The following is a 229,356-nucleotide window of genomic DNA, read 5'->3' as shown; positions in this document are numbered from 1 at the left end:
GACGATGCCCGACAGCTCCGACTGCTTCTTGTGCTCCTTGAGCGCCTTCAGGGCCGTGTCGATGCCGAACACGGCCTGTTTCGCCGCGTACTGGTCGGCGGTGGCGAGCACGCGGCCGTCCTTGAGCATGGGCTTGATGGCGCCGATGTTGTCGTAGCCGACCACGTACACCTTGCCCTGCTTGCCCGCTGCGCGCACGGCCGACACGGCGCCGATCGCCATGTTGTCGTTGCCGCACAGGAGCGCCTTGATGTCCGGGTATTCATTGAGCATGGCGGAGGCGACGGCATTGCCCTTGTCGATCTCCCATTCGCCCGACTGCGTCGAGACGATCTTCGCGCCCACGGCGTCCATCGCGTCCTTGAAGCCCGCGGTGCGCTGCTGCGCGTTGGTCGTGGTGGAGACGCCCTCGACGATGCCCACCTGGTCGCCCGACTTCAGGCGCTTGGCGAGGTAGTCACCCACGAGGCGGGCGCCCTTGCGGTTGTCCGGGCCGACGAACGGCACGTTCAGGTCCTTGGACTTGAGCACGTCGGAGTCGAGCTTGTTGTCGATGTTCACGACGATGATGCCCGCGTCCACCGCCTTCTTCACGACGGGCACGAGCGCCTTGGAGTCGGCGGGCGCGAGCACGATGGCGTCGACCTTCGAGACGATCATCTGCTCGACGATCTGGATTTGCGCGGCCGTGTCGGTCTCGTTCTTGATGCCGTTGGTGATGAGATCGAACTGGTCGGCGTTGTGCTTCTGATAGTCCTTCGCGCCGGTCTCCATGGTGAGGAAAAACTCGTTGGCGAGCGACTTCATGACGAGCGCGACCTTCGGCTTGTGAGGCGCCTGGGCGCGGGCCGCGAGCGGCAAAGCGCCTGTTACGGCGGTCGTGGCGAGCGCGCTGGCGGCGAGGAGGATGCGGCGGCGAATGCGGGAGTTCATTTCTGGAAGTCTCCGGTTTGTCGGACCCGGCTGGGTCCTGCTTTCTGGTTATGCGCAAACGTTTTCTGCCGGCCCATTCTCGGCGCAGGCGCTGAACGATGTCAACTTCCCTCTGTCACTGGCGTTGCTGCCGCTGATGCGGCGCCGCAGCAACGCCCGCCCCGCCGCAGAGCCGGCCTTAGAGCCAGTTAATACGACGAAACAGGAAAAACAGGAAGATATCGAGCACGAGCATGGCGGCGAGGCAGATCTGGTAGCCAAACCTGAAGTGCAGCTCCGGAATGTGCTCGAAATTCATGCCGTAGATGCCCGCGATCATCGTCGGCACGGCGAAGAGCGCGGCGAACGAACCTAGCCGCTTGGTCACCTCGTTCTCCGCGAGCGAGATCATGCCGAGGTTCACCTGGATGGCCGTGACGATCATTTCGCGGCGGGCGTCGATCATGTTGGACACGCGCACGAGATGGTCGGAAACGTCGCGGTAGTACGCCTGCATGCCCACGCAGATCTGCGGAATGCGGCCGCCCACGAGCTTGCCGACGGCATCGACGAGCGGCGTGACGTGATGCGCGAGGATCACGAGACGGCGCTTGAGCGAATAGAGATCCTCGATGATCGCCCGCGAGCCCGCGAGGTCGTGCTTATCGAAGATGCGGTCCTCCAGTTGCTCGATTTCGGCAGAGAGCGTTTCGAGCACCGGCGCGTAGCGGTCGACCACGCTGTCCATGAGCGCATAGAGCACGAACCCGGAGCCTTCGCGCAGCAATTCGGGCTCGCGCTCGCAGCGCGCGCGAACGTCGGTGAAACCCTGCTGCGCGCGGTGGCGCACCGAGAGCACGAAATTGGGGCCGGCGAATACGTTCACCTGGCCTGTGATGACTTCGCCGTCGTCGTCGAGTTCGAGCGTGTGGAGCACGCAAAAGAGCGTGTCGCCGTATTCCTCGATCTTCGGCCGCTGGTTGCCGTTCATCACGTCTTCGATGGCGAGCGAATGCAGGCCGAACTCCTCCTTCATCGCCGCCATTTCGCCGGCGTCGGGATCCTTGAGCGCGACCCAGACGAAACACTCGGGCTTCGCCAGATAGTCGCTGATGGCTTCGACGGTGACGTCGGCCAGTTTCTTGCCGCCTTGATACGCGGCGCAGTTGATTAGCATGTTCCTTTTCTTCCGCGCGGCGGGTCGCTCCCGCGCCGCTTCGAGTTGCACCGGTTGCCAAGTGTAAGGGGTTGCGCCGAGCGGCGGCGTCCGGACGGGATGCCCGTGCGGCGCGCCCCGCCTGACGGGGCCTGACTGGCGTGCGGGAGCACTGCACGTGCCCGCCGCGCAACGGCGGTTGCGACTGGCGGGCGGCCTACTGCGCGACGCGGCGGATCCCGATGCGGCCATCCTTGTCGAATGCGACACTCGCGCGGTTGGTGTAGCGCGCATCGACGAGCAAGCGCAGCTCGATCACGGGATCGAACTGCGTCGTCACGGCGATGCGGTGCACGCCGGGCTTCAGGTAGAGCGTGACGTGCTCGCCGTCCATGAGATCGGTCACGCGCTCGCCATCGATGTAGACCGGCGCGTCGCGGAATTTGACGATGACGTTGCGGGTGCGCTCGCGGCGCACGTCCACGGCGACGAGGCCCTCGCCCGGTTCGGTGCAGCCGGACTTCAGGATGCGTTCGGCCGGCACGGGCTTGAACGGCATGGGCTGCGGCTGCTCCTCGGCGCAGCCGCCGAGTGCGAACGCGGCGACCACCGTGACGGCGGCGGCGAGACTCGCAATCGATCTGCGCGACGGCAAAGGCGGCATGGGCGCTTTCCCCCTTTCGGAGCCTGGCTGCTGGTTCGCGCCCATCATATCCGCACGGGCGCCGGATCGATCATCGTTGTTATATGCTTTGGGGAATGCGCGGCAGCGCGCGCAACCGGCACAAAGAGGAGGCAGCGGCCATGTGGTACCGCTCGTGGATCACAGGCATCTTTGGCATCATCAACGCGATGGGGCTCGACGCCAACGACACATTCCTGAACGGACACGAGCCCGGGCAAACCGCCCCGAAAAACGCGCCTTCGGCAGACGCCGGCACACAACACGGCGAGGCATGCCGCCCGTGACAAGACTGGTGTTCTTCTGCGGCCACGCCGGCGCCGGCAAGACGTCGCTCGCCAAACGCCTCTTTGCCCCGCTCGCCCGCGAGACCGGCGAGCCGTTTTGCCTGCTCGACAAGGACACGCTCTACGGCAGCTATAGCGCCGCCGCGATGGACGCACTCACGCACGACCCGAACGATCGCGACAGCCCGCTTTTCCTGCAGCATTTTCGCGAACCCGAGTACCGGGGGCTCATCGACACCGCCCGCGAAAACCTCGAGCTTGGCGTGAGCGCGCTCGTGGTCGGCCCGCTATCGCGCGAAGTGCGCGAGCGCAAGCTGTTCGACCGCGAGTGGCTCGGCGTCGGTCAGGAAGTGGGGATCAGCGTGGTGTGGGTGCATACGAGCGAGGAAACGGCGCACGCGCGCATCGTCGCGCGCGCCCATCCGATCGACGCCTACAAGCTTGCGCACTGGGACGAATACCGGCAGCGGCGCTTCATGCCGTCGGGCGCGCAGCTCGACGGCCTTCTTCTCTTCGACACCAGCGCGCCGGCCGCGGCCAACTACGACGCCTTGCTCGAGGGCATCGTGTCGGCAACGGCATCGACCTGAGCTTTCAGGCCGCCACCTTCGCGCGGCTGTCGAGCGTCGCGCCTTCGTACACCTGACCGAAACGGTTCGCGAGGAACTGCTGGAGCGACACCTGCTCCTGGCGCACGAACCCGGCTTGCGGCAGACGTTTTTCGCGGAACAGGTCGAGCACCGCGCACATGGCGCCGGCCGTGGTGATCTGGATCGCGCTCATGGGCACGCCGCACACCGTCTTTGCGAAGATCTTGCGCGTGAACACTTCCTGCACGAGCTTGCCGTCGCGCATGCCGGTCACCGTCATGAAGATCAGCACGACATCCTGCTCCGTGGCAGGCACCGAGCGGCGCATGATGGACTTGAGCGTGTCGCGGTCGCTGGACAGGCGCAGGTCTTCGAGCAGGAACTGCATGAGCGCGCGATGACCCGGATAACGCACCGACTTGTAGTCGAGCGACTCGACCTTGCCCGAAAGCGTCTCGCAGAGCGTGCCCAGACCGCCCGAGGTATTGAAGGCCTCGTACTCCACGCCGTCGAGCGAGAAATGCTCGAGGCCTTCGAGCGGCTGCACCCACTGCGTGCGGCCTTCGCGGATCGCTTCGCACGGCTGGCAATACTCGTTGATGAGACCGTCCACGCTCCACGTGAGGTTGTACTTGAGCGCGTTGGTGGGGAACTGCGGCAGCGCGCCCACGCGCATCTTGACGTCGCGGATCTCGGTGAAGCGGCTCGCTAGCGCATGGGCCGCAATGCCGATGAAGCCAGGCGCGAGACCACACTGCGGCATGAAGACGTGATCGGCGTCCTCGGCCAGCGCGCGGATCGCGTGGGTCGCGCGCACGTCCTCGGTCAGGTCGAAGTAGTGGACGCCTGCGCCCTTCGCCGCCGAGGCGACGTTCACCGCGAGGTAATACGGCAGCGCGTTGATCAGCACGTCGTAGCCTTCCAGCGCGCCGCGCAGCGCGGCGGCGTCGCCGGAATCGACACGCGCGGTGGGGATGCCCTGCGCCGCAAGCGGCTCGAGCGCTTTCGCATCGCGGTCGAACGCCGCGACTTCGTAGTCGCCGCTCTCACGCAGCATGTGGGCAATGGTGTGGCCGATCAGGCCGGCGCCTGCAATCGCAACTTTCATGTGTCATCTCCTTTGGTTTTCTATGCTTGGGGATGGGCAGCGCCCGCTCAGACACAGTCTAGGGAGAGACGAATACGGTTCATAGGCGCAAAACGATGCGATTCGAACTCGGTTTTCGTCGTTATGACGAAGGTTTTCGTCGAAATGACGAAAGCTCCCATTTCGGATGGCGAACGCCTCGCCGTTCGGCCAAGATCCGGCTCGCGTTTCAGCCCGTCACCGAGCCGCGATCGACCTTGCGCGCAAGCACAATCGACGTGGTTGTGCGCTCCACGCCGGGCATGCCGCCAATCTGGTCGAGCAGATCGTTGAGGCGGTCGGGCGAATCGGCGCGCAGCCACGCCACGTAGTCGTACTCGCCGCTCACCGCGCACAGCAATTGCACTTCGGGCATCTTGCCGAGGCGCTTTTGCACATCAGGCCCATGACGTGGCGCGATGATGAGCCCGACCCACGCCTGCAGGCTCGCGTCGAGCACATCCTGGCCGAGGCGTACGCCGTAGCCGGCGATCACCTGCGTGCGTTCGAGCCGCTCGATGCGCGCAAGCACTGTGGTGCGCGCGACGCCCAGGCGCCGCGCGAGATTCGCGACGCTATCGCGTGCGTTTTCCTGCAGCAGCGCGACGAGGCTGCGGTCGAGGTCGTCGAGTTGATCGAGGCGCGGAGGTCTCATCGGGCGGCGGTCTGGGTGGAAAGTTTGAACGGCGTCATTATCGCGCGCGGTGAGGACGCCGGGCGGCGCGCGAGTCAGGTCATGCGCGACGGGTATTTCCACGCGTTTCGTTTGTAAGCAAGTGTCGCAGCCGGGGCGTGGCGAAGAGAGAACGTGGTACTAATAGCGCCTGCAGCCGTTCTGGCCATGCTACCCGCTACGAAATGATCCAAGGAGTCACAATGAAGAAAGCTTTCGTCATCCTTGCCGCCTCGCTCTCGATGAGCGGCGCGTTTGCGCAAAGCGCCGCCCCGGCCGCTTCGGCAACCGCTGCGGCCGCATCGAGCGCCGACGTGCGCGCCGCGCAGCATCAGCAGCGCGTCGAGGAGCGCATCACGTGGCTGCATACGCAGCTCAAGATCACGCCCGAGCAAGAGCCGCAATGGAAGACGTTCGCCGACACCATGCGCAGCAATGGCGAGACCATGGCGAATCTCTTCAAGCAGCGTGCGGAGAGCGAAAGTTCGCGCAACGCGCTCGACGACATGAAGCAGTACGCGCAGATCGCCCAGGCGCACGCGGACGACATGCAGAAGCTGGTCTCGGCGTTCGAGCCGCTCTACACGAGCCTCTCGCCGGAACAGAAGAAGCTCGCCGATCAGTCCTTCCGCCACGGCAATGAGCACGGCCCGTCGGGCAAGCCGGGCCATATGAAGCACAAGGGCAAGGCCAAGCCGTCCGCGGGCGACGCAGCCAGCGACACCGAAGCGGCCAGCACGCCGGCCGCGCAGTAAGACAGAGTAAGGCGCACCTGCGAATCGGGCCGCGCTCCCATGCGTGCGCACCGGCCCGATCCAGGGTACCCTTGCGGACCGCGCGACGGCCGGCGAAACTGCCCGGCCGTCGCTTCTTTGAGAGCCGTTTTTTGCGAAGACCGTCCGCTGCCGCCGCCATGATTGAACTGACCCAACTCGACCTGCGTGTCGATCCCGCCGCACAGCGCGTCGTCAAGGACGAGACCGTGAGCGTGGAGTTCGCAGCCGTTGCCGGCGAGCTGATGAGCCTGGAAGGCCCGAACCGCTATGCGCCCGGCGACGCGATCATCACCGGTTCGACCGGCGATCGCTGGGTCGTCTCGCGCGACCGGTTCGATGCGAAGTACCTGCCGGCGAGCGACACCCTCGCCCATGGCCACGCAGGCGCGTATCGCAACCACCAGGTCGTGGTGCTCGCAAGGCGCATGGACGAGCCGTTCACGCTCGTGCGTTCTGCCGGCGGCGACCGGCTCAGCGGCGTGGCTGGCGACTGGGTCATGCAATACGCACCCGGCGACTATGGCGTCGTGCAGGCCGCACGTTTCGCCAAGGTCTACAAGCTCGCCGACTGAATCCCGGCGCAACGCAGACTGGGCGCAGTGCGCCCATCGCTTCAAGCAAATGCGCTTCCAGCAAGCGTTTTACGCAAATTCTTCGTCCAGCGCGATCGTCACCTCGCGCGGCACGTCTTCGCCCTTCGCGTGCTGTTCCTCGAGCGATTCGATCGTCGCCTCCACGTAGGCTCGCAACACCGCGAAGCTGCGCCCGCGCAGCCGCGGCGGCAATGCGCGATAGCGTGCGAGCGGGGCGGGAGCGACTGCCACCGTGAGCGCCATGCGGCGCGCTTTCGAGCCGAAGCGCATCGCTACCCAGTGCACGACCAGTTGCGGCGCGCCGTTTTCGTTCGGCTCTTCGGCAAAGCGCGTCTGCTCGGGAAAGATGTCGGCGATCACGCGGGCGAGCTCGTCGAATTCGGGGCTCGCGCATTCAAACAGATAGGCTTCCATTGACGCCAGAAAAAAGAAGTGAGACGCGCACACTCACGCCGCGCGTGTGACGCGCGGCTGCGGGCGGCACGTCCTGAAAAGCACGACGGCGACCACTACGGCTGCCACCACATACAAACCGTCCACGGCCACGAGCGGCACGAGATGCGCCTGGTACATCGCGGCAGGCACGTCGATGAGCGCGTGCACGAGGATCGCGAGCGGCAAAATCCCCTTCCATCCCGCGCGCACGCCGCGCCACATCAGCACCGACAAACCGATCTGGAACACGAACGCGGCCGTGCGCTCTAGCGCGAACACGCCCGCGAACAGCGGCGAAAGGCTAGCGAGGATCAGATGCACGCGCAAGACCGAGTCCATCGTGAGATTGGAGAGATGCTCGTCGAGATCGCCGCGATTCGCGAGCACCGCGAACACGATCCATTGCAATTGCACGAGCACGCCGACGAACCACGCCTCCGCGCCCGCATGGCCGATGCCGTAGCCGAACGCCGCGCTGTCAGCGGGTGCGTTGGGCTTGCCTGCACTGCGGCGCGCGATGAGCCGCATGGCGATATAGCGCCCGACCTCCTCGCACACGCCAGCCGCGAGCACCCCGTATAGCACGAAGAAAACGGGATTCGAAAGGACCTGCGCGACGGCGGCGTTGCCGTGCAGCATGTAGTCGTTGATGGCGCGCTCGATCACGGCCGCGAACAACGCGAAGATGGCGACGCCCGTGATCGTATCGCGCCAGTCGAGCGCGAACGGCCCGCGCAGCCGGCGATACAGCGATATGGGCAAGGCGGCGACGAACAGGGTCGCGAGCGAGAGGCAGACGAGCGTGACCGGAGCTACGGACATGGGCTTCCTTATGACGTTCGGCACGCACGCGCGCGCCGCAGCCCGAATGATCGCAGATATCGGCGCCTGCGCGCAGTCCTGACTGCGCAAGAGACCAGCAATCGCGCCGTGCTCACCCCAGCGTCGAAGCCCTCACCACCAGTTCGCCCTCGAACGCCGCCGCGCGCGCCCTGGGCGCCGCGCCCTCGATGCGCTCGTGCAGAAACTCCACCGCGCGATAGCCGATCGCGCGCGTAGGCTGGCGGATCGTCGTAATGCCGGCAAGTTCGGCCCACTCCGGATCGTCGATGGCAAGGAGCGCCACGCGCTGCTGCCACTGCGCGCCGAGCGCCGCTTTCAGATGCAGGGCGAGGCGCAGCGCCACCGGCGCGTTGGCCGCGAACAAAGCGCACCGCGCACCGTGCGCGAGCGCCCGGGCCACGTGGGCGTCTAGCGTCGCGAGCGCGGCCTGCACGGCGGCTTCGTCGTGGAGATCGAGCACGTGGGTGAGGCCACGCGCCGCGCCTTTCGTCGCCTGCATCGACTCGCGAAACGCCGTTTCGCGCTCGCGCCGCGAACTCACCTGTTCGAACGGCTGCACGACGAACACGATGTCGTCGTAGCCGCGCGCAAGCAGATGCTCCGTGCCGAGGCGCACGGCCGCCGCGTTGTCGAGGCCGACCATGTCCGCATCGAGGCCGTCGACGGTACGGTCGATCAGCACGGCCGGAATGCCGCCGCTGCCCACGGGTTTCAACATCGATTCGCGCACGCCGAGTGCGTTGACGATCACGCCTTCCACGCGATATGTGGTGAGCAGCTGAAGATAGCGCCGCTCCATGTCGATTTCGTTCGCCGCGTGGCAGATGAGCGGCATGTAGCCGAGCGCGTGACACGCCTCTTCCACGCCCTGCAGAATCTCCACCGAATAGGGATTGGCGAGATCGGCGATCAGCAGGCCGAGCAGACGGTTGCGGCCGCGCTTGAGCCCGCGCGCCATCTGGTTGGGGCGATAGTCGAGCCGCTCGATCGCCGCCTCGATGCGCGTGCGCAGATCGGGCGAAAGCACGCCCAACTCGCCGTTCAGATAGCGCGAGATGCTGGTCTTGCCGGTGCCGGCTTCACGCGCCACGTCGCTGATGGTCGCGCGGCGCGGCGCCGTCGCCGCGGCGCCCATTTCCGCGTGATCGACGTCGTGCTCGCGATCCGCGCCGCTCGCAGCCATGCTCATCGCGCGAGCACGTCGCGGTTGACGACGTTCACGTCGAGCGTCCCAGCGAGCGCTGCGACGAGATTTTCCGCCGCGCAGCGCGCCATCGCGTGACGCGTCTCGTGCGTGGCCGAGCCGATGTGCGGCAGCGCCACCACGTTCGGCATGCGCAGCAGCGGCGACGCGGGATCGATCGGCTCGCGCTCGAACACGTCGAGACCCGCGCCGTGGATCGTGCCCGCTTCGAGCGCCGCGATCAGCGCCTTTTCGTCGACGGTCGCGCCGCGCGAGGCGTTGATGAGAATCGCGCTCTTCTTCATCTTCTTGAGCTCGTCTGCGCCGATCAGGTGGCGCGTGGCGTCGGTGAGCGGCACCTGGAGGCACACGAAGTCCGCGCTGGCGAGCAGTTCGTCGAGTTCGACACGGCGCGCGCCATAGTTGCGCTCGGCCGCTTCGTTCGGGCTGCGGTTCGTGTAGAGCACCTTCATGTTGAAGCCGAGCGCCGCGCGCCGCGCAACGGCGCCGCCGATGCGCCCGAGCCCCACGATGCCGAGCGTCTTGCCCTGCACGTCCACGCCGAATTGCGCCGGGCCGATGCTGCCCTTCCAGTGGCCCGCCTTGACCCAGTCGGCCAGGTCGACCACGCGGCGCGCGCTCGCGAGGATCAGCGAGAAAACAGTGTCGGCCGTCGATTCGGTCAGCACATCGGGCGTGTGGGCGAGGACGATGCCGCGCTTGGTGAGGTCGGGCACGTCGAACTGGTCGTAGCCCACCGAGATCGTGGAGAGCGCCTTCACGCGCGAACCGTCCAGCATCGCCGGGGTGATCTTCACGCTCGCGCCGATCGCGCCGTCGGCGTCTTTTAGCGCGGCGGCGAGTGCGCCGGACTGGTCGGCATCGACGTCGATGATTTCGGCATGCTCGCGCAGATAGTCGGCGACGTCGGCGGGCAAGGCTTTGTAGACAACAATTTTCGGCTTCATAAGTGCGCTAGAAAAGAGAGGTTATTTTCCGTGAGCCGGCGATGCATAACCACGGGCGGCGGCGCGCTGCGGCTTGACGGCGAGCGTGAGGCCAACCGAAACGAGCAGCGCCGCGCTCATGAACGCATAGGATGCCGCAGGCGAGCCTGTCGCGCCATTCAGATACCCGACCACATAGGAGCCGACGAACGAGCCGAGCGCGCCCATGCTGTTGATGAGCGCCATCGCGCCGCCGGCTACGTTCTTCGGCAGCAGTTCCGGCACGATCGCGAAGAACGGGCCATACGGCGCATACATCGCCGCGCCCGCCACCACGAGCAGCGCGTAGGAGATCCAGAAGTGCGTCGAGCCGAGTGCGTAGGAGAGCGCGAAGGCGAGCGCGCCGACCAGCAGGAACGGCCAGACGAAGGCGCGGCGATTGTCGAGCTTGTCCGACGCCCACGAGGCGGCCAGCATCGCAATGGTCGCCGCGAGATACGGCACGGCGGAGAGCCAGCCCGTTTCGACCATGCCGAGCGCCGAGCCGTTCTTCACGATCGACGGCAGCCACAGCACGAAGCCGTACACGCCAATGCTCCAGCAGAAGTACTGCGCCGAGAGCAGCATCACGGCAGGCGTGCGGAACGCCTCGGCATAGTTGCGTACCGGCTTGATCGCGGCCTGCTCGGCGCGCATCGCGGCGTCGAGCGCGCGCTTTTCGTCGTCGGAGAGCCAGTTGACTTGTGCGGGCTTGTCGCGCACGAGCAACCACCAGCACACGGCCCACACGACAGCCGGCACGCCCTCGGCGATGAACATGTGGCGCCAGCCGAAGGCATGCACGAGATAGCCCGATACGACCGACATCCACAGCACCGTGACCGGATTGCCGAGAATCAGGAACGTGTTGGCGCGCGAGCGCTCCTTTTTCGTGAACCAGTTGCTGATGAAGATGAGCATGGCGGGCATCACGGCCGCCTCGACCACGCCGAGCACGAAACGGATCGCCATGAGCGACGGAATGTTCGTGACGACGCCCGTGAGCGCGGCGCAGCCGCCCCACAGCACGAGGCTCACGAACACGAGCGTGCGCACGCTGCGGCGCTCCGCATACACGGCGCCCGGCAGCTGGAAGAAGAAGTAGCCGAGGAAGAACAGCGCGCCGATCAGCGACGACAGCCCGGGGCTGATGCCGAGATCGCGGTTGATGCCGGCCGCCGAGGCGAAGCCGTAGTTGGCGCGGTCGAGATAGGCGAGGCTGTACGTGATGAACACGATCGGCATGATTGCCCACCAGCGGCGCGGTGCGAGCGAGGTTGAGGTCATCGGTGTCTCCAGTTGAATGGGGCTCGGTACCTGACAGTGCCGCCCTCTGGTGTCATGTCACTTGGCGCGCCGCGCTTTGCGTTGCGCCGCCTGTTCTGCTATGCGGCTGCCTGCGTTTGCGCAGCTTCGAGCGCATCGAGCTGCGCGCGCGTCGGCAACCCTTCCGAGTCGCCGATCACCTGAACGGCCAGCGCGCCGATGCGGTTGCCGCGAGCAACGGCCGCAGCAAGCTCACGCCCTTCGAGCAGTGCACTCACCACGCCCACGGCGAAGCCGTCGCCGGCGCCAACGGTATCAACCACGCGCTCCACGCGCTGCGCCGCGGCGCGGCCCTGCTCGCCTTCGGCGGTGGCGTAGTACGCGCCCTCTGCGCCGAGCTTCACGATCACGCCGCGCGCGCCGCGCGCAAGATAGAACTGCGCGATGGCTTCCGGATCGTCCGAGCCCGTCAGCACAAGGCCTTCGCCGACGCCGGGCAGCACCCAGTCGGCGAAGCTTGCGAGTTCGTTGAGCGTGCCGACCATTTCGGCTTGCGAGCGCCACAGCGTCGGGCGCAGATTCGGGTCGAACGAAATCGTGCGGCCCGCGGCGCGCATCTCGTGGGCGAGCTTGAACGCCAGTTCGCGCGACGAGGGAGAGATCGCGGGCGCCACGCCGCTCAGATGCAGATGGCGGGCGCCGAGCACATAGTCGGCCTGATAGTCGCAAGCTGAAAGCTTGCTCGCCGCCGAGCCGCGACGGAAATACTCGACAGCGGGATCGCTGCCGTCGTCGTTCTTCGACTTGAGCTGGAAGCCGGTCGGAAAGCGCGTGTCGGTGCTCACGCAACGCGCGTCGATGCCTTCGTGCGCGAGCACGTCGCGCACGAACTGGCCGAACGAATCGGCGCCCACGCGGCTCATCCAGCCCACCTTGAAACCGAGGCGCGCGAGGCCGGTCGCGACATTGAGTTCCGCACCCGCCGCGCGTTTCGTGAAATGCGCGACCTGAGCGAGCGGCCCCGGCTCCGTGGCGACGAACATCGCCATCGCTTCGCCGTAGGTGATGACATCGAGTGCTTCGGTCATGAGATGCGTTCCTGATGAATCGTATGGAGTCTGGTGCGCGGTTTCGAGGCTTCGCGCGGCGCTCAGGCGGCCGCGAGCCACTCGACGTAATGCGCGGCGTCGTCGTCCATGCGCGCCGGATCGAACGGAAATTCGATGCCGCGCGGCACGTGGGTCGGCAGCAGCGCGAGCGCAGCGCGGCACAGCGCGTCGTCGTCGGCCGGCGCGGCAGCGAAGCGGCGCGCGCCCTCGCCCACCACGGCCTTGCAATGGATGTATTCGACGTGCGTCGCGAGCGCGGCGGCGGCGAGCAGCGGCGGCTCGCCCGGCCATTGCCAGTTGCCGATGTCGAAAGTCATGCCGATCACGCCCGGCGCGCCGCCGTCGCGCAGCGCGTTGAAGAGGCCGATGAACTGGTCGAGCTTGCCGCCCTGCACGAGCTGGCCGTTCTCAATGACGACGCGCGGGCCGTTGCTCGCGTCAACAGTGTCACGGGTACGCGCCCCCAGTTCTTCGAGCAGGCTCGCGAGGCGCGCGGCCTTTGCGTCGCCTGCGAAACCGCCCAGTTGCAGCTTCACGAAACGCGCACCGAGCGCCCGTCCCGCGGCGACCGCGGCGCCAAGCGCCGCCTCTTCGAGCTCGCCATCGTCGCCATAGAGCGCGTCCGGCGTGGACCAGACGCGCCACAAACCTTCGTCCGCAAGCGCCGTTCCGAGCGCGCGCAGCGCTTCGGGCTGCGCGTCGGCTTCGTGCATCAGCTCGCGCCGCACCTCGAACGCCTGCGCGCCCGCGCGCCGTGCCGGCCGGCTCCATGCCGCGTGACCGTCCCGCCTGATTGCCTGCGCGCCGAACGCGCTCGCCACGATTGCTACTTCCGCCATTGCCGTCTTCCTGTTGCCTGCCGCCGCGTACTTCGCCTTTTTTGGAACCGGTTCCAAATCCAGCCCGAAAAAAAGCGCCTGCGCGCCGGTTGATTAGGGCGGATAGTGCGCGCTAGCCGCTCGCGCCGCCATTCTGGATTGCCCTGGGTCTGGTGGATCAGGCGCCCGGAACATCGGCGAGACACAGTTCCAGGAAACGCTGCGCAACGCGCGAAGCCGCGCCCGCGTGCGGCACCAGGATCGAGAAGCGCCGCGCAAGCGGCTCAGGTCCAAGGCGGATCTGCCGCAAGGCGCCGTTCTCGTGACGCATCGACATGGCCGAGACGAAGCCGATGCCCATGCCCGCCCGCACCGCCTCCTTCACGCCCTCCACGCCGGCGATTTCCAGCGCCACCCGCATGGGCACGCCCGCGCGCGCGAACGCGCGTTCGACCACCTGGCGCACGCCCGAGCCATCCTCGCGCAGGACCAGCGGCCACTGCGCGAGCGCTTCCAGGGTGATGGCCGGCATCGCTGCGGCCGCCTCCCCTTGCGCGTCGAGCTGTGACACCAGCGCGTGCGAGCGCGGCACGATCGCGACGATTTCGTCCTCGTGCCAGGGATGCACGGCGGTATCGGGCGGCAACTGCTCGCCCACCGGGCCCTCGATCAGCGCGATATCGACCGCGCCCAGCATGCCCACGACGTCCGTCGAATTTCCGCTCGACGTTTCGAGCTTGACCTGCGGATAGCGGCCGTGGAACTGCGCCACCAGATACGGCAGCCGATAGCTCGCGGGCGTGGTGGTCGCGCCGATGCGCAGCGTGCCGCGTTCGAGGCCGCGCAAGGCGTCGCGGTAGGTGAGCGCGTCGCGCCAGGTGTCGCGCAGGCGCGCCGCGTATCCCGCGAGCTGTTCGCCGGTGGGCGTGAGGCGCACCCCCCGGCCGTCGCGCTGATAAAGCGCCTCGCCGATCTCTTCCTGCAGCAGCCGCAACTGGCCCGAGACGGCCGGTTGCGACAAATGCAGTGCCAGCGCAGCTCGACTGATATTGAGATGCTCGGCGACGGCAGCGAAAGTTATCAGTTGTTCCGGGGTCATCGTGGAAAACCATCGTGTTTTCCTATATATTACGTCACAAATCACGATTTTTTATATCGATATATCTAAATTAGGATTAGGCCATTCGATAGCGACGTGTTCGCTACCCCATTTTTCGCCCGGATCGCCCGGTAGAGAGGCCGTCATGTCCACACCCAGTCTTGCGCACGCATCGTCGCCGTCCACGCGGGGGCAGCTCAACGGCGTGCTGTTCGTCGCACTCTTCGCGGCCGCCGTCACCAGCGTCGCGTCACTGCCCGCCATCGCCGGGCTCGGCATGAGCCCGCTGATCGTCGGCATCGTCGCGGGCGCGATCTATGGCAATGCGCTGCGCGACGGCATGCCCGAAAGCTGGGCCGCCGGCGTGAACTTCTCGGCGCGCAAGCTGCTGCGCATCGCCGTGGCGTTCTTCGGCCTGCGCGTGAGCCTGCAGGAAATTGCCCAGGTCGGCGTGCCGGGGCTGGTCGAGTCGGTCGTGATCGTCGTGAGCACGCTCCTGATCGGCACCTGGGTCGGCATGAAACTCCTCAAGCTCGACCGCGACACCGCCATTCTCACGGCGGCCGGCAGCGCGATCTGCGGCGCAGCCGCCGTGCTCGCCTTCGAATCCACGCTGCAGTCGAAGCCGCACAAGAGCGCCATGGCCGTGGGCAGCGTCGTGCTGTTCGGCACGCTTTCGATGTTCCTCTACCCGGTGCTGTTCCGCGCGGGCTGGCTGCATCTCGATACGCTCGGCGCCGGGCTCTTCTTCGGCGGCACGATTCACGAGGTCGCGCAGGTGGTGGGCGCGGCGAGCAACGTGAGCCCGGAGGCCACGCACATCGCCACCATCGTCAAGATGACGCGCGTGATGCTGCTCGTGCCCGTGCTGCTCGTGCTCGGCGTGTGGCTCAATCGCTCGGCGCGCAGCAAGGCAGCGGCCGACGGCCACACCGGCCAAGGCGGCGCGCGAAAGCTCGCGGTGCCCTGGTTCGCGCTCGGCTTCCTCGCGCTCGTGATCGTCAATTCGCTCCACGTGCTGCCCGACACGGCCACCCACGCGGTCAACACGCTCGACACCTTCGCGCTCACCATGGCGATGACGGCGCTCGGCATTGAGACGCGCGTCTCGCAGATTCGTCAGGCCGGCCCGCGGGCGCTGACCGCCGGTTTCATCATCTACCTCTGGCTAGTCGGCGGCGGTCTCGCGATCACCTGGGGCGTGCAGCGCCTGTTCGGATGACCCGGCGTCCGAGGGCCGCGCGCCCCGACCCGATCCCCTGTGCGCCGGCGCTGCCGGCCACCGGCCCCGCCTGCGGCGGGGCTTTTTGCGTTTCTGCGCGCGGCGCCCTTGCGCCATTTCGCGAGCGCACGCCACGCGCGAACCAGGCGCGAGCGTTGCGAGCGATACTGTGCGTTGCTGCCCGTTGCGTGGGCGGCGGCCGCGCAGGCCGTGGCGAGCACGGCCATGAACGCAAGGGAACGACCGATGGCATACGAACTCTATTACTGGGACGGTCTGCAGGGCCGGGGCGAATTCGTGCGGCTCGCGCTGGAAGAGGCGCAGGCGCCCTACGTGGACGTTGCGCGCGGCGAGAAGAAGGACGGCCTCGGCATCGGCGCGCTGATGGGCGAACTGGAGAGCGACGAGCCGTATCCACCCTACGCCCCGCCCTTTCTCAAGGATGGCGACCTGATCGTGCCGCAAACCGCCAATATCCTTTTCTATCTCGGCCCGAAGCTCAAGCTCGCGCCGCGCGACGAGCGCTTGCGCATCGTCGCGAACGGCCTGCAGCTGACGATCGCGGACCTCGTGACCGAAGCGCACGACAGCCATCATCCGATCGCAAGCGGCCTCTACTACGAGGACCAGAAGGACGCAGCGAAGGCGCGCTCGGCGGACTTCATCGCGCATCGCATTCCGAAATTCATGAGCTATTTCGAACGCGTGCTCGCGCAGAATCCGCAGGGCCCGCGCCACATGGTGGGCAACGCACTCAGCTATGTCGATCTGTCGGTGTTTCAGATCGTCGAGGGCCTGCGCTACGCGTTTCCAAAGGCGACGAAGCATTTCGCGGACCACTACCCGCATGTCGTTGCGCTGCGCGACGCCGTGGCCAGGCGCCCGCATATCGCCGCCTATCTCGACTCGGAGCGGCGGCTGCCGTTCAACGATACGGGCATCTTCCGGCACTACCCCGAACTCGACCGGGCCGTGCGCTGAATGCGCGCGGGCCGTGGAAGGCGTCCTCCGCCGCCCGGTTTCGTGCACGCGGCGCTCAATTGCCGCCGCGCACCCGTTATGCTTGCCGCCGCACGTCGCGTCCCGCGCACGTGCGGCTTTCTTTCACCCGTAACCTGACCCGCCCGCCGTGCTGTCATTCCTGCTGAAACTGCGCACCCGCGCCCGCGATCTCTTTCGCCTGTCCGACGCCCATACGATGCTGATCTGGTCGGTCATCGTCGGCGTGGCGGGCGCGTTTGCGACCGTGATCTTTCGCGAGGGCATCGCGCATGTGCAAATGCTTTTCACGGGCAGCGAAGGCAGTCTCGTCGAGATGGCGCGCCACCTGCCGTGGCATCGGCGCATCTGGATGCCGGCCGCGGGCGGCTTCATCGCGGGATGCCTGCTGCTGCTCGCGCGGCGCAAGGCGCCCAGCAGCAGCGGCAAGGCGATGCATGCCGACTATATCGAGGCGGTGGCAATCGGTGACGGCGTCATGCCCGTGGGGACGAGCATCTGGCGCAGCCTCTCGTCGCTCTTCACGATCGCGAGCGGCGGCTCGATCGGCCGTGAAGGCCCGATGGTGCAGCTCGCCGCCCTCGCCGCTTCGCTGATCGGCCGCTGGGTCCACTTCGATCCGCCGCGGCTGCGCCTGCTCGTCGCGTGCGGCGCGGCGGCCGGTATCACCTCGGCGTACAACGCGCCCATCGCCGGCGCCTTCTTCGTGACCGAAATCGTGCTCGGCTCCATCGTCATGGAAAGCTTCGGGCCGATCGTGGTTTCCTCCGTGGTCGCCAATATCACCATGCGCGAGTTCGCGGGCTACAAGCCGCCGTATGAGATGCCCGTATTCCCGCCGGTGACGGGCGTCGAGGTGCTGCTCTTCGTGGCGCTCGGCCTCCTGTGCGGCGTGCTCGCGCCGCAGTTCCTCATGATGATGGCCACAGCGAAAAAGGGCTTTGGCCGCCTCAACGCGCCGCTGCCCGTGCGGCTCGCGCTCGGCGGCCTCGTGGTCGGCATCCTTTCCGTGTGGACACCCGAGGTGTGGGGCAACGGCTATAGCGTCGTGAACTCCATCCTCCATTCGCCGTGGACCTGGACCGCGCTCGCCACGGTGCTCGTCTTCAAGCTCATCGCGACGGCCGCGACGGTCGGCTCGGGCGCCGTAGGCGGCGTGTTCACGCCGACGCTCTTCATGGGCGCGGTGCTCGGCTGCCTGTTCGGCCAGGGCATGCACGCGCTCTGGCCCGACGGCACCTCCGCTTCGTACGCCTACGCGATGGTGGGCATGGGCGCGTTCCTCGCTGGCGCGACCCAGGCGCCGCTGATGGCGATCCTGATGATCTTCGAGATGACGCTGAGCTACCAGGTGGTGCTGCCGCTCATGCTCTCGTGTGTGGTTGCGTATTTCGTCGCGCGCGCGATCGGCAAGGCGTCGATGTACGAAATCACGCTGCATCGCAACCGCGAGGAGGCCGAGCGCATGCGCCTGCGCATGACGCAGATGCGCGAGCTGGTGCGCCCCGCGCAGACTGTCGTGCTGGAGAGCGCCACAGTGCAGGAAATGACGCGCGTGTTCCTCGAATATCCGGTCAAGTACCTCTACGTGACCGACGAGACAGGACGCTTTCTCGGCGCAGTCGCGCTGGCCGACATCACCTCGGACCTGCTGCAAAAGCGCGACACCGCGAACAAGCACGCTCGCGACTATCTAAAGCCGACGTTCGACGTGCTGACGCCCGACATGCCGCTCGCCGTCGGCCTGCAGCACTTCATGTCGTTCCAGGGCGAGCGTCTGCCCGTGGTCGAAAGCACGCGCGAGCCGACGCTCGCGGGCGTGGTGTACAAGACTTCGCTGCTCGACGCCTATCAGCGCATGAACGCGGAGCGCTAGGCTTCGCCAACCGGCGAGGCGCGTGGCAAAGCGCAGCGGATTTTCTAGAATCTAGAAGGAAACGTACTACGCGACCCGCCTCGTGCGTCCGCGCCCCGACGTGCGCGCAGCGGGCCGCAAGAATCGACGCGGGGATGACTGGAGCGAAGATGAGCGAACCCTCACTCGAAGCCGAACGCCGCGACCACGCCGGCTGGATATTCGTGCACTTGCAGGGCGAGCCTTACGACCGCGGCGAGCAGCACGGCAAGTTGCTCGCCAACGAAATCCGCAATGCGATTCGCACCGCGCGCTACCTCGCGAAATGGGACACGGGCGAGGACTTCGACACCTTCATCAACGCAGCGATCGTGCAGTTCGCGCCTCGCCTCGACACCGAATTCGCCGACGAGATCCAGGGCATCGCCGACGGCGCCGGTCTCAAGTTCGCCGAAGTCCTCGCCTGGAACGGCTACATGGACCTGTTGCAGAGCTGGTGGCCGGTTCATGTTGCATCACAGCAAGCGCAGCCCGCCGTGCGCCCGTGGCGCGGGCGGCGGGGCCACCACTGCAGCGCCTTCATTGCCACGGGCAGTGCGACGCGCGACGGCCGCATCGTCATGGCGCACAACTCGTGGGACCGCTACGCGGCCGGCGACGCCTTCAACGTCGTGTTCGATATCGTGCCCGACTCGGGGCACCGCATCCTCATGCAGGGTCTGCCCGGCTGTATCTCGAGTCTCACGGACTTCTGCGTCAACGGCGCGGGCCTGATGGTGACCGAGACGACCATCTCGAACTTCATCGGCTATCGCGCGAACGGCGCGCCCGAATTCTATCGCTCGCGTCGGGCCACGCAGTATGCGTCGAGCATCGCGCAGTGGTGCGAGATGTTCGCGCAGGCGAACAACGCTGGCTACGTGAACAGCTGGCTGCTCGGCGACACCAAAACGGGAGAGATCGCGCGCTACGAACTGGGCCTGCAGCACGCGGGCTTCGAGAGCACGAAAGACGGCTTTTACAGCGGCTTCAACGCGGCCACGGACCTCAAGATTCGCAACCAGGAATGCACCGGCGAAGCCGACGACTACACCGACGTGCGCCGCAACGGCGCGCGCCGCCTGCGCTTCATGCAACTCGCACAGGAGCACCGCGGCGCGATCGACGCCGAACTCGCCAAGGCGATGATCGCGGACCACCACGACGTCTACCTCGAGCGCAGCGACAACCCGTGCTCGCGCACGATCTGCGGCCATCTCGAACTCGACGACGCGCGCTTCGGCGGCGCAGACCATGGGCCGTTCAACCCATGGGGCGCGAACGACGGCAAGGTGGTCGACAGCGAAATGGCGCGCGATATGTCGTTCTGGGCGCGCTGGGGCCATCCGTGCGGCCGCCCGTTCGACGCCCAGGCGTTCATGCAGCGCCACCCACAATGGAACTGGCTCAACGGCTATATGCGCGACCGCCCGTCGTGGCCCTGGACGCGCTTCGAGGCGCTGCGCAGGCCCTCGCTTTAATCCCGCGTAACGGCGGCGCCGAGAGAAAAGCACGCGCGTTCGAGACGTGTCGACTCATTTCCTGCCATCATGGTATTTCCGTATGCGCGTGGCGCACATGAACCGTCCAGGCGGCTCGTTATGCCTTCGCGTAGCGGCGCGCCGGGCCGCCCGGCTGGCGCGGCTGCCTGCGCCGCCACCCAGGCTGGCGAACGCGGTACGGCGCTTGCTGCGACCTACGGGCCGCATAGGAAAGGAGGTCGAGTGATGAAAACCTCGACGCTGATGACCACCGTGCTGTTGTCGGCGTCATGCTTCGCCGCTCCGGTACGCACCGCGCAGGACTCACCGGTTGCCCAGGCCAGCGCGCATATCCCGCTCGCAAGTGGACAGTCCCACGCCTACGACGCCCCCGTGGCGCCCCCCGCCCCCAACGTGCCCGCGACCGCGAACGGTCCGCAACGCTGGGAGTACCTCACGCTGCCCAGGTCGCATCGGCTGGACAAGACGCTAAGCCCGGACCTGCACGAGCAGACCTGAGCCTGACCGGTACTCCCGTTTGCGAACAAGCGGCAAGGAAAAGTGACGTATGGGCGGCAAATGAGCAGCGCGCGCGCACGCCGCGAGGGCGTGCGAGGTGGATTGTGTATCCTTGAGGCGCGGCGCTAGCGCTGCGCGCCGCCATGCAAGCCAGGCGCGAACAAAATCTGAACAAAAATCCGCACAACGAACGAGACGACGACGCGGACCGCCAACGCCGGCCGCCCGCGCAAAGGACGCCACGCATGTCAGCCTCTAGCATTCCCGACGAACCCATCGACCTGCAATTCGCCGACGTGCTGCGCGAAGTGCGCTGGCCCGCCAACAAGGACGAACTCGTGGACGCCGCGCGAGACGCCGGCGCCAGCAACGAGGTGCTGGCCATCCTGGACGGCATGCCCGAGCAGGATTACCAGGACGTCGCGTCCGTTACGCGGCTGATCGGCAGCAACTACGGCCCTGGCCTCGGCGCCTGAAGCGCGGGCGTCGCGAGCTGAGTGCACGCCGGGCTCACGCGTCGCGACCGAACACCACTCGCGCGAAGAACGTCCCCAGGACGGTTTCCACGACCGGTGGCGTGACATGCTGCGGATCGGCCGTGGCGAGAAACTGCAACCCGTCGCACAGCCCCATCAGCCCGAGCGCGAGCAACTCTGGATCGAGCGGCACCGGCATGCCCACGCGCGCCGCAAATTCCTCGACATAGACGGCGAGACTCTCGCGCTTTTCCTTCATGAACGCGTTGTAGCGCGTGCGAAAGCGCGCGTCGCGCGCGGCCAGCAGCCTCGCTTCCACCCACAGCAGGAAGACCTTGTTGTCCTGCGGCATGCGGCTGTAGTAAGCGAGCACGCGCGCCTCCATCTGCTCGCGCGATACCTCCGTCTCGAAGATGGCGCGCAAATCGGTCTGCATGGCTTCGTGATCCCGCCGCAGCAATTCCACGAGCAGGTCCGACTTGCCCGAAAAGTTCGAGTAGAACGCGCCGCGCGTGTATCCCGCCGTGTGTGCAATGTCCTCCACGCTCGCGCCTACGAACCCTTTTTTCATGAACATGGCCTGCGCGGCATCGAGCAGGCGCTCGCGCGTCTGGTCGCGGCTTTGTTCGCGGGTGAGTCGGATGCGCTTCATGGCGTGGGGGTTATGTATCACGGATCAACCCGAGTCTAGCACTGAAACATTCCTCGGATTCAGTTTCGCACTCAGATACAAGGTTGTATTAGAATCCGGCTCATCATCCCAAGTCCGGGTCGGTGCGCGAGCCGCGCCCCGCCCGCGACTCAACGGCGGCGCAACCGGTCCGGCGATATTGCGGTCTGCGTGCGCACCCAGCCTATTCGAGGTCCAGGTGAATCGTTGCGGTCGTGGCGCATCGAGCAGGATGCGCAGTGGTACCGGTAAGTTCAGTGCGCCATGGCGGCATGCCGCGAATGTGCTTCTCATGCTCGGCGTCGCCGCGCTGGCTGCCTGCGGCAAGGAAAAGGAAGCCCCGCCGCAGCCACGCCCGGTCGTCTCGCTGACCGTGCACCCCGACGGCGGCGGCGTGAGCCCCGCCTATCCCGGCGATATCGAGGCGCGAAACGCGACGCCGCTTTCGTTTCGCGTGAACGGCAAGATCATCGAGCGCAGCGTGCGCCTGGGCGACAGCGTCAAGCCCGGCCAGACGCTCGCGCGGCTCGATCCGGCGGACTTCGAAAAGAACGCGGCAAGCGCGCAGGCCCAATTCGACGCCGCGCAACATCGCCTCGTCTTCGCGAAGCAGCAGCTCGATCGCGACACGGCCCAGTCGGCGGCTAATCTCATCGCCCGCTCGCAACTCGAACAAACGCAGGATGCCTACGCCTCGGCCGCGGCCCAGCGAGATCAGGCGCAGCAGCAGCTCGCGCTCGCAAAGAACCAGTTGCGCTACACGCAGATCGTCGCGGACCACGCGGGCGTCATCACCGCCGAAAACGCCGACACCGGCCAGAACGTGCAAGCCGGCCAGGCCGTCTACCAGCTCGCGTGGAGCGGCGACGTCGATGTGGTGTGCGACCTGCCCGAGCGCGCCGTGGCCGCGCTTCGCACCGGCGACACCGCGCAGGTTACGCTTGGCGCCCTGCCCGCTCGCCACTACACGGCGCGCCTGCGCGAACTCGCCGCCGCGGCGGACCCGCAAAGCCGCACGTGGCGTGCGAGGCTCACGCTCGAACACCCCGATGCCGACGTGCGTCTCGGCATGACCGCGAACGTTGCGTTCGCCGCCCCGAGAGAGGCCAATGCGCCGGCCGCGTTTACCGTGCCGGCCACCGCGCTCTTCCACGACGGCGAGGCGCCCGCCATCTGGGTCGTACACGCGCCCGACAACGTGCTGCAGTTGCGGCGCGTGAGCATCGCGCGCTATGACGCGCGCACGATCACCGTGGCGGGCGGCTTGCAGGACGGCGAGCGCATCGTGCTGCAAGGCGTCCACACCGTCCACGCGGGCGAGCAGGTACGGCCGGTCGCGCCGCTGCATCCCGAGGACTTCGCGTCATGAGCCAGACGAAGGACTCGGGTCCCGGCGCCGATCACGACGAGGGACGCTTCAACCTGTCGGCGTGGGCGCTGCGGCATCGGGCGCTCGTCACCTTTCTCGTTGTGCTTGCAACGATATTCGGCGCGCTGGCCTATACGCGTCTTGCGCAATCGGAAGACCCGCCCTTCACGTTCCGCGTGATGGTCATCCAGACCTTCTGGCCCGGCGCGAGCGCGCGCCAGGTCGAGGATCAGGTGACGACCCGCATCGGCCGCAAGCTGCAGGAAACACCGTATATCGACTTTCTGCGCAGCTATTCGCGGCCCGGCGAATCGCTCGTGTTCTTCACGATGAAGGACTCCGCGCCCGTGAGCGAAGTGCGCGAGACCTGGTACCAGGTGCGCAAGAAGGTCGGCGACATCGCGTACACGCTGCCTCAGGGCGTGCAAGGGCCGTTCTTCAACGACGAGTTCGGCGACGTCTACACCAACATCTACACGCTGGAGGGCGACGGCTTTTCGCCCGCGCAACTGCACGACTACGCGGACAAGCTGCGCGAGCAGCTGCTGCGCGTGCCCGACGTCGGTAAGGTCGACTATTTCGGCGATCCGCAGCAGCGCATCTACATCGAAATTCCGAACACGCAGCTCACACGCCTCGGCATCTCGCCCACGCAACTCGGCCAGGTGATCGGCGCGCAGAACAGCGTCTCCGCCGCGGGCACGCTCACGACCGCCGACGACCGCGTGTTCGTGCGCCCGAGCGGCCAGTACGAGGACCTCAGGACGCTCGCCGATACGCTGATCCGCGTGAACGACCGCACGTTTCGCCTGGGCGACATCGCCACGATCCGGCGCGGTTACGACGAGCCGCTCGCCACGCAGATGCGCTTCCAGAACCAGGCGGTGCTCGGCATCGGCCTCACGATGCAGCCGGGCGGCGACGTGATCCGCCTCGGCAAGGCGCTCGATGCGCGCGTCGAGCAGTTGCGCGCGCAACTTCCTGCGGGGCTGAAGCTCGTGAAGGTATCGAGCATGCCCGATGCCGTCGCGCGCTCGGTGGACGACTTCGTCGAAGCCGTGGCCGAGGCCGTGGGCATCGTGCTGCTCGTGAGCCTCGTTTCGCTGGGCGTGCGCACGGGAATGGTGGTGGTCATCACCATTCCGATCGTGCTCGCCGTCACCTCGCTCGCGATGTACCTCTTCGGCATCGGTCTGCACAAGGTGTCGCTCGGCACACTCGTGCTCGCGCTCGGCCTGCTCGTGGACGACGCCATCATTTCCGTCGAGATGATGGCGGTGAAGCTCGCGCAGGGTTGGAACCGCACGCGCGCCGCCGCCTTCGCCTACACCAGCACCGCGTTCCCCATGCTGACCGGCACGCTCGTCACCGTTTCGGGTTTCCTGCCCATCGTGCTCGCGAGGTCGAGCACCGGCGAGTACACGCGCTCGATCTTCCAGGTGTCCGCCATCGCGCTGATCGCCTCGTGGTTCGCGGCCGTCGTGCTGATCCCGCTGCTGGGCTACCGGCTGCTGCCGGAGCGCAAGCCCGATCCGGATGCGGCGCACGCCGTCCATGGCGACGATCACGAGCACGAAATCTACGACACGCGCTTTTATCGTCGCCTGCGCGGCTGGATCGGCTGGTGCATCGAGCGCCATACGATCGTGCTCGTGCTGACCATCGCCCTCTTCGTGGCCGCGCTCGCGTGCTTCAGGCTCGTGCCGCAGCAGTTCTTCCCGAGTTCCGACCGGCCCGAGCTGCTCGTGGACGTGCGCCTGCCCGAAAGCGCCTCGATCGATGCGACGCTGCGCCAGACGAAGCGACTCGAAGCGGCGCTCAAGGGCCGCCCCGAGATCGGCCATTTCATCGATTTCGTCGGCACCGGCGCGCCGCGCTTCTATCTGCCGCTCGATCAGCAGTTGCAGCAGCCCAATTTCGCGCAGTTCGTGATCACGGCGAAGTCGGTCGAAGACCGCGAGAAGCTCGCAAGCTGGCTCGAACCGATGCTGCGCGACAAGTTCCCGGCCATCCGCACGCGTCTGTCGCGGCTCGAGAACGGGCCGCCGGTCGGCTACCCCGTGCAGTTCCGCGTGAGCGGCGACGACATCCCGACCGTGCGCGACATCGCGAACAAGGTGGCGGCGACGATGCGCGCCGATCCGCGCACCGACAACGTCAGCTTCGACTGGGACGAACCGGCGGGACGCTCGCTGCACTTCCAGATCGACCAGCAAAAGGCGCGCGCGCTCAATGTCTCGTCGCAGGACATTGCCAACTTCCTGCAGATGACGTACTCGGGCTATACCGTCACGCAGTTTCGCGAGCGCGACAAGCTCATCAGCGTCGATCTGCGCTCGCCCGCGACGGAGCGCGTCGATCCGGCCCGCCTGCTCACGCTCGCCGTGCCCACGCCCAACGGACCGGTGCCGCTCGGTGCGCTCGGGCATCTCGCCAACGATCTGGAGTACGGCGTGATCTGGTCGCGCGACCGGCAACCCACGATTACCGTGCAGTCCGACGTGCGAGCGGGCGCGCAGGGCATCGACGTCACGCATGCGCTCGACGGCAAACTGGAGTCGATCAAGCGCGCGCTGCCGCCCGGCTACCACATCGAGGTGGGCGGCTCCGTCGAGGAAAGCGCGAAGGGCCAGGCGTCCATCTTCGCGCAGTTGCCGGTGCTCGCCATTGCCGTGCTCACGCTGCTCATGATCCAGCTGCAAAGCATCACGCGCGTGCTGATGGTCGTGCTGACCGCGCCGCTCGGCCTGATCGGCGTGGTGATCGCCCTGCTCGTGTTCGGGCAGCCGTTCGGCTTCGTGGCCATGCTGGGCGTGATCGCCATGTTCGGGATCATCATGCGCAACTCGGTGATTCTCGTGGATCAGATCGAAACCGACATTCGCGCCGGGCACAAGCGCTTCGACGCCGTGGTGGGCGCCACGGTGCGCCGCTTCCGGCCGATCATGCTGACCGCCGCGGCCGCCGTGCTCGCGCTCATTCCGCTCTTGCGTTCGAACTTCTTCGGGCCGATGGCGACGGCGCTGATGGGCGGCATCACGATTGCGACCGTGCTCACGCTGTTCTTCCTGCCCGCGGCTTACGCGGCCGCGTTCCGCGTGCGCAGCAGCGAGACCGACGAGACCGGCAAGACGCCGGAACAGGCATCATGAAGACGGATTCTTCGACATTGGATTTCGGCGCGCGCGAGACGGCGCGTTTGCCCGCAACACGTTTTCCACTCGCGCCGGGTTTGCTGGCCGCATGCGCCGCGCTTGCGCTGGCCGGCTGCGCGCTGGGCCCGACCGGTGAGCCGCCCGCCATGCCGCAGCCCGAGCACTACGGTGTGCAGGCGCAACCGGCACAGACGGTCGCCGCCCAGGGCGTCGCGCAGCAGTTCGTGACGGGCGCGGAACCGGTGCCGCAATGGTGGACGCTCTACGGCTGCGACGCGCTCGATGCGCTCGTGAACGAGGGGTTCGCCAACAGCCCGAACCTCGCCGCCGCCGACCACAACCTGCAAGCCGCGCGCGAGCAGTTGCGCGGGCAGATCGGCAGCTCGCTCCTGCCGACCGTCGACGCCATCGGCATCGCGCAACGCCAGCAGTCGCCGGCGATCCCGCAGTTCGGCATCGACCGGCTGCAATATGCGATTTTTGCGGGCTTGATCGACGTTCGCTACACCTTCGACGTGTTCGGCGCGACCCGCCTGAACAACGCGGCGCTCGCCTCGCGCGTGAACGTGCAGGCGTTCCAGTTCGAGGCCGCGCAGCGCGCGCTCGCGGCGAACATCGTGGCAAGTGCGCTCGGCGCGGCAACGCTGCATGCGCAGATCGACACGACCGAACAGCTGATCGCGCTCGCCAATGCGCAGGCCGACGACGTACAAAAGCGCTACGCGCTCGGCTCGGCCTCGCGCACCGATCTGCTCAGCGCGCAGCAGAGCGCGGCGTCGCTCGCGGCGAGTCTGCCGGGCCTACGTCAGCAATGGATCGCGCAGCGCCATGCGCTCGCCGTGCTGATCGGCCGCACACCGGACCAGGCGCCGCCCGACCTCGATCTCGCCAGCCTGACCTTGCCCGCGCAGGTGCCCGTGGTCATCCCTTCAGAACTCCTGAGAACCCGTCCCGACATCGAAGCCGCCGAAGCCACGCTCAAGGCGGCCGCAGCCGGCGTCGGCGCCGCGACCGCGCAAATGTACCCGAGCATCACGCTTTCGGCGGCGCTCGGCCAGGGCGGCTTCAGCTGGCCGGTCGTCACATCGGGCGCGGGAGCGCTGTGGGCGATCGGCGCTTCGCTTTCGCAGCCGATCTTCCACGGCGGCGCACTCGTTGCGCAGCGGCGCGCGGCGCTGCAGTCCTACGAGGCGGCCAACGACACCTATAAGCAAACGGTGCTCACGGCGTTCCAGGATGTCGCCGACCGCCTCGCCGCGCTCGATCACGACGCCCAGGCCCTCGACGCAGCCAGTACCTCGGCACGCACGGCCGAGGGCGTCTACGAAGACACCAACGCGCGCTACAGGTTGGGCGCGGTGCCTTGGTACGCCGTGCGCCAAAGCGAGCAGCAATGGCGTAACGCGCGGCTCGACGAAATCCGCTATCGCGGCACGCGGCTTGCCGATACGGCCGCCCTCTTTCAGGCGATGGGCAATCCGCCGGTCAACCCGGCGACGCTCGGCAACGGACGCGGGGCGGACACGGCCGCCGCCACGCCTGCATCGGACGCGCCAGGCGCGGCGCAAGGCAAGTAACACTCGCGATTGTCCGGGCGCCTCGGAGTACCATGATCGCAAGCGCCGCGCACGCCGGCGCAACCGCTTCACGGAGACGACAGCATGCCCCGTCCGTCGCTCGACTTCTGGTTCGACCTCGCCAGCAACTACAGCTATCTCAGCGTGATGCGTATCGCCGCGCTCGCCGAACGAAATGGCGTGGATGTTTGCTGGCGGCCCTTCCTCCTCGGCCCCATTCTCGACGCCCTCGGCTGGGAGGGTCCGCCCTTCGTCGTGCAGAAGGAAAAAGGCGCCTATGTGTGGCAGGACATGCGCCGGCAGTGCCGCAAATACGCGCTGCCGTGGCAACAGCCCAGCGAGTTTCCCCGCCGCACCGTGCTCGCGACGCGCCTCGCCGTGCTCGCCGCCGACGAGCCGTGGCTACCCGACTGGTGCCGCGCCGTCATGACGCGCAACTATGGCGACGACCGCGAAGTCGATTCGCCCGAAGCGGTTGCCCACCTGCTCACCGGGCTGGGATTGCCGGCACAGCGGCTCATCGAGGAAGCCGGCAGTGAAACGAACCGGCTGCACCTGCGCGAGCGGACGCAGGCGGCTCGCGATCTCGGCATCTTCGGCGCACCGACGTTTTTCGTCGGCGCGGAAATGTTCTGGGGTAACGACCGGCTCGAAGACGCCATGGAAACGGCGCTCCGCGCGCCGCGGAACCGGGACACTGCGTAGTCCTGCTCTGTGCGCTTCGCTACCGTGGAGCTGTTCGTATTCCTGCCTATCCAGGCCGTCATGTATTCGCGCGGTTCGCACAGCCAAACCTTCGGACTGCGTTCTGACGATGTATTTCGAGGTGCGATGCCTCATACCGCCTGTCTGCGAACAAAGCCTTTGGCGTCAGCCAGTTAGCCTCGATATCCCAGGGTTATAAACAGGGGCTTCAACAAAAACTGTGGAAAAGTCGGCGCGAGAGTTACCCACAGATTTCGTTGACAGCCCAGTGGAAAAGCCCTGGAAAGCTCAACCAACTCCTTGGCTAACAAGGAAATTCCGCTCACCAAACAAAAACACGGCGCGCCGTTGCCGACGCGCCGTGTTTATCCTGCAGAACTCATCAAACCAGCATCAAGGCTTGTTCGATTCGAACAGATCCATGATCTGCTTCTTCTCCGTCGTCGTCACGTTCGGCGGCGTCATGCCGCCCGGACCCATGCTGCCGGTCGCGCCGCTCGCATCGCTCGCCGCACCCGCCGGGTTCGCCGAGTCCAGACCGATGCTCGCCACGAAGCCGTTGCCCGGCGTCATGTCCGAGAAGTACAGCTCGTCGTTGATCGTCGTGAGGCCCTCGGGCATCGCCGGCTCTTCCTGCGGCACGCCGCGCAGCGCACGCTGCATGTACTCCACCCAGATCGGCAAGGCAAGCTGCGCGCCGAATTCGCGGCTGCCGAGACTTTTCGGCTGGTCATAGCCCATCCACGCCACGGCGACCAGTGTGCGCTGATAACCCGCGAACCAGCCGTCCTTGGCGTCGTTGGTCGTACCGGTCTTGCCCTGCAGGTCGTTGCGATGGAGCACGTTGGTGCCGGCGCCCGTGCCCGCCGTCGCCACCGAGTGCAGCAGGCTGTTCATCACGAATGCGTTGCGCGGCGAAAGCGTTTGCGGCGCATTCTGGCCCGCCACCAACGGCTGCGCGCGCAGGATCGGCTGGCCGCGCGCGTCGTCCACTTCGGCGATCAGATACGGGTTGATGCGATAGCCGCCGTTCGCGAACACGCTATACGCGCCCGCCGACTGCAGCGGCGTGACGAGGCCCGCGCCGAGCGCCATCGGCAGGTACGGCGGGGTCTTGTCCGCGTCGAAGCCGAAGCGCTGCGTCACGTAGTCCTGCGCGTACTTCGTGCCGATGTACGAGAGGATGCGGATCGACACGAGGTTCTTCGACTTCTGCAGCGCGAGGCGCATCGGCATCGGCCCTTCGGGCTGGTCGTCGTCCTTCGGCTCCCACGCATCGCCGCCCGGCGTGCTGGGGGGGAAGTACAGCGGCGCGTCGTTGATGATCGTCGCCGGTCCAAGGCCCTTTTCGAGCGAAGCCGAGTAGATGAACGGCTTGAAGCTCGAGCCCGGCTGACGCCACGCCTGCGTGATGTGATTGAACTTGTTCTTGTTGAAGTCGAAGCCGCCGATCAGCGCACGGATCGCGCCGTCCTGCGGCGTGAGCGAGACGAGCGCGCCTTCGACCTGCGGCAGCTGCGTGATCTGCCAGTTGCCCTTTGCGTCCTCCATCAGGCGCACGATCGAGCCGGGGCGGATGCGCAGCGCCTGCGAGGCGCGCGGCGAAAGCGCGGCCGCGACGAAGCGCAGGCCCTCGCCCGTCACCGTCACCGAGGTGCCGTCGAGCTGTTGAGCCGTCACCGACTTCGGGCCCGCGTCGGTCACGACCGCCGAGACGAGGTCGCCGTTGTCCGGGTGATCGGTGAGCGCATCTTCGATGGCCTGCTCGCGGTCGTCGCCGTCGGCGGGCAGTTGCACGAAGCCTTCCGGTCCGCGATAGCCATGGCGGCGCTCGTAGTCCATCACGCCCTTGCGCACGGCCGCGTACGCGGCGTCCTGGTCGGCCGAATCGATCGTCGTCGTGACTGTGAGGCCGCGCGTATAGGTCTCGTCCTTGTACTGCGCGTACATCATCTGGCGCACCATTTCCGCGACGTATTCGGCGTGCACGTTGTACTCGGTGCCGGCAGTCTTCGTCTGCAGCGGCTCCTTGATCGCTTCGTCGTACTGCGCCTGCGTGATGTAGCCGAGATCGAGCATGCGCTTGAGGATGTACTCCTGGCGAATCTTCGCGCGGTGCGGATTGACGATCGGGTTATACGCCGAAGGCGCCTTCGGCAGGCCCGCGAGCATCGCCGCCTGGGCGAGCGTGATGTCCTTCAGGTCCTTGCCGAAGTACACGCGCGCCGCCGCCGAAAAACCGTAGGCGCGCTGACCCAGATAAATCTGGTTCATGTACAGCTCGAGAATCTGGTCCTTCGTCAGGGCGCGCTCGATCTTGTAGGCGAGCAGCATCTCGTAGACCTTACGCGTGTAGGTCTTCTCGCTCGACAGGAAGAAGTTGCGCGCCACCTGCATCGTGATCGTGCTCGCACCCTGCGAGGCGCCGCCGTGCATCAGGTCGGCCACGCCCGCGCGCAGGATGCCGATGAAGTCCACGCCGCCGTGCTCGTAGAACCGGTAGTCCTCGATGGCGAGCACCGCCTTCTTTTGGATGTCAGGAATATCCTGGAAGCGCACGAGCTGACGACGCTCTTCGCCGAACTCGCCGATCAGCACGTGATCGGCGGTATAGATGCGCAGCGGCACCTTGGGCTGATAGTTGGTGAGCGCGTCGAGCGATGGCAGTTGCGGCTCCATTACGACGAGCGCGTAGCCCAAGAGCAGCGCACCGACTACGCAGAGCGTGCCGATCAGCCCGACGAACCAGAGCGCGAGCGTGGTGCCGAGGGAGCGCCGCTTCGGGCTCCCGTCGCGCGGCCCATTGCCGCCCGACCCGCCGCCCGATTCAGGCCGGCGAGGCGGCTGGCGCCCGTTGTTGAAGGAGGGTTCCCGATCTTCGTTCGGGTACTGCGGTGAAGGCGGTCGTTTGATGATAGGCATGACTGGAATGATGGGCGCGTCTCGCGCGCGCCGGCTGCGCGCAACTCGCGCGCATGGATCTCGACCACGGCGTCATGGCGCCAATGCGGCATACGACGTCGCCGGCTCAAATACCGGCGACGCGGCGCGACCGGCAACGCCCCCGTCCGGCCGCGCGGCGCGCACTACGGCACGCCACATGCGAATACACGCCCGTTCAGGCGCCATTCGCGAAATGTAACAGCGCATTCTAAAGAAATCGCGAACGCCGGGTCGCGCTTTTTTTGTAAGAGTTTCCTGGGGAACGCTTCCTTGCCGATTTTTGCGCAGTCCAGGCGCTGGCTTGCGCCGATCCCGGGCTTCCCGCGCGAAAAATTTCGCCGCGATCGTTCTATCACGCGACAAATGAGTCTTCGGCCGGGTGCTTACGGCAGATTCTTGCAGGCAGGGTTGTTCCTGGTCGCGCACCTTCCAATTGCGCATCGGCGCACTCGCTTTATGATGAAAGATCTGGTCCACGCCCCTGTCCGCGCCCAGGCGAGCACGCATCCATTCTTACAAAAGCTGTTGCGCAGGCAGGCAAACCGACGTCATACGAAGCCGACCCAACGGCCCGTCGATCATGAACAAGCCCAGCGAACGCATCGTCGTCTTCGTTACGCCCGCGCAAAAGCGCGCGATCTCCGCCACCGCCGACGAACTCGGCATCAGCATCAGCGAACTCATGCGCCGAGCCGTGATCGCGTTCAGCGCCACGAGCGATCAGGTGAAGGCCGCGAGCATCGTCGACCGGCTGAACGCACCGCGTCAGCCCGACGCCCTCGCCCAGGTGCTGCAAAAGGCGGCGAGGCCGCTGCGCCCAGGCCGTGGGGGCGCGAGCCGGCCGCGAGTAGGCGCGGGGGCGGCCGTCGGGACGAGCGACGCGACCGCCGACGCGCAGAAGGCCAGCGAAGCGGCCGCGGCCCGTCATGACGACGCCCCCCGCGAGGCAACGCCCCACGCGCCAAACGCCCCCCTGCCCGCCGCGCACACCGACGAGGCGGACGTGAGCCATGCCGCGCGCGAAATCGCCCAGGCTGTCGCCCGGCTGAGCGCCGAAGCGGCCGCCGCAGCGGAAAGCGCCGCACTCGACACGGCCGCGGCGCAGTCGGTGGAGGTCGAACCGCTGCAGCCGCTGAGCTCGGCGCCCTTCGCCCGCTCGCGGCGTGACGCGAGCGCTCCACGCGACGAAGCCCGCAGCGACGACGCCGCGCCCGAAGGCGGCAAGTACGCCTGACACGGGCCGCATCCGCGCCGCCATACGCACGAGTCACAATCGGCTTAACGCCCGCTTGCACACGCGCCGCGAGCGCTGTACAAGCCCGATTCCTTTAAGTCCCTTTTAAGACGGGCCGTGGTGTAATATCCGCGATCGATGGCGGCGCCCCGCCCGCGGCGGTGCTTCGCGCCGCACGGCGAGGCCGCGTCCGGATGAACATACGCGTGCAAGAAAACACCTTCACGCTATTGCAATCGCCGCACTCGCCCCGATTTGCGCCGTGCATGCGCGCCAGGCGTAAAGCGGCGTAAGCTGGCAGATGGATCTGCCATCTGCCAGCTGCGACCGGCTGGCGCGTGAGGCCAAACCGCATGCACGCACCTCGGCCCACCATGGCCGATCTCATTTCACTGGAGGAATTCATGTCGCTTTTCGACTCCATCTCCCGCACTGTCAAGGGCCTGCTCAACGACGCGGCCGACTCTGTGCAGGATCCGTCGCGCGACGCGCGCCAGATCGTGCGTGAGCTCGACGACAGCATCGGCCGCGCGGAGAACTCGCTCGTCGAGATCCAGGCGCAGGTCGCGACGCAGCAAAGCAAGCGCGACGTGGCCGCCGACAAGGCGAAGAAGTATGAAGACGGCGCGAAGCGCGCGCTGCAATCGGGTGACGAAGCGCTCGCTCGCGAAGCCCTCGGCGCGCAGCAAACCGCCGAAGCCGAGCGCGACGCGCTCGCGGGCGAACTCGCGAAGCTCGAACCGTCGGTCGATCAACTGAAGCAGCAGATCGACGACATGCGCCAGCGCCGCAACGACCTGAACGCGCGCTCGAACATCCTGCAGGCGAAGCAGCAGATCGCCCAGGCGAAGGATGTCGCAGCCACGGCGCTGGGCGGCATCGGCGGGAAGAATCTCGACGGCGACTTCCAGAAGCTGGAAGAGAAAGTCGCGCTCTCGAACGCGCGCTCGGACGCCCGCTTGAATTCGTCCGACCAGTCGAGCGGCAAGGCGCTCGACGACAAGCTCGCGGCGCTCAACAAGGGGCCGTCGGTCGACGAGCGCCTCGAGGCGCTCAAGAAGCAGATGAACACCCCGGCACAGTAAGCGCGCCGGAGTGCTGGATGCGGCGTGGCATGGTCCGTGCGGCCTATGCAGCCGGCAGGCGCCCGATAGCGCCGCATCCCCGAACCGAATGCCATGGAGACGGGCGTCAATCCGCCCGGCCTGCAACATGAAAAAGTTTCTCGCCGCTGCCAGCATCGCCGTCGCGTCGCTCGCCTTCACGGGCGGCGTTGCGTTCGCCGTGCCTAGCGTGCAGCAGATCGAATCCGCGATGTCGCAGGGCGACTGGCAACGCGCCGACTCCGGCCTGAACGAAGTCCTGCAGGCGCATCCGGACAACGCGCGCGCGCACTACCTTTACGCGCAGGTACTCGACCGCGAAGGCCGTTACAGCGACGCGCTTACCCAGATCGAGCAGGCGAAGTCGCTCGATCCGCAAATCCGCTTCACCCAGCCGCAACGTTTCGGGCAGGTCGAAGCGAAGATTCGCTCCGACGCCTCGCGCGCCGGCAGTGTCAACACGAACAGCACGGGCAACCCCTTCACCCAGCAGCAGCTGGCAGCGCCCGCGCCACAGAAGCGAGGTCCTGGTATGGGTATGTGGATTGGTATCGCCATCTTGCTGGTCGGCATGGTGCTCGTCCTGCGCTGGACGCTGCGCCGCGCGAAGTCCACGGAAGACGTGAAGGCCGGCGACGACCGCCGCGACCAGCTAAAGCGCGCCACCGAGCTGCTCAACGGCGTGCGTTCGCTCAAGCTCGACGTGAAGCTCTCGACCGCGCCTGGCCACGAAGCGCTCGAAAAGGAAGTCGAAGGACTCGAAGCGCAGTTGCGCAGCCTCGTCGAAACGCTCTCGAACAGCGCGAGTCCGCGGCCGCCGTATGAGATCGAGGATCTCGAGCGCCAGTTCGCGAGCCTCAAGGCGCGCGCCGAGGGCCGCCCCGATCCGAATGCGCAGCCTGCGGCGCCGGACTATGGCAGCAACTCCAGCTACGCGCGCGAAGCCGACGCCGCTTTCGGACATCAGCCGCAGTATCAGCCTGCGCCGCCGCAGCAACCGCCGCAGGTCATCGTGCAGCAAGGCGGCGGTGGCATGGGCGGCATGGGTGGCCTGCTCACGGGCGTGCTGCTCGGCGAAGCCCTGAACCATGGCCGTGACCGCGTGATCGAGCGCGATGTATATGTCGACGACGAAGGCCGCCGCGTTCAGCGCGACGGCAATAACGGCGGCGGCCTCGACTTCGGCCAGGGCTCGAACGACTGGGACGACGGCTCGGGCGGCGGCGGTGTCGATATGGGCAGCAACGACAGCTCGGACGACTGGAACAACTCCTGAACGCCTGAGGCTTCCCCAGCGCACGCCGCTAAAGCAACGACGGGCTCCTTCATGGAGCCCGTTTCGCATCGGCGCAAAACATACACATCACAAATGACGGCGGACGCTCATGGCCAATAAAGCGCTCGGCAACGGGGTCGCTCTGCGCATCGCCATCATCGGCAGCGGCTTTTCCGGCATCGGCATGGCGATCCGGCTGCGGCGCATGGGCGTGGATTCGTTCACGATCTATGAGGCCGCCGAAGGCCTCGGCGGCACCTGGCGCGACAACGCCTATCCGGGCGCCGCTTGCGATATTCCTTCGCACCTCTACTCGTTTTCGTTCGAGCTGAATCCGGCGTGGACGCGTACCTACGCGCCGCAGCACGAAATTCTCGACTACCTGCGCCATTGTGCACACAAGTACGACGTCGAGCGCTTCATCGAATACCGTTCGCGCGTGCTCGCGGCGCGCTTCCTTGAGGCGCGCGGCGTCTGGCAAGTGGAGGTCGAACGCGACGGCGCGATCACGACGATCGAAGCCGATATCGTGATCGCCGCGAACGGTCCGCTCTCGCGCCCGGCGCTGCCGAATATCGCGGGCATCGAGCGCTTCGAAGGCAAGCTGTTCCATTCCGCGCGCTGGGACAACGACTATGCGCTCGAAGGCAAGCGCATCGCCGTAATCGGCACCGGTGCGAGCGCGATCCAGTTCGTGCCGCATATCCAGCCGCGCGCGGCGCAACTCACGGTTTTTCAGCGCACGCCGCCGTGGATCATGCCGCGGCGCGACCGCGTGATCAGCGAGCGCTGGCGCTGGATTTACCGGCGCCTGCCGTTCGCGCAACGCGTGGCGCGCGCCAGGATTTACTGGCAGCACGAATCGCGCGCGCTCGGCTTCGCGGTGGAGCCGCGCCTGCTCAAGACGCCGACGAAGTTCGCGCTGAGCTACCTCGCGCACAAGGTGAAAGACCCCGAACTGCGCGCGCGCCTCACGCCCGACTATCTGCTGGGCTGCAAGCGCGTGCTGCTGTCGAGCGACTACTACCCTGCCCTCGCGCAGCCCAACGTCGAGCTGGTGACCGACGCGATGCGCGAGGTCGTCGCGGACGGCATCGTCACCATCGACGGTACGCATCGGCCTTACGACGCGATCATCTGCGGCACGGGCTTTCAGGTCAACGATGTGGACGCGCCTTTCCAGGTGACGGGCGTGGGCGGCCAGGACCTCGGCGAGACGTGGCGGCGCCACGGCCCCGAGGCCTACCTCGGCGCGAGCGTCGCGGGCTTCCCGAATCTCTTCTTCGTGATCGGGCCGAACACGGCGCTCGGGCACAACTCGATGATCTACATGATCGAGTCGCATATCGCCTACATCGCGGCCTGCATCCGCGCGCTGCAGCGCTCGGGCGCCCGCACGATGGAGGTCCGCGCCGAGGCGCAGCAAAGCTGGAACGCGCGCGTGCAGGCGCGCTTCGCGCGCACGGTGTGGCAGTCGGGCTGCCGCAGCTACTACCTCACGCAGGCGGGCAAGAACACCGCGCTGTGGCCCGGCTTCACGTTCGTGTTCCGCCGCAAAACGCGCCGCGTGCGCACTGCCGACTACGCGTTCGAGCGCTAGACGCGCTGCGGATGCCCCGCGTACACGCGCGTCTCGTAGGCGAAGTTCACGGTGCCGTCTTTTTGCGTCGCCTCGAACAGCTCGCGCAGCGCCGCGAGCATCGGCGCGTGGCGCTCGTCCCCCGCGCGCGGCGCGTATGACGACGACATCAGCCGTCCGCGCAGGCCATCGAAGTCGAGCAACTGCGCGTTCGGGAATACGGTCTGATGCTCGAAGCCGTCGCCGAACCAGTCGGCCATGGCGGCCGAGTCGGGATAGGTTTCGGCCACGCGCGCGTACTCGGGGCAAAAACGCTGCAGGAGCGCCTCGTAGCCCGCCAGAAACGCCGAGCCTTCGAGCAGGCGGCTGTTCCAGAACAGCACGATCTTGCCCCGCGGCTTGAGGATGCGCGCGAATTCGCGCTGCGCGTCGGTCTTGTGGAACCAGTGGAACGCCTGCGCGGCGCTCACGAGATCCACGCTCGCGTCTTCGAGCGTCGTCGCCTCCGCCGTGCCCGCCACGCTGCGATAGCCTCTATAGCCGCCCAGCAGTTCGTCCGCTGCGGCGCGCATGGCTGCGTTCGGCTCGACAGCCGTGACCGGATGGCCCGCGTCGAGAAAGAGTTTCGTGGAAAGGCCCGTGCCCGCGCCGATGTCGGCCACGGGCGCGCCCGGTGCGATGCCGCACTCCACGTGCACGAAGGTCGCCACTTCGCGCGGGTAGGTCGGCCGGAATTTCACGTAGTCTGCGACCCGGTCGGTGAAACGCCGGGTGGAATCGTCGATCATCGTCTGCCCTTTCGTCGTTCAACCGCCGCCGCCGAGGAGCTTCACTAGCTCCCAGAGGAAGCGCAACACCATCACGATCAGCTCCCAGAGCTGGATCAGCTGCTGCCAGAGCGCGAGCGGCGCGCTCCCGCCGAAAATCGCTTCTATCATCTCGCTCCCGTCGCGACGCCCCTTTCCTCCGCTTTTCCGGCTGTCGGAGCGCCCGAGTTCCCGATCATAGCGCCAGGCGCCACGTCTGCGCTCAAGTCGCCGTATTACGCGCCGTAAACAAGTTCAGATAGCCCGGCGATCGGACCTGCCGACGACCGGGCACGCAGCTTTGGGCAGTTGTCCGCAGCTTTCATGGCGCACCGGGAAAGGAGACACCCGATGACACGTTTGCGTTTGCTGGGCCTGCGCGGTCGCCGCGCGGGAAAATCCGCCGGAGTGGTCGGCGACATCGCCGCACATGCCGGCAGACTCGGTATCGAGATCTGCGACGTGGCGGGCCATGTCGACGAAGTCGCCGCGCGCGTGCAGCGTCAGACCGACGTCTGCCACGCCCTGCGCGAGTCGGCGGCCCACACCCTCGCCGGCAATCACCAGATCGCCACGGCCGCGCGCGCCATGCGCACGCTAAGCACCGGCACCGCCGCCACCGTGCAGCAGTCGCAGCAGACCATCGAGGCGTCGCTTGCCGACATTCACGGTCTCGTGGAGAGCGTCACCGTCATCGAGACGCAGATCCGGGCGCTCAAAAGCGCGCTCGCGCATGTCTCGAAGGTCTCCGAGGAAATCTCCCTGATCGCGCGGCAAACTCAGCTTCTCGCGCTCAACGCGGCCATCGAAGCGGCGCGCGCGGGCGAGTCCGGCAAGAGCTTCGCCGTGGTCGCGGCCGAGGTGAAGAACCTCTCCGCCAAGACCGCGCAGGCCACCGGCCAGATCGAGCAAACCCTCGGGCAACTCACGCAGCAGACCGAGCAGCTCATCGCCGAGGGCACCGCCAACACCGAACGCGCGCACCGCGTGCGCGAGGGCACGCACACGATCGGCGAGGCCGTGCACAGCACCGGTCAGGCGATCATGCAGCTCGACGAGCACGCGGGCCAGATCGCGCAGCTCACGGGCGAGATCGAAACGAAATGCGACGGGCTCGAAAGCCAGGTGGGCGAGATGGTCGCGGGCGTCGAAGATTCGGGACGCAATTTCGTGCAGGCGAAGGATCAGCTCGGCAAGCTGCTCGAAGTCTCGGAAACGCTCATCGAGCTTTCCGCCGCAACCGGTGTGGAAACCGACGACACCCGCTTCATCGAGACAGTGCAGCGCGCCGCCGCCCAGGTGAGCAAGCTGTTCGAAGGCGCGCTGGCGCGTGGCGAGATCGGCGAAGCGGACCTGTTCGACAGCGTCTACACGCCGGTGCCGAATACGGACCCGCAGCAGCATATGACACGCTTTACGGCCTTCACTGACCGCGTCTTGCCCCCCATCCTCGAACCACTGCTCACGTTCGACGAACGCGTCGCCTTCTGCGTCGCGATCGATCCGCGCGGCTACATACCGACCCACAATCGCAAGTTCTCGCATCCGCAGGGCGCCGACCCGGTGTGGAACGCCGCGAACTGCCGCAATCATCGAATATTCAACGACCGCGCGGGCCGCGCGGCCGGTTCGCATACCAAGCCCTTCCTGCTGCAAACCTATCGTCGCGACATGGGCGGCGGCACCTTCGTGATGATGAAGGACGCCTCCGCGCCGATCTTCGTGAACGGGCGGCACTGGGGCGGGTTTCGCATGGGATACCGGCTGTAAGGACTGCGCCGAATAAAGCAAACGGCGCGCGGACATGACTGCCCGCGCGCCGTTCTTTGCAGGCGCTTCGAAGCGCGGCGGCGCTCAGACCGCCATCGCCATCCGCTTGCGCTCCGCGCGCTGCATGAAGTAGTTGCCGGCAATCACGCCCACCGTCACGACCGCAATGAAGAGCGTCGCGAGCGCGTTCATCTCCGGGTTCAGGCCAAGGCGTACGCGCGAGAACACCACGAGCGGCAAGGTGGTCGAGCCCGGGCCCGAGAGGAACGCCGAGAGCACCAGATCGTCGATCGACAGCGTGAACGACAGCAGCCAGCCGGCGGCCAACGCCTGCGAGATGAGCGGCAGCGTGATCTGGAAGAACACCTTGAACGGCGTAGCGCCGAGGTCAAGTGCAGCCTCTTCGAGCGACGGGTTCAGCTCGCGCACGCGCGACTGCACGATAATGGCGACGTACGAAATGCACAGCATGACGTGGCCGATCCAGATCGTGAACACACCGCGCCCCGCGGGCCAGCCGATCAGCTTGCCCATTTCCACGAAGAGCAGCAGCAGCGAAATGCCCTGGATCACTTCGGGAATCACGAGCGGCGCGTTGATCATGCCCGAGAAGAGCGTGAAGCCGCGAAAGCGCCCCATGCGCGCGAGCACGAAGCCCGCCCACGTGCCGATGAACACGGAGGCGAACGCCGTCATCAGCGCGATGCGCAGCGAGAGCCACGCGGCGGTGATCAACTCGTCGTCGGTGATGAGCGCCTGATACCAGCGCGTGGAAAAGCGCGTCCACACCGTCACGAGTTGCGACTCGTTGAACGAGTAGACGACGAGGCTCAGGATCGGAATATAGAGGAACGCGAAGCCGAGGCCGAGCGCGATGAACTGCAGAACGCGATTCGGTTTCATTTGCCGCGGCCCTCCAGTTCCTTCGCCTGATAGTGCTGGAACAGCGCCATCGGCACGAGCAGCAGCAGCACCATCGCGCAGGTCACCGCGGAGGCCATCGGCCAGTCGGCGTTGTCGAAGAACTCGTTCCACATGACGCGGCCGATCATCAGCGTGTTCGCGCCGCCGAGCAGTTCAGGAATTACGTACTCGCCCACCGCCGGAATGAACACGAGCAGGCACCCAGCGATGATGCCGTTCTTCGAGAGCGGCAGCGTGATCTCCACGAACGCGCGCCACGGCTTCGCACCGAGGTCGTAGGCCGCTTCGAGCAGCGTGAGGTCCATCTTCACGAGGTGCGCATAGAGCGGCATCACGAGAAACGGCAGATACGAATACACCATGCCGATGTAGACCGCCGTGTTCGTGTGATACAGCTCGATGGGCGAATGAATGATGCCGATCGACATCAGGAAATTGTTCAGCAGTCCATTGTTCTTCAGGATGCCGATCCAGGCGTACACGCGGATAAGGAACGACGTCCAGAACGGCAGCATCACGGCCATCATGAGGATGTTGCGCGAGGCTGGGTTCGAGCGCGCGATGTAATACGCCATCGGATAGCCGATGATGAGGCATAGCAGCGTGGAAATCGCCGCCACCACGACCGAATTCACGTAGGTCGCGAAGTACAGGCTGTCCTGGAACAGGAACGCGTAGTGCGAGAAGTCGAGCGCGATATGCCAGACGCCATCCGCGAACGATGTCAGCTCCGTGTACGGCGGTATGCCGAGTTGCTGGTCGGCGAAGCTGATCTTCACCACCAGGACGAACGGGACGAGGAAGAACAGCAGGAGCCAGATGAACGGGCCCGCCACGACGGCCGTGCGCCCGGTCAGGTTGAAGCGCTTCGCCGGCCAGTTCAGGATGTTGCGCAAAGTCGTCGCGCTCATGACGTCAGCACCACGCCGGCCGAAGCGCTCCAGCGCACGTAGACTTCGTCTTCCCACGTGGGCGAATCGATCTCGGAGAGCGCGAGGCTCGACATGTTCGCGATCACCGTCTTGCCTGAGTCGAGCTTGACGTGGTAGAGCGAGTAGCCGCCCATGTAGGCGATGTTCTTGACCACGCCCTTGCCCCAGTTGAACACGCCCTCGGGCGGCTTGCGCGTGAGCGCGATACGCTCCGGGCGCACCGAGATCGTCACGGGCATCCCGAGCGGCCCGGTGATGCCGTGGTTCACGTAGAGACGCACCGGCAGCTCGGCGCACTCGATGAACACGTGGTCTGGCTCGTCCTCGACCACATTGCCATCGAACAGATTGGTCGAGCCGATGAACTCCGCCGAGAAGCGGCTGTTCGGGAACTCGTAAACCTGGTTGGGCGTGCCGAGCTGGACGATCTCGCCTTCGCTCATCACCGCGAGGCGCCCCGCCATCGTCATTGCTTCTTCCTGGTCGTGCGTGACCATGATGCAGGTGACGCCGACCTTGTCGAGAATGTTGACGAGTTCGATTTGCGTGCGCTGGCGAATCTGCTTGTCGAGCGCCGACATCGGCTCGTCGAGCAGGAGCAGCTTGGGGCGCTTCACGAGCGAGCGAGCGAGCGCCACGCGCTGCTGCTGGCCGCCCGAGAGCTGATGCGGCTTGCGCCTGGCGAAGCGCGTCATCTGCACGAGTTCGAGCGCATTGGCCACGCGATCCTTGAGCTCGCCCTTTTTCACGCCTTCCTGGCGCAGCCCGAAGCCCACGTTCGACTCCACCGTCATGTGCGGAAAGAGCGCGTACGACTGGAACATCATGTTGACCGGGCGGCGGTACGGCGGCATCGACGCGAGATCCTCGCCGTCGATCAGGATCTTGCCCGACGTCACGGTGTCGAGACCCGCGAGCATGCGCAGCAAGGTGGACTTGCCGCAGCCCGAGCTGCCGAGCAGCGCAAACAGCTCGCCCTTCTTCACCGACAGATTGACGCCCTTGACGGCGGTCGTCTCGCCGAACTTCTTGACGACATCGACGATTTGCACGAAGTTGTCCGCGGCCGAATCTGCCGCGGTGAAGCCCGAAGGCAGCGAACCGGCGGATGCCGGCGCGCTCGACTGGTCACTCATGATTCTCTCTGCCCTGCCTGTTTCTGCGGGAATGCTGGACGGGGTTGACAAACAAAGCCCCCGGCATCGTGCCGAGGGCTCGGGGTAAAACGGGATCGAATTTCAACCGCGACTGCGGCCGGGTCAGCGGCCCGACTTGAACTCGGTCCACAGACGCGTCTGCAGGCGCTGGATCTCAGGCGGCAGCGGCTTGAGCAGGAACAGCGTCTTCAGGACTTCGGGCGGCGGGTACACGGCCGGGTCGTTGGCGATGTCCTTGTCCACGTACTTGCGCGCTTCCGCGTTCGCGCTCGGGTAGTAGACCGCGTTCGTGATCGCCGCGTGGACCTGCGGCGTCTCGATGTAGTTGATCCACTCGTGCGCGGCTTCCTTGTGCTGCGCATCCTTCGGGATGGTCATCACGTCAAACCAGATCGGCGCGCCGCCCTTCGGGATGTAGTACTCGATCTTGTATGGCTTCTTCGCATCGATGGCGCGGTGCTTGGCGATCACCACGTCGCCCGACCAGCCGTACGCGAAGCAGATGTCGCCGCCCACGAGGTCGTTGATGTAGCCCGACGAGTTGAACTGCGTGATGTACGGGCGGATCTTCTTCATCATCGCGAGCGCGGCGCGATAGTCGGCCGGGTTCGTCGAGAGCGGGTCCTTGCCGATGTAGTGCAGCGCGGCCGCGAACATCTGGTCCGGCGCGTCGAGCACGGACACGCCGCAGGCCTTCAGCTTCGAGATGTTTTCGGGCTTGAAGAGGATGTCCCAGTTGTCGAGCGGTACATTCTTGCCGAGGATCTGCTGCGCCTTCGTGACGTTATAGGCGAGACCCGTCGTGCCGTACGCCCAGGGCACCGCATACTTGTTGCCCGGATCCGCGCCGGCGACGAGCGCCATCAGCTGCGGATCGAGGTACTTGAGGTTGGGGATCTTCGACTTGTCGAGCGGCGCGAAAATGCCGGCGGCGATCTGCTTGCCCGCGTAATTGCTGGTCGGCACGACGATGTCATAGCCCGAGTTGCCAGCGAGCAGCTTGGCCTGGAGCGTGTCGTCGCTGTCGTAGTTGTCGTACTTGACCTGAACGCCGGTCTGCTTCGTGAAGTTCGGAATCGTGTCCTTGGCGATGTAATCGGACCAGTTGTACACGTTCAGCTGCGTGTCCTTCGCCACCGACGTCATCCACGGCGCCGCGCACAGTGCGAGCGCGGCCAGTTGCGCCACAACCCCTTTCTTCATCCCGTTCTCCGATCCTGACCGGCTCCTGCCGGCTGCCTGCCTCGCTCGTGCCGTGCTTCCTGTCACCCCCGCACGGCTCCCCTGACTTTCCCAGAACCTACCATCAAACCCGCCCGGCAAGAAATAAAACGCGGGCGTGTCGCGCAAACGGAACATGGCCCATGGAAAGCCGGCAAGCCGCGCGCGGACGGCAAATCGCGCGCAATTTTAGCCGTTTCACGGGCCGTGTCCACAAAAAACCGCTTCGATGGCGCATGCGCGCGACGCCCGGCTGCCGGCGCGGCGCAGCGCCGCCTTCCACCTTGCTATCGCCTTGCAGCAGCGTGGCCGATTCATCGCGCATCGCGCGTCGCGGTTCGCCTCGCGCTGTGGACGGCCGCCCCGCGCCGTATCGGTTAACATAGCGACGTTTCGTACCCGAGCCGGCGCGCGCGCCGCCCGGCCACGCCCCAAGGTTCTTCGATGGCATCCAATCTCCACGACCTCCCTGACAGCCCGTGCATCGGTGTGTGCTCGACACTCTTCGACGACGTCTGCAAGGGTTGCGGGCGCACCGCCGTGGAAGTCTCCAACTGGGTTTTTCTGAGCGACGAAGAAAAGCGCGCCGTGTGGGAGCGCATCGAGCGCGACGGCACCGCCATGCGCTTCCAGAAAGATCGCGCCTGAACGCGGATAAAAAACGCCGGGCGAGCCGGCGTTAGAAAAAGCGGTGGTCAGGCGATCGATCAGAACTTCATGCCGACGCCCAGACCCACCACGAGCGGATCGATATGCAGCGTGCCGAGAGACGTGCCGGCCAGCGACGCGTCGGTGCGCATCCAGATCTTCTTGATATCCGCGTTCACGAAGATGCGCTTCGTCACCTGGAAGTCGATGCCGAACTGCAGCGCCGGACCCCAGCTGTGGTTGTCGATCGAAACCGACTGGCCGCCTGCGTGCAGACCGTTGTTGTAGAACAGCGTGTAGTTGATACCCGCGCCCACGTACGGCCGCACCCTGCCCGCGTTGTTGAAGTGATACTGCAGGAGCAGCGTTGGCGGCAGCACGCCCACGCCGCCGAGTGCACCGATATTCGACGTCACCTGGTTGCGCGACGTGCCGAGAATCAGTTCGACGCCGATGTTGTTGGTCGCCATGTAGGTGAAGTCGACCTCGGGCACGATGGCGTTGTTCACGTCCGCGCCAAGCGCGCCGAGCGTGCCGCTGCCGCGCGCGTCCGGCGCGATCTCGATCGCGCGCAGGCGCACGAGCCAGTCACCCGCGTAAATGCCCGAGTCGGGAGAACCGGCCGCGCTGGCCGGCACTGCGAGGAAGGCCGCGCCCATGGTGAGCGCGGCAGTTGCTGCTGCCTTTCTAATTGCTTTATACATCGTTAATCCCCGTGTCTGTAGGTCTAGCCTTGAAGGCCTGGAAATTGTCAGAGACGGGGTCTGGCGCCGTTTTGATACGTATCAAGCCAGTGCGAAGGCTGCGCGTTGTGCGACCGCAGGTCGCGCAGCGCCGGTCAGCAGCAACTCCAGCAGGTCGCGGACGCTGCGGATCGCATTGCCGAACGGCAACGCTTCACGGCCGCGGAAAAACAGGCCGTTCGCGACGTCGCCACGCAACGCCGCGGCGAGCCGCGTGTCGATGCAGAAGTGGCCGAACTTCTCGATCCCGTCGCGCAGCCCGCAGGCCGACAGGCATTCGAGACCGGTTGGGCAAGCGAGCTTGAGCGAGCCGATCTTGGTGCGAATGCGCGACTCGTTGCGCAAGTAACGTTCGAGCCACGGCGTTTTCACCGCGCGTGCGGGCAGGCCAGTCACGCTCACGAATTCGACGATGTCTTCAGGCTTTGCGTCGGCGAGCACGCGCTTGAACCCGGGGTGTGCGTCGCCCTCCTCGGTCACCGCGAACGGCGTGCCGACCTGCACGCCGTTCGCGCCAGCCTCGAGCCATTTGCGCACGGCCTCGTGGCTGTTCACGCCGCCCGCCACGACGAGCGGCACGTCGCGCCGCGAAATGCCGAGCGTGGCATAGACGCCTTCGAGTTCCTCGAAGATCTGCGTGAAGGCGAAGCGCTCGTTGCCCATGTCGGCGATGTCGGTCACGCCGAGATGGCCGCCCGCGTAGGCAGGATGCTCGATCACGATAGCGTCGGGCAGGCGGCCCTTCTTCATCCACTTCTTGAGCACGAGCGCGACGCCGCGCGCGTCGGACAGGATCGGCACAAGCGCGATATCCACGCCCGCCGTGAGGTCGGGCAGATCCAGCGGCAGGCCCGCGCCCATGACGATGGCGTCGGCGCCGTGCTCACAGGCGGTGCGCACGTAGTCGGCGTGGGCGTTCACCGCCTTCATGACGTTCACGGCGATCATGCCGTTGCCGCCTGCGAGCTTGCGTGCCGCCGCGATTTCGCGGCCGAGCGCGATGAGGTTCGCACGAGCGAGCGTTTCGTGCCGCGGGTCCGCGCGGCACAGGTCCATGAGATCGCTGTGATGATGGCGCAGGTCGATGCTCGCGATCGTGCCAAGCGCGCCTTCACGGGCGACACTGCCAGCAAGCCGGTGTGCCGATATGCCGACACCCATGCCGCCCTGCACGACGGGCAGGAGTTGACGACCGCGAATCTGGAGGGGGGCGAAGGAGTGGCCAGGAAACATGTTGTGCTCTGTCGATGACAAAGCGCTTATGGTCGCGCCTACCCCACATATGACATTGACATGCATCAAACAAAAACGCGGACTTCCGTCAAGAAGCCCGCGTTTTTGACTCACATCAACACGTCGCATTAAAAGATTTGCGATAGCGCGCGACGAGATGCCTCATCAGCCCTTCGGTACCTTGAACTGCATCGACTTGTATTCCAGGTACTCCTCGAGGCCATACGCGCCGTTTTCGCGGCCGTGCCCCGATTGCTTGAAGCCGCCGAAGGGCGCGGCCATGTTCCAGGCGCCGCCGTTGATGTCGATCTGGCCTGTACGGATACGGCGTGCCACGCGCATTGCGCGCTCGTCGCTGCCGGCCCAGACCGCGCCGCCAAGGCCGTAGAGCGAGTCGTTGGCGATGGCCACGGCGTCGTCTTCGTCCTTCGCCGTGAGGATCGTCAGCACCGGGCCGAAGATCTCTTCCTGCGCGATGGCCGCGTCGCGCGGCACGCGGCCGAACACGGTCGGCTTCACGAAGAAGCCCTGCGTCACGCCTTCGGGCATGCCGGGGCCGCCTGTCACGAGCTCCGCGCCGTCGGCCATGCCGCGCTCGATGTAGTGCAGCACGCGCTCCTGCTGCACTTTCGAGGCGAGCGGGCCGAGCTTCGCTTTCTCGTCGCGCGGATCGCCCACCTTGAACGCCTCGGCGGCCTGCTTCGCGAGCTCGCGTGCTTCTTCGTAACGCGACTCCGGCACGATCAGGCGCGTGTGAGCCGAGCAGGTCTGCCCCGAGTTTAGGAAGCACGCGCCCACCGTGCCTTTCACGGCGGCCGCGAAGTCGGCGTCGTCGAGCACGACGGAGGCCGATTTTCCGCCCAGCTCCAGCGCGACACGCTTGACCGTGGCCGACGCGACTTCCGACACGCGTTTGCCCGCGCGCGTCGAGCCGGTGAACGACACCATATCGACGTCCGCATGGCCCGCAAGCACCTCGCCCACCACCGGACCGTAGCCCGTCACGAGATTGAACACGCCCGCGGGCAGGCCGGCTTCGTGGATGGCCTCGGCGAGCACGAATGCGTTCAGCGGCGCGACCTCAGAGGGCTTCAGCACGACGGTGCAGCCGGCGGCGAGCGCGGCGGCGACCTTGAGCGTGATCTGGTTGAGTGGATAGTTCCACGGCGTGATGGCCGCGACGACGCCCACCGGTTCGCGCACGACGAGCGAATTGCCCACGCGCTCCTCGTACTGGAACTCGCTTGCGAGCTGCGCGTAAGCGCCCCAGTTGTAGACCGGTCCGCCCACCTGGATCGCTCGCGCGAGCTTGAGCGGCATGCCGACTTCGCCTGCGATCAGCTGCGCGAGTTCGTCGGTGCGGGCTTTGAGGTTGTCGGCTATTTTCTGCAGATACGCCCCGCGCTCGGCGGCGGGCGTAGCGGCCCAGCCGTCGAAGGCGGCGCGCGCGGCGGCGACGGCCGCTTCGGCATCCGCTTCGATCCCCTCGGGGATGCGGCCCATCACCGCCTCGGTGCCCGAGTCGATCACATCGATCGTGCCTTTGCCGTGCGGGGCGACCCACTGGCCGTTGATGTAGAACTGCGGGTAGTCGTTCATCTACTTGTCTCCTGTCTGTCGATGGCAGCTTGCGCTTTAGCACTTACTGCCGTCCCATGCAAAGCTCTGTTTGCGTTTGCGCTTTTCATCGCGGCGCTCGCCGCGCGACAGTGCATTCTAGCGTGGTTGACGCATACGTAAAGCGGGCGCGCCGCGGGCTATGGCACGCGGACCAAAAACAAAACGGGCGACGCACACGCGCCGCCCGTTTTCATTTCACGCTTCGATCAGCGACCGAAACTCACTGCAGCCCCTGGCTCACCAGGAAGTCCTCGTAGTTGCCGCTGTAGTCCTTGACCGTGCCATCGGTTTTCACCTCGATGATGCGGTTGGCGAGGCCGTTCACGAACTCGCGGTCGTGCGAGACGAAAATGAGCGTGCCTTCGAACTTCTCGAGCGCGATCTGCAGCGACTCGATCGACTCCATGTCCATGTGGTTCGTGGGTTCGTCCATGAGCAGCACGTTGTGGCGGCCGAGCATCAGCTTGCCCCAGATCATGCGGCCCTTCTCGCCGCCCGACAGTACCTTGACCGACTTCCTGATGTCGTCCGCATTGAAGAGCAGACGGCCCAGCGTGCCGCGCACCGACTGCTCGTCGTCGCCTTCCTGGCGGTACTGGTCGATCCAGTCCATCAGCGTGACGTCGGCCGGGAACTCTTCGTACGTGTCCTGCGGCATGTAGCCGACGTTCGCGTTCTCTGCCCACTTTACCGAGCCGTTATCGACGGCCAGGTTGCCGAGCAGCGAGCGCAGCAGCGTGGTCTTGCCCGCGCCGTTCTCGCCGATGATCGCGATGCGCTCGCCCGGCTGCACGCTGATGCTGAGCTTGTTGAAGATGCGGCGCTCGTACGTCTTCGTGATCTCTTCCGCGACCACGACGATGTTGTGCAGCTTCTTCTCGAATTCGAAGCGGATGAACGGGTTCTGGCGCGACGAGGGCTTGAAGTCCTCGATCTTGATCTTGTCGATCATCTTCAGGCGGCTGGTGGCCTGGCGTGCCTTCGACTTGTTCGCCGAGAAGCGGCGCACGAAGTCCTGCAGGTCGGCCACGCGCTCCTTCGCCTTCTGGTTCGCGGCCTGCTGACGCTCGCGCGCCTGCGTCGACGCCAGCATGTAGTCGTCGTAATTGCCCGGCCAGACCTTCAGCGTGCCGTAGTCCATGTCCGCCATGTGCGTGCAGACCTGGTTCAGGAAGTGTCGATCGTGGGAGATGATGATCATGGTCGAGTTGTACTCGTTCAGAACATCTTCCAGCCAGCGGATCGAGTTGATGTCGAGGTTGTTGGTCGGTTCGTCGAGCAGCAGCACGTCCGGCTTCGAGAACAGCGCCTGCGCGAGCAGCACGCGCAGCTTCCAGCCCGGCGCCACGCCGCTCATCGGGCCGTTGTGGAATTCCGTGCCGATACCGATGCCGAGCAGCAGTTCGCCCGCGCGCGCTTCGGCCGTGTAGCCGTCGTACTCGGCGAACTTCGCCTCGAGTTCGGCGGCATGCATGTAGTCGTCGTCGGTGGCTTCGGGGTTCGCGTAGATCGCGTCGCGCTCGCTCATCGCGGCCCACATTTCGGTGTGGCCCATCATGACGACGTCGAGCACGCGCACGTCTTCGTAGGCGAACTGGTCCTGGCGCAGCTTGCCCAGACGTACGTTCGGCTCGAGGATGACATTGCCCGAACTTTGTTCGAGATCGCCGCCGAGGATCTTCATGAACGTGGATTTGCCGCAACCGTTCGCGCCGATCAGGCCATAGCGGTTGCCTTCGCCGAATTTGACCGAGATGTTCTCGAACAAGGGCTTCGGCCCGAATTGCATGGTGATGTTGGCGGTAGAGAGCACAGCGCGTCCCGGAAAGTAGATCGACGAAAAACCTGTAATTTTAGCAGGTTATGCCACTTCGCGCGCGAGTTCCAGCCGCGCGGAGAGCCTGGCTCCGCGCAGCTTGACACGGCAAGAAGTGAGGAATGTGAAGGCCGCCATGCACGCCGGTTACAACGGGGCCGTATCGCCTGCGAGGCCGGCGGGTGCCTGATCAGGTCACGCTTCGCCGCTGCGCGGTGTCTGCAGCACGTCGATGAAGCCCGAAAAATCGGCCTGCTCTAGGCCCATGGCTGCCGCGAGACGCAGCAATTGCTGAACCGTCCCCGAGACGGGCATGGGCGTGCCGGTCTGCGCGGCGGCTGCGGCGATCGTGTCCACGTCTTTCTGGAACGTTTTGAGCGCGCCGATGGATTCGAGCCCGTCTTGCGTCATGCGCGGCACGAACGTGCGCAGCAGCGTCGAATCGGCCCAGCCACCCGCAAGCGCATCGGGCAGCTTCGCGGCGTCGATGCCGCTGCGCCGCGCGAGGCTCACCGCTTCGGCAATTGCGGCCACCGTGGCCGTGACGATGGCCTGGTTGCACAGCTTGCTGGTCTGACCCGCGCCCACGCCGCCCATATGGGTCACGCGCGCCGCGTAGGCGCCGAGGATCGGCGTGATGGCTTCGACGTCGGCCGCCGCACCGCCTGCCATGATTGCCAGCGTGCCGTTCTGCGCGCCCGCCACGCCGCCCGAAACCGGCGCGTCGACCCAACCCACGCCGAACGCCGCTGCGCGGTGTGCGAGCCTGCGCGTCGCGTCGGGAGGAATGCTCGAATGATCGACGATGCGGCGTACGCGCACGCCCTCGCCGGGCGCACCGGCCAACAGCCCGTGCGCGCCGAACACCACCTGCTCGACCGCGGCCGCGTCGGCGACGCACAGCAGCACCACGTCGGCCTCGCGCGCCAGCTCGCGCGGCGTCGCGGCCACCTGCGCGCCATCGGCGATCAGCGCCTGCGCCTTCGCCGGCGAGCGGTTCCACACGCGCACAGCGTGCCCGGCGCGCAGCAAGTGACGGATCATCGGCGCGCCCATCAGCCCTGGTCCGCAAAAACCCAATACCTGCCCGTCCATTTTCTCCGTCTCCTGGCGATCGCCGTTGCGCATTCACGCCTGCAAAACGGGCACGTTGAATGCTCGTTTCCGCGCGAGGCGCCATGATAACTGGCGGCGCCGGGCTTTTCTCATCTTTGCCCTTGCGCCCGCTCCGTTACCTATACTCGATTGACGCGCCGACGCCGCGTGACCCACGAGGAGACACTGTGATGAACGACCACGTTTACAAGCAGATCGAACTTACCGGCTCGTCCAAGGTGTCCAGCGACGACGCCATTCGTTGCGCCATCGCCCGGGCGTCGAAGACGCTGCGTTTCCTGCACTGGTTCGAGGTCGTGGAGACCCGCGGCCTGATCGAAAACGATCAGGTCTCGCACTGGCAGGTCACGATCAAGGTCGGCATACGCATCGACGACTGACGCGGCGCTGCGCTGCTAGAACGTCAAACGGCTGCGCGCGCCTCTGAACGCTACACGCAGCCGCTTCGCGTACGCACGTCGGAATCGTACGAAGAATGCAACTCGCACCCGCGCCGTGCAGGACGGGCGAGCGCCCGTCTCATGCTTATTTCGGCAGCGAGCCGTCCACGCCTTCGACGTACCAGTTCAGGCGTTGCAACTCCGGGTCGGTCAGCGTCTTGCCGGCCGGGATCTTGACTGCGCCAGTCTGATCCTTGATCGGGCCCGTGAAAACGTCCCACTTGCCGCTCGCGATCTGTTCGCGCTTCGAGGCGACGGCCTTTTGCGCGTCGGCCGAAAGCTCGGACGCGTTGACGTCGCCGAGATCGACGGCTTTTTGCGGAATGCCCCACCACACGGGGTCGTTCTTCCACTTGCCATCGAGCACCTGCTGGATCGCCGCGACGTAGTACACGCCCCAGTTCGCCTCGACCGAGCCCAGGTGCGCGTGCGGGCCGAACTTCTTCATGTTCGAATCCCAGCCGAACGCGTGGACCTTCTTTTCTTCGGCGGTGGCGAGCGTGGCGCTCGAATCGGTGTTTTGCAGCAGCACATCGGCGCCCTGGCCGATCAGCGTTTCGGCGGCCTGCTTCTCCTTGCCCGGATCGAACCAGCTGTTGATCCAGATGACCTTGGTGTGCACCTTCGGATTCACCGAGCGCGCGCCGAGCGTGTACGCGTTGATGTTGCGCACGACTTCGGGAATCGGCACCGAGGCGACGAAACCTAACGTGTTGGTCTTCGTCGCGTAACCCGCGGCGACGCCCGCGAGATACGCGCCCTGATACATGCGCACGTCATAGGTGCCGAAGTTCGGCGCCTTCTTGTAGCCCGTCGCGTGCAGGAACACGGTGTCCGGGAAATCCTTCGCCACCTTGAGCTGGAAGTCCTGATAACCGAAGCTCGTGCCGAAGATGATCTTGTTGCCCTTGTTCGCGAGATCGCGGAACACGCGCTCCGAGTCCGCCGATTCCGGCACGTTTTCCACGCGCGTGATCTTGATCTTGTTGCCGAACTTCTGCTCGGCGACCTTCGAGCCCTGATCGTGTGCGAAGGTCCAGCCGGCATCGCCCGGGTTGCCGAGATAGACGAACGCGACGCCCGGCGTGTCGGCGGCGTGGGCCGCGCTCGCGAGGGCCGCCGTGCCGCACGTGGCGGCGACGGCGAATGCGGTCAGGATGGTTTTTTTCATCGTGGATCTCCTGTCGTGAATGGGAACTGTGAGCGTTCAAGGCGTGTTGGTTAGCATTCCGGATTAGATGGCTCTGCTTAGGCGCCCCCTATGCGGCCCCACCTAGGCGGCCCCAAAGAACGGCTTGCCGAGCGAGGCCGGCGCGTTCAGGCGGATCGTGTTCGGGTTGCGCGAAATGAGCACGAGCACGACGATCGTCGCGACGTACGGCAGCATGGCGAGGAACTGCGTGGGCACCGGCACGCCCACGGCCTGCGCATAGAATTGCGCGCCCGTGACCGCGCCGAAGAGCAGCGCGCCGATCAGGAGGCGCCCCGGGCGCCACGTCGCGAACACGACGAGCGCGAGCGCGATCCAGCCGCGTCCTGCCGTGATCTGCTCCTGCCACAGATGCAGCTGCACCACGGAGTAATAGCTGCCCGCGAGGCCCGCCATCGCCCCGCCGAAGGCCGTCGCGCCATAGCGCACGCCGATCACGGGAAAGCCCACCGAATGCGCGACCTGCGGGGACTCGCCCACCGAGCGCAGCACGAGCCCGGCGCGCGTGCGATAGAGAAACCAGCCGACTACGGCGAACATGATGAACGCGAGGTAATCGACAGGCGTGAGGCTAAAAAACGCCTGCCCGACCACGGGCAGTTGCGAGAGCCCCGGAATCGGCCAGGCCGCGATGGTCGCCGACGTGGCAGCCGAGGTGTACGGCTTGCCGACATACGCCGAGAGCCCGACGCCGAAGATCGTGAGCGAGAGGCCCGTGGCGACCTGGTTGGCGAGCATGGTGAGCACGAGAAAACCGAACAGCAACGACATCGCAATGCCGGCGGCCATGCCGGCCACGAGACCGAGCCATGGGCTGCCAGTGATGGTCGTGACCGCGTAGCCCGTGACGGCGCCCATCAGCATCATGCCTTCCACGCCGAGGTTGAGCACGCCCGACTTCTCGGTGACTAGTTCGCCCACGCCCGCGAACATGAGCGGAATGGCGGCGGTAACGGCGCTCGAGGCGAGCGAGCTGGCTTGCTGGATATCCATGTCGTGTGGCCCGTTTGATTGTTCTCTGGCTTGCGCTGGTCAGTTCGCAACCGCGACCGGATGACGGCGGCGCACGCGATAGTTCACGAAGAGGTCCGCGCCGAGCAGGCAGAACAGCAGCAGGCCCTGGAACACGCCGGAAAGCGCCTGGGGCAATTGCAGCGATGTCTGCACGGCTTCGCCGCCCAGGTAGAGCAGCGCCATCAAGAGGCTCGCGAGCACGATGCCGACCGGATGCAGACGCCCCACGAACACGACGATGATCGCCGTGAAGCCGTAGCCCGGCGACCACGTCGCTTGCAGCTGGCCAATTGGGCCGGCAATCTCGCCCATGCCCGCGAGGCCCGCCAGGCCGCCGGAAAGCAGCAGAGAGGTCCAGATCGTCTTTTTATCGGAGAAGCCCCCATAGCGCGCGGCGAGCGGCGCGAGACCGCCCACGCTCATGCGATAGCCCGCGAAGCTGCGGCGCATGAAGAGCCACACGAGCGGAATGGCCGCGAGCGTCAGGAAGATCGATGCGTTCAGGCGCGTGCCGCGCAGCCAGTGGATGCGCCAGTCGCCGCCGAAGGTCGGATAGAGCGCGTCGCCGCTGAACATTTCGGAGAGCGGAAAGTTCATACCCTGCGGGTCGCGCCACGGACCGCTCACGAGCCAGATCAGCAGTTGCGTGGCAACGTAGGTGAGCATCAGGCTCGTCAGGATCTCGTTGGTGTTGAAGCGGCTCTTGAGCCACGCGGGAATCGCCGCCCACGCCATGCCGCCCAGCACGCCCGCGAACATCATCAGGAAGAGAATCCACCAGCCCGTCGATTGATCGAAATAGATGGCTACGCCGCTCGCCGCGATGCCGCCCAGCACCATCTGCCCTTCCGCGCCTATGTTCCACACGTTGGCGCGATACCCCGCCGCGAGACCGAGCGCGATCAGGCATAGCGGCGAGGCCTTGAGCAGGAGCTCGGACCAGCCGTTGATGCTCGACAGCGGTTCGATGAAGAACGCGTGCATCGCCTGCAAGGGATCGCGGCCCACGAGGCCGAAGATCAGGAAGCCGATGGCGAGCGTGAGCAGCGCCGCGATGAGCGGCACGGCGATGCGCACCGTGCGCGACGGCGTCGTGCGGGCTTCGAGTCGGTACGGGAAGATCATGGTCGTGTAGTCGGTGGTCGGTCTCGGGTGGTCGATGTACTTGCGCGTGTTGTTGTGTGTCGCTTGTCACGCGTTGGCGACGGTCTGCGCGGGCGGCTCACCGTTGGGGCGGCCACCGTCTCCGCGATCCGCGCGCTCGCCGAAAAGCCCCGCCATCCAGCGGCCGATTTCCTCGGCGTTCGTCTCGCCGGTCAAACGCGCGGGCGAAAGGCGTCCGCCCGCGAGCACGGCAATGCGGTCGCAGATGTCGAACAGCTCTTCCAGCTCTTCCGAGATCACGAGTATCGCCACCCCGCGCGCCGAAAGATCGAGCAGCTGCTGGCGAATGAATGCGGCCGCACCCACGTCCACGCCCCAGGTGGGCTGCGCGACCACGAGTACCTTCGGCGCCTGGAGAATCTCGCGCCCCACGATGTACTTCTGCAGATTGCCGCCCGAGAGGCTTTGCGCGAGCGCATCCGGGCCGCCGCAGCGCACATCGAACGCGCCGATGCAGCGCTCGGCGAACGCGCGCATCGCGCCGGTCCTGAGCCAGCCTGAGCGCACCATGCCTTCGCGGTGTGCCGTGAGCAAGGCGTTTTCGGCAAGCGACATGGCCGGGACCGCGCCGCGCCCCAGCCGCTCTTCAGGCACGAACGCGAAACCGAGCTTGCGGCGCGCGCCGGCCGAAAGGCGCCCTGCGGGCTTGCCGCAAATCCTGACCGCCTCGGCGCTCACACCGTGACGGGCCGCTTGCGCCTCGCCCGAGAGCGCGGCGAGCAACTCCGCCTGGCCGTTGCCCGAGACGCCGGCAATACCGAGTATCTCGCCCGCATGCACGCTGAACGACACGTCGGTGAGCGAAGTGCCGAACGGATCGTCGCTCGGCATCGACAGATGCTGCGCCTCGAGCAGCACGTCGCCGGGCGCGTGCGCGCGCCGCGTGTAGTCGGGCAGTTCGCGCCCGACCATCAATCGCGCGAGCGATGCATGTGTTTCGTCGCGCGGGACGACGCGGCCCGTGACCTTGCCGCCGCGCAGCACGGTAGCCGTGTCGCAAAGCTCCTGGATTTCGTCGAGCTTGTGGCTGATATAAAGAATGCTGCAGCCTTCGGAAGCCAGTCGCCGCAGCGTGCCGAACAGCTTGCGCACCGCTTGCGGCGTGAGGACGGAAGTCGGTTCGTCCATGATCAACAGACGCGGATTCTGCAGCAGGCAGCGCACGATCTCCACGCGCTGACGCTCGCCCACCGTGAGGCTATGCACGTGGCGCTGCGGATCGACATCGAGGCCGTATTGCGCCGACACCTCGCGAATACGCTTGCCGAGCGTTTTGAGGTCGAACGGTTCGTCGAGCGAAAGCGCGATGTTCTCGCCGACGGTAAGCGTTTCGAACAACGAAAAATGCTGGAACACCATGCCGATGCCGAGCTTGCGCGCCGCAGCCGGACTCGCGATTTCGACGGCCTCGCCTTCCCAGCGGATCTCGCCCGCGTCGGGCCGCACCGCGCCGTAGACGATCTTCATGAGCGTGCTCTTGCCCGCGCCGTTCTCGCCGAGCAAGGCGTGGATTTCGCCAGGCGCGACCGAGAGCGTGACATCGTCGTTCGCGCGCACCGCCGGGTACTGCTTCGTGATGCCGGCAAGCGCGAGGCGCGGCACACCGCTGCCGTTTTGCGCAAGCGTTGCCTGACGTGAAGGAGAATCACCCATTGAGGTTCCGCCGTTGTACGTTATTGCTGTCCGATAACCATTCGATGCTTGCCGCCGCGCTCAGGCGCCGCGCGCCGCCGTGCGGGGGTGACGATACCTGTTAGCCCTGCGAAGGTCGAGCCGCCAAAATTCTCCGTTGCCTCGCTGCACGGGCGAAGGGGCGTAGTCGTCGGGGTAAGCCTCGCTTGACGCCACTTTTTGTCCATATTAAAAACGATATACCCCCAAGCCTCATCGATCAGCCAAAACATATAATTCGGAGAATTCATGAGTCAGCAACGCGAGGCGATCGACACGTACCTCTTGCGCGTCTTGCACACGCTTCTGATGGAGCGCAGCGTGACACGCGCGGCCGTCAAGCTCAATCAGTCCCAGCCCGCAATCAGCGCGGCGCTTCGGCGCCTGCGCGACATCACCGGCGACCCGCTCCTCGTGCGCGGCAAGTCCGGCATGGTGCCGACCGAGTACGGCCTGCGCCTGCTCGAGCCCGTCCAGAACGCGCTGCGCGAGATCGAGCGCATCCGCTTCCAGCAGCACAATTTCGATCCGGCCACCTCCATCCGCTGCTATCGGATTGGCTGTCCCGACTATCTGAACGTCCTGTTCGTGCCGACTGTGGTCGAACGCTTTCGCCAGGCCGCGCCCAATGCCACGCTCGAATTTCACTCGCTCGGGCCTGCGTTCGACTACGAGCTCGCCCTCGAGGAGGGCAAGCTCGATATCGTCATCGGCAACTGGCCCGAGCCCCCCGAACAGCTGCACCTCTCGAACCTGTTCGTCGACCAGATTGTCTGCCTGATGAACAACACGCACCCGTTCGCCAAGCGCGGCGGGCTCACGCTCGACCAGTATCTGAACGCGCCGCATCTCGCGCCCACTCCCTATTCTGTGGGCCAGCGCGGCGCCATCGATGTGCACCTCGCGCGCGAGCGTCTCAAGCGCCACGTGGTCGTCACGCTGCCCTACTTCAATCTCGCGCCCTACGTACTCGTGAAGTCGGACCTGGTCTTCACGACCACGCGCCTGTTCGCCGACCACTACGCGCGCTTCCTGCCGCTCACGGTGGTGCCCGCGCCGCTCGACTTCCCGCCGATGCAGTACTACCAGTTGTGGCACGAACGCTGTCATTACTCGGACGAAGTACGCTGGTTGCGCAGCCTCATCGCCGAAGCGACGAAGACGCTGATCGACAAGCCTTGAGCAGCACGGCCGCCCGTTGCTGCGGCCGCTCGACCTCTCAATACCTCTATGGGCGGCGTGCTTGCCTCAGCGCGCCATCTGCATGAGTTGCGCCGCGAGCCGGTTATGCCGCTCGATGACCGGCTCGAGCTCCACTGTCTGCAGCACGCCCTCCTTCACGATTACGCGGCCGCCGATCACGCTCAGCGCGACCTGCGAGGGTGCGCAGAAGACGAGCGCCGCAACGGGATCGTGCAGCGCGCCCGCGAACAGCGGCTGGCGCAGGTCGAATGCCACGAAGTCCGCCGCCATGCCGGGTGCGAGCGCGCCGATGTCGTCGCGGCCCAGCACCTGTGAGCCGCCCAGCGTCGCGATTTCGAGCGCTTCGCGCGCGGTCATCGCATCGGGCCCGAAGCCCACGCGCGCGAGCAGCATGGCCTGGCGCGCCTCGGCGACCATCTGCGCGCCGTCGTTCGACGCCGAGCCATCCACGCCGAGACCGACCGGCACGCCGGCGAGCCGCATCTTCTTCACGGGCGCGATGCCCGAGGCGAGCCGCATGTTCGAGCACGGGCAATGCGCGACGCCGGTGCAGGTCCTGCTGAACAAGCCGATGCCGTGGTCGTCGAGCTGTACGCAGTGGGCATGCCACACGTCGCGGCCCACCCAGCCAAGGTCCTCCGCATATTCGGCGGGCGTCATACCGAACTTTTCGCGGCTGTAAGCAATGTCGTTGGCGTTCTCGGCGAGATGCGTGTGCATCGACACGCCGTAATGCCGTGCGAGCGCCGCCGATTCGCGCATCAGGTCGCGGCTCACCGAGAACGGCGAGCATGGCGCGACGACGATGCGCAGCATCGCGTACCGGCCCTCGTCGTGATACGTCTCGATGACGCGCTGCGTGTCGGCAAGGATCGCATCGTCGCGCTCGACCACGGCGTCGGGCGGCAAGCCGCCGTCCTTCTGGCCGACGCTCATGCTGCCGCGGCTCGCATGAAAACGCATGCCGATGCGTTGCGCAGCCCGAATGCTGTCGTCGAGGCGGCTGCCGTTCGGATAGATGTACAGATGATCGCTGGACGTCGTGCAGCCCGAGAGCAGCAGCTCCGACATCGCGGTGAGCGTGGAGACCTCGATCATCTCGGGCGTAAGGTTCGCCCATACCTTGTAGAGGCTGGTGAGCCAGCCGAACAGTTCGGCGTCCTGCGCGGCCGGCACGGCTCGCGTGAGGCTTTGGTACATGTGGTGGTGCGTATTGACGAGCCCAGGCGTCACGAGATGGCCGCTGGCGTCGATCACCTCGTCGGCCGTGGCGGGCAGTTCCGCCGTCGGGCCGACCGCGACGATGCGGTTGCCTTCGACGTAGAGGCCGCCGCCGCGAATCTCGCGGCGCGCGCCGTCCATTGTCACCAGCATGTCGGCGTTTTTCACCAGCAAAGTCTTGCCGGGCTTTTGCGGGTCTCGCGGGTTTTGCCGCTGTGCGAGAGTGGGTTCCATCGTCCTTGTTCGCTCCGTTGTCGTGCCGCCGCGAGCCCTGGCTTTTCGTTCGGACTCGCGCACGGCGTGTGAACCAGACGCCCTCGCCTCCCGCCGGCCTCGCCGGTCGCCCAGGCGCCCGGTGCCGACGCGTCCCGACGAGGACGCCGCTGGCCCGGTTACCCGGCGTCCATCGCCGTCTTCGGGACGCGCAGCACGCGCTGCGCATGGCCTCTACGATCCGCAGCCAAAATAGTCGTGGCAATTCGCGCCGCTGCGATACCCACATTTACACCATGCATATAAAGGTCGATTTTTGGCGTCGCTACGATGCCAGTAAGGGCAGCCGGAATCCGGGGCGCAATGAGCGGCGGCCCCAGGGCTCACCCTCATGCGCGTAGCTTTATCTTTCCTATCGCTCGCGCGCGCCGGGTGCGATCGTTCTTAAAATGCGTTCACGGCGCTCGCTTCGATCCGCCGACGGGTATGTAGCCACTGACGTGGAGCCTCGATCCGCCGCAATGCATCATGCATGGGATCGGGAGCTGCCGCTGAAACCTCGCAATCGCACCAGGCACTCACAAGGAAAACTGCGAATGGGCAAGCTGACTACCCACGTGCTCGACACCGCGAACGGCCGTCCCGGCGCGGGCATCAAGGTCGAGCTCTTTGCGCTCTCGGGCGACGCGCGCCGCGCGCTCAAGACCGTCACCACCAATGACGACGGCCGCTGCGACGCGCCGCTGCTCGAGGGCGAAGCACTCGCCAAGGGCGAATACGAACTCGTGTTCCATGCCGGCGACTATTTCGCCGCGCTCGGCACGAAGGTGCCCGAGCCGCGTTTCGTCGACCGCGTAGTGCTGCGCTTCGGCATCGCCGACGCCGGCTCGCACTACCACGTGCCGCTACTCGTTTCGCCGTGGTCGTACAGCACCTATCGGGGCAGCTGAGCGTCCCCCGGGCCACCGCAACACCTGGTCGGAGGGCATTCCGGGCGATCTTCCAGCCCGGGACATCAAGCCCGAGGACATACGAACAATAACGGCAGCGCGGCAGCGCATGGGTCGTCCAGCGGCCCCGACGCCAGGCAGCGCGCTCATACCCCGCAGTTAGCGTGCGTTCAGACGCGCGCGCAATGCATCAGGACTGGAGACGTTTCATGGAAGGCTTTATTACTGATTGGCTGAACCTCGCACTGCGCTGGTTCCACGTCATCGCGGCGATCGCCTGGATTGGCGAGTCGTTCTATTTCGTCGCGCTCGACAACAGCCTCAAACCGCCCACGGACCCGAACCAGCGCCGTCGCGGCGTGTTCGGCGAGCTGTGGCACGTGCACGGGGGCGGCTTCTACAACATGCAGAAGTACACCGTGGCGCCGCCTGAAATGCCCGACGACCTTCACTGGTCGAAGTGGCCGTCGTACACCACGTGGCTCTCGGGCGCGTCGCTCTTCACGGTGCTGTACCTGATGGCGCCGAACACGTATCTCATCGACAAGAACGTGCTCGACATGGGTCCGGTCGTCGCGATCTTTTCGGCACTGGGCTTCCTCGCCGCGGGCTGGATCGTCTACGACTCGCTGTGCCGCGTGCTCGGCACGAAGGACAAGCTGCTGGGCGTGTGCGTGGGCATCTATGTCGTGATCGCCGCCTACCTCGCCTGCCACATTTTCTCGGGCCGCGCCGCGTACCTCATCATGGGCGCGATGCTCGCGACGATCATGTCGGCGAACGTGTTCTTCGTCATCATCCCGGGCCAGCGCAAGATGGTCGCCGCGATGCTCAAGGGAGAAGTGCCGAACCCGATCTACGGCAAGCGCGGCAAGCAGCGCTCGGTGCACAACACGTATTTCACGCTGCCTGTGGTGTTCGCGATGCTCTCGAACCACTACGCGATGACCTACGCCCACGCCTACAACTGGGCCGTGCTCGTGGTGATCATGCTGGCCGGCGCGCTGATTCGCCAGTTCTTCGTGATGCGCCATCGCGGGCAGCAACTTTGGTATCTGCCGATCGGCGGCGTGGCGCTGATGTTCGTCGCACTGGTGTGGACGCTGCCGCGCCCGGTCGTGCCGCAGGCCGAAGCCGCGAACGCGCCGTCGCTGAAGATTTCCGACATCCAGCCGATCCTGCAGCAGCGCTGCGCGGCCTGTCACTCGGCGCACCCGACGTTGATGGGCGCGGCGCCGGCCGGCGTGATGCTCGATACGCCCGACGAAATTTCGCAGAACGCGCAGCGGCTCTATCAGCAGGCTGTGACGCTCAAGGCGATGCCGCTTGGCAACGTCACGCACATGACCGACGACGAGCGGCAGAAGATCGCCGCCTGGTTCCAGGGCGGTGCAAAGCAATGACGTAGTTACGAGCGCGAGCGGTTTGCATCGCGCTACGTGGGCGGTGAGTGGAAGGACCCGAAGAGCGACGCGCTTCGGGTCCTTTTTCTTTTCGAAGCATCGAAGGCGTCGCGCAAAGCCATGCTGCGCTTTGCGCAGCCGGTTCGATCTGGGCCATCACCGCATTTCATCCACCAAACGCAAAAAAGCCACGGTCTCGACCGTGGCTTTTGCGCTGATACGGACTGCTGCGTAATTCCGCGGATCAGCGCATCGCCGCCCTCATCGCGTCTTCCGTCAACCAGAACGACTCCGCCAGATCCTGCTCGTTGAGATTGAGCCCATCCCCACCGCGATCGACGACGATGAAATCGCTCACCTCGTCTAACGCGATCAGCGGATGATGCCAAACGCCCTTTGCATAATTCACGCCCTGCCAGCCGCGCGAAACGAACGCGCGAATCCGGGTCACGTCCAGCTCGCCTGCCGGCGCGACCACCACGAGATAGGGCTTGTCGTTGAGCGGCACGAATGCCTGACTGCCCAGCGGATGCCGTTCGAGCATCTTCACTTCGAACGGCAGCTCGCGCGGCTGCCCGCGAAAAAGATTCACGAGCGTGCGGCCGCCTTCGTCGGTCACGTCCACTTTCGCGAGATCGTGAAAGCGGATGGTCGTCCCCAGATTGATCGGAACCTGCTTCGCACCCGCGAGTTCGATCACGTCGCCGAAGGGCGCGAACGCCTCGGGTGTGAGCGGCTCGATAGTCAGCGTCGTCCTTGTTTCACTCATGATGGCCTCATCAGCGTATCAGGCGAGCGTACCCCAGAGGCGCACACGCGAAACGCCGCCGTCCGGGATGATGTTGAAGCGCACGTGCGTAACCGGGCCGAGCGTCGCGAGCTCGCTTTCGTAGTAGTGCTGCTTGTCCATCTGCAGCTTCTGCTCGCCGAGCAGCACCGGCCAGAACATGGCCTGGGTCACGAGCGAGCTGTCCGTGCCGCCCACCACGCGCGCGGCCTGGAACGAGCAGCGGTCGGGATAGTTGCCCTTGAAGTGCGCCGTGTCGACTTCGATCTTCTTGATGATGCCCGGCTGCGCGAGCGCGATGATCGCCCAGTCGTTGCCCGGTTCCCGGCGGCGGCGCGTTTCCCAGCCGTCGCCCATGTTCACGCCGCGGCCCGGCATGAGCAGCGTGGAGGCCATGCCAAAGTGCTGGTTGTTCGCGCTAACGAGGTACGCACCGTTTTCCATCGCGGCCAGGTCGAACAGTTCGGTGCGGCTCGCGCCCGCCCAGTCCACCTGCGGTTGACCGTACACGCGCAGACGCGCGATGCCGCCATCGGGATAGATATTCACGCGCAGGTGCGTGTACGGCTTGTCGCTCGACACTTCCACGTAATGGTGGCTATTGCCGTTCAACGAGGTCGAAGGAACGATCTCCGTCCATTGTGTCGTGGCCGTGGGTGCGCCATCGGCCACGTACGCGCCCTCCACCGATGCCGCCGGCGGGTAGTTGCCCGTGAAGTGGCTCGTGTCGATATCGAGGCCCTTGATGACGCCGGGGCGCGCGAGCTTCACGATGCACCAGTCATAGCCGGTCGTGCGCTTGCGGCGCGTTTCCCAGCCGTCCATCCACTTGCCGTGTTCGTCGTACTTGCCCGGAATAAAGACGGCCGGCTCCGGATTGAGCATGCGATCCTTCGGTGCGAAGAAGTCGTCGCTCGCCTCGAGCGCCTGCGCGCCCAGGCGCGGGTCCGCGAGATTCACGAAGCGGCGCGTGAAATCGGGGGCGTTGGGGTCGAGAGTCGGGAGTGCCATCGTTGTCTTCCTTCGTGTCTTTTCTGTAGATCAAAAACGGCGCTGCGCCCCTTCCGCGAAAAGCCGGTGGGCGCATCGCCACGTTACGCGTCGATCAGCTCGTCGAGCCTGAAGCGCGCAATGCGGTAAATCTGGTCGAGGCTCGCGCGCATTTCATCGGCGCGGCTGTTGTTCACGCGCGCCTCGAAGTTCGCGATGATGGCGTGGCGGTCATAGCCGCGCACCGCGAGAATGAATGGGAATCCGAACTTCTCGCGATACGCGCCGTTGAGCGCGAGCAGCTTGTCGAACTCTTCCTGCGTGCACTGGTTCAGACCCGCGCCGCTTTGCTCGCGCGTGGATTCGGCGGTCAGCTCGCCGCGCACGGCGGCCTTGCCCGCAAGCTCGGGGTGGGCGTTGATGAGCGCAAGCTGCTGCGCCTCGCCCGAGGTTTCCACGGCCTGCGACATGGTGCGATGCAGCGCGTCGATGCTCGCAAACGGGCGCTGCTGCGCGGCCGCAGCGGCAACCCAGGGCGAGTGCTCGAAGATGCCCGAAAGCGCCGCCACGAAGGCGTCGACCGAGGCTTGATTCAGCTGTTCCAGGGTGTAGTGCATTGCCTTCATGCGGCGGCCCCGCGGTGGTCGTTCTGCTGCGGTTGATAGGGATGATGCTCGCGCCAGTGGCGCGCGATGTCCACGCGGCGCGTGACCCACACGCGCTCGTGTTTTTCGATGTGATCGAGAAAGCGCTGCAGCGCGCGAAAGCGCCCAGGGCGCCCGAGCAGCCGGCAGTGCATGCCGATCGAGAGCATCTTCGGCGCTTCGTCGCCTTCTTCATAGAGCACGTCGAATGCGTCGCGCAAATAGGTGAAGAAGTGGTCCGCCGTGTTGAATCCCTGGGGCGACGCGAAGCGCATGTCGTTCGTGTCGAGCGTGTAAGGCACGATCAGTTGCGGCACCGATGTGCCGCCTGTGACCTCCACGTCCATCCAGAACGGCAGGTCATCGCCATAGTAATCGGAGTCGTAGAGGAAGCCGCCATACTCGGCCACGAGGCGATGCGTGTTCGGGCTGTCGCGTCCCGTGTACCAGCCGAGCGGGCGCACGCCCGTCACGCGCTCAATCGCTTGCATGCCGAGCTTCATATGCTCGGCCTCTTTGGCGGGCGAGATGTCCTGGTAGTGAATCCAGCGATAGCCATGGCACGCGATCTCGTGGCCCAGTTCGACGAACGCGCGCGCGACTTCGGGATGACGCTCGATCGCCATGCCCACACCGAATACGGTGAGCGGCAGGCCACGCTTTTCGAATTCGCGCAGGATGCGCCACACGCCCGCGCGCGAGCCATATTCGTAGATCGACTCCATGCTCATATGGCGCGCGGGATAGGCCGCGGCACCCACGATTTCGGAGAGGAACTGCTCGGAGCCGGGGTCGCCGTGCAGCACGCAGTTTTCGCCGCCCTCTTCGTAGTTGAGCACGAACTGCACCGCGACGCGCGCCTGACCGGGCCAGTTGGCCTGCACCGGATACCGGCCATAACCGATCAGGTCGCGGGGATATTGGGGATCGAGTGGCATGCTGGTCGAATCAATCGAATAGAGAGAAGGAAACGCAATGTCCGCACCACGGCGAGTCACCGTGAAGCGGCCGCTGGCGCTGCTTTGCAGGGCCTCGCGGACGGTCCGCGCAACCTGCCTGCAGGACCGGACCAGTGTAGCGAAATCACCTGTACGCGCCCATACGCGCGCTCAGATAGTACGGGTCAAGCGAGGTGTATGTGGCCGCCCGATATGGTGTCGTCCGGGCGGCCATCTGCGCTTGCACGCGTTGCGCGTTTACCCGTAGCGCAGCGGCCGCACGGGCGGCGGCGTTTCCGTGGCCGGGGCGGGGTTGGCCGGGCTGAAACGCGCGAATTCGCCGTCGTAACGCTTGGCGAGCGGGCGCGCGAAGTCGCCGCGCTTGGCGGTCGTGAGGCGCAGCGCAACGAGCGCCTCCACCCACTTCACGGCGGCCGTCACGCCGTCGACCACTGGCACGCCGAGCGCGTCCTCCACCTGCTCGCACAAGCTCGTCATGCCCGCGCAACCGAGCACGATCGCGTCCGCGCCATCTTCTTCGAGCGCGCGGCGGCACTCGTCGACGATCGCGCGGCGCGCGGCCGATCCGGGTTCATCGAGTTCGAGTACGGCCACGTCGATCGCGCGCACGTTGCGGCAAAAACGTGTCATGCCGTAGCGCTCGGCGAGGTGCCAGGCCATTGCGCGCGTGCGCGAGAGCGTCGTCACGACCGAGAAGCCCGGCGCCAGCACGCTCGCGGCATGCATGGCGGCTTCCGCGATACCCACGACGGGCCCGCGCGCCAACTCGCGCGCCGCGTAAAGGCCCGGGTCGCCAAAGCACGCAATCACATAGCCGTCGAAGCCTTCTCGCTCGCCGGCCTCCACTTCGGCGAGCAGACCGGGCGTAGCGAGCGCCTCGTCGTAATAGCCTTCGATCGACGGCGGGCCCATCGTCGGGCTCACCGCTACCACCTCCGTGCCCGGGGCGATCACGGCGCGCGCGCACTGCTCCATCGCGGCGGTCATACGCTGCGTCGTGTTCGGGTTGATCAGTTTGATGCGCATTTCGATTCCTTCGTCGATGCCTGGTTTTGCGTGAAGCTCATGCGTTTGCGCGGGCGCGTTCGCCCATCGTGAGCGCGCGATAGAACAACGCGCCGAGCGCGGCGCCGATGAACCACGAGAAGTTCGCCGCGCCGCCGAGCGCAGGCACCATCACGCAGAGAATCGCGATCACCGCTGCGGGCAGCAAAGCCGACACCGCGCGCCAGTTCACACCATTGCGATACCAGTACGCCCCCTTCGGCGACACCGTGTAGAGCTCGTCCACGGCAAGACGACCGCGCTTCACGAGATAAAAATCGACGATCAGGACACCATACAAAGGCCCGATGAAGGCGCCGAGTATGTCGAGCGTGTAGTGAATCACGGCCGGGTTGTTGAAGAGATTCCACGGCGTGATAAAGATCGAGGCGACGGCGGCGAGCATGCCACCCGCACGCCAGCTGATGAGTCGCGGCGCGACGTTGGAAAAATCGAACGCGGGCGAAACGAAGTTCGCGACGATGTTGATGCCGATGGTCGCGATCGTGAACGTGAGCGCGCCGAGAATCACCGCGGTCGGATGATCGATGCGGCCGACCGTTTCGACGGGATCGGTAATCAGTTCTCCGAACACGGGCAGCGTTGCCGACGTCGTGATGACCGTGACGAGAGAGAAGGCGAGGAAGTTGACCGGCAGCCCCCAGAAGTTGCCCTTGTGCACGCTCTTGAGCGACTTGCCGTAGCGCGAGAAGTCGCCGAAATTGAGCATCGGCCCCGAGAAATACGACACCACGAGCGAGATCGCCGTGATCATCACGGGAATCACTTCGGTACCGTGATACTTCACGCCGCCGAGATTCAGGCCGATGTTGTGCCAGCCCGCGCGATACACCATGTAGCCCGCGAGCGCGAACATCACGACATAAACAGCCGGCCCCGCGAAGTCGATGAACTTCTTGATGGTCTCCATGCCGTTCCAGAACACGAGGGCCTGCAGCACCCAGAGCGTCATGAAGCCGGCCCAGCCGACCGCGGAAAGCCCGAGCAAGCCGTGCTTGTGCACGTCGGCATAAGGCATGAGCTGCGGAACGAACTTGAGCACGACGATCACGAGCGCGCTCGAGGCGAGATAGGTCTGGATGCCGTACCACGCCACGGCGATGAGGCCGCGAATCACGGCGGGAATGTTGGCGCCCAGCACACCGAAGGTGCCGCGACACGCCACCGGATACGGCACGCCGTGACGCTGGCTCGGCCGCGCGATCAGGTTACAGAGCACATTGACGATGGAGATGCCGACGATCAGCGCGACGAGCACTTGCCAGCTCGTGAGGCCGAGCGCGAAGAGGCTCCCCGCGAACACGTAGCCGCCTACGCTATGCACGTCGGACATCCAGAACGCGAAGATGTTGTACGCGCCCCAGGTCTGCTCCTTGAGGGGAGCCAGGTCGTGGTTGTAAAGCCGCTCGCTGTAGCCGGCCGGCAAGCGCAGGTTGTCTGCGGACTCGCTGCTTTCGCCAGATTCGAAGTTGGGCACTGCCGGACTGCCAGGTGACGCGCTGAACTGAGCCATGATCCGCTCCTTGGATGGATTTGCCGACGGAAAAAAGACGCCTGAGCGCCTCGAAACGCGTGCGTACCGCCGCTGGACGCGGCCGCCGCGATATCCCCGAATGGTCTGGCCTTCGCTGGCACTGCGCCGGTCGCCGTCTGCTGGCGCCCTGTAACGCTGTGCCTGTTCTTGCCGTACGCATGCACCGCATGCGCCCCACTCCATCCTTTTCAGCCGCGGCAGCCACCTGTCGAAGCGGGCTGTCGCGCTTTACTGCAATCCTTTACTGCAATCCGTTTCAGTGCCGCTTCGCATGCGTATCAGCGTGCAAGCGTGGTCGCCTCGCGCGCGCTGAACACTTCCTGCAAGTCGACCGAGGCGCCTCCCGGCCGGTCGAGCATCCTGAGCTCGACACCCTGCAAATGGCGGACCATCAGCTCGACGGCCGCCTTCTCGTCTCCGGCCTCGAGTGCCGCGAGAATCGCTTCGTGATCGTCGAACGAGCACGGACTGCGTCCCGGCGATTCGTAGAGCGCTGAAATCAGCGTCGAGCGCGCCACGAGCCCGCCCAGGCAATCGCACAGCACCGTATTGCCGGTGAGCGTGGCCAGCGACGTATGAAACTCGCCCGAAAGCCGGATCCACGTCGGAAAGTCGCGCCCCTCGAAGGCCTTGCGCTCGCGCCGGATCGTCTCGCCGATGCTCTTCAGCCGACGGTTGCCGTGCTGCGCGCTGCAGATGCGCCCTACTACCGCCAATTCGATGATCCGCCGCATCTCGAACACCTCGTGCACTTCCTGGAGCGACGGGCTTGCGACGAACGCGCCACGATTGGGCTCCAGATCCACGAGATGGTCCTTCGCGAGCAGCGCGAGCGCCTGGCGGATCGGGCCGCGCTTCACGCCGAATACTTCGCACAACTGCGCTTCGGTCAACTTCGCGCCGGGCGGCAGCCGGTGCTCGAGAATCGCTGCGCGGATTCGCGCGGCGATTGCCTCGGGCTTCATGCCGGTTGCTTCGGCGTCGATATCGCTATTTCGCATGGCTCGTGTCTCTATGTTGGGTATCCTAGATTGGACATAAATATTGTCAACAATTTTGTTGGCGAACTTGGGGAAGATCCTCACGTGCGTGCCGGCTGCCACATGCCTCTTATCGGTGAAATTGGCTTCATTACTGGGCATTCAGCACCTGCATGGTGATTCATTGCCCCAATCCGTGCATATTTTTTGTCAACAATTTAGCAACCCGGCGTTTGGATGAACATTGTTTGGCGCCGCTCGGTGCAGGCTGTTAGTTGCATAATCCTGCATAAAAAAAGCGCCCGAAAGCGCTTCCTTCTAGTGCGAAATCAACTCAGATGCGGATAGCCGCTCACGGTCAGCTCGAAGCCATGTGCGGTGGTGATCAGCTGCCCAGGTGCGCCCATCGGCAACGTGACCATATCGGGAATATGGCCGAACGGCAGACCCGTCACCACTGGAATGCCCACCACTGCACGCACCTGCTCCACCATTTCGCGCAGATCGTAGCCGTTGTCGTAATCGAACTGCTTGTGGCCGGTGAAGTCGCCCAGCACCAGGGCTTGCTGGCGAGCAAGAATGCCGGTCAGATGCAGCTGATAAATCATGCGCTCGATGCGGAACGGCTGCTCGTTCACGTCTTCGACGAAGAGGATGCCGCCCTCGACCGACGGCAGATAAGGCGTGCCGATCAACGAAGTCAGCACGGCCAGATTGCCGCCCCAGAGCGTACCCGAAACATTCGTCGACTGGGCCTGCGGCGCATTCACCTTGAGCGTATATTTCGGTTTCGAGAGCGCGTCCCAGAAGTGATGCATCGTGAAGCTGCTGAGACTCTCGGCGCCGAAGTCGCTGCAGAGCATCGGACCGCCGAACGTCGTGAGGCCGGCGCGCGCGAGCAGCGCAAGCTGAATGGCGGTGAAATCGCTATGGCCCACGAACGCAATCGGCTGATCCGTCAAACGCCGTTGTAGTCCGTCGTAATCGAGACCGTGCAGGATGCGCACCGCGCCGTAGCCGCCACGCACGGCGAGTACGATGTCCGGCAGGTCGCGCGACGGGTCGGCGAGGCGATTCAGTTCCGCCGCGCGCTGGCCATCCGTGCCGGCAAAGCGCTGATAGCGCCGCTCGGTCGCCTGCACGCCGCTGACGTGATGGCCTTGCGCCCGCAACCGGGCAAGCGCACGGTGCACCGCTTCCGCGTCATGCGGATAACCGGACGGAGCAACCAGCTCGATGGTGCGATGAATGGTCATGTGCAATTCGATTCAACCGTGAGGTTCAACCCGCGGGTTCGTCCGGACCGGCTACCCCAGTCTCCCCCTGCCCTTGGTCGGCCTGTTCCCGGGCCGTGCGGCGCGCTTCCCGGCTCGCGCGCCGGCGCTCGGCGAAGAAGGCACGCAGCGCCTCGCCGCACTCGTCCGCCAGCACCCCTCCAGAGACGCTCGTGTGATGATTGAGCTGCTCGTTGGCGAAGGCGTCGACCACGCTGCCGCATGCGCCGGTTTTCGGGTCATGCGCGCCGAACACCACCCGTGCGATGCGCGCGTGCATGACCGCGCCGGCACACATCAGGCACGGTTCAAGGGTCACATAGAGTTCGCAGCCGGGCAAGCGGTAGTTACCCAGCGCGTGCGCCGCCGCGCGCAAGGCCGCCATTTCGGCGTGCGCGGAAGGATCGTGCGCGCCGATCGGATGATTGAAGCCCGAGGCAATCACTTCGTCACCGCGCACGAGCACCGCGCCCACGGGCACTTCACCGGCGGCGCGCGCCTCTTCGGCGGCGGCCTGTGCGAGGCGCATGAAATGCCGGTCGCGCCCGGAGACGGGATCGGCTTGGACGTCGGATTGAGGCGCGACTGCGGACGCCGTCATGAGTGGGTCGGCGGGAACCGATCCGGCAGGCGAAGTGACCACCGGGTGCGCCTCTTCGCGTTCGCTGCCGGGGGCGTCTGGCTGGACGGGGCCGCCCGTCACGCAGCCCCCGCCGGGAGCCCCGGGAGGCCGGGCTCGCCCGCTGCGCGTTCGGACAAACGCTCGGCGATGCGGCGGCGATATTCGTGCGGCACGACCATCGGTCCGCCGCGCAAGGATTCGAGCGCCATGTCGAGCGCCAGCATGCGCGCTCGCAGACGGCATTGCGCGGCCTTCTCGCCCACCGTGGCGAGCGCTTCGTCGAGGTCGCGCAAGGCCCGCAGCTGTTCGACTGCGGGCGGCACGAAGCCCGCGTTCTTCAGGATGCGGTGGGCTATGCGCACTTCTTCGGGCACGAGCAGGTCGTCGTCGAGCGTCTGCGGCGCACCGGCGCCGGGCAGGTCGTCGAGGTCACCGCGCGCAGCCGCGGCGGCAATCCGTTGTTCGACGAGGGCATCAAGCAATTTCATCAGCAATCCACTACGTTGCGGCTCACGCATTCTATCAGGGTAAGACCTGGAAGACCGTGCGCGGCCGGCATGTGTGCCATCTACTCCCTACCGCTTGACAGACTGGCGGTTTGATGCCGGATGAATAGATCGGGACGACGAAACCTGGAATCGTCGGATGGCAACCGGCGGCGGCGTCGCCGGCGGATGCGGCGCCGGCAAGCGGCTCGGCGGCCCAGATGTGAAAACGCCGCCGGAGCGTCCGGATGATACCGGCACACCAGCGGCGCGCGAAGGATATCGGGGCACGTACCCCGCCCTTCCTCAGTCCCCCATCACCTTGCCGACCGAGTCGACCACCACGCTCACGTTCTTCTCGTTCAGGCCTGCCACGCACATCCGGCCCGAGCGCAGGATGTACACGCCGAATTCCTCTTTCAGGCGCTCGACCTGCTTCTCACTTAAGCCCGTGTACGTGAACATGCCGCGTTGCTTCACGTAGCGCGCGAGCGCCGCTTCGCCCGCATGCGCGCGCAGGCCGTCGTGAATCGCCACGCGCATGCGCGCAATGCGCTCGCACATCGCCGCCAGCTCCTGCTCCCACGACGCCTTCAGTTCCGGCGTGCCCAGCACGCGCGTGACGATCTTCGCGCCGTGCGTGGGCGGATTGCTGTAGTTCGCGCGCACCGAGCCCGTGAGCTGGCCGAGCACGCGTTCGGCGGCCGCCGCGTCTTCGCAGATCACGTGCAGCCCGCCGCAACGCTCGCCGTAGAGCGAGAAGTTCTTCGAGAACGAATTCGCCACGAGCGCCGGCACCCCGCGGCGCGCAAGCTCGCGCACCGCGAACGCGTCGTCCTCGAGTCCCGCGCCGAAGCCCTGATACGCCATGTCGACGAACGGCAGCAGGTCGCGCTTTTGCAGCACGTCGATCACTTGCTCCCATTGCGCGCGATCCAGATCGACGCCCGTCGGGTTATGGCAGCACGCGTGCAGCAGCACGACGCTCTTCGCCGGCAGCGCGTCGATGGCCGAGAGCATCGCCTCGAACTTCAGGCCGCCCGTCACCTCGTCGTAGTACGGATACGTGTTCACCGTGAAGCCCGCGCGCTCGAAGATGAAGCGATGGTTCTCCCACGTCGGATCGCTCACCCACACCTGGCTGGTCGCAAAGTAGCGCTTGATGAAATCGGCGCCCACCTTGAGCGCGCCCGAGCCGCCCAGCGTCTGCACGGTCGCGATGCGGCCGGCCGCGCGCGACGGGCAGTCAGCGCCGAACACCAGTGCCTGCACGGCGTCGCGATACTGCGCGAAACCGGCCATCGGCAGATACGGCTTCGGACCCGGCTCCTCGAGAATCGCCGCCTCGGCCGCGTGAACGGCCTTCATGACGGGCAGACGGCCTTCGTCGTCGAAGTAGATGCCGATGCTCAGATTGACCTTGTTCTGACGCGGGTCCTTCTGGAAGTTCTCGTTGAGCGAAAGGATCGGGTCGCCGGGGTAGGCATCGATGTGTTCGAACATGCTGTTTAACTCTCTGGACGAAATTCGGGACGAATATCAGCGCTTAAGGAGCCGGCACGCCGCGTTGCAGCGCCGGCGCCGACTTGCGGCACCACAGGCGGTAGGCGAGCCCAAGCACGCCCAGCCAGACCGGAATCAGGTACACGGAAATGCGCAGATCCGGAATCAGATACATTACAACGAGAATGCCGCCGAGGAACGCAAGACACACGTAATTCGTCAGCGGATAACCGAGGCTGCGGAACGTGGTCGTCTGACCGGTACGCGCCTTCTCGCGGCGGAACTTCAGGTGAATCAGGCTGATCATCGCCCAGTTGATGATGAGCGCGGACACGACGAGTCCCATCAGCAGTTCGAACGCCTTGCCGGGCATGAAGTAGTTGATGATCACACAGGCGGCCGTGACGAACGCCGACACGCCGAGCGCCGCCAGCGGAATGCCGCGCCGGCTCACCTTGAGCAGCGCCTTCGGCGCATTGCCTTGCTGCGCGAGGCCGTAGAGCATGCGGCTGTTGCAGTACACGCCGCTGTTGTAGACCGAGAGCGCCGCCGTCAGCACGACGAGGTTCAGCACGTTGGCCACGAGGTCGCTGTTCATCGCGTGGAAGATCAGCACGAAGGGGCTGCCGCCGGCCACGACCTTCTGCCAGGGGTAGAGCGAGAGCAGCACGCCGAGCGCGCCGATGTAGAAAATCAGGATGCGGTAGATCACCTGATTCGTCGCGCGCGGAATGCTGTGCGAGGGATCATCGGCCTCCGCCGCGGTGATGCCGACCAGCTCCAGCCCGCCGAACGAGAACATCACGACCGCCATGGCCATGACGAGACCTGAGACGCCGTGCGGGAAGAAACCGCCGTTGCGCCAGAGGTTCGACACGCTTGCCTCGGGACCGGCCGAGCCCGAGAACAGGAGCCATCCTCCGAAGGCGATCATGCCGACGATCGCGAGCACCTTGATGATGGCGAACCAGAACTCGAGTTCGCCGTACGACTTGACGCTCGTGAGGTTGATACCGTTGATCACGACGAAGAACACGAGCGCCGAGACCCATGTAGGCAGCGTCGGCCACCAGTAATGCATGTAGATGCCGACTGCCGAAAGCTCGGCCATGCTCACGAGCACGTAGAGCACCCAGTAGTTCCAGCCGGAGAGAAAGCCCGCGAACGGGCCGAAATACTTGTCGGCGAAATAGCTGAACGAACCGGCGACGGGCTCGTCCACGACCATCTCCCCGAGTTGCCGCATGATGAAGAACGCAATGATGCCGGCGACGCCGTAGCCGAGCAGCACCGAGGGGCCGGCCGTCTGAATTGTCTGCGCAATGCCGAGGAACAGGCCCGTGCCGATCGCACCGCCCAGCGCAATAAGCTGGATGTGGCGATTCTTGAGGCCGCGTTTTAGCTGGCCGCGATTTTCACGCGTGTCGTTTGAAACCATGTCTCTTCCTGTCTCCGACTTATCTGAGCGGGGTCAAAGCGTCCGGGTAGGACGCCTGCTCCGCTCCACGAAATAAAATTGCGCGCACAACGTCCCGCATCGGCGCGCTGCCGGGCGTGGTGGTGTTGGCCGCCAGCCCGATCGGGTGCGCCCAGTGTATAGTTGACGCGGAAAAATATGATTTCATCTCGTACGCAGGCAAACCCTGATTGATACAATTCCCTCTCGCCTCAAACCCATCTCACGCAAGATAAATGCAAAATCTCGCGCTCGATACGATCGACATGCGGCTTCTCGCCGCACTGCAGGAGCGCGGACGCGCATCGAACCTCGAACTCGCGGCCGCGATCAAGCTCTCGCCCGCGCAGACACTCCGGCGTCACCGGCGGCTCGAGGAGCTCGGCGTGATCCGGCGCTATGAGACGCGCCTCGACGCACAGGCGCTCGGCTTCGGCGTGGTCGCCTTCATTCAGGTAACGATGGAGCGCGGGCACATGCGCGAGCTCGTCAAGTTCAAGGAACTCGTCGCGACGTTGCCGCAAGTGCAGGAGTGCTACTCCGTGACTGGCGATATCGACTACGTCCTGAAGGTGGTGGCGCGCGATCTCAAGGCGCTTTCGGAATTCCTGCTCGATACGCTGATGCGCGCGCCGGGCGTGAACAGCGTGCAGTCGATCGTCTGCCTCGATGAACTCAAGGGGACGAGCGCGATGCCGCTGGAAGCCTGAGACAAGCGCCCGCCAGGTCCGTCTGGCGGGGGATTTCGGCGAAAACGCAATTTTATCTCATCGGCGGCCTGCTCGCGGCGTGACAGGACCGGCAGATGAAATAGTCTTGCTAAAAGCCCCATCGTGCTCTAAAAAACATGCTAGTTAGCATGTCTCCCGGCCACCCTGGACACTGCAACGGGCGGCTTCACAAGCGCGAGCGCGACAGTCCATGAGTCTTCTTGAGCTCAGAGGCGTTTCCAGGCACTTCGGCGCCATTCAGGCGCTGACCGACGTGACGTTGAGCCTGGAACCCGGCCAGGTGGTCGGACTCATGGGCGACAACGGGGCCGGAAAATCGACGCTGGTGAAGGTCATCGCCGGCAACTTCCCGCCCTCTCACGGCGAAGTCCTCATCGACGGCAAGCCCGTTCATTTCAGCCGACCCGTGGATGCCCGCGCCAAAGGCATCGAGGTCGTCTATCAGGACCTCGCGCTCTGCGACAACCTAACGGCGGCGGCCAACGTCTTTCTCGGGCGCGAGCCGCGCATCGGCATATGGCCCTTTCGCGTGCTCGATCACGCGGCCATGTACCGGCGCGCCGCCGAACTGTTCAAGGAACTGAAGTCCGAAACGCGCCCGCGCGATCTCGTCCGGCAAATGTCGGGCGGCCAGCGCCAGGCCGTGGCGATCGCGCGCACGCGACTGTCCGAGGCGCGGCTCGTGCTCATGGACGAACCCACCGCCGCGATCAGCGTGCGCCAGGTAGTGCAGGTGCTCGACCTCATCAAACGGCTGTCCGAACACGGCATTGCCGTCATTCTCATCAGTCACCGCATGCCCGACGTTTTCGAGGTCGCCCACCGCGTGGTCGTCATGCGGCGCGGGCGCATGGTGGCGGACAAGCAGATCGAAGCCTCTTCGCCGGAGGAAGTCACCGGCCTGATCACCGGAGCCATCGCCGCCGCCTGAAGCCGGCCCGCGCGAAGGCGTTGCATGGGGCCGCACTAAGCGCTGAAGCGCCAAGTGCGCGCCGACTGCGTTGCATGGGGCCGCACTAAGCGCTAAAGCGCCAAGTGCGGCCGACAGGAGACCCGAAATTGAACGATGCGCCGCAAAGGCCGAACCCGATGCCGACACTGCTTGACGATCCCCAATCCGCGAAAACCCACACCCGCTGGAGCGGAATGCTCGCGAGCCAGGTGTTCTGGGTAGTGCTGGCGACGCTCGCGGCCTGCGTCCTGCTCTCGTTCGTCACCTCGACTTTCGCCACCCCGCAAAACCTCTTCAACGTCACGCGCAACTTCGCCTTTGTCGCCATCGTCGCGCTAGGGATGATGGCCATCATCGTCACGGGCGGGATCGACATTTCGGTCGGCTCAACGATCGGCCTGAGCGGCATCGTGCTCTCCGTCACCATGAACGCGGGCTACCCGATCTGGGCCGGCATCGGCCTCGGCCTGCTCACCGCTGGAGTAGTCGGCCTCGTGAACGGCCTGCTCATCGCGTATCTCAACATGCAGCCGTTCGTCGTGACACTCGGCATGCTGAGCGTAGGCCGCAGCCTCGCGCTCGTGATCTCCGGAAGCCGGACCATCTTCGAATTCGGACCCGACGGGCACAAGCTCCTCGTGCTCGGCGGCGGGAAAACGCTCGGCGTGGCCAATCCCGTCTGGTTTCTGATCGTCCTCGGCCTGCTGTTCTGGTTCGCCTTCGCCTTCACGCGCTGGGGCCGCTATGTCTTCGCGGTCGGCGGCAACCGTCATGCGGCCAATCTCACAGGCGTGCCGGTACGGCGCGTCATCTGCTCGGTCTATGTGCTGGGCGGCCTGATGGCAGGCGTTGCGGCCATTCTCGAAGTGGGCTGGCTCGGCGCGGTGACCACGGGCCTCGGCACCGGCGACGAGCTGCGCGTGATCGCCGCCACGGTGATCGGCGGCACCAATCTCGCGGGCGGCGTGGGCAGCGCGTTTGGCACGATAGTCGGCGCCGCGCTCATCGAAGTGATCCGCAACAGCCTGATCCTGCTCGGCGTCGACTCATTCTGGCAGGGCACGGTCGTGGGCGGCTTCATCATCATCGCCGTGCTGTTCAACCGGCTCGGCGGCGAGCGGCAAGGAGACTGAACGGAATTCAGGGAGGCGCGGCCGGACTGCAAGCGGAACCGCCGGACGTTAGCCATTAAAAGAAGCGCGACTTGCTGCGCGAGGTTCCGCAGAAAGCCCAAGGCACGGGCGCGGGCTTTCCTTCCGATGACGAAAACTGGACGAGACACGCGCGCCGTACAACCGGCGCCGAACAGGAGGAAACCATGAAGAAGGCGTGGAAGTATCTCGCTGCGATCGGAGGGCTCGCCATGCTGGCCTCTTCCGCCTACGCAGCCGACAAGACCCTCGCGCTGGTCGTGAAGGGCCTCGACAATCCGTACTTCGACCTCATGCACCAGGGCTGCGACCGGGCCAACAAGGAGCTCAGCAAACAGGGCTACAACTGCTACTACACCGGCCCGGCGACAGCTGCGGACGAAAGCGCCGAAGTGCAGATCGTCGACGACCTGCTGACCAAGGGCGTCGCGGCGATCGCCATTTCGCCGTCGAACGCGCCAGCCATTGCCGAAGTGATCCGCCGCCGCAACGCAAAGATTCCGATCATCACCGCGGACGCCGACCTGCTGCCGAAGGACCAGTCGTTGCGCAAGGCGTATGTGGGCACCGACAACTACGAGCTGGGTGTCAAGCTCGGCGAGCAGCTGAAAACGCTGATGCCCAAGGGCGGCAACATCTGCCTCGTGATGGGCAACCCCGCGGCCGAGAACATCAACCAGCGCGCCCAAGGCACGCGCGACGTGCTCTCGGGCAAGAAAGGCATCAAGAAGCTGGCGGGCGAAAGCAACTGGCATGAGATCAGCGCCTGCCCGCTCTACGTGAACGACGACGCCGCGAAAGCGAACCAGATGATGCAGGACACGCTCACTGCGAACGCCAGTACGCTCCAGGCATTCGTGTTCGAGGGCGGCTGGCCGCTCTTCGCACCCGAGGCGTATTCGCAGGTCGTCGCGCCGATCATGGAGAAGATCAACAGTGGCCAGTTCGTAATCGTTTCAGCCGATACGCTCGGTCCGGAACTGCAGGCCCTCAAGGACCACAAGGTCAATGCGCTGGTCGGGCAGCGGCCTGAGGAAATGGGCTATCAGGCAGCCATGGTGATGCGCGACCTCGCCGAAGGAAAAACGGTGAAGCCGATCGTTCACACGGGTCTCGACGTTTGCACCTGGAAAAACGCGGATACGTGCCTGAAGCATTGAGCGCCGCAGGTAAAAACCCGCGCCGGCACAACGTGCCGTACGCGGGTTTTTGCTTCGCCGGCAAGCCAGCGGGAAAGCATCATTCCCGTTCGATAGAGCCTTGTAGACGGCCCCTTCCGCAGTTGGCATCACAGCGATACTGCCAACGATGCCGCAAGCCCCGACGCGGCCCGCTCAAAGCCAACAGATGCTGCCAAGGTCGCCGAACCGTATGCGAGAAGACTGCCTCCGACCCCTTCTCTCGTGGCACGCGCCATCGGCTTGACGAACTGGATCGCGTGCGGCGGTGAAGCGGCGCTCGAACGCTTCGCGGCAGCGGATGGCGAGCGAATAGGTCGACGTCTGCCGAGACCTGTTCAGTCACCGCAGATAGCCCAGCGATAGCGCGACGCGATACGCGTATCGAGGGTGCGCAGGTACGCGCGATGCGGGTTCGTCAGGGTCGGCGGAGCGGCTCGCGCGCCGGCGACCCATGCCCTCGCTTGGCAGCAGCCGATACTCGACGCGCAGGCAGGTCCAGCAGGTATAGCGAGCTTCAGCACGTCAAACCAGCCGTCAGGAGAAGCAAATGTCCCAATCCCGCGAGACCGAAGGCAAGCGCCCGCTGACCCCGTTCGTCGAGGTGCAGAAGGCGTTGAAGGGTGCCAACTATCCAGCCGACAAGAATAGTTTGATTGACGCCGCAAGAGCGAATGGCGCCGACGACGACGTGATGAAACGCCTCGATGCTTTGCCCGAGCAGGAATATCAGAGTCCCGCCGACGTATCAAAGGCGGTCGGTAACGAGTAATCAGGCACTTGCCAAGACCCGCAAGGGGTAGCCCGATGCAATTCTTTGCTCTCGCCACCGACTACGACAATACACTGGCCAGTGACGGCCGCGTCGCCGATTCGACGTGGGAGGCGGTTGAACGTCTTCGCGCGTCGGGCCGTCACGCCATTCTCGTGAGCGGCCGCGAGCTCGACGATCTCCTCGCGATCTGCCCGCGCCTCGATCTTTTTTCGCGCGTCGTGGCCGAGAACGGCGGCGTCCTGCATCACCCTGCCACTGGCGCCCGTCGTCTGCTCGCGCCCGCGCCGCCCGAAAACTTCGTGGCCGAATTGCGGCGGCGCGCGCCCGGCGCGTTCGGCATCGGCGAGACGCTGGTCGCGACAGTGAAGCCGCACGAGCACATCGCGCTCGACATAATCCGCGACCTCGGCCTCGGATTGCAGATCATCTTCAACGGCGACGCAGTAATGATCGTGGCGCCGGGCATTTCGAAGGCAAGCGGTCTGCAGGCGGCGCTCGACGAATTGGAGTTGGCGCCGCTGAACGTAGTCAGTGTCGGCGACGCCGAAAACGATCACGCGCTGCTCAGCGCATGCGGCCTGGGCATCGCGGTCGGAAATGCGCTGCCCGCATTGAAGAAGCATGCCGACGCCGTGATGCATGCGGCGGCCGGATCAGGTGTCGCGGAGTTGATCGGGATGCTGCTCGCCGAGGATCTGCGCCCGATTACTGCCCTATCGCCGCGCCACCGCATCCTGCTGGGGACACGCCGCGCCTCGCAGGACAATCAGAAGAGCAACGAGCAAGACCCTGAGAAAAACCAGGAGTGGCTCCCGCTGCAAGGGAGCGTTTCCCTGCTCGTCGGCCCGTCAGGTTGCGGCAAGTCGACTGCGACCGCAGGCATGCTGGAGCGGCTCGCATGCGCGGGCTGCCAGTTGTGCGTGATCGATCCCGAGGGAGATTATGCCAACGACGACACGACTATCGTCCTCGGTGACGCGGACAGCGCGCCTTCGGTCGAAGAGGTGGTGCAGTTGTTGACCCGTCCAGGACGACCCGTAGTCGCCGTCAACCTCCTGCGCGTGCCGCAGGCGGATCGCCCCGGCTTCTGCGCGAACCTGCTGTTGCACGTTCAGCGCTTGCGCACGCGCACCGGTCGTCCGCACTGGGTCGTGTTCGACGAAGCACATCATCTGTTTCCGGCAGCATGGGAAGGCGCGAGCCAGGCGATCCCGCAAACGCTCGAAACCGCGCTGGCCGTAACGGTGTCGCCCGATCAGCTCGCACCGGCGTTCTTGCGTCAGGTCGGCGTCGTGCTGGCAATGGGCGATGACGCCGAAGAGGCCCTGCAACGTTTCGCGTCGGGAAGTGAACGTCCGCTGCCGCCTGCTATGGGCCCGGGACCGACTACGGACCTTTCGGAGCTCAAGCGTGGCGAGGCGCTGCTATGGCGCGTCAGTGAAGCAGCTGCGCCGCAGGCGGTTTGCCTCGAACCGGGTCACAAGGAAAAGCGGCGCCATCTCCGCAAATACGCGGAAGGCTTGCTGATCCCCGAGCGCAGCTTTTATTTTCGCGGCGAACACGGCAAGCTGAATCTGCGCGCACATAACCTGGTGTTCTTCATCGAACTGGCGCAAGGCATCGATGCCGACACGTGGCAATTCCATCGCCTGAGGGGCGACTATTCGCGCTGGTTCGAAGAGCAGATCGGCGATGCCGATCTGGCCTCGGAAGCGCGCGCGGTAGAGCGGGACGACGCACTCGATGCCTGCGAGAGTCGTGTGCGCATTTGCGCCGCTATTCAGGCGCGTTACACGCAGGCGGAAAACCCGTCGTTGCCCGCAGTGCTGGCAGGCGGGCAGAAAACCGGCGGCATGTCCGACTGAGTAGGCGAGCGGACGGCGGAATGACCGCTGCCAGGAATTGCGCTGATCGCAACGATTATTTGCGGTTGTTCTGTTGCGCCGACTCGCCGGATACCATCTCGATCGCGTCTCGGACAGCCCGTGTCCAGCCCTACGGATATGGCGAGGACCTCCCCTTCGGTCAGCAGTGGTTCCCCACGAGCGCCGAGTTCGGTTGGGTAGCCTGATCCCTCTGGCTCACCGATTTGGGATCGGTATTGCGCGGTTCAATCTGTCCGCATGTAAACGCGAAAGCTCATCGCCGTATCAGCGACCACAGCAGCAGCGCCAGCAACAGAACCGAGATCCCCTGCCAGAACAGCACTGGTTCGCTCTCGAGCAAGGGCTTACGTCTAACCGGGGCCATCGCGCCCTGGCCGCTCGAAAGGCGCTCGAGATCGGCGCAGACTGCGAGTACGTCCTGATACCTGCGTGCGGGATCGGACTGCAGCGCTTTCTCCAGCACGAGGTCAAGCCAATGCGGCGCGTCGAGCCGGTACTCGTAGAGCGGCACGCGACCATTGAAGCCGTACGGCAGTTTGCCGCCGCTGAACAGCCGGTACAACGTCACGCCATACGCAAATACCTCGGAGCGCGCATCGCCTTGCGCACCCCTCATCAACTCAGGCGCCATGTACGCGGGCGAGCCAGGCGCGGAGGCTGGGCCCGGCAGTTCCATACCGGGCATATGACCAAAGCCCAGGTCGAGCAGGCACGTCCTGTCGTCCTGCATCACCAGCACGTTTTCGGGCTTGATATCGCGATGGAAGACATTGCGCCGATTCAGCGCGTCGATCGAGCGGCCCAATTGCCGTGCTATTCCGAGCGCGCGCGGCAGCCCCATGGGCTCGGGCGCCGAAAGCAGCTGTTCGAGCGTGACCCCCGCACCGAGCGGCATCACCACATAAAGCCGGGTTTGCCGATTGGCGTCAACAGGCAGCGGCGCGAGCACGCCGGCGTCGCCGACCTTGCCTGCGAGCCAGCGCTCACGCACTGTCGACTGGCGTATGTTCTCGTCTTGCTCGACGCGCGGTTTGGGAAACTTGAGCGCCAATGGCTTGTCCGGATCGGCCAGATCGCAGCCGGCGAAGATCCGCGAATAAAATCCATCGCTGAGCACGCTCTTGAGCAGATATCCATCGATAACCTCACCGGCGTCGGGCACGGCGAGAATCGGCAGCATTCCGACCACTCGCTCCAGGTACCCGCCGTCGAGCAACGGCAGGCTGCCGACGTCAATCACCGCGCTCGTAACGTCGTCCTGGGAGCCGCGCGTCAGCGCCAGCGCGTCGAGTCGGCGCGCAGTTTCGAGCGCGCCGTTGCGCGTCGCGAGCACCGTCTGCAGTTCACGCACTGGCACATGACGATAAAGACCGTCCGAGCACAATAGCAGGCGATCACCCTCACGCAGTTCGAACGTTTCGAAGCGGGTCACGAGCGCCGGGTTCATGCCAATGGCGTGCGCCACGTACGAACCAAAAGCAACCGGCACAATATCGTCTTCGCCGATTTGTGCCAGTTGCCCGTCGCGCAGCAAATAGAGCCGCACATCTCCGGCTGCGACCAGATACGCTGTGGCGCGCCGTATGACCAGCGCCGCAAATGACGCGGCCATCTGTTTAAGCTTTGGATCGACGCGGCCCATGTGGTGCAGCCAGCCGTGCAGCGCCTGTAGCGAACGCGCCGCGGCCACGCTGGGCTGGAGTGTTTCGGGTAGCCCGTAATACGCATCGATGAAGGTACGCACTGAAAGCTCGGCCGCGACCCGGCCGCCCTGACTTCCGCTCACTCCGTCAGCCAGCGCGATCACACTGCCACGCGCGGCGCGCGCAGCCAGGTCGCCGAGCATCACGCCGAAATAGTCCTCGTTGACGCGATTTTGCCCACGCAGGCGCGCCGGGCTGGAGACGCAGCCGATCTCGAGCGCGGCGCATTCGCCGCGCTCGGGCTGCAACTGCAAGTTGACTTCCTGAGAATACGCTTCGCGAGGTGCAACGGCCGTCCCGGCTGCATGGACCGACCTCCGGTCCGCAGCTGGTGCAGACAGGCGGTCCAGGGAGCGCGGTTCAGTCATTTACTTTTTGCCGTGAGTCATCACGTCGCTGGTTTCCAGATCGTGTTCGATCTTCTCGAGCACCTGAGGCGAACGCTTCTTCAGCATGAGCAACCAGACCGTGCCGACCAGCATGTAGGCTACGAACAGATACGGCAGTATGTTATACGGATAGTCCGGCACCGGATAGACGCTGCCGATCACTGCGCCGACCATCGCCAGCGCGCCAAGCACGCTCCACAGCACGTTGACCGGCTTGAGCACGCCCAGCTTCTTCAGATAGATAGGCGCGGAAACCGCGACGAGAAAATAGGTCACCAGAAAGCCAAAGGTGGCGAACGTACTCGTGTAACCGAAGGTATTGAGCGGACCGGTGCCAACCATCGCAATGCACACGAGGAAGGTCACGATCGACGAAAATGCCACGGCGAGATACGGCGTCTGGTGCGTGCGGTGAACCATCCCCATCGAGCGATGCACGAACTGGTAGCGTCCCATGGAATACAGCAGGCGGCTCGACGAGTTGATGCACGCGAGGACACACGAGAACGCGCTGACCGAGGCGATCAGATAAAACACCGGGCCGAGCGGCGAGGCGCCGACGCTCGTCAGCAACGTGGTAAGCACGGCCGAATCGGCGCCGAGCTTGGCTGCATCGTCGTGGTAGGCGATCGTCATCGAATACGCGACGAACATGAAGAAGACACCCGACAGGATCAAGCTCCAGACCACGGCGCGCGGGATGATGCGCAGCGGGTCGCGGGTCTCCTGGCCAAGCGAGGCAGCGCTTTCGAAGCCCACGAACGAGAAAATGCCCAGCACCATGCCCTGCGCCATGCCCTTCCCGCTTACGCCCTGCAGGCTCAATTGCGTATGGTCGACGATATGGTCAGGATGCAGGGCAAGCACGTAGATCAGCACGCCGCCCACGATCACCACCGAAGCTGCCTCGATGGCCAGTGAGAGGCGCGAGGAAAGCTTCACGTCGCGTGCGGAAAAGAACCAGGCGAGAGCAATGAAAACGGTGTAGACCGCCCACGAGGGGATATTGATGCCCCAGGAAGAGAAGGCATTCTGCACGAAAACCACACCTGCGGCACCTACCCCCATCGCGGTGCCCACATACGCCGCGATCAAACCCCAGCCGGCCATGCCCCCTGCCATCGGCCCGAGCGCGCGCGAAATATAGATGAAGAATGACCCGGCGGTTGCAATCCGGCTCGAGAGCGCGATGATGCTCATGCTGACCAGCAGCAGCCCGAGCGTCGAAAGTCCATAAATCAGCCAGGTCCCCGCGCCCGCCAGCGCCGCGATCGCGGTCACATTGATCGAGGGAGTAAAGGTTGGCGATACGTTGGCGATAGATTGGCCAATCACCTCGGCAAAACCTAAAGTACCGGCACGCAGGCCGGTTGACGATGCCGGCGCTGCTTGTGTGGTGCTTTGCGTACTCATGTAGGGCTCCTGAAAGATCGGTGATTTAACGGACTTTGCTTTAATTTCCCAGAGTCAAAAATTCCAGCCAACTGAATTTAATTGTTCCAGCCAGGAATCCACGAAGTGCCCGCGAGCGGCACGCGTGCCATCGCTGCGGCTTCCACGGTCAGGGCGACCAGATCCTCGGGCTCGAGGTGATGCACGTTCTGCTTCCCGCAGGCACGCGCGATCGTCGTCAGTTCCATGTTCAGCGTCTTCAGATAGTTGCGCACGCGGCGCGAACCTTCGTCGGGCTGGACGCGCTGTTCGAGCACGGCGTCCTGCGTCGTCACGCCAACGGGGCATTTGCCGGTGTGGCAGTGGTGGCAGAAGCCCGGCGACGTGCCAAGCGCTGCATAGTCGGCAGCCGCCGAATGCAGCGCGCCGTTCTGGAAGTAGCTGTCGCTATTGCAGCCGAGTGCCATCAGCATGCCCTGCCCGATCGCGACGGCGTCTGCACCGAGCGCCAGCGCCTTGGCTACGTCGGCTCCGGTCCGTATGCCGCCCGACACGATCAGCTGCACCTGCCCTTTCATGTTCAGTTCTTCGAGAGCGTCCACCGCCTGGCGAACCGCAGCCAGCGTCGGAATCCCGACGTTCTCGATGAAGCAGGTCTGCGTGGCCGCGGTGCCCCCCTGCATTCCGTCGATCACGACCACGTCCGCGCCAGCATGTACGGCAAGCTTGACGTCGTTGAACGTGCGGGTTGCCCCGACCTTCACATACACCGGCGTGTTCCAGTCAGTAATTTCGCGCAGTTCCTGGATCTTGTTCGCCAGATCGTCGGGACCGGTCCAGTCCGGGTGACGGCTCGCCGAGCGCTGGTCGACGCCGGCTGGCAAGGTACGCATCGCCGCCACGCGCGGATTGACTTTCTGCCCGAGCAGCATCCCGCCACCGCCCGGCTTTGCGCCCTGGCCAATCACGATTTCGATCGCGTCGGCACGGCGCACGTCGTCCGGATTGAAGCCGTAGCGCGACGGCAGGCACTGATAGACCAGCGTCTTCGACGCGCGGCGCTCCTCCTGGGTCATGCCGCCGTCGCCGGTGGTCGTGGACGTGCCCATCGCCGTCGCGGCCTGCCCGAGCGCCCCCTTGACGTTCGCGGACAGCGCGCCGAAGCTCATGCCCGCAATCGTGACCGGAATATCCAGCACGACAGGTTTCTTCGCGAAGCGAGTGCCCAGCACGGTCTGGGTCGAGCACTTTTCGCGGTACCCTTCGAGCGGATAGCGCGACAGCGAGGCGCCGAGAAACAGCAGGTCGTCGAAATGCGGCACGTGGCGTTTCGCGCCCAGACCGCGGATCTCATAGAGACCTCGCTGCGCCGCCGAGTGGATATAGTCGATCGTCTTGCGGTCGTAGCCGTGCGACTCTTCGTGCTGCAAACGAACGAATTGAACGGGTTTGGCATCCATGGGGAACCTTCTCAGAGTGCGTGTGTTCAGTATTCCTGGTTCGCGTCGGCGTTCCAGTGATAGAGCGCGCGTGCCGACGCGATTCGCTTGAAGGACGCTGGATCGTGATCCAGGCCGCCCGCCGCGAGCAACATGCGCACTGCGTCGAGATCGGCATCGCTCATCGGTTCGTACTGCGCGTCCGCCCCGAGCGATTTCACTTCGCCGCGCACGTAGAGCACCGCTTCATAGAGCGAATCGCCCAGCGCGTCGCCCGCGTCGCCGCATATCACCATGCGGCCCGCCTGCGCCATGAAGGCCGAGAAGCTGCCCACGGAGCCGCCCACCACGATGTCGCCGCCCTTGAGCGAGATTCCGCAGCGCAGACCCGCGTCGCCGTCGATCACGAGCAGTCCGCCGTGCGCAGAAGCGCCCGCGCCGTTCGAGGCGAAGCCTCGCACATGCACCTTTCCGCTCATCATGTTCTCGGCGACGCCCGTGCCGGCGCTCCCCTCGATCACGATCGTCGCCTGCTGGTTCATCCCGCCGGCGTAGTAGCCCGCGTGGCCCTTGATCGTCACATGCAGGTCGGCATCTACGCCCACCGCGATGTTGTGTGCCCCATTCGGCGACGTGACGGCGATGCGCTGCCCCGCCAGCGCCGCGGTGTCGCCGTGCAGGTATTGGTTCAGGTCCCGGACCGTCTGCGTATCGAGATCGAAATTCAGGCTTTCCATACGTACATCTCCTCGGGAGCGGGTTCGAAGACCTTCGCATTGCGGATATCGGGCAGATGCGCGAGCGAGCGAAACTCAGAGGCAATCGCTACGTAGTCGTCGTTCTCCGCGACCACGGCCGGCTTGCACGCGAACGGATCGCGGATCAGCGCGAGCTCGGTCGTCGTGCCCATCAGGAACGTATAGAAGCCGTCCAGCTCCTCGAAGCCTTTTTGCAGCGCCTCGGGCAGCGCATCGCCCTCGCGCAAACGCCATTCGATGAAACGGCAAGCGGCTTCGGTGTCGTTGTCGGTATCGAAGCGGATGCCAAGCGGCTCGAGCTTGCGCCGCACGCCATACGGGTTCGAAAGCGATCCGTTGTGCACGAGGCAGAAGTCCTCTCCCGCCGTGAACGGATGCGCGCGGTCCGGCGTGACGGCCGATTCCGTGGCCATGCGCGTGTGGCCGACGAGGTGCGAGCCTTTGAGGTTCGCGAAGTCATAGCGCGCAGCCACTTCGGCCGGCGAGCCGATGTCCTTGTAGAGATCGATCGAGCGTCCAGTGGAAAGCAGATAGAGCTTGGGACAGTGCTCGCGCAACCACGTCTTGACGCGCTCCGCATCGCCCTGAAGCGTGAGCACTGCATGATTGCCCTTCACGTCGAAGCGCGCGGTGATGTCCATGGCGTGATTGAGTGCGTCGGCAAGTGCGGCCCAGGGAAATTGTGCGCCCTCGTCCGTGAAGCCCGCGTACAGGCTCAGCTTGCGCTGGCTCGCATCCACCTCGCTGCCGAACACCGCAAGCCCCGCCGAATCGGGTCCGCGCTCGGTCATGCCGATCAGCATCGGCACCATCAGCTCGCCGAGCCGCTCGCGTAGCGCCGGCGTCTTCACCAGCAACCCTACGATTCCACACATCGTCTGTTCTCCTTAGAAAAATTCGAGGTAGCTCTTGAGTTCCCAGTCGGACACGTGCCGCATGTATTCGAGCCACTCCATGCGCTTGAGCTTGAGAAACTCACCGGCCACGGGGCCGAGCGCTTCGCAGATCAGCGTGTCCGCCTCGAGCGCGTCGAGCGCCTGTTCGAGGTTTTGCGGCAACACCGCAATGCCCTGCGCGGCAAGTCGCTCCGACGACCACTCGTAAAGGTTTTCGTTTGCCGGCGCGCCCGGATCGAGTTGCCGGTCGATCCCGTCGAGCCCCGCGGCAATCACGGCGGCCGTTGCGAGGTACGGGTTGCAGGAGCCGTCCGGCAGACGCAGTTCGATGCGCTCGCCGGGCATGCGCACCATGGTCGAGCGGTTGTTGTCGCCATAACTCACATAGGCCGGCGCCCACGTCGCGCCGGTGAGCGAGCGCCCCACCACGAGGCGCTTGTACGAGTTGACGGTCGGATTGCACAGCGCGGTGAGCGCGGGGGCGTGCGCAAGAATGCCGGCGGTGAACTGGTAGCCGAGCTTCGACAGGCCCATGCCCAGCGGGTCGCCGCCGTCGGCGAACAGATTGCGCTTGCCGTCGCCGATCGAGATATGCATGTGCATGCCGTTGCCGGGCCGGTTCGCGAACGGCTTCGCCATGAACGAGCAGATCATGCCTAGCTCGTTGGCAATCTCCGACGCGGCCATTTTGAAGAACACGTAGTGATCGCACGACGTCAGGCAGTCGGTGTACGTGTAGTTGATTTCGAACTGGCCGTTGGCGTCCTCGTGGTCGATCTGGTAGACGTCGATGCCGACCGAGCGCAGTGCTTCGGTGAGCCGCTCGAGAAACACCCGCGTGCGCGATAGCCCCTTATAGTCGTAGCACGGCTTCGCCAGCGTATCGCTGGGATCGCATGGTTCGAGGGTTCCGCTAGCGGAGCGGCGCAGCAGCGAGAATTCCGGCTCGAGCCCTGTGAAAAGAGTCCAGCCACGCTCGGTCAGGCGTGCTACCTGGCGCTTGAGCGTTACGCGGGAATCGAACGGCCACGCTTCGCCGTTCACGTGCCCCTCGCAGACGATGCGGGCGAGGCCCGGCTGCCACGGAACGGGCGTGAGCGTCGCGAGATCGCCGACTGCCATGAAATCGGGGCCGTTCGGCTCGATGCCGACACCCCAGATTGCAAACCCTGCGAAGCCGGCTCCCGCCTCGAGCACCGTCTTCAAATGCGCGACCGGCACCGACTTGGCCTTTGCGACACCATGGATGTCGACGAACTGCGCCAAAACGTACTTCACGCCCTGCTGAGCAAGCCAGCCTTGCGCGTTTTCTGCCGAGTCGAAACGGGGCACGCTTCCGGGCTCGCTGAGCGGCAGCTTACTCGCGTCGTTCAGATTCATCGTCACTCCTTGCACCAACTCCGTTTGCGGTTGAAAGAGGCTGGGCGCATCGCGCCTGGGCCGGTTCCGGGGACTTGCTGGCCATCGTTCGGGGCACTCATGCGCACCCGCCATCGCGCTCTCGTTACGCACTTCTCGTTACGCGCTCCGTCTGGAAATCCTTTTCCTGCCATGCAACAATGCTTCATGGCGTGAAACAACCGGCGCGCGCCACTGCGTGCCCGCTACGCGTCAAGCATCTCTACCGAGGCCGATCATGCACACTGGGGACGACAGCAAAACTGCGCTCGAGCGCTTTCTGGGCGCCACCATTCGCGACCTGCGCCAGCGCCACGCGCTGACCATCGCGCAGGTGGCCGAACAAGCCGGCATCAGCCGCGGCATGCTCTCGAAGATCGAGAACGCGCAGACCTCGACCGGGCTCGACGTCCTGCACCGCATCGCCCAGGCGCTCGGCGTCTCCCTTTCCGCGCTCTTTCGCAACTTCGACGTGCCGCAAGGCGACGCGCAACTCGTCAAGAAAGGCGCGGGCATGGAAGTCGTTCGCAAGGGCACCAAACGCGGCCACACTTACCATCTGCTCGCTTACGACCAAGGTCCGCGCAAAGCTTTCGAACCTTTCCTCATCACCATGGAGGACGAAGCGGAACGCTTCCCGACCTTCGAACACCCCGGCACCGAATTCATCCACATGCTCAAGGGGGTGATCGAATACCGCCACGGCCAGCAAACCTACATCCTCCATCCCGGCGACACGCTTACTTTCCAGGCCGATATTCCTCACGGCCCCGAGCGCCTCATCAAGACGCCCATCCAGTTCCTGTCGATCTTCATCTATCCGCCGGGAACCGCCGAGTGAGGCGCAAGCCTTGCAATCTCGCCTGTGCTGCTTCTTACGCAACGTCCGTGCCATGTTTATCTTCATGAACTAAAAATTCCTGCAGATAAACACCTGGCGCGCATGCCGGCCCTGTCCCGCTTACCTTGCCGATTCTCTCGCATCGGCGTTTGCCTGCTGACGGTGCGCGGTTTTCCTGCCTGACGTGCGCTGCTGCACTGAATCGGGACGCGGGCTTACGCTCGATTATCAGAAATACTTATCAACGCACGAGCGTCGGTGCGAGCGCTTTCACCGCGTCGAGCGCCGAACCGACCATGCTGGAGAGCATGGGCTGCACTCCTCTCGTACAAAAATATTGCAGATCCGCTACATCAATGCGTCTTCGGGCAGTTGCGGCAGCGCGCGCGCGAGTGCCGGCCTGATGGAGGCGTCAAGCACGCGCCGCGTCAACGCAACGATCTCGTGCGCAAACGCGTCCCACTCGCCCTGTCGATGAAGCAGGAAGAAGTCGCGCCGCCCGAGCCGTCCGGCCGGCAGCGGCAACACGGCGATCTCGGGCAAATAATGGCGCGCCTGCCAGAGACACAACGGCGTGGAAATCGCGAAGCCGAGCCGGGCCGCGACGAGGCTCAGGAGCGGATCGGTCGCGTCGAATTCATAGCGGCGCGCACTGTCGATGCCGAGATGCCGCGCATAGCGCTCGACCTGCTGTCCGATCACCGAGCGAGGGGTGTAGCGGATCATCGGCATTTCGAGCGCAAGCGTGCGCCAGTCGATGTTCCCGCGCTCCGCAAGCAACGCGCGCGAGACGACCACGACGAACGCCTCCGAAAAGAGCGGCGCCTCGACGATGCGTGCGTCGTTGAGGTTCGTCTGCGTGCACACCGCGAGATCGAGCTCGCGATCGTGCAACTGCTTGCTCAAGCCAGGGGTCAAGCCGGACCACAACGCAATCTGCCGGGCCGAGCCCGACACCGCGCGAATCAGTTCCGGGCCCACGGTCGCCGCGAACGAATCCACGCAGCCAAGCCGCACGGGCAACGTGCCCACGTTCGATGCGTCGCCGATGCGCGCGCTGACCATTTGCGCATGCTCGAGCAGCGAGCCTGCCAGTTCGAGCAGCGCGCGGCCCGCGACGTTCGGCCGTGGAGGCCGGCTTTCGCGATCGAACAGGACCACGCCCTGATCTCGCTCGAGCGCCGCGATGGCCTGGCTCACCGCGCTCTGGCTCACGCCGAGCTGTTTCGCCGCGCCGGTCATCGATCCGGTCTCGCACACCGCGAGAAAAGCCTGCAAGGCGTTGAGATCGATTGGCGCCTGGGTACGTCTCATGAGGAGCTCCGCGGAAGTCTGCGCGAGCGACGCGACCGCGTCGTCTTCCACATGATGCCGCCCGGGCGGCTCAACACACGGACGATGAGCAATTGCATCGATGAACCATAAGTTTGCCTAATACAAAATAATGGCGGGCACCTGGGACGCAGAATTTGCCCATCGTTCATCCACGGGGGCCCCATGAGCCACTTTGACTATGTCGTGATCGGCGCCGGCGTGATCGGCACGTCCGTCGCCCACCATCTCGCCGCGCTCGGTGCGAAAAGCGTGCTCGTCCTCGAACAGGGGACGATCGGCGCGGGCACCACCTCGCAGTCCTCCGGGCTGCTGCGCACGCATTACTCGGTGCGCCAGAACGTCGAACTCGCCCGCGCTTCCTGGTGGGCCTTCAACAATTTCGCCGACTATCTCGGGGACGACGAAGCCTCGTGCGGCCTCGTCAAATGCGGCTACATGATCAGCGCGCCCGAGGGCGACAAGCTCGACCCACTGGCAGCCTCACTGCGCGCCCAGCAGGAAATGGGCATCGAGGTACAGCTGCTCGACCGCCAGACAGCGCGGGCGCGCCTGCCGATCGCCACCTTCGACGACGCCGCGCTGATCGGCTTCGAGCCCGAAGCCGGCTTCGCCGACGCCTACCTCGTCGCGACCGGCTTCGCACGCTCTGCGCGCCGTCGCGGCGTGAAGATCATGGAAGGGGTGCGCGTGACCGGCCTCGTGCGCGAAGGCCGCCGCGTGGTGGGCGTGCAAACGTCGGCGGGCCGCTTCGGTTGCGGCACGCTCGTCAGCACGCAAAACATCTGGACCCCTGAACTCTCCGAATGGATCGGCGTGCCGCTGCCGGTCAAGCCCGAGCGCCACACCGTGCTCGCGCTCGAATGCGAAGCCGCCCCCTACACGTTCGCCATGCCCGCATTCAAGGACCTCGGCTCGCCGGGCATGCTCTATTTCCGCAGCTACGGCGGCAGCCAGATGCTGGTCTCCGAAGGTGTAGTGGGCGAAACGCTCAACGCGCCCGAGACCGAGCAGGGCGAGATCTCCCTCGACTATGTGGCGGAAGTCGGCGCACAGGTGGCCGAACACTTTCCCGCCTACGAAACGGCGGGCCTCGCCTCGTCTTGGACCGGCGTGTACGACGTCACGCCCGACTGGAACCCCGTGCTCGGCAACGTTGCCGACGTGGAAGGCCTCACGGTGGGCTTCGGCTTCTCGGGTCACGGCTTCAAGCTCTCGCCGGGCATCGGCAAGCTGCTTGCCCAGCACGCGCTCGGCCTGCCCACCGACGTCTCTCTCGAACCGTACGCACTGGAACGCTTTGCGAGCGGCGCGCTGCTGACCGGCAAGTACGGTCTGGGCGCGGTGTCGTAACGCCAGCGCGCAATGTGCTTTCTCATGCAAACAGGAGAAAACAGATGACTGTCCGCATTCTCGTACCCGTCAAGCGCGTGGTTGACCCGAACGTGCGCGTGCGCGTGAGCAGCGCCGGCGCGATCGAAACGGCAGGGCTCAAGATGTCGCTCAATCCGTTCGACGAATGCGCGCTCGAAAAAGCGCTGCAGCTGAAGGAAGCCGGGGTGGCCTCGCGCGTCACGGTGCTGACCTGCGGCCTGCCCGCGCACCAGGACGTGCTGCGCACCGCGCTCGCCATGGGCGCCGACGACGCGGTGCTGGTCGACACGGGGGCCGCCACGGCCACGCTCGATTCGCTCGCCGTCGCGCGGCTCCTGACCGCGCACATGAACGAGGTCGACTACGGTCTCGTGCTGTGCGGCAAGCAGGCCATCGATGGCGACGTGGGCGGCGTGGCCGCCATGCTCGCCGCACTGCTGGGCTGGCCGCAGGCGCTGAATGCGAGCGCGCTCGACGCCATCGACGGCGGCTGGCGCGCGAACTGCGGCGACGATGCGGGCACCGCCACATGGCAACTCGACGGCCCCGCCGTGATCAGCGCCGATCTGCGCCTGGCCGAGCCCCGCCGCGTGACGCTGCCGAGCATCGTCAAGGCAAAGCAGAAGCCGCTCGCCACGCGCGAAGCGGGGGCGCTCGGCGGCGTGTCGAACGCCAGCAGCCACGTGCTGAAACTGAACGAGCCGCCCGTGCGCGAGCCTGGCGTGATGGTGGACAGTGTCGACGCGCTGCTCGCAGCGCTCGCCGATCGATGCGTATTCGAAACCGTGGGAGTTTGGCTATGAGAACGCTGGTCCTGGCCGATGCCGACGTAGGATCGATTTCCGATGTGACGCTGCGCGTGATAGGCGCGGCGCTGCAACTGGGGCAACCCGTCGATCTGCTCGTATTCGATGCGTCGAGTGCGGCAGCGGCGGCGCATGTGAGCGGCGTCCAGCGCGTGCTGGTCGCATCCTCTGGCGCATTCGAAGCGCTCACACCGGAAACAATCGCGGCGCAATTGCACGCCCTCGCCGGAGAGTACTCGGCAGTGCTCGCGGCGCACCGCGCCGCCAGCCGCGCTGCATTGCCGCGCGCGGCGGCGCTCACCGAAGGCGCCTTTATCGCCGACGTGATCGCCATTCGCGAGCGCAGGCAGTTCGTGCGCGGCCTCTATGCGGGCAGTGTGATTGCGACGGTGACGAGCGCCACGGCGCGCACTTATGCCAGCGTGCGGACTTCGTCATTCGCACCGGTCGAAGCGAAAGGTGGCGCGGCGCAGGTCGTTGCGCTCGCATCTATCTCGCCGTTCGCCGCCACGCGGCTAGTCGAGCGCCGCGCCGCCGGGCAGAGCGGGCAAGACCTCGGCAGCGCGCGCGTGGTGGTTGCGGGTGGACGCGGCCTCGCTTCGCAGGAGAACATGGCGCGCCTCGGCAAGCTCGCCGACAACCTCGGCGCGGCGCTCGGGGCGTCGCGCGCCGCCGTGGATGCCGGCTATGCGCCTAACGCCGCGCAGGTCGGACAGACCGGCCGCAGCGTGGCACCCGACGTGTATATGGCGTTCGGCATCTCGGGCGCGATCCAGCACCTCGCCGGCATGAAGGACTCGAAGTTCATCGTCGCCGTGAACAAGGACCGGGACGCGCCGATCTTCTCGGTGGCCGATGTGGGGCTCGTCGGCGATCTGTTCGACGTGGTCGGCGCGCTCGAATCTCACGTGCAGAGTGCGGGGACGAGCGCGTGAACGCACGCCTGCCCGCTCCTTCTGCTGACGCCCTGAGAAGTTGAGGGCCACTTCCTGGCTGCCGAGTCCGAACTGCTCCCTCGTTTCCCGACCCACGCGGAGGAAGGCCGCCTTTCGTGGGCGAGTACGCGACGGCCCAGGCGCGAGCGTTGCGCTTCAAAAAACGTGGGCTACCGGCCGCGGCGATCCCGCCCTTTCGAGCATGTCCGCGAGGCAACCCGTACTTTTACGGAGGCTGCGATGACGACGATAGCAGAGGTGATGACGCGCGACGCGATATCGATCGGACCGAACGATACGATTCGCCAGGCGGCGATGATGATGGCCGATTTGAAGGTCGGTTCGTTGCCGGTCTGCGATGGTGAAAAGCTGGTGGGCACGGTGACTGATCGCGATATCGCGGTGCGTGCGGTCGCGTCTGGCGTCGAGCCGGTGGCGCCGGTTATCGAAATTGCCACTCGCCATGTTCAATGGTGTCACGAGGACGACGACCTCGAAGCGGTGAAACAGAAAATGGCGAGCAGCCGGATTCGGCGCGTGCCCGTCGTGGATCGGGAAAATCGGCTTGTCGGGATCGTATCGCTGGGTGACATCGCGAGCGCCGACGGTGACGCTGCCCAGACCTTGAAGGCGGTCTCTTCGCCGTCGAGGCCGGACCGCTGACCGTGTGCGGGCTCGCAGCGGCCCAATTCAATACGAGGTGTTCCAGGCGCCGGTCCTTCAACGGGCCGGCCGCGCTGCGGCGTCATAGGCCCCCGGGGCCTGGCGCGGCCTCTCGCGCGGTAACGTGCCGCCGGGCCGGCCCGCAAGCGCCTCGAACTCCACCATGTCATGGCTGCAGAAAATGAGCACGTCGTTGTCTTCGCGGCGCAGCGCGCGCAAACGCGCCTGGTTTTCGAATCGCGCGCGGCGGTCCTTTTCGAGCATCCATTGATAGAAACGCAACCCGGGCGTGCAATGCGGCCTGTCCGCCATTTCGTCGCGATAAAAATAGGCGTCGGCGGCATCAAGCAGCCAGCCACTTCGACCTTCGACAGCGATTCCGGCGTGGCCGAACGTATGCCCGCGCAATGGCACGAGCAGGATGGAAGGCGGTAGTCCGTCCAATGCACGCACGTGCTCGAATCCGCGCCAGCGCTCGCCATCGTCCGATGCATAGGTCTGCCAATGTTGCATCGTGGGCCATTGTTGCGGCCGGAAACGTTGACGATCCATCCACGTTCGCTGTGCGCGCGCATATGTCGATTCGACATGGAACATATGCACGGTCGCCTGCGGGAAATCCGATAAGCCGCCGGCGTGGTCGAAATCCAGATGACTGAGCACGATGTGGCGTACGTCGCGCGGATCGTATCCAAGCCGTTCGATCTGGCGGATTGCCGTCATCTCTTCCCGAAAGTCCGGGCTGACGAGTGCGAGGAAAAAGCGGCTCAGACGCGAGCGCGGGTTGCGCACGTCCTCAAGACCGAAACCCGTGTCGATCAGAACCAGCCCCTGTTCGGTCTCGACCAGCAGGCAGTGACAACAGAGTTCCCCGCGCGTGACTACGGACGACGCTCGTCCGTCCATGAGCCGGCCGCCGAGAGGGCACGTCGAAACACAATTCAGGTGGTGCACGACCATCGCCGGTTCCTCCTCTATGTATGGCCACTTCGCCTGTTGCGCCTTGGTTCGCGCCATTTCAACGTGAATCCGGGCGGCTCTTCTAATCCGCAAAGCGTGTTCCTTACGGCTTTCCCCCATTTGCGCCATACGCCGCAGGCCCTCTTCCGATTCAGCTGCCGTGCCACGCGTTCCGCCTGGTTCCGCTTAACCGGACGCAGACGGCACAGGCTTTGCGCCTTCCGGAACACCGGGCCGCCGCACGAGCGCGCCGCACTCATCCCAAGAGGTTCAACATGCGAATCAAACTCAAGCCGCTCAGCGAACAAGTCGTCGTGATCACGGGCGCCATCAGCGGCATTGGCCTCGCCACGGCGCGACACGCCGTCAAGGCAGGCGCGCGTGTCATGCTCGTTGCGCGCAACGGCGAAGCCCTCGATCGACTCGATGCGGAGCTGACTCAAGCCGGCGGCGAAGTCGCTCACCATGTCGCAGACGTCGCAGACAAGGGCCAGTTGCAGTCGGCCGCCGATGCGGCCATTGCCAGGTTCGGCACGTTCGATACATGGGTCAACAACGCGGGTGTCTCGACGTATGGCCGACTCGAGGACACCCCGCTCGAAGACCAGAGGCGTCTGTTCGAAACCAACTACTGGGGCGTCGTTCACGGCTCGCTGGTGGCGTTACCCCAGCTCAAAAAGAATGGCGGCGCGCTCATCAACCTGGGCAGCGAACTTTCTGATGCCTTCATACCGCTGCAAGGCGCCTACATTGCCTCAAAGCATGCGGTGATGGGTTTCACTGACACGCTGCGTCTTGAACTGCTTGCCGATCACGCGCCCGTTTCCGTCACGCTGATCAAGCCCTCCGGCATCGACACCATGTTCGTGGAGCACGCGAAGAACCTCCTCGACTTCCAGCCGCGACTGCCGCCTCCCGTCTACGCGCCCGATGTGGTCGCACGCGCCATCCTGCATGCCGCGTCGCATCCCGTGCGCGATCTGTATGTGGGGAGTGCCGGGCGCGCGACGGTAGGACTCGCGCGGCTGCTACCTTCGGTGTTCGACCGTATTGTTTCGCGCCTGGGCGTGAATGCGCAGCGCACGGACCGCGAAAAGGTCAAAAGCGACGGGCTCCATGAAACCGCCAGCGAATTGCGCGAACGCTCCGGCCATAATGGGCACGTGCGCGAAACCAGCTTCTATACCAACACCGCGAGGCACCGCTCCCTTCAGACCGCGCTGTTGACGGGCGGGGCGGCTCTGCTCGCGGCCTCCTTGATCGCCCGCCGCAAGAGCAGGCTCGCGAGGCTCTGAGACAGCACGCGAGCGTGCGGCTTTTGGCGTAACGCCATCGCGCGTGCACCGGCTCGATCTCTTACGAACGTGGACCATGCGAACAGCGGCAGCCGGTTCAGCGACCTGTCGGGCGCGCGCATTTGAGAATGATGCGGATTACAGCCTCGAGCAGCCCGGAAAGCTTGTTTTACGGTCCTTTTAAGCGGGGCGACATCGGAATTGCTGTGCGCGGAGGCGCCCTGCACGCCGTTTGCCTACGCGGACGTTGCTTTCGCCACAAGGCGCACGCGGTCCGCGACGAAGGTTCGCACCGTCCCGTCCGGAAACTGTATGGCAACCTGCTCCATCGTTGCGATCAGCACGATACCCGCGCCATAGCGCGCCACGCGGACCGTGTCGCCGCGCGAACAGGCAGGCCGCTCCGCACGGGCGGCCTGCGGGCTTTTTGCAACGGTGGCAGTCCGCTGCTCGGGCAAAGGCTCGACGCGCGGCGGGCGAAGACAGTTATCGCAAACGCCACACCGCTCGAAGGTAGCGTTTTCTTCGTAATACTCCAGGATCAGTCGCCATCGGCAACGCGCGCTCTGTGCATAAGCGATCATCCGGTCCAATGCATCCGCGTCGCGGGTGCGCATTGCCCGGAACGACTCCGCGGCAAGCGGCACTGAATCGCGCAAGGCTGCGGCGCGGTCGGGATCGGTCGGGCGATATCGCCTTGCCGAATCCATTCGCAGGATTCCGGCATCGCGCAGCATGGCCAGCGCCACGCGCAGCCTGGTTTGTGGCAGGTCTTCGAGGGCTTGTGCTATCGCGTCAAACGTCAGCGCCCGTTGACCGTTGCCGGTCGTCGACTCCGTCTTCTTGACTATCGTGTCGAACACACGCAACGCCAGCGAAGCGTCGGGATAACGCCCGGCGAGAAAGAACTGCTGAATGCGCCGGTCATTCAGGTCGAACAGCAGCACGCAGTCGGCGCTTTCCCCGTCGCGGCCGGCACGGCCCGTTTCCTGGTAGTACGCATCGATGCTCCCCGGTACCTGATAGTGGACGATAAAGCGCACGTCGGGCTTGTCGATTCCCATCCCGAACGCGTTGGTCGCGACCATCAGGCGCGCATCGCCCCTCATGAAGCGATCCTGCTCTTCACGCCTCGTATGCGCCGTGAGCCGGCCGTGATAACGCGCGACCTGCTCCCCGCTTGCAAGGAGCCACGCGTAGACGCGTTCGGTATCCTTAACTGTTGCCGCGTAGACGATGCCTGTGCCTTTCTGCTGCTCGATCAGTTCCAGCAAGCGCGACTGCTTCAGCATGAGCCCTCGCGACGCTTCGCGGTGCCCATATCCCGCGCCGGTATGAACGACTCGGTAAGCCAGATTCGAGCGATAGGTCCCCGTGCGGACAATCTGCGGATCGCGCAGGCGCAGCGAGTGGACGACATCGTCGACGACTTCCGGCGTCGCTGTTGCGGTCAGCGCGAGAACGGGCGGCGCGCCGATGCTTCGTGCAAAATGAGCGATCTCGAGAAACGCAGGCCGAAAGTCGTGTCCCCACTTGGAGACGCAGTGCGCTTCGTCGACCACGAGCAGATCGAACGCATCATGGGCGACGCCGGAGAGCCGGTCGAGAAAGCCTGCCTGGATCAGCCGCTCCGGTGTCACGAAAACGATGTGCTTTCCGCCTCGACTCAGCGCCTCGAGCGCCGCCCGCTCTTCGGCTTTCCGTAACGCGCTATTGAAGACGAGGCTCTCGATGCCAGCCCCGCGCAGCCGGTCTGCCTGGTCCTTCATCAACGCGATGAGCGGCGATACGATCAGCGTCCCGCGCGATAGATGCAACGCGGGAAGTTGATAGCACAACGACTTGCCAGCGCCCGACGGCATCATCGCCACGGTGTCGCGGCGCGCGAGCACGCTGCGGATGATTGTCTCCTGGCCGCCCCGCAACCGTGAAATGCCGAAAACGTCTCGCATGGACTTGAGCAGCGCCCGGAGTGCGCGATCGTTGTCTGTCACAACCTTTCCCTTGTTGCGCGATGTTCGAGTGGCGGATCGCGGGCACAATGGCGCCTGACCTCTCAACGGTGAAGCGGTGCGGCGATTCCAGTCGCACTGCTGCGGCGCAATCGGTGTTCCCACGAAAAGCGGCGCACGGCGCCGCAACCGATCGCGACGCCCTGCGCCGTCCGAGCCACGACGAAGGCGCCGCGCGGGCCAGTCGCGTCTTCCGCGCGAACCCGCGTTTGAGCGCCGCCTCAGTTGTAGAGGGCGACCATGGCGCTGACTTCGTCAAGAAGAACGCTGGCGTCGAGCGAACAAGGATTGTCCGCTCCCATGTGGCAGGTTCGGCGCTTGGGTGCGCCCTGACGCCCTGCAAGTGCGTTCCCCTTCAGGGCTCCGAGTCCGGCTTTGGCTTGTTCGTTTCGTTGAGATCATCCTCCCGAACCTCGGCCTCGCGCACTGTCGTGCCCTCGTCGTCGGTTTCGGAAATGTCGGTCTGAAATGTTTTGGAGTCCTCCCCGGTATTCGGGGCGCTCTCATTGCCGCCTTCCGGGCTTTGTGCGGGTTCATCTGGAACTATCATGGCTGCTCCTATGGGTATCTGGGTCACTTGCTGACCGTCCAACCGCGAATCGCGGAAGGTCAGTGTCATGCGGAAAGATCGTCCTTCCGCCCGGCTTTGCCGGGCGTCGGCGCACTGGACCGAATCAGCGGCGTCTTCCCCGTTCGTTCATTCATCTTTCCTCCTTGCGTTCAGTATTCAGACGTCCGCCCAATGCGCATCGCGCGTGCCGCGCTCGGTTGCGTTGCGAATTCACACCGATGGAAAACGCGCAAGCCGGGCGCGAGCTTTGCTGGTAGCACACGCACCGGAACCCCATCAGGAGACTTCGATGCACTGGATCGATCCCGCCTGCCTGCCCGAAACGCGCGGACGCGTGTCGCGCTTTCTCGTCAACCCTCACGGCGACGTTGACGGCATGATTCTCGACGGCCACCTCCAGGTACACCTGCCCCCGCATCTCGGCCGCGCGCTAACACGTACCGTGAAGGAAGGCGATCGGATCCGCGTGCGCGGCATCAAACCACGAGGCGCCAATATCATTGCGGCAGTTCTCGTTACCGCGGCCAACGGGAGGCAGATCCTTGATGAAGGTCCGGGGCACGCGCCAGCCGCGGCAGCACATAGGCGGGACAAGCCGATGGAAGCGAGTGGCGAAGTACAGCAGCCTCTCTATGGCCCAAAGGGCGAATTGCGCGGCGCACTTCTCACCGACGGGACGTCGCTGCGCATGCCGCCCCACGCAGCGGACGCCCTCGCTGATTATTTGCGCCCAGGCGTCCATGTGCAGATCTGGGGGCGAGGATTGAGCACACGGCACGGAAAGACGATCGAAGTCAGCGACATCGCCGAACTCGTCGACTCGACCGGGTCCACCAGTTAACCGTCGACGGGCGCGCCCGTGAAGCATCTCAGTCGAGTCGATAGCTGGCGCAAGGGCCGGGTACCTTGTCCACACCGACGGTCGCAGTCGTCCATGCACTATCTCGAAGAAGGATGGGAATAGACTTTGCTGCACCGTTGCTGCGCTTTCGTGGCGACATTTCACGCACGCTCTCTTCCGACGCCCATGCCCTTTTACGACTACGATTGCCCTCGTTGTGGCCTCTTAGAAGCTCGACGCTCCATCGCGGAGCGCGACGACGAACTGGCCTGCCCTCACTGCGGTGAACGCTGCCCACGACTGCTGAATACGAAAGCAGCGTCCGTGGGCGGCAGCGCCGGCAACGGCGACGATGCAGAGGGCACCTACGGCATGCGTCACAGGAGCGGTTGCCTTTGCTGTCGCTAGGGCTCTGCGGCCGCGTTCTCTCGCGCGTAACTTCGCCTGACTTCGGCCAACGTTTCGCCCCTTCCCGCGTGGGACGTCCCCGCGTCCGTCGGCGCCGAACATTGGCTTGCTACGTCGCTGTCCGGGACCGGAAGTTGGTCCACGAGACCGATGGGCGCCTCGCGTGGCTGCGGCTCGATGCACATTGCCCGCGTCACTATCGCGACATCAACGGATGCGCTACGGCGAGAGCTGACTAAATCCCTGATTCACCGGGATTTTTCACTCCTTCTCCATTGTGTACGCTGGGCTATTGCGCTTTGACGAACTTGAGCGTCATACGATCCGATTCGCCGATCGCAGCGTAGCGTGCCCGATCGACGTCGCCGCCCGCATATGTCGGCGGAAGCGACCAGACACCGTGCGGATAGTCCTTGGTATCTCGGGCGTTCGCGTTGATTTCGCTACGTCCCGCCAGTGTGAAGCCAGCCGCTTTCGCATGTTCGATCACGTAGTCCTCCGTTACGTACCCGGTGTCGATCATTTGCTGCAGGGCTGTTCCCGGCCGCGCGCGATGTTCCTCGACACCCAGTATCCCGCCAAGCTTGAGTGCGCGATAAAAAGCCCGGAGATTCGCGTCGAACTGACCGTCCTTCATCCAGTTGTGGATGTTGCGAAACGTGAGAACACGATCAAACTGACCATCCGCATCGAAACCCGAGAATTCCCCGGCGCGCAACGTACCGACAACGATGTCGCCGTAAATAGCCGGCTCTCCCGCCAGTTTGCGCCGAAATGCCGCATCCGTTGGACGGTCCTCATCCGCCAGTTCGGCCGACGTACTGACGTATTGCGCTTCGTATAGTCGCCCATGGCCGCGCAGATACGGGGCGAGTATGTCCGTGTACCAACCGCCGCCCGGCGCGATCTCCAGGACTGTCTGCATTGAGCCGACGTCGAAGAATCGCAGTGTTTCCTGTGGATGCCGATAGACGTCTCGCGCCCTCGCCTTTTCGCTGCGCTGGGAGCCGTCGATGGCCGCAGTAAGCGAAGTCGCCGCCAGCTCGGAAACTGGCAAGTCGCGAGTAACCGCTTGTGAGGACGCGGCGCAGCCCGCGGTCATCGCCGCAGCGGATACTGCTGCGATGGCAAGAACGAGCAATAGCGGATATCCAGGCAGTGCCCGGCGCTGGCGGATCTCGATCATTTGCGATGTCGTCGTGTTGGGAGGGTGCCATACGATACAAGCTTTCCGCGCCCTCCTGTCGCCAACCGCCCAGTACCGATCCTCCCTCAACGCGTCATCCCGCACCTGAAAATCGGAGATGACGTGGCGCGGCACATCGGCGAGCAGCATGCCGCCCGGGCGAACCTGTAGCGGTATTTATCGGTTGAAGTGGAGTCGTCCATCATCAAAAGACATCCGAAGGCACGTTTGAACCAGACTGCGCCCGATTTCGCATGCTAGATCAGTTCAACGCCACAGCCGCCGCTGCTCCCACGGGCGAGCCCTGCAACGCAACGGACGGCCTCCCATCAACCCCGACGGGAACGTCGCCGACGAGCGTGCTGCGGTAAAGCTGTCGGTCAACGTCGAGATCAAATATATCCGTTGGCGCAAGATGAGCTGTCGAGCGATTGTCCCAGAATGCCACGCTGCCGGGCTCCCATTTGAACCGCACGGTGAAATCGGAGCGCGTGACGTGCTCCCAAAGCAGTTCGAGCAGGACCTGGCTCTCGCGCGGCGCAAGCCCGACGACCTCCTTCAGGAAGCCGGGACTCACGTAAAGCGCGCGCTCCCCCGTCTCCGGGTGCACGCGCACCAGTGGATGCTCGCTCACAAGCGTCTGCTCCTTGACGGCCTTGTCGAACGCGTCTGTGCCTCGCGCACCCTGCGGCGCAGCGAAGCGATGCACGCCGCGCAGTCCGTCGACGAAAGCGCGCAGCGGCGCGGAGAGCTTCTCATAGGCAACAACGAGATTGGTCCACTGCGTGTCGCCCCCGAATGGCGGGATCGTCACGCCGCGCAGGATCGACGCAAAAGGCGGATTGACCGCTGCGGTTACATCGGTATGCCAGCCTGTCCATGGTCGCAGAAGTGGCTCTCCCTCGAAGCGCGTCGCCTTGCGAAACCTGGAAATCGAATAGATCTGCGGATGTCCTTCGACGTGGCCGAAGACGGGATGCCCGACGGTCAACTCGCCGAACTGTGCCGAAAAGGCCACGTGCTGTTCATGACTGAGGAACTGTTCGCGGAAAAAGATCACGCGCCATTCAAGCAACGCACCGCGAATAGCCTTTATCTGCACTTGTGTCAGGGGCCGCGAGAGATCGACGCCGCTGATTTCCGCGCCAATATGGGCTGAGAGCGGCCGGACAACGATTTGGGCTTCCTCTGGGACGACGGCTGTGCTCATATTGATTTCCGGTTGAAAGCGTAATACGCGCTCCGATGAGTCAGATCGAAAGAAGCGCAATGACTATCGTCGAGCGCCCCCATCAAGGTCACTGTTCGACGGGAATCCAGGCTGCCGTCGCCGCGTCGCTGGCCCGGAACGCCGGGAATTTCGCCCCCAGTTCCGCGATGGTGTGGATATCGTTCTTCACCAGGTCGTCGCGCGTGACGAGCGTGGGCTTCACGAGGATGTGATGCTCGAGCGATTGCCCGGCCAGGTCGAGCGCCGCGGCGCGCACCGACACGGCGCCCACCACGGCGGGGTTGGTCGCCGCGGTGGCGACCCACGCGCTGTTCGGCGCGCGAATCGCCTCGATGTCTGCAGTCGAGATGTCCGCGCTGTAGATCCGCACCTTGCTCGCCACATTCGATTCATTCGCCGCGAGATTGGCGCCGCGCGCGAATTCGTCATAGGGTGCGATGACCACGCGAATATCCGGATGCGCGCGGTAGGCGGCAGCCGCCTGATTGGCAACCGACTGCGCGATCGGATTGTCCACGGTGCCCCAGCGCGCCTTTTCCTGGATGCCGGGGTGCTCGTGCTTGAACGCCTGCCAGACGGCGTCGCGCCGGTCGAGCGGCGCAAAGCCCGCTACGTACACGTAGCCCGCGGAAAACGCGCTGCCATTGTCCTTGACGGCCTGGGCTAGCAGCAGCGAAGCGAGGTCGCGGTCGCTCTGCTCGATCTGCGGGACCTTGGGATTAGCCAGATTGACGTCGAACGCGACGACCTTGATGCCCTTGTCGAGCGCCTGCTGCACGACATCCTTGAGCGACTCGGGCAAGCCGTGATTGACGATGATCGCGGACACGCCCAGATTGATGGCCTGCTGGATCTGGTCGCGCTGCTCGGCCGCGTCCTGGCGCCCTTCGTAAATGCGCAGGTCGATGCCTAGCGCCTTCGCCTGCTTCTGCGCGCCCGCCTCGTAGGCCTGAAAGAAGTCGCCCTCCGAAAGATAATTGACCAGCGCGATCTTCACTCCGCCTTTGTCGAACGGCGCCGGGGCTCCCCCCAGCGCGGCGGCCTGCGCCGTGAGCGTGCCGAACAGGGCCGCCGTGCAGAGCGCCAGTGCGCCGTTGCGAATGAGCCGTTGAATCGATGTCTTCATGACGTTCCCGGTTTGTGCGATGGGGTTAGTTCCAGGCGTGACGTGACGGCTTGACGCCGTTGAGGTAGTAATTGCCAACGAGGTGATACTTCCAGCGCACCGGATCGTGCAGCGTGTGCGTTCGGGCGTTGCGCCAGTGGCGGTCGAGGTTGTGCACGCCGAGCGTCGACTGTGTGCCGGCCAGCTCGAACAGCTTCTCTCCGGCCAGCAGCGCGACTTGTGTCGTGAGCACCTTCGCCTCCCCCACCGCGACCGAAGCGCGCGCCACGTCGTCCTCCGTCGTCTCGCCCTTTGCGGCGAGTTCATCGAGCACACGCGCCGCGCGCTCGAGCAAGGCCTCGGCGGCATGCAACTGGATATGCAGATGGCCGACTTCGCGGATTGTCAGGGGGTCGTCGCTTGCGCGCTCGACGCCGCTATCGACCCACGGCCGCGAGCGCGAGCGCACGAACGCGAGCGTGTCCTCGATCGCCGCGCGGGCGATGCCTGCGTCGATGGCTGCCTGGATGATCTGCGAGAGCGGACCGTTGAGCGTGGGCTGCTCCGACACGCGATGCGCAGGCAACACGAGCCTTGCCGGCACGCGCACATTCTCGAGCGTCACGGTTCCGCTCGCGGTGGTGCGCTGGCCGAAACCGGACCAGTCGTCGACCACGCTGAGCCCTTGCGTGCCGCGCGGAATATAGGCGAGCCAGCCCCGGCGGTCATCGTCGAGCCCGAGAACGGGAACGTAATGCGCGAACAGGGCGCCCGTCGAATAGAACTTGGTGCCGTCCACGACGTAGTGATCGCCGTCGCGGCGCACGCGCGTCTTCAAGTCGAGCACGTGTTTCGTGCCCTTTTCCGAAAAGCCGTTGCCAAAGCGCTTGCCGGCGAGGACTTCGCCGAACAGCTCGCGCTTTTGCTCCTCGGTGCCGGTCAACGCGATCACGTCGACTAGGCCGAAGTGATTCTGCGGCAGTTGCCCGAGCGAGGGGTCCGCGGCCGCGATGATCTTGACGACCTCCGTGAGCGTGACGTTAGAAACGCCAGCGCCGCCATACGCTTTGGGCACCGTAATGCCCCACAGCCCCGAGCGCGAAAACCACTCGATCTCCTCGCGCGGCAGGCGCCGCTCGCTGTCGCGCTGCGCCGCGCCAACGGCCAGACGCGCGGCCAGTTCCGTTGCCACCGCGATCGCCTCCCTGTCCGTCACGATCACATGCGCGGCCTCCGTTACGGGAGCGGCGCCCAGTGCCTCGCTGCCCGCCAGTGTCTCTGCCATGATTTGCTCCGCTCGACCAGATTGTGTAGTTGTGCCAACCGCAACATTGCCGGACGTCTGCCGGCCTCAGTGGCGCCCTTGCGCCCGGCGCCCGATGCTGAACGTGAACGCCAGCGCCACGACCAGCAACGCGCCCTTGATGAAGTCCTGCAGGTAATACGGCGCGTTGAGCATCGTGAGACCGTTGAGCAGCACGCCGACGAACACCGCGCCGATCACTGTGCCCGGCACATTGGGTCGCTTCGCGCCCCATACCGCATAGCCAACCAGCGCGGCCGCCACCGCATCGAGCAGCAACGAATGCCCCGCGCTCACGTCGCCTCGCCCCACCCGCGCGGCGATCAGCAGTCCGCCGAGCGAGGCGAGCGTCGCGGAAGCGACATAAGCCGCCAGCCGGTAACGGGCCGTTGGCGCACCGGCCAGCCGGGCCGCCGTCTCGTTGCCGCCGATCGCATAGACCACCCGGCCCCAACGCGTCGAGCCCATGACCAACGACACGAGCACGGTCAGCACGAGCAGCACGATGACAGGCACCGGCACCACGTCGAAGAGGCGTGCGCGGCCCAGGGCGAGGAACGCATCGGGGAACGTGCCGCTCGCTTCGGTGCCGTCGGGCAGGATCGTGCCGCTCGCAAGCGAGCGGCCGCCGGTGGGAATCAGTTGCAGGCCCGCAAGCAGGAAGAGCGTGCCGAGCGTCGCGAGCTGATCCGGGACATGTAGGCGCGTGATCAGCAACCCGTTGAAGAGCCCCGCCGCCACGCCCAGCGCGAGGCACGCGAGCACGGCTTCCCAGCTGTTGCCGTGCCACACCACGAGCACGTAGCTCGCGGCCATCTGCGCCGAGGCGGCGACGCTGCCCACGGAAAGATCGAAGCCGCCTGCGGCGAGCGTGATCGTTACGCCGATGCCGAGCAGCGCCACGATCGAGACGGCCTGCAAGATGCTGAACAGGTTCGCGACGTTCAGAAACGCAGGCTCGCGAAGGGTGAAGATGACGCCGAGCGCGACGAGCACGAGCAGCAGCCCGCCGCGTTCGAGCGCAATCGAAAGGCTGTGCCGGCGCTGCCGGGTCGCGTCGCGCGCGAGTGATTCGTCAGATGCTGCCGCGGGTGTAATGGATCTCATGAGTGGGCTAGTGAAAGGGGTTCCGCGACAGCAGCGTGTTCGACCGTGCCGCGATCGAACATGACGATGCGATCGGCGACTTCATGCGCCTCTTCGAGGTCGCTGACGAAAACGAGCGTCGCGCGCGAGGCGGCGCGCTCGCGCAGCGCCGCGGCGATATCGGCCCGCGCGCCCGCATCGACGCCCTGGAACGGCTCGTCGAGCAGCAACAGCCGCGCCGGCTCGGCGTGCCAGCGCGCCAGCAGCACCTTCTGCTGGTTGCCGCCCGAAAGCCGCGCAACGCGGTCGTCGGGCCCTGTGCAGCGAATGCCGAATGTCGCGATGGCGTCTTGCGCCTGTGCGGTTTCGCGATCCTTCGGCAAGCGCACGCCGCGCTGCCAGCGAGACAGAAACGGAAAGCTGATCGTGCCGGCGATCGATGCGAACGCAACGGTGTCGGGAAAGAGCGACGTGCGCCAGCGGTCTTCGCCCGCCAGGAATACGCCCGCGCGGATTGCGTCGCTTGGCGAGCGCGGGGCCCAGGCGCCGCCGTAAAGGCGCATCTCGCCCGCAGCCGCGCGCAGTGCGCCGAATATCACTTGCGCCAGCCTCGACTTCCCCGCGCCGACCGGACCGACAATCGCCACGATCTCGCCTTGCTGCACGTCGAGATCGAACGCATCGCCATGCGCCGTAAGGCGCAGGCCGCGCAGCCGCAAGGCGGGCTCTGTGCCAACCTGGCCCGTGCGCGGCAAGGCTCGCCCCTGCGGCAGTGCGCGCCCGATCATCGCCTCCAGCGCCGCGTCGAAATCGATGGGCGCGTCCTGTTCGTCCACAATGCGGCCGTCACGAAGCACCGCCACCCGCGAAGCCAGTCTTCGCAGGTCGCCAAGCCGATGCGAGACGAGCAGCACCGCCACGCCCTCCGCGCGCAAGTCATCGACCAGCGCATGGAGCCGCGCGGCTTCGCTCGTCGAAAGGCTCGCCGTGGGCTCGTCGAGGATCAGCAGACGCGGGCGCGAAGCCAGCGCTCGCGCTATCACCACGCGCTGCTGGCCGGCGAGAGAAAGCGAGCCGAGCGGTGCATCGAGATCGGCTTCGAGCCCCACGCGCGCGGCCAGCGCGGCCGCACGTGCGTGGCGAGAGGCACGCGGCGTCCACCAGCGCGCCCCGCCGCCGCAAAGTTCGTCGAGCAGAAGATTGTCGGCAATGGTCAGCGCGGGCACCACCGCGTCGGCAATGCTCTGATGCACCGTCGCCACGCCCAGGCGCTTTGCCCCTTGCGGCGAACCCGGCGCATAGTCGCGTTCGCCGAGCGTGAGCGTGCCCTCGTCCTGCGCGCTCACGCCGCTCAGAATCTTGACGAACGTCGATTTCCCGGCCCCGTTCGCACCCATCAGGGCGACGACCTCGCCAGCGCGGATCGAAAAGTTCAGCCGCGACAGCGCGAGCGTCGCGCCGAAGCGCTTGGTGATCGAGTGGGCAGTCAGAATCGGAGCGGACATCGATGGGTTAGCCAGTTGGAATTCGCGAGCGGATACTGCTGCCTATCCTAGCGAGGCGCGGGAGAGAGCCCAACCAAGCGATGCTCATATTCATGCGTCTGCCTTTGATAAGGCACCCTACAGAAAGCGGCTTGACAGAATCAGGGCGCATCCGACGTCGCAACGGTCTATACGACGTCATTGCGGACATCGCATCGAAGCAAATCGGTCCAGCCGATATCGATTCGTCAATCGGTTATTGGAGCCGCAGCGCGCGGGTTTCTATACTTTTCTCTTCGCTGCGCGGTGCGCAATCTCTCCACCCCATTCGAGAAAGAACGCATGACTGTCTTCCGATCCCATGACGCGCTCTCGCAAGGCGCCGACTACGACACCCTTGCCGCCCGCTTTCGCCCAATCTTCACGGAGATCGCCCGCGAGGCCGCCGAACGCGAGCGTGCGCGCACCCTGTCGTATGACGCGATCGACGCACTTAAGCAAGCGGGCTTCGGCGCGATGCGCGTCCCGGTGCGTGACGGCGGCGCGTGCGCGTCAATCGCTCAGTTGGCACAACTGCTCATCGAACTCGCCGCCGCGGACTCGAACCTGCCGCAAGCGCTACGCGGCCATTTCGTCTACAAGGCGAAGATCGTGGGCGACTGGACCATCAACGGCACCGAGCCGCCCTTCCTCTCGCAGATCGGCAACGGAGCGGAACGCGGGAGCAAGCAAACATCATGAGCAAAACCATTCGCCTGAACGCCTTCGAGATGAACTGCGTGGGCCACCAGTCGCCGGGCCTCTGGAGTCACCCGCGCGACCGCTCGTGGCAGTACAAGGATCTCGCCTACTGGACCGACCTCGCGAAAATACTCGAACGCGGCGTGTTCGACGCGATCTTCATCGCGGACGTGATCGGCTATTACGACGTCTACAAGGGCAGCAACTATCACGCGCTTCATCAGGCAGCGCAGATTCCCGTGAACGATCCGCTGCAACTGGCCGCGCCCATTGCCATGGTGACGTCGCATCTCGGCATCGGCATTACGGCGTCCACGAGCTTTGAGCACCCCTACACGTTCGCACGGCGTCTCTCCACCGCCGACCACCATACGCAGGGGCGCCTCGCCTGGAACATCGTGACGTCGTATCTCGAGAGCGGTGCGAAGAACGTCGGCCAGGGCGGCCTGCGCGACCACAACAACCGCTACGAAGTCGCGGCGGAATACGTCGAGGTGCTTTACAAGCTCTTCGAAGGCAGCTGGGAAGACGGCGCCGTGGTGCGCGACCGGGACCGGCGCGTGTTCACGCATCCCGAGAAAGTGCACGAGATCGGCCACAAGGGAAAATACTTCGACGTGCCAGGCTATCACCTATGCGAGCCTTCTCCGCAGCGCACTCCGGTGCTGTTTCAGGCGGGGGCATCGGGGCCGGGCAAGACGTTCGCGGCGCAGCATGCCGAATGTGTGTTCGTCGCCGCGCTCACGAAAACGCTGCTGCGCGACTACGTGGCGGACGTGCGCCGCCAGGCGGCGCTCGCCGGACGCGATGCCGGCAAGCTGCTGATCTACAACCTCGTGACTGTGATCGTCGACGAAACCGATGCGAAGGCGCAGGCGCGTTTCGAGGAATACCAGCGGCACGTTTCCTACGACGGCTCGCTCGTGTTCATGTCGGGCTGGACCGGCATCGACTTCGGGCAGTACCTGCCCACCGACACGGTCAAGCGCGTGCAAACGAATGCGATCCACTCGGCTGTCGAACATCTCTCGGGCGGCGACACGGCCTGGACTATCGAAGCGCTGGCGAAGTGGGGCGGAATTGGCGGAATGGGGCCGGTATTCGTGGGCTCCCCCACGACGATTGCCGACATTCTGCAGGAGTGGGTCGAAGAAACCGGCGTCGACGGCTTCAATCTCGCCTACGCGCTCGCGCATGAGACCTTCGAACATGTCGTGGAATACCTCGTGCCCGAACTGCAGCGCCGCGGCGTGTACCCGCGCGAGTACGCGCCGGGCACCTTGCGCGAAAAGCTCTTTGGCGGCGGCGCGCGCTTGCCCGACGAGCATCCGGCGGCGCGCTATCGCGACATCGAGCGTGTGAAGCGCGAATCGGCCGTGCAAACGGGCGAAGCGGTGCCCGCTCCCGCTGCGTGAATAGACTACGTCATTGAAGCGGCGCTCGCAATCGGCCGCGCGGGCGACCGCGGGCAGCTGAGCGAAGCGCCGCGCGCCCGCGAATAATCCCGGTTCGGTGCGCCACGGCGCGCCGATCGCGGTTTTCCCGCGCGGCGCGTCCGTCGCTGCGCCATATCCGTCGTTATATTCCACCAGCGCATATGCATAGCGAATGTGTCTGGTTTGCAGGCAGACACGCCGACAGTAGAATCCGTCGACCTGTCTTTGATGTCGTCAACGAAACTCTCATCGCGAATCATTCAAATGAAAACCATCCGCTACGCTCTTTTCGCTGCCCTCCTGTCGGTCGTTGCCGCCGCACCGGCTTTTGCCGCCGACGAACTCGCGCAAATCAAGTCGTCTGGAGTGTTCCGTGTCGGCACCGAAGGCACCTACGCGCCGTTCACCTACCACGACGAATCCGGCAAGCTGACCGGCTTCGACGTCGATATCGCCACAGCAATCGCACAACGCCTCGGCGTGAAGCCGCAGTTCGTCGAAGGCAAGTGGGACGGCCTGATCGCCGGGCTCGACGTCAATCGCTATGACACCGTGATCAACGAGGTGTCGATCACCGACGCGCGCAAGGCCAAGTACGTTTTTTCGGCGCCGTATATCTCGACGCACGCGGTCCTGATCGTGCGCTCGGACAACACGACCATCCATTCCTTCGACGACCTGAAGGGCAAGAAGTCGGCCAACAGGCTGACCAGCAATTTCGGCAAGCTCGCCGCTTCTCATGGTGCTGACGTCGTGCCGGTTCAGGGCTTCAACGAATCGATCGATCTGCTGACCTCGGGCCGAGTGGACGCGACCGTAAACGACTCGCTCTCGTTCCTCGACTTCCAGAAGCACAAGCCGGACGCGAAGCTCAAGATCGCAGCCATCGATAGTTCTTCCGCCGACGATCAGTCGGGCGTGCTGCTGCGCAAGGGCAACCCCGAACTGGTCGCCGCGGTCAACAAGGCGCTCGCCGACATCAAGGCCGACGGTACCTACGCGAAGATTTCGCAAAAGTATTTCGGCAAAGACGTTTCGCAATAAGGTGGACTAAGCGATGCCGGCATGGCTGCACTTGATGGCGCAATCGTTGTGGCCACTGCTTTACGCGGGACTGGTCTTTACCGTCCCGCTCACGCTGGCTTCGTTTGCGATCGGCATGGCGCTCGCGTTCGCCGCGGCGCTCGTGCGCCTCTTCGGGCAACGCTGGGCCGTCGCGGCCGTGCGTTTCTATATCTGGCTGTTTCGCGGTTCGCCGCTGCTCGTGCAACTGTTCGTCATCTTCTATGGATTGCCGAACGTGGGCATCGTGCTCGACCCGTTGACGGCGGCGATCGTCGGTTTTTCGCTCAATGTGGGCGCCTATAACGCGGAAGTCATTCGCGGCGTGATCGAATCGATCCCGCGCGGCCAGTGGGAAGCCGCCTATTCGATGAACATGACCCGCGCGCAGGCGCTGCGCCGCGCCATTCTCCCGCAAGCGATTCGCGTGGCATTGCCCGCGCTCTCGAACTCGTTTATCTCGCTCGTGAAGGATACGTCCCTCGCGGCCGTGCTGACCGTGCCGGAAATCTTCCAGGCTGCGCAACGCATCGCCGCCGTGACCTACGAACCCCTGATTCTCTATACCGAGGCAGCGTTGATCTATCTCGCGTTCAGCTCCGTGCTCTCGCAGGCGCAAGGCCGTCTCGAAGCGCGCTATGGCCGCCATGCGCTGTTCCAGGCGGGACGCTGATGATCCGCATCGAGAAAGTCCACAAGTCGTTCGGCGACAACGAGGTGCTCGCCGCCATCGACCTCACGCTCAAAGCCGGCAGCGTGACCGCGCTGATCGGGCCGTCCGGCAGCGGCAAGAGCACGCTGCTTCGCTGCATCAATCTGCTGGAAGTGCCCGACTCCGGCACGCTGAGCGTGGGCGATGCACGCGTTGAATTCAGCCGTGGCCGACTGCTCTCCCATGCCGAAATCGCGTCGGTGCGCCGGCATACCGGCATGGTGTTCCAGAACTTCCAGTTGTTCCCGCACCTGAGCGTGATCGAGAACGTGATGGAGGGCCTCGTCACAGTGCTCAAATGGGACAAGGCGCGCGCCCGCGAACGCGCCGCCGCGCTGCTCGCGAAGGTCGGCATTGCGCAGAAGGCGCACGCGTGGCCTTCCACGCTATCGGGCGGCCAGCAGCAACGCGTGGCGATCGCACGCGCGCTTGCGCCGTCGCCCCAGGTGCTGCTCTGCGACGAGCCGACTTCGGCGCTCGATCCCGAGCTTTCCGCCGAAGTGGTCGATGTACTGCGGCAACTCGCGCTGGAGGGCACGACCATGCTGATGGCGACGCATGACTTGCGGCTCGCGGCCTCCGTGGCGCACGACGCGGTTTTCCTGAAGGACGGCGCGATCGTCGAAGCCGGTCCGTCACATGAACTCTTCGCGCGGCCGCGCGATGCGCGCACGGCACGCTTCGTCTCCACGCTTACGCAGGCGTTGCCCTCATTCTGAGCCTACGCAGGCGGCGTCGCCCCCGCCGCTGAGGTCCGCCAGCGCAGATAAGCATCTGACAATATGTTTGTTGTGTCGATGTTGAAACAGATTAAGGTGGGAGCCGGATCGCCGCGCGAGCGCGGCCGTTTCAACATGTACCTTTAAACAGGCAACATCACGATGTCGAACGACAACTACGAGAAGCACGGCGACCACACGGCAAACGGCGCGCGCCGCAAACTATTGAAGCTCGCGGCAGGCGCTGCGACGGCCACGGCGCTTCGCGGCGTGACGGCGCTCACGGGCGCTGGCGTGTTGACGCTTCAAAGCGGCGCGGCACGCGCGGACGACGGCAAGGTTCTGCGCGTCGGTTATCAGAAGTACGGGAACTTCGTCGTTCTGAAGGCTCAGCGCACGCTGGAGAAGCGGCTTGCGCCGCTGGGCTTCACCGTGCAATGGATCGAGTTTCCGGGCGGTCCGCAGTTGCTGGAAGGGCTCGCCGCCGGCGCGGTCGATGTCGGCACCGTGGGCGAGACGCCGCCCATTTTCGCGCAGGCGGGCGGCGTGGATTTTGTCTACATTGCCAGCGAGCCGCCCGCACCGCAGGGCGAAGCCATTGTCGTGCACCAGGAGTCGCCCGTCCGCACGCCCGCCGACCTGCGCGGCAAGCGCGTTGCGCTCAACAAGGGTTCGAACGTTCACTATCTGCTCGTCAAGGCGCTGCAGAAGGCCAACCTGAAGTACGAAGATATCCAGCCTGTCTATCTTGCGCCCGCCGATGCGCGCGCCGCGTTCACGAGCGGCAGCGTGGACGCCTGGGTGATCTGGGATCCCTATCTCGCGGCGATCGAGCGTCAGGCGAAGGTGCGTTCGATTGCGAACGGCGCAAATCTCGTCAAGAATACGCAGTACTACATAGCGAGCCGCAGCTTCGCGAACTCGCATGCGCCCGTGCTTCATGCGGTCGTCGAGGAAATCGGCGCCGTGGACACCTGGGCGCGCGACAACGTCCCGGCCGTCGCGGCGCAACTGTCACCGCTCGTTGGCCTCGACGCACCGACGCTCGAACTCGCCCTCAGGCGCGCGAGCTATGGCGTGCAGCCTATCGACGCCGCCACGCTTGCCTACCAGCAGCAGATTGCCGATACGTTCTCCGATCTCAAGCTGATCCCGAAGAAGCTCGTAGTCGCCGATGCGCGCTGGGAATCCACCTGAGCCCCCTATCCGCCGTCGCCTTCCGGCGGCCTTCTCGTTCGCGGGCGGCGCGGCCACCGTGTGTCTCAGCTCACCGTCGATCGTCTGCGATTGCTTGAGCTGGTTGAAGATTGGGCACACGGCTTCTGCGACTTCATGAAGCGCGCGAATCGTTTCGGCCGGTTCCGGCGAGACGATCTCGCGCGTGTAGCGAATGTTGTACGGAAAAAGCGGAACAATTTCGAAGCGTGGCTGCTGCGCGAGCGGATGCTGCTCGCCGGTCACTTCGACCTCGATCGAGTCGATGCAAAGGCCGCGTTCCGCCGCCTCGATGAGCGTGATGTGCGTGATCGGGCGCTGCAAAAGGTTTAGGCCGCGGCTGGCGCAACGCCAGGCGCGGCCTTCCCCCTCAGCCCGGCCTGAGCCCGTGAAAGTCATTGCGGGGGGTGCTTCATACTTGCGAGAGGGAGGCCCTTTCGAATCGCAAGCGACATGGCTGTAGAAGCAATCGATTTCCGCACGCTCCTACCGGACGTGCAGGACGGTCGTATCGTGACCTACAACAAGGGCGGCGAGTTTCTGAGCATTGGTGGCTATTTCACGCTGGCCGATGGTCAGGCAGACCTCCTGTTGAACATGCTCCCGCCTATCATCCATGTCCGGGACGAGCCGGGCCTCTCCACGTTGCGATGGTGTGTTGAGCGCATGAGGCAGGAATTGCGCGAGCGGCAACCGGGGGGAGGCATTATTGCTCAGCAGTTGGCCACAATGGTGCTGGTGCAGGCGTTGCGGCTGCAGCTTTCCAACGCGCGGAGCGATGGAGTCGGCTGGCTTTTCGCCCTCGCCGACAAGCGCATGCGCGCGGTGCTCAGTGCGATGCACGAGGCACCGGGCGCCAAATGGACCCTGCAGACCCTGGCCGGCCAAGCGGCCATGTCACGCACCGCTTTCGCGCTCAAGTTCAAGGAACTCGTAGGGCTCTCGCCGATGGACTATCTGACGCGCTGGCGAATGACGCTCGCCGCGGACAAGCTGAGGCATTCCCGTGACTCCGTTGCAGAAATTGCGCGGGCGCTGGGGTATGAATCAGAGAATTCCTTCAGCGCAGCGTTCAAGCGGGTCATGAATTGCTCGCCTCGCCAATATGGGCGCAGGGAAAGCAGAGGCAATGTATCGGCGAAACAGAACGAGACAGGAACGCGGGTTTTATGAGTTCCGCCGCTATTAACCGAAGCCAGCGAAATCTGCTGCGCACCACGTGGAGCGGTAGTCCGAGATTCACCCGTGAATACGGACACCTAACCTTTTATCGGGAGGCGTCGAAATGGGCAGGCAACGTACCCATACCGAGGGCGTCGACATTCCGCTCGGCGGACACAAGCAATCAGGCCTCGGTACGGAACATGGTGCGGAAGGCCGCTAACTCTTTGCTACGGCCCGCTGAAAGGAGCGTTGATGAATCGCCGCTACCGGCCGGGCCATCCGAGCTGCTGTGCCCGGTCGAGCGAGGCTCGTACGACGAGGCGATGGAAAGGAGCGATAAGGCCAAGATAGGCCCGACCCAGCAGACGATTGTAGAAGACAAGCGTAGTGACTATCAGCCGCTGGGGCCGGCCCTCAGATGAAGGCTGCACGAGAACCGACACACGGAAATCAAGATGCGTGTCGTTCTCGCCCAGAATGATCTCGTCTTTGTGCCGTTCGAACACGCGGAAAATACTAAGCCGGTCGCCCTTCGCGATTTTCAGATCGATCGTTCTTTTAAGTCCGAATGGCCATACGGCAAAGTCGCGAACTCCCTGCAGCGTCGCGATCCACTTCGGTTGCCCGGCAAAGATGTGTCGAGCGAGAGACTCTGCGTCGTTGCAGGCAGTCCCTGGCAAGTCCACCGAAAATGCGTCGACATAATCAGCCTTGTCGTACGAGCGACTCAGCCGTGAGGTCGCCGGCAGGCCGACCTGTTCGGCCTTCTTCGAATTCGCCTGCATGGCCATTCTCCAAGTGTTCATATTGCCCCGGCTGCCGCTGCACGCCCCAAGCGAACACAGTCGAGAGAATTGGCACGGCATATGCCTGCTTAAGCCGAAGCCAAACCGGTTGTGCGGTCCGGCAATGGACAATGCCAAGACGTTGCTGCGGTGGCTGCGCGTCTGCGAACGGACATTGGCGAAAGACCGACGGTCTTCATAGGATACTCGGGGTCGATTTCGTCCGACCGAGAACATTGGACCGGATCACCCCTCCGGGGCAGCCCACCTTTGGGCACTAACCTCTGCCAGCGCCTCGAATATAGCCGGCGTGCGTTCAAGGCGGGCGATCGTACGCGCGCCTTCGAGGGCCGCTACTAATGCGGCTGCGGTAGCGGACGCCCGCTCGGGAGCGAAACCACACCCCCTGAAATGCTCCGCAATAAGCTCGGTCGACTCAACAAATCCACGCGCTACCCGTTTGGTCAGCTCTGCGTCGAGCGCGGGCAGCTCATTCGCCAAATTTTGCATTAGACATCCGTACTGAAAATCAGAGCCGACCATTTCGGCCGCGAACGCCTTGAAAATCTGATGAACAAAATTCAGAGCATCACCCGTCGTATTCGCCGAGATATCCCGTAATACAGCAATTCGATTCGCAACGTACTCATCGATTGCTTCTTCCGCGAGTTGTGCCTTGCCACGTGGAAAGTGAAAGTAGAACGATCCTTTAGGCGCGCCGCTTTCTTCAAGGAGCTGGGTCAATCCCGTCGCAGTGTAGCCCTGAATGCGAAACAGTCGTTGGGCCGTGGCAATCGCACGGGCGCGGGCGTCAGTCTTACGTGGCATGCCAAGAACATAGCACGTTTCGCTTGCTGATTCTATGGTGATTGCCATACTATGGCGATCACCATACTAGGAGTTGCCGATGCCTCCCGCCCCAATCTCAAGTCAAGAGGGTTCGTTCGATCATGCGCCGCCTGACCAGATTGCGGCGGCGCGCTCGCTGGAACTGAACACAGCGCTTGCACGCGGACGGGGCGTTCCGTCATGAGTCATCCACGTGGCTTTATGCCTTCCCGACGAGCTGTCCTGGCGATGGGCGCGGTCAGCCTGGCTGCCTCTTTAATTCGCCCCGCGCGCGCAAACCCCATTGGAGGAATTGACTTGTCCACGTCAACATATGCCGAGGGAACGCTCCCGAAGACGGTCCGCTCGCGCATGATCCACGGGGTCAATGGCCTCGATGTCCATATCCTCGAGGCCGGTTACGACAAACCCGGGCGGCCGCTCGCACTGCTTCTGCACGGTTTCCCTGATCTGGCTTACGGCTGGCGACATCTGATCCCGATTCTGGCTGATGCCGGCTACCACGTCGTGGCGCCCGACCAGCGAGGTTTTGGCCGCACCACCGGTTGGGTGAACGACTATGACTCCCAGCTAACGCCCTTCAGCCTTCTGAATATGACGCGCGACGCCCTCGGCCTGGTTTTGGCATTGGGATATCGGCGTACGGCAATGCTTGTGGGGCATGACCTCGGTTCGCCCGTGGCGGCCTATTGTGCGCTAGCCAGACCTGACATCTTTCCCTCGGTGGTGCTGATGAGCGCACCGTTCCCCGGTCCGCCAACGCTTCCGTTCAACATTGCGGAAAGCGAGGTATTGCCGGTTCAACCGAACACGGCCAATCAAAAGTTAGCGGCCGCGCTGGCCGCGCTGGACCCACCGAGAGAGTATTACCAGCAATACCTGAGCTCACGAGAGGCGAACCATGACATGTGGCATCCCCCTCAGGGCTTACACGCGTTTCTTCGTGCATTTTTCTACGTGAAAAGCGCCGACTGGCCGGGAAACAAGCCGCATCCGTTGAAGGCGCTAACCGCCGCAGAACTTGCACAGATGCCCACCTATTACGTCATGGAGCTCGGCAAGACGATGCCCGAGACCGTCGCTCCATTCCAGCCTTCCTCCGCCGAGATCATGGCCTGCAAATGGCTCACCGAGCCGGAACTTGGGGTGTACACGCAGGAGTATGGCCGCACAGGGTTTCAAGGCGCCCTGCAGGCCTATCGCGTCTTTTCCGACCCTGACCTGAACGCTGAGTTGCGCCTGTTCTCGGGCAAGACGATCGATGTCCCGTCGCTTTTCATTGGCGGGAAGAGCGATTGGGGCACCTACTCAGCGCCCGGCGCGCTCGATCTCATGAGGACGAAGGCGGCGACGAGAATGGGGGGCATCGAGTTGATCGACGGCGCCGGTCACTGGATCCAACAGGAGCAGCCGGTTCGGCTCAGCGAACTCCTCCTTGCCTTCATCAAGGAAGTGGTCGAGCCAGGTCACATCAGCGGTTAGGTTGGGAAATGGCAGTCAATACGCACAGGCGATAAGCGCCATCCTCAAAGACAGCTTGGTCTTGCACCTTTCGTTGTGATGCTCGGCACGCTCCAGCATGCGCGCCACATACTGCTCGCCGTCGCGCTCTGCCGCGTGGGCCTCTTCGGCAACATGGTCTGGGGACCGTTCCTCGCGCCGCCTGCCGAGATTTTCTCGCCCGCGGTTCATGGCAAAGCGATGGGATTCGTGAATGGCGCCGGCTATTTTGTTTGCCGCGTTCTCTGCCAAGGTTTTGGCCGCGCGCTGGTCACAATCGATGCGCTCGTCCACAAGGACCACCATACGAACGGCTGGTACTTTATCGCGTTCTGCGCGGTGGTCGGTATCTTCGCGGCGAGCATATCAGGAGTACGAATAACTGGGAATCCGGGTCAATGCGATCGGCAACGCTGGGCTGAGTTCGAGACGGGTCAGGATTCGACGAGTGCCACCGGCCGCTTCCCCGCATCCGAGAAATGCGGCTCGCGGCCAATGCAATTCACGAGAAACGCCATTACGGACTTCACGGCCGGAGTGCGGCGCAGATCGGGATAGGTCACGAGCCAAAGCGGCGTTTCGAGCGGCGCCGATTTTGGGTCGAGCCTGACGAGTGCCGCGTCGCCATCGCCGATCATCGTTGGCAGGAGCGCGACACCCACGCCATTTCGAGCCGCCCCCTGCTGGCCGATCACATCGCCTGTTTCGAATACGATCGGTCGCCCGTCGAGATAGGCGCGCAACCAGCGCTGATGACTCACATGGTCCAGTGTCGAGTCGTTGGCGATGAATTCCCATTGCCGCGCGGGGCGCGCGGCGTAGTCATGGCTGGCATACAAGCCGAACCGGATCGCCCCGATTCGCCGCGTGACCAGGCTGCCCTCCTTCGGCTCGACCATGCGAATGGCAATGTCCGCGACGCCGCGCTCCAATGGCGCAATACCGGCGGCGCCCGCCATGACAACTTTCACGGTTGGGTTGGCTTCGCGGAACGCACGCATATGCGGCGCGATGCAATGGCTGCCGAGCGTAGGCGGCACGCTGATACGCACCGTGCCGGACAACGCCGAGGAAGCGCGCAACGCATGCGCCTCGACCGCCTGCGCGCCCTCGGTCATGCGCTCTGCAAGCGCAGCGATCGCTTTGCCGTCTTCGGTCAGGCGAACGCTGCGGGGCATCCGGTAAACGAGTTTCAAACCAAGCGCTGCCTCCAGCGAGGCAACACGCCGCCCGACGGTCGCATGTTCGACCGACAGCGCGCTTGCGGCGCCAGAGAGCGTCCCCACGCGCGCAAGCACGACAAAGTAGCGTAAATCTTGCCAGTCGAACATGGCGATTTCCAGACAGAGTGTGTGAGCAAAGAGGGAATTCTCTTGCGAATGCGAGCAGTCTAATCTCGTTCATCAAGGACGTCCGAAGGGGCGTTCATGGACTCAGGAGATTCGATATGCTTTACGAACTGACTACGTTGTCGTCGCATATTCTGAAGCTTCCCCAGGTCATCGCAAACGCGCAGGCATGGCTCGATGATCCGGCGACCTCTGGGCGCACGCTCGGAATCTGGACCTCGGAAAATGGCCGCCTTGGAAATGTGCGGGTTCTGAGGGGTTTCGCCGACGCTGAGGAACTGGCGCAGGAACGAAAGCGCGAGCTGCACCACCGCGATCCGTTTGGCGCGGCCAGCAGCGCGTGTACGTTCGAGAGCGAGAGCTATGCGGGCTTTCCGTTTCTCCCGCCCGTCGAGCCGGGAATTTTCGGCAAGTATTACGAGTTTCGCACCTACTGGCTCAAGCCTGGCGGCCTGATGCCGACCATCGAGGCGTGGGAGGCCGCAATGCCCGAACGCTCAAAACGCTCGGCGCTAACGGTCAATATGTATGCGCTCGATGGCGCGCCGCGCATCACCCATATCTGGCCTTGGAACAGCCTCGATGAGCGCATGGCGGTTCGCGCCCAATCGTATGCGGATGGAATCTGGCCGCCCCAGGGCGGCCCGGAACAATTCCATGAAGCCACTTCCACAATCTGGATTCCTGCCGCCGATTCGCCGCTTCGGTGACTTCCCTTTCATCCAGGGACCTGTATGGACCGGAGACATGGGTAACAGGTGTGCGGGGACATGGGTAACACTTCGGGCGAGCGCCTACGCGCGGCCGGATGGCCGCACCTGACCAGGGGTCGCGTTAGGGATTGATGCCCGCAGGGGCGAGACTCGGAACGAGGCTCGACGCGTAGCGCGAAAGCCCGACCCGGCTAGCCGGGGAACGCCCGACCGGCATTCGGAGTTTCCTTCCGCAAGCGGCTTGAACATAGTGGCCCGCGCGAGCGGGCCACTTCCGGCTTTTATAACGCCCGAGATAGGTTTCAGTGCAAACGTGCGTGAAGTACGAGAACGACGAATTTGAACTCAGCGCGCCGTTGTCAAGATAGGCCACTACAAACGAATTGGGGTTGTAGGTGATCTGCCAATGGTTGGCCGGCACTGAGGTGGTCGCAAAGGTGCCGGTTGCAGTCCCTGCCCCTGACATACACCTACATTCACGGGAATGACAAGATTTCCGGCTATCAGCCACCGATTCGATGGCCGAATCCAGCATGGCATTGAAGAGTTGAGCATCTGGCCGTGTGCCGATTGACCAGCTCACAACGAGACCGTCGAAGCAAGTCGATTACCGGCGACAGATACACCTTGCCAGCTGGGATCTGGAATTCGGTAATGTCAGTAGGCCATTTCTGATTCGGGGAAATCACGATTGAGGAGATTCTCCGGCGCAGGGCTTATTTCTCCACGATAGGAGCCGTAGCGACGTCGTCTGGTCGTGGGAGCGGCCAGACCCTCCTGTCGCATCAAACGTCGCACGACCTTCTCCGAGATGAAAACCTGCTGCCTGCTCAATGCCGCCCCGATTCGACGATAGCCGTAGCAGCGGTGATTGCATTCGAAGATGTCTGCAATGACGCGACGCGCGCCAGCATGCCTGTCAGCGACAAGCAGACGTGCACGGTGATAGAAGTGAGAACTGCGCGCAAGCCCAGGACGGATAACAGCTCTGGCAATGGATAGGTTTGTTTCCGGGCATCAACCAGCATCGTCTTCTCCCGGTTGCTCAGGAGCTGCGGGTCGATGCCCATCCCTTTTTTTACCAGTTCGTTCGCCTTCTTGAGGATGTCGCGCTCGAGCTCCAGCTTCCGGATGTCGCGTCGAAGCGATTCGATCTGCTGCTCCAGCTCCGCACGCTCAACGTTCGGCGCTCGCTTCTTTTGGTGCCTCATGGTTATACACAGCCCGTACACCGCGCTTTATGGACCTCTGCAGACCACTGCAGAGGATCCTGAATCACTCCCACTCGATTGTCGCCGGCGGCTTGCCCGAGATGTCGTACACCACACGGTTGATACCGCGCACTTCATTGATGATGCGGTTCGACACGTGGCCCAGCAATTCGTGCGGCAGGTGCGCCCAGTGCGCCGTCATGAAGTCGAGCGTCTGCACCGCGCGCAGCGCAACGACATACTCGTAGGTGCGGCCGTCGCCCATCACGCCCACGCTCTTCACCGGCAGGAACACCGCAAATGCCTGGCTCGTGAGTTCGTACCACGACTTGCTGGTTTCCTTGTCGATCGTGTTGCGCAACGTCTCGATGAAGATCGCATCGGCGCGGCGGAGTAGATCCGCGAAATCGCGCTTCACTTCGCCGAGAATACGCACGCCGAGGCCCGGGCCCGGGAACGGATGGCGATAGACCATTTCGTGCGGCAGGCCGAGCTTCACACCCAGTTCGCGCACTTCGTCCTTGAAGAGTTCGCGCAGCGGCTCGAGCAGCTTGAGGTTGAGCGTTTCCGGCAGGCCGCCCACGTTGTGGTGGCTCTTGATCGTGTGCGCGGCCTTCTTGCCCTTGCCGGCCGATTCGATGACGTCCGGATAGATCGTGCCTTGCGCGAGCCATCTGGCGTCGGTGAGCTTGCCCGCTTCCGTCTGGAACACTTCGACGAACTCCGCGCCGATGATCTTGCGCTTGGCTTCCGGATCGGTCACGCCCGCGAGCTTCGACATGAACGCTTCGCTTGCGTCGACATGGATCACCTTCACGCCGAGGTTGTCGGCGAACATCGACATCACCTGCTCGGCTTCGTTCAGACGCAGCAGGCCGTGATCGACGAACACGCAGGTCAGCTGGTCGCCGATCGCACGATGCAGCAGTGCCGCCGCAACCGACGAATCCACGCCGCCCGAGAGGCCGAGAATCACATGCTCGTTGCCCACCTGCTTGCGGATTGTCTCGACGGCTTCGTCGATGTAGTGGCCCATCTCCCAGTCGGCCTTCGCGCCGCAGATGCCGAGCACGAAGCGCTCGAGCATCGCGCGGCCCTGCACCGTGTGCGTGACTTCCGGGTGCCATTGCAGGCCGTAGAAGTGGCGCGCTTCGTCGGCCATGGCCGCGATCGGGCACGATTCCGTCGATGCCATCAGCTGGAAGCCCGCCGGCATCTCCGTGACCTTGTCGCCATGGCTCATCCACACCTTGAGAATGCCGTGGCCTTCGCTCGTGCGGAAGTCTTCGATGCCTTCGAGGAAGCTCGTGTGGTTGCGCGCGCGCACTTCGGCGTAGCCGAATTCGCGCAGGTGGCCGCCGTCCACTTTGCCGCCGAGCTGCTCGGCCATCGTCTGCATGCCGTAGCAAATGCCGAGAACCGGCACGCCCAGTTCGAACACGGCTTGCGGCGCGCGCGGCGTGTCGGTGTCGGTGACCGAGTTCGGGCCGCCGGAGAGGATGATGCCCTTCGGCGCGAATTCGCGCACGAATGCGTCGTCCACATCGTACGGGTGGATTTCCGAATAAACGTGGGCTTCGCGCACGCGGCGTGCGATGAGCTGGGTGACTTGCGAGCCGAAGTCGAGGATCAGGATTTTGTCGTGCATGGCTGCGGACGAGACCTAAAAAAGAACGGATACGGAAAGCCGCGCGACAGTTCAAACGCGCACAGCGTGAATTCATCAGGACCGGAGCGCCGTGCTACGGCGGCACCGGGTGGCGCAAGTTCGGGTGTGCTTCGGGCGCACTGCGTCTGCTGTTTGGGAGGCCGGGTTTGCACGCGGCCTCAGCCACGCAGCGGCGGCCTCGGTGCGTCGGCCGCTTCGTCGCGAGCCGCCTGGCGCGCCTCCTGAGCTTGAGCCGGGCTGGCAGGCGGCGTAACCGGCGACGGACGGGGCGCAACCGGCGGGACCGCCGCAGGCGTCACGGTCGGAACTTCGACCACAGGCTCGACCGGCGCCGCGGGCCGGTTCGGTTCACGTGCACCGCTCCACGACGTTCGCGGAGCGCTGGGCTTCGCGTACGTCACCGGCTCCTCGCGCCGCGCCTTGGCGGCCTTGCGAGCCTCGCGTGCTTCGCGCCGCTGCGCGTCGGCTTCGGCCGGCGTGGTTCTCTCGCGCTTGCGCACCAAACCCGCCAGCCGCGCACCGCCCAACCCGAGGACGATCAGCCAGACACCCACCGCGCCAGCCACTAACTGGCCGAAGCCCGTGAGCTGCGGACTACGCACGCCGATCAGCCAGACCAGCATCAGCACGCCGGCAATCCAGTTGACGTGCCCCACGGTGCGGCCCACCGGCACCGTCATCTCCCCGTGGAAGGCCGCGCGCAGCGCGAGCCACGCGAAACCCAGCAACACCACGCCGAAAGCCTGCCCAACGAGCGCCGGCTGCGTTTGCACCAGTTGCAAAGCGTTGTAGACGAGGGTCCAGGGCGTGAGAACGAACAGCACGCCGAACCCCAGCAACGTCAACGCATCGACAATCAGCAGCACGCGCAGCAGCGGCTTCATCGGGATTTAGTCCACGTGATAGTTGGGCGCTTCCTTCGTGATCTGCACGTCGTGCACGTGCGACTCGTGCAGGCCGGCGCCGGTAATCTGCACGAACTCCGCCTTCGCATGCAGGTCTTCGATCGTACGGCAGCCGCAGTAGCCCATCGAAGCGCGCACGCCGCCGATCAGCTGGAACAGGATCGCGTTGATCGGCCCCTTGTAGGCGACTCGCCCTTCGATGCCTTCCGGCACGAGCTTGTCGATGTTCGCCGAGTTGTCCTGGAAGTAGCGGTCCGCGGCGCCATCCTTCATCGCGCCGACGGAGCCCATGCCGCGATACGACTTGTACTGGCGGCCCTGATACAGGAACACGTCGCCCGGCGACTCTTCGGTGCCCGCGAACATGCTGCCCATCATCACGGCGTTCGCGCCGGCGGCCAGCGCCTTCGAAACGTCGCCCGAGTAGCGCACGCCGCCGTCGGCGATGCACGGCACGCCCGTGCCCTTGAGCGCTTCCGAGACATTGGAGATCGCGCTGATCTGCGGCACGCCCACGCCGGCCACGATACGCGTCGTGCAGATCGAGCCAGGACCGATACCGACCTTCACGCCGTCCGCGCCGTACTCGACGAGCGCGCGCGCCGCGTCGGCCGTGGCGATGTTGCCGCCGATCACTTCGACGCGCGGGAAGTTCTTCTTGACCCAGCGAACGCGCTCGAGCACGCCCTTGCTGTGGCCGTGCGCCGTATCCACGACGATCACGTCCACGCCGGCTTGCACCAGCAGCTCGACGCGCTCTTCGTTGTCCGGACCGACGCCGACTGCCGCGCCCGCGCGCAGCTTGCCGTGCTCGTCCTTACAGGCGGCCGGGTGCTCGGTCTGCTTGGTGATGTCTTTGACGGTCATGAGACCGCGCAGCTCGAATGCGTCGTTGATGACCAGCACGCGCTCGAGGCGATGGCTGTGCATGAGCGCCTTGGCTTCGACGAGCGGCGTGCCTTCCTTGACAGTGACGAGGCGCTCGCGCGGCGTCATGATCGAGCGCACCGGCTCGTCCAGACGCGTTTCGAAGCGCAGATCGCGGTTCGTGACGATGCCGACGAGTTGCGCACCTTCCACGACCGGGAAGCCCGAAATGCCATGCTGCTGCGAGAGCGCGATGACGTCGGCGACCTTCATTTGCGGCGGCACCGTGATCGGATCGCGTACGACGCCCGACTCGAAGCGCTTCACCTTCGCGACCTCGCGCGCCTGCTCGGCCGGAGTGAGGTTCTTGTGGACGATGCCGACACCGCCCTGCTGCGCCATGGCGATCGCCAGACGGCCTTCCGTGACGGTATCCATAGCGGCCGACACGAGCGGAATGTTCAGGGAGATATTGCGGGTCAGCCGGGTCTTCAGGCTGGTGTCGCGCGGGAGAACGTCGGAAAAGGCGGGGACGAGGAGCACGTCATCGAACGTGAGTGCTTTCTGGATCAGACGCATGGCAAATCCTATAGGCGCAAAAGCAGATTATACGCGATAGCGCCCTGGAAATCATCAGCGCTAACAGTAGCTTAGCGCCGTTTTCGGGATTATTTCCACGCTCCGGCCCTGTCGGCGCAAGCCGTGCTGGCATGCACGCGTCCGACCCGAATATCCCACGCACGCTGCAGGATTGAACAAGACGGCCGCGCACGCCTCCAGTTATGCTTCGGGCCGTCGTGTCAAAACGGCCCGCCTGGGCCGCCCGAAGTTTCAGGAGGCAATACGAATGCAGCGTGGTGTGTTGTACGGCGTGCTCGCCGGCGCGTTATGGGGAACGGTGTTCGTCGTGCCCCGGCAACTGGCGGAGTTCTCGCCATTGCTCCTGAGCGCGGGCCGCTACGCGATGTATGGGCTCGTCTCGCTCGCCGCGCTCGTGCCCATGCTGCGCCGGGGCTGGCCGCGCATGACGCGTGCCGATCTCGTCGCGCTCGTGAAACTCGCGCTGATGGGCAACGTGCTCTATTACCTGTTTCTCGCGAGCGCGATCCATCTGGTGGGCATCGCGCCGGCCTCGCTGATCGTCGGCGTGCTGCCCGTCACGGTCACGCTGCTCGGCCGCCGCGATCATGGCGCCGTGCCGCTGTCACGTCTGATCTTGCCGCTTGCCATGATCGCGGCCGGCATCGTCTGCATTAACGTGGACGTGTTCACCGCGACGAGCGACGCAGGCGGTGCGAGCGTCCTCACACGTATTGCAGGCATCGGCTGCGCCGTGGGCGCCCTCGTGTGCTGGACCTGGTTCGCGGTCGAAAACGCTCGTTATCTGCAGCGCCATGCGCACTTCAGCGGCAACGAATGGTCGGTGCTCTGGGGCGTGGTCACGGGTGCACTCGGCGGCCTGCTCTGGCTCGGCATTCTCCTCGTGCCGTCGCACTGGATGCAGGAAACCGTGGCCGCAGGCCGCTGGACCACGTTCTGGCAGTTGAATCTCGTGCTCGCGATCGGCGCCTCGTGGCTCGGCAACGGACTCTGGAACGCCGCCGCCAAGCGCTTGCCGCTCACGCTCTCGGGTCAGATGATCGTGTTCGAGACGCTGTTCGCCCTGCTCTATGGCTTTATTTACGATCACCGGCTGCCGCGCGGGCTGGAAATCGCGGCGATCATGCTGCTCGTGGCGGGCGTAAGCTGGTCGGTACGCCAGCATTCGGGCGGTCCGGAAGACACCGCGCACGGCGACGGCATCGTGCCGAACGGCGATCTGCCGGGCATCGGCAACGAAAGCCGCCTTGCGCAACCCAACGTCGACGCGAAGCAAAACGGCCGCACGACCATCGCCTGAGCGCGCCGGGCCGCAAAATGCCGAATGGGCGAGACAGCGCAAGCTGTCCCGCCCATTACGTTTGTGCGTCAAATCGGTGGCAACCCGGCTCGAACCTCTAGCGCGAGTCCTTGGGCAACCACTTGCGCCCTTCGATCGAGCCTTCCTTGCGGGTCTTGTCGACGCGGCGCTGGCGCGCCATCTTGGGGTCGACGATCAGCGGCCGATAGATCTCCACGCGGTCGTGGTCGGCGAGCACGGTGTCGAGCGGCTTGAGCTTGCCGTACACGCCCACCCTGAGCTTCGCCAGATCGATCTCGGGATGGCGCGCGAGAATACCGCTCGCGTCAATGGCCTGCTGGACGGTCGCGCCCGCGGGCATCTCGATGCTGATGAGCGTCTGCGCATCCGGCAGCGCGTAGCAGACGTCGACGGAAAGTTTCGCGCTCATGGCTTGCCGTAGCGCTGGTCGGCGCGCTTCACGAAGGACTCGACGAAGGTGTTCGCGATGTGATGGAACACTGGCCCGATGAGCTTCTCGAGAATGATGTTTGAAAACTCGTAATGCAGCGCAAACTCGATCTTGCAGGCGTCGGCGCGCAGCGGCGTGAAACGCCAGTAGCCCGTGAACCTGCGAAACGGGCCATCGGCGAATTCCATGTCGATGCGCTCGGGCCGCTTTTGCGAGTTGCGCGTGGCGAAGTGTTGCTTGATGCCCTTGAAGTTGATGTCGATCTTCGCCTCCATGCCGCTCTCGTCCTGACGGCGAATCTCGACGCCGCCGCACCACGGCAGGAAGTTGGGGTAGTCGGCGACGTCGGTGACGAGGTCGAACATTTGTTCCGCCGAATGGCGAATCAACACGGTTTTCTGGACATCCGCCATAAATTGCGCAATGCGTGGCTAGGGTGAAAGCGCTACGGGCTTTCGGGAGCCCGCTTTGCTAAAATCGTAATTTTAAACGAGTTGGGCCAATCCCATTTTCCTATGAGCATCATCGACAACAGAAAAGCGTTCTTCGATTACTTCATCGAAGAGCGCCACGAGGCTGGGCTCGTGCTGGAAGGATGGGAAGTCAAGGCAATGCGCGCCGGGCGGGCCAATATCAAGGAAAGCTATGTCGTGATCAAGGACGGCGAGCTCTACCTGATCGGCACGCACATCAGCCCGCTGCCCGAGGCTTCGACGCACATCCAGCCGGACCCCACGCGCATCCGCAAGCTGCTGCTCCGTCGCGAGGAAATCGACAAGCTGATCGGCAAGGTCGAGCAGCGCGGCTTCACGCTCGTGCCGCTGAACTTTCACTACAAAGGCGGCCGTGTGAAGTGCGAGATCGGCCTCGCCAAGGGCAAGAAGCTGCACGACAAGCGCGAAACCGAGAAAAAGCGCGACTGGGAGCGCGAAAAGGCGCGCCTGATGCGCTCGGCCACCTGATTCTTCCGGAGTCGTCCAGATGGACAACGGGCCGCTCACGCGGCCCGTTGTCGTTTCCGCCAGCCTGGGCGCTCACGCGCCCTTCGTCGCCCCCGCCCCGCTGATCTGCCCCTCGCGCAGGCCCGCGCGGTTCACGATCGTTAGCGCCGAAGCGATCATCGTGCTCAGGTCACCCATGTTGCCCGGCACGATCAGCGTATTGCCCTGCTTCGCCAGATTGGCGAAGGCATTCACGTACTGTTCGGCCACCTTGAGATTGACGGCGTCCATCCCGCCGTGCGCCTGGATCGAGTTGCCGACCTTCTGGATGGCCTGCGCGTTCGCCTCGGCCACCGCGAGAATGGCGGCCGCCTGGCCCTGCGCCTGGTTGATCGCCGCCTGACGCTCGCCCTCCGACTTCTGGATCGCCGCCTCGCGCGCCCCGGCGGCCAGGTTGATCTGTTCCTGCTTGCGCCCTTCCGAGGCCGCGATGAGCGCGCGCTTTTCGCGCTCCGCGGTGATCTGCGCCTGCATGGCGTGGAGGATTTCCTTCGGCGGCGTGAGATCCTTGATTTCGTAGCGCAGCACCTTCACGCCCCAGTTCGATGCAGCTTCATCGAGCGCCGACACGACGCTATGGTTGATGAAGTCGCGTTCCTCGAAGGTTTTGTCGAGTTCGAGCTTGCCGATCACCGAGCGCAACGTAGTCTGCGAAAGCTGCGTGATCGCGAACACAAAATTGCTCGAGCCGTACGACGCTTTCATCGGGTCGGTCACCTGGAAGTACAGCACGCCATCGACCTGTAGCTGCGTGTTGTCGCGCGTGATGCAGACCTGGCTGGGCACGTCGAGCGGAATCTCCTTGAGCACGTGCTTGTAGGCCACGCGATCCACGAACGGCAGCACGATCGTCAGCCCCGGCGTGAGCGTGGCGTGGTAGCGCCCAAGCCGTTCGAGCACCCAGGCATGCTGTTGCGGCACGATCTTGATGGTCTGCGCGATCAGCACGACGACGATCACGAGCAGAATCAGGCCGACGACTGGGACTTGCATACGGGACCTCCGTTCGCTTCTGTGTGGTGTGTTGGTGTGATTTGAATCCGGCCGGTCACGCGTGACGCGCGCCGTCGCGAGCGGTGCCGGGCGTATCAGCCTCGCGCCGCTCGCGCTTCGCCGCAACGACGAGGCAACTGCCGCGCACCGCCTTGATTTCATAGAGAGGCGCATCTTCGGGCTCGCCAGGCGCGAGTTCGACGTCCCATTCGGCGCCGCGATACATCGTGCGCGCGCGGCCGTCGCGCCATGCGGCGACAGCAAGTGTCGCGCCAATATCGAGGTTCACGCCCGGATCGCTCGAGGCGTCGGTCATGCGCCGGCGGCGGCCAAAACGCGAGCGCCGCAGCGTGACCACGGCGGCGAGGCCGACCGCTGCCGCGATAATCAGCTGCACGTCGAGCGGCGCGCCGAACTCATAGCCGAGCGCGCCGGCAAGAAAGCCGAGCGCGATCATCAAGAGGTAGAACGTACCGGTCATCAGCTCGGCGACGATGAGCACGCCAGCGGCAATCCACCAGAACAAACCATGCGGACCCACGACGACCTCCCAAAGTAAAACACCCCGGATAGACCGGGGTGTTATAGCACGAAGCTGACACTTTTTTCCGCAGCGTGCAGTGACGCAAGGGAAGCTGCATCAAGCTTGGCATGCGCCGAGGATTAACGCCCTCGGCACCGCGCTTACTTCGACTGCGCCTTCGCCAGTTGCTGCCACGTCTCGACAACCGAATCCGGGTTCAGCGAGATCGAAGCGATGCCCTCTTCCGCGAGCCACTGGGCGAAGTCCGGATGGTCAGACGGGCCCTGACCGCAGATGCCGACGTACTTGTTCAGACGGCGGCACGTTTCGATCGCGCGCTTGAGCATGAACTTCACGGCCGGATCGCGCTCGTCGAAGTCGACGGCCAGCAGTTCCATGCCCGAGTCCCGGTCGAGGCCGAGCGTGAGCTGCGTGAGGTCGTTCGAGCCGATCGAGAAGCCGTCGAAATACTGCAGGAACTCTTCGGCGAGAATCGCGTTCGACGGCACTTCGCACATCATGATCAGCTTGAGGTCGTTCACGCCGCGCTTGAGGCCGAACTTCTCGAGCAGGCCGACCACGCGCTCCGCCTGCTTGAGCGTACGCACGAACGGCACCATGATCTCGACGTTCGAGAGACCCATTTCTTCACGCACGCGCTTGAGCGCGAGGCACTCCATTTCGAACGCCTGCGCGAAGTCCTCGGCGATGTAACGCGACGCGCCGCGGAAACCCAGCATCGGGTTTTCTTCGTCCGGCTCGTAGCGCGAACCGCCGATCAGCTTCTTGTACTCGTTCGACTTGAAGTCCGACAGGCGCACGATCACGGGCTTCGGATAGAACGCCGCCGCGATCGTGGCGATGCCTTCCGTGAGCTTGTCGACGTAGAACGCGCGCGGCGAGGCGTGACCGCGTGCCACGCTTTCCACGGCCTTCTTCAGGTCCGCGTCGACATTCGGGTACTCGAGAATCGCCTTCGGGTGCACGCCGATGTTGTTGTTGATGATGAACTCGAGACGCGCGAGGCCAACACCCGCATTCGGCAGCTGCGAGAAGTCGAACGCGAGTTGCGGGTTGCCGACGTTCATCATGATCTTGACCGGAATGGCCGGCAGATCGCCACGCTGCACTTCGCTGACTTCGGTTTCCAGCAAACCGTCGTAGATGCGGCCTTCGTCGCCTTCCGCGCACGAAACCGTCACGAGCGCGCCGTCCTTCAGGACGTCGGTCGCGTCGCCGCAGCCCACCACGGCCGGCACGCCCAGTTCGCGCGCGATGATCGCCGCGTGGCAGGTACGGCCGCCACGGTTCGTGACGATCGCCGAAGCGCGCTTCATCACCGGCTCCCAGTTCGGGTCGGTCATGTCGGCGACCAGCACGTCGCCCGGCTGCACGCGTTCCATTTCGGACGGATCGTGAATTACCTTCACGCGGCCCGCGCCGATCTTCTGGCCGATAGCGCGGCCCGTTGCGAGCACCTGCGACTGGCCCTTGAGCTTGAAGCGCTGCTCGATCTTGCCGGCGGCCTGGCTCTTCACGGTCTCAGGACGCGCCTGGAGAATGAAGATCTTGCCGTCGAGGCCGTCCTTGCCCCACTCGATGTCCATCGGACGCTGGTAGTGCTTCTCGATGATGACGGCATACCTGGCCAGTTCGATCACGTCTTCGTCGGTGATCGAGAAGCGGTTGCGCTGTTCGTGCGAGACGTCGACCGTCTTCACGCGGCCCGGCTCGCCGGGCTGCGTGAATTCCATCTTGATGAGCTTCGAGCCGATCGAGCGGCGGATGATCGGAGCCTTGCCCTGAGCGAGCGTGGTCTTGAAGACGTAGAACTCGTCCGGATTCACTGCCCCCTGCACGACCGTTTCGCCGAGGCCGTAGCTCGACGTGATGAAGACGGCGTCCTTGAAGCCCGATTCCGTGTCCAGCGTGAACATCACGCCTGCGGCGCCGCGGTCCGAACGGACCATGCGCTGCACGCCAGCCGACAGCGCGACTTCGGCGTGGGTGAAGCCCTTGTGGACGCGATAGGAAATGGCGCGGTCGTTGTAGAGCGACGCGAACACGTGCTTGAGGCGATCGAGCACGTCTTCGATGCCGACCACGTTGAGGTAGCTTTCCTGCTGACCGGCAAACGATGCGTCGGGCAGGTCTTCCGCCGTTGCCGACGAACGCACGGCGAACGACAGCTCGGACGGCGAACCGTTCTGCAGCGTCTCGAAACCGGCGCGGATTTCCGCTTCGAGTTTCGGCTGCAGCGGCGCGTCGACGATCCATTGACGGATCTCCTTGCCGGCTTCGGCCAGCGCCTTCACGTCGTCGACGTCGAACGTCTCCAGACGAGCGGCGATCCGTTCGGTCAGGTTGTTATGTTTCAGGAAGTCGCGGAACGCGAGCGCGGTCGTCGCGAAGCCCGTGGGCACTCGCACGCCTGCCTCAGCCAACTGGCTGATCATTTCGCCGAGCGAGGCGTTCTTGCCGCCCACGATCTCGACATCGGTCATCCGCAACTGCTCGAAAGGCACTACATACGCCTGATCCTTGGCAACGGTGTTAGTCATACAAGCCCCTAAGTGTGAAAAAAATTCACGATTGCGCAAGTGGGCTCGAACGCGGTCCGCCCATTGGAGGCGGATCGCGTCTTGCGCAACCTGTTGGAGAAACAATCGCTCACTCGGCGCGAACGAGGTCCCATTCAATGGAAAAGCAGGAAGATGCGTGCGATTCCATGTAGTTAGATGGAATCGCTGCAAATTGACACCAGAATGCGCCGCGATAGGCGGCCGTTTGGCGCGGTTGCACTGCAATTGCTTATCCAACAGGTTGCCGCTATTCTACCGTGCCGACTCTGGAATTTGTGCCAGGCGGCGAGAATTGCCCCTCGGTACCGCCGGACGGGGCTTTCCGGGCGCCCAAGCCTGTCCCGAGCGGCCCTGCAGCTCACGTACCCAGCCTCAACCGATGCCGCCTACCGTATTCATCGTCTCCGACGGTACCGGGATCACTGCCGAAACTTTCGCGCATTCGATCCTGTCGCAGTTCGACCAGAAATTCCGCCTCGTGCGCGTGCCTTTTGTCGATTCGTCCGAAAAGGCCTACTCGACCGCGGAGAAGATCAACGAAGCCGCCGTGCAGGAAGGCCGCCGTCCGATCGTGTTCACGACGCTCGTGGACAGCAACTCGAACGAGATCGTCAAGCGCGCGAATGCGCTCGTGATGGACATGTTCCAGACCTTCGTGGAACCGCTCGAGCAGGAGCTGGAACTCAAGTCGAGCCACGCCATGGGTCGCGGCCACCAGAACGCCGACACCGACGAATACAAGAACCGTATCGAGGCGATCAACTTCTCGCTCGCGCACGACGACGGCCAGTCCGACCGCAACCTCGCCGACGCCGACGTGATCCTCGTTGGCGTGTCGCGCAGCGGCAAGACGCCTACGAGCCTCTATCTCGCGATGCAGTACGGCGTGAAGGCCGCGAATTACCCGCTCATCCCGGACGATTTCGAGCGCGGCAAGTTGCCGAATGCCTTGCTTTCGCATCGCACGAAGATTTTCGGCCTCTCGATCGATCCGCAGCGCCTGACCGAGATCCGCAACGAGCGGCGCCCGGGCAGCAAGTATGCCGCGCTGGAAAACTGCCGCTATGAGGTCAACGAAGCCGAGGCGATGATGCGGCGCGAAGGCATCAAGTGGCTCTCGTCGACGCATAAGTCGATCGAGGAGATCGCCACGACGATCCTGCAGGAAATCCGCATCGACAAGCCCTCGTATTGAAACGCCCGGCCTGAAACGAAAAAGCCCGCATCTGAGCGGGCTTTTTTACTGTTCGCTCGCGCGAGCGTTAGCGCGCATGCCGCTGCTGCCGGCATTGCTCGAACACACACACGGCCGCCGCCGCCGCGACGTTGAGCGACTCCATGCCGCCCGGCTGCGGAATCGTCACGCGCAGCGCGGCCGCGTCGCGCCAAACCTGCGAGACGCCCGCTCCTTCGTTGCCGAACACCCACGCGACCTGGCCCGCGAGATCGGCCTCGTCGATCGCCTGCGCGCCATGCGAATCGGTGATGACGACCGGCACGCCGAGCATCTCGACGAGCGCTTCGGCCTCCACGTTCTCGTAGACCTGCAGGAGAAAATGCGCGCCCATTGCCGAGCGCAGCACCTTCGACGACCACACATAGGCCGTACCCGGCGTGCAGAACACCGTGTCGATGCCGGCCGCCGCCGCGCTGCGCAGGATCGAGCCGACGTTGCCGGCATCCTGCAATCCGTCGAGCACGAGGCACGTCGATGCGACGCGCTCGGGCAACTGTGCTTCAGGCATATCGACGAGCAGCAGCAGCCCTACGCCGTGAACGACGTTCGAGAGCTGCCCGAACAGCGCATCGGGCAGTGTAATCACACGGCGCTCGTCCACGCGGGCGACGATCGCCCGCGCTTCTTCATGCGTGAGCGCGCCTTCGGTCACCACGCAGTACTCGGGCTGCGTGCCGCCGTCGAGCCACGCGCTCGCAAGATGGAAGCCTTCGAGCAAGGCCTGATGGCTGCGCCGCTGTTGATGCGTCGAGCCGGCGAGCGCCTTCAGGCGCTTGTAGAGCGGATTGTCGCGTGAGGTAATGGCTTTCACGGGCGGCCCTGGCGTGTCAAATGAGGATCGGGAGATAGAAAAAGGCGGCACCGGCACTACGCGAAACGGTGCCGGCTCGCGTGAGACGCCGTCAGCGGCGGCTCAAGGCAGCGGCGCGAAGGCGTCGTCTGATTCGAGGCCGGCAAGATCACTGACCACCGCCGGAACACCGGGCAGAACGATGCCGTGCAGCACATAGGCGTCGCGCACGGGCGCGAACGAGCGCCGGTGATGCTCGCACGGACCATGCAAGCGCAACGCTTCGAGGTGCTGCGGCGTGCCGTAACCCGCATGGGCGTCGAAGCCATAGTGCGGATGGCGTTGGTGCAGATCGACCAGCATGCGGTCGCGCGTGACCTTGGCAATGATCGACGCCGCCGAAATGCTCGGCACCAGTGCGTCGCCGCCGATCACCGCCTCGCTGCGCACCGGCATCACCGGGCAGCGATTGCCGTCGATCTTCGCGAGCGTCGGCACGATGCTCAAGCCTTCGACCGCACGCCGCATCGCCAGCATCGTCGCGTGCAGGATGTTGAGCGTGTCGATTTCCTCCACGCTCGCCGACGCGACGCACCACGCGAGCGAGCGTTCGACGATGCGCTCGTAGAGCGTTTCGCGCGCCTGCGCCGTCAGCACTTTCGAATCGTTGAGCCCGCGAATCGGCCGGCCCGGATCGAGAATCACGGCCGCCGCGACCACCGGCCCGGCGAGCGGTCCGCGGCCGGCCTCGTCGACGCCGCAGATCACGTCGTCCGGCGATTCGAACAGCAGTCCGGCCTGCCGCGCCGCCTTGCGACGCGCGGCGAGCTTGAGCGCCGCCTGCGACGGCGGCTTTTTCACCGCCGGCGCTGTCGTGCGCCTGGTCGTGCGCGTGATCGTGTCCTCGCTCATGCCCGCCCCTTTCGGCCTTCGACGATGCGCGCAACGACCTCGGCCGCGCGCTCCGCGGTGTTTTGGCGCAGGCTCAGATGCATCTGCGTGAACACCTCAGTCAGCGTGCGCCGGTTTGCCTCATCCTGCAACTGCGTGAGCGTCGCGTCGGCAAGGGCCTCCGGCGTCGCGAAGTGCTGCAGGATTTCCGGCACGACGAAGCGGCCGGCGAGTATGTTCGGCAGGCCCACGTAAGGCAGATAGGCCTGACGGCGCATGATCTGCCCCGTGAGCCAGGGCACCTTGTAGGAGATGACCATCGGCTTCTTGAGCAGCGCCGCTTCGAGCGTAACCGTGCCGCTCTTTACGAGGATCGCGTCAGCCGCCGTCATGGCGAGTTGCGACTGGCCGTCGATGATCGTGAGCGCGAGACCCTGATGCCCGTTCGCGAGTTCCTGCAACTGCGCGTGGATGGCCGGCGTTGCCGCCGGCATCACGAAACGCAGCGCCGGCTCGCGCCGCTGCATGATCTGCATCGCGTCGAAGAAGGTCGGCCCGATCAGGTTGATTTCCGAGCGGCGGCTGCCCGGCAGCACCGCGATCACGGGGCCGCTTTCCGGCAGGCCCAGCGTGCGGCGCGCACCGGGCATATCCGGTTCGAGCGGAATCTCGTCGGCGAGCGGATGGCCCACGTACGATGCCGCCACCCCGGACTTCTCGAGGAGCGCCGTTTCGAATGGAAACACGCACAGCATGTGATCCACCGCCTTCTGGATCTTCTTGATGCGACCGCCACGCCACGCCCAGATCGACGGGCAGACAAAGTGGATGGTCGGAATACCCGCATCGCGCAGCGCGTGCTCGAGGCCGAAGTTAAAGTCGGGCGCGTCCACGCCGATGAAGGCGTCAGGCGGTTCGGCCAGCAGCTGATGCTTGAGCTCGTTGCGGATGCGCAGAATCTCGGGGATGTGCCGCAGTGCCTCGACGTAGCCGCGCACCGAGAGCTTTTCCATCGGCCAGTGCGCGTCGAAGCCGGCGGCCGTCATGCGCGGACCGCCGATTCCGTAGTACTGCGTAGTGTCGGGCAAGCGGGCTTTGAGACCCGCGAGCAGCGACGACGCAAGCAGGTCGCCGGACGGCTCGCCGGCGACCATTGCGAGGCGCAGCGGACGCGTTCGGAGCGCCATCGATCAGCGAATGATGCCGCGTTGCGACTGCTCGACGAAGTCGAGCAGCGCCTTCACGTGCACGTCGCCGTCGCCGCCCGCCTGCGCGAGGTCGGCGAGCTGCACCTTCGCCTCTTCGAGCGAGAGCCCGTTCTTGTAGAGCGTGCGATACGCCGAGCGCAGCACGGAAATCGCGTCAGCCGAAAAGCCGCGACGGCGCAGGCCTTCGACGTTGATGCCGTGCGGCACCGCCTTGTTGCCGGCGGCGATCACGAACGGCGGCACGTCCTGCACGAGCGCCGAGGCGCCGCCGACCATCGAATGCGCGCCGATGCGCACGAACTGATGCACGCCGGTCATGCCGCCGACGATCGCGTGGTCCTCGACGAACACGTGGCCCGCGAGCTGCGCGTTGCTCGACATGATGACGTTGTTGCCCAGACGGCAGTCGTGGCCCACGTGCACGTAAGCCATGATCCAGTTGTCGTCGCCGATGATCGTGACGCCGGTGTCCTGCACCGTGCCCGTATGCAGCGTCGTGAACTCGCGGATGGTGTTGCGGCTGCCGATCACGAGCTTCGTGGGCTCGCCCTTGTACTTCATGTCCTGCGGACGGCCGCCGATCGACGCGTAGTGGCCGATCGTGTTGTCTTCGCCAATCGTCGTGTGGCCTTCCAGCACGCTATGCGAACCGACCTTCGTGCGCGCACCGATGGTGACGTTTGCACCGATGACCGCGAACGGTCCGATTTCGACCGATTCGTCGATCTGCGCGCCCGACTCGACGACCGCAGTGGGATGGATCCTGCTCATTCGTCCTCGCTCTCCGATTCTGTTTCCGTGCGCCGGCGCCTCGAGGTCAAGGCGCGCTGCGGCATGCGGCGGCGCTTCTTATTGCGCCGCGTCCATTTTCTTGACGGTACACATGAGTTCCGCCTCGCAGGCCACGGAGCCTTCCACTTCGGCCACCGCCTTGAACTTCCAGATGCCGCGCATGTAGCGCTCGAACGTCACGTTGAGAATGAGCTGGTCGCCCGGCTCGACAACGCGCTTGAAGCGCGCGCCGTCGATGCCCACGAAGTAGTACAGCGTATTCTCGAAGTCCTGCTCTTCCTCCGAGAACGTGAGCAGCGCGGCGGTTTGCGCCAGCGCCTCGAGAATCATCACGCCGGGCATGACCGGACGCTGCGGGAAATGTCCCGTAAAAAAGGGCTCGTTGACCGTCACGTTCTTCAACGCCTTGATGCTCTTGTGCGGCTCAAGCTCGATGACCCGGTCCACCATCAGGAACGGATAGCGGTGCGGCAGCAGCGTGAGAATCTTGTGGATGTCGAAGTTGAGTTTTTCGATGTTCATGGTGGTTCTGCTCACGCAGGAATTGCGCGTGTGACTTTCGATTTCGATATTCGAGGCGCCGGACCAAACACGCCGCGCTGACGCGAAGTATGCGCCACGCCCGGGCTCCCGTGCATGCGTATTGCCCCGGGCGGGAAGCCCCGGGCGAGCAGCCCCGGGCGGGAAGCCCGCCGGGCAGCCCGGGGCGGAAGGCTCCCCTGAGGAAACCCCCAAGCGGGCAGCTTTGCTCGTCCGCGACGCAAAGCGGCGCGCCGCTCCCGCGACACGCCGCCCGCTACCTCGATACTGCTTTCTTATTCGCCCTGCGGCTTCTGGGCTACCGCCGCCTCGAGCGCCTTGATACGGTCGCGCAGCTTGTCGATGTTACGCAACAGCGCGGCGCTCTTGTTCCAGTCGGCGTGATCGACCGCCGGGAAAGCGCTCGTGTAGACGCCGGCCTTCGGCAACGATTTCGAGACACCCGACTTCGCCGTGACGATCACGTAGTCGCCCAGCGTGACGTGCCCCGCGATGCCGACCGCGCCGCCAATCATGCAATGGCGCCCGATCGTCGTGCTGCCCGCAATGCCGGCGCAACCCGCGATGACCGTGTACGCGCCGATCCTGCAGTTATGGCCGATCTGCACGAGGTTATCGATCTTCACGCATTCTTCGATGATCGTATCGGCCATCGCGCCGCGGTCGATCGTGGTGTTCGCGCCGATCTCGACGTCCGGCCCGATGGCCACGCCGCCCACCTGCGGAATCTTGACCCAGCTACCCGTGCGCGCGTCGCCCTCGCCGGTGAAATCGGGGGCGAAACCGAAGCCGTCCGAACCGATCACGGCGCCGGCATGCACGATGGCGCGCGGGCCGAGTTTGCAGCTGTGGTAGACGGTGACGCCCGGATACAGATGCGAGCCCTCGCCCACCTCGGTGCCGCGGCCGATGAAGACGTTCGCGTCGAGCCGTACGTTTTCCCCGATCACGGCGCCCGCTTCGACCGTGACGTTCGGGCCGATCACCGCGCTCGCGGCAACCTGCGCCTTCGCGTCGACGTGGGCGCTGGCGTGGATGCCCGGCTGCGCCTTCGGCGCGGCGAGGTCGATATACGCCTGCGCGACACGCGCGAAGTAAGCATACGGATTCGGTGTGACGATGAAGTTGCGTCCTTCGCGCGATGCGAGCTTCTCGAGGTCGCCGGCGCTGATCAGCACCGCGCCCGCGCGGGTCGTCTCGACCTGTGCGAGATACTTCGGATTGGCGAGGAACGCGAGCTGTTGCGGACCGGCCTGGTCGAGCGGCGCCAGCGAACTGACGCGTTGCGTCGCATCGCCCACCACCTCGCCGCCGAACCGTCCGACGATGTCCTCAAGCGTAAATGCCATGCGCGTGCTGCTCCTGCCTTAGTTGCTTTTCGTTGCCTTAGTTGCTGCTGCTACTGCCCGCGCTATTCGCTGCGAGCGCCTTCAGCACCTGGTCGGTGATGTCGATGCGCGGGCTCACGTACACGGCTTCCTGCACGATCAGATCGTAATGCTGCTGCTCGGCGATCTGCTTGATCACCTTGTTGGCCCGGTCGAGCACCGCCGCCAGTTCCTCGTTGCGGCGCTGGTTCAGGTCTTCGCGGAACTCGCGCTGCTTGCGCTGGAAGTCGCTGTCGAGCGCGGAAAGGTCGCGCTGCTTCGACGCGCGATCGCTCGGCGACATCGACGGGCCGTTCTTGTCGAGCGAATCGGACATCGACTTCAGGCGCTGCGCCATGTCCTGCAGATCCTTGTCGCGCTTGGCGAACTCGGCTTCGAGCTTGGTCTGCGCGGCCTTCGCCGGAACGGATTCGCGCAGGATGCGATCGGAGTTCACCGCCGCGATCCTTGCTTCCTGCGCCTGCGCCACGCCCATGCCACAACCGAGGAGCGCCAGCGACACGGTGATCGCCCCGATCGTCCGTCTGGAAAACATACCCGTTAGCAAAGTCATCCTCTCGTTTCCTGGATTCCGGCGAAGTGCGCTGCGCGCGCAACGAACGCCGGGCAAAACATACGTCAGAATGCCGTTCCGATCTGGAACTGGAACTTCTGGTACTGGTCGCCCGTATGCTTGACGAGCGGGAAGCCAAGGCTCAGCTTGAGCGGGCCGATCGGCGAAATCCACGCGAGGCCGAAACCGTAGCTGTAACGCAGACCGTTCGCGCCAATGCTGTCGCCTTCCGTGCCCCAGACGTTACCACCATCGACGAACGTGAAGACGCGCAGCGTGCGGTCGTAGCCCGTACCGGGCAGCGGGAAGGTCAGCTCGACGTTGCCGACGATCATCTTCGAACCGCCGATCGGGTCGTTCGTCTTGGCGTCGCGCGGACCCAGCGAGCTCGGCTCGTAGCCACGCACCGAACCGATACCGCCGGCGTAGTAGTTCTTGAAGATCGGGTACGGCTTGCCGCCGAGGCCGTTACCGTAGCCGCCCTGGAAGTTCAGCCCAAGCACGAAGCCGCGCGCGAACGAGTAGTAGTACTGCGCCTGAATGTCGGCCTTGTAGTACTGCGTACCGCCAACCGGCGTGCCGTACTCGGCGTTCGCCTGCGTGAAGTAGCCCTTGCTCGGCACGAGCGCGCTGTCACGCGCGTCGCGCGACCAGCCCACCGTGAGCGGCACGTTGTTCGACACGCGGCCAAACTGGTTCACGTAGTCGATGTAGCTCTGCGGCGTGTTCGAGTCGATGTCGAGCGTGTCCTGCTCGAAGCCCGCGCCGAAATAGACCGTGTCGACTTCGGAGAACGGGATGCCGAACTTGAGGTCGCCGCCCATCGTGATGATGCGGAAGCTCGAATCGGTCGAGTAGTACAGCGGCTGGTACGTGCGGTAGTAGACGTCGGTAATGCGCTTGATGCCGTCCACCGTGAAGTACGGGTCCACCTGCGTGAGGGCCAGCGTGCGGTACGTCTTCGCGGTGTTCACGTTCAGCGAGAGCGAGGTGCCCGAACCGAACACGTTGTCCTGCGACACGCCCGCCGACAGCACCACCTTGTCCGTGGACGAGAAGCCCGCACCCAGCGTGATCGCGCCGGTCGGCTTTTCGGCGACCTTCACGTTTACGTCCACCTGGTCGGCCGTACCTTCCACGGGCACCGTGGTCACGTCGACGTCGGTGAAGTAGCCCAGACGGTTGATACGGTCCTTCGAGAGCGCGAGGCGGTTCGAATCGAACCACGAGCTTTCGAGCTGGCGCATTTCGCGGCGCACCACTTCGTCGCGCGTGCGCGTGTTGCCCACCACGTTGATGCGGCGCACGTACACGCGGCGACTAGGATCGACCTGCAGCGTGAGGTTGACCGTGTGGTTCGCCTGATCGATCTGCGGCAGCGCGTTGACGGTCGCGAACGCATAACCGTACTCGCCGAGCTTGTCGACGATGGCCTTGGTCGTGGCCTGCAGCTTCTCGGCCGAGAAAGTATCGCCCGGCTTGATCTTGATGAGCTTCTTGAGCTCGGCCTCGCGGTCGAGCAGGTTGCCCGACAGCTGGATGCCCGACACCTTGTACGGCTCGCCTTCGTGAATGCCGATGGTGAGGTACATGTCCTTCTTGTCGGGCGAGATCGAGACCTGCGTCGAGTCGATGTTGAACTCGAGGTAGCCGTGGTTCAGGTAGTACGAGCGCACGTTCTCGAGGTCGCCCGTGAGCTTTTCCTTCGAGTAGAGGTCGTTCTTCGTGTACCACGAGAACCAGTTCGGCGTGGACAGCTGCATCTCCGAGAGGAGCGTGCCGCTGCTGTACGTCTTGTTGCCGATGAAGTTGATCTGACGGATCTTCGCGCTCGGACCTTCCACCACCGAAAACAGCAGGCCGACGCGATTGCGGTCGATCGGCGTGACCGTGGTCGTGACCTCGGCGGCGTAAAAGCCGCGCGTGAGGTACTGGCGCTTGAGCTCCTGCTCGGCCTTGTCGACGAGCGCCTTGTCGTAGTAGCGGCCTTGCGAGAGGCCGACCGCACGCAGCGCCTTCGTGAGGTTGTCCTTGTCGAATTCCTTGATGCCCGCGAAGTCGATCGTGCCGATGGCCGGGCGCTCCTGCACCTGCACCACCACTACGCCGCCTTCGGTGGCGATCTTCACGTCGTTGAAGAAGCCCGTCGCATACAGTGCGCGGATGGCCTCGGACGCCTTGTCGTCGGTGAACGTGTCGCCCTGCTTGATCGGCAGGTAGGCGAACACCGTGCCCGGCTCGACGCGTTGCAGCCCTTCGATGCGGATGTCCTGAACCACGAAAGGCGTCGTTGCTGCGTGGGCAACGAGTCCATGTGCGGCGATCGCCGCGGCCGCAACCGTTTTTGGAACCAAGCGATGAGGTCTAAACAACGTGCTTCCCCAATTATGTATAGCTGCATCAGGTCAGGCGGCCCGCCCACGGACGCCGCCAGACATCTTTAAAAATGGATTAACCGAGCCAGATCGTTGAACAACGCGATCGCCGACAGTGCGACGATGCAGGCAAGTCCCGCGCGCTGCAGTACGAGCTGCCAGCGGTCCGAGACGGCTTTGCCCGTTACGGCTTCAACCGCATAATATAACAGATGCCCCCCGTCCAATACCGGAATTGGGAGCAGATTCAATACGCCGAGGCTGATGCTCACGAGCGCGAGGAACGACAGGAACGCCGAAGGACCGAGTCTCGCGCTCTTGCCGGCATAGTCGGCAATCGTCACCGGGCCCGACAGATTCTTCAGCGATGCTTCGCCCGTGATCATGCGGCCGAACATTCGCAGCGAATACATGGCGATGTCCCAAGTGCGATACGCACCGAGCCGCACGCTCTCTAGCGGCCCGTAGCGCACGTCCACGGAAGGCGCCTGCGCGGAGAGCGCCGCGCCGATTCGACCGACTTCCTCGCCTGTCTGCGCGTCGCGCTGCAGTGTCGGCGTCACCGTAAGCGTGAGCGTCTGCTGCGGGTTCTGGCCAGCCTCGCCGCGCGCGACCGTGAGCCGCACGGGCTTGCCCGCATGCGCCTTCACCCAGGCGATGAAAGTGCTTGCGCTGTCCACGGCCCGACCATCGACGGCACGTAGTTGATCGCCCGCCTGCAGCCCGGCATGTTGCGCCGCACTACCCGCCTCCACGGCCGCCACCCTGAGCGTGTTGCCGCCCGCCTCGAGACCGAGCTTCGCCATGAAGTCGTCGTCGAGATCCTTGCCGGTCAGTTGCGAGAGATCGAGCGGGAAATCGTAGGTGCCCTCGCCATCGCGGGCGGCGAGGACGACATGGCCCTGGTCGAACGCCGTGGCGAGCAGCTTCCAGCGCAGGTCAGACCACGAACGCACAGGCTCGGTGCGGCTGCCGTTTGCATCGCTCACCGAAAGAATCGTTTCGCCGCCCTGGAAGCCGGCCCGAGCCGCCGCCGATTGCGCGGGCGGCGCCGCGACAATGGCCTTCTGCTCGGTCACCCCGCTCGCGTACACCACCGAAAAGAGCGCCACGGCCAGCACGAAATTGGCGATCGGCCCCGCAGCGACGATGGCAATGCGCTTGCCGACCGACTGACGGTTGAACGCGTGCGGCAAATCGCTTGCGGGGATCTGGTCGGGCGACTCGCGCTCGTCGAGCATCTTCACGTAGCCGCCGAGGGGCAGCGCCGCGATGGTCCACTCGGTGCCGCTCTTTTTGCTGACCCACTGCACGAGCGGCCGGCCAAAGCCGATCGAGAAACGCAGGACCTTCACGCCGCACAGGCGCGCGACGCTGTAGTGCCCGTATTCGTGCACGACGACCAGCACGCCGATCGCCACGACGAATGCGACCAGTTCGGTAAGCAGGTTCATGAGCGCCTCCTGGGCTGGAAGCAGCGCACCGGTGCGGGAGCGGCCCCGAGGTCAGGCTCGCATGCCTGAGGGGCCGCATGGGCCCTTCCGCAAGCCCCTCGCTGACCTGTCAGGCCGGCACCGGCAGGCTGTCGATGATGGTGTGAGCCGCGCGGCGAGCCGCCGCGTCGGCTTCGAGCACGACTTCGAGACTCGACGCGTTGCGGTTCTCGAGCGCGTTCAGTACGGCATCCACCGTCTGGGCGATGGCCATGAAGCCGATGCGCCGGTTCAAAAATGCTTCTACTGCCACTTCGTTCGCCGCGTTGAGCGCCGCGCTCGCCACGCCGCCTGCCGCCAATGCCTGCATCGCGAGTGCGAGACACGGGAAGCGCGCGTAGTCGGGCTTTTCGAACGTGAGCGTCGCGATTTGGGCGAGATCCAGCTGCGCGACGCCGGAATCGACACGGTCCGGATACGCCAGCGCGTGCGCGATCGGCGTGCGCATGTCGGGGTTGCCTAGTTGCGCGAGCACCGAACCGTCGGCGTACGAAACCATCGAGTGGATCACGCTCTGCGGGTGGATCAGCACGTCGATGCGCTCGCCCGGCAGGTCGAACAGGTAGTGCGCCTCGATCACTTCGAGGCCCTTGTTCATCATCGTGGCCGAATCGACGGAGATCTTGCGACCCATCGACCAGTTCGGGTGCTTGCAGGCCTCGTCGGGCGTCACGTTCACGAGCGTCGAGGGCTCGCGGGTGCGGAACGGGCCGCCCGAGGCGGTCAGGATGATCTTCGTGACGCCGTCGCGCTCGGCGCTTTCGCGCGGGAAGCACTGGAACACGGCGTTGTGCTCGCTGTCGAGCGGCAGCAGCACGGCGCCGCTGTCGCACACGGCGTCGATGAAGATATCGCCCGACATCACGAGCGCTTCCTTGTTGGCGAGCAGGATCTGTTTGCCGGCCTTCGCCGCTGCGAGCGTGGGGCCGAGACCCGCCGCGCCGACAATGGCCGCGACCACCGTGTCGCAGCCGTCGCTCTTCGAGACTTCGACGAGCGCCTGCGGCCCGTAGGTCACGACGGTCTTCGAGCCGGCCGCGCGTAGCTTGCGCTCGACCTGCGCGGCGGTGTCGGCGTCGCCGACCACGGCCACTTCGGGGGCGAAGCGCAGGCATTGTTCGACCAGCTTCTCGCCGTTGCGATGCGCGGTGAGCGCATAGACCGAAAAGCGTTGCGGATGACGCGCGACGACGTCGAGCGTGCTGTCTCCAATCGAGCCCGTGGAACCGAGCAGTGTGAGTCGTTTTTGCATATTCAAATCTCTAACCTGACGTCCTGGCCAGGCGCCTTTAGCCGAGCAGCAGCATGGCAAGCGGCAGCACGGGCAGCAGTGCGTCGATGCGGTCGAGGACTCCGCCGTGACCCGGCAGAAGCCCACTCGAATCCTTCACGCCGGCCTGGCGCTTCAGCATCGACTCGAACAGATCGCCGATCACGCTGAACGCGACCAGCACGGTAAGTACGAAAAGCGCACGGCCGAGCCCGATCTGGGCGGCGAGCGCGGAATACAGCGTGGGTTCGAACGCGTGCAGCGCAATCGCCGCGCCGGACACCACCATCACGGCGGCCCAGCCGCCCACGGCGCCCTCCCAGGTCTTGCCGGGGCTGATCGCCGGCGCAAGCTTATGCTTTCCGAATGCCTTACCTGCAAAGTATGCGCCGATATCGGCCAGCCAGACCACGAGCAACAGGGACAAAACGAACGCCACGCCAGCCGTGCGCGCGGCGACGAGGGCGTGCCAGCAGGCCGCGAAAACGACGAGCCCGGCGGCCAGCAGGAAGGCGCGCCAGGCGCCCGCAGCGAGGACCGGCTTGCGCAGCAGCACGTAAGGCCCGGCGATGATCCAGAACACGCCCGCCGCCTGAAACAGCGGCCGGGGCGCCGGCAGGCGCGTACTGAGCGCCACCGCGGCCGCCGCGATCACAGCGTAGACGATCGAGCCGGTCGCGCCCGCCTTCAGGAGGCGCGCCCACTCCCACGCGGCGAACACGACCACGACGCCGATCAACGCGCCGAACGCCGCCACGGGCGCGAACAGCGTGATCGGCAGGAATACTGCCAGCAGGACGAGCGCCGTGATGACGCGGGTCTTCAGCATGAAAGCGAATCGGCGTTCTGGGCGACGACCTGCGCGCTCGTGCGGCCGAAGCGGCGCTCGCGCTCGGCATACGACGCAATGGCGCGGCTCAGCGCTTCGGCGTCGAAATCCGGCCAGAACGTGTCGGTGAAATAGAACTCGGCGTACGCGAGCTGCCAGAGCAGGAAGTTGCTCACGCGCTGCTCGCCGCCCGTGCGGATGAAGAGGTCCGGTTCGGGCGCGTAGGCCATGGCCAGATGCTGGGACAGCGTGTCTTCGGTGACAGGAATCGGCTGGCCCGTGGCCGCGGCCTCCTCGACCAGCTTGCGCGTGGCCTGCAGGATATCCCAGCGGCCGCCGTAGTTCGCGGCGATCGTGAGAGTGAGACGGGTGTTGCGCGCGGTTTTGGTTTCCGCGCGGCGAATCAGATCCTGGATGCGCTCGTTGAACATCGACAGGTCGCCGACTACGCGCAGACGGATGCCGTTTGCGTGCAGGCGCGCCACCTCGCGCTCGAGCGCGGTGACGAAAAGGCGCATGAGGAACGACACTTCGTCGGTCGGGCGGCGCCAGTTCTCGGAGCTGAAGGCGAAGAGCGTGACGTATTCGACGCCGCGCTGCACGCACGACTCGACGACCGAACGCACGGCGTCGACGCCGCGCGTGTGGCCCGCGACGCGCGGCAGGCGCCGCTGGGTTGCCCAACGGCCATTGCCGTCCATGATGATCGCGATGTGGCGCGGCACGGCCGCCACGTCGGGCACGCGAACGGTTGAGCTGGTATAGGTCATGGCCGTCGGACTGTAACTGCGATAAGAAAGGGAAACCGCCTGGAATCTGGCGAATCTGGAGGCCTGAGGCCTCAGACCGTCATGATCTCGGCTTCCTTCGTCTGGACGAGCTTTTCGATTTCGGTCACGAAGCGGTCGGTCAGCTTCTGCACTTCTTCGCCGCCACGGCGCTCGTCGTCTTCTGAAATTTCCTTGTCCTTCACGAGCTTCTTGAGCTGCTCGTTGGCGTCGCGACGCAGGTTGCGCACGGCGATCTTCGCCGTTTCACCTTCGTTCTTGACGACCTTCGTGAGCTCCTTGCGGCGCTCTTCCGTCAACGCGGGCATCGGCACGCGGATCAGGTCGCCGTGCGTGGCCGGGTTCAGGCCGAGATCCGACTCGCGGATCGCCTTTTCGATCACCGGCACCATCTTCTTTTCCCACGCCTGCACGCCGATCGTGCGTGCGTCGACGAGCGTGAGGTTCGCGACCTGCGAGATGGGCACGGGCGAGCCGTAGTAGTCGACCTGGATGTGGTCGAGCAAGCCGGTATGGGCGCGGCCCGTGCGGATTTTCGCCAGATCGCTCTTGAACGCTTCGATCGAGCGCTGCATTTTCTGCTCGGCGCCCTTCTTGATGTCAGCCACAGCCATTTTGATACCTCCGAACCTTCATAACGGAACGGGCCCGCCGGCGCGCTGATGGGCGGCGCGGCCCTTGTTCGAACCTCTCGTGAAACGAGAGTTTACACGTGGACGAGCGTACCTTCGTCTTCGCCCAGAACGATGCGCTTGAGCGCACCCGGCTTGACGATGGAAAAAACCCGGATCGGCAGCTTCTGGTCGCGGCACAGCGCAAACGCGGTGGCGTCCATCACCTGCAGGTTGCGGCCAATTGCCTCATCGAAGCTGATCGTCGAGTAGCGCGTGGCGGTCGGGTCCTTCTTCGGGTCGGCCGAGTAGACGCCGTCGACCTTGGTGGCCTTCAGCACGACTTCGGCGCCGACTTCCGAGCCGCGCAGCGCAGCAGCCGTATCGGTGGTGAAGAACGGGTTGCCCGTGCCGGCGGCGAAGATCACGACCTTGCCTTCTTCGAGCTGGCGAATCGCGCGGGGGCGGATGTACGGCTCGACGACCTGGTCCATGCGCAGCGCCGACTGCACGCGCGCCTCGATGCCCGCGTGACGCATGGCGTCCTGCAGCGCGAGCGCGTTCATCATCGTGGCCAGCATGCCCATATAGTCGGCCGTTGCGCGGTCCATACCGGCCGCGCCGCCCGCGACACCGCGGAAAATATTTCCGCCGCCGATCACGACTGCGAGCTGGGTGCCCAGACGCACCACCTCGGCCACGTCTGCCACCATACGTTCGATCGTGGCGCGATTGATGCCGAAGGCATCATCGCCCATCAGGGCTTCGCCGGAAAGTTTGAGCAGGACGCGTTTATAGGCGGGTGTGGGCATGGAGGTATCCAGAATCGCGCGCAAAGGGCAATAACTTGAAACTGTAGGGGTGAAATACGGCTTCGGGCAAGCGCCGCCAGAAATAGCGAAGATTTCCGACGCCGCGCACGGCGGGGGACTACCATGCGCGTCGCCGCTACGCTGCCCGCCACGGCGGATTGCTCCGCCACGGCTTACAACTCAGCAAACTGCGGTACTGACTGCGATGCTGCAACAACTGCGGTTGCCGCCTGCCGCGCCGGGAGCGCCGAGGCGGCAGGCCGGCCTTTATTGCTGCTTTGCAGCAGCGACTTGCGCGGCCACTTCGGCAGCGAAGTCGTCCTGGCGCTTCTCGATGCCTTCGCCCACCACGAAGAGGGCGAACTTCTGCACCGTCGTGCCAGCAGCCTTGAGCATCTGCTCGATCGTCTGCTTGTCGTTCTTAACGAACGGCTGGTTCAGCAGCGAGACTTCCTTCAGGTACTTCTGGACCGAGCCTTCGACCATCTTCGCGACGATCTCAGCCGGCTTGCCCGATTCGGCGGCCTTCTGCTCGGCGATGCTGCGCTCCTTGGCGATCAGCTCGGCAGGCACGTCGTCCGAGGACAGCGAGACCGGCTTCATCGCGGCGATGTGCATCGCAACGTCCTTGCCCACTTGCTCGTCGGCACCCGTGTACTCGACCAGCACGCCGATGCGCGTGCCGTGCAGGTACGCAGCCAGCTGGTTGGCGGTTTCGAAACGCGCGAAACGGCGGATCGAGAGGTTTTCGCCGATCTTGCCGACCAGTGCGAGGCGCACCGCGTCGACCGTCGAGCCGTCCAGCGCCAGCGCCGACAGAGCGGCGACGTCAGCCGGGTTTTGCGTGGCGACGAGTTCGGCGATCTTCTTCGAGAAGCCGATGAAGTCATCGTTCTTCGAGACGAAGTCGGTTTCGCAGTTCAGTTCGACGATCGCGCCAGCGCCGCTACCGATGAACGACGAGATCACGCCTTCAGCCGTGACGCGCGAAGCGGCCTTGCTGGCCTTGTTGCCGAGCTTCACGCGCAGCAGTTCTTCGGCACGCGCGAGGTCGCCGTCAGCTTCCGTCAGCGCCTTCTTGCATTCCATCATCGGCGCATCGGTCTTCGCGCGCAGTTCTGCCACCATGCTTGCGGTAATTGCCGCCATCATTCGCTCCTTGAGTCTGTCTGGTACACGCCGCCCGCCTTTCGACGCGGCCGGCAGAAATTCGTTTCCGTCTGAGCCTGCGGTGAAACGCTTTTTTACAGCTGCTTCTACAGGGCTACGGTGCCGCTCATATGACGCGGCAACGAAAGTCGCGGCTTAAAAAAAAGGGGCCTATGGAAAGCCCCCTTTTCTTGCCGGACACGGGGCAGCTTACGCCTCCGAATTGACCTCGACGAACTCGTCGTCGCCGTCGTTGCCGCGCGCCGCTGCAACCACTTCGTTGACCGCATTCGCACGGCCTTCGAGGATCGCGTCAGCCACGCCTTGCGTGTAGAGCGCAACGGCCTTGCTCGCGTCGTCGTTGCCCGGAATCACGTAATCGATGCCTTCCGGCGAGTGGTTCGTATCGACCACGGCGATCACGGGGATGCCCAGCTTGTTCGCTTCCGTCACGGCAATCTTGTGGTAGCCGACGTCGACCACGAAGATCGCGTCCGGAATGCCGCCCATGTCCTTCACGCCGCCGATCGACTTTTGCAGCTTGGCGATTTCGCGTTCGAACAGGAGCGCTTCCTTCTTGCTCATCTTCTCGAGCTCGCCCGCTTCCACGGCTGCTTCCATGTCCTTCAGGCGCTTGATCGAAACCTTCAGCGTCTTGAAGTTGGTCAGCATGCCGCCGAGCCAGCGCGCGTTCACGAACGGCATGCCAGCGCGTTGTGCTTCCTGGGCGATCGTGTCGCGCGATTGACGCTTCGTGCCGACGAACAGGATCGTGCCGCGGTTCGCTGCCAGTTGACGCACGTACTTCAGCGCGTCGTTGTACATCGGCAGCGTCTTTTCGAGGTTGATGATGTGAATCTTGTTGCGATGACCGAAGATGAAGGGGGCCATCTTCGGGTTCCAGAAGCGCGTTTGGTGACCGAAGTGGACACCGGCTTCCAGCATCTGGCGCATGGTAACTGCCATGTTTCAATTCTCCGCTAGGGTTTGGTCTGAAGCCGGCTGCCGTATCGGTGCGCCCTCCCGTTTCCGGAGATCGACGCGCGCGACACCCTGGGTGCGCCGGCTTGCGAGTGTGCTGCCTGAAGAAGATGCTTCCGAATTGTTCTTCTCGCACCCGCCAAAATGCGTGTTTGGCAAAGCGCTCCGCGGCAACGGCGGTTTCAGCCACTCCCACGAACCCGAACGCAAATTCGAAAATATGGAAGCGACTTAGCCGAAGAGTATAGCACGCAAACTGCCCCTTACTCAAGACAGCTATTACCCGCGGAATACGGCGCCATCACGGCAAATGCGACGGCAAATGCGACGGCAAATGCGATGGCAAATGGGGCCTCCGCCGGATCGCGTTCCGCCTTCGCAAAAGTCTGCGACCCCTGGCATTAGGTGCGATAATTCAATATTCGACTGCAATCCGGGCGCATACCATGGCCATTTCGATCAAGAACGAACAAGACATCGCGCAAATGCGCGTCGCCTGCCGGCTGGCGAGCGAGGTGCTCGACTACATCACGCCGTTCGTCACCGCGGGCGTGACGACGGGTGAACTCGACCGGCTGTGCCACGAGTACATGACCAACGTGCAGGGCACGGTGCCCGCGCCGCTGAACTATCAGCCGCCGGGCTATCCGCCCTATCCGAAGGCGATCTGCACTTCGGTGAACGACGTGATCTGTCACGGTATTCCGGGCGACAAGGCGCTGAAGAACGGCGACGCGCTCAATATCGACATCACCGTCATCAAGGAAGGCTATTTCGGCGACACGAGCCGCATGTTCATCGTCGGCGAAGGCTCGATCCTCGCGAAGCGCCTCGTGCAGACCACCTTTGAATGCATGTGGCTCGGCATCGACCAGGTGCGCCCCGGCGGCCATCTGGGCGACATCGGCCATGCCATCCAGCGCTACGCCGAAAGCCAGGGCTATAGCGTGGTGCGCGAATACTGCGGCCACGGCATCGGCACGGTGTTCCACGAAGACCCGCAGGTCCTGCACTATGGCCGCCCCGGCACCGGCATCGAGCTCGTGCCCGGCATGATCTTCACCGTCGAGCCGATGATCAACGCCGGCCGCCGCGACATTCGCACCATGCCGGACCAGTGGACCGTCAAGACGAAGGACCGCAGCCTCTCGGCACAGTGGGAGCACACGGTACTCGTGACCGAAACCGGCTACGATGTTCTGACGGTCTCGGCGGGTACGCCCGCCAAGCCTGCCATCGTCGCGCAGATGGCGGGCACGGCGGCCTGAGCGCCGGGAAACGTGCCACAAAGCGCTTGGTGACGCGATCCGGCGCAAAATGGATGGGCTCGTAGAAAGCGGCCTGCGCCTCGGGGCAGTACGCTCAACGCGAGCGAGGCACCAGGTGCGGACGCCGCCCGGCGCCCGCAGCACGATGAGGCGGCCTGCAAAGCAGCCGACGTATTAACCGACGAACCAACGCGGCCAGCCGCCATCGCGAGGCGCGCCGCGCGCACGACCAGCCGCCCGCCCAACCACGCCAGACACGACCCGAGCCCATGAGTGTTCCCGCTGTCGCCGTTCCCGATACGTCGTCGCTGAAGTCCGACTACAAGGCCGCCAAGGCCCAGTTGCTCGAGCGTTTCAAGACCGCGACCAATGTCGACTCGCTGATGCGCGCCCTCGCCCGCACCACCGACGACACCTTGCGCAGCGCCTGGAACCTGTGCGAGCTGCCGCCCACGCTGGCGCTCGTGGCGGTGGGCGGCTTCGGGCGCGGCGAGCTTGCGCCCTGGTCCGACGTCGACATCCTCGTCCTGCTGCCGGACGACGAGCCGCTCGCGCCGCTCGAAGACCGCATCGAGCGCTTTATCGGCCTTGCGTGGGATCTCGGACTCGATATCGGCAGCAGCGTGCGCAGCATCTCCCAATGCCTCGAAGAAGCCGCCAACGACGTCACCGTGCGCACGTCGCTCCTCGAGGCGCGCCGTATCACGGGCAGCGCGACGCTGTTCGGCGACTTCGCGCAGCGCTATCGCGACGCCATGGACCCGCGCGCGTTCTTCCAGGCGAAGGTGCTCGAAATGCGTCAGCGCCATGCGCGCTTCCAGGACACGCCCTATTCGCTCGAACCCAACGTCAAGGAAAGCCCCGGCGGCCTGCGCGACCTGCAGCTGATCCTCTGGATCACCGAAGCCGCTGCCTTCGGCAGCAGTTGGAAGGAGCTGGACCAGCGCGGCCTCATCACCGGGCGCGAGGCGCGCGAACTGCGCCGCAACGAGGCCTTTCTCAAGGCTCTGCGCGCGCGCCTGCATGTGATCGCGGGCCGCCGCCAGGACATCCTCGTGTTCGACCTGCAAACGGCCGTGGCCGAAAGCTTCGGTTACAAGGCGAGCAGCGCGCGACGCGCGAGCGAGCAGCTCATGCGCCGCTACTACTGGGCCGCGAAGGCGGTCACCCAGCTGTCCACCATCCTGATCCAGAACATCGAGGCGCAGCTCTTTCCGAGCACGAGCGGCATCACGCGCACGCTCTCCGAGCACTTCGTCGAAAAGCAGGGAATGCTGGAGATCGTCAGCGACGACGTGTTCGAGCGCGAGCCGCACGCGATTCTCGAAGCGTTCCTGCTCTACGAGCAGGTGCCCGGCGTGAAGGGCCTGTCGGCGCGCACGCTGCGCGCCCTCTACAACGCGCGCGAGACCATGGACCAGAGCTGGCGCCGTGACCCGGAGAACCGCCGGCTCTTCATGGAGATCCTCAAGCAGCCGGCCGGAATCACGCACGCCATGCGGCTCATGAACCAGACGAGCGTGCTCGGGCGCTATCTGCTGAATTTCCGCCGCATCGTCGGGCAGATGCAGCACGACCTGTATCACGTCTACACGGTCGATCAGCACATCCTGATGGTGCTGCGCAATATGCGCCGCTTCGCCGTGGCCGAGCATGCGCACGAGTATCCGTTCTGCAGCCAGCTCATCGCCAACTTCGAGCGCCCGTGGGTGCTGTACGTCGCGGCGCTGTTCCACGACATCGCCAAGGGCCGCGGCGGCGACCACTCGGAGCTCGGCATGGCCGACGCGCGGCGCTTTTGCCGCGAGCACGACATCACGGGCGACGACGCGGACCTGGTCGTCTGGCTCGTCCAGCAGCACCTGACGATGAGCCAGGTCGCGCAGAAGCAGGACATCACCGACCCCGAGGTCGTCAAGCGCTTCGCCGAACTCGTCGGCACGGAGCGGCGCCTTTCGGCGCTCTACCTGCTGACGGTCGCGGACATTCGCGGCACGAGCCCGAAGGTCTGGAACAACTGGAAAGGCAAGCTGCTCGAAGACCTCTACCGCTCGACGCTCGCCGTGCTCGGCGGCGCCAAGCCCGATGCGCACTCGGAACTCAAGACGCGCCAGGAGCTGGCGCTTGCGCTGCTGCGTCTCGAGACGGTGCCGGAGCACGTGCACCGCGCGCTCTGGGACAAGCTCGACGTCGGCTACTTCCTGCGCCACGACGCCGCCGACATCGCCTGGCAAACGCGCGTGCTCTACCGCCACGTCGAGGCGCCGGAGCCGGTCGTGCGCGCGCGCCCGTCGCCGATCGGCGAAGCGCTGCAGGTGCTCGTCTACGCGCAGGACCGCCCCGACCTGTTCGCGACGATGTGTGCGTACTTCGACCGCAGCGGTCTGTCCGTGCTCGACGCGCGCGTGAGCACCACGCGCCACGGCTACGCGCTCGATAACTTCATCGTCGCCCACACCGAGGGCGACGTGCATTACCGCGATATCGCGAACCTCGTCGAGCAGGAACTCGCGGCGCGCCTGAAGGCGACGGGCAACGCACTGCCCGAGCCGTCGAAGGGCCGTCTCTCGCGCCTGTCGCGCACCTTCCCGGTGACGCCGCGTGTCGACCTGCGGGCCGACGAGCGCGGCCAATACTACATCCTGTCCGTGTCGGCGAACGACCGGCCGGGCCTCCTCTATTCCATCGCGCGCGTGCTCGCGGAGCATCATGTCGGCGTCCATGCGGCGCGGATCAATACGCTCGGCGAACGCGTGGAAGACGTGTTTCTGCTCGACGGTTCGGGACTCTCCGACAACCGCCAGCAGATTCACGTCGAAACCGAATTGCTGCGCGCGATCGCAGTGTGAATGACCCAAGCGAAATACCCAGATCCATGCGAGCCAAACTGACAGCCAAACATCCGCGCCCGACCACTCCGGAACGCGCCCCCGTCCGCCGCGGCAGTACGACCGCGCGTAAGCCGGTGCGGCCGGTGGAGGTGCGGCCGGCGGACGGCAGGCCGGCATCGGCCGCGAAGAGCGCCGCCACGAAGCCTGCGCGCCCCGCAACCGGGCGCGCCGCGCCTCGCACCGGCGATACGCGCCCGGGCGAGCGCCCGGCGCGGCCGGCTCGCGAAGGCGGATTCGGCGACGAGCGCCGTCCAGCCCGTCGCTCGGGCGACGAGGGGCGCGGATTTGCACGCGGCCGTGACGAAGGCGGCGAGCGTCCCTTTGCGCGCCGCGCCGAAGGCGACGACCGCCGCCCGCCGCGTAGCCGCGACGAAGGTGGCGAGCGTCGCTTCGAACGACGCACCGAAGGCGATGACCGTCGCCCCGCACGTGGCCGCGACGAAGGCGGTGCTCGCCCCTTCGCGCGCCGCGCCGAGGGTGACGACCGCCGCCCGCCGCGTGGCCGCGATGAAGGCGGTGCACGCCCCTTCGCGCGCCGCGCCGAGGGTGACGACCGCCGTCCGCCTCGCAGCCGCGAAGAAGGCGGTGCACGCCCCTTCGCGCGCCGCGCCGAGGGTGATGATCGCCGTCCGCCGCGCAGCCGCGAAGAAGGCGGTGCGCGCTCCTTCGCGCACCGCGCCGAAGGTGACGATCGCCGTCCGCCGCGGGGCCGCGACGAAGGCGGTGCACGCCCCTTCGCGCGCCGCGCCGAGGGTGACGACCGCCGTCCGCCGCGCAGCCGCGAAGAAGGCGGCGCACGCCCCTTCGCGCGCCGCGCCGAGGGTGACGATCGCCGCCCGCCGCGCAGCCGCGAAGAAGGTGGCGCACGCCCCTTCGCGCGCCGCGCCGAGGGTGACGATCGCCGCCCGCCGCACAGCCGCGAAGAAGGCGGCGCACGCCCCTTCCCGCGCCGTGCCGAAGGTGACGACCGCCGCCCGCCGCGTGGCCGTGAGGAAGGAGGCGAGCGTCGCTTCGAACGGCGCAGCGAAGGCGACGACCGCCGTCCGCCGCGAAGCCGCGCCGAGGGCAGCGAGGGACGCTTCGCCCGCCGCACCGACAGCGCCGAGCCCCGCCCAGCACGCGGCCGCGACGAGAGCACGGAGCGCCGTTTTGCGCGCCCGGTGAAATCCGCCTGGAGCGATGACCGTGGCGGCGCCGCGCCGCGCGCTCGCCGCAGCGCCGAAGAAGGCGGTGGCAGCCGCAAGACCGCTAGCCCTGTCAAATCGGCGGGCAAACCCGCACGCCGCACGAATGACGGCGAATCCGCGCCGCGCCGCGCTCCGCGAGCAGAAGTCGATGGCGACAACGCGCTGCGCCTGTCCAAGCGCATGTCCGAACTGGGCCTGTGCTCGCGCCGCGAAGCCGACGAATGGATCGAAAAAGGCTGGGTGTATGTCGACGGCGAAGTCGTCGACACGCTCGGCGCCAAGGTCACGCCGAATCAGCGCGTTGAAGTCGACCCGGCCGCGCTCGCGGCGCAGGCTCGCCAGGTGACGATCCTGCTGCACAAGCCCGTGGGCTATGTATCGGGCCAGGCCGAGGACGGCTATGAGCCCGCCGCCGTGCTCATCACCGGCGAGAACCATTGGGACGGCGACCACTCGGGGATCCGCTTCTCGGCGAAACATCTGCGCACGCTCGCGCCGGCCGGCCGGCTCGACATCGACTCGACCGGCCTGCTCGTGCTGACCCAGGACGGTCGCGTGGCCAAGCAGCTGATCGGCGAGAGCTCGGACATCGACAAGGAATACCTCGTGCGCGTCACCTACAACGACATCGAGACCGAAATCGACCAGCACTTCCCGCCCGAGTCGCTCGCGCAACTGCGCCACGGCCTGTCGCTCGACGACGTGCCGCTCAAGCCCGCGCAGGTGAGCTGGCAAAACGGCGAGCAGTTGCGTTTCGTGCTGCGTGAAGGCAAGAAGCGCCAGATCCGCCGCATGTGCGAACTGGTCGGCCTGAAGGTCGTGGGCCTCAAGCGTGTGCGCATGGGCCGCGTGCTGCTCGGCGCGCTGCCGCAGGGGCAGTGGCGCTATCTGGCCGCCGACGAAGCGTTCTAACGCCGCATCGGGCCGCATCGGCGCCTGACGCCGCGCCGAATGAAAACGGGAGCCATCTGGCTCCCGTTTTTCTTGATGCTTCGATTTTCAGTCGTCGCTGTTCGGGTCGAGTTCCGGAAACAAAACGTCGGTGAAACCGAACTTCGAGAAGTCGGTGATGCGCATGGGGTACAGCTTGCCGATCAGGTGATCGCATTCGTGCTGGACGACCCGTGCGTGAAAGCCCTCGGCCACGCGCTCGATGGGCGTGCCGTACTGATCGAAGCCGTTGTAGCGGATCATCGAATAGCGGCTCACGGCGCCGCGCATGCCCGGCACCGATAGACACCCCTCCCAGCCCTCTTCCATGTCGTGCGACAGCGGATGGATGACCGGGTTGATGAGCACCGTTTGCGGCACGGCCGCCGCCTCGGGATAGCGCTCGTTCTGTTCGAAACCGAAAATCACCACCTGCAGGTCGACGCCGATCTGCGGGGCGGCGAGTCCCGCGCCGTTCGCCGCGTGCATGGTGTCGAACATATCGGCAATGAGTTCGTGCAACTCGGGCGTGTCGAAGTGATCGACTGGCCTCGCTATAGCAAGCAGGCGCGGATCGCCCATTCTGAGAATTTCGCGAATCATGTCGTTTGCCCCTCCAGGAGCTTGCGCATTCCTTCTTCGTCGAGCACCGGCACGCCGAGTTCCTCGGCTTTCGCGAGCTTGCTGCCCGCGTCGGCGCCCGCCACCACATAGTCGGTCTTCTTCGACACCGAGCCGGCGACCTTCGCACCGGCCGCTTCCAGCAACTCCTTCGCCTCGTCTCGCGCGAGCGTGGGCAGCGTGCCGGTGAGGACCACCGTCTTGCCGGCCAGCACGCCCACCGGCGCCTTCGGCGCGGGCGGGCCTTCCGCCCATGCCACTTTGCCCGGCGCGCGCAATTGCTCGATCACCGTGCGGTTGTGCTCTTCCGCAAAAAACTCGTGAATCGCGAGCGCAACGATCGGCCCCACATCGTTCACTTCGAGTAATTCCTCGACCGACGCGTTGATGATCGGTTCGAGCGAGCCAAAGTGCTTCGCAAGATCCTTGGCCGTCGATTCGCCCACGTGCCGTATGCCGAGCGCGTAGATGAAGCGCGCAAGCGTCGTGTTTTTGGCCTTCTCGAGCGAGTCGAGCAGGTTCTGCGCCGACTTGTCCGCCATGCGCTCGAGCTGCGCGAGCGTGCCGAAGCCGAGATTGAACAGATCGGCGGGCGTGCGCACGAGGTTCTGGTCGACCAGCTGGTCGATGATCTTTTCGCCCAGGCCGTCGATATCGAGCGCCCGACGCTGGGCGAAGTGCCAGAGCGCCTGCTTGCGCTGGGCCGGACAGAACAGCCCCCCCGTGCAGCGTGCGATTGCCTCGTCGGGCAGCCGCTCGATGCGCGATCCGCAGACCGGGCATTCGGTCGGCATCACGAACTCGTGGGCGTCGGCCGGACGGCGGTCCATGAGCGCACTGACCACCTCGGGAATCACGTCGCCGGCGCGCCGCACGATCACCGTATCGCCGATGCGGATGTCCTTGCGCCGCACTTCGTCTTCGTTGTGCAGCGTGGCGTTGGTCACCGTCGCGCCGCCGACGAACACCGGCTCGAGCCGCGCCACCGGCGTAATCGCTCCCGTGCGGCCGACTTGCACGTCGATGGCCAGCAGCTTCGTTAGCGCTTCCTGGGCCGGAAACTTGTGCGCAAGCGCGAAGCGCGGCGCGCGCGAGACGAAGCCGAGCGCGTCCTGCTCGTCGCGGCGGTTTACCTTGTAGACCACGCCGTCGATGTCGTACGGCAGGCCATCGCGCTTCTCGCCCACGGCGCGGAAAAATTCCAGCAGACCTTGCGCGCCCTTCACGACAGCCCGCTCGGCATTGACCGGCAAGCCCATTTCCGCGTACCAGTCGAGCAGTTCGCTATGGGTGGCCGGCATCGGCTCGCCCTCGAGCACGCCAATGCCGTAAGCAAAAAACGACAGCGGCCGCTGCGCCGTGATTTTCGGATCGAGCTGGCGCAGGCTGCCCGCCGCCGCGTTGCGCGGGTTCGCGAATTCCTTGTGGCCGGCGTCGCGCTGACGCTGGTTCATGCGCTCGAAGTCGCGGCGGAACATCAGCACCTCGCCGCGCACGTCGAGCACCTTCGGCACGCGCTTGCCCTTCAGGCGCAACGGCAGCGAGCGGATCGTGCGCACGTTCTCCGTGACGTTCTCGCCGGTCGCGCCGTCGCCGCGCGTGGAGGCCTGGACGAACGCGCCGTCGACGTAGCGCAGCGAGATGGCGAGGCCGTCGAACTTGAGTTCAGCGGCGTATTCGACCTCGACGACTCCGGCGCCCTCGATCTTGCCGAGCGCATCGGCCACACGCTTGTCGAACGCGACGATGTCCTCGTCGGCAAAGCCGTTGTTGAGCGACAGCATCGGCACGTCGTGGACCACGGGCTCGAAGCCCCCGGCGACTTCGCCTCCTACACGCTGCGTGGGCGAATCGGGCGTGATGAGGTCGGGATGCTCGGTCTCGATCTGCTGAAGTTCGCCGAACAGCTTGTCGTATTCCGCGTCGGGCAGCTCCGGCTGGTCGAGCACGTAGTAGGCGTGATTGGCACGCTCGAGTTCGGCGCGCAACCACACCGCGCGCTGCGCAGCGGTGGCTTCTTCGGGAGGACGGGCGGGAGTACGGACCATGCCTTGGGCAACTCGCTGTTGAAAATGATTTCGGACGTCAGATTATCTCAGGAAGCAGCGCCTGTCGCATCGGCCGAGCGGCCATCTTCGTGCGCCGCCGAACGGGCCTCGCCAGCGTCCTGGCCGAATGGCCGACGTTGCGTGCGTCGCACTGACACCCAAGGCCCGCAGGGCGACCTTGAATGCACTGCAACACGCGTGCCGATGCCCTCTACGCTGTACCGGGCGCGCGCAAAAAAGGCGCGGCGCCCTTAGGGCGTCGCGCCTTTTTTTCCGGCCGGCTGCCGGCCTGCGGCGTTACTGGCTGAACAGACGCCGCGTGGCCGGCGAGCCGGCCGGAATGCCGGCCTGCTCCAGCTTCGCGTAGAGCGTCATGAGCTGCTTGTCGATCGACTGCAGCACCGATTCCGGCAGCGGCCGGCGCTGGTCGTCGACCACGCGCCCGCCGATGCGCTCGGCAAGCGACTTCGCGTAGTCGCACATCAGGCGGAACGGCAGGATGTCTTCGTCGGCCACGGGCACGTCGAGGATCAGCGTGATCAGTTCGCCGCCCTTGTACGTGAGGTCGTCGCGCAGGAAGTTGGTGTCGCCGAACTGCAGCATGAAAACGGGGCTCTGCTTCGCGTCGAGCTTCACGAAACGCGTGCCGTCGCGCGAAAGCAGCAAGCCGTCCTGCGCCGCCACGGCCTGCACGTAGTTCGCCGACCACGGCGCGCCATCCGACATCACGTTCACGGAAAGCTGGGCGTCGCATTGGGCCGCAAAGCCGTCCAGTTCGCGCGCCATCGCGACCGTCTCCATCATGTCCGGAAACTCGGGCGCGGCGTCGAGCGCGTCGGCAAACTGCTGCACGCCGGTCACGAATTCCGAAAACTCGAGTTCGTTGAGCGGGCCGTTACGGTTCGCGAGTTGCGCAGCCGCGCGCAGTTCCTCGTAGCGCACGCCGCTCTGGAGCAACTCCCAGCCGTCGCCCCCTTCGGGTTTGCCTTCGATGTGAACCGGCTTGCTGCCCGCGCGGCGCAGCCGCTGGGCAAACGGAATCACCCGCTCGCCCGCCACCGGCGCACCAAGCCGGATCGGCACGATGCAGTCGATGCGATGGTCGACCACGGCGGGCGGCGCAGAAGAGATCGTCGTGGCGGCCGGCATGACCGGCTCGATGCGCTCGGCTTCGTCGGCCTCGACCTTTGCGGATTGCGGGGCAGCCCCACTTGCAGCCGGCGCCTTGTCAGCAGCCTTGCCGGCAACCTCGTCCGCACCGGATTGCGCCTCCGGAAAGCCGTTGGGTGTCGTCGTTTCCGCCTGGATGTCGGCCGGTGTGTCGAGCGGCGCCGCGGTCCCGAAACCCGGCTCCACGCGCCCGGCTTCCGTGTTGCCGGCGAGCGACGGCTCGCGGCGCGACGGCGCATGGGCCGGTTCGATGAACGGGCTCGGCTCCTGGAACTCGTCGCGCTGCGGCGCTTCGACCGCCTCTTCGGGCATCGGGCGCGGCATACGCCGGCGCACCCTCGCGCCCTGCCACGCGTTGTACACCACCACGCCCCCGACTACCACGGCACCCGCGCCGATCAACCCGAGAGTCAACTCATCCATGCATGCTCCATCAGCAATTCTTATTCGACGGCGCGCTCATTGCATGCGCCGTTGCTCTGGCGCGCGCATTGCGCGCGGCGGCTGCCTCACCGATGGCGCCGCCGGCCGCGCATCGCGCGCCGTCCGTTAGACCGTATAAATCGATTAGACCGTATTTTGGGTGAAACCCGCCGCAGTTTCCATGTCGACCGCGACGATGCGCGACACGCCTTGCTCCTGCATCGTCACGCCAATGAGCTGCTGCGCCATCTCCATGGCGATCTTGTTGTGCGAAATGAACAGGAACTGTGTTTTGTCCGACATCGCGCGAACAAGGTTCGCGAAGCGCTCGGTATTTGCGTCGTCGAGCGGCGCGTCCACTTCGTCGAGCAAGCAGAACGGCGCCGGGTTGAGCTGGAACATCGCGAACACGAGGGCCGTGGCCGTGAGCGCTTTCTCGCCGCCGGAGAGCAGGTGAATCGTCGAATTCTTCTTGCCGGGCGGTTGCGCCATCACCTGCACGCCGGCGTCGAGAATCTCATCGCCGGTCATGATGAGCTTCGCCTGGCCGCCGCCGAACAGGCGCGGGAACAGCTCGCCGAAATGACGGTTCACTTCGTCGAACGTGCCCTGCAGCAGCGTGCGCGTTTCCTGGTCGATCTTGCGAATCGCGTCTTCGAGCGTTTCGATCGCGCTCGTGAGGTCGGCCGACTGCGCGTCGAGGAAGGTCTTGCGCTCCTTCGCCGCCGCCAGTTCGTCGAGCGCGGCCATGTTCACGGGCCCAAGCGCCGCGATCGCGTTGTTGATGCGCGTGACCTCGCCTTGCAGATACGACGGCTTCATATCGGCCGTGAGCTTTTCCTGCAGCGCGGCCTCGTCGACGCCCGCGGCCTGGAGTTGCTCGACGAACTGCTCGCCGTTCAGGCGCGCGGCCTGCTCCTTGAGCTGAAGCTCGGTGATGCGCTCGCGCAACGGCTGCAGCGCGCGCTCCGCGGCGAGGCGCGTTTCGTCTGCGGCGCGCAGCTTCGCGCTCAGGTCGTCGAGTTCGGCGCGCGCGGCGCGCAGCGTGTCTTCCTTCTGCGCGCGAATTTCCAGCGCGTCTTGCAGGCCCGTGTGTGCGGTCTGCTCGTTGATCGTTTCCAGTTCGGCGCGCGCGTCTTCGAGCGACGCGGCCACGCGTTCGCTCTGATCGTGCGCGATCTGAATGTTGCGCTTCAACTCTTCGATGCGGTTCGCCATGTTGCGCGCGGCAAAGCGCGCGTCGGCCGCCGCGCGTTCGAGGTCGCGCGCCTCATTGCGAGCCGCGCCGAGTTCCTCGTCGAGCGCCTCGAAGGCGAGCTGGTTGTCCTCGAAGCGAGCCTGCAGTTCGGCGAGTTCCACATCGTGGCGCTCGAAGTTCGCTTCCGACTCCGCGCGCAATGCGCGCTGCTCTTCGATCTGCGTGCGAATCTCGTCGAGCTCTTCGCGGATCTGCGTACTGCGCGCCGTATAGCGCTCATGCGCCTGGGTCAGCTTGAGCACATCCATCTGCAGCGCGTGCACGCGCTGGGTCGCGCGCTCGGCCTGCTGGCGCACATCCGTGAGCACCTGGGCGGCCTGCGTGTGCGCCGCTTCCGCGCGCACGACCGCCGTGCGTGCGTCGTCGGCGAGCAGCGTCTGGGCGCGCACCTGGCGCTCGAGATTCTCGATTTCCTGCTGACGCGCCAGCATGCCGGCCTGCTCGGTGTCGGCGGCGTACAGCTGCACACCGACGCGCGTCACCATATGACCGGCCTTCACGACGAACGCGCCGCTGGCGGGCAACTGCGCACGCTGGGCGAGCGCCTCGGCGAGATCGGCCGCGACGTAGGTCGAGCCAAGCCATTCGGTGAGCACCGCACGCAAGCCCGCATCGTCGATCCGCACGAGCGAAAGCAGCGGCGTGAGGCCAGCGGCCGCCGCGGGAGCCTGACCCGCGGCCGGCGGCGAATAGAACGCGAGCTTCGCAGGCGGAGCGTCGCTCGCGAATGCCTTCACCCAGTCGAGGTTCGACACCTCGAGCGCGGCAAGCCGCTCGCGCAGCACCGATTCGAGCGCCGTTTCCCAACCCGCTTCGACGTGCAGCTTCTTCCACAGCCGCGGCAACGCGCCCAGTTCGTGACGTTCGAGCCACGGCTGGATCTTGCCTTCCGTCTGCACGTTTTCCTGCAACTGCTTGAGTGCAGCAAGACGGGCTTCGAACTGGTGGATCTGTGCGTTTTCCGCCTGCACGCCCTCGTGCGCGGCGCGGCGTTCCGCGTCGAGGCGCGGCACCGTTTCCTGAGCGTCGGCGAGACGCGCCTGCGCTTCGTGCAGGACTTCCTCCTGCTCGGCCAGCTGCATGCGCAGCTCTTCGAGCTGGGCTTCGTCCGGCGCGTCGAGGCCGCCTTCCTCCGACTTCAGACGCTCGTGGCGCTGCTGAAGCTGCTGAAGCATCTGGTCGGCGTTGCGTTGATGCGCGGCTTCGAGCTTGATGGCCTGCTCGGTGCGCGCGATGCCCGCGCGCTCGTCGTTCAGTTGCGCCTGTGCGTCGCGCCAGCGGTTTTCGAGCGCGGGCAGCGCTTCCTGCTTCGCCGCCGCATCTTCCTCGGCCAGCGCCGCCTTTTCCTCGGCGACCGCCAGTTGTTCTTCGGCGTCTTCGATATCGTCCTGCGCCTTCTGCGCCTGGACCTGCCACTGCTCTCGCTGCGCGGTCAGCGCGGCGATCTGCGCCTGCACGCGGTTGCGCGACTCGACGATGAACTTGATCTCGGCTTCGAGACGGCTCACCTCGGCGTTCGCTTCGTAAAGCGAGCCCTGCGCGCCCTGCATGGCGTCGCTTGCCGAGTAGTGGGCCACGCGCAGCGTTTCGAGCTGCGCTTCCACTTCGCGCAGCTGCGCGGTATGACGCTCCAGGTCGATCTGCGCCTGCTCGATCGCGCGCTGCTGGCGTTGCTGCTCGCCCGCTGCCTCGTTCTTGCGCAAGAGCCACAGAAGGCGCTGCTTTTCCTCGCCCTCGGCCTGCAGCTCGCGGTATTTCGTGGCCACGACCGCCTGGCCCTCGAGCTTTTCGAGGTTGCTGGACAGCTCGCGCACGATGTCCTCGACACGGGTGAGGTTCTCGCGCGTGTCGTGCAAGCGGTTCTCGGTCTCGCGGCGACGTTCCTTGTATTTCGAAACGCCCGCTGCTTCTTCGAGGAACACGCGCAGCTCTTCGGGCTTCGCCTCGATGATCCGCGCGATCATGCCCTGCCCGATGATCGCGTAAGCGCGCGGGCCGAGGCCCGTCCCGAGGAAAATATCCTGGATATCCCGTCGGCGCGCTGGCAGGTTGTTGATGTAGTAGCTCGACGTGCCGTCGCGCGTGAGCACGCGCTTCACGGCGATCTCGGCATACTGGCCCCACTGCCCGGCGGCGCGGCCATCCGCGTTGTCGAACACCAGTTCGACGCTCGCGCGGCTGCCCGGCTTGCGCGCAGTGGAACCGTTGAAGATGACGTCCTGCATCGACTCGCCGCGCAGCTCGGACGCCCGGGATTCACCCAGCACCCAGCGCACCGCGTCGATGATGTTGGATTTCCCACAGCCGTTTGGCCCGACCACCCCGACGAGTTGGCCCGGAACCTGGAAATGCGTGGGATCGACGAATGATTTGAAGCCAGCGAGTTTAATCGAGGTCAGACGCACGGCGATATCGCTGTTTGAATAGTGGTGAACGGGACCGCCCGTGCCGTACGTCGCTTGCCGCCGCGCGTCCGGTATCGATCGCGCGACGGCGGAGTGCGCACTGGGCAGCCGCCACGGCTCGCCGTACGAACGCGCATGCGCGCGTGCGGCCGGCGGGAATCAGCGGCAATCATACCATCGCACGCGCGCCATTCCGCGCGCGCGAAGGCCCTGGGCCCGTGCCGCCGCCTGCGCTGCCATGGCCGTTGCCGCCGCCGCCGTTGCCACCATTGCCATCGTCGCCGCCGGGGCCGCTGTCGTCGGCGTCGTCCGCGTCATCGGTGCGGCTGGCGTCGGCGTGGGTCATGACGCTCGCATCGGCGCTTGCGTGCGCGCCGCCCTTGCGCGCGTTCTGCACCCGGTGCACCCAGCTCGACAGCAGGGAAGCCAGCACGATACACGCGCCACCCGCCCATTCGCGCGGGCCCGGCGTCTCGCCGGCGAAGAGCCACGACGTGAGCGCCGTCACGACGATCTCGAACAGCATGATGATCGAGGCGCGGTTCGCCGGCACGCGGGCGAGCCCGTACTGAACCAGCATGTTGTTGGTGCCGAGCACGATGCCGAGCGCGAGCACGAGCAGCACCACGCGCGCGAGGTGCTCGCCCGCCGGTGCGGCCGACATCGGCTCGAAACAGGAGGTCAGCAAGCCGAACAGCGCCGCGCCCGCGAAGATCACGGCGGTGCGCATTTCGGGCTTCATGTGCGGCAGCACGCGGCTCGTCTTGACGACGAGCACGTTGCTCATCGCGAAACCCATGCCGCCGATGAGACCCGCCCATTCGGCCGCGTTGGCGGGCAGCGGCACGCCGAGCCGCGGCGACCAGAGCATCAGCACCGCACCCAGCAGCGAGAGCGCCGCCAGCGCGCCGCCCGCCCAGTTCAGGCGCTCGTGCAGGATGAAGTGCGCGAAGATCGCCGTCCACGCCGGGGTCAGATAAAAGAGCAGCAGCACGCGCATCACTTCGCCGTGGATCGCGCCCCACACGAAACCGACGTTGGTCACGCCCGCGGCGAGTCCGAGCATCGGCAGCACCCAGTGCCAGCGCACGCTCGCGAGCGAGCGCCAGCGCAGCACGAGCACGAAGAGGCAGCCCGCCGCGCTCGTTGCAGCGCTCGAGGCCGTACCCGTGAGCCCGGCGGCCGCCAGCATGCGCAGCGGGTACCAGACAAAACCCCATACGGACGCGCCAATCATGATGGCGAGCGTCGGCCAGGCGGCCCGCAAGCCCGTGCTCTGGCTCATTGCTCGCGCTTGCCTTGGCCCGGCCGCGCGTTCGCGGCACTCGGGTCGTTGTTCAAAACATCGTTCGAGGTTTTCATGCTTTTCCTTTATTTCGTCGCCCGGCGAGCACGGGCGGCGCCAAGGCGGGATCTGGCGGGCGCCCGCACCAGCAGCGGCGCCACGCTATAATCGACCGCTTGCAGCCGCAAGTCCGCGCCGCGCATCCGTGTTCATCGTCCAGCGCGGTGCAACTGGCTCGCCGGCCCGCAGTGGCCACTCTGCGCGCCACGCCATCCGTCTTTCGCACACGCCTGTCCAGCCCCAAGTGAATCCGCTACTCGACACCCTTCAGTCCTATCCCTTCGAAAAGCTGCGCGTGCTCTTCAAGGACGTCACGCCGAACGCCGGCCTGCGCCACATCAGCTTCGGGATCGGCGAGCCGAAACATCCGACTCCCGCGCTGATCCGCGACGCCATCGTCGCTTCGCTCGACGGCCTTTCGTCGTACCCGGCCACGGCGGGCACCCCGGCGCTGCGCGAGTCGATTGCGAACTGGGTGAAGGCGCGCTACGGGCTGCCGGCCATCGATGCGAACACGGAAATCCTGCCCGTCTCGGGCTCGCGCGAGGCGCTGTTCGCGCTCGCGCAGGCCGTGATCGACCCGAGCGCAGGCGTGAAAGACCCGGCAAAGCGGGCGATCGTACTCTGCCCGAACCCTTTCTACCAGATCTACGAAGGCGCCGCGCTGCTCGGCGGCGGCGAGCCGTACTTCGTAAATAGCGATCCGGCCCGCAACTTCGCCTGCGACTATTCGCAGGTTCCCGAAGAAGTCTGGGCCCGCACTCAGCTGCTGTACGTGTGCTCGCCGGGCAATCCCACGGGCGCTGTGATCACGCTCGACGACTGGCGCGAGCTGTTCGCGCTCTCCGACCGCTACGGCTTCGTGATCGCCTCGGACGAGTGCTACTCGGAGATCTACTTCGACGAAGCTACGCCGCCGCTCGGCGGTCTCGAAGCGGCGCGCAAGCTGGGCCGCGGCTTTGGGCGCCTCGTGATGCTGTCGAGCCTGTCGAAGCGCTCGAACGCGCCGGGCATGCGCTCGGGCTTCGTCGCCGGGGACGCCGCCATCCTCAAGCAGTTCCTGCTGTACCGCACCTATCACGGCGCGGCACTGTCGCCGGTCTGGCAATCCGCCAGCATCGCGGCCTGGGGCGACGAGGCGCACGTGCGCGAAAACCGCGCGAAATACGTGCGGAAGTTCTCGAGCGTCACGCCCATGCTCGCCGACGTGCTCGACGTGAAATTGCCCGACGCCGCGTTCTACCTCTGGGCCAACGTCGCGCGCACCAGCCTCACGGACACCGCGTTCGCCCAGCGTCTCTACGCCGACTATAATGTGACGGTTCTGCCCGGCTCGTTCCTCGCGCGCGAGGCGCACGGCACGAATCCGGGTAAAGACTTCGTGCGCATGGCGCTCGTCGCCGACGTCGAGGAGTGCATCGAGGGCGCGCAGCGCATCGTCGAGTTCTGCCGCTCGCTCAAACCGTAAAGCCTTTTCGTGCGCGCCGGGGTCCTGCACCTCGCGGCGCGCAACACCGCTTTCAACCATCAATCTCACGAAATCACCACCATGTCGCAACAACTTCAGCAGATCATCGACACCGCCTGGGAAAACCGCGCCGACTTCTCGCCCAAGTCGGCTCCGAACGACGTGCGCGAAGCCGTCGCCCATGTCATCGCCGAGCTGGACAAAGGCGCGCTGCGCTGCGCCGAGAAGAAGGACGGCGACTGGGTCGTCAACCAATGGGTGAAGAAGGCCGTGCTGCTGTCGTTCCGCCTGGAAGACAACGCACCGATGCCCGCGGGCGGCTACAGCCAGTTCTACGACAAGGTGCCCTCGAAGTTCGCCAGCTACACGGCCGAAGACTTCGCCGCGGGCGGCTTTCGCGTCGTGCCGCCGGCCATCGCGCGCCGCGGCTCGTTCATCGCGAAGAACGTCGTGCTGATGCCGTCGTACACCAACATCGGCGCGTACGTCGACGAAGGCACGATGGTCGATACGTGGGCCACGGTCGGTTCGTGCGCGCAGATCGGCAAGAACGTGCACCTCTCGGGCGGCGTCGGCATCGGCGGCGTGCTGGAGCCGCTGCAGGCCAATCCGGTCATCATCGAAGACAACTGCTTCATCGGCGCGCGCTCGGAAGTCGTGGAAGGCGTGATCGTCGAAGAAAACTCGGTCATCTCGATGGGCGTGTACCTCGGCCAGTCGACCAAGATTTACGACCGCGAAACCGGCGAAGTCTCGTACGGCCGCATTCCGGCGGGCTCGGTCGTGGTCGCGGGCAACCTGCCCTCGAAGGACGGCTCGCACAGCCTGTACTGCGCCGTGATCGTCAAGAAGGTCGACGCGAAAACACGCGCCAAGGTCGGCCTGAACGAGCTGCTGCGAGGCGACTGATGGCGAAGTCCGCCAAGACCGTCGTCTACGGCATTCCGAACTGCGACACCGTGAAGAAGGCCCGCGTGTGGCTCGAAGAGCACGGCGTCGAGTTCGAGTTTCACGACTTCAAGAAGGCGGGCGTCTCGAATGCGCTCGTCCAGGACTGGCTCAAGGACGTGTCGCTCGATCAGCTCATCAACAAGCGCGGCACGACCTGGCGCGGCCTGTCGGACGTGCACAAGGCCGAAGCCGACACGACCGCCGGCGCAATCGCGCTGATGATCCACAAGCCGTCGATCATCAAGCGGCCTGTCGTCGTGGTGAACGGCCGCGTGAAGACGCTCGGCTTTTCCGCCGAACAGTATGCGGAGTTGTTCGCTTGAGCGCCGCATGAGACCGGCGCGCCTGAACTGCTGCATGGCAGGTCGGGCACACGGTCATGACAAGTTGTTGCCGGCCCCTGCTCCATTAGCGGCGCCGGCATTTTTATTGAAAGTGGTCTTTTTATGTCCGCCACCCTCGCCCTTACCGAAGCCCTGATCGCGCGCGCGTCCGTCACGCCCGACGACCAGCACTGCCAGCGCATCATGACCGAACGCCTTGGCGCGCTCGGCTTCGCGTGTGAAACGATCGAATCCAACGGCGTGACCAACCTGTGGGCCGTCAAGCGCGGCACCTCGGGCGCGCAAGGCCCGCTGCTCGCCTTCGCGGGCCATACCGACGTCGTGCCCACCGGCCCCATCGAGCAATGGAGTTCGCCGCCGTTCCAGCCCTCGCATCGTGACGGCATTCTCTATGGCCGCGGCGCCGCCGACATGAAGACCTCGCTCGCGGCCTTCGTGGTGGCGAGCGAAGAGTTCGTGGCGGCCCATGCGCAGCATCGCGGCGCGATCGCGTTCCTCATCACGAGCGACGAAGAAGGCCCGGCCACCGACGGCACCGTGAAGGTCGTCGAGGCGTTGCAGGCGCGCGGCGAGAAAATGGATTACTGCATCGTGGGCGAGCCGACTTCGACGCATACGCTCGGCGACTGCGTGAAGAACGGCCGCCGCGGCTCGATGTCGGGCAAGCTCGTCGTGAAGGGTGTGCAGGGGCATATCGCCTATCCGCATCTCGCGAAAAACCCGGTGCATCTGCTGGCACCCGCGCTCGCCGAACTCGTCGCCGAAAAGTGGGACGACGGCAACGAGTACTTCCCGCCCACCACGTGGCAGGTGTCGAACATGCACAGCGGCACCGGCGCGAGCAACGTGATTCCGGGCCACGCCGATGTGATGTTCAACTTCCGCTTCTCGACCGCGAGCACGGTGGAAGGCCTGCAAAAGCGCGTCCACGCGATCCTCGACAAGCACGGCCTCGAATACGACCTGCACTGGAGCGTGAGCGGCCTGCCCTTTCTCACGCCGCGCGGCGCGCTCTCGAATGCGCTCGAAAAAGCGATCCACGACGAAACCGGCGTCACTACCGAGCTTTCGACCACGGGTGGCACGTCCGATGGCCGCTTCATCGCGCGCATGTGCGAGCAGGTGGTGGAGTTCGGGCCGCCGAACGCCAGCATCCACAAGATCGATGAGCATATCGAAGTGAAGTTCATCGATCCGCTCAAGAACGTCTATCGTCGCGTGCTCGAACAGCTGATCGCCTGACCGGCCAATCGAACACGCTCTGGAGTCCAGAATATGACCCATCCGCTTGCCGCTACCTTCGCCACCGTTCGCGACCTGCTGCGCTACGGTGTCTCGCGCTTTTCGGCCGCGCAACTCGCGTTCGGCCACGGCTCGAACAACGCCTACGACGAAGCCGCGTACCTGATCCTGCACACGCTGCACTTGCCGCTCGACCTGCTCGACCCGTTTCTCGACGCGCGCCTCACGAGCGAGGAAATCGACAAGGTGCTCGGCGTGATCGAGCGCCGCGCGACCGACCGCGTGCCCGCCGCCTACATCACGCAGGAAGCGTGGATGCACGGCCTGCGCTTCTACGTGGATGAGCGCGTCATCGTGCCGCGCTCGTTCATTGGCGAACTGCTCGCCGACGGCCTGCAGCCCTACGTGGAAGATCCCGAACAAGTCACGGCGGTGCTGGAGCTATGCACCGGCTCGGCGAGCCTTGCGATTCTCGCGGCGCACGCGTTCCCGAACGCCGACATCGACGCCGTCGATCTGTCCGCGCCCGCCCTCGAAGTCGCGCAGCGCAACGTGCACGAACACGATCTCGACGAGCGCATCGCCCTTTTCGAAGGCGACCTGTACGCGCCGCTGCCCGAGCGCCGCTACGACGTGATCATCACGAACCCGCCATACGTGAACGCCGGCTCGATGCAGGCGCTGCCGCCCGAGTACCGTCACGAGCCCGAAATCGCGCTCGCGGGCGGCGCGGACGGCATGGACATCGTGCGCCGCATCATCAAGGAGGCACGCAACTGGCTCACCGACGACGGTGTGCTGGTGGTCGAGATCGGCAACGAGCGCGAGAACGTGGAAGCGGCGTTCGGCGGCCTCGATCTCGTCTGGCTCTCGACGAGCGCCGGCGACGATCAGGTCTTCCTGATTCAGGCCTGCGACCTGCCGGTCTGATCGTCCTGCCCGTCTTGTCCGGGCGAGCCGCGGCGTCCGTGCGCCGTGTCTGGCTGCGCGCAGGCCCGGGACGATAACCGTCGTCGCAGCGGTTCGGTAAGATTGAGCCCTCCGGCCGCGCGCTTCCCGGCGCGGGCCGGTCCTGCGTCCGGCTGAAGGAGCGTCCCACGCATCTATGCGATTCGACTGGTCACACCTTGGCACGCTGCTCGCGATCATCCATTTGCTCGGACTGATCGCAGCGTGCCACGCCATCCTCAACACGCGCACCTCGCAAGGCGCGATTGCCTGGGCCGTCTCGCTCGCGACGATGCCCTACCTTACGCTCGTCCCGTATCTCTTCCTCGGCCGCAGCAAGTTCGCGGGCTACGCGGACGCGCGGCGCCTGCGCAACGAAACCTTGCGCTCGCACGCCCATGCGCCCGACTGGGACAAGCTCGTCTCCGCGGGCGAATGGCCTGCCGACGAACTGGGCGTACGCGTGATCCGCACGTTCGCGCGCCTGGGCGGGATGCCGCTCGTGCCGGGCAACGCCGTGCGCACGCTCGTGAATGGCGAAGCGACCTTCTCCGCCATCTTCGATGCGATCGAGCAAGCCCGGCAATATGTGATCGTGCAGTTCTTCATCGTGCGCGCCGATGCGCTCGGCGACATGCTCAAGGACGTGCTGCTCGACTGCACGAAACGCGGCGTGCGCGTGTACCTCCTCTACGACAGCATCGGCTCCTTCGACCTGCCTGCCAGCTATGTGCACGAGTTGCAGGACGGCGGCGTGGAAGTACACCCGTTCTCCACGAAGCGTCACTTCGTGAATCGCTTCCAGCTCAATTTCCGCAACCACCGCAAGATCGTCGTGGTGGACGGCCAGCACGCGTTCGTAGGCGGCCACAACGTGGGCATTGAGTACCTGGGCGCGAACGCGCGCCTCTCTCCGTGGCGCGACACGCATATCGAACTGCGCGGACCGGCGGTCGCCAACGTGCAGTTCGCCTTCACCGAGGACTGGTACTGGGCCACCCAGCAGCTTCCCGGCTGCGAGCCGCCCACGGTCGTGCCGCGGGACGGCGACGACATGTACTGCCTCGTCTTGCCCACCGGGCCGGCCGACCGCCAGGAGACCTGCTCGCTCTTCTTCGTCGAGGCGATCAACGCTGCGAAAAAGCGCCTGTGGATCACGACGCCCTACCTCGTGCCCGACGAAGCCGTGTTTTCGGCCCTGCGCCTCGCGGCCCTGCGCGGCGTGGACGTGCGCATCATGATCCCGAGCCGGCGCGACCATTACGTGGTATTCGAGGCGTCGATGCTGTACGCCTTCGATGCGCTGCGCGCGGGCATCCGCATCTTTCGTTACAAGCCGGGCTTCTTGCACCAGAAGGTCGTGCTGATCGACGACGTGGCTGCGGCGATCGGCAGCGCGAATCTCGATAACCGGTCGTTTCGCCTGAACTTCGAGATCATGGTGCTGACCGTGCATCGCGGCTTCGCGGCCGAAGTCGAAGCGATGCTGTTGCGCGACTTCGCGGAGGCATTCGAGATCGATCGCAGCGAGTACCGCGACGCGCCCGCGTGGCGCAAGATCACGATGCATCTCGCGCGGCTCTTCGCGCCGATTCTCTAGCGTGCCTGCGCCGCCAGGCCGCGCTCAGAGCTGCTTTTCGATGTCCGCTGCAATGGCCTCGGGTTTCGTCATGGGCGCATAGCGCTTCACCACGCCGCCGTTGCGGTCGACCAGAAACTTCGTAAAATTCCACTTGATGCCGCCGAGCCCGAGCAGCCCCGGCGCCTCGCCCGTGAGCCAGCGATACAGCGGATGCGCGTTCGCCCCTTTCACGTCGATCTTTTCGAATATGGGGAACGTGACGCCGAAGTTCTTCTCGCAGAAGCTGCCGATCTGCGCGGCGTCGCCGGGTTCCTGCTTGCCGAACTGGTTACACGGAAAGCCAAGCACCGCGAGCCCGCGCGCGGCGTACTGGTCGTGAAGCTTTTGCAGGCCCGCGTACTGCGGCGTGAATCCGCATTCGCTCGCGGTATTGACGATCAGGAGCACCTTGCCCGTATAGCGCTCGAGGCTCACCGGCTCGCCGCCGCCGAGCGGCTGCGCCGAAAACGAATAGATCGAAGTCATCTGGCTCTCCCCTGGAAAAGCGCCAGTCTACGTGAGAAAACGCGCAATTAGCACTCGACCAGACGGCTAGCCGTTTGGCCAATGCCGGCCGCAGCGCGGCACAGGCTGCGCGCCCCGGTTTAAAATACCGCCTTCTTTCGTTTTCTTCCCGCCGGCGCCGTCGTGATCCGCTTCAACCAATTCAGTCTCGCCCGCGGCACCAAGCCGCTTTTCGAACAGACCTCGTTCACGCTGAACCCCGGCGAAAAAGTCGGTCTCATCGGCGCGAACGGCGCGGGCAAATCGACCCTGTTCGCCGTGCTGCGCGGCGAACTGCACGCCGACGCCGGCGACTTCTCACTGCCGCCGTCCTGGCGCATCGCGCACGTCGCGCAGGAAACCCCGGCCGTCGACCGCACCGCGCTCGACTACGCGCTCGACGGCGACGCCGCGCTTCGCGAGATCGAGGCCCGCATCGCCGCGGCCTCGGCGGCGCACGACGGCGCGGCCGAAGCCGAAGCGCACGGCGCCTTCGCCGACGCCGATGGCTACACCGCTCCCGCGCGAGCCGAAGCGCTGCTGCTCGGCCTCGGCTTCACGCTCGAGCAAACGCGCCAGCCGGTGGCGAGCTTCTCGGGCGGCTGGCGCATGCGCCTGAACCTCGCGCAGGCGCTCATGTGCCGCTCCGACCTGCTGCTGCTCGACGAGCCCACGAACCACCTGGATCTGGACGCGATCGTCTGGCTCGAAGACTGGCTGCACCGCTATCCCGGCACACTCGTCGTGATCTCGCACGACCGCGAATTCCTCGACTCGATCTGCAACGTCACGCTGCATCTGGAGAACCAGCAGATCAAGCGTTACGGCGGAAATTACTCGCAGTTCGAGATCCTGCGCGCGCAACAACTGGCGCTCCAGCAAAGCGCGTATGAGAAGCAGCAACGCACCGTCGCCCATCTGCAAAGCTTCATCGACCGCTTCAAGGCCAAGGCCACCAAGGCGCGCCAGGCGCAAAGCCGCGTGAAGGCGCTGGAAAAGATGGAACTGATCGCACCGGCGCATGCCAGTTCGCCGTTCACGTTCGAATTCCGCACGCCCGACTCCGCGCCCAACCCCATGCTCGTAATGGAAGACGTGCGCTGTGGCTATCGGGCCGAGGACGGCAGCGAAACGCCGATTGTAGAGCGCGTCACGCTGTCGATCCAGAACGGCCAGCGCATCGGCCTGCTCGGTGCGAACGGCCAGGGCAAGTCCACGCTCATCAAAACACTCGCGGGCACGCTCGCAGCGCTCTCCGGCGAGCTGCGCACGGGCAAGGGCCTGCAAATCGGCTATTTCGCGCAGCACCAGCTCGAAACGCTGCGCCCCGACGACACGCCGCTCCAGCATCTCGCCCGTCTTGCGCCCGACACGCGTGAGCAGGAACTGCGCGACTTCCTCGGCGGCTTCAACTTCCCCGGCGAGATGGCCACGGCGCCCATCGCGCCTTTCTCGGGCGGCGAGAAGGCGCGCCTCGCGCTCGCGCTCATCATCTGGCAAAAGCCCAACCTGCTGCTGCTCGACGAGCCGACCAACCACCTGGACCTCGAAACGCGCCATGCGCTGACCATGGCGCTCGCGCAGTTCGAAGGCACGCTGATCCTCGTGTCGCACGACCGGCACCTGCTGCGCGCCACGACCGATCAGTTCATGCTGGTGGCGAAGCACCGTCTGCAGCCTTTCGACGGCGACCTCGACGACTACCGCGACTGGCTGCTGCAACACGCGGCCGAGCAACGCGCGGCGCTCAAGGAGGCCGCTGCCGGCATGGCGGATGCGGCAAACTGTGCAACTGCCGCCGATGGCGTCAATCGCAAGGAACAGCGTCGCCAGGAAGCGGAACAGCGCCAGAAGGTTGCACACCTGAAGAAGCCGTTACAGGCGAAAATCGGCAAGATCGAAAAGGAAATGGATGCGCTCAACAGCGAAAAGAGCACGCTCGACGCCTTCGTCGCCGACCCGGCGAGCTACGAGCCTCAGCAGAAGAGCCGCCTGACCGATGCGATTCGCCGCCAGGCCGAAGTCGCCTCGCGCCTCGAAGCGCTCGAAGCCGAATGGCTCGATGCGCACGAGGAACTCGAACAAATCGGCTAGCGCAGCGCTGAATCACCATCGCGCAGTTAGGCGCTTTCGCCAGGTATTTTCGCCAGGGAGCCACGAGTGTCGTCACCCGCCGCATTGCAGGGCCTTCGCGTACTGGATCTGACTCGCCTTCTGCCCGGGCCCGTGGCCACCTTGCGGCTCGCGGAAATGGGCGCCGATGTCCTGAAAATCGAGCCGCCCGGTGCGGGCGACGCGGCGCGCGTGATGATGCAGAGCGCGCTGGACGAAGTGGCCGCTCGCCCCGGTGCGTTCTATCGCCTCGTCAATCGCGGCAAGCGCGAAACGCGAGTCGATCTGAAGACCGAGAGCGGCCGCTCGGTGTTGTTCGCGCTCGCGCGCGACGCCGACGTGCTCGTTGAAAGCTTCCGGCCCGGTGTGATGGACCGCCTCGGCGTAGGCTACGAGGCATTGCGCAAGGTCAATCCGAAACTCGTCTACTGCGCGATCACGGGCTACGGCACGACTGGCCCGTTCGCCGGCCACCCGGGCCACGACATCAACTATGTCGCCTATTCGGGCGTGCTCGACCAGTTGGCCGCGCGCGACGGCGTGCCGGTGCTGCCCAACTTCCAGATCGCCGACCTGCTTGGCGGCGCGCTCAGCGCAGTGACGCAGATTCTCGCGGCGCTCTGGCATGTGGCGCGCGGCGGAGAGGGCCGTTTCGTCGATGTTTCGATGGCGCACGCGAGCTACGCGCATAACGTGGTCGCCCAGGTGGCGCTCGCCAACGACGACGCCGCGGCGCTGCAGCCAGGGGGCGGGCTGCTCAACGGCGGCGTGCCCTGCTACAACCTCTATCGCACGCAGGACGGGCGGTGGCTCGCCGTCGGCGCGCTCGAGCTGAAGTTCTGGCAGACGCTGTGCCAGGCCATTGGCCGCGAGGACTGGGCCGAGCGCCACTGGAGCCTCGGTCAGGCGATCGGCGGCGCGGACGCCGCCGCGCTCACCCGCGAGCTGGCGGCCATCATAGAGTCCGAGTCGCTGCAGACCTGGATCGATCGTCTGGAGGCGATCGACACTTGTGTTTCGCCCGTCCTCACGCCGGGCGAGGCTTCGCGTCATCCCCTCTTCAATGCCGAAGTGCTGCAAGCCATGATGGACGAAATGGCCGCGAGGCAAACGCAGCAGGCCGCGCCAGCGATGCAGGCGGCGGCGCCGTTTCAGCCGGGCGGTCAACCGCCGGGCGCGCCTGCCGTCCCACCTGCCCGGCCGGCCCAACCCGGCCAATCCGGTCAACCTTCGCAGCCCGCCCAGGGCACCGATATGCCGGGCGCGCCTGGCGCCAAAAAACCCTTCACTTACGGCCCCTGGGGCTAGCCCTCGCCGTATCAGGCGCCACTCCTGAGCACGATGAAAAATGGGCGCTTCGCAGCGCCCATTTTTGTTTAGCGTCGCGGCAGCGTTTGCCGCGGCGTCCGTTCGTCGTCGTACATAACGTATTTGCGGCCCTCCACATGGTGCGCAATGGTGCTGCGCACTTCGGCCGCCGTCACGTCTTCCGCCACGACACGGCGCGAAATGCGCCCGTCGCCGTCGATCCACTCGACGATGCGGCACGTGCTGCCCCAAGGTTGCAGGAGCGGCTCGGACACCCGGCAGCCGCGCACGACGATCGAACGACCGTCGAAGGACGTATCAGTCTGTTTCAAGTCGCTATCCTTTCCGCTCGACACGGGTTGAACATCGCGCCAAGGATAGGGAAATCGCAGTCTGAAATGGTTACAGCCGGAACCAGGGTTGTTACTAATCATTACGCGCCAGTACAGGCCGGCGGCACGCGCGCGGCGTGGTCAATCCAGTTCACGTACGCGGTCGATCGCTTCCTCGAGGCGCTCCACGGCAATCACCTGTAAACCTTCGATCGGCTGTTTCGGCGCATTGGCGCGGGGAATCAGCGCGCATGAAAAACCGAGCTTCGCCGCTTCCTTCAGACGATCCTGGCCACGCGGCGAGGGCCGGATCTCGCCCGCGAGGCCGACTTCCCCAAACACGATCAGACCCTTGGGCAACGCCTTGTTACGCATCGAAGAGTGAATCGCGAGCAGCACAGCGAGATCGGCCGCCGGCTCCGTGATCTTCACACCGCCCACGGCGTTGAGGAACACGTCCTGATCGAAGCACGCGATGCCGGCATGGCGATGCAGAACCGCCAGCAGCATGGCGAGCCGGTTTTGTTCGAGGCCGACGGCCAGGCGCCGCGGATTCGGCACGTGCGCCGTGTCGACGAGCGCCTGCACTTCGACGAGCAGCGGCCGCGAGCCTTCCTGGGTCACGAGCACGCAGGAGCCCGGCACGCTCTGCTCGTGCTGCGAGAGAAAGAGCGCCGAGGGATTCGCCACGCCGCGCAGGCCCTTCTCGGTCATCGCGAACACGCCCAGCTCGTTGACCGCGCCGAAGCGGTTCTTGAACGCGCGCACGAGCCGGAACGACGAGTGCGTGTCGCCTTCGAAATACAGCACGGTGTCGACGATGTGCTCGAGCACCCGCGGACCCGCGAGGTTGCCCTCCTTCGTCACGTGGCCGACCATGATGATCGCCGTGCCCGACTGCTTCGCGATGCGCGTGAGCTGCGCCGCGCACTCGCGCACCTGCGCAACCGACCCGGGTGCGGAAGTCAGCGCTTCGGAGTAGATCGTCTGGATCGAGTCGATGACCGCGACGTCGGGCTTCTCAGCCTCGATCGTCGCCTGGATCTTTTCGAGCTGGATCTCGGCGAGCAGCTGCAGCTCGCTCGCCAGGGAGCCGGGATCGAGCAGCGCCAGTCGTTGCGCGCGCAACGCGATCTGCGCCGCCGACTCTTCACCGCTTATATACAGCGCGCGACGCTCGGCCGCGATCTGCGCGAGCGACTGCAGCAGCAGCGTCGATTTACCGATCCCGGGGTCGCCGCCGATCAGCACCACGCCGCCCGCCACGAGGCCGCCGCCCAGCACGCGGTCGAATTCGCCCACGCCGGTCGTGAAGCGCGGCACGTCGGACGCCTCGATATCGGCGAGTCGCCGCACCGGGGCGCTCTTCGCGAGCGACTGGAAACGGTGGCTGCTCGCGGTTTCCGCAACGCCCTCCACGAGCGTGTTCCACGCGCCGCACGCGGGGCACTGGCCCTGCCACTTGGGAGCCTGCCCGCCGCATTCGGTACACGTATACAGTGTCTTGACCTTCGCCATGCTCTTTGCCATGGCGTTATTCGGCCCGCACGGGAACACGCGGCGCAACGGCGCACATCAGCTCGTAGCCGATCGTTCCGCAGGCTTTCGCGACGTCGTCGATGGGCAGATTGTTGCCCCACAGTTCGACGCGCGCGCCGACGCCCGCGGTATGCACTGGCGTGAGGTCGACGGTGAGCATGTCCATGGAGACGCGGCCCACCACATGCGTGAGCACGCCGTCGACGATCACGGGCGTGCCCTCGGGCGCGACGCGCGGATAGCCGTCGGCGTAACCGCACGCCACCACACCGATGCGCATGGGCTTGCGCGCCGTGAAGATCGAGCCGTAGCCGACGGTCTGCCCTTCGGCGACGTGCTGCGTGGCGATCAGTTCGGACGCGAGCGTCATGGCCGGCTGCAGGCCGGTGCCTTCGAGCGCCGAGGCGAAGCCCGATGGCGAAGCGCCATAAAGAATGATGCCGGGGCGCACCCAGTCGAAGTGCGTCGACGGATGCCAGAGCGTGGCGGCCGAATTGGCGAGGCTGCGCGCGCCGGCAATGCCTTGCGCGCCGCGCTCGAACGTCTCCATCTGCTCGCCCACGCCGCGCGGCGTGTCAGCGTCCGCGAAGTGCGTCATCAGCGTGATCTGGCCGATACCGGCACAGGCACGCGCACGCTCCCATGCGGCGCGGTACTTCTCCGGCGTGTAGCCGAGCCGGTTCATGCCGCTGTTCATCTTGAGCTGGACGTTGACCGGCTTCGACAGACGCGCCATTTCGAGCATGCGCATCTGCTCGTCGCTGTGCACGACGGTCGTCAGGCTGTAACGGTCGATCACGTCGATGTCGGTGGGCCGGAAAAATCCTTCTAGCAGCAGGATCGGCCCCGCCCAGCCGAGTTCGCGCAGCTTCACGGCCTCCTCGAGGTCGAGCAGACCGAAACCGTCGGTTGCACGCAGGCCGGGAAAGGCGCGCGCGAGCCCGTGCCCGTAGGCGTTGGCCTTCACCACGGCCCACATTTTCGACTTTGGCGCGTACTTGCGGACAACGGCGAGGTTATTGGCGAGAGCGGCGGTGTGAATCGTTGCTGAGAGGGGGCGCGGCATGGGAGATTTTTCGCAAAGACGCTTTTGAATCAGGAGCTTACAGGGTGTTTTCAGCGCCCCGCAGGCCCGCCTGACGGGCGCTCAAGGATTGTGCTAGTCCGAATGCACCTATTTTCGTGATATAAAGCCCTGCGCACAACCCATTTCGAACGTAATAAGCCCGGATGCCTCCAACCCGTCCGGGGCGGACGGACCGCAGCGAGGAAAGCATCGCATCAGATGAAAAAAGGCTTTTACACCATCATGGCCGCGCAGTTTTTTTCGTCGTTGGCCGACAATGCGCTCCTCATCGCCGCAATTGCACTGCTGAAAGACCTCCACGCCCCGAACTGGATGACGCCGCTGCTCAAGCTGTTCTTCGTCCTCTCCTACGTCGTTCTTGCCGCCTTCGTCGGCGCCTTCGCAGATTCCCGCCCCAAGGGCCGCGTGATGTTCATCACGAACACGATCAAGGTCGTGGGCTGCGCCCTGATGCTGGCAGGCACCCATCCTTTGTTTGCCTATGGCGTAGTGGGTTTCGGCGCTGCGGCTTATTCGCCCGCCAAATATGGCATCCTCACCGAGCTGTTGCCGCCTGAGCGCCTCGTCGCCGCCAACGGCTGGATCGAGGGCACGACGGTCGGCTCGATCATTCTCGGCACCGTACTCGGCGGCGCGTTGATCAGCCCCCACATCGCCTCGCATGTGCTGCGCCATACGCCCGCGGCGATCAGCACCCCGGCCGAAGCCGCGATGGTCGTCATCATGGTGATCTACGTGATCGCCGCCCTCTTCAATCTGCGCATTCCCGACACGGGCGCGCGCTACCCGCGCCAGCAGCACGGTGTCATCCGCCTCATCACCGATTTCGCCGACTGCTTCAACACACTTTGGCACGACAAGCTCGGCCAGATCTCGCTCGCGGTCACGACGCTCTTCTGGGGCGCGGGCGCGACGCTGCAGTTCATCGTGCTCAAGTGGGCCGAAGTCTCGCTCGGTATGTCGCTCTCCGAAGGCGCGGTGCTGCAGGCCGTGGTGGCTGTGGGCGTGGCGGCCGGCGCGATGATCGCGGCCGCACGCGTGCCGCTCAAGAAGTCGCTCTCGGTGCTGCCGGTCGGCATCATCATGGGTCTTGCGGTCATGCTCATGGCGTTCTATACGCGCCATCTCTTTCCGCCGCATTGGGGCCTGCATATCGGCCACATGCGCATTCCCGGCTACCTGATTTTCGCGTACCTCTTTCTCATGGTCGTGGGCGGTCTTTCGGGCTTCTTCGTCGTGCCGATGAACGCGCTGCTCCAGCACCGGGGCCACGTGCTGCTCTCCGCGGGCCACTCGATCGCCGTGCAGAATTTCAACGAGAACCTCTCGGTGCTCGTGATGCTGTGCCTCTACGCCGTGCTCGTCTGGCTCGACGTGCCGGTGACCATCGTGATCGTGCTGTTCGGCACGTTCGTCTGTCTGATGATGTGGCTCGTGATGCGCCGCCATCAGGCGAATCAACGCTCGTTCGACTCGGTCGCGCTGATAGGCGAAAATCACAGGCATTGATGGGCGCGCCTGACCGTACACCGTCCGGCCGCCACTTCTGCTGAAACGATCCTTCCCTGCGCACGCGCGGCATGTCTTGTCGACCCGGCCGCGCGCGACGCGCACCTGACGCTGCCATGACTTCACCGATTTCCAACGTTCTCACGATCGCCGGCTCCGACTCGGGCGGCGGTGCGGGCATTCAGGCCGACCTCAAGGCGTTCTCCGCGCTCGGCGCGTATGGCGCGAGCGTCATCACGGCACTCACCGCGCAGAACACGCGCGGCGTCACCGCGATCCACGCGCCCGACGCGGGATTCATCACCGCGCAGCTCGACGCCGTGTTCGACGACATCCGTATCGATGCTGTGAAGATCGGCATGCTCGCCAACGCGCAGATCGTGCGCGCCGTCGCCGAGGCGCTGCGCCGCCATCAGCCTGCGCGCGTCGTGCTCGACACCGTGATGATCTCGAAGAGTAATCACGCCCTGCTCGCGCCCGAAGCCGTCGCCGCGCTGCGCGAGGAGCTGCTGCCGCTAGCGGGCGTCGTCACGCCGAATCTGCCGGAAGCGGCGGCGTTGCTCGGCGTGTCGCCCGCCACAGACGAAGCCGCGATGGTCGAGCAAGGCGAAGCGCTGCGCGCGCTCGGGGCGCAGGCGGTGCTGATGAAAGGCGGCCATCTGGGCAGCGCGGACAGCCCCGACTGGCTCATCGAAGCCGGCGGCACGCTGCGCCTGGGCGGCCCGCGCGTGCCGGTCACGAATACACACGGCACGGGCTGCACGCTTTCGTCTGCGATTGCTGCACTGTGGCCGCAGCGCGGAGCGCTCGCAACGGCCATTGACGAAGCCAAGCAGTATCTGACGGCCGCGCTCGAGGCCAGTGAGCGGCTCGACGTCGGTCATGGCGTCGGACCCGTGCATCACTTCTGGCGCTGGTGGTGAGCGTGCTTGCGCGCGCTCATTGACGGGCAAATGCCGCGGCGCGCGCGGGCCAGTCGTCGGGAACGATGAAGCCGCGCGACTGTTCGCGGTAGCCGCCTGTGCCGTCGGCCGTGAACGCCGCGATCAGTGCGGGCTCGTCGGGGCGGGCTAGTGCGTCGAGTAACGCGTCGGGGTCGACGGTGGGCGCAGCCGCCAGTCTGCGCGGCGCGAGCCACGCGAGCCTCGGCAGCACGCTCCAGCCATCGGCCGCCTGTTGTCCGGCGAACGCCGGCCAGTCCGAGCGCGTCACCCACCAGCCGCGCCCATGATCGGCGGCCAGCTCGGGGACGTCTTCCACCCGTGACGGCGCCGCCTGCCCCGCCCGGTAGAAAAGCCAGCCTTTCACGAACATCTGCGCGAGCCACTGGCCTTCATAGCCCAGCGAGGCAAATTCTTCGTGCGCGCTCAAACGCAGTTGGCGGTCGCGCAGATGCGTGAGCTTCAGATCAAAGCGATCGCGCAGATTCGGCCCGACGAAATCGGCAAGCGATGCGCGTGCGTCGCCGCCCGGTCCTGCGTGCAGGTAGCACTTCACCGCCAATTCCCAATGCAGAGGCTCGCCGGCGCGCGTGCGCACGAGAAAATCGCACTCCCCGAGCGTGAGCCCCGCGCGCCGCAGCGGCACGTTCTGCGCGACGAGCTGCGCGGCCGGTCCATGCGCGAGAAACCATCCCAGCAAATTCTCCGCATAGCGGCCAAGGCGGTGCGTCGGCGCGGCCATAAGCGCTTCGTGCAGACGCGCCGGATCGCGATCGAGTCGCGCGAGCCAGTCGCGTGTGGCGCACGCTTCACCGGCATCGGCGCACCATTGCGCCAGCGGCGCGAGCGGAAGTTGCGCACGCAACAGATCGGCGCTGAAGAGCAGCCACGCGAGATCGCGCACGGCCGGGTCGTCGAGGCGATCGATTACGTCGTGGTTCGTACCTGTACCAGGGACGCGCTGGGACCCAGCATCGTCTTGCGGCCCGCCGTCGCCCCCGGCGCATTGGGCACCGGACACGTCCGCGGGCCGCGCGGTGCTCATCGCTTGCCGCCGGATGCCGCACGCCAGGTATCGCGCGCGAGACAGAGGTCGGTCCAGGCCTTCGCCTTGTCGTGCAGGCTGCGCAGCAGATAAGCGGGGTGATAGGTGACGATGACGGGCACGCCCTCGTACTCGTGGACGCGTCCGCGCAGCGACGCGATGCTGCCATCGGTCTTGAGCAGGCTCTGCGCCGCAAAGCGCCCGAGCGCGACGATGATCTTCGGCTTCACGAGCGCCACCTGACGCTGCAGATACGGCTCGCAGCGCGCGACCTCGTCGGGCTCCGGATTGCGGTTGCCAGGCGGGCGGCACTTGATCACGTTCGCGATATAGACGTTCTCTTCCCGTGCGAGCGAGAGCGCACGCAGCATGTTGTCGAGCAGCTTGCCGGCCTGGCCGACGAAGGGCTCGCCCTGGCGGTCTTCGTTCTCACCGGGCGCCTCGCCGATCAGCATCCAGTCGGCCTCACGATCGCCTACGCCGAACACGGTGTGGGTGCGCTTCTCGCACAGGCGGCAGCGCGTGCACGAGGCCACGCGTTCGGCGAGCGCGTCCCAGTCGAGCGTCGCGACATCGTTGCGCGGCACGCCGTCAGCCTGAGCGGGCTCGGCGTCGTGTAGCAGAACCGGCTGGGCCGCAGTGTCGAACCAGGCGAAATCTTCGTCGGTCAGGGGCGGCGGTTCGTCCGATGAATGCGGGGCGGCCTTCGATGGCGAAGCGGCGCGCGCAACGGGTTGCGGCGGTCGCGTGCGCTCCGGGGCGGCCGGCTGTGCTTCGATGGGCTGCGGCGCAGCGACCGGTCGCGGGGATTCCACCGCCGACGCCACCGGCGCCTCCGGCGCTTCTGCTCCCGCGCGCCTCACCGCAGGCGACGGCGCAACGGCGTCATCTTCACGAGCCGCATCGAGCGGCGCGGCACCCCGTGCCCCTTTGCGCACCCACCGCGGCGCGAGCCCAAGCTCCTCCAACGCGATCTCATCGAGCGACATCCGCGCCCTCCCCTGCAAAAGAAAAACGCATCACGAGTGCGTCCTCGCGGCTGTGATGCCGGGCCGGATAGTAGTTCTTGCGGCGGCCGATCGTGACGAAGCCGAACTGTTCGTAGAGCCGGATTGCCCGGTGATTCGAAGGCCGGACTTCGAGCAGCAGGCCGTCGAGACCCTGCATGCGCGCGATGCGCACCGCCTCGCGCAGCATGGCGAGTCCCGCGCCCGCACCCTGCGCCGGAGGCGCGACGCACAGATTCAGCAGATGCATCTCGTCGACCACAGGCATCAGCACGCAATAGCCGATCAGCGTGCCGGTGACATGACGCATGCACAGCCCGTAGTAGCCATTGCGCAGCGAGTCTTCGAAGTTGCCGCGCGACCACGGAAACTCGTACGCGGAACGCTCGATGATCGCGACTTCGTCCAGGTCGCTTTCGGTCATCGGCGACAGGTAGCGGTCGGTCATGAGCACGCCGCTCATTGCGCGCCCTCGCCACCTGCGCCGCCTTGGGCCGCAGCCTTCGCGGCAAGGCGCTCGGCCGTGGTCTGCGCGACCTTGTTGCGCACGTATTCCGGAGCCGCCCGGTCGGCGGGTTGCGTGCGGCCCGCGCGATAGGCGCGCAACGCCGCGTGCGCCAGCGGCAACGCATGCGGGAGCGCCTCGGCGTCGACCGTGCGCGCGGCGGCGGCGGCCGTCAGGCGCGCGCCGAATGCGGCCGCGGCGTTGCCGGCCAGCGTGAACGGTGCGTCGGGCGCGGCGATGTGCTCCGGCGAGTCGAGCGATGCGGCCTGCAGCGTGCGCCAGTCGCCGGCTGCGGCGTCCCATGCGTAATCGGCCCAGTAGGCTTCGTCCATCCGTGCGTCGAGCGCGGCCAGCACGCGGGTCGCGGCGGGATCGCGCAGCCGCGCGCTCTCCGCGCACACGAGCAGCGTTCCCACGGGGACCACAGGGATATCGAGGCCGAACGCGAGCCCCTGGGCCACGCCCGTGGCCGTGCGCAGCCCCGTGAAGGAGCCCGGACCCGCGCCGAACGCGATCGCGTCGCAATCGGCGAGCGTGAGGCCGGCTTCGTCGAACAATTCGCCGATGGCCGGCAGGAGCCGCGTGCTGGAGACGGCGCCCGTGGCTTCGTGGCGCACCCAGACGCTGACTTCGGAGCGCGACGCGCAGGCGCTCTCGCCGCCAGTAGAGAGAGAATCATCTGCGCCGCCAGGGGCGACGCGAAGCAGCGCGACCGAGCAATATTCGGTCGAAGTATCGAGGGCAAGCAGCACAGTTTCGGTCATGAGCGCTATTGTAATGCCCCGCCCCCCGCGCGGGCCCAGCGCTCTCGCCAACTGGCGGGTGCGCCGGCGTTATGGCCTCCTGCGGTTTATCCGTGCCCGGCGCGAGTGGAGGAATCGCTCCAGCTTTTCCGGGGTTTGCGCTGCTACCATCGGCGCGCTGACCTGAACCACTATGCGGAGGAAACAACCATGAGCGACGTGAACACACAGTTCGCCCAAGCCCAGCAAGACGTGCAGCAACTGCCGGAGCGTCCGGGCAATCTGACGCTGCTGCGCCTCTATGCACTCTTCAAGCAGGCCACCGAAGGCGACGTGCACGGCGACAAACCCGGCTTCACCGATATCGTCGGCAAGTACAAGTACGAAGCGTGGGCCGCACTGAAAGGCACCGCGCAGGAAACGGCCAGGCAGCAATACGTCGAACTCGTCGAATCGCTCAAGAACGGCGCCACAAGCTGAACCCGTGCCACTGACAAGGCGCGCCTGACGAGTTGAGGCACCCCGCCCACTGCCCGCCGACTGCCTCACGCCGCCGCTCCCGTACCCTCGCGGTGCGTCGCTCTGGCGCGCCGCAACAAAACGCGATATACTTCGCGCTGCGTTGCGCTCCGGTCGCTCGTTCGATCAGCACAACGCCTCGTAGCGTTAAGCTCCAATCCAGTTTAGAACCTGTCCCCTCCTGCCCTGGCCCTGTTTTCGGGCCGTCAAGTATCAGGCTGGCGACTGGCCAATCCCGGCCAAGTCGCACCCAAAACAGCTTCTAACGAAAAAATCCCCCATTGATGGGCGGATTGCCCCCGTTTTTCGATTTGTTCGCAAAATCCGACGACTTGGGTATGCCGATTGGCGCCGACGTTCTATTTCCTGTGTAACAAGGATTTTCATGACTTCGAGCAATACCCAAAGCCCCCTGGACGCAATCGCCGATCAGGCCCTCGGTCTTTCCGCCGCCGCCGCCGACGCTTCCGCTGAAGCCCCCGCGCAGGCAGCCGATGCTACCGACGGTTCGGCGTTCGCGGCACTCGGTCTGTCGCCGGAGATCGTCTCCGCGCTGATCGCAGCGGGCTACAAGGCTCCGACGCCCGTACAGGAACGCGCCATTCCTGTCGCCATCGCCGGCCGCGACCTGCTGGTCTCGAGCCCGACCGGTTCGGGCAAGACCGCAGCCTTCATGCTGCCCGCCATCGAGCGCTTCGCTCAGATCCAGAAGACCCTGGCCGCCCAGCCGCGCGAGCCGCGCCCGCAAGGCGCGAATGGCCAGCAAGCCGATCGCCGCCAGCGCCGTCCGCAACCGGTGGCACGCCCCGGTCTGCTCGTCCTCACGCCTACGCGTGAGCTCGCGATGCAGGTGACCACAGCCGCTTCGACGTACGGCAAGCACCTGCGCCGTCTGCGCACGGTCAGCATTCTCGGCGGCGTGGCGTACGGCCAGCAGCTGATGCTGCTCGCCAAGAACCCCGAGATTCTCGTGGCGACCCCGGGCCGTCTGCTCGATCACCTCGAGCGCGGCCGCATCGACCTGTCCGAACTCAAGATGCTCGTGCTCGACGAAGCCGACCGCATGCTCGACATGGGCTTTATCGACGACATCGATACGATCGTCGCCGCTACGCCCGAAACGCGTCAGACGATGCTGTTCTCGGCCACGCTCGACGGCAAGATCGCCTCGATCACGGGCCGTCTGCTGAAGGACCCGGAGCGCATCGAGATCGTGCGCAAGGTCGAAGCCGCTTCGAACATCGCGCAAACCGTGCACTACGTGGACGACCGCGATCACAAGGATCGTCTGCTCGACCATCTGCTTCGTGACGAAAGCCTCGACCAGGCTGTCGTGTTCACGGCCACCAAGATGGACGCCGACCAACTGGCCGGCAAGCTCGCCGACGCTGGCTTCGAAAGCGCCGCGCTGCACGGCGATCTGCCGCAAGGCGCGCGCAACCGCACGATTCGTGCGCTGCGCGAGCGTCGCGTGCGCGTGCTCGTCGCGACCGACGTCGCGGCGCGCGGCATCGACATCCCCGGCATCACGCACGTCTTCAACTATGACCTGCCGAAGTTCGCCGAAGACTACGTCCACCGTATCGGCCGTACCGGTCGTGCTGGCCGCTCGGGCACGGCGGTGAGCCTCGTGCATCATGCCGAGCAAGGCGCCCTCAAGCGCATCGAGCGCTTCGTGCGCTCGCCGCTGCCAGTGAACGTCGTGGCAGGCTTCGAGCCGCGCAAGGCACCGCCGGCGAACCGTGGCTTTGGCGGCCGTGGCCGTCCGGGCGGCGGCAACGGCGGCGGCCGTCGCTTTGGTAACGGTGGTGGCAACGGCAAGCCGGGTGGCTACGGCGCCCGCGGCGGCCAAAGCGGCAACGGCGGTGGCGATCGCAACGGCAACAGCTGGGGCAACAAGCCGGAAGGCTCGCGCGGCGGCTACGGTGCCCGCGAAGGCGGCTACAACTCGGGTTCGCGTGAAGGCGGCTTCGGCGGCGGCTCGCGCGGCGGCGAAGGCAACCGCGGCGGCTACGGCCAGCAACGCGAAGGCTACGGCCGCTCGCGCGAAGGCGGTGGCGGTTACGGCGCACGTCGTAACGATGGCCCGCGTGGCGCACGTCGCGACAGCTAAATCGAGCAAAACGGCGCGGCGCGGCCTTCGAGCCGCCCCGCCGCCGCAGCGAAATACCCAGGACCGGTGCTCAGGCACCGGTCTTTTTTTATCCCCGCGTAGATTTCACGATACGAAAAATTTTTTTGCTGGGTAAAAAATTGTGCTGCGTGGCACAAAGGGACCCATTGCAAGATGGAAAACAACGTTTCACATCTCAAAAATAATCACATAACCGTTTGATTTTATTTAAATAAAAAACCTCGAAAAAGCCCGGTGCTTAGCTGTTGCTGGTCCATCGATTTGCCTAGACTCTTATATAAGAGTCCGCGAAAAGAAACGCCCAAGCTCAGATCCCCGGCGTTTGCGGTTCGCGGGATTCAGCGGATAAGCAGTTTCGTTTCAGCGATCCACTCATCAGGCAAACGAAGGAGCCCACCATGTCGACTCGTCAACAGCAAGCTCAGCAACTCCAACAGCAATGGGAAACCGATCCGCGCTGGAAGGGCATCAAGCGCAACTACACGGCTGAAGACGTGGTGCGCCTGCGCGGCTCGGTCCAGCCGGAGCACACGCTCGCGAAGCACGGCGCCGAAAAACTCTGGAAAGGCGTGAACACCGAGCCGTTCATCAACGCACTGGGCGCGCTCACGGGCAACCAGGCCATGCAGCAGGTGAAGGCCGGCCTCAAGGCGATCTATCTCTCGGGCTGGCAGGTCGCGGGCGACGCCAACCTCGCCGGCGAAATGTACCCGGACCAGTCGCTATATCCGGCCAACTCCGTGCCGCAGGTGGTCAAGCGCATCAACAACACGCTCACGCGCGCGGACCAGATCCAGTGGTCCGAAGGCAAGAACCCCGGCGACGAAGGCTATGTGGATTACTTCCAGCCGATCGTGGCCGACGCGGAAGCGGGCTTCGGCGGCGTGCTCAACGCGTTCGAACTGATGAAGGCGATGATCGAAGCAGGCGCCGCGGGCGTGCACTTCGAAGACCAGCTCGCCTCGGTGAAGAAGTGCGGCCACATGGGCGGCAAGGTGCTCGTGCCGACGCGCGAGAACGTCGCCAAGCTCACGGCCGCGCGTCTGGCCGCCGACGTCTGCGGCGTGCCGACCGTGCTGCTCGCCCGCACCGACGCGGAAGCCGCCGACCTCGTGACGTCCGACATCGACGATAACGACCGTCCGTTCCTCACCGGCGAGCGCACCGTGGAAGGCTTCTTCCGCACGAAGAACGGCCTCGAACAGGCGATCTCGCGCGGTCTCGCCTACGCGCCGTACGCCGACATGATCTGGTGCGAAACGGGCAAGCCCGATCTGGAGTTCGCGAAGAAGTTCGCGGAAGCGATCCACAAGCAGTTCCCGGGCAAGCTGCTCTCGTACAACTGCTCGCCGTCGTTCAACTGGAAGAAGAACCTCGACGACGCGACGATCGCCCGGTTCCAGCGCGAGCTGGGCGCGATGGGCTACAAATTCCAGTTCATCACGCTCGCGGGCTTCCACTCACTCAACTACTCGATGTTCAATCTCGCGCACGGCTATGCGCGCCAGAACATGAGCGCGTTCGTGGAACTCCAGCAGGCCGAGTTCGCCGCAGCCGAGAAGGGCTTCACCGCCGTGAAGCATCAGCGCGAAGTGGGCACCGGCTACTTCGACGCCGTGACGCAGACGGTCGAGCGCGAGGCTTCGACCACGGCGCTGCACGGTTCGACGGAAGACGAGCAGTTCTTCGACAAGAAGGTGGCGTAAGACCACTGGCAGCAACGGCGGCGCCAGCCGCCGCGCTCCAACGGGCAGCCGGCACGCGTACCTTGGCGGGGCGCGCCGGCGGCCTGCCGACGCGGCGCGGGTGCATGCCGCAGCGCGTTCAGGGAGGAAGCGGTAAAGGACACAGGCCGCGCGTGCTGGACAGAATCCGGCCCGCGGCTCGCCCAGCCAACGCAGCGGGCGAGCATGGCCTCGTGCTTCATTGCGAATCCGGGAAAAGCGCCAGCTAGCGATACACGATCACGGGAATCTTCGTGTGGGTAAGCACGCGCTGCGTCTCGCTGCCGATCAGCAGGCTGCCGAGCCCGCGACGCCCGTGCGAGGCCATGAAGATGACGTCGCAGCCGCCCTCTTCGGCGGCTTCGATGATGCCGAGATACGGCGAGGGATGCACGCTCGTGCGGCTGTCGCAGATCACGCCCGCGTTGCGTGCCGCCGCCTCGATTTCGTCCAGATGCACGCGCGCCTCTCGCTCACTGCGCGTCTGGAAGTCGCCGGGCGGCTCGATCACCACGTCGGCGTAAGGCGAGTACGGATATTGTGGCAGGCACGCGTAGGCCGTGATGCGCGCGCCCACGGTGCGGGCGAGGTCGATCGCGCCGTCGATCGCCTTTTTCGACAGTTCCGAACCGTCCGTGGGAACGAGGATGTGCTTGAACATGGCGCCCTCCGTGGTCTATCGGATTACGGGCAAGTCAAGGATCAAAGTCCAGGGTGAAGACGCGGGGCGAAGACTCAGCGAGCGTCTCACGCGGGCGAGCGCCTGGGCCCTCAGGTCGATTGTAGTGCGCGAAAAATCCGTGCAGGCCGTGCGTGCGGGTCATCCCGGATATCGGAAACGCGCACGGCGCCCCTATCCCCAGTAACCGGGTTGACCGTAGGTATGCTTGAGATAGTCGAGAAAGAGGCGCACGCGCAGCGGCAAATGGCGGCGCTGCGGAAACACGGCGTGAATGCCGATGGGCGGCGCGGCGAACGCGTCCAGCACGGTCACGAGCCGGCCCGCCGCGACGTCCTCGCCGACTTCCCACCACGAGCGCCACGCCAGACCGTGGCCAGCGAGACACCACTCATGCAGCACGGCGCCGTCCGAGCATTCCATCGTGCCCCCCACGCGGATCGACACGACTTTGCCGTCCTGCTGGAACGCCCAGCCGCGCTGCTGGTTCAGACTCGCGCCGAAGGCGAGACAGTTATGGCGCGCGAGGTCGGCGGGCGTTTCGGGCTCGCCGCGGCGCGACAGGTACGCGGGTGCCCCCACGCAAACGCGCCGGTTCTCACCGAGCTTGAGCGACACCAGCGACGAATCGGGCAATTCGCCGAGGCGCACGGCGCAGTCGAAGCCTTCGTTCACGAGATCGACGAGCCGGTCCGAAAGATCGAGCGCGATGCTCACATCCGGGTGCGCGACCGTGAAATCGGGCACGAGCGGCGCGACATGGCGACGCCCGAAGCCCGCCGGCGCGGACACGCGCAGATGGCCGCTCGCTTTCACGCCGCCCTCGGACACACTCGCCTCGGCGTTCTGCATGTCGTGAATGATTCGCTGGCAGTCCTCGAGGAACGCCGATCCTTCGAACGTGAGCGTGATGCGCCGCGTGGTGCGCACGAGCAGCTTCACGCCGAGGCGCTCTTCGAGTGCGTCGATGCGCCGGCCGATGATGGCGGGCGCCACGCCCTCGGCCTGGGCGGCGGCGGAAAGGCTGCCCTTGGCGGCCACGGTGACGAAGGTCTCGATCTGCTTGAAGCGGTCCATCGGCGAACACGGCGCGCACTGGGCGACCGAAACAGTGGAAAAGAGAAGACAGGCCCACAGATTAGGTGGGTAAAAGTAAAAGATCAAGTGATCAATCCCGCCTTTTTCAGTGATGTGACTCATGAATACAATCGACATCGACCTCTGAAGACGGAGCGCAAGGCTATGTCGGCCACAACGACACCCTCAACGACACGATTTCCCAAGGCAGTGATCTTCGACGCCTACGGCACGCTTTTCGACGTGCATTCGGTCGTCGCCGCCGCCGAGCAGATGTTCCCAGGCCAGGGCGAAGCGCTGTCGCAGCTGTGGCGCCTGAAGCAGATCGAGTACACGCAGCTGCGCACGCTCTCCGACCCGGCCGGCGCGCGCTATCGCCCGTTCTGGGACATCACGCTCGACGCGCTGCGCTACGCCGCGCGCCGCCTGAACCTGTCGCTCACGGGCGCGGGCGAAAAACGTCTCATGGACGAATACGCTTGCCTCTCGGCATTCCCCGACGTGCTGCCCGTGCTGCGCCGCCTGCGTGAGCCACGCGAAGACGGCACGCGAATGGGCCTTGCGATCCTCTCGAACGGCAACCCGCAGATGCTCGACATCGCGGTGAAGAGCGCCGGCATGAGCAGCCTCTTCGACCACGTGCTTTCGATCGATGCCGTGCACGCCTACAAGCCGGCCGCCGCCGCGTATTCGCTCGGCACGGCCGCCTTCGACGCCGCACCGCGCGAGCTGGTGTTCGTGTCGTCGAACGGCTGGGACGCCGCGGGCGCGGGCTGGTTCGGCTACACCACGTTCTGGATCAACCGCCAGCGCTTACCCGCCGAAGAACTCGGCGTGGCGCCGCATGGCACCGGCGGCGGCATGGCGGAACTCGCCGCCTTTCTCGAAACCGCTGCGCCCGAGAGGCAAAGCCGCCCTCGCCCCAGCCCGGGCGCGTGACGGACGAGCCGCTCGCCGCAGCCACAACAACCACACATTCACAGTCTGACCGACCAAGGAGCAAGCAAATGGCGAACACATTGCAACTGCCGCAAGGCATGCAGATCACGGCTGACATCCAGCCCGGCTTCGAAACGATCCTCACGCCCGAAGCGCTCGATCTCGTCGCGAAGCTGCACCGCGCGTTCGAGCCGCGCCGCCAGGAACTGCTGAAGGCACGCGTCGAGCGCACGAAGCGCCTCGACGCCGGCGAGCGTCCCGACTTTCTTGCCGACACGAAATCGATCCGCGAAGGCGACTGGAAGATCGCGGCGCTGCCGAAGGATCTCGAATGCCGCCGCGTGGAAATCACGGGCCCGGTCGAGCGCAAGATGATCATCAACGCGCTGAACTCGGGCGCGGACGCGTACATGACCGACTTCGAGGACTCGAACGCGCCGAACTGGGAAAACCAGATCGTCGGCCAGCTGAACCTCAAGGACGCAGTGCGCCGCACGATCTCGCTCGAACAGAACGGCAAGACCTACAAGCTCAACGACAAGACCGCCACGCTGATCGTGCGTCCGCGCGGCTGGCACCTCGACGAAAAGCACGTGACGGTGGACGGTCAGCGTGTGTCGGGCGGCATCTTCGACTTCGCGCTCTATCTCTTCCACAACGCGAAGGAACTGATCTCGCGCGGCAGCGGCCCGTACTTCTATCTGCCGAAGATGGAAAGCCACCTCGAAGCGCGCCTGTGGAACGACGTCTTCGTCGCAGCGCAGGAAGGCGTGGGCATCCCGCGCGGCACGATCCGCGCGACGGTGCTGGTCGAGACGATCCTCGCCGCTTTCGAGATGGACGAGATCCTCTATGAACTGCGCGAGCACAGCTCGGGGCTGAACGCCGGCCGCTGGGACTACATCTTCTCTGCGATCAAGAAGTTCAAGAACGACAAGGACTTCTGTCTTGCCGACCGCGCGCAGATTACGATGACCGTGCCGTTCATGCGCGCCTACGCGCTCGAACTGCTCAAGACCTGCCACAAGCGCAACGCACCGGCTATCGGCGGCATGAGCGCGCTCATCCCGATCAAGAACGATGCGGCCGCCAACGACAAGGCCATGGGCGGCGTGCGTTCGGACAAGGCGCGTGACGCGACCGATGGCTACGACGGCGGCTGGGTTGCGCACCCGGGCCTCGTGCCCATCGCGATGGAAGAGTTCGTGAAGGTGCTCGGCGACAAGCCGAATCAGATTGGCAAGCAGCGCGCGGACGTGAACGTCACGGGCAAGGATCTGCTCGACTTCCGTCCGGAAGCGCCGATCACCGAGACGGGCCTGCGCAACAACATCAACGTGGGAATCCACTACCTCGGCTCGTGGCTCGCGGGCAATGGCTGCGTGCCGATCCACAACCTGATGGAAGACGCCGCGACCGCCGAAATCTCGCGCTCGCAGGTGTGGCAGTGGATCCGCTCGCCCAAGGGCAAGCTCGAAGACGGCCGCAAGGTCACGGCCGAACTCGTGCGCGAACTGATCCCGCAGGAGTTGGACAAGGTGAAGGCGTCGGTCGGCGGCGACACGAAGCCGTACGAGCGCGCCGCACAGATCTTCGAGCAGATGTCGACGTCGGAAAACTTCGTCGAATTCCTGACGCTGCCGCTGTACGAAGAGATCTAATCGTTCGGTACATCTAACGAATTGCCGACGAGAAAGGCCTGGCGGGTGCGAGCCCGCCGGGCCTTCGTGTTTTCACGCGCCGCGTCTCGAGCCGTCAGCGCCCACGCCGATGCGCGACCCAGTCGCCGCCTGCGATCTCGGGGCGTCCGGCAATGGCGGCGGACGCAACCGGATAGTAGAGGCAAGCGATGCGTTCGCCCTGCAGCTCGATATCCACTTCCTGCGAAACGAACAGATTGTCGACGCCCGGATACACCTGCTCGATTTCGTCGAGCACGGCGAGGAGCGCGTCGTCGATTTCGTAGACGTCGCCGACGACCGTCGAGTGTGCGTCGGCCGACCCGGCCACCATCCCCGGATAGCTGCCGAAGTCGAAGAGGCGGCCGGCGAGCTTGGTGAGCCCGAGGTGGCGCGGGCGCGCGATTGCGTTGCGATCCGCCGCGAGGTTGATGTCGTTGATCTCGCCCGCGCGCAGCGTGCCGTAGACGAACACGTATTTCATGGCATTACTCTCCTTCAGGGCGGCTCGCCCCACACGAGCACGCTGTCGATTCGCCCTCATTATGCCCGGCCATCAATGCGTGCGGCCCAGGCCCAGGAGCGCGAGACGTCTACAATGGTTGCACCAATCGCCAAACTGGTCGCCAAACTCGCCGAACCCGCCGCCCTGCCCGTCATGCCCGAGGATCTGCCCAACTCCGCACCCAGCGACGCACGCAACAAGGCGCAGCCGCATGCCGAACTCGTCGATATCCCGCCTGAGTTCGCGCCGACACCCACGCACCCCATCCGCGTACGCTCGCGGCCCATGCCGGCCGGTGTGTGCATCGCGCAGCACACGCATGCGTGGGCGCAACTCGCCTACTCGTCGCGCGGCGTACTGCGCATGGCGACGCCCGGCACGACGTGGATGGTGCCGCCCTCGCGCGCGATCTGGGTGCCGCCTCAAATCACGCACGAAGTGGCGATCGTCGAGGACGCGTTCCTGCGCACGCTCTACGTAGACGAATCGGTGATTCCGCCCGGCCTCGACGCGTGCCGCGTGGTCGAAGTCTCCGGCCTCCTGCGCGAGACGATCGCTGCCCTCGACGAGCGCGGCATTCCCACCGCACGCGAGCGCCTTCTCGGCGCGCTGGCGCTCGACGAGATCACGCGCTCGGCGCCGCTGCCGCTCGCCGTGCCGATGCCCGAGGAAAAGCGCCTGCGCGCGCTGTGCGAAGCGCTGATCGCCGACCCGGCGGGATCCGGCTCGCTCGAATACTGGGCCGCCCACGTGGGCGCGAGCACGCGCACGATCGCACGGCTCTTTCGTCAGGAACTCGGGGTAAGCTTTTCGCAGTGGCGCCAGCAAGCGATTCTCGCCCGCGCGATCCCGCTGCTCAACCAGGGGCGCCCGATGGCCGTCGTGGCGCAGGAACTCGGCTACCAGAGCCAGAGTGCGTTTTCAGCGATGTTTCGCCGTGCCTTCGGCGAGAGCCCGCGTGCCTTCATCGCGCGCGGCACGAGCGATCGCGACGCGGACGAACCGGAAGATTCCGTGGCCGCGGGGCGCCCCCTGGATCGCGCCGACAACGGGCATTGAGTGGGAAAGCGGCCAGCTTCAGACGAGCCGCGTCATATGGCGAATGGAGCCGAGGCGCGCAAGCCTCGGACCCGCCACGCGATAACCCATGCGCAGATAAAGACGCGCGGCCGGATTGTCGACGAACACGCGCAGTTGTAGCTCGCGCAGACCGCGCTCGCGGGCCCACTGGTGCGAGATGTCGAGCAGGAACGTGCCGGCGCCATTGCCGCGATACCCCTGGGCGATTTGCACGTCGCGAATGTGCAGCGAGTCGCCCTCCTGCGTCACGCGCAGCACGCCAATCGCCTCGCCGTCGAGTTCGAGGATGAAGTTCTCCGACTCGCGATAGCTCGCCAGAAAGAGATCGCCGCGCCAGACCAGGTGATGCCGCAGATAGTAGCCACCCATGTTGTTGCGCGTGAGCGTCTCCGCGAACTCGAAATCGTCCATGGTGGCGCGGCGCAGCTGAAACGGCGACGGAATGTCGTTTGGTGCGAACATGTCGGCAAGCGGGCAAACGAAGTTTCGACAACGCTACGATAACGCGCGGCCGCCGGCAATCGCAGATTGTCCGTACGGCCAACGAAATGATGGATGGGGAGTAAAAGCGGGAAAAACGTCTGTGGAAAAAGAAAAAGCCCGTTGGACGCATCCAACGGGCTTCGTTCTGGCGGAGCGGACGGGACTCGAACCCGCGACCCCCGGCGTGACAGGCCGGTATTCTAACCGACTGAACTACCGCTCCAGCTTGCTGCTCACCGGCGGGCGTCGGTCGATTCCCGCTGGCGGCGTCGCCACACTGCTCACAGTGCTACTACTTTGGCGCCGCATTTTGATTTGGCGTCCCCTAGGGGATTCGAACCCCTGTACTCACCGTGAAAGGGTGATGTCCTAGGCCTCTAGACGAAGGGGACAACACGGGTATAAGCGCTGACTTACACCTTTGAACCGCATCGGCTCGCCATTGCCGAAGCAACGACGGAACAGCTTTGAATCTGGCGGAGCGGACGGGACTCGAACCCGCGACCCCCGGCGTGACAGGCCGGTATTCTAACCAACTGAACTACCGCTCCAGTTTGCTGCTCACCGCGGGCGTCGGTCGATTCCCGCTGGCGGCGTCGCCATACTACGTTTGGCGCCGCATTTTGATTTGGCGTCCCCTAGGGGATTCGAACCCCTGTACTCACCGTGAAAGGGTGATGTCCTAGGCCTCTAGACGAAGGGGACAACACGGGCTTGCGCCTGTAACCGTCACTTTAACTAAAAAGCCCGCTCACAGTTTCTGAACGGGCTCGATCTGGCGGAGCGGACGGGACTCGAACCCGCGACCCCCGGCGTGACAGGCCGGTATTCTAACCAACTGAACTACCGCTCCAGCTCGACACAGTCAGATGGATGGTTTATTTCCACCTGATGCTTCGCCAATCTCATTGACGACGCACATGTCTGGCGTCCCCTAGGGGATTCGAACCCCTGTACTCACCGTGAAAGGGTGATGTCCTAGGCCTCTAGACGAAGGGGACATGATCTTTTCAGATAATGCCTTTACCACACTCTACTGCTTACTGCGTGTTCTGTTGGTGGAGGTAAGCGGGATCGAACCGCTGACCTCTTGCATGCCATGCAAGCGCTCTCCCAGCTGAGCTATACCCCCTTGCAGAACAGAAGCGAGATTTTAAACATCAATTTCGCTTTCGTCAAGAGCTTTTGAATCGTTTTCTGAAGCGCTTCGAGGTTTCCTTGAAACATCGTTGCCCGATTCCGCGACTCTTTGCGTGAGATTCGCTGCGTATTTTCCGCTATCTCGCGCTCCGTATTCAACGGAGCCCGAATACTACAAGAACTGCCGCGCGGGCGCTAGGGTCCGGGCGAAAATTCTTCAACAATTTTACTTTGCAGCCGAAATGCCCTTCTCGAGGCGACTCACCACCGCATCGCGGCCAAACAGCACGAGCACCGCATCGACCGACGGCGTATGCGTCGTACCTGCCACGAGCAGGCGCGCCGGCATCGCGAGCTGCGGCATCTTGAGCTTGTGCGTGGCGAGCGTGGCCTTCAGCGCAGCCGAGACGCCCTCCTTCGTCCACTCCGCGCCCTTGAGCGCGACAGCGAGATCCGCGAGCGCGGGGCGCACGGCTTCCGTGATGTGCTGTGCGAGCGCTTCGGCTTCTGGCTGCGGCTCGCGATAGAACATCATCGCGCTCTCGGCGATCTCCTTGATCGTGTTCGCACGGTCCTTGAAGAGCGCGACCACGCCCTCGAGCGACGGCCCTTTCGCGAGCGCCGCATCGTCCACGCCCAGCGCGGCAAAGAACGGCTTCGAGAGCTCTGCGAGGCGCGCGTTGTCCACTTCCTTCAGGTAATGGTTGTTGAGCCAGTTGAGCTTGTTGTGGTCGTACTGCGCGGGCGACTTGCCGAGATGCTCGAGATCGAACCACTCCACGAACTGCTCGCACGTGAACACTTCGGCGTCGCCGTGCGACCAGCCCAGACGCGCGAGATAGTTGAGCACCGCTTCCGGCAGATAGCCTGCGTCGCGATAGCCCATCACACTCATCGCGCCGTGGCGCTTGCTCATCTTTTCACCCTGCTCGTTGAGCACGGTGGGCAGGTGCGCGTAGACCGGCGGCTCGGCGCCGAGCGCGCGCAGGATGTTGATCTGGCGCGGCGTGTTGTTCACGTGGTCGTCGCCGCGGATCACGTGCGTGATCTTCATGTCGAGGTCGTCCACGACCACGCAGAAGTTGTAGGTCGGCGTGCCGTCCGGGCGCGCGATCACGAGATCGTCGAGTTCTTCGTTCGAGATCTCCACGCGGCCCTTGACGGCGTCGTCCCATGCCACCATGCCCGTGAGCGGGTTGCGAAAGCGCAGCACCGGCTGCACGCCCGCAGGCGGCGTGGGCAGCACCTTGCCCGGCTCCGGGCGCCACGTGCCGTCGTAGCGAGGCTTCTCGCCGGCGGCGCGCTGGCGCTCGCGCAGCGCGTCGAGCTCTTCGGTCGACATGTAGCACGGGTACACGAGGCCCTGCTCCTGCATCTGCCTGAGCACTTCGCGATAACGGTCCATGCGCTGCATCTGATAGAACGGACCTTCGTCGAAGTTCAGGCCGAGCCACTCCATGCCTTCGAGGATCGCATCGACCGATTCCGACGTCGAACGCTCGAGATCGGTATCTTCGATCCGCAGCACGAAGACGCCCTTGTTGTGGCGCGCGAACGCCCACGGGTAGAGCGCGGAACGGATGTTGCCGAGATGGATGAAGCCGGTCGGGCTCGGTGCGAAGCGGGTACGGACGACAGAGGTAGTCATGGGCGATTACTCGAAGACGATGCCATTCGGAGCGCGGCGCTGGCAATAAAAGCAGCGACGGCGGCGGACGGCCGGGGTTCGCGGCGCTTTCGGCCCGCGCGGCTAGCGCGGGAGCGCCGGGGCGGGCGCAGCCTCGCGCACACGAACGGGAATCCGGAAAATTAGAGACGGGATTATACCCGCCATGCACCGCTTCGGCCTGGGGCGAGGCCCGCAGCGCCTGCGGGCGCCCCGCTTCTCTCCCGCCCAATGACCGCGCGCCCGCAAGCCGTCGAGCGCGCGGTCATCTGCCGTCACATCGCGTTACATGCATGCCTGCTAAACCGGCCGCGCTTTGCCTTATGATGTCGGCGCGCCGCCACCACGATGCGGCGTCGCGCGCGCAAACATACTCGGCCGCCCGCGCGAGCAGACCGGGGTACCGCGCCGTTCCTTGCCGGACACGCACGCGGACCGCATGGAGAACCTTCTTGAAGCAGTCATCGCTCTCGTTGAGCCGCCGGCACTTTTCGCTTGCGGCCGCCTCCTCCGTCCTTGCGGCGTGCACGACCGCGGGCACGCAGACCGCCAGCGTCGCGCCGCCCGTCACCACCGCGCCCCCGCCGCCCGTCGGCAGGCCGGCGCGCCCGGTTCGCGTGGGCCTCGCGCTCGGCGGCGGCGCGGCGCGCGGCTTCGCGCATATCGGCGTGATCAAGGCGCTCGAGGCGCGCAACGTGCAAGTCGACTTCGTGGTCGGCACGAGCGCGGGCTCGGTCGTTGCGGCGCTTTACGCCTCGGGTATGAACGGTTTCGCGCTCAACAAGCTCGCGCTGACGATGGACGAAGCCTCGATCAGCGACTGGGCGATGCCGTTTCGCACGCGCGGCCTCCTGCAGGGCGTCGCGCTTCAGAACTATCTGAACACCACGCTGCACGACCGGCCCATCGAGAAGATGGCGAAGCCGCTCGGCGTCGTCTCGACCGACCTGCGCACAGGCCAGCCCATCCTGTTCCAGCGCGGCAACACGGGCATTGCCGTGCGCGCGTCGTGCAGCATTCCGTCGATTTTCGAGCCCGTGAAGATTGCGGGCCACGAATACGTGGATGGCGGCCTCGTGAGTCCCGTGCCGGCCTCGTTCGCACGCAAGATGGGCGCCGACTTCGTGATCGCCGTGGACATCTCGGCGCGCCCGGAGACGGCCTCGACGCTGAGCCAGTTCGACGTGCTAATGCAGACCTTCACGATCATGGGTCAGACGATCAAGACCTACGAGCTCGACAAATACGCCGATGTCGTGATCCGCCCGAATCTCAACGCGATGTCGAGCAGCGATTTCACGCAGCGCAACGCGGCGATTCTCGCGGGCGAGGAAGCGGGCGCGCGCGTCATGCCGGAGCTCGAGCGCAAGCTGGCCGCGGCACGCCTCACGGCCTGATCACTTGACCCGAGCGCGCCTTGGGCGGGCGCGCGAGCGCGAATAAACGCAAAAAGCCTGCTTCGCAAGAAGCAGGCTTTTTTGTTCGCTACAAAACCCCGATCAGTTCCCGCCGTTGCCGTCGAACTGTGCGCTCACGCGCTTGAGGCTTTGCTGCTGGTCCGGCGTGAACGACGTTTCGACGCGGCGTGCACCCGTGAACCGCTTTTCCCAGTAGCCGTCGTCGAGGTCGTCGACGCGGATCGTGCTGCCGGTGGACGGCGAATGTACGAACTTGTTGTCGCCGATGTAGATACCGACGTGCGAGAACGTGCGGCGCATGGTATTGAAGAACACGAGGTCGCCCGGCTTCAGGTTGCTCATGCTGACCTTCTCGCCCACGCGGCTCATTTCCTCGGCGCGGCGCGGCAGCGACATGCCGAGCGTGTCCTGGAACACGTAGCGCACGAAACCGCTGCAGTCGAGGCCGGAATCGGGCGTGTTGCCGCCCCAGCGATAGCGCACACCAATCATATTGAGTGCGCCGACAACGACGTCGCCCGCTTTGCCGGCCATGCCGGACAGGAACGCCTTGGCGCCGCCTTCGGTCGGGGCCGGAGCCGGCGCCGGGGTCGCCTGGTTGGCATTCTGAAGGGCGTTCTGAATGGCGGAGATGGACTGCGGATTCGACGAACTGCTCGGCGAAAATGAGGCATTCTGGCTAAAGCTGCTTACTTCGTCGGCGAACGCGCCGGGAGCTGCGGCCATCAGTACGCCGATGAACATCCCGGCGACGGCGCGCGTGCAAGCCTGGGTCAGGTATCGGTGCTGCATTGGTCGGTAGAAATTGCCCGTAAATCAGGGAGTTAGTAGAAAAGTTTGGACGATACTAGCCAGTAAGTATTTGTGTGTCAAAACAAATAGAAAAATTCAATCGCGATATTCACCTCATTGGTGAATTTCAACGAAATCCACCCTAAAGTTCCGCCAATGTCTAGTGATCGAACGCGGCTTTCAACAATTTTCGGGTGTAAGGATGGGTTGGGTTCTTGAAGATATTCGCGACCTCTCCTGACTCGACGATCGCCCCGTTCTCCATTACCGCCACCCGATGCGCCATCGCCCCGATCACCTGGAGGTCGTGGCTGATGAACACGTAGCCCAGGTTGTACTTGCGTTGCAGATCCGTCAATAATCTCAACACCTGTTGCTGGATCGACACGTCGAGCGCGCTGGTCGGCTCGTCGAGCACGATCACGCGCGGCTCCAGCACCAGCGTGCGCGCAATGGCAATACGCTGGCGCTGGCCACCCGAAAACTCGTGCGGGTATCGTTGCAAGGCGGTGCGATCGAGGCCCACTTCACGCAGCACGCCGACGACGCGCTTGCGCCGCTCCTCGCTGGGAAGATCGGGCCGATGCAGCACGAGTCCCTCCCCCACGATGCGCTCGATGGTCTGGCGCGGAGAAAGCGAACTGAACGGGTCCTGAAAGACAACCTGTAGATGCGAGCGCAACGACAGCCTGTCGCGGCCCTTGTAGCTCGCGATCGGCCGCCCCTGGAACTCGACGACGCCGCCTGCCGTTCGCTGCAACCCCAGCATCGCCATCGCCAGCGTCGTTTTCCCCGATCCGGACTCGCCGACGATGCCGAGCGTCTCGCCCTGGCGCACCGCAATGTTCGCGTCGTTCACCGCACGGTAGCGCCCCTTTTGCCACCAGCCGCGAAAACCCGGCAGCTTCGTTGCGAAGTCGACGATCACGTCCTTCGCCTGCAGGAGAACCGGCGCGATCGGCAGGACGGGCAGCACGTGGCGCTCGGGCCGGCTCGCAATGAGCCGTTGCGTGTACGCGTGTTGCGGCGCCTCGAAAATCTGCTCGACGCTGCCCGACTCCACGAGTCTGCCCTTCTCCATCACGGCCACGCGCTGCGCGAAGCGGCGCACGAGGTTCAGGTCGTGCGTGATCAGCAGCACCGACATGCCGCGGCGCGCCGCCTCCTCGCGCTGCAGTTCGAGCAGCAGATCGACGATCTGGCCGCGGATCGTCACGTCGAGCGCCGTGGTCGGCTCGTCGGCGAGCAACAGGCGCGGACGGCATGCGAGCGCCATCGCAATCATCACGCGCTGGCGCTGGCCGCCCGAGAGCTGATGCGGATAACTCGACACGCGCCGCCGCGCCTCGGTGATGCCCGTGCGCTCGAGCAAGCCCACCGCCTGCTCGTAGGCCGCTTTCTTCGAGACGCCGTCGTGCAGCACGATGGTCTCCGCGATCTGCTCGCCGATCGTGTAGAGCGGATTGAGCGCCGTCATCGGCTCCTGGAAGATCATCGCGACGTCGTTGCCACGCAGACCGCGCATCGCGCGCTCGCTCCTGGCGAGCAGGTCGTCGCCGTCGAGCCGGATGCTCCCGCTGATCTGCGCGTCCTGCAGCAGACGCAGCACCGCGAGCGCGGTGACGGTCTTGCCCGAGCCCGACTCGCCGACGAGCGCCACGCGCTCGCCGCGCCCGATCGCGAGCGTGATGTCGTCGACGGCGAGCGTCTCGCCAAAGCGCACGCTCAGGTGCTCGATTGAGAGGAGCGGCGCGGCGGCGTCATGGGGCACGGCGCTCACTGGTTGCCTCCGGCCTTCATGGCGTCGGAAATGCGCGTGTCGAGCGCGTTGCGTAGCGCGTCGCCGATGAACGTGAGCAGCAGCAGTGTCGCCACGAGCACGCCGAAGGTCGAGAGCGCGATCCACCATGCGTCGAGATTGCGCTTGCCCTGCGCGAGCAGCTCGCCGAGGCTCGGCGTGGGCGCCGGCACGCCAAGGCCCAGGAAGTCGAGACTCGTGAGCGCGAGAATCGCGCCGCTCATGCGAAACGGCAGGAACGTAATGACGGGCGTGAGGCTATTGGGCAGCACGTGATGCCAGATGATCTGCCAGTTCGAAAGTCCCATTGCGCGCGCGGCAAGCACATAGTCCTGGTTGCGGTTGCGCAGGAATTCGGCGCGCACATAGTCGGATAATCCGATCCAGCCGAACAGCGAAAGCAGCACGATCAGCAGCACGAAGCCCGGCTCGAAGATCGCCGCGAAAATGATCAGCAGATAAAGCTCGGGAAGCGAACTCCAGATTTCGATGAGACGCTGCCCGAGGATATCGACCTTGCCGCCGAAGTACCCTTGCACCGCGCCCGCCAGCACGCCGAGCAGCGTGCCGATGGCAGTCAGCACGAGCGCGAACTCCACCGACACGCGAAAGCCATAGAGCAGGCGCGCAAACAGATCGCGGCCGCTCTCGTCGGTGCCGAGCCAGTTCTGGCGCGACGGCGGCGCGGGGTTCGGCACTTTCGCGAAGTAGTTGAGCGTGTCGTAGTAGTACGGGTTCGGCGGATAGATCGCGAAGTTGCCCGGCGCATCGAAGCGGTGGCGAATATACGGATCGAGGTAGTCGGCAGGCGCCGGGAAATCGCCGCCGAACGCAGTTTCCGGATAGTCCTTGAACAGCGGGAAATACAGGTGCCCGTCGTAGCGCACGACAAGCGGCTTGTCGTTGCACCAGAGCGGACCCGCGAGACTCGCCGCGAACGCAACGAGAAACACGATCAGGCTCCAGTAGCCAAGACGCTGCTGCCTGAAGCGCAGCCACACGCGGCGGGCAGGCGTGGGCGACTTGAAGGCGCGCACGCTCTCGGTACGCAGTTCGGGCTCGGCGCCAGCGCGGACTCGGTTCAACTCAGCGCTCCAGTTGTTCGAATTGGATGCGGGGATCGACCCACACGTAGCACAGATCGGAAATCAGTTTGGTTAGCAGTCCGATCAACGTGAAGAGGTACAACGTGCCGAGCACGACCGGATAATCGCGCCGCACGACGGACTCGTACGAAAGCAGGCCGAGTCCGTCGAGCGAGAAAAGCGTTTCGATCAGCAGGCTGCCGGTGAAGAACGCGCCGATAAACGCCGCCGGGAAGCCCACCACGAGCGGCAGCAGCGCGTTGCGAAAGACGTGCTTCCAGAGCACGGTGCGCTCCGAGAGCCCTTTCGCGCGCGCGGTCAACACGTATTGGCGGCGGATCTCTTCGAGAAAGGCGTTCTTGGTGAGCATGGTCGTGACGGCGAAACTGCCGACTACCGACGCTGTCACGGGCAGCGTGATGTGCCAGAGATAATCGAGGATCTTGCCGCCGAGCGAGAGCGTGTCCCAGTTGTCAGACGTGAGATTGCGCAGCGGGAAGAGCTGCAGGAACGAGCCGCCGCCGAACAGCACGAGCAGCAGCACGCCCAGCACGAAGCCCGGAATCGCATAACCGACCAGCACGACGAGACTCGTCACGAGGTCGAACCGCGAGCCGTTGCGCACCGCCTTCGCGATGCCCAACGGCACCGATATCAGATACGTGAGAAAGAAGGTCCAGAGGCCAATGCTGATCGAAACCGGCAGCTTGGAAATAATGAGCGACCACACGCTCTGGTGATGGAAATAGCTCTGTCCGAGATCGAAGCGCGCAAAGCGCCCGAGCATCAGGAAATAGCGTTGCAGCGGCGGCTTGTCAAAGCCGTAAAGCTGCTTGAGCTGCGCGATCTGCTGCGCGTCCACGCCGGAATGTGCGCGCATGCCGAACGGCATGCCCTGCTCGGCGCCTCGCCGCAATTCGCGCACCGCCTGTTCGACGGGCCCGCCCGGCACGAACTGAATCACGCCGAAGGTCAGCGTGAGCACGCCGAGCAGCGTCGGGATCATCAGCAGCAGGCGTTTGACGATGTAGCTCCACATGATTTCGATGCTTTCCGTCGTGTCCGTCGTTAATGAGCCGCCGACTGTGGCTCAGGCTGCGGCTTGAACCACCACGTCGAGATGATCCAGTCGTTCGCGCCATAGTACAGCGGCAATTTCGCCGGATAGGACAGCGTGTTCTTGAACGCCACACGGTGCGTCGCGCTGTACCACTGCGGCACCACATAGTAGCCGTGCATCAGCACGCGGTCGAGCGCATGCGTGGCGTCGAGCAGTTGCTGAAGTGTTTGCGCCTGCGTGAGCGCCTTGAGGATCGCATCGACGGCTGGGGACTTCAGGCCGAGCAGATTGCCCGAGCCCGGCTCGTCGGCGGCCTTGCTGCCGAAGCGGTCGAGCTGTTCCGCCCCCGGCACCTGGACGTCGGGGAACTTGATGGTCGTCATGTCGAAGTCGAAGGCGTCGAGCCGCTTCTGGTAGAGCGCGAAATCGACCGAACGATAGTTCACCTGGATGCCAAGGCGCCTGAGCGCCTGCGTGTACTGCGCCATGATCGGCGCCCACTGCGCCGAAGCGCTCGTGTCGTCAAGCACCTCGAAGGTGAACGGCTCGCCCTTCGCGTTGCGCAGCGCGCCGTCGCGATAGGTCCAGCCTGCGTCGGCGAGCAGCGCGCGCGCCTTGAGCAGATTCGCACGCAGCGATCCTGGCGGGGTCGTATCGGGCTGCAAGGGCGGCGGACCGAACACGGCAGGATCGAGCGACTTGCGCCACGGCTCGAGCAAGGCAAGCTCGCCGGGCGACGGCAGCCCCTTGGCCTGCAGCTGCGTGTTCGCGAACCAGCTGTCGATGCGACGGTACTGGCTATAAAACAGCATGCGGTTGAGCCACGGGAAGTCGAGCGCGAGATCGAGGGCGCGGCGCACGCGCACGTCCTGGAACACGGGCTTGCGCAGATTCATGACGAAGCCCTGCATACCGGTGCCGTTGTGCTGCGGGAACTCGCGCTTGATGAGCTCGCCGCTGTCGAAGCGCTTGCCGACATCGCGCCGCACCCAGTTGCGCGCAACATATTCGACGAGCGCGTCGTACTCGCCCGCCTTGAAGGCCTCGAGGCGCGCGACGTCATCCGAATAGAGCTTGTAGGTAATGCGCTCGAAGTTGTTGGTGCCCACGCGCACCGGCAGATCCTTGCCCCAGTAGTTGGGGTCGAGCTTGTAAGTGATCGTGCGGCCGTTCGAGTAGCGGTCCATCACGTAGGGGCCGCTGCCGATCGGTTGCTCGAAGGCGAGCTGATCAAAGGCGATGCGGCTGCCGTCCGGGCGCAAGCCCCACTTGTGCGAGAACACCGGCATGCCGCCCGCGATGAGCGGCAGTTCGCGGTTGTTGCTGCGGAACTCGAAGCGGATCGTCGCAGGATCGACCACCACCGCGCGCGTGATCTCGCTGAAATATGCCTGCATGGACGGCGCGGCCTGGCGGCTCTTCAGGGTGTCGAGCGAGAACTTCACGTCTTCGGCCGTCACCGCATCGCCGTTCGAGAAGCGCGCCTTAGGGTTGATGTGGAACGTCACCGAAAGCGCATCGGGCGCGATGCGGATGTCGTCGGCGAGCAGACCGTAGGCCGAGGCCACTTCGTCGAGGCTACCCGTCGTGAGGCTCTCGAACAGCATGCCGAGCCCCGGCGCCGCATTGCCGCGCAGCGTGAACGGATTGAACTTGTCGAAGCTCGTGAGGCGGTCGGGATTGGCGAGGACGAGCGTGCCGCCCTTGGGCGCATCCGGATTCACGTAGTCGAAGTGCGCGAATCCCTGCGGATATTTAGGCTCGCCGTACTGCGCGATGGCGTAGACCGCGTGCGCGCTCGGCATGGCGAGCAGCCCGAATCCGAGCGCAAGACACATCGCCGCCAGCCTTTTGGCAAGTGCGAACCGAACCGCAGGAACGGTTGCCCCAAGCGCGCCGAGCGCCGTCCTGCCTCGCGTTCCTGTCGTCATAGATCGGTAATTGTCCGGGCTGCCTTGTCAGTTGTGAGAGAATTCTACCCAAACCACGCGGCGCCGCCCCCACAGGCGCTGGCGCATTGACCTGATTTAGGAGAATTCATGGGCTTCCTCGCTGGCAAACGTATCCTGTTGACCGGCCTGCTGTCGAACCGTTCGATTGCGTACGGCATCGCGCAGGCATGCAAGCGCGAAGGCGCGGAACTGGCGTTCACGTACGTCGGCGACCGCTTCAAGGACCGTATCACCGAGTTCGCGCAGGAATTTGGCAGCAACCTGGTGTTCCCTTGCGATGTGGCCGACGACGCGCAAATCGAAGCGCTCTTCACGGATCTCAAGCAGCACTGGGATACGCTCGACGGCCTCGTCCACTCGATCGGCTTCGCGCCGCGCGAGGCGATCGCGGGTGACTTCCTCGACGGCATGACGCGCGAGAATTTCCGCATCGCCCACGATATTTCGGCATACAGCTTCCCGGCGCTCGCCAAGGCCGCCAAGCCGATGCTCGCCCAGAACGCTTCGCTGCTGACGCTGACCTATCTCGGCGCAGAGCGCGCGATCCCGAACTACAACACCATGGGCGTTGCGAAAGCCGCACTCGAAGCAAGCGTGCGTTATCTCGCGGTGGCGCTCGGTGCGCAAGGCGTGCGCGTGAACGGCATCTCGGCCGGCCCGATCAAGACGCTCGCGGCAAGCGGTATCAAAGGCTTTGGTAAGATTCTCGACTTCGTCGCACAGAACGCCCCGCTGCAGCGTAACGTGACTATCGAGCAGGTCGGCAATTCAGCCGCGTTCCTGCTCTCCGATCTGGCAGCCGGCGTGACCGCCGAAATCATGCACGTCGACTCGGGCTTCAACGCCGTGGTTGGCGGCATGGCCGGCCTCGAGTAAGCCGCTCTTCACGTTGCGTGCGCGTCGTTGCGCGCACAACGGCAAGAATGCAAAAGCCGCCCACTGGGCGGCTTTTCTTTTGGCGTGGCGTTCGATGTGCCATGCGCGCCGTGTCACGCGCACCACGCCGCCAACGAGCCTCGCGGCTTAGTGCCAGTGTCCCGGAGGACCGCCGTGGTCGCGGTCGTAGTGGTCGCGGTCATAGTGGCCGCGGTCGTAGTGACCGCGGCCCGGGCCGTCATAGCCGCCGTGGTGGCGATACCAGTCGTCGCGCTCCCAGTAGCGGCGCCCGTCCCAGTAACGGTCACCGTGCCAGCCGATGACGATGGCCGGCGGCGCCCCATAAACGGGAGCCGGTTGATAGACGACCGGCGGCGGCGGCGGCGCGTAGACCGGTTGCGGAGCGACATAAACCGGGGCCGGGATACCGATATTGACACCAACGCTCACGCCAGCCATAGCAGCACTCGATGCGCCGATAGCCACGCCCCCGAGCAGCATTGCAACAACACGTGGGAACTTCATGGACTCACCTTTCGGGTTTGATATTTTGTCGAAGCCAATATAACGCACGGCTTTCGCCCGCGTATTTCAAACTTGTAATAACTGATGCACAAACCTGGCCTGCATTCGATGTCGTTACGTCTCGTTACACTGGTCGGCGTATGGCCAACTGCGCCGGGCAGAATAGCATCGCTTGGGCCGGTGTGCAGGAGACTTCGCACGACTCGCGAAGCCCATTCCATTTATCGGCGCCTCAATGAAAAACCTTTGCGCTCCAGTGCGCCACCGCAATTTGCCTGGCATTCCTGATGATTCTTGCAGTGCTTCTTCCCTGCCTTCGAGCGACGACTTATTGCCTCCTCACATCGAGCAATTTGCGACCCAAAAAACAAAAACCCCGCAAGCCGAGACTTGCGGGGTTTCCACCGCCATTACTGGCGGAGACGGAGGGATTCGAACCCTCGATCCAGGTTTTGGCCCAGATGCTCCCTTAGCAGGGGAGTGCCTTCGACCTCTCGGCCACGTCTCCCAAAAACTTCGTTCGCGCCAGGGAGGCAGCGCAACGAAGCCAAGATAATAGCGGGTTAGCGCCTTGCGGTCAATTCATACGACGCTTTTTTGCAAAGTTTTTTCTGCAAGCGCACGACGAACCTCGTGGGCGGCATTGCGCATCGGAATCGAGCGGAAAAACCGCGTCACATCCTCGTCACACAACACAAACGCGGCGCAATGGCAGCGCAAACACGGCACGGTTTACGCGTGCTCGAGGTCGAACGCCTTGTGCAGCGCGCGCACCGCCAGTTCCATGTACTTCTCGTCGATCAGCACCGAGATCTTGATTTCCGAGGTCGAGATCATCTGGATATTGATGCCCTCTTCCGAAAGCGTGCGGAACATCTTGCTCGCCACGCCCACGTGCGAGCGCATGCCCACGCCGACCACCGAAACCTTCGACACCTTCGCGTCGCCGAGCACCTGCTCCGCGCTCACGTGACCCTTCACCTGGTTGTTCAGCACGTCGATGGCGCGCTGATAGTCGCCGCGGGGCACCGTGAACGTGAAGTCCGTCTTGCCGGCCACGCTCTGGTTCTGGATGATCATGTCGACGTCGATGTTAGCGTCCGCCACCGGGCCGAGGATCTGATACGCGATGCCCGGCTTGTCGGGCACGCCCATCACGATGATGCGGGCCTCGTCGCGCTGGAACGCGATACCCGAGATGACTGCTTTTTCCATGGTCTCGTCTTCTTCAAAAGTAATCAGGGTGCCCGAGGACATTTCCTCGTCGAGGTTCATCATCGGGTCGGTCAGGCTGGAGAGCACACGCGTCTTCACCTGATACTTGCCCGCGAATTCCACCGAGCGGATCTGCAGCACTTTCGAGCCGAGGCTGGCCATTTCCAGCATCTCTTCGAACGTAATGCGGTCGAGACGGCGTGCGTCGTCGACCACACGCGGATCGGTCGTGTAGACGCCGTCGACGTCCGTATAGATCAGGCATTCGTCGGCCTTCAGCGCCGCTGCGACTGCAACCGCCGAAGTGTCCGAGCCGCCGCGGCCGAGCGTGGTGATGTGGCCTTCCGGGTCGATGCCCTGGAAGCCCGTTATCACGACCACCTTGCCGTCGTCGAGATCGGCCAGCACGCGCTCGCCGTCGATGTCGTTGATGCGGGCCTTGGTGAACGAGCTGTCGGTTTTGACCGGCACTTGCCAGCCGGTGTAGCTGATGGCGTCGACGCCTGCTTCCTGCAGCGCGATCGACAGGAGGCCGACGCTCACCTGCTCACCGGTCGACGCAATCATGTCGAGCTCGCGCGGGCTGGGTTGAGGCGAAATTTCTTTCGCGAGACCAAGCAGACGATTCGTTTCGCCGGACATTGCCGAGGGCACGACGACCATCTTGTGGCCCGCCTTGTGCCATTTGGCGACGCGTTTAGCGACGTTCTTGATGCGCTCGACCGAGCCCATCGAGGTGCCGCCGTATTTGTGTACGATGAGTGCCATTGTCGTTCTGAACTGGAGATGTTACCGCGCTGGCGCACTGAAGAACCGGGCCGCCCGGACGCCTTGGGGCCACGGCGGCGGCTTCAGCGCGTGCAGCACGCGCGGGTTTTGCCTCAGGGGCGCGAAGGCCGGCGCATCGTATCCACATCGTGTCGATATGTATCGACGCGCGCTGGTGCCTTGCACTCGCGCCCTGCCCGCATGCCGCTACGACGTCCCTGCAACCGTCGGATACCGCTCGAAGGAAAAATCGCGCCTTCACGAGACACGCCGCTTTTGACGGCGTCCGTGAACGCGAAAAAGCGGGCTGGACAAACGACTTACACTACCCGATTGACGCCAAAATTACAAGACGGAACACGCTTGCGGAGGCCGAAAAAGGCTTGTCTGGCAAGGATTTGCGGGGGAACGATCGCCGTTCCCCGGCGGCGAATTGAACGGTGTCTTCGCATGCGACTTCAAGCGACCAACACATCCTCTCGCCATTCGATGCGACGCCAGGCCGCGTCAGGCTCGCCGGGTGTCGCGCCGCACGCCGACCGGTTCACGCCGATACGGGGCACGAACAGCAAGGTCTCGCCCACATAGAGCAACGGCACGTCGCGCTCCCATGCAGGCACGCCGCGCGTCTGGAACAGGTTCTTGAGTGTGCGGCTCACGTTCGCGGCTTCGTCGCGCAAGCGCTCGCCACCGCTGCGCTCGCGCGCGACGAGCGGCGCGCTTGCGAGCATGCGCTCTGGAACGGCGTCGGCTTCGTCGGGTGAGGCAGGCGCGAAAACGTAGGTCCCGCGCCACGAGGGCAGACGCCAGACTTCCTCTCCGCGCCAGTTCAACGACACGGGCGCGCGCGCGTGAGCGGCGTCCTCGCCTGCGCGTTCGGACCGCGCACGTACGGCTTCCCACGAAACGATGCCGCGATACGAGCGCAAGCGCTGCCCGGCGTGATCGACGCGCAACGCGTGGCCGTGCATGTCCTCGCGCGCGATCTCGCGCAACTGCCGCAACAGATCCGCAAGCCGCGCCGTCGATGCCGCCGGCAGGCCAAGCGAGCGCATCCAGTAACGCAGCAAATTGAGCGCTCGGGCATCGTCGAGCGCGAGCAGCGCGGCGTGTGAAAGCGCGCGGTCGCCCTCGCGTCCAACGTCGCGCAAATCGATGCGCGCGAGATCGTCGAGCAAACGCTGCGAAGAAGCCGCATGCGCCGCCGTGCGCGCGAGCGCATCGCGATAACCGGGAAAATGGGCCGAGAGCGCCGGCATCACGACGTGACGCAAGGCGTTGCGCGCGTAGCGCGTGTCGTCGTTCGATTCGTCGTCGATCCAGTGCAGGCCGTGCGCGCGCGCATAGCGTTCCAGTTGCGTGCGCAACAGTGCGAGCAGCGGCCGCATGCGCGCCACGCCATTCACGCTCGCACGTGCGGGCGCCATCGCCGCGAGCCCCGCGAGCCCGGCGCCGCGCAGCAACTGCAACAGCACCGTCTCCGCCTGATCGTCCGCATGCTGCGCGAGCCAGAGCGCCTGCACGCCGTGCGCCGTGCACATCGCGTCGAGCGCGCGGTAGCGGGCGTCGCGGGCGGCCGCCTCGACGCCGGCCGCGTCGTCGCGCACCAACTCCACGCGCCTCGCGTCGAACGTCACGCCGTACGCACGCGCGGTTGCCTCGCAGTGGGCGAGCCATGCGTCGGCATTCGGGCTCAGGCCGTGATGCACATGCAGTGCGACGAGACGCGCCGGCCCGGCCACCCGCACCGCGGCGTCCAGCAGCACGGACGAGTCGAGCCCCCCGCTATACGCGATAGCGATGCGGGCGTCGTCGGCAAGCGTGGATAGCACAACGCCGAGCGCATCGAGAACGATGCGCCCGGCGTCGGATTCGGGATGGTCGGTCACAGCACGACCGCAGACGTCGAGGAACGTTGACGTCGCGCGCCTTACGCGCCCGGCGTCGTTTCCTTGAACTTGCCGTAGGCCATCAGGCGCTCGAAACGGCGCTGCTTCAGGTCGGCGATGCTCATGCCCTGGAACTGGCGCAGCGAGTCGGCAAGCGCGCGGCGCAGCAGCGCGGCCATGCCCTTCGGATCGCGATGCGCGCCGCCGAGCGGCTCGTTCACGATCTTGTCGATGAGGCCCAGCGCCTTCAGGCGGTGCGCCGTGAGGCCCAGCGCTTCCGCGGCTTCCGGCGCCTTCGCGGCGCTCTTCCAGAGAATCGACGCGCAGCCTTCCGGCGAAATCACCGAGTAGGTGGAGAACTGCAGCATCATGACGGTATCGGCCACGGCCACCGCGAGCGCGCCGCCCGAACCGCCTTCGCCGATGATAGTCGTGATGATCGGCGTCTTGAGTTCGGCCATGACGTAGAGATTACGGCCGATGGCTTCCGACTGGCCGCGCTCTTCCGCGCCGATGCCCGGGTACGCGCCCGGCGTGTCGACAAACGTGAAGATGGGCAGCCCAAACTTCTCGGCGAGGCGCATCAGTCGCTCGGCCTTGCGATAGCCTTCCGGGCGCGGCATGCCGAAGTTGCGCGCGGCGCGCTCCTTCGTGTCACGGCCCTTCTGGTGGCCGATCACCATGCAAGCCTGGCCATTGAAGCGCGCGAGCCCGCCGACGACGGAAAGGTCGTCCGCAAAGGAGCGGTCGCCATGGAGTTCGTGAAAATCGGTAAAAAGCTCGTGCACGTAATCGAGCGTGTACGGACGCTGCGGATGACGCGCGATCTGCGAAACCTGCCACGGGCTCAGGTTCGCATAGAGGTCCTTCGTGAGTTGCTGGCTCTTCTTCGACAGCCGCTCGATTTCTTCCGAAATATCGACGGCCGAATCGTCCTGAACGAAGCGCAGTTCTTCGATCTTCGCTTCCAGTTCAGCGATCGGCTGTTCGAAATCCAGAAACGTGGTCTTCATGTGTGGGAATCCTTCACTTTGCGGCAGCGCGTATTCTAACCGCGCCAGCCCGCGCCGAAATCGGCTCAGAACTATCGATTTCTTCGATCGATAGCGTTTTTCTCATTATCGACGACTACCCGCGCTTCACGACGGCTCGAGGCTGCGCCACATATACCAAGTCGCGACGGTACGCCACGGCTCCCAGTTGGCCGCGACTTCGCGCGCTTCGCTGCGCGTGACCGGCTCGCCACTGAAATAGTTGACGCTGATCGCGCGGATGAGGCCCAGATCGTCGAGCGGCAGCACATTGGGGCGCGCGAGATTGAAGATCAGGAACATCTCGGCGGTCCAGCGGCCAATGCCGCGAATCGCCGTGAGCTCCGCGATCACGTCTTCATCGTCCATCGACGTCCACTTGCCGACGTGCAACGCACCCGAGACGAAATGCTGCGCGAGATCGAGGATGTATTCCGTCTTGCGTTTGGAGAGGCCGCACGCGGCCAGCTTTTCGTGACCGAGTTTCAGGAACTGCTGCGGCACGAGCTTGGGGCATGCGGCTTCGACACGCTGCCAAAGCGCCTGCGCCGCCGCCGTCGAAATCTGCTGGCCGACCACCGAGCGTGCGAGCGTGACGAACGGATCGTCGCGGCTCAACAAATGCACGGGACCGAACTTCGGAATCAGCTTCTTGAGAATGCGGTCGCGCTTGACGAGGTCCGCGCATGCCTTGTCCCAATAGTCGGGACGCTGCACTTCGAATTCGAGATCGCCCAGCGCGTTCGCCGCGGGCTCCACGGCTTCGAGCGCCGCCGGACCGTTGGAGAGAGCGGCCTCGATTGCCGCGCCGTCGAGCACTTCGTGCGAGCCGGACGCGCCGTTGGTTTTCCCGCGCGCCGTCTTCGCAGCCGGCCTTGTCGCTGCCTTGCCGCCCGCTCCATTGAGCGCACGCTTTGCACCTGCGGGTGCGCCCGCAGTTCCGCCCGTTAGCGACGCAGACCGCCTGGTCTGCGTCTTCGTGGCCGTTGCCATCCTGCCTCCTGCCTCGCGAATCGATCAGTGGAAACTGGACAGCCCGCTTACACGCGGCGCCACTCGGTCAACCCGCCCGGTTTGTCTTCGAGCGCGACACCGGCTTCGAGCAGTTCGGCCCGAATCCGGTCCGCCTCCGCATATTGCTTCGCCTGCTTGGCCGCCGTGCGCGCCGCGATCTTCGCTTCGATCGCTGCCACGTCGAGCGCGCCTGCATCTTGTGCGCCCGCGGCCTGTTGCAGGAACACGCGCGGCTCGCGCACGAGCAGCCCGATCACACGTGCGAGGCGTTGCAGCTGACGCGCGAGCATGGCGTCGCGCGTACGGTTCACCTCGCTCGCGAGTTCGAACAGCACGGCGATCGCCACCGGCGTGTTGAAATCGTCGTTCATTGCCGCACGAAAACGTTGCGCGTACGGCTCGTTCCAGTCAAGCTCGCCCGCGTCCGGCGTCACGTCTTTCAACGCGGTGTAAAGACGCGTGAGCGCGTTGCGCGCGTCGTCGAGATGCGCGTCGCTGTGATTCAACGGCGAGCGGTAATGCGCGCGCGCCATGAAGAAGCGCACCACTTCCGCATCGTACTTCGCCAGCACTTCGCGGATCGTGAAGAAGTTGCCGAGCGACTTCGACATCTTCTCGTTGTCGATATTCACGAAACCGTTATGCATCCACGTATTGACGAACGTCTTGCCGGTCGCGCCTTCGCTCTGCGCAATCTCGTTCTCGTGGTGCGGAAACTGCAGGTCCTGACCGCCGCCATGAATGTCGAAGTGCTCGCCGAGCAACGTGCAGCCCATAGCCGAGCATTCGATGTGCCAGCCAGGACGCCCGCGCCCATATTTCGAGTCCCAGCTCGTGTCGGCCGGCTCATGCGGTTTTGACTGTTTCCACAGCACGAAGTCAAGCGGATCCTGCTTGGCATCGTTCGTCGCCACACGTTCGCCCGCGCGCAGGTCTTCGATCGACTTGCCCGAGAGCGCGCCATAGTTCGCGAACTTGCGCACCGCGTAGTTGACGTCGCCGTCCGCACCCTGGTACGCGTAGCCATTGCGCTCGAGCTTGCCGATCATGTCGAGCATTTGTGGGATGTACTGCGTCGCGCGCGGCTCGTGATCGGGACGCTCGATGCCGAGCGCGTCCGCGTCTTCGTGCAGCGCTGCGATGAACCGGTCGGTAAGCTGCTTGATCGTCTCGCCGTTTTCTACCGCACGACGAATGATCTTGTCGTCGATATCGGTAATGTTGCGCACGTAGGTCACGTTGTAACCGAGCGCGCGCAGCCAGCGTTGCACGATATCGAAGACCACCATCACACGCGCATGCCCGACATGACAATAGTCGTACACCGTCATCCCGCAGACGTACATACGCACGACGCCGGGCTCGAGTGGCACGAAATTTTGCTTGTCACGCGCGAGCGTGTTGTAGATGCGCAGTGATTCCATAAAGGCGATGGATACGTGGGTCGAAAGAAATCCGCGGCGGCGCCGACCGCAGCCAGCGGGTGATGCCCGCATTGCTCAGGCTGCTGTCTGTCGGCGTCCGGACTGCAACCAGGTTGCTGTCGAGGCGGAGACGACCACGAGTGGCGTTGGAAAGCCCGGCGACTCGCGCAAGCGCCCGGAATACGAATGAAACGGGCGAGGGACAAAGCGCGCGACGAAAACGCACAGACCTTTTGTTAGAATGGCTCGGAGTATAACACCGCGACCTCACCCTATGAAACCTTCCAGCGGCCGCGCGCCCCGTGCTGCGACCCTTGCCGCGTCGGCTCTCTCGAGCGTCGCGATCGTGCTGTGCAGTGTCAGCATCGCGCATGCCGCGCCCCCGGCGACCTCCGACGCGACGCCCGGCGCCGACGCCGCGATCAGCGAGCACGACTGGGCTGGCGCGCTCAGCCAACTCGACGCGCGCATCAAGACGAACCCGCGCGACGTGCAGGCGAAGTTCAAGCGCGCGACCATTCTCGCGCGCCTGAACCGCGACGACGACGCGATCGAGGCGTTCACCGAACTCACGCAGCTCTACCCCGAATTGCCCGAGCCTTACAACAATCTCGCGGCGCTTTACGCGAAACATGGCCGCTACGACGAGGCGCGCGTCGCGCTCGAAACCGCGGTGAAGGCGAACCCGTCGTACGGACTCGCGTGGGAAAATCTCGGCGACCTGTACCTGCGTCTGGCCGACGCGTCATACCGCCGCGCGCAAACGCTTGGCCATGCAAGCGCCACCACGCAGCAGCGCCAGGCCGACATCGCGAAGATCATCTCGCCGCCGCCCGCGCAAAAGAAGTCGGCCGCCGCCGCGGCGGCAGAAGGCGCGTCGGCCGCGAGCCCGTCGGCCATCGTGCCGGCGCTCAGCAACCCCGCGTACCAGTTCGGCGGCTCGACGGGGTCGCTCGCGATGCCGCCTTTCGTGGCGCCGTCGAACTAACATCTGGCGCGCAGCGTGCGCGCCGCGAAACGTTTTTCCCGCACTTCCGAGGATACTCATGAAATGGTTGATGTTGGCGCTCGGCAGCGCCGCCCTGATCGCGAACGCACCCGCCTTTGCGCAAAACGGCCAGCCGGCCGCCGCGCACCCGCAAGTGCTCTTCAAGACCAGTGAAGGCGACATTCGCGTCGAGCTCTATCCGGAGAAGGCGCCGAAGACCGTCGACAATTTCCTGCAGTACGTGAAGGCTGGCCAGTACAACGGCACGATCTTTCATCGCGTGATTCGCGGCTTCATGATCCAGGGCGGCGGCTACACGCAAAGCTTCGTCGAGAAGCCCACGCGCGCACCGATCGCGCTCGAGAGCAAGAACGGCCTGAAGAATCTCGCGGGCACGATCGCGATGGCGCGCACGAGCGACCCGAATTCGGCCACCGCCCAGTTCTTCATCAACACGGTGGATAACGCCGGCCTCGACTATCCGAACCCGGACGGCAACGGCTATGCCGTGTTCGGCAAGGTCACGCAGGGCATGGACGTCGTGAAGAAGATCGAAGCGGCGCCCACCACCTCGCGCGGCCCGATGTCCGATGTGCCGCAAAAGGAAATCGTGATCGAGTCGGCGACCGTCGTCGGCAAGTAAGCACGCCGGCAACACGCCAGTTAATCATCGACTAACCGGGCGGCAGCGCCGCCCTCACCCGTCGCACGTCGCGGCGCCGGCACACGCGTTGGGCAACACGCCCCGCCTCTTGCCGATGCAGCGACGTTCATTCCCCCCGCCACAGGCAAAGGATTCCATCATGGTCGAACTGCACACGAACCACGGCGTCATCAAGCTCGAACTGAACGCCGAGAAGGCCCCGAAGACGGTCGCCAACTTCCTCAACTATGTGAAGAGCGGCCACTATGACGGCACGGTGTTTCACCGCGTCATCGACGGGTTCATGATCCAGGGCGGCGGCTTCGACGCCGGCATGAAGCAAAAGCCGACCGAAGCGCCGATCGAAAACGAAGCGAACAACGGTCTGAAGAACGAGCGCGGCTCGATCGCCATGGCGCGCACCAACGACCCGCATTCGGCATCGGCACAATTCTTCATCAACGTCGCCGACAACGACTTCCTGAACCACTCGTCGCCGACGCCGCAAGGCTGGGGCTACGCCGTGTTCGGCAAGGTCGTGGAAGGCCTTGAAGTGGTCGACAAGATCAAGAAGGTCAAGACGGGCTCGAAGGGCTTCCATCAGGACGTGCCGGTCGACGACGTCGTGATCGAGAAGGCTGTCGTCGCCGAATAAGCGTCATACAACTCTCACGCACACCCTTCATCGATGCTGCAGGAAAAGGCTTTACGACACGCTGCCGCGGGCGTGCCCGGCGAGGGCAAGCGCCCGCACGCGGCTCGTCCGTTTCTGTTCATCTCCGATGTGCATCTGAATGAAGGGATTCCGCGCACGGTCGCCGCGTTCGAGCGCTTCATCCGGGTTACGGCCGATCAGGCCGACTCGGTGTTCATACTCGGCGACCTCTTCGAATACTGGATCGGTGACGACATGCTCACCGACGCGTTCCCCGCGCGCATGGCAGCGCTGATGCATACGCTCTCCGAGCGCGGCATCGCGCTCTACATCATGCACGGCAACCGCGACTTTCTGCTGGGCAAGCGTTTCATGAAAGCCGCGGGCGCGATATGGCTGCCCGACCCTATCGCGATCACCGCGTTCGGCACGCGCCTCGCACTCGCGCACGGCGACGCGCTGTGCACCGACGATCACGGTTATCAGCTCTTCCGCAAGCTCGCGCGCAACCGGCTCGTGCAGTTGCTATTTCTGGCGTGGCCGTTTCGCTGGCGGCGGGCGATCGCCGAAAGGGCGCGCCGCGCGAGCGAGAACAAACGCGGTGGTCCGCGCCTGCCGAAGTACGACGTCACGGTCAAAGGCGTCGCGGCGCTCTTCAAGCGTGCGCGCGCGAACACCATCGTGCACGGCCACACGCACCGGCCGGCGCGCCACCAGGAGCCCGGCGGCACGCGCTGGGTCCTGCCCGACTGGGATCTCGATCACGGCAAGCCGCGCGGCGGCTACCTGCGAGTGGATGCCGAAGGCTTCAGGGTCTTGTCGCTGGACTGAGGCGCGCCGCTTTTACTTTTAGCGCCGCGCTTTTGGCGCCTCGCTTTTAGCGCCCTCTTCGCGCCACGCCTCAAACGCGCGCTGGCGCCTTCTCCTCTTCGCGGCTCGGCGCTTCGGCTTGCGGGCCGCCGCATTCCAGCCCCTCGGATAGACGCCGCAATTCGGCGAGCGCTGCATCGGCGCCATGCAGCGCCTCGAGTCGCGCGCCGAGCCGCTCGAGTGCGACGACGATCGCATCGACGCGCTGTGTCTGCGTAGCCGCGTGGTCGATCAGGCCGTGGATCGCGAGCGAAACCGGGTCGTCGGCATTGGGCGTGATGCCATAGGCGCAAAAGCCCTCGCGCGGCGAAACCGGTTTGGCCTGCACGGGCGCGGTCTTCGCGGGCGCGACGACGCGCGCGGGGTTGCCCACCGCCGTCGCGCCTTCCGGCACCGGCTTCACGACCACGGCGTTAGAGCCGATTTTCGCCCCGGCGCCCACCGTGAAGCTGCCGAGCACCTTTGCGCCCGCACCGACGATCACGCCCGGACCCAGCGTCGGGTGACGCTTCGCGCCGCGCGTGAGCGACGTGCCGCCGAGCGTCACGCCCTGGTAGATCGTGCAGTCGTCGCCGACTTCGGCCGTCTCGCCGATCACGACGCCCATGCCGTGATCGATGAACACCCGCCGGCCGATGGTCGCGCCCGGATGGATCTCGATGCCCGTCAGAAAACGCGCGATCTGCGAAACGTAGCGGGCGAGCCAGCGGCGCCTGGCGAGCCAGCACGCATGCGCGAAGCGATGCAGCACGAGCGCATGCAGACCCGGATAACAGGTCAGGACCTCCCACGCGCTGCGGGCGGCGGGATCGCGCTCGCGGATCGTGGCAATGTCTTCGCGAAGTCTCTTGAGCATGGCTATCACGCTAAAAACGGGTGAATCATGGAGAATGGCGGCCGCGCGACGACGCAGCGTGCGCGCAAGCGACGCAACGGCTATTGCAGCCGCGCGCATTTGCTTATGAATTTTTCGCCGGTTTCCGGCCGATTGTAGGCGCAAAGCCGATTCGAGGCCGGAAGCCCCCGTCGGCGGCAAGGTTGGATGCCGGCGCGTACGCAGCCGCGCCGGAGCAGACGATCAGCGGATCTCGTTCTTGCCGTCGCCTTTGCCCTTGAGCAGGAGGATGTGCTTGGCGACGCCGCGCACGATATTGACCTCCTCGCGCTCGAGCCCCGAGCGGGCGAACAGCCGCCGCAGGCGCGACATCAGCTTCTTCGGATTGGCGGGATCGAGATACTCGAGCGCGATGAGCGCGTTCTCGAGGTGCACGTACATGCGCTCGATGTCGTCGCTCGTCGCGAGCGGCGACCCGGCCGCAAGCTGCGCGACGCCGCCCGCACCGCCGGCCGCCGGCAGCGCGGCGGCGGGTGCGCTCTCCCCGAGGTAGGCGAGGCGCAACTCGTAGGCCAGCACCTGGACTGCCTGGGCAAGATTGAGCGAGCTATAGGCGGGATTGGCCGGGATATGCGCAAGCGCGCTACAGCGCTCGACGTCGCCGTTCGACAGGCCCGTGCGCTCGTTGCCGAACACGAGCGCGATGTCGCCGCCGTGCACCGCCTGGCGGCAGGCGGCCTGCACCGCCTGGCGCGGCGCTGCAGGCGGCGGCCCGTACTCGCGCGTGCGCGCCGTGAGCGCGAGCGACCATTGCACGCCTGCCAGCGCGTCGGCGAGCGTCGGCACGATGTGGGCGGCCGCGAGCACGTCGTCGGCGCCGCTCGCCATGGCCACGGCTTCCGGGTCGCAGTGGACCTGCGGCACGCGCGGCGCCACCAGCACGAGGCGCGAGAATCCCATGGTCTTCAGCGCGCGCGCGGCCGCGCCGACATTGCCGGGGTGGCTCGGCTCGACGAGCACGAAGCGGGTGGACGTGAAGCCGCCGCGCAGCGGCTCGTGAGCGTCGCCGGAAGCCGGCGCCGTAGCGTGGGAAGTTGCGTGGGAATCAGGTGAATCGGGGTGCGCCAAGATGGTTCTCTAACCGCGAAAAGGAGATTGAAACGTCTATGTTAGCGCGCCCAGCGCCGCGGCGATGTGCGCTCGAGCGCGTCCTGTCGCGAACATCATATCCAGAAAAATCCCGATATCCCGCCCGGGAGAAGCCGTGGAAACGCCGATACTCGGGTAAAATGGCGGTTTCGCGCGCGTCAGGCGAATCGTGCAGCCGTTCAGCTGCCCGCCAGGCGCCCGGCAAGTCGCTGGCAACCAGCGCCGCCGCGCCCCGCTCTTATCCAATTCGTCTCCGTTGACGGGACAGGTTCCGCAGGTCCACTCCAGGCCCGCGCCCTGTCCAATCGTTAGACGCTTTTATCTTTTGCACCACCGGCGCGCACCCAGCCTTCGCGAGCGCCGGACAACAAGGATCCTGGCTCATGCATCCCATGCTCAACATCGCTGTCAAGGCCGCGCGCCGCGCCGGACAGATCATCAACCGCGCGTCGCTCGACCTCGATCTCGTGCAGGTCACGAAGAAGCAGCACAACGATTTCGTCACGGAAGTCGACAAGGCGGCGGAAGCCGCCATCATCGAAACGCTCAAGACAGCCTACCCCGACCACGCCATCCTCGCCGAGGAATCGGGCCAGTCGGAGAACGAGTCCGAATATCAGTGGATCATCGATCCGCTCGACGGCACCACCAATTTCATCCACGGCTTCCAGTATTACTGCGTCTCGATCGCGCTCGCGCACAAGGGCATCGTCACCCAGGCCGTGGTCTACGACCCGACGCGTAACGACCTCTTCACCGCTTCGCGGGGCCGCGGCGCGTTCCTGAACGACCGCCGCATCCGCGTGGGCCGCCGCGACCGTCTCGCTGACGGCCTGCTCGGCACCGGCTTCCCGTTCCGCGAAAAGGACGGCCTCGACAGCTACTGCGAGCTGTTCGCCGAAATGACCAACGCGTGCGCGGGCCTGCGCCGCCCGGGCGCGGCAGCGCTCGATCTGGCCAACGTCGCCGCCGGCCGCATGGACGGCTTCTTCGAACAGGGCCTCAATCCGTGGGACGTCGCCGCGGGCGGCCTGCTCGTGACGGAAGCCGGCGGTCTGATCGGCAACTACACGGGCGACTCGGACTTCCTGCACATGGGCGAAGTCGTCGCTGGCAATCCGAAGATCTACGCGCAAATGGTGCCGATCCTCTCGAAGTACACGCGCGTGCCCAAGGCGGCGTAAGCGCCCATGCGCGTCGCGGTGCACGCCTTGTCCAACTGCGACGCGTGCAGCGCGCGGACCAGGTCCGTCGCCCACGCATGCGCATCGAGCGGCTTCGGCCGCTTTTTTGTTTCGCCCGTCGCCCTGCTGCAAGAGGACCACGCACGCATCCGATGAAAAAAGGCTTCTACACGATCATCGCCGCGCAGTTCGTGTCGTCGCTCGCCGACAACGCGCTCCTCATCGCGGCGATTGCGCTGCTCACGGTGATTGCTTCGCCCGCCTGGGTGACGCCGCTGCTGCAGATCTTCTTCACGATCTCCTACGTGCTGCTCGCGCCTTTCGTCGGCGCGTTTGCCGACGCCTTGCAAAAGCGCCACGTGATGTTCGTCTCGAACGCGCTCAAGGCGTGTGGCTGCCTGCTGATGATCGCGGGCGTGCATCCGATGATCGCGTATGGCGTGGTCGGCTTCGGCGCGGCGGCTTACTCGCCTGCAAAGTACGGAATCCTGACGGAATTGCTGCCGGCCGAAAAGCTCATCGCCGCCAATGCGTGGCTCGAATCGGCCACGGTGCTTTCAACCATTGTCGGCACGATGATGGGCGGCGCACTCGTTTCCACTTACGCCGACCGTTTCGTCACGCGTCATCCTTGGCCGGCGATTCATTCGGCCGCCGACCTCGCGATGCTCGCCGTCATGATCACGTACGTGCTCGCCGCGATCATCAACATCGGCATTCCCGATACGGGCGCGCGCTACGAGAACCGGCTCAGGGAACCGGCTCGTCTCATGGGCGATTTCACGCATAGCTTCAACGTGCTCTGGACCGACAAGCTCGCGCAGATCGCACTCTGGGTCACGACCCTGATGTGGGGCGCGGCGGTCACGCTGCAACTGCTCGTGCTCAAGTGGGCCGACGTTAATCTCGGGCTCTCGCTCTCGAAAGCCGCCGTGATGCAGGGCGTGACCGGACTCGGCATCGCGCTCGGCGCGGGCGCGGCAGCCGCATGGGTCTCGCTGCGCGCCTCGTTGCGCGTGCTGCCCGTGGGCGTGCTGTGCGGCGCGGTGGCGATCGGCATGGCGTTCTACAGCAAGGGCCTCTTTCCGCAAGGTGTTGGCGTGCGCTTCGGCACGTTCATCGTTCCCTTCTACCTGCTTTTCGCCTACCCGCTGATGGTGCTGCTCGGCGTGCTCGCCGGTTTTTTCATCGTGCCGATGAACGCCTTGCTCCAGCATCGCGGCGCGACGCTGCTTTCGGCGGGTCACTCGATCGCGGTGCAGAATTTCAACCAGAATCTCGCGGTGCTGCTCATGCTCGGCGCGTATGCACTGCTGCTCACCGCGAAGGTCCCCGTGCAGTGGATCATCGTCGTATTCGGCCTGTTCGTCTCCACGATGATCTGGCTCGCCATGCGGCACAGTGCGGCAAACGCGCGCACCGTCGACCTGCAGGCGCTGGTCGATGAATGACGGGAGCCGCTGTGACGGCGTTAGCCGAAAGGCTGGCTTTACATGCAATCGGCGCGCGTTAAACTCACGCCCTGAACCCCTGGCAAGATACCGAGGATGGCTACACACACCGCAGGCGCAGCCGACATCGCGCAACACACTCCCATGATGCAGCAGTACCTGCGCATCAAGGCCGACCATCCGGGCACGCTCGTGTTCTACCGCATGGGCGACTTCTACGAGCTCTTCTTCGAAGACGCCGAGAAGGCCGCGCGCCTGCTCGACCTCACGCTCACGCAGCGCGGGGCCTCGGCGGGCAATCCGATCAAGATGGCGGGCGTGCCGCATCACGCGGTCGAGCAATATCTCGCGAAGCTCGTAAAGCTGGGCGAGTCGGTGGCGATCTGCGAACAGATCGGCGACCCGGCCACCTCAAAGGGTCCGGTCGAGCGCAAGGTCGTGCGCGTGGTCACGCCGGGCACGCTGACCGACGCAGCGCTCCTCTCCGACAAGAACGACGTCTACCTGATGGCGGTTTGCCCCGGCCACAACCGGCGCGGCGTGACCGTCAACGTGGGCCTCGCGTGGCTCAATCTCGCCAGCGGCGCCTTGCGCCTCGCGCAAGTCGCGCCCGAACAGGTCGCCACGGCGTTCGAGCGCATTCGGCCTGCCGAAATCCTCGTCGCGGAAATGCCGGCGGAAACCGCTGCCTGGGCGCCGCCCGCCGGTTCGGGCGCGCTCACACGCGTGCCGGCCTGGCACTTCGACGTCGGCTCGGGCAAGCAGCGCCTGTGTGACCAGCTCGACGTGGCAAGCCTCGACGGCTTCGGCGCGCAAACACTCACGAGCGCATGCGGCGCGGCGGGCGCGCTGCTGCTCTACGCGGCGGCCACACAAGGCCAGCAACTGCGCCACGTGCGCAGCCTGAAGGTCGAAGCCGAATCGGAATACATCGGGCTCGATCCGGCCACGCGCCGCAACCTCGAACTCACGGAAACGCTGCGCGGCACCGAATCGCCCACGCTCTGCTCGCTGCTCGACACGTGCAGCACGGCCATGGGCAGCCGCTTGCTGCGTCACTGGCTCCATCACCCGCCGCGCGAAGCCGCGATCGCGCAAATGCGCCAGCAGGCCATCGGCGCATTGCTCGAGGCGCCGCCGCACGCGAGCGTCGATACGTTGCGGGGCGCCTTGCGCCAGATCGCGGACGTCGAACGCATTACCGGGCGCCTCGCTCTGCTTTCCGCGCGCCCGCGCGATCTGTCGAGCCTGCGCGACACCTTTGCCGCGCTGCCCGCGCTGCGCGCACAGGTCGCCGCCGCAAGCGGCGCGGCCACGTCGCTTGCGGACATTGCCGAGGCGCTCGAACCGCCCGCGGAGTGCGCGGCGCTCCTGCAACGCGCCGTCGCGCCCGAACCGGCGGCGATGGTGCGCGACGGCGGCGTGATCGCGCGCGGCTACGACGCGGATCTCGACGAACTGCGCGACATCTCCGAGAACTGCGGTCAGTTCCTGCTCGACCTCGAAACGCGCGAGCGCACACGCACGGGCATCGGCAATCTGCGCGTCGAGTACAACAGGGTGCACGGCTTCTATATCGAAGTCACACGCGGTCAGACCGACAAGGTTCCCGACGACTATCGCCGTCGCCAGACGCTCAAGAACGCCGAGCGCTACATCACGCCGGAACTGAAGACGTTCGAAGACAAGGCGCTGTCGGCGCAGGAACGTGCGCTTTCGCGCGAAAAGGCGCTCTACGACGCACTGCTGCAGTCGCTGCTGCCGTTCATTCCCGATTGCCAGCGCGTGGCCGGCGCACTGGCGGAACTCGACCTGCTGGCCGCGTTCGCTGAACGCGCCCGCGCGCTCGACTGGAACGCGCCCGCGTTTACGCAGGCGCCCGGCATCGAAATCGAGCAAGGCCGCCATCCCGTGGTCGAAGCGCAGGTCGAGCAGTTCATCGCCAACGACTGTCTGCTTTCGGCCGAGCGCAAGCTGCTGCTCATCACCGGCCCGAACATGGGCGGTAAGTCGACCTTTATGCGGCAGACCGCGCTCATCGCCTTGCTCGCTTACGTGGGCAGCTACGTGCCGGCAAAGCGCGCGAGCTTCGGGCCGATCGACCGCATCTTCACGCGCATCGGCGCCGCAGACGACCTCGCGGGCGGCCGCTCGACCTTCATGGTCGAGATGACCGAAGCCGCGGCCATTCTCAACGACGCCACGCCGCAAAGCCTCGTGCTGATGGACGAGATCGGGCGCGGCACGTCGACGTTCGACGGCCTCGCGCTCGCGTGGGCCATCGCGCGGCATCTGCTCGCGCACAACGGTTGCCACACGCTCTTCGCCACGCACTACTTCGAGCTCACGCAACTGCCGGCCGAATTTGCGCAGGCGGCGAACGTGCATCTTTCGGCCGTCGAGCATGGGCACGGCATCGTCTTCCTGCATGCGGTGCAGGAAGGCCCGGCGAACCAGAGCTACGGCCTGCAGGTCGCGCAGCTCGCGGGGGTACCTGCCGCCGTGATCCGCGCAGCGCGCAAGCATCTCGTGCATCTGGAGCAGCAGTCGGCGGGGCAGCCCACGCCGCAACTCGACCTCTTTGCCACGCCCGCCGCCGATTACGACGACGAGGCACCCTTCGTGGAAGATCGCGCCGCGCCGGTCGAGGAAGATCGTGGCGCATCGCTCGTTGCACAGCGGCTGCGCGAACTCGATCCGAACGAACTGCGCCCGCGCGACGCGCTCGACCTGTTGTACGAACTGCATGAGCTGGCCACGGCGCCGGACGCCAAACGCTGAGCGTCGCCTCGCGACGCCGCCGCGGCCGCCGCAACGGGCGGACTGCGGCAGTTCCCGCTCGCGCTATCTGAAAGCAATGCGCCGTGCGTCGTGCGCGCTGATGGTGGCTGCGTCGCTGGGTTCGCCGCTCGCGGCATTCGCGCAGGCGCCGCGCTATGCCTTCGCAGTCGTGGCGAACGCGCTCACCTCGCAGTCCGAGGAAACATCCGCGCAGCGGCTCATCGACGCCATCGGGCGCGATCCGCAAATCGCGTTCGCGGTCTACGACGGCAATCTCAAAGGCGCACACGAAACCTGTGCCGACCATCTTTACGAGCGCCGTCACGACCTGGTCGATGCCTCACGTGCGCCAATCGTGTTCGTGCCCGGCGAACGCGACTGGGTCACCTGTGGCATGAACGGATCGGGCGCCTACGATCCCGCTGAGCGACTCGACTTCCTGCGCCAGAACTTTTTCTCCGATCCCAACGCGCTAGGCCAAACCCCCTTGACGCTCACGCGCGAAAGTGAAGTCTCGCGCTTCCGGCCGTATCGGGAAAACGTGCGCTGGCAACTCGGAGACACCGTGTTCATCGGGCTGAACGCGCCGGACGGCAACAATCACTATCTCAATGCGGGCGGGCGCAACGGCGAGTTCGAAGACCGCGTGATCGCCAACGGGTTCTGGCTCGAACATGCGGCCGAGTATGCGAAACGCCGCAACGCGCGCGCGATCGTCATCTTCATGCAAGGCAACGCGATGCCCGAGCATTACGAGCGCCCCGACCGCTTCGCGTGGCTGCGCTTTCACCGTGCGCCGCGCGACGGCTATCTCGAGTTGCGCCGCAACCTCGTGAAGCTCGCCGAGATTTTCCGCGGCCAGATCATCATCGTGAATGCCGACGACTCGAAGCTCGCACATGGCTTCACGATCGATCAGCCGCTGCGTAACGACAAGGGAACAAGGATAGAAAACGTTACGCGCATCGCGTTCTCACTGCGCGATCCGCTCACGCAATGGCTGCAGGTGGACGCCGACATGGCGCGCCGCACGCCGCTGCGCGTGAGCGTGCACGATGTTCCGAAGCATCTGCCGCTGTTGCCCACGCAGCCGTCGCCGTACACGCCTGGCGCCGGGTCGTCGCCCGCGATGCCGGAAATGCCCGAAGTGTCATCGATGCCGGATGTGACCGAGATTCCCGGCATGCCTCAGTCGCCCGACGTCGCGCCCGCGTCGCCTGGCGCATCTGGAACCGCCGTGCCTCCCGGCTTGCCGCCGGCCGGCAACGGCGTGCTGATGCCGGCGTGGCCCACGCAGGGTGGCCAGAATGGTCTAAAAGGTCGGAACGATGCGAACGGCCAGAACGGCCTGGAGGGTGGAAACAGCGGCGGCAATAGCCAGCCGCCTGATCAGCTGCAGCCGCCCGGCGCACCGGCTTCAGGCGGCTTCGCGCACTGAGACGCGCTTAATGCAGGGTGGGTTTCGAGGCGCCTTCGTCGCCGTCGTCTTCTTCGTCTTCGTCGACGATTTCGAGGCCGTCCGCGCCATGCGCGTGCTCATGTTCGATTTCGTCTTCGGTAGCGGTGCGCACTTCTTTGACCGTCAGCGCGAAACGCAGCGCCATGCCCGCTAGCGGATGGTTGCCGTCGAGCACGACCTTGTCTTCAGCGACGTCCGTGACCGTATAGATGAGCGTGTCGAGGTCTTCGTCGCCTTCTTCGGGCGTGCCTTCGAACTGCATGCCGACTTCGAGCGGCTCGGGAAAGCGGTTGCGCGGCTCGATCTTCACGAGCTCGGGATCGTACTCCCCGAAAGCGTCCTGCGGCTCAAGCTGGACCTGGGTCTCGAAGCCCGGCTCCTGCCCGTCCAGCACTTCCTCGATCTTGGGGAACGTGCCATCATAGCCGCCGTGCAGATAGACCATCGGCTCGTCGCTTTCCTCAATCAGATTGCCCTGCGCATCCGATAGCTTGTAAGCGACCGACACGACGGTGTCCTTTGCAATTTTCATTCGTTCCTCCAGATTACAGACCACATTATACGATGCCGAAGCGGTCCCCAGACCACCCGGTGGACGCGCGCAAGCGGCGCGCCTCCCTCCCCCTGGCATGCCCCGCGCCCGATGTTGCCACGCCGCTTCTGGGCGGCCTGACGCCGGCGCAGTTCATGCGCAAATACTGGCAGAAAAAGCCGCTGTTGATCCGCCAGGCGATTCCCGACGTCGAAGCGCCGCTCTCGCGCGAAGCCCTCTTCGCGCTCGCAGACAACGACGATGTTGAGTCGCGTCTCATCACACATTTTCGCCGCCGCTGGGCGCTGGAACACGGCCCGTTCTCGCCGGACGAACTGCCTACACCGAAGACCCGCCAGTGGACGCTCCTCGTGCAGGGCGCCGACCTGCATGACGATCGCGCGCGCGCCCTGCTCGAGCGCTTTCGCTTCGCGCCCGATGCGCGGCTCGACGACCTCATGATCTCGTACGCATCGGACGGCGGCGGCGTCGGTCCGCACTTCGATTCGTATGATGTCTTCCTGCTCCAGGTGCACGGCAAGCGCCGCTGGCGTATTGGCGCGCAACGCGATCTCTCGCTGCAGGAAGGCCTGCCGCTCAAGATTCTCGCGAATTTCCAGCCTGAGGAAGAGTGGGTGCTGGAACCGGGCGACATGCTGTACCTGCCGCCGCACATCGCCCACGACGGCATCGCCGAAGGCGAATGCATGACGTGCTCGATCGGCTTTCGTTCTCCTTCCACCAACGAATTGACGAGCCAGTTTCTTTACTGGCTCGCCGAGCGCGGCGCCGATAACGGCGACGGCAAGCCCACGCTGTACCGCGACCCCGGCCAGCCGGCCGTGGCGCACCCGGCGCAGCTTCCCCCGGCACTCGTGGAGCGTGTTGGCGACGTGCTTGCTAAAGTGCGCTGGAGCGACGCCGACGTCTCCTCGTTCGTGGGCTCGTGGCTGTCCGAACCGAAAGCCAATGTGGTGTTCGACGCCCCGGAAAAAGCGCTCGACGAAGCCCGTTTCGTTGCGCAAGCGGCAAAAAATGGGATAACACTCGACCGCAGGACGATCCTGCTTTACGATTCGCGGTCGTATTACCTGAATGGGGAACAGTACTTGCTCAAAGAGGCAAGAAAGTGGCTGCCGGCACTGGCCGACAGGCGCTCTATGGACGGGAAACGCTTTGTAACACTCTCACACGATTCGTGTGTGACAGCGTTGCTACACGAGTGGTATCGTGCGGGCTGGATTCGGACCGGGGTGCTTGCCTAAGCGCTTCGGACTGTTATACCGTACTAAAATAGTGCTTGTATGAGAAAGACAACGTATTGTCCCCGGATTTGTCGACGGTCGATACGAAAGTGCCTATAATTTCCGGCCAGGCCGTAGGGAAGATTCACGCTCTTGCAGTGCGTCTCCACCAGCGGCTCAGGTCGGTGTTGGGGCACATTTACCGGTATTATTTTGCGCTGTTGCTTACCTTTAACCATAAAAGGACGTGATCATGAAGAAATCCCTCCTCGTAGCATCCCTGCTGGCAGCTGTTGCACTCGCTGCGTGCAACAAGAGCAGCGACCAAGCTGCTGCGCCGGCTAGCGATGCTGCTGCTGCTTCGGCACCGGCTGCTGCTGCTTCGGATTCGGCAGCTGCTGCTTCGGGCGCTGCTGCTGCTGCGAGCGACGCTGCTGCTTCGGCTAACGCTGCTGCTTCGGACGCTGGCGCTGCTGCTTCGGACGCAGGCGCTTCGGCTCCGGCTGCTGCTTCGGGCGCAAGCCAGTAAGTTGCGTTCGCGCGACGCTCGCCCGGGACCTCGGTCCCGGTGGGCATCGCGGCGAATCGCCGTACGGTCTTTTGCTTGCGTCAAACGCGCTTTAGACACACGGCGGGCAAGCGAAAAAGCCACGAACTCAGGTTCGTGGCTTTTTTGTTATGCAGTGCACACGAAGC

198 protein-coding genes, 8 tRNA genes and 6 pseudogenes (1 of these 212 cut by a window edge) are annotated in these 229,356 nt (G+C 65.1%); 82 read left to right on the top strand and 130 right to left on the bottom strand.

The features are described from left to right. The 3 genes from M3I53_RS07805 to M3I53_RS07795 all read right to left on the bottom strand — a co-directional run. On the bottom strand, positions 1–933 hold the 5' portion of the coding sequence (locus M3I53_RS07805; RefSeq protein ID WP_254315366.1) for a sugar ABC transporter substrate-binding protein. It extends 30 nt beyond the left edge of the window; the window shows 933 of its 963 coding nt (coding positions 1–933); its start codon is at positions 931–933; its stop codon lies beyond the left edge, outside the window. Positions 934–1,111: 178 nt separating this feature from the next. Continuing rightward, the gene (corA, locus tag M3I53_RS07800; RefSeq protein ID WP_254315365.1) at positions 1,112–2,089 is read right to left on the bottom strand and encodes a magnesium/cobalt transporter CorA; all 978 of its coding nucleotides are present in this window, start codon (positions 2,087–2,089) and stop codon (positions 1,112–1,114) included. A gap of 196 nt (positions 2,090–2,285) precedes the next feature. Further along, the gene (locus M3I53_RS07795) at positions 2,286–2,732 is read right to left on the bottom strand and encodes a hypothetical protein (protein ID WP_254315364.1); all 447 of its coding nucleotides are present in this window, start codon (positions 2,730–2,732) and stop codon (positions 2,286–2,288) included. A gap of 140 nt (positions 2,733–2,872) precedes the next feature. On the opposite strand from M3I53_RS07795, the gene M3I53_RS07790 reads away from it, so the two are divergent. Next, a complete protein-coding gene (locus M3I53_RS07790) occupies positions 2,873–3,037 on the top strand; it encodes a hypothetical protein (RefSeq protein WP_254315363.1) in 165 nt (54 codons plus the stop codon). Continuing rightward, positions 3,034–3,627 (top strand): ATP-binding protein, encoded by a 594-nt coding sequence (locus M3I53_RS07785; protein ID WP_254315362.1) that lies wholly within the window; start codon positions 3,034–3,036, stop codon positions 3,625–3,627. Before M3I53_RS07790 ends, M3I53_RS07785 begins: the two co-directional genes overlap by 4 nt. A gap of 4 nt (positions 3,628–3,631) precedes the next feature. Here M3I53_RS07785 and M3I53_RS07780 read toward each other — a convergent pair whose 3' ends face one another. Both M3I53_RS07780 and M3I53_RS07775 read right to left on the bottom strand, forming a co-directional pair. After that, a complete protein-coding gene (locus tag M3I53_RS07780) occupies positions 3,632–4,735 on the bottom strand; it encodes a saccharopine dehydrogenase family protein (protein ID WP_254315360.1) in 1,104 nt (367 codons plus the stop codon). A gap of 208 nt (positions 4,736–4,943) precedes the next feature. Then, on the bottom strand, positions 4,944–5,408 hold the full coding sequence (locus tag M3I53_RS07775; protein ID WP_254315359.1) for an Lrp/AsnC family transcriptional regulator: 465 nt from the start codon (positions 5,406–5,408) through the stop codon (positions 4,944–4,946). Between the two features lie 221 nt (positions 5,409–5,629). Between M3I53_RS07775 and M3I53_RS07770 the strand changes: the two genes are divergently transcribed. Together M3I53_RS07770 and M3I53_RS07765 are read left to right on the top strand one after the other, a co-directional pair. Next, complete coding sequence (locus tag M3I53_RS07770; protein WP_254315357.1) at positions 5,630–6,181, top strand: Spy/CpxP family protein refolding chaperone; 552 nt, start codon at positions 5,630–5,632, stop codon at positions 6,179–6,181. A 158-nt stretch (positions 6,182–6,339) separates the two neighbouring features. Further along, the gene (locus tag M3I53_RS07765) at positions 6,340–6,774 is read left to right on the top strand and encodes a PGDYG domain-containing protein (protein WP_254315355.1); all 435 of its coding nucleotides are present in this window, start codon (positions 6,340–6,342) and stop codon (positions 6,772–6,774) included. Positions 6,775–6,843: 69 nt separating this feature from the next. On the opposite strand, the gene M3I53_RS07760 is transcribed toward M3I53_RS07765, so the two are convergent. The 8 genes from M3I53_RS07760 to M3I53_RS07725 all read right to left on the bottom strand — a co-directional run bounded on the left by M3I53_RS07760 (position 6,844) and on the right by M3I53_RS07725 (position 14,534). Then, positions 6,844–7,209: a DUF3022 domain-containing protein gene (locus tag M3I53_RS07760; RefSeq protein WP_254315353.1), complete on the bottom strand. Its 366-nt coding sequence runs from the start codon at positions 7,207–7,209 to the stop codon at positions 6,844–6,846. A 33-nt stretch (positions 7,210–7,242) separates the two neighbouring features. Then, the gene (locus M3I53_RS07755; RefSeq protein WP_254315352.1) at positions 7,243–8,052 is read right to left on the bottom strand and encodes a YhfC family intramembrane metalloprotease; all 810 of its coding nucleotides are present in this window, start codon (positions 8,050–8,052) and stop codon (positions 7,243–7,245) included. 112 nt (positions 8,053–8,164) lie between these two features. Next, entirely contained in the window at positions 8,165–9,208 is a 1,044-nt protein-coding gene (locus tag M3I53_RS07750) for a LacI family DNA-binding transcriptional regulator (RefSeq protein WP_254315406.1), read from the bottom strand. A gap of 50 nt (positions 9,209–9,258) precedes the next feature. Continuing rightward, complete coding sequence (locus tag M3I53_RS07745; RefSeq protein WP_254315351.1) at positions 9,259–10,224, bottom strand: D-glycerate dehydrogenase; 966 nt, start codon at positions 10,222–10,224, stop codon at positions 9,259–9,261. 21 nt (positions 10,225–10,245) lie between these two features. After that, the gene (locus M3I53_RS07740; RefSeq protein ID WP_254315350.1) at positions 10,246–11,529 is read right to left on the bottom strand and encodes an MFS transporter; all 1,284 of its coding nucleotides are present in this window, start codon (positions 11,527–11,529) and stop codon (positions 10,246–10,248) included. 98 nt (positions 11,530–11,627) lie between these two features. Further along, positions 11,628–12,596 carry a sugar kinase gene (locus M3I53_RS07735; protein WP_254315349.1) on the bottom strand — a complete coding sequence of 323 codons (969 nt, stop codon included), beginning with the start codon at positions 12,594–12,596 and terminating at the stop codon, positions 11,628–11,630. Between the two features lie 62 nt (positions 12,597–12,658). Further along, the gene (locus tag M3I53_RS07730) at positions 12,659–13,456 is read right to left on the bottom strand and encodes a TIM barrel protein (protein WP_254315348.1); all 798 of its coding nucleotides are present in this window, start codon (positions 13,454–13,456) and stop codon (positions 12,659–12,661) included. Positions 13,457–13,613: 157 nt separating this feature from the next. Then, positions 13,614–14,534, bottom strand: coding sequence for a LysR family transcriptional regulator (locus tag M3I53_RS07725; protein ID WP_254315347.1), 921 nt, complete (start codon positions 14,532–14,534; stop codon positions 13,614–13,616). 145 nt (positions 14,535–14,679) lie between these two features. On the opposite strand from M3I53_RS07725, the gene M3I53_RS07720 reads away from it, so the two are divergent. The 6 genes from M3I53_RS07720 to M3I53_RS07695 all read left to right on the top strand — a co-directional run bounded on the left by M3I53_RS07720 (position 14,680) and on the right by M3I53_RS07695 (position 21,125). Continuing rightward, the gene (locus M3I53_RS07720; protein ID WP_254315346.1) at positions 14,680–15,756 is read left to right on the top strand and encodes a YeiH family protein; all 1,077 of its coding nucleotides are present in this window, start codon (positions 14,680–14,682) and stop codon (positions 15,754–15,756) included. Between the two features lie 246 nt (positions 15,757–16,002). Then, positions 16,003–16,737: a glutathione S-transferase gene (locus M3I53_RS07715; RefSeq protein ID WP_254315345.1), complete on the top strand. Its 735-nt coding sequence runs from the start codon at positions 16,003–16,005 to the stop codon at positions 16,735–16,737. A 148-nt stretch (positions 16,738–16,885) separates the two neighbouring features. Then, entirely contained in the window at positions 16,886–18,631 is a 1,746-nt protein-coding gene (locus tag M3I53_RS07710; RefSeq protein ID WP_254315344.1) for a ClcB-like voltage-gated chloride channel protein, read from the top strand. A 149-nt stretch (positions 18,632–18,780) separates the two neighbouring features. Continuing rightward, positions 18,781–20,130 carry a C45 family peptidase gene (locus M3I53_RS07705; RefSeq protein WP_254315343.1) on the top strand — a complete coding sequence of 450 codons (1,350 nt, stop codon included), beginning with the start codon at positions 18,781–18,783 and terminating at the stop codon, positions 20,128–20,130. 120 nt (positions 20,131–20,250) lie between these two features. Then, on the top strand, positions 20,251–20,649 hold the full coding sequence (locus tag M3I53_RS07700; protein ID WP_309249488.1) for a hypothetical protein: 399 nt from the start codon (positions 20,251–20,253) through the stop codon (positions 20,647–20,649). 245 nt (positions 20,650–20,894) lie between these two features. Then, positions 20,895–21,125 carry a DUF2795 domain-containing protein gene (locus tag M3I53_RS07695; protein ID WP_254315342.1) on the top strand — a complete coding sequence of 77 codons (231 nt, stop codon included), beginning with the start codon at positions 20,895–20,897 and terminating at the stop codon, positions 21,123–21,125. 34 nt (positions 21,126–21,159) lie between these two features. Here the strand turns inward: M3I53_RS07695 and M3I53_RS07690 are convergent, their stop codons facing one another. Beyond that, positions 21,160–21,777, bottom strand: coding sequence for a TetR/AcrR family transcriptional regulator (locus M3I53_RS07690; protein ID WP_254315341.1), 618 nt, complete (start codon positions 21,775–21,777; stop codon positions 21,160–21,162). A gap of 250 nt (positions 21,778–22,027) precedes the next feature. Between M3I53_RS07690 and M3I53_RS07685 the strand changes: the two genes are divergently transcribed. From M3I53_RS07685 to M3I53_RS07670, 4 genes are all read left to right on the top strand, one after another. Next, positions 22,028–23,164 carry an efflux RND transporter periplasmic adaptor subunit gene (locus M3I53_RS07685; RefSeq protein ID WP_254315340.1) on the top strand — a complete coding sequence of 379 codons (1,137 nt, stop codon included), beginning with the start codon at positions 22,028–22,030 and terminating at the stop codon, positions 23,162–23,164. Further along, positions 23,161–26,316 (top strand): efflux RND transporter permease subunit, encoded by a 3,156-nt coding sequence (locus M3I53_RS07680; RefSeq protein WP_254315339.1) that lies wholly within the window; start codon positions 23,161–23,163, stop codon positions 26,314–26,316. Before M3I53_RS07685 ends, M3I53_RS07680 begins: the two co-directional genes overlap by 4 nt. Then, entirely contained in the window at positions 26,313–27,896 is a 1,584-nt protein-coding gene (locus M3I53_RS07675; protein ID WP_254315338.1) for an efflux transporter outer membrane subunit, read from the top strand. The genes M3I53_RS07680 and M3I53_RS07675 overlap by 4 nt, the downstream gene beginning before the upstream one ends. A gap of 84 nt (positions 27,897–27,980) precedes the next feature. Next, positions 27,981–28,601: a 2-hydroxychromene-2-carboxylate isomerase gene (locus M3I53_RS07670; protein WP_254315337.1), complete on the top strand. Its 621-nt coding sequence runs from the start codon at positions 27,981–27,983 to the stop codon at positions 28,599–28,601. 393 nt (positions 28,602–28,994) lie between these two features. On the opposite strand, the gene M3I53_RS07665 is transcribed toward M3I53_RS07670, so the two are convergent. Beyond that, complete coding sequence (locus M3I53_RS07665; protein ID WP_254315336.1) at positions 28,995–31,523, bottom strand: penicillin-binding protein 1A; 2,529 nt, start codon at positions 31,521–31,523, stop codon at positions 28,995–28,997. 601 nt (positions 31,524–32,124) lie between these two features. Here M3I53_RS07665 and M3I53_RS07660 point away from each other — a divergent pair. The 4 genes from M3I53_RS07660 (at position 32,125) to M3I53_RS07645 (ending at position 36,757) form a co-directional block, all read left to right on the top strand. Further along, complete coding sequence (locus tag M3I53_RS07660; RefSeq protein WP_254315335.1) at positions 32,125–32,778, top strand: hypothetical protein; 654 nt, start codon at positions 32,125–32,127, stop codon at positions 32,776–32,778. A gap of 404 nt (positions 32,779–33,182) precedes the next feature. Further along, positions 33,183–33,863 (top strand): PspA/IM30 family protein, encoded by a 681-nt coding sequence (locus tag M3I53_RS07655; protein ID WP_069265671.1) that lies wholly within the window; start codon positions 33,183–33,185, stop codon positions 33,861–33,863. A gap of 127 nt (positions 33,864–33,990) precedes the next feature. Next, the gene (locus M3I53_RS07650; RefSeq protein ID WP_254315334.1) at positions 33,991–35,157 is read left to right on the top strand and encodes a tetratricopeptide repeat protein; all 1,167 of its coding nucleotides are present in this window, start codon (positions 33,991–33,993) and stop codon (positions 35,155–35,157) included. Positions 35,158–35,266: 109 nt separating this feature from the next. Next, positions 35,267–36,757, top strand: a complete 1,491-nt coding sequence (locus M3I53_RS07645; RefSeq protein ID WP_254315333.1) for an NAD(P)/FAD-dependent oxidoreductase — start codon at positions 35,267–35,269, stop codon at positions 36,755–36,757. Here the strand turns inward: M3I53_RS07645 and M3I53_RS07640 are convergent. Beyond that, a complete protein-coding gene (locus M3I53_RS07640; RefSeq protein WP_254315332.1) occupies positions 36,754–37,524 on the bottom strand; it encodes a class I SAM-dependent methyltransferase in 771 nt (256 codons plus the stop codon). The genes M3I53_RS07645 and M3I53_RS07640 overlap by 4 nt on opposite strands. Positions 37,525–37,542: 18 nt before the next feature. Next, positions 37,543–37,674, bottom strand: a complete 132-nt coding sequence (locus M3I53_RS38155) for a hypothetical protein (RefSeq protein ID WP_256094777.1) — start codon at positions 37,672–37,674, stop codon at positions 37,543–37,545. A gap of 219 nt (positions 37,675–37,893) precedes the next feature. Here M3I53_RS38155 and M3I53_RS07635 point away from each other — a divergent pair, with 219 nt between their 5' ends. Beyond that, entirely contained in the window at positions 37,894–39,312 is a 1,419-nt protein-coding gene (locus M3I53_RS07635; RefSeq protein WP_254315331.1) for a methyl-accepting chemotaxis protein, read from the top strand. An 84-nt stretch (positions 39,313–39,396) separates the two neighbouring features. Here M3I53_RS07635 and M3I53_RS07630 read toward each other — a convergent pair whose 3' ends face one another. The 4 genes from M3I53_RS07630 to M3I53_RS07615 all read right to left on the bottom strand — a co-directional run bounded on the left by M3I53_RS07630 (position 39,397) and on the right by M3I53_RS07615 (position 43,528). After that, positions 39,397–40,215, bottom strand: a complete 819-nt coding sequence (locus tag M3I53_RS07630) for an ABC transporter permease subunit (protein WP_069265666.1) — start codon at positions 40,213–40,215, stop codon at positions 39,397–39,399. Further along, on the bottom strand, positions 40,212–41,147 hold the full coding sequence (locus tag M3I53_RS07625) for an ABC transporter permease subunit (RefSeq protein ID WP_254315330.1): 936 nt from the start codon (positions 41,145–41,147) through the stop codon (positions 40,212–40,214). The genes M3I53_RS07630 and M3I53_RS07625 overlap by 4 nt, the downstream gene beginning before the upstream one ends. Next, a complete protein-coding gene (locus tag M3I53_RS07620; protein ID WP_302057591.1) occupies positions 41,144–42,304 on the bottom strand; it encodes a polyamine ABC transporter ATP-binding protein in 1,161 nt (386 codons plus the stop codon). The genes M3I53_RS07625 and M3I53_RS07620 overlap by 4 nt, the downstream gene beginning before the upstream one ends. A gap of 123 nt (positions 42,305–42,427) precedes the next feature. Next, positions 42,428–43,528 (bottom strand): polyamine ABC transporter substrate-binding protein, encoded by a 1,101-nt coding sequence (locus M3I53_RS07615; RefSeq protein WP_254315329.1) that lies wholly within the window; start codon positions 43,526–43,528, stop codon positions 42,428–42,430. A 462-nt stretch (positions 43,529–43,990) separates the two neighbouring features. On the opposite strand from M3I53_RS07615, the gene M3I53_RS07610 reads away from it, so the two are divergent. Then, positions 43,991–44,194 carry a DUF1289 domain-containing protein gene (locus tag M3I53_RS07610; protein WP_069265662.1) on the top strand — a complete coding sequence of 68 codons (204 nt, stop codon included), beginning with the start codon at positions 43,991–43,993 and terminating at the stop codon, positions 44,192–44,194. A 59-nt stretch (positions 44,195–44,253) separates the two neighbouring features. Here M3I53_RS07610 and M3I53_RS07605 read toward each other — a convergent pair whose 3' ends face one another. From M3I53_RS07605 to M3I53_RS07585, 5 genes are all read right to left on the bottom strand, one after another. Further along, complete coding sequence (locus tag M3I53_RS07605; protein ID WP_254315403.1) at positions 44,254–44,853, bottom strand: OmpW family protein; 600 nt, start codon at positions 44,851–44,853, stop codon at positions 44,254–44,256. Positions 44,854–44,979: 126 nt separating this feature from the next. Continuing rightward, the gene (locus M3I53_RS07600; RefSeq protein ID WP_254315328.1) at positions 44,980–46,170 is read right to left on the bottom strand and encodes a nitronate monooxygenase family protein; all 1,191 of its coding nucleotides are present in this window, start codon (positions 46,168–46,170) and stop codon (positions 44,980–44,982) included. A 165-nt stretch (positions 46,171–46,335) separates the two neighbouring features. Beyond that, entirely contained in the window at positions 46,336–47,769 is a 1,434-nt protein-coding gene (locus M3I53_RS07595) for an aldehyde dehydrogenase family protein (RefSeq protein ID WP_254315327.1), read from the bottom strand. A gap of 241 nt (positions 47,770–48,010) precedes the next feature. After that, positions 48,011–49,603, bottom strand: a complete 1,593-nt coding sequence (locus M3I53_RS07590; protein ID WP_069265658.1) for an ABC-F family ATPase — start codon at positions 49,601–49,603, stop codon at positions 48,011–48,013. A 198-nt stretch (positions 49,604–49,801) separates the two neighbouring features. After that, the gene (locus M3I53_RS07585; protein WP_254315326.1) at positions 49,802–50,734 is read right to left on the bottom strand and encodes an NAD(P)-dependent oxidoreductase; all 933 of its coding nucleotides are present in this window, start codon (positions 50,732–50,734) and stop codon (positions 49,802–49,804) included. A 158-nt stretch (positions 50,735–50,892) separates the two neighbouring features. Here M3I53_RS07585 and M3I53_RS07580 point away from each other — a divergent pair, with 158 nt between their 5' ends. After that, positions 50,893–51,102 carry a dodecin gene (locus tag M3I53_RS07580; RefSeq protein ID WP_133186728.1) on the top strand — a complete coding sequence of 70 codons (210 nt, stop codon included), beginning with the start codon at positions 50,893–50,895 and terminating at the stop codon, positions 51,100–51,102. Between the two features lie 145 nt (positions 51,103–51,247). Here the strand turns inward: M3I53_RS07580 and M3I53_RS07575 are convergent, their stop codons facing one another. From M3I53_RS07575 to M3I53_RS07560, 4 genes are all read right to left on the bottom strand, one after another. Continuing rightward, positions 51,248–52,333, bottom strand: coding sequence for a BMP family ABC transporter substrate-binding protein (locus tag M3I53_RS07575; protein WP_254315325.1), 1,086 nt, complete (start codon positions 52,331–52,333; stop codon positions 51,248–51,250). A 102-nt stretch (positions 52,334–52,435) separates the two neighbouring features. Beyond that, on the bottom strand, positions 52,436–53,365 hold the full coding sequence (locus M3I53_RS07570) for an ABC transporter permease (protein ID WP_133186724.1): 930 nt from the start codon (positions 53,363–53,365) through the stop codon (positions 52,436–52,438). Between the two features lie 39 nt (positions 53,366–53,404). After that, positions 53,405–54,511 (bottom strand): ABC transporter permease, encoded by a 1,107-nt coding sequence (locus M3I53_RS07565; RefSeq protein ID WP_254315324.1) that lies wholly within the window; start codon positions 54,509–54,511, stop codon positions 53,405–53,407. 66 nt (positions 54,512–54,577) lie between these two features. Further along, entirely contained in the window at positions 54,578–56,203 is a 1,626-nt protein-coding gene (locus M3I53_RS07560) for an ABC transporter ATP-binding protein (protein WP_254315323.1), read from the bottom strand. Positions 56,204–56,470: 267 nt separating this feature from the next. Between M3I53_RS07560 and M3I53_RS07555 the strand changes: the two genes are divergently transcribed. Then, on the top strand, positions 56,471–57,403 hold the full coding sequence (locus tag M3I53_RS07555) for a LysR substrate-binding domain-containing protein (RefSeq protein ID WP_254315322.1): 933 nt from the start codon (positions 56,471–56,473) through the stop codon (positions 57,401–57,403). Between the two features lie 66 nt (positions 57,404–57,469). On the opposite strand, the gene M3I53_RS07550 is transcribed toward M3I53_RS07555, so the two are convergent. Continuing rightward, positions 57,470–58,879 carry an 8-oxoguanine deaminase gene (locus M3I53_RS07550; RefSeq protein ID WP_254315321.1) on the bottom strand — a complete coding sequence of 470 codons (1,410 nt, stop codon included), beginning with the start codon at positions 58,877–58,879 and terminating at the stop codon, positions 57,470–57,472. Positions 58,880–59,454: 575 nt separating this feature from the next. Here M3I53_RS07550 and uraH point away from each other — a divergent pair. Continuing rightward, positions 59,455–59,808 (top strand): hydroxyisourate hydrolase, encoded by a 354-nt coding sequence (gene uraH, locus M3I53_RS07545; protein WP_133186714.1) that lies wholly within the window; start codon positions 59,455–59,457, stop codon positions 59,806–59,808. Positions 59,809–60,017: 209 nt separating this feature from the next. After that, positions 60,018–61,211: a urate hydroxylase PuuD gene (locus M3I53_RS07540; RefSeq protein WP_133186712.1), complete on the top strand. Its 1,194-nt coding sequence runs from the start codon at positions 60,018–60,020 to the stop codon at positions 61,209–61,211. A 244-nt stretch (positions 61,212–61,455) separates the two neighbouring features. Here M3I53_RS07540 and M3I53_RS07535 read toward each other — a convergent pair whose 3' ends face one another. The 12 genes and pseudogenes from M3I53_RS07535 to M3I53_RS07480 form a co-directional block, all read right to left on the bottom strand. Further along, positions 61,456–61,980 (bottom strand): ureidoglycolate lyase, encoded by a 525-nt coding sequence (locus tag M3I53_RS07535; protein WP_254315320.1) that lies wholly within the window; start codon positions 61,978–61,980, stop codon positions 61,456–61,458. 18 nt (positions 61,981–61,998) lie between these two features. Beyond that, positions 61,999–63,009 carry an allantoicase gene (alc, locus tag M3I53_RS07530; protein WP_254315319.1) on the bottom strand — a complete coding sequence of 337 codons (1,011 nt, stop codon included), beginning with the start codon at positions 63,007–63,009 and terminating at the stop codon, positions 61,999–62,001. A gap of 83 nt (positions 63,010–63,092) precedes the next feature. Next, positions 63,093–63,614: a 2-oxo-4-hydroxy-4-carboxy-5-ureidoimidazoline decarboxylase gene (gene uraD, locus M3I53_RS07525; protein ID WP_254315318.1), complete on the bottom strand. Its 522-nt coding sequence runs from the start codon at positions 63,612–63,614 to the stop codon at positions 63,093–63,095. Further along, on the bottom strand, positions 63,611–64,570 hold the full coding sequence (puuE, locus tag M3I53_RS07520; protein WP_254315317.1) for an allantoinase PuuE: 960 nt from the start codon (positions 64,568–64,570) through the stop codon (positions 63,611–63,613). Before puuE ends, uraD begins: the two co-directional genes overlap by 4 nt. Before the next feature lie 145 nt (positions 64,571–64,715). After that, a pseudogene (locus M3I53_RS07515) lies at positions 64,716–65,617 on the bottom strand (aspartate/glutamate racemase family protein). Between the two features lie 37 nt (positions 65,618–65,654). Then, entirely contained in the window at positions 65,655–67,169 is a 1,515-nt protein-coding gene (locus M3I53_RS07510; RefSeq protein ID WP_254315315.1) for an NCS1 family nucleobase:cation symporter-1, read from the bottom strand. 299 nt (positions 67,170–67,468) lie between these two features. After that, positions 67,469–68,191, bottom strand: a complete 723-nt coding sequence (locus tag M3I53_RS07505; protein ID WP_254315314.1) for a GntR family transcriptional regulator — start codon at positions 68,189–68,191, stop codon at positions 67,469–67,471. 308 nt (positions 68,192–68,499) lie between these two features. Then, on the bottom strand, positions 68,500–69,426 hold the full coding sequence (ldcA, locus tag M3I53_RS07500; RefSeq protein WP_254315313.1) for a muramoyltetrapeptide carboxypeptidase: 927 nt from the start codon (positions 69,424–69,426) through the stop codon (positions 68,500–68,502). Between the two features lie 25 nt (positions 69,427–69,451). Further along, positions 69,452–70,045 carry a tRNA adenosine(34) deaminase TadA gene (gene tadA / locus M3I53_RS07495; protein ID WP_254315312.1) on the bottom strand — a complete coding sequence of 198 codons (594 nt, stop codon included), beginning with the start codon at positions 70,043–70,045 and terminating at the stop codon, positions 69,452–69,454. A gap of 98 nt (positions 70,046–70,143) precedes the next feature. Further along, positions 70,144–70,554, bottom strand: coding sequence for a DnaJ family domain-containing protein (locus M3I53_RS07490; protein ID WP_254315311.1), 411 nt, complete (start codon positions 70,552–70,554; stop codon positions 70,144–70,146). 303 nt (positions 70,555–70,857) lie between these two features. Then, a complete protein-coding gene (locus M3I53_RS07485) occupies positions 70,858–72,054 on the bottom strand; it encodes an amino acid aminotransferase (RefSeq protein ID WP_254315310.1) in 1,197 nt (398 codons plus the stop codon). A 43-nt stretch (positions 72,055–72,097) separates the two neighbouring features. Further along, complete coding sequence (locus tag M3I53_RS07480) at positions 72,098–73,492, bottom strand: amino acid permease (RefSeq protein ID WP_254315309.1); 1,395 nt, start codon at positions 73,490–73,492, stop codon at positions 72,098–72,100. Positions 73,493–73,746: 254 nt separating this feature from the next. Here M3I53_RS07480 and M3I53_RS07475 point away from each other — a divergent pair, with 254 nt between their 5' ends. The 6 genes from M3I53_RS07475 to M3I53_RS07450 all read left to right on the top strand — a co-directional run bounded on the left by M3I53_RS07475 (position 73,747) and on the right by M3I53_RS07450 (position 80,162). Beyond that, complete coding sequence (locus M3I53_RS07475) at positions 73,747–74,220, top strand: Lrp/AsnC family transcriptional regulator (RefSeq protein ID WP_069265638.1); 474 nt, start codon at positions 73,747–73,749, stop codon at positions 74,218–74,220. A 211-nt stretch (positions 74,221–74,431) separates the two neighbouring features. Next, the gene (locus tag M3I53_RS07470; protein ID WP_254315308.1) at positions 74,432–75,172 is read left to right on the top strand and encodes an ATP-binding cassette domain-containing protein; all 741 of its coding nucleotides are present in this window, start codon (positions 74,432–74,434) and stop codon (positions 75,170–75,172) included. 158 nt (positions 75,173–75,330) lie between these two features. Beyond that, on the top strand, positions 75,331–76,326 hold the full coding sequence (locus M3I53_RS07465) for an ABC transporter permease (RefSeq protein WP_254315307.1): 996 nt from the start codon (positions 75,331–75,333) through the stop codon (positions 76,324–76,326). 185 nt (positions 76,327–76,511) lie between these two features. Next, positions 76,512–77,504, top strand: a complete 993-nt coding sequence (locus M3I53_RS07460; RefSeq protein WP_254315306.1) for a sugar-binding protein — start codon at positions 76,512–76,514, stop codon at positions 77,502–77,504. 568 nt (positions 77,505–78,072) lie between these two features. Further along, complete coding sequence (locus M3I53_RS07455) at positions 78,073–78,294, top strand: DUF2795 domain-containing protein (RefSeq protein ID WP_254315305.1); 222 nt, start codon at positions 78,073–78,075, stop codon at positions 78,292–78,294. 35 nt (positions 78,295–78,329) lie between these two features. Beyond that, positions 78,330–80,162, top strand: coding sequence for an HAD hydrolase family protein (locus M3I53_RS07450; protein WP_254315304.1), 1,833 nt, complete (start codon positions 78,330–78,332; stop codon positions 80,160–80,162). A gap of 274 nt (positions 80,163–80,436) precedes the next feature. Here the strand turns inward: M3I53_RS07450 and M3I53_RS07445 are convergent, their stop codons facing one another. From M3I53_RS07445 to glnT, 6 genes are all read right to left on the bottom strand, one after another. Further along, on the bottom strand, positions 80,437–82,140 hold the full coding sequence (locus M3I53_RS07445) for a bifunctional protein-serine/threonine kinase/phosphatase (protein WP_254315303.1): 1,704 nt from the start codon (positions 82,138–82,140) through the stop codon (positions 80,437–80,439). 114 nt (positions 82,141–82,254) lie between these two features. Next, positions 82,255–83,688, bottom strand: a complete 1,434-nt coding sequence (locus M3I53_RS07440) for an APC family permease (RefSeq protein ID WP_254315302.1) — start codon at positions 83,686–83,688, stop codon at positions 82,255–82,257. 77 nt (positions 83,689–83,765) lie between these two features. Then, positions 83,766–85,127, bottom strand: coding sequence for an FMN-binding glutamate synthase family protein (locus M3I53_RS07435; RefSeq protein ID WP_254315301.1), 1,362 nt, complete (start codon positions 85,125–85,127; stop codon positions 83,766–83,768). Between the two features lie 26 nt (positions 85,128–85,153). Next, positions 85,154–85,843 (bottom strand): protein glxC, encoded by a 690-nt coding sequence (locus tag M3I53_RS07430; protein WP_254315300.1) that lies wholly within the window; start codon positions 85,841–85,843, stop codon positions 85,154–85,156. Continuing rightward, on the bottom strand, positions 85,831–86,739 hold the full coding sequence (locus M3I53_RS07425) for a class II glutamine amidotransferase (protein ID WP_254315299.1): 909 nt from the start codon (positions 86,737–86,739) through the stop codon (positions 85,831–85,833). The genes M3I53_RS07430 and M3I53_RS07425 overlap by 13 nt, the downstream gene beginning before the upstream one ends. A gap of 12 nt (positions 86,740–86,751) precedes the next feature. Next, positions 86,752–88,140, bottom strand: coding sequence for a type III glutamate--ammonia ligase (gene glnT, locus M3I53_RS07420; protein WP_254315298.1), 1,389 nt, complete (start codon positions 88,138–88,140; stop codon positions 86,752–86,754). Between the two features lie 256 nt (positions 88,141–88,396). Here glnT and M3I53_RS07415 point away from each other — a divergent pair, with 256 nt between their 5' ends. Continuing rightward, entirely contained in the window at positions 88,397–88,999 is a 603-nt protein-coding gene (locus tag M3I53_RS07415; protein WP_254315297.1) for a helix-turn-helix domain-containing protein, read from the top strand. Between the two features lie 348 nt (positions 89,000–89,347). Here M3I53_RS07415 and M3I53_RS07410 read toward each other — a convergent pair whose 3' ends face one another. Further along, positions 89,348–90,313 (bottom strand): LysR family transcriptional regulator, encoded by a 966-nt coding sequence (locus M3I53_RS07410; protein WP_254315296.1) that lies wholly within the window; start codon positions 90,311–90,313, stop codon positions 89,348–89,350. Between the two features lie 183 nt (positions 90,314–90,496). On the opposite strand from M3I53_RS07410, the gene M3I53_RS07405 reads away from it, so the two are divergent. The 4 genes from M3I53_RS07405 to M3I53_RS07390 all read left to right on the top strand — a co-directional run bounded on the left by M3I53_RS07405 (position 90,497) and on the right by M3I53_RS07390 (position 94,109). Continuing rightward, the gene (locus tag M3I53_RS07405) at positions 90,497–91,684 is read left to right on the top strand and encodes an FAD-binding oxidoreductase (protein ID WP_254315295.1); all 1,188 of its coding nucleotides are present in this window, start codon (positions 90,497–90,499) and stop codon (positions 91,682–91,684) included. A gap of 44 nt (positions 91,685–91,728) precedes the next feature. Next, positions 91,729–92,508, top strand: a complete 780-nt coding sequence (locus tag M3I53_RS07400) for an electron transfer flavoprotein subunit beta/FixA family protein (protein WP_254315294.1) — start codon at positions 91,729–91,731, stop codon at positions 92,506–92,508. Then, positions 92,505–93,446, top strand: a complete 942-nt coding sequence (locus M3I53_RS07395) for an electron transfer flavoprotein subunit alpha/FixB family protein (RefSeq protein ID WP_254315293.1) — start codon at positions 92,505–92,507, stop codon at positions 93,444–93,446. Before M3I53_RS07400 ends, M3I53_RS07395 begins: the two co-directional genes overlap by 4 nt. 240 nt (positions 93,447–93,686) lie before the next feature. Next, on the top strand, positions 93,687–94,109 hold the full coding sequence (locus M3I53_RS07390) for a CBS domain-containing protein (protein ID WP_254315292.1): 423 nt from the start codon (positions 93,687–93,689) through the stop codon (positions 94,107–94,109). A gap of 57 nt (positions 94,110–94,166) precedes the next feature. Here M3I53_RS07390 and M3I53_RS07385 read toward each other — a convergent pair whose 3' ends face one another. Continuing rightward, positions 94,167–95,069, bottom strand: coding sequence for an MBL fold metallo-hydrolase (locus M3I53_RS07385; protein ID WP_254315402.1), 903 nt, complete (start codon positions 95,067–95,069; stop codon positions 94,167–94,169). 275 nt (positions 95,070–95,344) lie between these two features. On the opposite strand from M3I53_RS07385, the gene M3I53_RS07380 reads away from it, so the two are divergent. After that, positions 95,345–96,364 (top strand): SDR family oxidoreductase, encoded by a 1,020-nt coding sequence (locus M3I53_RS07380; RefSeq protein WP_254315291.1) that lies wholly within the window; start codon positions 95,345–95,347, stop codon positions 96,362–96,364. 236 nt (positions 96,365–96,600) lie between these two features. Here the strand turns inward: M3I53_RS07380 and M3I53_RS07375 are convergent, their stop codons facing one another. Together M3I53_RS07375 and M3I53_RS07370 are read right to left on the bottom strand one after the other, a co-directional pair. Continuing rightward, positions 96,601–98,316 carry an ATP-dependent DNA helicase RecQ gene (locus M3I53_RS07375; RefSeq protein WP_254315401.1) on the bottom strand — a complete coding sequence of 572 codons (1,716 nt, stop codon included), beginning with the start codon at positions 98,314–98,316 and terminating at the stop codon, positions 96,601–96,603. A 415-nt stretch (positions 98,317–98,731) separates the two neighbouring features. Then, on the bottom strand, positions 98,732–98,926 hold the full coding sequence (locus M3I53_RS07370; RefSeq protein WP_254315400.1) for a hypothetical protein: 195 nt from the start codon (positions 98,924–98,926) through the stop codon (positions 98,732–98,734). A 310-nt stretch (positions 98,927–99,236) separates the two neighbouring features. On the opposite strand from M3I53_RS07370, the gene M3I53_RS07365 reads away from it, so the two are divergent. After that, positions 99,237–99,788: a hypothetical protein gene (locus M3I53_RS07365; RefSeq protein ID WP_254315290.1), complete on the top strand. Its 552-nt coding sequence runs from the start codon at positions 99,237–99,239 to the stop codon at positions 99,786–99,788. A gap of 186 nt (positions 99,789–99,974) precedes the next feature. Further along, on the top strand, positions 99,975–100,196 hold the full coding sequence (locus M3I53_RS07360; RefSeq protein ID WP_254315289.1) for a zinc ribbon domain-containing protein: 222 nt from the start codon (positions 99,975–99,977) through the stop codon (positions 100,194–100,196). 289 nt (positions 100,197–100,485) lie between these two features. Here M3I53_RS07360 and M3I53_RS07355 read toward each other — a convergent pair whose 3' ends face one another. The 6 genes from M3I53_RS07355 to M3I53_RS07330 form a co-directional block, all read right to left on the bottom strand. Beyond that, entirely contained in the window at positions 100,486–101,298 is an 813-nt protein-coding gene (locus tag M3I53_RS07355) for a class I SAM-dependent methyltransferase (RefSeq protein WP_254315399.1), read from the bottom strand. Between the two features lie 346 nt (positions 101,299–101,644). Further along, complete coding sequence (locus M3I53_RS07350) at positions 101,645–102,592, bottom strand: TauD/TfdA family dioxygenase (RefSeq protein ID WP_254315398.1); 948 nt, start codon at positions 102,590–102,592, stop codon at positions 101,645–101,647. 88 nt (positions 102,593–102,680) lie between these two features. Further along, entirely contained in the window at positions 102,681–103,739 is a 1,059-nt protein-coding gene (locus M3I53_RS07345; RefSeq protein WP_254315288.1) for a substrate-binding domain-containing protein, read from the bottom strand. A 25-nt stretch (positions 103,740–103,764) separates the two neighbouring features. Beyond that, positions 103,765–105,003 (bottom strand): SfnB family sulfur acquisition oxidoreductase, encoded by a 1,239-nt coding sequence (locus M3I53_RS07340; RefSeq protein ID WP_254315287.1) that lies wholly within the window; start codon positions 105,001–105,003, stop codon positions 103,765–103,767. A 66-nt stretch (positions 105,004–105,069) separates the two neighbouring features. Beyond that, positions 105,070–106,128 (bottom strand): ABC transporter permease, encoded by a 1,059-nt coding sequence (locus tag M3I53_RS07335; RefSeq protein ID WP_254315286.1) that lies wholly within the window; start codon positions 106,126–106,128, stop codon positions 105,070–105,072. Continuing rightward, on the bottom strand, positions 106,125–107,612 hold the full coding sequence (locus M3I53_RS07330; protein WP_254315285.1) for a sugar ABC transporter ATP-binding protein: 1,488 nt from the start codon (positions 107,610–107,612) through the stop codon (positions 106,125–106,127). Before M3I53_RS07330 ends, M3I53_RS07335 begins: the two co-directional genes overlap by 4 nt. Positions 107,613–107,933: 321 nt before the next feature. Here M3I53_RS07330 and M3I53_RS07325 point away from each other — a divergent pair. From M3I53_RS07325 to M3I53_RS07300, 6 genes and pseudogenes are all read left to right on the top strand, one after another. After that, positions 107,934–108,254, top strand: a pseudogene (locus tag M3I53_RS07325) (acyl-CoA dehydrogenase family protein); the annotation flags it as partial. 74 nt (positions 108,255–108,328) lie between these two features. Next, entirely contained in the window at positions 108,329–109,747 is a 1,419-nt protein-coding gene (locus M3I53_RS07320; protein ID WP_254315284.1) for an LLM class flavin-dependent oxidoreductase, read from the top strand. Positions 109,748–110,032: 285 nt separating this feature from the next. Beyond that, a complete protein-coding gene (locus tag M3I53_RS07315; RefSeq protein ID WP_254315283.1) occupies positions 110,033–110,812 on the top strand; it encodes an amino acid ABC transporter substrate-binding protein in 780 nt (259 codons plus the stop codon). A 13-nt stretch (positions 110,813–110,825) separates the two neighbouring features. Further along, positions 110,826–111,503 carry an amino acid ABC transporter permease gene (locus M3I53_RS07310; RefSeq protein ID WP_254315282.1) on the top strand — a complete coding sequence of 226 codons (678 nt, stop codon included), beginning with the start codon at positions 110,826–110,828 and terminating at the stop codon, positions 111,501–111,503. After that, entirely contained in the window at positions 111,503–112,261 is a 759-nt protein-coding gene (locus M3I53_RS07305; protein ID WP_254315281.1) for an amino acid ABC transporter ATP-binding protein, read from the top strand. The genes M3I53_RS07310 and M3I53_RS07305 overlap by 1 nt, the downstream gene beginning before the upstream one ends. A 162-nt stretch (positions 112,262–112,423) precedes the next feature. Beyond that, positions 112,424–113,458 (top strand): sulfonate ABC transporter substrate-binding protein, encoded by a 1,035-nt coding sequence (locus tag M3I53_RS07300; protein WP_254315280.1) that lies wholly within the window; start codon positions 112,424–112,426, stop codon positions 113,456–113,458. A 51-nt stretch (positions 113,459–113,509) separates the two neighbouring features. Here M3I53_RS07300 and M3I53_RS38410 read toward each other — a convergent pair. Continuing rightward, positions 113,510–113,791, bottom strand: a pseudogene (locus M3I53_RS38410) (OsmC family protein); the annotation flags it as partial. A gap of 138 nt (positions 113,792–113,929) precedes the next feature. On the opposite strand from M3I53_RS38410, the gene M3I53_RS07290 reads away from it, so the two are divergent. Then, entirely contained in the window at positions 113,930–114,649 is a 720-nt protein-coding gene (locus tag M3I53_RS07290) for an AraC family transcriptional regulator (RefSeq protein WP_254315278.1), read from the top strand. Positions 114,650–114,903: 254 nt separating this feature from the next. On the opposite strand, the gene M3I53_RS07285 is transcribed toward M3I53_RS07290, so the two are convergent. Together M3I53_RS07285 and M3I53_RS07280 are read right to left on the bottom strand one after the other, a co-directional pair. Next, the gene (locus tag M3I53_RS07285) at positions 114,904–115,425 is read right to left on the bottom strand and encodes a DUF2867 domain-containing protein (RefSeq protein WP_254315277.1); all 522 of its coding nucleotides are present in this window, start codon (positions 115,423–115,425) and stop codon (positions 114,904–114,906) included. A 246-nt stretch (positions 115,426–115,671) separates the two neighbouring features. Next, a complete protein-coding gene (locus M3I53_RS07280) occupies positions 115,672–116,301 on the bottom strand; it encodes a TetR/AcrR family transcriptional regulator (protein WP_254315276.1) in 630 nt (209 codons plus the stop codon). A gap of 324 nt (positions 116,302–116,625) precedes the next feature. On the opposite strand from M3I53_RS07280, the gene M3I53_RS07275 reads away from it, so the two are divergent. Continuing rightward, the gene (locus M3I53_RS07275) at positions 116,626–117,756 is read left to right on the top strand and encodes an alpha/beta fold hydrolase (protein ID WP_254315275.1); all 1,131 of its coding nucleotides are present in this window, start codon (positions 116,626–116,628) and stop codon (positions 117,754–117,756) included. 15 nt (positions 117,757–117,771) lie between these two features. On the opposite strand, the gene M3I53_RS07270 is transcribed toward M3I53_RS07275, so the two are convergent. Continuing rightward, entirely contained in the window at positions 117,772–118,068 is a 297-nt protein-coding gene (locus tag M3I53_RS07270) for a hypothetical protein (RefSeq protein ID WP_254315274.1), read from the bottom strand. 140 nt (positions 118,069–118,208) lie between these two features. After that, positions 118,209–119,105 (bottom strand): LysR family transcriptional regulator, encoded by an 897-nt coding sequence (locus M3I53_RS07265; protein ID WP_254315273.1) that lies wholly within the window; start codon positions 119,103–119,105, stop codon positions 118,209–118,211. A gap of 116 nt (positions 119,106–119,221) precedes the next feature. Between M3I53_RS07265 and M3I53_RS07260 the strand changes: the two genes are divergently transcribed. Continuing rightward, on the top strand, positions 119,222–119,833 hold the full coding sequence (locus M3I53_RS07260) for an NIPSNAP family protein (RefSeq protein ID WP_254315272.1): 612 nt from the start codon (positions 119,222–119,224) through the stop codon (positions 119,831–119,833). A 289-nt stretch (positions 119,834–120,122) separates the two neighbouring features. Here M3I53_RS07260 and M3I53_RS38580 read toward each other — a convergent pair. The 5 genes and pseudogenes from M3I53_RS38580 to guaB form a co-directional block, all read right to left on the bottom strand. Beyond that, positions 120,123–120,334: pseudogene (locus tag M3I53_RS38580) on the bottom strand (hypothetical protein); the annotation flags it as partial. Between the two features lies 1 nt (position 120,335). Next, positions 120,336–121,050, bottom strand: a pseudogene (locus M3I53_RS07255) (IS3 family transposase); the annotation flags it as partial. A gap of 61 nt (positions 121,051–121,111) precedes the next feature. Beyond that, positions 121,112–122,695 (bottom strand): glutamine-hydrolyzing GMP synthase, encoded by a 1,584-nt coding sequence (guaA, locus tag M3I53_RS07250; RefSeq protein ID WP_254315271.1) that lies wholly within the window; start codon positions 122,693–122,695, stop codon positions 121,112–121,114. A gap of 179 nt (positions 122,696–122,874) precedes the next feature. Then, positions 122,875–123,600, bottom strand: coding sequence for a hypothetical protein (locus tag M3I53_RS07245; RefSeq protein ID WP_254315270.1), 726 nt, complete (start codon positions 123,598–123,600; stop codon positions 122,875–122,877). 6 nt (positions 123,601–123,606) lie between these two features. After that, positions 123,607–125,067, bottom strand: coding sequence for an IMP dehydrogenase (gene guaB, locus M3I53_RS07240; RefSeq protein WP_254315269.1), 1,461 nt, complete (start codon positions 125,065–125,067; stop codon positions 123,607–123,609). 268 nt (positions 125,068–125,335) lie between these two features. Here guaB and M3I53_RS07235 point away from each other — a divergent pair, with 268 nt between their 5' ends. Then, positions 125,336–126,388: a DMT family transporter gene (locus tag M3I53_RS07235; RefSeq protein WP_254315268.1), complete on the top strand. Its 1,053-nt coding sequence runs from the start codon at positions 125,336–125,338 to the stop codon at positions 126,386–126,388. Positions 126,389–126,485: 97 nt separating this feature from the next. Here M3I53_RS07235 and M3I53_RS07230 read toward each other — a convergent pair whose 3' ends face one another. Both M3I53_RS07230 and M3I53_RS07225 read right to left on the bottom strand, forming a co-directional pair. After that, the gene (locus M3I53_RS07230) at positions 126,486–126,818 is read right to left on the bottom strand and encodes an RnfH family protein (protein ID WP_254315267.1); all 333 of its coding nucleotides are present in this window, start codon (positions 126,816–126,818) and stop codon (positions 126,486–126,488) included. Then, on the bottom strand, positions 126,815–127,252 hold the full coding sequence (locus M3I53_RS07225) for a type II toxin-antitoxin system RatA family toxin (protein ID WP_254315266.1): 438 nt from the start codon (positions 127,250–127,252) through the stop codon (positions 126,815–126,817). Before M3I53_RS07225 ends, M3I53_RS07230 begins: the two co-directional genes overlap by 4 nt. Positions 127,253–127,354: 102 nt before the next feature. On the opposite strand from M3I53_RS07225, the gene smpB reads away from it, so the two are divergent. Continuing rightward, the gene (gene smpB / locus M3I53_RS07220) at positions 127,355–127,801 is read left to right on the top strand and encodes an SsrA-binding protein SmpB (protein ID WP_254315265.1); all 447 of its coding nucleotides are present in this window, start codon (positions 127,355–127,357) and stop codon (positions 127,799–127,801) included. 72 nt (positions 127,802–127,873) lie between these two features. On the opposite strand, the gene M3I53_RS07215 is transcribed toward smpB, so the two are convergent. From M3I53_RS07215 to ppsA, 3 genes are all read right to left on the bottom strand, one after another. Continuing rightward, the gene (locus tag M3I53_RS07215; RefSeq protein ID WP_254315264.1) at positions 127,874–128,833 is read right to left on the bottom strand and encodes an SPFH domain-containing protein; all 960 of its coding nucleotides are present in this window, start codon (positions 128,831–128,833) and stop codon (positions 127,874–127,876) included. Positions 128,834–128,888: 55 nt separating this feature from the next. After that, complete coding sequence (locus M3I53_RS07210; RefSeq protein WP_254315263.1) at positions 128,889–129,374, bottom strand: NfeD family protein; 486 nt, start codon at positions 129,372–129,374, stop codon at positions 128,889–128,891. 143 nt (positions 129,375–129,517) lie between these two features. Further along, positions 129,518–131,917: a phosphoenolpyruvate synthase gene (gene ppsA, locus M3I53_RS07205; protein WP_254315262.1), complete on the bottom strand. Its 2,400-nt coding sequence runs from the start codon at positions 131,915–131,917 to the stop codon at positions 129,518–129,520. Between the two features lie 400 nt (positions 131,918–132,317). Between ppsA and M3I53_RS07200 the strand changes: the two genes are divergently transcribed. Further along, complete coding sequence (locus M3I53_RS07200; protein ID WP_028204047.1) at positions 132,318–133,133, top strand: pyruvate, water dikinase regulatory protein; 816 nt, start codon at positions 132,318–132,320, stop codon at positions 133,131–133,133. Positions 133,134–133,200: 67 nt separating this feature from the next. Here the strand turns inward: M3I53_RS07200 and M3I53_RS07195 are convergent, their stop codons facing one another. The 16 genes from M3I53_RS07195 to rpsB all read right to left on the bottom strand — a co-directional run bounded on the left by M3I53_RS07195 (position 133,201) and on the right by rpsB (position 149,630). Next, entirely contained in the window at positions 133,201–133,986 is a 786-nt protein-coding gene (locus M3I53_RS07195) for an RNA methyltransferase (protein WP_254315261.1), read from the bottom strand. A 102-nt stretch (positions 133,987–134,088) separates the two neighbouring features. Then, complete coding sequence (rnhB, locus tag M3I53_RS07190) at positions 134,089–134,877, bottom strand: ribonuclease HII (RefSeq protein ID WP_254315260.1); 789 nt, start codon at positions 134,875–134,877, stop codon at positions 134,089–134,091. Next, positions 134,874–136,043 (bottom strand): lipid-A-disaccharide synthase, encoded by a 1,170-nt coding sequence (lpxB, locus tag M3I53_RS07185; protein ID WP_254315259.1) that lies wholly within the window; start codon positions 136,041–136,043, stop codon positions 134,874–134,876. The genes rnhB and lpxB overlap by 4 nt, the downstream gene beginning before the upstream one ends. 3 nt (positions 136,044–136,046) lie before the next feature. After that, the gene (gene lpxA / locus M3I53_RS07180; protein WP_254315258.1) at positions 136,047–136,835 is read right to left on the bottom strand and encodes an acyl-ACP--UDP-N-acetylglucosamine O-acyltransferase; all 789 of its coding nucleotides are present in this window, start codon (positions 136,833–136,835) and stop codon (positions 136,047–136,049) included. A gap of 78 nt (positions 136,836–136,913) precedes the next feature. Next, complete coding sequence (gene fabZ, locus M3I53_RS07175; RefSeq protein ID WP_028204052.1) at positions 136,914–137,378, bottom strand: 3-hydroxyacyl-ACP dehydratase FabZ; 465 nt, start codon at positions 137,376–137,378, stop codon at positions 136,914–136,916. Between the two features lie 293 nt (positions 137,379–137,671). Continuing rightward, positions 137,672–138,745: a UDP-3-O-(3-hydroxymyristoyl)glucosamine N-acyltransferase gene (gene lpxD / locus M3I53_RS07170; RefSeq protein WP_254315257.1), complete on the bottom strand. Its 1,074-nt coding sequence runs from the start codon at positions 138,743–138,745 to the stop codon at positions 137,672–137,674. A gap of 37 nt (positions 138,746–138,782) precedes the next feature. Then, positions 138,783–139,331 (bottom strand): OmpH family outer membrane protein, encoded by a 549-nt coding sequence (locus tag M3I53_RS07165; RefSeq protein WP_254315397.1) that lies wholly within the window; start codon positions 139,329–139,331, stop codon positions 138,783–138,785. 71 nt (positions 139,332–139,402) lie between these two features. After that, positions 139,403–141,709, bottom strand: a complete 2,307-nt coding sequence (gene bamA, locus M3I53_RS07160; protein ID WP_254315256.1) for an outer membrane protein assembly factor BamA — start codon at positions 141,707–141,709, stop codon at positions 139,403–139,405. Between the two features lie 68 nt (positions 141,710–141,777). Further along, positions 141,778–143,166, bottom strand: a complete 1,389-nt coding sequence (rseP, locus tag M3I53_RS07155; RefSeq protein ID WP_254315255.1) for an RIP metalloprotease RseP — start codon at positions 143,164–143,166, stop codon at positions 141,778–141,780. A 109-nt stretch (positions 143,167–143,275) separates the two neighbouring features. Beyond that, positions 143,276–144,457, bottom strand: coding sequence for a 1-deoxy-D-xylulose-5-phosphate reductoisomerase (locus M3I53_RS07150; RefSeq protein ID WP_254315254.1), 1,182 nt, complete (start codon positions 144,455–144,457; stop codon positions 143,276–143,278). Positions 144,458–144,494: 37 nt separating this feature from the next. Continuing rightward, entirely contained in the window at positions 144,495–145,304 is an 810-nt protein-coding gene (locus M3I53_RS07145; RefSeq protein WP_254315253.1) for a phosphatidate cytidylyltransferase, read from the bottom strand. Further along, entirely contained in the window at positions 145,298–146,074 is a 777-nt protein-coding gene (locus M3I53_RS07140; protein WP_254315252.1) for an isoprenyl transferase, read from the bottom strand. The genes M3I53_RS07145 and M3I53_RS07140 overlap by 7 nt, the downstream gene beginning before the upstream one ends. Before the next feature lie 71 nt (positions 146,075–146,145). Then, the gene (gene frr / locus M3I53_RS07135; RefSeq protein ID WP_254315251.1) at positions 146,146–146,706 is read right to left on the bottom strand and encodes a ribosome recycling factor; all 561 of its coding nucleotides are present in this window, start codon (positions 146,704–146,706) and stop codon (positions 146,146–146,148) included. Between the two features lie 92 nt (positions 146,707–146,798). Beyond that, positions 146,799–147,515: a UMP kinase gene (gene pyrH / locus M3I53_RS07130; protein WP_028204061.1), complete on the bottom strand. Its 717-nt coding sequence runs from the start codon at positions 147,513–147,515 to the stop codon at positions 146,799–146,801. A gap of 267 nt (positions 147,516–147,782) precedes the next feature. Next, complete coding sequence (gene tsf, locus M3I53_RS07125) at positions 147,783–148,664, bottom strand: translation elongation factor Ts (protein WP_254315396.1); 882 nt, start codon at positions 148,662–148,664, stop codon at positions 147,783–147,785. 210 nt (positions 148,665–148,874) lie between these two features. Next, positions 148,875–149,630 (bottom strand): 30S ribosomal protein S2, encoded by a 756-nt coding sequence (gene rpsB / locus M3I53_RS07120; RefSeq protein ID WP_254315250.1) that lies wholly within the window; start codon positions 149,628–149,630, stop codon positions 148,875–148,877. 461 nt (positions 149,631–150,091) lie between these two features. Here rpsB and map point away from each other — a divergent pair, with 461 nt between their 5' ends. The 4 genes and pseudogenes from map (at position 150,092) to M3I53_RS38405 (ending at position 155,903) form a co-directional block, all read left to right on the top strand. Beyond that, complete coding sequence (gene map, locus M3I53_RS07115) at positions 150,092–150,913, top strand: type I methionyl aminopeptidase (RefSeq protein WP_254315249.1); 822 nt, start codon at positions 150,092–150,094, stop codon at positions 150,911–150,913. Positions 150,914–151,182: 269 nt separating this feature from the next. After that, positions 151,183–153,762, top strand: a complete 2,580-nt coding sequence (locus M3I53_RS07110) for a [protein-PII] uridylyltransferase (RefSeq protein ID WP_254315248.1) — start codon at positions 151,183–151,185, stop codon at positions 153,760–153,762. A gap of 26 nt (positions 153,763–153,788) precedes the next feature. Beyond that, positions 153,789–155,234 (top strand): annotated as a pseudogene (locus M3I53_RS07105) (hypothetical protein); the annotation flags it as partial. Between the two features lie 99 nt (positions 155,235–155,333). Further along, entirely contained in the window at positions 155,334–155,903 is a 570-nt protein-coding gene (locus tag M3I53_RS38405) for a pseudouridine synthase (protein WP_309249490.1), read from the top strand. 87 nt (positions 155,904–155,990) lie between these two features. On the opposite strand, the gene def is transcribed toward M3I53_RS38405, so the two are convergent. The 5 genes from def to M3I53_RS07080 form a co-directional block, all read right to left on the bottom strand. Next, the gene (def, locus tag M3I53_RS07100) at positions 155,991–156,524 is read right to left on the bottom strand and encodes a peptide deformylase (RefSeq protein ID WP_254315246.1); all 534 of its coding nucleotides are present in this window, start codon (positions 156,522–156,524) and stop codon (positions 155,991–155,993) included. Then, positions 156,521–158,590, bottom strand: a complete 2,070-nt coding sequence (ligA, locus tag M3I53_RS07095; RefSeq protein ID WP_254315245.1) for an NAD-dependent DNA ligase LigA — start codon at positions 158,588–158,590, stop codon at positions 156,521–156,523. Before ligA ends, def begins: the two co-directional genes overlap by 4 nt. Before the next feature lie 297 nt (positions 158,591–158,887). Continuing rightward, on the bottom strand, positions 158,888–160,183 hold the full coding sequence (locus M3I53_RS07090) for a cell division protein ZipA C-terminal FtsZ-binding domain-containing protein (protein WP_254315244.1): 1,296 nt from the start codon (positions 160,181–160,183) through the stop codon (positions 158,888–158,890). Between the two features lie 144 nt (positions 160,184–160,327). After that, positions 160,328–163,846 carry a chromosome segregation protein SMC gene (smc, locus tag M3I53_RS07085; RefSeq protein WP_254315243.1) on the bottom strand — a complete coding sequence of 1,173 codons (3,519 nt, stop codon included), beginning with the start codon at positions 163,844–163,846 and terminating at the stop codon, positions 160,328–160,330. Positions 163,847–164,015: 169 nt separating this feature from the next. Continuing rightward, positions 164,016–165,131, bottom strand: a complete 1,116-nt coding sequence (locus M3I53_RS07080; RefSeq protein WP_254315242.1) for a DMT family transporter — start codon at positions 165,129–165,131, stop codon at positions 164,016–164,018. Positions 165,132–165,435: 304 nt separating this feature from the next. Here M3I53_RS07080 and dapC point away from each other — a divergent pair, with 304 nt between their 5' ends. The 6 genes from dapC to cls all read left to right on the top strand — a co-directional run bounded on the left by dapC (position 165,436) and on the right by cls (position 171,744). Next, positions 165,436–166,659, top strand: coding sequence for a succinyldiaminopimelate transaminase (gene dapC / locus M3I53_RS07075; RefSeq protein WP_254315241.1), 1,224 nt, complete (start codon positions 165,436–165,438; stop codon positions 166,657–166,659). 81 nt (positions 166,660–166,740) lie between these two features. Further along, entirely contained in the window at positions 166,741–167,568 is an 828-nt protein-coding gene (gene dapD / locus M3I53_RS07070; RefSeq protein WP_254315240.1) for a 2,3,4,5-tetrahydropyridine-2,6-dicarboxylate N-succinyltransferase, read from the top strand. Then, the gene (locus tag M3I53_RS07065; RefSeq protein WP_254315239.1) at positions 167,568–167,933 is read left to right on the top strand and encodes an ArsC family reductase; all 366 of its coding nucleotides are present in this window, start codon (positions 167,568–167,570) and stop codon (positions 167,931–167,933) included. The genes dapD and M3I53_RS07065 overlap by 1 nt, the downstream gene beginning before the upstream one ends. Positions 167,934–168,056: 123 nt before the next feature. Continuing rightward, on the top strand, positions 168,057–169,196 hold the full coding sequence (dapE, locus tag M3I53_RS07060) for a succinyl-diaminopimelate desuccinylase (RefSeq protein ID WP_254315238.1): 1,140 nt from the start codon (positions 168,057–168,059) through the stop codon (positions 169,194–169,196). A 33-nt stretch (positions 169,197–169,229) separates the two neighbouring features. Continuing rightward, positions 169,230–170,126 (top strand): 50S ribosomal protein L3 N(5)-glutamine methyltransferase, encoded by an 897-nt coding sequence (gene prmB / locus M3I53_RS07055; protein WP_254315237.1) that lies wholly within the window; start codon positions 169,230–169,232, stop codon positions 170,124–170,126. 175 nt (positions 170,127–170,301) lie between these two features. Next, positions 170,302–171,744, top strand: a complete 1,443-nt coding sequence (gene cls / locus M3I53_RS07050; protein ID WP_254315236.1) for a cardiolipin synthase — start codon at positions 170,302–170,304, stop codon at positions 171,742–171,744. 24 nt (positions 171,745–171,768) lie between these two features. Here cls and M3I53_RS07045 read toward each other — a convergent pair whose 3' ends face one another. Then, the gene (locus M3I53_RS07045; RefSeq protein ID WP_254315235.1) at positions 171,769–172,251 is read right to left on the bottom strand and encodes a glutathione peroxidase; all 483 of its coding nucleotides are present in this window, start codon (positions 172,249–172,251) and stop codon (positions 171,769–171,771) included. A gap of 162 nt (positions 172,252–172,413) precedes the next feature. Between M3I53_RS07045 and M3I53_RS07040 the strand changes: the two genes are divergently transcribed. Continuing rightward, complete coding sequence (locus M3I53_RS07040; protein ID WP_254315234.1) at positions 172,414–174,363, top strand: ATP-binding cassette domain-containing protein; 1,950 nt, start codon at positions 172,414–172,416, stop codon at positions 174,361–174,363. Between the two features lie 66 nt (positions 174,364–174,429). Beyond that, positions 174,430–175,689, top strand: coding sequence for a CaiB/BaiF CoA-transferase family protein (locus M3I53_RS07035; protein WP_254315233.1), 1,260 nt, complete (start codon positions 174,430–174,432; stop codon positions 175,687–175,689). A 68-nt stretch (positions 175,690–175,757) separates the two neighbouring features. On the opposite strand, the gene M3I53_RS07030 is transcribed toward M3I53_RS07035, so the two are convergent. From M3I53_RS07030 to alr, 3 genes are all read right to left on the bottom strand, one after another. Then, positions 175,758–176,021 carry a DUF2866 domain-containing protein gene (locus M3I53_RS07030; RefSeq protein ID WP_254315232.1) on the bottom strand — a complete coding sequence of 88 codons (264 nt, stop codon included), beginning with the start codon at positions 176,019–176,021 and terminating at the stop codon, positions 175,758–175,760. A gap of 141 nt (positions 176,022–176,162) precedes the next feature. Next, positions 176,163–177,539, bottom strand: a complete 1,377-nt coding sequence (gene radA, locus M3I53_RS07025; protein ID WP_254315395.1) for a DNA repair protein RadA — start codon at positions 177,537–177,539, stop codon at positions 176,163–176,165. Positions 177,540–177,555: 16 nt separating this feature from the next. Further along, positions 177,556–178,626, bottom strand: a complete 1,071-nt coding sequence (gene alr, locus M3I53_RS07020; RefSeq protein ID WP_254315231.1) for an alanine racemase — start codon at positions 178,624–178,626, stop codon at positions 177,556–177,558. A 219-nt stretch (positions 178,627–178,845) separates the two neighbouring features. Between alr and lplT (M3I53_RS07015) the strand changes: the two genes are divergently transcribed. After that, the gene (lplT, locus tag M3I53_RS07015) at positions 178,846–180,156 is read left to right on the top strand and encodes a lysophospholipid transporter LplT (RefSeq protein WP_254315230.1); all 1,311 of its coding nucleotides are present in this window, start codon (positions 178,846–178,848) and stop codon (positions 180,154–180,156) included. A 116-nt stretch (positions 180,157–180,272) separates the two neighbouring features. Then, complete coding sequence (thiD, locus tag M3I53_RS07010) at positions 180,273–181,079, top strand: bifunctional hydroxymethylpyrimidine kinase/phosphomethylpyrimidine kinase (RefSeq protein WP_254315229.1); 807 nt, start codon at positions 180,273–180,275, stop codon at positions 181,077–181,079. A 16-nt stretch (positions 181,080–181,095) separates the two neighbouring features. Here thiD and M3I53_RS07005 read toward each other — a convergent pair whose 3' ends face one another. The 4 genes from M3I53_RS07005 to tsaB are packed head-to-tail and all read right to left on the bottom strand — an operon-like array spanning position 181,096 to position 184,418. Beyond that, positions 181,096–182,142 (bottom strand): DUF1853 family protein, encoded by a 1,047-nt coding sequence (locus M3I53_RS07005; RefSeq protein WP_254315228.1) that lies wholly within the window; start codon positions 182,140–182,142, stop codon positions 181,096–181,098. Then, entirely contained in the window at positions 182,139–183,131 is a 993-nt protein-coding gene (locus tag M3I53_RS07000; RefSeq protein WP_254315227.1) for a uracil-DNA glycosylase, read from the bottom strand. Before M3I53_RS07000 ends, M3I53_RS07005 begins: the two co-directional genes overlap by 4 nt. Beyond that, the gene (gene rimI / locus M3I53_RS06995) at positions 183,118–183,612 is read right to left on the bottom strand and encodes a ribosomal protein S18-alanine N-acetyltransferase (protein WP_254315226.1); all 495 of its coding nucleotides are present in this window, start codon (positions 183,610–183,612) and stop codon (positions 183,118–183,120) included. Before rimI ends, M3I53_RS07000 begins: the two co-directional genes overlap by 14 nt. Next, positions 183,609–184,418 carry a tRNA (adenosine(37)-N6)-threonylcarbamoyltransferase complex dimerization subunit type 1 TsaB gene (tsaB, locus tag M3I53_RS06990; RefSeq protein ID WP_254315225.1) on the bottom strand — a complete coding sequence of 270 codons (810 nt, stop codon included), beginning with the start codon at positions 184,416–184,418 and terminating at the stop codon, positions 183,609–183,611. Before tsaB ends, rimI begins: the two co-directional genes overlap by 4 nt. A gap of 189 nt (positions 184,419–184,607) precedes the next feature. Here tsaB and M3I53_RS06985 point away from each other — a divergent pair, with 189 nt between their 5' ends. The 3 genes from M3I53_RS06985 (at position 184,608) to aceA (ending at position 188,756) form a co-directional block, all read left to right on the top strand. Continuing rightward, positions 184,608–184,877, top strand: coding sequence for an acyl-CoA-binding protein (locus M3I53_RS06985; RefSeq protein ID WP_254315224.1), 270 nt, complete (start codon positions 184,608–184,610; stop codon positions 184,875–184,877). 424 nt (positions 184,878–185,301) lie between these two features. Next, on the top strand, positions 185,302–187,029 hold the full coding sequence (locus M3I53_RS06980) for a DEAD/DEAH box helicase (RefSeq protein ID WP_254315223.1): 1,728 nt from the start codon (positions 185,302–185,304) through the stop codon (positions 187,027–187,029). Positions 187,030–187,448: 419 nt separating this feature from the next. Next, positions 187,449–188,756, top strand: a complete 1,308-nt coding sequence (gene aceA / locus M3I53_RS06975) for an isocitrate lyase (RefSeq protein WP_254315222.1) — start codon at positions 187,449–187,451, stop codon at positions 188,754–188,756. 244 nt (positions 188,757–189,000) lie between these two features. Here the strand turns inward: aceA and M3I53_RS06970 are convergent, their stop codons facing one another. Further along, entirely contained in the window at positions 189,001–189,435 is a 435-nt protein-coding gene (locus M3I53_RS06970; RefSeq protein WP_254315221.1) for a universal stress protein, read from the bottom strand. 192 nt (positions 189,436–189,627) lie between these two features. After that, a complete protein-coding gene (locus tag M3I53_RS06965; RefSeq protein WP_254315220.1) occupies positions 189,628–190,530 on the bottom strand; it encodes a LysR family transcriptional regulator in 903 nt (300 codons plus the stop codon). Between the two features lie 165 nt (positions 190,531–190,695). Between M3I53_RS06965 and M3I53_RS06960 the strand changes: the two genes are divergently transcribed. Both M3I53_RS06960 and aceB read left to right on the top strand, forming a co-directional pair. Beyond that, a complete protein-coding gene (locus M3I53_RS06960; protein WP_254315219.1) occupies positions 190,696–191,469 on the top strand; it encodes a haloacid dehalogenase type II in 774 nt (257 codons plus the stop codon). A 68-nt stretch (positions 191,470–191,537) separates the two neighbouring features. Then, on the top strand, positions 191,538–193,130 hold the full coding sequence (aceB, locus tag M3I53_RS06955; RefSeq protein ID WP_254315218.1) for a malate synthase A: 1,593 nt from the start codon (positions 191,538–191,540) through the stop codon (positions 193,128–193,130). Between the two features lie 94 nt (positions 193,131–193,224). On the opposite strand, the gene M3I53_RS06950 is transcribed toward aceB, so the two are convergent. Next, positions 193,225–193,632, bottom strand: coding sequence for a gamma-glutamylcyclotransferase (locus M3I53_RS06950; RefSeq protein WP_254315217.1), 408 nt, complete (start codon positions 193,630–193,632; stop codon positions 193,225–193,227). 114 nt (positions 193,633–193,746) lie between these two features. On the opposite strand from M3I53_RS06950, the gene M3I53_RS06945 reads away from it, so the two are divergent. After that, the gene (locus M3I53_RS06945) at positions 193,747–194,712 is read left to right on the top strand and encodes a helix-turn-helix domain-containing protein (protein ID WP_254315216.1); all 966 of its coding nucleotides are present in this window, start codon (positions 193,747–193,749) and stop codon (positions 194,710–194,712) included. 18 nt (positions 194,713–194,730) lie between these two features. On the opposite strand, the gene M3I53_RS06940 is transcribed toward M3I53_RS06945, so the two are convergent. The 9 genes from M3I53_RS06940 to gltX all read right to left on the bottom strand — a co-directional run bounded on the left by M3I53_RS06940 (position 194,731) and on the right by gltX (position 198,004). Beyond that, complete coding sequence (locus M3I53_RS06940) at positions 194,731–195,195, bottom strand: GNAT family N-acetyltransferase (RefSeq protein ID WP_028204095.1); 465 nt, start codon at positions 195,193–195,195, stop codon at positions 194,731–194,733. Between the two features lie 167 nt (positions 195,196–195,362). Then, positions 195,363–195,439: transfer RNA gene (locus M3I53_RS06935), tRNA-Asp, on the bottom strand. Positions 195,440–195,532: 93 nt separating this feature from the next. Continuing rightward, positions 195,533–195,608, bottom strand: a tRNA-Glu gene (locus M3I53_RS06930). Positions 195,609–195,690: 82 nt separating this feature from the next. Beyond that, positions 195,691–195,767 (bottom strand) — tRNA-Asp (locus M3I53_RS06925). Between the two features lie 78 nt (positions 195,768–195,845). Further along, a tRNA-Glu gene (locus M3I53_RS06920) sits at positions 195,846–195,921 on the bottom strand. Positions 195,922–195,992: 71 nt separating this feature from the next. Continuing rightward, positions 195,993–196,069: transfer RNA gene (locus M3I53_RS06915), tRNA-Asp, on the bottom strand. A 72-nt stretch (positions 196,070–196,141) separates the two neighbouring features. Continuing rightward, positions 196,142–196,217 (bottom strand) — tRNA-Glu (locus tag M3I53_RS06910). Between the two features lie 55 nt (positions 196,218–196,272). Further along, positions 196,273–196,348, bottom strand: a tRNA-Ala gene (locus M3I53_RS06905). A gap of 234 nt (positions 196,349–196,582) precedes the next feature. Further along, a complete protein-coding gene (gene gltX / locus M3I53_RS06900) occupies positions 196,583–198,004 on the bottom strand; it encodes a glutamate--tRNA ligase (protein ID WP_254315215.1) in 1,422 nt (473 codons plus the stop codon). Positions 198,005–198,474: 470 nt separating this feature from the next. Here gltX and M3I53_RS06895 point away from each other — a divergent pair, with 470 nt between their 5' ends. Continuing rightward, a complete protein-coding gene (locus M3I53_RS06895) occupies positions 198,475–199,419 on the top strand; it encodes a patatin-like phospholipase family protein (RefSeq protein ID WP_254315214.1) in 945 nt (314 codons plus the stop codon). A 102-nt stretch (positions 199,420–199,521) separates the two neighbouring features. Here the strand turns inward: M3I53_RS06895 and M3I53_RS06890 are convergent, their stop codons facing one another. The 5 genes from M3I53_RS06890 to M3I53_RS06870 all read right to left on the bottom strand — a co-directional run bounded on the left by M3I53_RS06890 (position 199,522) and on the right by M3I53_RS06870 (position 206,106). Next, complete coding sequence (locus M3I53_RS06890; protein ID WP_254315213.1) at positions 199,522–200,232, bottom strand: C40 family peptidase; 711 nt, start codon at positions 200,230–200,232, stop codon at positions 199,522–199,524. A 160-nt stretch (positions 200,233–200,392) separates the two neighbouring features. Further along, entirely contained in the window at positions 200,393–202,012 is a 1,620-nt protein-coding gene (locus M3I53_RS06885) for a dipeptide ABC transporter ATP-binding protein (protein ID WP_254315212.1), read from the bottom strand. After that, positions 202,009–203,115, bottom strand: coding sequence for an ABC transporter permease (locus M3I53_RS06880; RefSeq protein WP_375542478.1), 1,107 nt, complete (start codon positions 203,113–203,115; stop codon positions 202,009–202,011). Before M3I53_RS06880 ends, M3I53_RS06885 begins: the two co-directional genes overlap by 4 nt. A 1-nt stretch (position 203,116) precedes the next feature. After that, complete coding sequence (locus M3I53_RS06875) at positions 203,117–204,154, bottom strand: microcin C ABC transporter permease YejB (RefSeq protein ID WP_028204101.1); 1,038 nt, start codon at positions 204,152–204,154, stop codon at positions 203,117–203,119. Between the two features lie 29 nt (positions 204,155–204,183). Further along, positions 204,184–206,106: an extracellular solute-binding protein gene (locus tag M3I53_RS06870; RefSeq protein WP_375542477.1), complete on the bottom strand. Its 1,923-nt coding sequence runs from the start codon at positions 206,104–206,106 to the stop codon at positions 204,184–204,186. 108 nt (positions 206,107–206,214) lie between these two features. On the opposite strand from M3I53_RS06870, the gene fabI reads away from it, so the two are divergent. Then, positions 206,215–207,003: an enoyl-ACP reductase FabI gene (fabI, locus tag M3I53_RS06865; RefSeq protein ID WP_069265581.1), complete on the top strand. Its 789-nt coding sequence runs from the start codon at positions 206,215–206,217 to the stop codon at positions 207,001–207,003. A gap of 147 nt (positions 207,004–207,150) precedes the next feature. Here the strand turns inward: fabI and M3I53_RS06860 are convergent, their stop codons facing one another. The 7 genes from M3I53_RS06860 to cysS all read right to left on the bottom strand — a co-directional run bounded on the left by M3I53_RS06860 (position 207,151) and on the right by cysS (position 214,869). Then, on the bottom strand, positions 207,151–207,528 hold the full coding sequence (locus M3I53_RS06860; protein ID WP_254315210.1) for a hypothetical protein: 378 nt from the start codon (positions 207,526–207,528) through the stop codon (positions 207,151–207,153). A 414-nt stretch (positions 207,529–207,942) separates the two neighbouring features. Beyond that, a tRNA-Ser gene (locus tag M3I53_RS06855) sits at positions 207,943–208,036 on the bottom strand. A 224-nt stretch (positions 208,037–208,260) separates the two neighbouring features. After that, complete coding sequence (locus M3I53_RS06850) at positions 208,261–209,511, bottom strand: aspartate kinase (protein WP_028204105.1); 1,251 nt, start codon at positions 209,509–209,511, stop codon at positions 208,261–208,263. A 458-nt stretch (positions 209,512–209,969) separates the two neighbouring features. Beyond that, on the bottom strand, positions 209,970–211,400 hold the full coding sequence (tilS, locus tag M3I53_RS06845; protein ID WP_254315209.1) for a tRNA lysidine(34) synthetase TilS: 1,431 nt from the start codon (positions 211,398–211,400) through the stop codon (positions 209,970–209,972). Positions 211,401–211,441: 41 nt separating this feature from the next. Beyond that, a complete protein-coding gene (locus M3I53_RS06840; RefSeq protein ID WP_028204107.1) occupies positions 211,442–212,413 on the bottom strand; it encodes an acetyl-CoA carboxylase carboxyltransferase subunit alpha in 972 nt (323 codons plus the stop codon). A gap of 126 nt (positions 212,414–212,539) precedes the next feature. Then, on the bottom strand, positions 212,540–213,424 hold the full coding sequence (locus tag M3I53_RS06835; protein WP_254315208.1) for a DNA-3-methyladenine glycosylase: 885 nt from the start codon (positions 213,422–213,424) through the stop codon (positions 212,540–212,542). Positions 213,425–213,471: 47 nt separating this feature from the next. After that, positions 213,472–214,869: a cysteine--tRNA ligase gene (cysS, locus tag M3I53_RS06830; protein ID WP_254315207.1), complete on the bottom strand. Its 1,398-nt coding sequence runs from the start codon at positions 214,867–214,869 to the stop codon at positions 213,472–213,474. Positions 214,870–215,143: 274 nt separating this feature from the next. On the opposite strand from cysS, the gene M3I53_RS06825 reads away from it, so the two are divergent. The 4 genes from M3I53_RS06825 to M3I53_RS06810 all read left to right on the top strand — a co-directional run bounded on the left by M3I53_RS06825 (position 215,144) and on the right by M3I53_RS06810 (position 217,986). Then, entirely contained in the window at positions 215,144–215,857 is a 714-nt protein-coding gene (locus M3I53_RS06825) for a M48 family metallopeptidase (RefSeq protein WP_254315206.1), read from the top strand. Between the two features lie 58 nt (positions 215,858–215,915). Then, positions 215,916–216,500 carry a peptidylprolyl isomerase gene (locus M3I53_RS06820; protein WP_254315205.1) on the top strand — a complete coding sequence of 195 codons (585 nt, stop codon included), beginning with the start codon at positions 215,916–215,918 and terminating at the stop codon, positions 216,498–216,500. Between the two features lie 160 nt (positions 216,501–216,660). Next, on the top strand, positions 216,661–217,155 hold the full coding sequence (locus M3I53_RS06815) for a peptidylprolyl isomerase (RefSeq protein WP_254315204.1): 495 nt from the start codon (positions 216,661–216,663) through the stop codon (positions 217,153–217,155). A 33-nt stretch (positions 217,156–217,188) separates the two neighbouring features. Next, entirely contained in the window at positions 217,189–217,986 is a 798-nt protein-coding gene (locus M3I53_RS06810; RefSeq protein ID WP_254315203.1) for a UDP-2,3-diacylglucosamine diphosphatase, read from the top strand. A gap of 70 nt (positions 217,987–218,056) precedes the next feature. On the opposite strand, the gene cysE is transcribed toward M3I53_RS06810, so the two are convergent. Next, a complete protein-coding gene (gene cysE / locus M3I53_RS06805; protein ID WP_375542476.1) occupies positions 218,057–218,881 on the bottom strand; it encodes a serine O-acetyltransferase in 825 nt (274 codons plus the stop codon). 222 nt (positions 218,882–219,103) lie between these two features. Continuing rightward, positions 219,104–219,910, bottom strand: a complete 807-nt coding sequence (locus tag M3I53_RS06800; protein ID WP_254315393.1) for an RNA methyltransferase — start codon at positions 219,908–219,910, stop codon at positions 219,104–219,106. A 482-nt stretch (positions 219,911–220,392) separates the two neighbouring features. Between M3I53_RS06800 and M3I53_RS06795 the strand changes: the two genes are divergently transcribed. From M3I53_RS06795 to M3I53_RS06780, 4 genes are all read left to right on the top strand, one after another. Continuing rightward, the gene (locus tag M3I53_RS06795; RefSeq protein WP_254315201.1) at positions 220,393–221,193 is read left to right on the top strand and encodes an inositol monophosphatase family protein; all 801 of its coding nucleotides are present in this window, start codon (positions 220,393–220,395) and stop codon (positions 221,191–221,193) included. A gap of 152 nt (positions 221,194–221,345) precedes the next feature. Continuing rightward, positions 221,346–222,644, top strand: a complete 1,299-nt coding sequence (gene lplT / locus M3I53_RS06790) for a lysophospholipid transporter LplT (RefSeq protein ID WP_254315200.1) — start codon at positions 221,346–221,348, stop codon at positions 222,642–222,644. Positions 222,645–222,740: 96 nt separating this feature from the next. Next, positions 222,741–225,425 (top strand): DNA mismatch repair protein MutS, encoded by a 2,685-nt coding sequence (gene mutS, locus M3I53_RS06785; protein ID WP_254315199.1) that lies wholly within the window; start codon positions 222,741–222,743, stop codon positions 225,423–225,425. A 76-nt stretch (positions 225,426–225,501) separates the two neighbouring features. Continuing rightward, positions 225,502–226,863, top strand: a complete 1,362-nt coding sequence (locus M3I53_RS06780) for a hypothetical protein (RefSeq protein WP_254315198.1) — start codon at positions 225,502–225,504, stop codon at positions 226,861–226,863. Between the two features lie 7 nt (positions 226,864–226,870). Here the strand turns inward: M3I53_RS06780 and M3I53_RS06775 are convergent, their stop codons facing one another. After that, positions 226,871–227,416 carry a peptidylprolyl isomerase gene (locus M3I53_RS06775; protein ID WP_254315197.1) on the bottom strand — a complete coding sequence of 182 codons (546 nt, stop codon included), beginning with the start codon at positions 227,414–227,416 and terminating at the stop codon, positions 226,871–226,873. 32 nt (positions 227,417–227,448) lie between these two features. On the opposite strand from M3I53_RS06775, the gene M3I53_RS06770 reads away from it, so the two are divergent. Both M3I53_RS06770 and M3I53_RS38575 read left to right on the top strand, forming a co-directional pair. Beyond that, complete coding sequence (locus M3I53_RS06770; RefSeq protein ID WP_254315196.1) at positions 227,449–228,681, top strand: cupin domain-containing protein; 1,233 nt, start codon at positions 227,449–227,451, stop codon at positions 228,679–228,681. Between the two features lie 232 nt (positions 228,682–228,913). Beyond that, on the top strand, positions 228,914–229,189 hold the full coding sequence (locus tag M3I53_RS38575) for a hypothetical protein (protein ID WP_375542475.1): 276 nt from the start codon (positions 228,914–228,916) through the stop codon (positions 229,187–229,189). The last annotated feature ends 167 nt before the right edge of the window (positions 229,190–229,356 follow it).

Source organism: Paraburkholderia sp. CNPSo 3272 (genome assembly GCF_024206495.1).
Classification (GTDB): Bacteria; Pseudomonadota; Gammaproteobacteria; order Burkholderiales; family Burkholderiaceae; genus Paraburkholderia.
The sequence above is the reverse complement of the archived record's forward strand: the minus strand, read 5'-3'. Positions and strand labels throughout refer to the sequence as shown.

Bases quoted from the DNA above. Each gene is read 5' to 3' on its own strand.
- corA (WP_254315365.1), bottom strand. From the start codon at position 2,089: ATGCTAATCAACTGCGCCGCGTATCAAGGCGGCAAGAAACTGGCCGAC.
- M3I53_RS07795 (WP_254315364.1), bottom strand. From the start codon at position 2,732: ATGCCGCCTTTGCCGTCGCGCAGATCGATTGCGAGTCTCGCCGCCGCC.
- M3I53_RS07790 (WP_254315363.1), top strand. From the start codon at position 2,873: ATGTGGTACCGCTCGTGGATCACAGGCATCTTTGGCATCATCAACGCG.
- M3I53_RS07780 (WP_254315360.1), bottom strand. From the start codon at position 4,735: ATGAAAGTTGCGATTGCAGGCGCCGGCCTGATCGGCCACACCATTGCC.
- M3I53_RS07775 (WP_254315359.1), bottom strand. From the start codon at position 5,408: ATGAGACCTCCGCGCCTCGATCAACTCGACGACCTCGACCGCAGCCTC.
- M3I53_RS07770 (WP_254315357.1), top strand. From the start codon at position 5,630: ATGAAGAAAGCTTTCGTCATCCTTGCCGCCTCGCTCTCGATGAGCGGC.
- M3I53_RS07765 (WP_254315355.1), top strand. From the start codon at position 6,340: ATGATTGAACTGACCCAACTCGACCTGCGTGTCGATCCCGCCGCACAG.
- M3I53_RS07760 (WP_254315353.1), bottom strand. From the start codon at position 7,209: ATGGAAGCCTATCTGTTTGAATGCGCGAGCCCCGAATTCGACGAGCTC.
- M3I53_RS07755 (WP_254315352.1), bottom strand. From the start codon at position 8,052: ATGTCCGTAGCTCCGGTCACGCTCGTCTGCCTCTCGCTCGCGACCCTG.
- M3I53_RS07750 (WP_254315406.1), bottom strand. From the start codon at position 9,208: ATGGGCGCCGCGGCGACGGCGCCGCGCCGCGCGACCATCAGCGACGTG.
- M3I53_RS07745 (WP_254315351.1), bottom strand. From the start codon at position 10,224: ATGAAGCCGAAAATTGTTGTCTACAAAGCCTTGCCCGCCGACGTCGCC.
- M3I53_RS07740 (WP_254315350.1), bottom strand. From the start codon at position 11,529: ATGACCTCAACCTCGCTCGCACCGCGCCGCTGGTGGGCAATCATGCCG.
- M3I53_RS07735 (WP_254315349.1), bottom strand. From the start codon at position 12,596: ATGACCGAAGCACTCGATGTCATCACCTACGGCGAAGCGATGGCGATG.
- M3I53_RS07730 (WP_254315348.1), bottom strand. From the start codon at position 13,456: ATGGCGGAAGTAGCAATCGTGGCGAGCGCGTTCGGCGCGCAGGCAATC.
- M3I53_RS07725 (WP_254315347.1), bottom strand. From the start codon at position 14,534: ATGACCCCGGAACAACTGATAACTTTCGCTGCCGTCGCCGAGCATCTC.
- M3I53_RS07720 (WP_254315346.1), top strand. From the start codon at position 14,680: ATGTCCACACCCAGTCTTGCGCACGCATCGTCGCCGTCCACGCGGGGG.
- M3I53_RS07715 (WP_254315345.1), top strand. From the start codon at position 16,003: ATGGCATACGAACTCTATTACTGGGACGGTCTGCAGGGCCGGGGCGAA.
- M3I53_RS07705 (WP_254315343.1), top strand. From the start codon at position 18,781: ATGAGCGAACCCTCACTCGAAGCCGAACGCCGCGACCACGCCGGCTGG.
- M3I53_RS07700 (WP_309249488.1), top strand. From the start codon at position 20,251: ATGCCTTCGCGTAGCGGCGCGCCGGGCCGCCCGGCTGGCGCGGCTGCC.
- M3I53_RS07695 (WP_254315342.1), top strand. From the start codon at position 20,895: ATGTCAGCCTCTAGCATTCCCGACGAACCCATCGACCTGCAATTCGCC.
- M3I53_RS07690 (WP_254315341.1), bottom strand. From the start codon at position 21,777: ATGAAGCGCATCCGACTCACCCGCGAACAAAGCCGCGACCAGACGCGC.
- M3I53_RS07685 (WP_254315340.1), top strand. From the start codon at position 22,028: ATGCGCAGTGGTACCGGTAAGTTCAGTGCGCCATGGCGGCATGCCGCG.
- M3I53_RS07680 (WP_254315339.1), top strand. From the start codon at position 23,161: ATGAGCCAGACGAAGGACTCGGGTCCCGGCGCCGATCACGACGAGGGA.
- M3I53_RS07675 (WP_254315338.1), top strand. From the start codon at position 26,313: ATGAAGACGGATTCTTCGACATTGGATTTCGGCGCGCGCGAGACGGCG.
- M3I53_RS07670 (WP_254315337.1), top strand. From the start codon at position 27,981: ATGCCCCGTCCGTCGCTCGACTTCTGGTTCGACCTCGCCAGCAACTAC.
- M3I53_RS07665 (WP_254315336.1), bottom strand. From the start codon at position 31,523: ATGCCTATCATCAAACGACCGCCTTCACCGCAGTACCCGAACGAAGAT.
- M3I53_RS07660 (WP_254315335.1), top strand. From the start codon at position 32,125: ATGAACAAGCCCAGCGAACGCATCGTCGTCTTCGTTACGCCCGCGCAA.
- M3I53_RS07655 (WP_069265671.1), top strand. From the start codon at position 33,183: ATGTCGCTTTTCGACTCCATCTCCCGCACTGTCAAGGGCCTGCTCAAC.
- M3I53_RS07650 (WP_254315334.1), top strand. From the start codon at position 33,991: ATGAAAAAGTTTCTCGCCGCTGCCAGCATCGCCGTCGCGTCGCTCGCC.
- M3I53_RS07645 (WP_254315333.1), top strand. From the start codon at position 35,267: ATGGCCAATAAAGCGCTCGGCAACGGGGTCGCTCTGCGCATCGCCATC.
- M3I53_RS07640 (WP_254315332.1), bottom strand. From the start codon at position 37,524: ATGATCGACGATTCCACCCGGCGTTTCACCGACCGGGTCGCAGACTAC.
- M3I53_RS38155 (WP_256094777.1), bottom strand. From the start codon at position 37,674: ATGATAGAAGCGATTTTCGGCGGGAGCGCGCCGCTCGCGCTCTGGCAG.
- M3I53_RS07635 (WP_254315331.1), top strand. From the start codon at position 37,894: ATGACACGTTTGCGTTTGCTGGGCCTGCGCGGTCGCCGCGCGGGAAAA.
- M3I53_RS07630 (WP_069265666.1), bottom strand. From the start codon at position 40,215: ATGAAACCGAATCGCGTTCTGCAGTTCATCGCGCTCGGCCTCGGCTTC.
- M3I53_RS07625 (WP_254315330.1), bottom strand. From the start codon at position 41,147: ATGAGCGCGACGACTTTGCGCAACATCCTGAACTGGCCGGCGAAGCGC.
- M3I53_RS07620 (WP_302057591.1), bottom strand. From the start codon at position 42,304: ATGAGTGACCAGTCGAGCGCGCCGGCATCCGCCGGTTCGCTGCCTTCG.
- M3I53_RS07615 (WP_254315329.1), bottom strand. From the start codon at position 43,528: ATGAAGAAAGGGGTTGTGGCGCAACTGGCCGCGCTCGCACTGTGCGCG.
- M3I53_RS07610 (WP_069265662.1), top strand. From the start codon at position 43,991: ATGGCATCCAATCTCCACGACCTCCCTGACAGCCCGTGCATCGGTGTG.
- M3I53_RS07605 (WP_254315403.1), bottom strand. From the start codon at position 44,853: ATGGGCGCGGCCTTCCTCGCAGTGCCGGCCAGCGCGGCCGGTTCTCCC.
- M3I53_RS07600 (WP_254315328.1), bottom strand. From the start codon at position 46,170: ATGTTTCCTGGCCACTCCTTCGCCCCCCTCCAGATTCGCGGTCGTCAA.
- M3I53_RS07595 (WP_254315327.1), bottom strand. From the start codon at position 47,769: ATGAACGACTACCCGCAGTTCTACATCAACGGCCAGTGGGTCGCCCCG.
- M3I53_RS07585 (WP_254315326.1), bottom strand. From the start codon at position 50,734: ATGCGCAACGGCGATCGCCAGGAGACGGAGAAAATGGACGGGCAGGTA.
- M3I53_RS07580 (WP_133186728.1), top strand. From the start codon at position 50,893: ATGAACGACCACGTTTACAAGCAGATCGAACTTACCGGCTCGTCCAAG.
- M3I53_RS07575 (WP_254315325.1), bottom strand. From the start codon at position 52,333: ATGAAAAAAACCATCCTGACCGCATTCGCCGTCGCCGCCACGTGCGGC.
- M3I53_RS07570 (WP_133186724.1), bottom strand. From the start codon at position 53,365: ATGGATATCCAGCAAGCCAGCTCGCTCGCCTCGAGCGCCGTTACCGCC.
- M3I53_RS07565 (WP_254315324.1), bottom strand. From the start codon at position 54,511: ATGATCTTCCCGTACCGACTCGAAGCCCGCACGACGCCGTCGCGCACG.
- M3I53_RS07560 (WP_254315323.1), bottom strand. From the start codon at position 56,203: ATGGGTGATTCTCCTTCACGTCAGGCAACGCTTGCGCAAAACGGCAGC.
- M3I53_RS07555 (WP_254315322.1), top strand. From the start codon at position 56,471: ATGAGTCAGCAACGCGAGGCGATCGACACGTACCTCTTGCGCGTCTTG.
- M3I53_RS07550 (WP_254315321.1), bottom strand. From the start codon at position 58,879: ATGGAACCCACTCTCGCACAGCGGCAAAACCCGCGAGACCCGCAAAAG.
- uraH (WP_133186714.1), top strand. From the start codon at position 59,455: ATGGGCAAGCTGACTACCCACGTGCTCGACACCGCGAACGGCCGTCCC.
- M3I53_RS07540 (WP_133186712.1), top strand. From the start codon at position 60,018: ATGGAAGGCTTTATTACTGATTGGCTGAACCTCGCACTGCGCTGGTTC.
- M3I53_RS07535 (WP_254315320.1), bottom strand. From the start codon at position 61,980: ATGAGTGAAACAAGGACGACGCTGACTATCGAGCCGCTCACACCCGAG.
- alc (WP_254315319.1), bottom strand. From the start codon at position 63,009: ATGGCACTCCCGACTCTCGACCCCAACGCCCCCGATTTCACGCGCCGC.
- uraD (WP_254315318.1), bottom strand. From the start codon at position 63,614: ATGAAGGCAATGCACTACACCCTGGAACAGCTGAATCAAGCCTCGGTC.
- puuE (WP_254315317.1), bottom strand. From the start codon at position 64,570: ATGCCACTCGATCCCCAATATCCCCGCGACCTGATCGGTTATGGCCGG.
- M3I53_RS07510 (WP_254315315.1), bottom strand. From the start codon at position 67,169: ATGGCTCAGTTCAGCGCGTCACCTGGCAGTCCGGCAGTGCCCAACTTC.
- M3I53_RS07505 (WP_254315314.1), bottom strand. From the start codon at position 68,191: ATGCGAAATAGCGATATCGACGCCGAAGCAACCGGCATGAAGCCCGAG.
- ldcA (WP_254315313.1), bottom strand. From the start codon at position 69,426: ATGACCATTCATCGCACCATCGAGCTGGTTGCTCCGTCCGGTTATCCG.
- tadA (WP_254315312.1), bottom strand. From the start codon at position 70,045: ATGACGGCGTCCGCAGTCGCGCCTCAATCCGACGTCCAAGCCGATCCC.
- M3I53_RS07490 (WP_254315311.1), bottom strand. From the start codon at position 70,554: ATGAAATTGCTTGATGCCCTCGTCGAACAACGGATTGCCGCCGCGGCT.
- M3I53_RS07485 (WP_254315310.1), bottom strand. From the start codon at position 72,054: ATGTTCGAACACATCGATGCCTACCCCGGCGACCCGATCCTTTCGCTC.
- M3I53_RS07480 (WP_254315309.1), bottom strand. From the start codon at position 73,492: ATGGTTTCAAACGACACGCGTGAAAATCGCGGCCAGCTAAAACGCGGC.
- M3I53_RS07475 (WP_069265638.1), top strand. From the start codon at position 73,747: ATGCAAAATCTCGCGCTCGATACGATCGACATGCGGCTTCTCGCCGCA.
- M3I53_RS07470 (WP_254315308.1), top strand. From the start codon at position 74,432: ATGAGTCTTCTTGAGCTCAGAGGCGTTTCCAGGCACTTCGGCGCCATT.
- M3I53_RS07465 (WP_254315307.1), top strand. From the start codon at position 75,331: ATGCCGACACTGCTTGACGATCCCCAATCCGCGAAAACCCACACCCGC.
- M3I53_RS07460 (WP_254315306.1), top strand. From the start codon at position 76,512: ATGAAGAAGGCGTGGAAGTATCTCGCTGCGATCGGAGGGCTCGCCATG.
- M3I53_RS07455 (WP_254315305.1), top strand. From the start codon at position 78,073: ATGTCCCAATCCCGCGAGACCGAAGGCAAGCGCCCGCTGACCCCGTTC.
- M3I53_RS07450 (WP_254315304.1), top strand. From the start codon at position 78,330: ATGCAATTCTTTGCTCTCGCCACCGACTACGACAATACACTGGCCAGT.
- M3I53_RS07440 (WP_254315302.1), bottom strand. From the start codon at position 83,688: ATGAGTACGCAAAGCACCACACAAGCAGCGCCGGCATCGTCAACCGGC.
- M3I53_RS07435 (WP_254315301.1), bottom strand. From the start codon at position 85,127: ATGGATGCCAAACCCGTTCAATTCGTTCGTTTGCAGCACGAAGAGTCG.
- M3I53_RS07430 (WP_254315300.1), bottom strand. From the start codon at position 85,843: ATGGAAAGCCTGAATTTCGATCTCGATACGCAGACGGTCCGGGACCTG.
- M3I53_RS07425 (WP_254315299.1), bottom strand. From the start codon at position 86,739: ATGTGTGGAATCGTAGGGTTGCTGGTGAAGACGCCGGCGCTACGCGAG.
- glnT (WP_254315298.1), bottom strand. From the start codon at position 88,140: ATGAATCTGAACGACGCGAGTAAGCTGCCGCTCAGCGAGCCCGGAAGC.
- M3I53_RS07415 (WP_254315297.1), top strand. From the start codon at position 88,397: ATGCACACTGGGGACGACAGCAAAACTGCGCTCGAGCGCTTTCTGGGC.
- M3I53_RS07410 (WP_254315296.1), bottom strand. From the start codon at position 90,313: ATGAGACGTACCCAGGCGCCAATCGATCTCAACGCCTTGCAGGCTTTT.
- M3I53_RS07405 (WP_254315295.1), top strand. From the start codon at position 90,497: ATGAGCCACTTTGACTATGTCGTGATCGGCGCCGGCGTGATCGGCACG.
- M3I53_RS07400 (WP_254315294.1), top strand. From the start codon at position 91,729: ATGACTGTCCGCATTCTCGTACCCGTCAAGCGCGTGGTTGACCCGAAC.
- M3I53_RS07395 (WP_254315293.1), top strand. From the start codon at position 92,505: ATGAGAACGCTGGTCCTGGCCGATGCCGACGTAGGATCGATTTCCGAT.
- M3I53_RS07390 (WP_254315292.1), top strand. From the start codon at position 93,687: ATGACGACGATAGCAGAGGTGATGACGCGCGACGCGATATCGATCGGA.
- M3I53_RS07385 (WP_254315402.1), bottom strand. From the start codon at position 95,069: ATGGTCGTGCACCACCTGAATTGTGTTTCGACGTGCCCTCTCGGCGGC.
- M3I53_RS07380 (WP_254315291.1), top strand. From the start codon at position 95,345: ATGCGAATCAAACTCAAGCCGCTCAGCGAACAAGTCGTCGTGATCACG.
- M3I53_RS07375 (WP_254315401.1), bottom strand. From the start codon at position 98,316: ATGCGAGACGTTTTCGGCATTTCACGGTTGCGGGGCGGCCAGGAGACA.
- M3I53_RS07370 (WP_254315400.1), bottom strand. From the start codon at position 98,926: ATGATAGTTCCAGATGAACCCGCACAAAGCCCGGAAGGCGGCAATGAG.
- M3I53_RS07365 (WP_254315290.1), top strand. From the start codon at position 99,237: ATGCACTGGATCGATCCCGCCTGCCTGCCCGAAACGCGCGGACGCGTG.
- M3I53_RS07360 (WP_254315289.1), top strand. From the start codon at position 99,975: ATGCCCTTTTACGACTACGATTGCCCTCGTTGTGGCCTCTTAGAAGCT.
- M3I53_RS07355 (WP_254315399.1), bottom strand. From the start codon at position 101,298: ATGACCGCGGGCTGCGCCGCGTCCTCACAAGCGGTTACTCGCGACTTG.
- M3I53_RS07350 (WP_254315398.1), bottom strand. From the start codon at position 102,592: ATGAGCACAGCCGTCGTCCCAGAGGAAGCCCAAATCGTTGTCCGGCCG.
- M3I53_RS07345 (WP_254315288.1), bottom strand. From the start codon at position 103,739: ATGAAGACATCGATTCAACGGCTCATTCGCAACGGCGCACTGGCGCTC.
- M3I53_RS07340 (WP_254315287.1), bottom strand. From the start codon at position 105,003: ATGGCAGAGACACTGGCGGGCAGCGAGGCACTGGGCGCCGCTCCCGTA.
- M3I53_RS07335 (WP_254315286.1), bottom strand. From the start codon at position 106,128: ATGAGATCCATTACACCCGCGGCAGCATCTGACGAATCACTCGCGCGC.
- M3I53_RS07330 (WP_254315285.1), bottom strand. From the start codon at position 107,612: ATGTCCGCTCCGATTCTGACTGCCCACTCGATCACCAAGCGCTTCGGC.
- M3I53_RS07320 (WP_254315284.1), top strand. From the start codon at position 108,329: ATGAGCAAAACCATTCGCCTGAACGCCTTCGAGATGAACTGCGTGGGC.
- M3I53_RS07315 (WP_254315283.1), top strand. From the start codon at position 110,033: ATGAAAACCATCCGCTACGCTCTTTTCGCTGCCCTCCTGTCGGTCGTT.
- M3I53_RS07310 (WP_254315282.1), top strand. From the start codon at position 110,826: ATGCCGGCATGGCTGCACTTGATGGCGCAATCGTTGTGGCCACTGCTT.
- M3I53_RS07305 (WP_254315281.1), top strand. From the start codon at position 111,503: ATGATCCGCATCGAGAAAGTCCACAAGTCGTTCGGCGACAACGAGGTG.
- M3I53_RS07300 (WP_254315280.1), top strand. From the start codon at position 112,424: ATGTCGAACGACAACTACGAGAAGCACGGCGACCACACGGCAAACGGC.
- M3I53_RS07290 (WP_254315278.1), top strand. From the start codon at position 113,930: ATGGCTGTAGAAGCAATCGATTTCCGCACGCTCCTACCGGACGTGCAG.
- M3I53_RS07285 (WP_254315277.1), bottom strand. From the start codon at position 115,425: ATGCAGGCGAATTCGAAGAAGGCCGAACAGGTCGGCCTGCCGGCGACC.
- M3I53_RS07280 (WP_254315276.1), bottom strand. From the start codon at position 116,301: ATGGCAATCACCATAGAATCAGCAAGCGAAACGTGCTATGTTCTTGGC.
- M3I53_RS07275 (WP_254315275.1), top strand. From the start codon at position 116,626: ATGATCCACGGGGTCAATGGCCTCGATGTCCATATCCTCGAGGCCGGT.
- M3I53_RS07265 (WP_254315273.1), bottom strand. From the start codon at position 119,105: ATGTTCGACTGGCAAGATTTACGCTACTTTGTCGTGCTTGCGCGCGTG.
- M3I53_RS07260 (WP_254315272.1), top strand. From the start codon at position 119,222: ATGCTTTACGAACTGACTACGTTGTCGTCGCATATTCTGAAGCTTCCC.
- guaA (WP_254315271.1), bottom strand. From the start codon at position 122,695: ATGCACGACAAAATCCTGATCCTCGACTTCGGCTCGCAAGTCACCCAG.
- M3I53_RS07245 (WP_254315270.1), bottom strand. From the start codon at position 123,600: ATGAAGCCGCTGCTGCGCGTGCTGCTGATTGTCGATGCGTTGACGTTG.
- guaB (WP_254315269.1), bottom strand. From the start codon at position 125,067: ATGCGTCTGATCCAGAAAGCACTCACGTTCGATGACGTGCTCCTCGTC.
- M3I53_RS07235 (WP_254315268.1), top strand. From the start codon at position 125,336: ATGCAGCGTGGTGTGTTGTACGGCGTGCTCGCCGGCGCGTTATGGGGA.
- M3I53_RS07230 (WP_254315267.1), bottom strand. From the start codon at position 126,818: ATGAGCGCGAAACTTTCCGTCGACGTCTGCTACGCGCTGCCGGATGCG.
- M3I53_RS07225 (WP_254315266.1), bottom strand. From the start codon at position 127,252: ATGGCGGATGTCCAGAAAACCGTGTTGATTCGCCATTCGGCGGAACAA.
- smpB (WP_254315265.1), top strand. From the start codon at position 127,355: ATGAGCATCATCGACAACAGAAAAGCGTTCTTCGATTACTTCATCGAA.
- M3I53_RS07215 (WP_254315264.1), bottom strand. From the start codon at position 128,833: ATGCAAGTCCCAGTCGTCGGCCTGATTCTGCTCGTGATCGTCGTCGTG.
- ppsA (WP_254315262.1), bottom strand. From the start codon at position 131,917: ATGACTAACACCGTTGCCAAGGATCAGGCGTATGTAGTGCCTTTCGAG.
- M3I53_RS07200 (WP_028204047.1), top strand. From the start codon at position 132,318: ATGCCGCCTACCGTATTCATCGTCTCCGACGGTACCGGGATCACTGCC.
- rnhB (WP_254315260.1), bottom strand. From the start codon at position 134,877: ATGAGCGAGGACACGATCACGCGCACGACCAGGCGCACGACAGCGCCG.
- lpxB (WP_254315259.1), bottom strand. From the start codon at position 136,043: ATGGCGCTCCGAACGCGTCCGCTGCGCCTCGCAATGGTCGCCGGCGAG.
- lpxA (WP_254315258.1), bottom strand. From the start codon at position 136,835: ATGAGCAGGATCCATCCCACTGCGGTCGTCGAGTCGGGCGCGCAGATC.
- fabZ (WP_028204052.1), bottom strand. From the start codon at position 137,378: ATGAACATCGAAAAACTCAACTTCGACATCCACAAGATTCTCACGCTG.
- lpxD (WP_254315257.1), bottom strand. From the start codon at position 138,745: ATGGCATTTACGCTTGAGGACATCGTCGGACGGTTCGGCGGCGAGGTG.
- rseP (WP_254315255.1), bottom strand. From the start codon at position 143,166: ATGAACCTGCTTACCGAACTGGTCGCATTCGTCGTGGCGATCGGCGTG.
- M3I53_RS07150 (WP_254315254.1), bottom strand. From the start codon at position 144,457: ATGCAAAAACGACTCACACTGCTCGGTTCCACGGGCTCGATTGGAGAC.
- M3I53_RS07145 (WP_254315253.1), bottom strand. From the start codon at position 145,304: ATGCTGAAGACCCGCGTCATCACGGCGCTCGTCCTGCTGGCAGTATTC.
- M3I53_RS07140 (WP_254315252.1), bottom strand. From the start codon at position 146,074: ATGACCTATACCAGCTCAACCGTTCGCGTGCCCGACGTGGCGGCCGTG.
- frr (WP_254315251.1), bottom strand. From the start codon at position 146,706: ATGGCTGTGGCTGACATCAAGAAGGGCGCCGAGCAGAAAATGCAGCGC.
- pyrH (WP_028204061.1), bottom strand. From the start codon at position 147,515: ATGCCCACACCCGCCTATAAACGCGTCCTGCTCAAACTTTCCGGCGAA.
- tsf (WP_254315396.1), bottom strand. From the start codon at position 148,664: ATGGCGGCAATTACCGCAAGCATGGTGGCAGAACTGCGCGCGAAGACC.
- rpsB (WP_254315250.1), bottom strand. From the start codon at position 149,630: ATGGCAGTTACCATGCGCCAGATGCTGGAAGCCGGTGTCCACTTCGGT.
- map (WP_254315249.1), top strand. From the start codon at position 150,092: ATGGCCATTTCGATCAAGAACGAACAAGACATCGCGCAAATGCGCGTC.
- M3I53_RS07110 (WP_254315248.1), top strand. From the start codon at position 151,183: ATGAGTGTTCCCGCTGTCGCCGTTCCCGATACGTCGTCGCTGAAGTCC.
- def (WP_254315246.1), bottom strand. From the start codon at position 156,524: ATGATTCGCGAAATTCTCAGAATGGGCGATCCGCGCCTGCTTGCTATA.
- ligA (WP_254315245.1), bottom strand. From the start codon at position 158,590: ATGGTCCGTACTCCCGCCCGTCCTCCCGAAGAAGCCACCGCTGCGCAG.
- M3I53_RS07090 (WP_254315244.1), bottom strand. From the start codon at position 160,183: ATGGATGAGTTGACTCTCGGGTTGATCGGCGCGGGTGCCGTGGTAGTC.
- M3I53_RS07080 (WP_254315242.1), bottom strand. From the start codon at position 165,131: ATGAGCCAGAGCACGGGCTTGCGGGCCGCCTGGCCGACGCTCGCCATC.
- dapD (WP_254315240.1), top strand. From the start codon at position 166,741: ATGTCGCAACAACTTCAGCAGATCATCGACACCGCCTGGGAAAACCGC.
- M3I53_RS07065 (WP_254315239.1), top strand. From the start codon at position 167,568: ATGGCGAAGTCCGCCAAGACCGTCGTCTACGGCATTCCGAACTGCGAC.
- dapE (WP_254315238.1), top strand. From the start codon at position 168,057: ATGTCCGCCACCCTCGCCCTTACCGAAGCCCTGATCGCGCGCGCGTCC.
- prmB (WP_254315237.1), top strand. From the start codon at position 169,230: ATGACCCATCCGCTTGCCGCTACCTTCGCCACCGTTCGCGACCTGCTG.
- cls (WP_254315236.1), top strand. From the start codon at position 170,302: ATGCGATTCGACTGGTCACACCTTGGCACGCTGCTCGCGATCATCCAT.
- M3I53_RS07045 (WP_254315235.1), bottom strand. From the start codon at position 172,251: ATGACTTCGATCTATTCGTTTTCGGCGCAGCCGCTCGGCGGCGGCGAG.
- radA (WP_254315395.1), bottom strand. From the start codon at position 177,539: ATGGCGAAGGTCAAGACACTGTATACGTGTACCGAATGCGGCGGGCAG.
- alr (WP_254315231.1), bottom strand. From the start codon at position 178,626: ATGCCGCGCCCCCTCTCAGCAACGATTCACACCGCCGCTCTCGCCAAT.
- lplT (WP_254315230.1), top strand. From the start codon at position 178,846: ATGAAAAAAGGCTTTTACACCATCATGGCCGCGCAGTTTTTTTCGTCG.
- thiD (WP_254315229.1), top strand. From the start codon at position 180,273: ATGACTTCACCGATTTCCAACGTTCTCACGATCGCCGGCTCCGACTCG.
- M3I53_RS07005 (WP_254315228.1), bottom strand. From the start codon at position 182,142: ATGAGCACCGCGCGGCCCGCGGACGTGTCCGGTGCCCAATGCGCCGGG.
- M3I53_RS07000 (WP_254315227.1), bottom strand. From the start codon at position 183,131: ATGTCGCTCGATGAGATCGCGTTGGAGGAGCTTGGGCTCGCGCCGCGG.
- rimI (WP_254315226.1), bottom strand. From the start codon at position 183,612: ATGAGCGGCGTGCTCATGACCGACCGCTACCTGTCGCCGATGACCGAA.
- tsaB (WP_254315225.1), bottom strand. From the start codon at position 184,418: ATGACCGAAACTGTGCTGCTTGCCCTCGATACTTCGACCGAATATTGC.
- M3I53_RS06985 (WP_254315224.1), top strand. From the start codon at position 184,608: ATGAGCGACGTGAACACACAGTTCGCCCAAGCCCAGCAAGACGTGCAG.
- M3I53_RS06980 (WP_254315223.1), top strand. From the start codon at position 185,302: ATGACTTCGAGCAATACCCAAAGCCCCCTGGACGCAATCGCCGATCAG.
- aceA (WP_254315222.1), top strand. From the start codon at position 187,449: ATGTCGACTCGTCAACAGCAAGCTCAGCAACTCCAACAGCAATGGGAA.
- M3I53_RS06970 (WP_254315221.1), bottom strand. From the start codon at position 189,435: ATGTTCAAGCACATCCTCGTTCCCACGGACGGTTCGGAACTGTCGAAA.
- M3I53_RS06965 (WP_254315220.1), bottom strand. From the start codon at position 190,530: ATGGACCGCTTCAAGCAGATCGAGACCTTCGTCACCGTGGCCGCCAAG.
- M3I53_RS06960 (WP_254315219.1), top strand. From the start codon at position 190,696: ATGTCGGCCACAACGACACCCTCAACGACACGATTTCCCAAGGCAGTG.
- aceB (WP_254315218.1), top strand. From the start codon at position 191,538: ATGGCGAACACATTGCAACTGCCGCAAGGCATGCAGATCACGGCTGAC.
- M3I53_RS06950 (WP_254315217.1), bottom strand. From the start codon at position 193,632: ATGAAATACGTGTTCGTCTACGGCACGCTGCGCGCGGGCGAGATCAAC.
- M3I53_RS06945 (WP_254315216.1), top strand. From the start codon at position 193,747: ATGGTTGCACCAATCGCCAAACTGGTCGCCAAACTCGCCGAACCCGCC.
- M3I53_RS06940 (WP_028204095.1), bottom strand. From the start codon at position 195,195: ATGTTCGCACCAAACGACATTCCGTCGCCGTTTCAGCTGCGCCGCGCC.
- gltX (WP_254315215.1), bottom strand. From the start codon at position 198,004: ATGACTACCTCTGTCGTCCGTACCCGCTTCGCACCGAGCCCGACCGGC.
- M3I53_RS06890 (WP_254315213.1), bottom strand. From the start codon at position 200,232: ATGCAGCACCGATACCTGACCCAGGCTTGCACGCGCGCCGTCGCCGGG.
- M3I53_RS06875 (WP_028204101.1), bottom strand. From the start codon at position 204,154: ATGTGGAGCTACATCGTCAAACGCCTGCTGCTGATGATCCCGACGCTG.
- M3I53_RS06870 (WP_375542477.1), bottom strand. From the start codon at position 206,106: ATGACGACAGGAACGCGAGGCAGGACGGCGCTCGGCGCGCTTGGGGCA.
- fabI (WP_069265581.1), top strand. From the start codon at position 206,215: ATGGGCTTCCTCGCTGGCAAACGTATCCTGTTGACCGGCCTGCTGTCG.
- M3I53_RS06860 (WP_254315210.1), bottom strand. From the start codon at position 207,528: ATGAAGTTCCCACGTGTTGTTGCAATGCTGCTCGGGGGCGTGGCTATC.
- M3I53_RS06850 (WP_028204105.1), bottom strand. From the start codon at position 209,511: ATGGCACTCATCGTACACAAATACGGCGGCACCTCGATGGGCTCGGTC.
- M3I53_RS06840 (WP_028204107.1), bottom strand. From the start codon at position 212,413: ATGAAGACCACGTTTCTGGATTTCGAACAGCCGATCGCTGAACTGGAA.
- M3I53_RS06835 (WP_254315208.1), bottom strand. From the start codon at position 213,424: ATGGCAACGGCCACGAAGACGCAGACCAGGCGGTCTGCGTCGCTAACG.
- cysS (WP_254315207.1), bottom strand. From the start codon at position 214,869: ATGGAATCACTGCGCATCTACAACACGCTCGCGCGTGACAAGCAAAAT.
- M3I53_RS06825 (WP_254315206.1), top strand. From the start codon at position 215,144: ATGAAACCTTCCAGCGGCCGCGCGCCCCGTGCTGCGACCCTTGCCGCG.
- M3I53_RS06820 (WP_254315205.1), top strand. From the start codon at position 215,916: ATGAAATGGTTGATGTTGGCGCTCGGCAGCGCCGCCCTGATCGCGAAC.
- M3I53_RS06815 (WP_254315204.1), top strand. From the start codon at position 216,661: ATGGTCGAACTGCACACGAACCACGGCGTCATCAAGCTCGAACTGAAC.
- M3I53_RS06810 (WP_254315203.1), top strand. From the start codon at position 217,189: ATGCTGCAGGAAAAGGCTTTACGACACGCTGCCGCGGGCGTGCCCGGC.
- cysE (WP_375542476.1), bottom strand. From the start codon at position 218,881: ATGCTCAAGAGACTTCGCGAAGACATTGCCACGATCCGCGAGCGCGAT.
- M3I53_RS06795 (WP_254315201.1), top strand. From the start codon at position 220,393: ATGCATCCCATGCTCAACATCGCTGTCAAGGCCGCGCGCCGCGCCGGA.
- lplT (WP_254315200.1), top strand. From the start codon at position 221,346: ATGAAAAAAGGCTTCTACACGATCATCGCCGCGCAGTTCGTGTCGTCG.
- mutS (WP_254315199.1), top strand. From the start codon at position 222,741: ATGGCTACACACACCGCAGGCGCAGCCGACATCGCGCAACACACTCCC.
- M3I53_RS06780 (WP_254315198.1), top strand. From the start codon at position 225,502: ATGCGCCGTGCGTCGTGCGCGCTGATGGTGGCTGCGTCGCTGGGTTCG.
- M3I53_RS06775 (WP_254315197.1), bottom strand. From the start codon at position 227,416: ATGAAAATTGCAAAGGACACCGTCGTGTCGGTCGCTTACAAGCTATCG.
- M3I53_RS06770 (WP_254315196.1), top strand. From the start codon at position 227,449: ATGCCGAAGCGGTCCCCAGACCACCCGGTGGACGCGCGCAAGCGGCGC.
- M3I53_RS38575 (WP_375542475.1), top strand. From the start codon at position 228,914: ATGAAGAAATCCCTCCTCGTAGCATCCCTGCTGGCAGCTGTTGCACTC.